Here is a 230,686-nt window from a genome sequence, read left to right on the forward strand (position 1 = left end):
AGCGGTCTCCTGACGCGAGAGCTTCATTTCACGGCGGCCGAAACCTTCACGATCCGGCAAGCCCGGATGCGAACCGACCTTGATGCCGTGTTCCTTCGCCGATCGCACCGTGCGCCACATGACGTTGGGGTCCGACGCATGGAAGCCGCACGCGATGTTGGCATGCGTGACGTAAGGCATGACAGCGGCATCGTCGCCCAGATGATAGATGCCGAACGCTTCTCCCATGTCGCAGTTGATGGACAGCTTCTTCATCGATGTTCCTTTCGACTCAATGTCGTCAGTGACGCGGCGCCTTGGCGCACGTGAAAGCTTTGAAGAGACCTGCCGGACCGCTCGTCCGCCCTGCATCGACCCGCCGCACCATCCGCAGATCATTCGAGATATGATATATCGCATTTCACGCGAAAAAAATAAAAATTCTCCGCTATTTTTTTACCGTCCTGTACAGGTAACAACTCCGCAGTGCATCATTTTCGATACTGGCCAATCTGCGCTACAACCCATATCAGTCAAGCATTTGGCCGAATTCTAGAGTTCCAGACACCTTCGTTCCCGCCTGCTGTTTTATAAAAATTTGCGTCCTCCATTCGTTGCATCATATATCATGTCTCAGCACAAAAACTGGCTCTCGGAGTGCTTGGAGAAAACATGGGCGATGTGGAAACCAAGGCGATCGGCCACGCTGGTCTGAGCAACGGCATCCTGAGCGAAGCCGCGGAAGAAATTGCGCTCGCCGATGCCGAAGCGCTCGCGCTTTCCTGTTTCGGGATCGAAGGATGCGCGTCGCGACTGACGAGCGAACGCGACCAGAACTTCAGGATCGTCGCGAAAGACGGCAGCGAGTACGCGCTGCGCGTCAGCAATCATGCGGAGGACCCCGCGATGAACGATCTGCAGATTTCCGCGCTGCTGCATATCGAAAACGTCGATCCGGGCATTCCCGTGCCGCGCGTGCTGCGCGCGCTCGACGGCAAGCCGCATCTGCGACTGCCTTTCGAGCAGGGCCGGATGCGGGCAGTGCGTCTGCTGTCGTATCTGCCGGGTCTGCCGCTCAACACGGTGACGCGCACGCGCGCGCATCGCGCGGAGCTCGGGCGGCACCTCGCACGACTAGGACTTGCGTTGCGGGACTTTACGCACCCCGCCGCCGGACACGAACTCGCGTGGGACATTCAGCACGCGAGCAGCATCCGGCCGTTGATCGCGCATATTCCGGATGCGGCGCGGCGCGATCTGGCGGAACATTTTCTGGCGTCGTTCGAAACGCACGCGAAGCCGCTACTGCCGTCCCTGCGCACGCAGGTGATCCATAACGATCTGAACTTCTATAACGTGCTCGTCGATCCCGTCGACCAGAACCGTCTCGTCGGCATTCTCGATTTCGGCGACATGGTGTTCAGCCCGCTCGCCGTCGATGTCGCGGTTGGTGCGTCGTATCACATGAACACGACGGACGATCCCTGGCAGGCTGTCTCGGAATTCGTCGCCGCATATCACGCCGTATCGCCGCTCGCGCGTGAGGAGATCGATCTGCTGTATGACTTGATTGCCACACGCTTCGTCGTCACCGTGTCGATCACTGGATGGCGAGCCGAGCGTTATCCACAGAACAGCGCCTATATCCTCAAGAACAACGCCACAGCCTGGCAAGGTCTGGCTCACCTTTTCACCCTTCCACGCGAGGCCGCGCAAGTGCGGTTGCGTCACGCGTGCAACATGGAGTAAGCCGTTATGGTCAAGCCTTTGATGGTCAACGCGTTCGATCCAGCGTCAGCGGACAACCTCGATGCGGATTTGCGCGCGTTGCTCGTCCGGCGTCAAAAGGTGCTTGGGCCTTCGTACAAGCTGTTTTATGAAGAACCGGTGCACCTGGTGCGCGCGCAGGGCGTTCATATGTTCGATGCGCAGGGCAACCGCTATCTCGATGTCTACAACAATGTGCCGTCTGTCGGGCATTGCCATCCGCATGTCGTGGAAGCCATCTCGAAACAGGTCGCAACGCTCAATACGCACACCCGCTATCTGCACGAGTTGATTCTCACCTATGCGGAGAAGTTGATCTCGACCTTCCCGCCGGCGTTGTCGAACGTGATGTTTACGTGCACCGGCAGCGAGACATCGGACCTTGCGCTGCGTGTCGCGCGCAATTTCACGGGCGGCACGGGCATCATCGTGACCGAGACGGCATATCACGGCATCACGAGCGCGGTGTCGGAGATTTCGCCGTCGCTCGGCGAGCACGTGCCGCTCGGCCAGCATGTGCGCACCGTGCCCGCGCCCGATCCGCTGCGCGGCGATGCTGCGGACGTCGGCGCCACGTTCGCGAAGCATGTGCAGAGCGCCATCGACGATCTGAAACGGCACGGCATCAAGGTCGCCGCGCTCATCGTCGATACGATTTTTTCGAGCGATGGCGTCTACGCGGATCCCGCGGGCTTTCTCGCTCCTGCCGTCGATGTGGTGCGACGTGCGGGCGGCGTGTTCATCGCTGATGAAGTGCAGCCGGGCTTCGGTCGCACGGGAGATGCGATGTGGGGTTTCCAGCGTCACGGCGTCGTGCCCGATCTCGTCATCATGGGCAAGCCGATGGGCAATGGCCTGCCGATCGCCGGACTCGTCGCAAAGCCAGAAGTGCTCAAGGACTTCGCGTTGCGCGCACGTTACTTCAATACGTTCGGTGGCAATCCGGTCAGTTGCGCAGCGGGGCTGGCGGTACTCGAGGTGCTCGAACGCGAGCAACTGCAACAGAACGCGAAAACGGTCGGCAGGTACATGATGCAAGGGCTGGACGAACTGGCGAAGCGGTATCGGCAAATCGGCCAGGTGCGAGGCGCGGGATTTTTTATCGGCGTCGATCTGGTGAAGGATCGCGAGACGCACGAACCCGATCCGGCATTCGCCATTCGACTCGTCAACGGATTGAAGAAGCGCTTCATTCTGATCGGCGCGTCCGGTCCCGAAGGGCACGTGCTCAAGATTCGGCCGCCTCTGCCCTTCTCGCGCGAAAACGCCGATGAATTTCTCAATGCCGTCGACGACACACTTCGCGAGGCCCACGCAAATTGCTAAACGTTCGGGGACAGCCGCGCGCTGTCCTCTTCGCTACTGCATCAGGCGCGCGTTGTTTTGCGCGCACCTTGCCGTGCCGATGCGGTGGACAGCCGACGCCCGGCCGCGCCCAGATCATCTTCGGTCTGTAACGGCAAGCGCGCTTCTACGCCTTCGGCGACGAGCGTCTGAAGCCGCGGCATCAACGCGTTCTCGGCGGCGGTCAGATCATCCACGAGCTTTTGTCGCACGACATCCGCATCGCCCGATTCAATCGCCTCCACCAGATCGCGATGGTGAACATTAGCGTGCTCGCCACCGTAATCGGGATCTTCGAGCAGGCCATAAAACACGGGACCGACCTGTCCCCAGAGGCCTTGAATCATTTCCAGCAGGCGCGGCGAATGCGCCTTCTCGTAGATGGAGAAATGAAACTTCTCGTTGAGTTCTCGATACGCCGTCCGATCGCCGCGTTCGATTGCGCCATCCATTAAAGCCAGCGTCTTCTTGATGCGCGTGATGTCGGACGCCTTGAAATGACGCGTGGCAAGCTGCGCCGCAAGACCTTCGAGTTCGTAGCGAATGCGATAGAGCTCGCCGAACGCCGCCGGCGACAAGGTGGGCACGACGATGGACCGGTTGGGTAGCATCACAAGCAGGCGCTCTGCGACGAGCCTTTGCAGCGCCTCGCGCACAGGCGTAGTCGAAATGCCATAGCGCTCGGCCAGCGAACGAATGATGAATACTTGTCCAGGATGGAAACTGCCTGATATCAACCCGCCCTTCAGAAGCGCGTAAGTCCGGTCATTCAGGTTCTGGTGTTCCAGCTTGTCGTGCAACATTTAAGTGTCCTGGGGCAAAGAAGGATCTGACAAGGCAAGCATATGGGTCGCCATGCGAAGAAGATGAAACGAGCGCGTCGGCGCGTTGCCTCGCGTGTTGTATCATATATCAAAGATTCGCTTTACCCAGTACCGTCTATAAATGCGCGGGACGTGTTCGAACAAACGCTCGTCCACCTTGACTACACATCAGACGTGATGCACATCCGCAAGCAGCGCCATCGAGCATCGGCTCGGAACGACCAAAGCCTGGTTGGGCGACGAATATTCCAATAAGAGCGAGCGAGGACGTCAGCACAGCAATGAGTTTGCGAGTGTTGGCTTGCAACATGAAACGGGTCTCAAACCGCTTGGCCCAGTAGAGTTGATCAAGGCTGTTCCAGATCAAATCGCTCCATCGGCGAGTTGATATCTGAGCTTTCGCAAAGACCGAACATCCGCGCTTTGAATATCGGGCGGACTTTGGAATGAGCCGGACGGTCGAATGGCCAATGCTTGATTCAGGCAAGCGGCAGATAGTGGTCGACTGTACTCGTCCACAGATGGCGCCCGAAAGCGGCCCTCGACGATTTCAACGGCCGTGCTATAGAACCTTCGCGTGCTATCCGTAATAACCGTGCTGATTTTCCTTGTGATCCTTTGGGCACACACGATACACCCGGAAAACACGTCGCTGACTCTAAGCAATAACCTTGAACATATCGCCGAAGTCGTAGCCGTAATACTTCTGTTTACGCCGAGAAGTAGGACCTGGTTTCGATCCAAAGCGTAAGCCGTGAAATCGACTACTCGCGCAGGTCGACCTACGACCGTCAGGAAAGCGCGCCATAGCCGCCTGACCAACGCCGATGCCTGAATGACCGCAATGGCCGAGTCGAGCTCATAGGCTGTTTATCTAACGCGCCATGTTTCGGGCGTTGGCACGCGTGTCATCTGAATCCGCCAACGTGGCAGGAGCTAGCCAGTGAAAGGCTGCAAGCGACTTGCCGTCGAATCGGCATTCCACTTTTGCAGGTACGACAGTATTTGAGCGCTGGTCTTCGACCATGCCAGTTACGAGCACAGAACGGCCGTCAGGCGACACCTGCTTTCCGCTCACCGAAACAAGCGCAGGCTCTGCCCTGCTTTGCATCATTTGTTCGCACTGGTCCGCGTTTTTTTCCGCCACGGTCGCGCAGCCAGCTAAGGACGCCGCGACGACGGTGAAAGCAATTGTAATAAGCCTACTTTTCTCCATATCTTATTCCTCACTACATCTCGGCTCTGCAATCGATTCCAGACGCTAGCCTGGGTCTGACGAACCGCGATTCTAGCGTGTACATCCGCCCTGACACCAAACGCCGCCTCGCGTGAATACAATTTCCGTCAGAGTCCGACAACTTCGGAATCCTCTTCCGCTTAAATGTAAGCACTTTGGATGGTTTCGGTTATCAGTAACCAGGATGTCTGATCATCTTGACGATCCAGTGTCCGTTGTTGGTTCAGCTTCGGTTGCCGTCTAACTTGGCGTAGGAGGCCTTTGCTGGCCGAGCGCACCAGTTCAACGAAGGTTCTATAGAGCGGCAGTTGAAATCGTCGACGGCGGCTTTCGGGCGCCATCTCTGGATGAGTACAGTCGGCCATCTACGGTCATTTTCCGAAAGCTCACTGTAGACGTTCGAACGACCGTTCCGCCGTTGAAAGCGGTCGTTGAAATGGTTTTGGTTCGGAGGGCGGCTTAGGGTCGATTTGGCGCATTCGCCGTCGGCTTGGGTTCAGTCATTCAGGGACATTCGCTTATCACCAGATCAGCGATAATCAGGCTGCCCTTAGCGCAGTAAGTCGTACCGTCGAACCGATGATGTATTAAAGAGGGTGCACGATAAACCACATAAGCCCCCGCAAATAGCACTGATCCCAACTGGAGGACCGAATGATGACGAAATACCTTATCTCCTTTCCGGCAAAGGCGATGGAAGTCCCCGCCGAGGACTTTGCCGCCGTAGGCGAAGCTGCGCACGAGGTCATCCGCGAAGCGAAGGCTGCAGGTGTGTACGTGTTCGGTGGCGGTATCAACGAGGATGTCGCGCCACTCATGGTTGCCTCAGACGGCGCGGTCACAAACGAAACCTATCCCCAGACAAAGGAGTTCAACGGCGGCTTCTGTGTCCTGCAGCTCCCGTCGCGCGAAGCTGCCATCCTGTGGGCTGCGAAGATCGCCAAAGCCTGCCGCTGCGCGCAGGAACTCCGCGAGTTTGGGTATGACCCCGAGAGCTGATGGGAAGAGCCAGTACGGTCATCCAGCCAGACCACCATTTCACTTGCGCGTCTTTACTCGACGATGCCGACCAGACCATCAATCTCCCTCTGGATACGCATCTGAGCCTCCTGTGCAGCGGCATCGGGGACGTTGGCAACGAGCGGGAGCATCAGCCCTGAACCCTTGAATTCAGCTTCGAAATGCACCCATGCTGCGGACGCGCAAACACCGGAAGCCTTTTGCACCAGGTTGATCGTTATGTCGTATGTCCGTCGCTTGCCGTACTTGCGGGTGTACTGAAAACGGCTTAATAGCGGTTTGTACATCAGGTTTCCCTGGCTGCTTTTGAATTGACCGATTGCGGGAGTCGCGGTGAAGGCAGCCATCCGCTGCTTTATGGATGTCTCCAGATCGCGCGATTCGGTATTAGCTATTTGCTGCCGGGTGGTTCAAAGAAGATGATCTGCCGAATGGGGAGCGCGGTATCGGTACGCCATCCACAAACGCGCAAGCACAGCGCACAGCAAACTCGTATGCACAGGTCTGGCTCGCAAACTGACCAAGATCACCCAATGAGGTCGATTCGCCGTCCTCCTTCAAGATGCAGGCGCGGGCGACGAATGTGTTGCCGTACCTTATCGTTGACGCTTGAATCGCTGCACCATGGTGAAACAGGACCATTGAATGCTCTCCGATCGCAGATGATGAAAGCGCATTGTAATGTTATCGATCGCACGCGTGGAGACTGTTACCTTTCCGCATAAAGCGCTTAAGTGTGACGACGGCAGATGCGGGCGTTCGCGGCGCCCCGCCAATAATTCAAACGGCCGCCCGGTCCGGCGGAGCGGCCATTCGATCTCGAGGCGACCACAACTGATGACGCCGACGAAGCCCGGTCGCACGACGACCCAAGGTTGTTCAACCACACGCTGAGGGTGTCGTCACCTCCGGTAGGTCGTCGCTTCCACCGGCCTCGATAAGCAGCGCGCGCGTCATTGACGTTGGCCAGTCGACCGGCCCATGGCACGGCCAGCGCTCCCAGCACCGCGGACGATGAAGTCGAATACGTCGTCATCCACGGCGTCTTTCTATCGACGCTTGCGGAGCGAGATCGCATAGGCGGCCGAACGCGCCGCAAAGATTTCGTCTCCCGGTTGGCCGATGCCATCGGCGATCGTTGCGGGATTGAAAATCGTCGCATCACACGCCTCGTTATTGTCGATCGCGTTGATTGCGATGGTGCCAAGCTTGACCGTGTCGCGCGAGTCCTCATCAGGCCAACGCTGCGTGACGTCCTGCGTGGGGTCTCCGGGGCTGCCGAGAATAGCCAGCACGTCAAAATGCATGCCGTCTTGCGCGATCCGCTCCCGGAGATCGTCAAACAGGAAATCAGCGGAGAGCTCCTTCGCGGCTTCGTCGCTCAATGTGATCTCTCCCACTACGGGCACGATCTTGAACTTGATTGGCCGGGTTTCCCCTTTTGCGTTGGTAGCCGGGAAGGCGTGAACACCCCAGTAGATGGTCCCCGCAAAACTGGCGGGGAGAGGATGCGCGGCAACGAAATGTGCCTGATTCAATGTTTCCGGATTGGCATCGGAGAACGTCTTGACCTTTGCCGCATCGGGCTTTCCGTCGTCGCCGGGTGCACGCGCCTGCAGAAAGCCCAGCATCTGGTCGAGCGTCCGGGCGAAATGCACTGGGGCGCTCTCGACGAGCAGATCCGTTTGCTGGGCGCCTTCGCCGATGGCCATGGCGAAACCGCGCAGCACCAGCTTGTTAGTATCGGGAACGTGTGGGTTGCCCCCGCCCATCGAAAGCCGTCCACGCACCGGCTGAGGCTTCGTGAAGCTTGCTGACCGCGTTATTTCGGCTGCGGTGTCCGCCGGTGTGTATGTGCCGCGCACGCATTGGCCCTTGGCGAAGCTGGCGCGGGCCTTTGGCGGATTGCCCGCCACGGTCTTAAGCGCATCGACAATCCTGGCTGGCGTAGCAGGTTCGCTTCCGCCGGCTGACGAGGATTGCGCATGTGGGCTTGACATCATGGCACCTCCAGTTAGAAAAAGGCCACCGCGGTTACCGCCTGAGAGATGGAGCATGAGATTGGCTCCGCTTGCAGGTCGTAGGCAAAGTATGCGACCCGGAAGCGCGTGGAAATGGGCGCTGCGTGCCACGACAGTGCAGAAAGCTGGACTGGGTGTGCCAGTGCGCGATTGCGAGAGTTTCAGAAGAGCAGACAGGCCGATTCCGACGGGGAACCCACGCGTCTTGTTCGGCTGTAAGTGGCCCACCTGGCAGAGCGATCTGCAAAGTACACAGCGATCGGTTTATTCAGCGAAGCGCAAGCGCTGACTGGGAGTCTGCCCGGTCTACGACGGCTCGATTGAAGTGTATGTTTTGTCGCGCTCACGACGAATTTGTGATGGTGTCCTCCCCACGCGGGCATGCAGCGTGCGGGCGAAATGCGAGGCGTCCGTAAAGCCAGCGCGCCGGCCGATCTCGGCAATGGTTAGACGCTGAAAAATCGGTGATTCGAGCATCCGCATGGCATGTATGCAGCGCATGCGCATCAACGTTTCACCGAACGTTGTATTGAAGCGGGCAAAACAACGATGCAGGCTGCGCAGTGATACGCCCAGTTCGGCCGCAACCTCGGAAGCGGACAATTGTGGTCGATTGGACTCGTGGTACATGCAGTCGCGAAGGCGCCGAAAAAGTGCATCGTCATCCTTCAGTGATTTCGCAGGAGGGGAGCTGTAATCTTGCGCGATCAATGTCAAAAGCGCGCCGATCTGGTCACTCACGAACGACATCGGTAGCGGGTAGTTCACGAATCGCGCCGGTGCCAGACCTTGCAGGAAAGCGGACAGCGCATAGGCCCACCCCGTATGGCATTCAAACTTGCGGCCTACAAGCACAGCGGGTGCAGGTAGCCACTGTCTAAGCCATGCTTCACTCAGACTCACGTTGACGAAATCAAAATCGGCACCGATGTTCAGTTCGAACGGTATCGACGAATCCGAGAGCAGTATCTCTCCCGGAGCGAGCCGATGGCGGCCCATGTGGTCCATCGTCCACGCGGATTTCGCATTAACAAGAAGATGAAACGTACGCTGCGGCCGACAGGCTATGTTGGCCTTGTCTGCGTAACAGAGATGGGGTGTGCCCACCTGTCGAATTACCGTGACTCCGCCGAGGCATGCCGCAACCATATTCACTTCGAACGGCTCCCGTGTCGGTGTGCCGACATGCATGGGGAACATCGCCGAGGCAAGGGCATGCGCATAAAAGTCGTAGCGCTGGCCTGGGGGAACCTCGCTGGTCGACCAGTTGACGACCGAAACCGACGATGAGGCGCGCATGGGACAGAGCTCTCCGATTTGTCATCGATGCGACATTCAGTGGCGCTGTGGGACGAAGTGCTCGAGCGACCGGGCAAGCTCGGTGGTGTCATGAATGATAGGGCGGACTCCGGGCAGATCAATTCAAATATTCGAACAAACCTGGCGCGAACGTTTCACCGCGACCGTCGACACACGCCTGGTGCCTCCATGGGATGCCATGTCGGCTTTCCGCAACCGCGGCACCTACGATCGTCGCCATGCCGCCCACAACCTGTCCGGCCACAACTTACCGTTCCGCGCAAACAGGCATGCCGTCGAAGCGGCCGCATCACTTCGGCGGCAGTCGTTCGCAGATCGCGACGGTATGTGGCCGGAACGGGTCGGCCTATGCCTGTTGCGCGAATGCGCGCGGGGCCGTCACGTCAGTCGGGGATGTAGGACGCTGTTCGCTCCGCCCCGTCCGCTCCATCACCCCAGTTCAAACGACGTCACCCCGAACACGCGATCGATCGCAATTGCGGGCGCGTCTTTCGTATACATCCGTGCGGTTTCGAATATGCTCGTCATGCCGTGTCGTTCCGCCAGCGCGACAGCCGCAGGATTCGTTTCTGGCACGTCGAGCACGATGACCTCACCGGGCATGCTCGCCGCCAGCGCGCGAAACAGCCCAGTGGCGACGTCTGCATCATCGGCGAAGAGCGGGCCGATCTTGCAACCGGTCTTGCAGCGGCGCACGACACCGTATCCGGCGACCCGGCCAGCGTCGACGACAGCGAGCGCAACGGCATCCGGCTGCGCAATCCAGACAGAAACGAAGCGCTCGCGCGCCGCGGGAAAACACTGGCGATCGTAGGCAAGCAACTGTTCGAACGGCACGTCAGCCGCTGCCGCTACATGTGCGCATCCGATACCGTCTACGCGCCCCTGATAGCGGATGTTACGGTGTGCGAGGCGGAACCCGGACTTCCTGTAGTTCGTCTGCTGGGCGACGACACCGTCGAGACCGACGTTGCGGTCTCCAAGATAATGCATGCCGTGCTGCCAGATTCGCATACCGAAGCCTTTGCCACGAAACCCGGGTTTCACGATGTAGAGACCGATGAAGCCAAAGCGTTCATCGTAGGCGATGGCGGCGAGGCACGCGACCGGCTCGCCGCGCCAAACGCCGACGAAGAAACCAGCCGGATCTGCTTGCCTGAAACTGTAAGAGTCATGCCGGCCGGGGTTCCACCCTTCTGCCGCCGCCCACTCGACCGACATGGCCACCTCGCCGGCCGACATGGTGCGCACGATAAAGTCTCCGCCTTGATCCATGGTTCGCCCCAGTTGCGGCTCTGGAGATTGCCGCCTCGTGTTACCGCAGATGCATCGGGGAAGCGCCTGCACACGGGCGCCGGCCAACTGACAGAGCAAACCGTGCAATCATGCCGATGCGACGGGTGCCGATCGAGACATCATAGCCCCGAGGGCGGGTCCCGGAATGTAGCTAGCGGTCATCCGGGTTGTGCCGGTCCGAGTGCGCTGCAATTGCTGCGTATTGGCACGGCAGTCTCCGTTAGAGCTGCCCCGGATAACCGGGTTGCTCCGTTACTTATCGTCGGATGTCCGAACGAGCGATAGACCGAAACGGGTCTACGCGCGGACTCTGCACGTCACCGCGTCGGGACCGTGTCATCGGTCGGGGTACGGTCGTGCACGGTCGCTTGACAACAGTCAAAGCTGTCGTTCGCCCGGACCAGCAGACTATCGTCAGCTGAAGTAGCCATACCAGCCGCTGACACCATTAAGTATCAACGACCGCTTTGGCCGATGACACGACGCCGCTCCCGCGTGACTAGATGACCGTTGCCGACGCAATCAGCTTCCCGAATGTCCAAACCGTACGTCTGGCAACCATCTGTTCATGGCCGGACCCCGTCCAATGGCAAACATCCGTAATCGACCTTGAGGCATTTACGGTGGCGCATAACTGATGCTCCGACGTCATCTTGTTCGTAAGCGTTGCTTCACCACCGTCTGCTCATAGATGCGCGCAAGCGGCAACCTGGTTCCCACCAGATCAAGTGGGAATCAGAACGATGAAAACGAAGGCGGTAGGCCGACGACCTGGATCCAAGAACTACTCGAAGGCATTCCGGGCGTTGGTCGTAGCGCAATCAAACGATCCGGCCCGTTCCATCGCGGATGTAGCACAGGAGCACGGTTTGAACGCCAACATGATCGCGCGCTGGCGTCGTGCTCGTGAGCCGGCTCAATCGATTCCGCAAGCTCGGCCCGCCGAGACGTTCGTTCCTGTGCATTTGCCCAAAGCGGCGCCGCGGACGTCGAGCATCGTCGTCGAGTGTGGCGCCGTGCGAGTCCGCTTCGATGGACCACTTGACCTGAACGCGCTCCGGCCGATACTGGCAACGTTGCGGTCGTCGTCAGGATTGGCCTGCCATCAGGCACGCGTGTCTGGCTGGCTGCCGGTGTGACCGACATGCGGGCAGGATTCAACAGCCTCGCCGTCAAGGTGCAAACCGTGCTTGAACGGGATCCGTTCCGCGGGCACGTCTTCGTGTTTCGGGGCAAACGCGGTGACCTGCTCAAAGTGCCGTGGTGGAGCGGCGATGGCATGTGCCTGCTGATGAAGCGGCTCGAGAAGGGGCGTTTCGTATGGCCTCACGCCGACGGTGGCGTTATCTGCCTGAGCCCGGCGCAACTCTCGATGCTGCTGGAAGGCATCGACTGGCGGCAACCGACGGGAGCGGCACGACCGACCTCGGCGTTGTAGTCGCCGCCGGCGCGTAAGCTGCCTACATGACGCGCGCGAGCCCACTTCCCGACGATGTCGAAACGCTGAAGGCCATGCTGCTCAGCTAGGAGGCGGCGCTGCGCGAGCGCGACGCGCAAGTGCTCAAACTACAGGAAACGGTCGACTCGCAACAAGCCGCGTTGGCTTCGCGCACAGCCGAAGTTCGAACACTTGAAGTTGCTCCTTGCCAGGCTCCGTCGTATGCAGTTCGAACGCAAGTCGGAGAAGCTTGACCATCAGATCGAGCAGTTCGATCTGCGTCTCGAAGAGCTTGAGGCCGACGAAGGCGCGGCGCCGGTCGAAATCCCGAAGACGCCGCGCGTGACTGCGGAACAGGCACTGCCTGAACATCTCCCGCGCGAGACAAGATTTACGTGAACGAATCCAGGTAACGCATCCCACGCCGTTTTGACGACCGTCAAGACGGTGTGTGGTCACCGCTTACTTCTCTTCGAGCCAGACGGGTTTTGCTTTGCCTGTGGGGCGCGGGCTACATACAGCGGTGGAGTCGCTCAGTCGTTCAGTTGCGACTCGACGTTCAGGACGATCCGTGCGACCGGGTTGTTCTCTGCGGATTGCGGCGCGAACTTGATCTGGGCGAAGGTGACGATACCGAGAGCGACGACCAGGAGTGCTCCAGACGCGGCGATGCGGGGAAGGTATTTCACAGGGACCTCACTTTGATGGTGTAGACAGAAACTGGGCGAAGCTGACAGGCGTGTCGAATCACCTTCAGCGGCATGTCTGTCCGCAACCCGGCAACGCCGGACGCGGTCGTCAGATCGCACTTGCCGATCGGACGTGAATTGTGCAGTGCAGTATAACACGATCGTCAGCTCGCACCTACGGATCACACGGGCTTGTGCAGTGCACTGTAAATGGTTTTTCCCCTTGCTCAATGCGACGCCCTGTCGCCAGCCGATGCTTAATTGCTTGAGCGTTTCGTTCATGAAAGCTTTATGTAGGCCGCAACGTGACGTCATCATATGGAGGCGATTCTCGTAGGCACGGACGATGTCGAGGTGGCCACCTCAACGGGCATCTCGCTGGAGCCCGCTAGACCTGGGCTACATTGCGCGGCTTGGAGCTGGGCTCTGCTTGCTATTCGAGGAAGCGCTTGTAGTGCGCCTCCAGGTAGGCCGCCTTTACTGCAGCGGGCGTTGAATCCGGCCCGCATGTCGGTGACGCCCGCGGCCAGCCACGCTCGGGATCCGAACGGCAGGCCAACGGCGGACGGCAGCACTAGCAGGCTCATCGGGCAAGCCCCACACAATCTTGATCAGGGTTGCGATGGGCGTGTTAGTGCTCAGGCGTAGCCGGACGTCGCCGTATTCGGCGTCGTAGGTGCTGGCGCCGTCCGACGATGGGTACGCCGGCACTTCCGGTAAAGGCTCAGCTACGGCCACTGGTAGCCAGTTGAGTACAGGCGCCTCTGGCACCGGCACTTCGGGCATGCCGAAATCGCCGGCAAGATAATGACGACGCTATTTGAACAGCAGATTGGCGTTAATGTCGTGCTCGCGAGCGATGAGCGCGTCCGACGTGCCCGGCTTGAGCGCCGCCTCGACGATCTGGCGCTTGAACCCGACAGAAAAATTGGGTCGCCTGGACCGGTTGGATTGAGGAGATCTGTCCACTGTTGCGTCCACCATTCCGACGACCGGCTGCGCATCGGCTCTGATCGCCATATTCTCTTTCCGGCGAATCCAACATCCCGTGAATTGACTTGCATTCCGGTCAAATACTGTATAAATTTACAGTACTGTGTTTATATACAGGATCGGCAATGAACCAACTCATCCGCATCTTGAACGATGGCGACCGCGAAACGCTTGAGTGGTTGCGCAAGCATGTCGGAGACGTGCGCGTGGCTGCTGCTGCGCGACACTTGGGAGGCAACGGCAAACCGTACCTGTCCGCGGTGTGCCGCTATCTCGGCGTACGGCCACCAACGCCTCATCACCATAACCGGTCTGTTGAAGACTGCACTGTCGGCGACAACTATCTTGCCCAGATCCGTCAGTTGTTGGCAAAGCGAAACCAGTCGTTGTTGAAGCATCAACTTTAATGCTGCGAGTTCTCAGGAAGACACGGTATGGTTAATGATTTCGCGCTTGATATGGATATCCAGGACATCAATCCTGCCGGCCTCGAACGCTCACTTCGCAGCGCGTCGCTCGACCTCCAGCAGATCATTGCCACGGTCGCGGGTCGTCACCTTGGCAATGGTCGCCGCAGTTACTCAAATGGCGCGCAAGTGCCAACCTGGCGCACGCTGCTTACAATCGACGAACAGGTCTTTGAAAATCGGGGCTTCCGGGCAAGGCACAACGAGACAGTACGCTCGACGTTTGTCCGGTTTGAGGACAGTCGCTTGTCCGGGATCGATCTCGACGAACCCGTCGACTGGCGACGTGACGACGACGATTTACCAGTCGTGTACCTGCTCGTGCGCGCACTGGTACAGGCCGACGCTACCAACGTGGCCACCCAGGACTGATGCACCGGTATCGGCCGTTGGCCGTTGGCCGTTGGCCGTTAGCCGTTAGCCGTTAGCCGTTAGCCGTTAGCCGTTAGCCGTTAGCCGTTATGGTTTTTGGATGCCGTCGAGAAAGTTCAAAGTCCTGGCGTAGCGTCATCGCTGATGCCATTGTCGCGCACTCAAACCGCGGGTTACTCACCGTTCAACAAGTGCATGATTTCCTGCCCGGTGCTTGCGATATGTCTTGCCAACACCTGCTGAACACCTCTGATATTGCCCTGCCTGCACACAGGAAGAGGGAGAATGCCCGGCAAGGCCTGCTTGGCGGAAGGCAGCCGGAGTCGAACCGACCTAAGAGCGTCTGACGCCCTCAACTGAGTTTGAAGCTCAGCCGCACCACCGGATGCGAATGCCTTCCTACGGTGATTGAATGACGCGTAGCCAACAAAAAAACGAACCTGCAACAGCATCAAAGCAGATCGAGCCAACGGCTATCCATGCGCACGAGGTGCAGGCCACGGTGAAAGCGAGTATAGCCAGCGCGATCGAAGAACTCCAAAAGCTGGATCGCGCGTTTTCTGCCGAGTCCCGTGACATCACGAAACGGCGCGGCCCCCACCGTACCCGCGTTTTTCTCCGCTTCCGCCGCTGCGATCGATGCCAGTTCGCGAATTGCGCGCGGATGATAAAAGAGATCGTGCACGACCTGGAACAACTCGCCCTGGCGCGCGAGTTTGCGCAGCAACTGACGCACGCGCTCCTCGGGTACCGCATGCGCTTTCGCGAGATCACGCACCCATGGCGGATCGAAACGCCCCGCCTCGATCTGCGGCAACAGCGTCGCGGCGAGCGCCTCGTCGGCGGCATCGAGCGTCACGCTGTGGCCAGGCAGATGCAGCCACGGGCCACGCCTCGCAATGTCGCCGCGCGCGACCGCATCGTCGACTAATGCGCGCCACAGCGCGTCGTCGACGAGTGGCGCCGCGATGCGCCGCAAACGCGATACATCAGGGCCGAGTTCATCCGGCGAGCGCTCGTGATATTGCGCGAGCGTAGTAGTCAGCCGTTCGGCAAGCACCTGCCAGGCCACACCCGCAACCAGCAGCGCGTCATGGCCCGGCAAGTCGATCACGCGCGTATCGGCCGGCAACGTCAGCGACGTCGCCAGCCGCCCCGTCAGCAGTTCCAGCAACGCGCGCGACAAGCCGTGTGACGCGCGCGCGAACATCGCGTCGAGCGTACCTGTATCGAGCATCGTCTGAATCGCATCGAGCCACGCGAGCCGCTCCGGTGAGCGACGCTTGCGCGCGGGCGCAAACGGATCGAGCACGATGCCGCCGCCGATCGTGCGCGTGGCCTGCGCATTGCGCACGACGAAGCGATCGCCCGGCACCGCGCACAACGGCCGTTCGAACACGAGTTGCACGCGCGCCTGTTGACCGGGCCCAAGCGTGTCCCCTTCGAGTAAGGCAACGTGTGCGACCTGATGCTGCGTGCCGAGATGTACGTGCAGCGGCGTCCAATGCTCCAGCGCGTGAGGTGCGTCGGCGAGCAGCGTCAACCCCACGTCGATCCGCTCGCTCGCTTGCGACAAACGTGGATCGACGATCCAGTCGCCGCGGTCGATCGCGCTTTTATCGATGCCGGCCAGATTCAGCGCACAGCGTTGGCCGGCACGTCCCGTTTCGGCGGGACGGTTCTGCGCATGGATACCGCGCACCCGCACCGGCTGATCTTTCGGCGCGAGCAGCATCGTAGCGCCGACGCTGACGCTGCCCGCGACCACCGTCCCCGTGACGATCGTGCCCTGCCCCGCGAGCGTGAATACGCGGTCGACGGCAAGGCGGAACAGACCGTCGTCGCGTTTCATCTGCCACGCCGCGGCCTGCTCGCGCAGATGCGCATTCAATGCGGCGACGCCCGGATCGTCGGCACGCGTCGCACAGGTGTCGAAGATGGGCGCGTCGCGCAGCACACCGTCAGCGACGAACGCGGCGACTTCCTCGTGTACCTCGCGCAAACGCTGCGTATCGACGCGATCGATCTTCGTCAACGCAATCGCGCCACGCCGGATGCCGAGCAGTTCGACGATCGCCAGATGCTCGCGCGTTTGCGGCATCACGCCATCGTCGGCGGCGATCACGAGCAGCGCGAAGTCGATGCCGCTCGCACCCGCGGTCATCGTGTGCACGAGTTTTTCGTGGCCCGGTACGTCGATCAGACCGAGTACGTCGCCGTTGTCGAGCGGCACGTATGCGTAGCCGAGTTCGATCGAAATGCCGCGCGCTTTTTCTTCCTTGAGCCGGTCCGTGTCGACGCCGGTCAAGGCCTTCACCAGGCTCGTCTTACCGTGGTCGATATGCCCGGCTGTGCCGACGATCATGCGGAGTTGTCCTTCGCTTGCGGTGTCAATTGCGCGATCAGTTGCGCTTCGTCGGCGGCTTCGAGGCAGCGCAGATCGAGGCGCAGCGCGTCGTCCGCGATCCGGCCGAGCACTGGCCGCGCCATCTCGCGCAACTGCTTTTCGAGCGCGAACAGATAGCGACCACCGCGCTTGCCGTCCGCCATCCGGATGACAAGGCCGTAGCTCGGCAATACATCGACCGGCAATGCGCCGCTGCCGATCTGGCTGAACATCGGCTCCACCGCGACCACGTAACGCGTGCCGATCGCTAGTTGGAGCGCGGGTTGTACACGCTGAGCGGCGCCATGAATGTCGTCGGCGGAACGGATCAGCAGACGCAGCGTGGTCAGCCGCGCGGCCAACTGCTCCGGTGCGCGATACAACCGCAACACAGGTTCGAGCGCCGCGAGCGTCAGCTTGCCGACGCGCAGCGCGCGCTTCAACGGATGCTTCTTGATCTTCGCGATCAGATCGCGCCGTCCGACGATCAGGCCCGCCTGCGGGCCGCCGAGCAGCTTGTCGCCGCTAAAGGTCACGACGTCGGCGCCAGCCTCGACGGTCTCGCGCACGGTCGGCTCGCGCGGCAAGCCCCATTGGCTCAGATCGACGAGCGTGCCGCTGCCGAGATCGACGGCGACCGCGAGTCCGCGCGAGTGGGCAAGCGGCGCGATCTCGTCGATGCGAACTTCCTTCGTGAAACCGTTGATCGCGTAGTTACTCGCGTGGACCTTCATCAGCAGCGCGGTGCGCGCATTGATCGCTTCGTCGTAATCCTTCAGATGCGTGCGGTTCGTCGTGCCGACTTCGCGCAGTTTCGCGCCCGCGCGGCTCATGATGTCCGGAATCCGAAATGCGCCGCCGATCTCGACGAGTTCACCGCGCGACACGACAACCTCTTTTTTCGCGGCCAACGCGGACAGCGTGAGCAGCACCGCCGCGGCATTGTTGTTGACGACGGTTGCCGCTTCGGCACCGGTCAGCTCGCAAATCAGGTCGTCGATCAGATCGTCGCGATCGCCGCGCTTGCCGGTCGCGAGATCGAACTCGAGGTTCGCGGGCTGTGTCAGCGCGCTCATCACGGCGCGTACCGCTTCGTCGGGCAGCAATGCACGGCCGAGGTTCGTATGCAGTACGGTGCCGGTCAGATTGAAAACGCTGCGCAGGCGCGACTCGTTGCGCTTATGCAGCGCCGTTTCGACCGTTGCGTGCAAGCGCGCGTTATCGAGCGCACTGACCGACGCATCGCCCGATTGCGCGCTGACTCGCCAGGCGTCGAGCGCATCGCGCACTGCGTTCAGCACCTGAGTCCGGCCATAGTCGTTCACGAGCGTGGCGAACTGTGCCGACGCCATGATCTTTTCCACCGACGGCACACGCGCCATCAGCGCACGCAATTCCGAGCCGCTTACATCGCTCACGAAGGCATCCTCCTGAAGCTATTCCTGTCAGGCCAACCGTGCTTTGAAGCCTTGTTTTTAAGCCTTGTTTGAAGCCGTGTGCTGCATTTGCATCCGCCGCCGCTATATGCGCTCATCGCCGTCCGCCGGCGCCGCGCCGCTCGTCTGCTCGGGCCACAGCCACGGATGCGGCGACGCACGTCGGTAGCCTTCGTCGCCCATCAGCAGATCGAGCGTGAGGCTCGCGAGATCGTCCGCGAAGGGTTCGAAGTCGAAGTCTTTCGCCTGAATGCCGATCTTGCGGTAAGTATGGCATTCGTCGCATGACTCCGCCTTCAGCACGGCATTTTTCGCCTCGGCTTCGCGCGTGGCCGCGTCGGCCTCCGGCGAGCCGGCCACCTGATACGCGATGCCCTTCGTCGAATCGCAGTTCGAGCATTTGCTGCGGACCATATGCCACTCGGTCGCGCACAGCCCGCATTGCAGATAGCGGTAGTTATCGTAGGCGCCGCCCACCCGCACGATGCTCGCGACCGGGTGCGAGCCGCATATCGGGCACAGGCCCGGCGTGTCGAGATACGGCACCGCGCGTTTGTCGATAGCAGCGGCGAGGTCGGTCCAGACCACTTGCAACGCGGCCACGATGAATGGCGCGCTCGCCGGGTCGACCTCGTCGAAGCGCTGCGCGAAGATCGCATCGGCCTGCGCTTCGAGTGCGTCGACATCGAGCGAACGCAGGTGCGTGAACAGCGCGGCGAGCGGCGGCGACAGCGGCGCCACGGCCGCAACCTCGTCGAGCAGTCGCAGCAGCACGTCGCGCCATGCGGGGTCGCGCGTGCCGGAAAGCGCCGGAATCAGCGGCATCGAATACTGCTGCGCGCTCGCGATCGACTCGGGGCTCGGCGGCTGCGCGCTGAAGTTCTCGATCACCGCTTGTTGCGCATCGGCGAGCGCGGCCATCAACCGCAGATAGCCGGCAATCGGATTGTTCAGCGATGCCAGTTGGCGCAGACGCGCGCCACGCGGCGCGAACACCGCGAGCCGGTCCGGCACACGGATGCGGGGGATCGCAGAGGGATCGAGCGATTCGATATCGGCGGCTTCGAGAATGCGTTGGACCAAAGTATCGACCTCTTGAAAATGAAGAGCCGCCGCCCGTCATCGACGATAAGCGGCGGCCCGGTATGCGCTGCGTGCCATGACTGGCACGATGAAACCGCACTACTCAAGCGTAGTCTATTTGCCGATGATTTCCCTGAACCAGTTCGGATGATGCTTGCGTGCCCACCCATACGTGACCGTGCCGCGCGTCATCGCGCCGATCGAGCCTTTGATCCACAGCGCCGCATAGATATGCACGATGATGCCGACGATCAGCACGAACGCCGTTACCGCATGCACGAGCGCCGAGAGCCGGATCACGTCGATCGGAAAGTAGAGCGAGAAATAGCGCCGCCAGATCACGATGCCGCTCAACAGCAACAGCACGAGGCAGATCACCATCACGAAGAACAGCAGCTTCTGGCCCGCGTTGTACCGGCCGATCGCGGGGAGCTTTTCTTCGCGATTGTTCAGCACGTCGTCGATCTGCCGCATCCACTGGATGTCCGCCTGATCCAGATAGTTGTGATGCCAGAAACGCAGTGCGAGTATCAGGAACGAAATGAACATCACGCAGCCGACAAACGGATGCAGGATGCGCGTCCACTGTCCGCCGCCGAGCACGAAGTACAGAAACGCCATCGACGGATGAAACATCGCGAGACCGGACAGCGCGAGCAGCACGAAGCAGATCGCGGTGATCCAGTGATTCGTGCGCTCGTTCGCCGTGTAGCGCACGATCAGCCGGTGGCCCTTCACGTCGACGAGATCGGTATGCTCGGTGTGGTTCATGATGCCTCCCGCGAACGGCGTGCTTCGTCGGCTTCCCGAATGGCCGCGGCCTCGTCGGCCTCGGTTACTTCGTTCGGGCCGACGCGCGTGTAGTGGAAGAAGCCGGCGAGCGCGGCGACTCCCATGATCGCCAGGCCGATCGGCTTGGCGATGCCCTTCCACAGCCTGACCATCGGACTGATGCGCGGAGAGTCCGGTAGACCGTGATACAGCGAGGGCCGGTCGGCATGATGCAGCACGTACATCACATGCGTGCCGCCGACACCGGCCGGGTCGTATAAACCCGCGTTCTGAAAGCCACGGTCTTTCAGATCGACGATGCGCTCCTCGGCCTGCAGCTTCATGTCGTCCTTGGTGCCGAACATGATCGCGCCGGTCGGGCAGGTCTTCACGCAGGCAGGCTCCTGACCGACCGCCACGCGGTCCGAACACAGCGTGCACTTGTACACGCGCCGATCCTTCCTCGACATGCGCGGTATGTCGAACGGACAGCCGGCGATGCAAAAGCCGCAGCCGATGCAGTTTTCCTCGTGAAAATCCACGATGCCGTTGGTGTACTGCACGATCGCACCCGGCGACGGACAGGCCTTCAGACAGCCCGGATCCTCGCAGTGCATGCAGCCATCCTTGCGGATCAGCCATTCGAGATCGCCGGCGGAATTCTCGTACTCGGAGAAGCGCATGACGGTCCACGAATGCTCGGTCAGATCGGCTGGATTGTCATACACACCGACGTTGTGGCCGATTTCGTCGCGCAGGTCGTTCCACTCCATGCAAGCCGTCTGACACGCCTTGCAGCCGATGCACTTCGACACGTCGATCAGCTTGGCGACCTCGCCGGTGGCAGGCGCGCGCGCCTGCGGCGCGGTCACGGTCGTGGCCGAGATACGTTTGATGTCCAGTGATTGCAGTGCCATCTCTTTTCCTTAGGCCTTTTCAACCTTGACGAGGAACGACTTGAATTCCGGTGTCTGCGAATTCCCGTCGCCCACGGAGGGCGTCAGCGTATTGACGAGATAGCCCGGCCTCGTGAGCCCCTTGAAGCCCCAATGCAGCGGCAACCCGACTGTCTGTACCTTTTTGCCTTCGATCATCAGCGGTTTGATCCGCTTGGTGACGAGCGCGACCGCCACCACGTGCCCACGGTTCGACGACACCTTGATACGGTCGCCGGCCACCACACCGATCTCCTTCGCCAGGTCCTCGCCGATCTCGACGAACTGTTCCGGCTGGATGATCGCGTTCAGACGCGCGTGCTTGGTCCAATAGTGGAAATGCTCGGTCAAGCGATAGGTCGTGGCCGTATGCGGGAAGTTCTCGTGCGTGCCGAACGCGGCCTTGTCGCCCGGGAACACACGTGCCGCCGGATTGCTGACGACCGCCTTGTTGTCCGGATGCAGCGGGTTATAGCCGAGCGGCGTTTCGAACGGCTCGTAGTGCTCGGGGAACGGCCCTTCGACCATGCCGTCGCGGGCAAAGAAGCGGGCCACGCCTTCCGGATTCATGATGAACGGGTTCATGCCGTTTTCAGGCGGCTCGTCGACCTTGAAGTCCGGCACGTCGGCGCCGGACCACGTGCTGCCGTTCCACGCGATCAGCTTGCGGGTCGGATCGAACGGCTTGCCGCTGACGTCGCACGACGCACGGTTGTACAGCACGCGACGATTCGCCGGCCACGCCCAGGCCCAGTTCAGCGTATTGCCGATGCCGGTCGGGTCCGAGTTGTCGCGGCGGCCCATCAGGTTGCCGGCCTGGGTCCATGAGCCGCAAAAGATCCAGCAGCCACTCGCCGTCGAGCCGTCGTCGCGCAGCAGCGCGAAGCCCGCGAGCTGCTCGCCCTTCTTCGCGAGCACCTTGGTCTTGTCGGTCGCGTCGGTGACGTCGGCGAGCGCACGGCCGTTGAACTCCATCGCGATCTCTTCGGGCGTCGGGCTGGCCGGGTTCGAGTACGGCCAGCTCATATTGACGATCGGATCGGGATACTTGCCGCCGTCCTTGCGGTAAGCCGCGCGGATGCGCAGCCACAGCCCCGACATGATCTCGAGGTCGCTCTTCGCTTCGCCCGGGCCTTCCGCGCCCTGCCAGTGCCACTGCAGCACACGGCTCGAACTGACGAGCGAGCCGCGCTCCTCGGCGAAGCAGGTGGTCGGCAGACGGAACACTTCGGTCTTGATCGATGCCGCGTCGACGTCGTTGAACGGGCCGTGGTTCTTCCAGAACTCGGACGTTTCGGTCGCGAGCGGATCCATGATGACGAGCCATTTCAGCTTCGCGAGACTCGAACCGATCTTGCCCTTCCACGGCGCCGCGGCGAGCGGGTTGAAGCCCTGCGCGATGTAGCCGTTTATCTTGCCCTGGCTCATCAGCTCGAATTGCTGCAGCAGATCGTAGGACTTGTCGAGCTTCGGCAGATAGTCGAAACCGAAGTTGTTGTCCGCCGTTGCCTTGTCGCCCCACCACGACTTCATCAGGCTGACGTGGAACGCGCGATAGTTGCGCCAGTAGCTCAACTGGTTCGGCCGCAGCGGCTGCGTGGCGCGCTTCGTGATGTACGCGTCGAAGTCCTGCTCCGCTTCCAGCGGCAGCGTCATGTAGCCTGGCAACAGGTTCGACATCAGGCCGAGGTCGGTCAAGCCCTGGATGTTCGAGTGGCCGCGCAACGCATTGACGCCTCCGCCGGCGACGCCGATGTTGCCGAGCAGCAACTGCACCATCGCGCCGCTGCGCACGTTCTGCGAGCCGACCGAGTGGTGCGTCCAGCCGAGCGCGTACAGGATCGTGGCCGCGCGGCCGGGCACTGCCGTCGACGCGAGCATCTCGCACACGTGCAGGAATTTCTCTTTCGGCGTGCCGCAGATTTTCTCGACCTGCTCGGGCGTGTACCGCGAATAGTGCTGCTTCATCAGCTGATAGACGCAGCGCGGGTCCTGCAGCGTCGGGTCGACCTTGGCGAAGCCGTCGTCGCCGCGCTCGTAGTCCCACGAGGTCTTGTCGTAGCTGCGCTTGTCGGCGTTGTAGCCGGAGTACAGGCCGTCGTTGAACGCAAAATCGTCACGGACGATGAACGACATGTCCGTGTAGTTCTTCACGTACTCGTGCTGGATCTTGTCGTTCGTCAGCAGGTAATTCATGACCCCGCCGAGGAACGCAATGTCCGTACCGGTGCGAATCGGCGCATAGTAGTCCGCGACCGACGCCGTGCGCGTAAAGCGCGGGTCGACCACGATCAGACGCGCCTTGCGATGCGCCTTGGCTTCGGTGACCCATTTGAAACCGCATGGGTGTGCCTCGGCCGCATTGCCGCCCATCACGAGAATCACGTCCGCGTTCCGGATGTCGACCCAATGGTTCGTCATCGCTCCACGGCCAAACGTCGGGGCAAGACCTGCCACCGTCGGGCCATGTCAGACACGCGCCTGATTGTCGAATCCCAGCATGCCAAGACTACGGATAGTCTTGTGCGTCAGATAACCCACCTCGTTGCTGCCGGCCGACGCGGCCAGCATCGCGGTGGTCAGCCAGCGGTTGACCTTCTTGCCGTCCGCGGTCGTCTCGACGAAGTTTGCATCGCGGTCTTCCTTCATCAGCTTCGCGATGCGGTCGAGCGCGTCTTCCCACGAAATGCGCTGCCATTCGTTCGACCCGGCGGCGCGATATTCGGGATACTTCAGACGGCTGTCGCTATGGATGAAGTCGATCAGGCTCGCACCCTTCGGGCACAGCGTGCCGCGATTGACCGGATGGTCGGGGTCGCCCTCGATATGGAAGATGCTCGTCTTGACGTTTTTGGCGCCGTCGCCGAGTCCGTACATCAGGATGCCGCAGCCTACCGAGCAGTACGGGCAGGTGTTGCGGGTTTCAGTAGCACGCGACAACTTGTACTGACGGACTTCCGCCAGCGCCGGTGCCGGTGAGAAGCCCATCAGGGCCAGGCTCGATCCGGCTAGCGTGGTGGCGGAGACCTTCAGGAATTGTCGCCGGGACATTTGAGTCATCGAATGGCCTCGGCTCTATTGGGGACACAATTGATTATAGGTGCCGTTTTGCGGCATGCAGAAAGATCGTAGTGCATAGATCGCCTACATAAAAATGAAAATGCGGCGGCGCAGTCGTTCGATTATTTCCGAAGCTGGGCATTGTTCATGCTGAATGGTTGAGGCAATGAATGCCTGTCATCCACGGATTATTTTTCTGCCATGAACTACGCCGCCCTTCGCTCTTCCGCTTTCTCCACTACTGATCATTTCCGCGCTGCTGCGATGCGGCGCCTGGCCGCCGGTATCGTGCCGCTTGCGCTGCTGGGCGCGATGCTCGCCGCCAGCGGGCCGGGCGTCGCGCAGATTCCTCAGCCCAGCGGCGCGGCGCCGCAGGACAGCCGCGCGTCGGCGATGGGTTCGAATCCCGACCCCGCAGCATCGGCCGTCCACGAATCGCACAAGCCGCAGTCGACCGACAGCAAACACGGCAATTCGCGTGGCAAAACCGCCGGCAAGGAACAAGGGACGCAAGGCGCCGGCGGGTTCGACAATGGCCTGTATGGGACGGGCGCGGGCAGCAATAAATGACGCAGAAAAAACGTTAGCGGATGTCAATTTCTCAGTCCACCTGACTGCGTTTTGTCAGGTAAATACGTCCCTCCACTATCTCATTTTTATTCTTTTTGCCCGTTATTTTTCGGGATAGGTAGTCTCGAAATCAAACTGCCGGCGCCGGTTTCGGCATTAGCGCTCACGCTGAAAGAAACGATATCTCCCGCGCGCGGGACGGCCCGCGTGCCGTCGCTGCACCGCACGAAAACAACCCTCATAATGCGGTGATTCGACGAACCCCGATATCCGCCCTCATGACCCACGCCCAAGCAAGCCAGCCGCCCCGCCTCACGAGCCTGTCGCACGGTGGGGGCTGCGGCTGCAAGATTGCGCCCGGCCTGCTCGCCGACCTGCTCAAGCGCAGCGCGCCGCTGCCGTTCTTCCCCGACCTGCTGGTCGGCAACGATACCGCCGACGACGCCGCCGTCTACAAGCTCAACGACGAGCAGGCGATCGTCGCGACCACCGATTTCTTCATGCCGATCGTCGACGACCCGTTCGATTTCGGCCGCATCGCCGCAACCAATGCGATCTCGGATGTCTACGCGATGGGCGGCAAGCCGATCATGGCGCTGGCGATCGTCGGCATGCCGATCAACGTGCTGCCGCACGACGTGATCGCAGCGGTGCTGAAGGGCGGCGAGTCGGTCTGCGCCGAGGCCGGCATTCCGCTCGCGGGCGGCCATTCGATCGATTCGGTCGAGCCGATCTACGGGCTGGTGGCACTCGGCATCGTCGATCCGAAGCGCGTGAAGCGCAATGCGGGCGGCCAGGCCGGTGACGTGCTGATTCTGGGCAAGCCGCTCGGCGTCGGCATCCTGTCCGCGGCGCTGAAGAAAGACCGGCTCGACGCGGCCGGCTACGCGGCGATGATCGGCGCGACCACCAAGCTGAACCGTCCGGGCGCCGAACTGTCGCGCCTCGACGGCGTGCATGCGCTGACCGATATCACCGGTTTCGGCCTGCTCGGCCACACGCTCGAACTGGCGCGCGGCTCGAAGCTGACCGCCCGGGTGCGCTATGCGGATCTGCCGTGGCTGCCGAACGTGGCGAGCCTAGCGGATGCCGGCATCTTTACCGGCGCGTCGGGCCGCAACTGGGACGCGTACGGGCACGACGTCGTGCTGCCCGCGACGCTGCCGGCGTCCGCTCGCGCGCTGCTGACCGATCCGCAGACCTCGGGCGGCCTGCTGGTGTCGTGCGCGCCGGAAGCAGTCGATGAAGTGCTCGCGCTATTTCGCGCCGACGGCTTTGCCGACGCATGCGTGATCGGCGAGATGGTCAGCGGGGCGGCGCGCGTCGAGGTGATCTGACGCAGCGGCGCGGCTGGCCGGCACGAAGACCGCGGCGAAAGCGGCAGGCCGCCGCCGGGGAGCGGAATCGGCCTGCCCAGCCCGCCCATGCGATAATTTGCCCCTCCCCGCGGTCCGTTCGTCCTTACTCCCTTGAAAAACCTCCTCGTCAGCCTCGACAAAGCCGGTGATTTCGATGAAATCGTCGATGTCCGCACGCCGCTCGAGTTCGCGGAAGACCATATTCCGGGCGCGATCAACGCGCCGGTGCTGAGCAACGAGGAGCGCGTGCTGGTCGGCACGACCTACAAACAGGTGTCGCCGTTCGAGGGCACGCGGCTCGGCGCGGCGCTCGTCGCGCGCAATATCGCGCATCATCTGGAAACCACCTTCGCCGACCGGCCGCGCAGCTGGCGTCCGCTGATCTACTGCTGGCGCGGCGGCAAGCGCTCGGGCTCGGTCACGACGCTGTTCAATATGATCGGCTGGGGCGCGCGGCAACTGGACGGCGGCTACAAGAGCTACCGGCGCGCGACGCTCGATGCGCTCGAAACACTGCCGCGCAGATTCAACTACATCGCGCTGGTCGGCCCGACCGGCAGCGGCAAGACGCGCCTGCTGTCCGCGCTGCACGACGCCGGTGCGCAGACGCTCGATCTCGAAGCGCTCGCCATCCATCGCGGCTCGCTGCTCGGCGCCTGGACCGGTGTGCCGCAGCCATCGCAAAAGCGCTTCGACACGCTGCTGGTGAGCGCGCTGCGCGGCTTCGATCAGGAGCGGCCGGTGTTCGTCGAGGCGGAAAGCCGGCGCATCGGCTCGCTCACGCTGCCGCTCGCGCTGCTCGAAACATTCCATCGCGGCGCCTGCGTCGAGGTGTGCTCGACCCGCGAGGATCGCGCAGCTTTTCTGCTGCAGGATTACGCGCATCTGTTCGACCATCCCGACTATCTGAAGGGCCAACTGGAGAAGCTGATCGGTCTGCATAGCCGCGAGCGGGTCATGGGCTGGCAGCATCTGGTCGACGACGACCGGCGCGCCGAACTCGCGGGCGAACTGATCGAACGGCACTACGACCCCGCCTATGCGCGCAGCAGCGGCCAGCATTTCGAACAGTTGCCCAACGCGCTGCAACTCGATTTCCGTCCGAACGACACCGATGTCGTCGAGCAGGCAAAAACGCTGCTCGCGCAGCTCGACAGCCGGACAAAGACGCTCGTCCTCGGCTAACAAAAACAACTTCAGGATCCTCATGCAATCAACCCTTCGACAACCCCGCGTCACGCTTGGCTGGCTTGTCTTTTTGCTGATCGCCGTCGTCGGCCTTTTCTACGTGAAGTGGTTTCCGTATTACAACCGCGCGTTCGTCGCCGCGAGCCAGCATTCGATCGGCAAATCGATCCTGATGGGCACGTCGGCGAGCGCGCCGGCAGCGTCGTGGCAAGCTGCGATCGATTACGCGATCGCGTACGGCAAGGCGATCTGGCAGGCGATGGTGCTCGGCCTGCTGCTCGGCTCCGCGGTGCAGGCGCTGATCCCGCCGCAGTGGGTCGCGCGCGTGCTCGGCCGCAGCGATTTCAGCAGTGTTTTGAAGGGCGGTCTGATGTCGCTGCCGGGCATGATGTGCACCTGCTGCGCGGCGCCGGTCGTCGCCGGTCTGCGGGCACGCGAGGCCGCACCGGGCGCGGCGATTGCCTTCTGGCTGGGTAACACCGCGCTGAATCCGGCCACGCTGATTTTCATGGGCTTCGTGCTCGGCTGGCAGTGGATGGGCCTGCGGCTCGTGCTCGGCATCGTGATGGTGTTCGGCCTCGGCTATCTGGTGAACCGGATGGTCACGCCGAAGGAAGCCGAAGCGTCGCGCGCGGCGGTCGCGGAACTGATCAGCGCCGACAATCCGGGCACCGCGTTCTCGCGCTGGGTCAAGATTCTCGGCCGGATGACGCTGCGGCTCGTGCCGGAATATATCGTGCTCGTGCTGATTCTCGGCGCGGCGCGCGCGTGGCTGTTTCCGCATATCGGTCCGAATATCGACAACAGCCTGCTGTGGATCATCGCGTTGTCGGTGGCCGGCACGCTGTTCGTGATTCCGACCGCCGGCGAAGTGCCGATCATCCAGGCGATGCTGTCGTTCGGCATGGCCGTCGGCCCCGCCGGTGCGCTGCTGATGACGCTGCCGCTCGTCAGCGTGCCGTCGCTCGCGATGCTGTCGCGTTCGTTTCCGCGCCGCGTGCTGACGATGGTGGCGCTGGCGGTCGCGGTGTGCGGTGTCGTCAGCGGTTTGCTCGCGGTTGCGCTGGGGTTCTGAGCGCGCGTCGCCGGGCTGCTGGTTTCCGGGTTGGGAACTGTGTTGGTTTGAGTTTTGGGTTGTAGAAGAAGCATGAAACGTATCGCCGCATTCGCCGTGACTTGCTGGTCCGCTGCCGGGTTGTTGTATATCGGCCAGCACTCGGTTGCACTGATCGCATTGAGCGGCGTCGTCGCACTCGCGGGTTTCGATCTGTTCCGGCCTTGAAGGGTCGCTTCTGGCCGCGAGGCGCGGGATGTGCATTGATGTCGTGGCGCGTCGTTCGCGGTTCGAGACATCCAGTTAAAACGGGCTAACAGCGTGTGTCGCTGTTAGCCCGTTTCTTTCTCTCCGCGTTTTCTCTCCGCGCCGTTTTGTTCTGCCGTCTGCCCTTTAGCCGGTTAGCGCTGCACGAATCGCCGCGAGCCACAATGCCACCGCATGCGCACCCGGGTCCATATGACCGAGCGCACGGTCGCCGACGTAGCTCGAGCGCCCGCGTCGTGGATGCATCGACGCGGTACGCGACGCGCCGTCGCTCGCTGCATCGACGGCGGCCTGCAACGCGGCATCCGGCGCCGCCGATTGTGCGAGCGCGTTTTGCAATGCGTCGGCGGCGGGCTTCAGCGCGTCAACCATCGTGCGATCGCCGGGCTTTGCACCGCCCAACTCCATCAACGCGTCGACGCCCGCGCTGAATGCTGCTGCCCATTGCCGCGCGGTGGCCTCGCCAGACTGCTCGAGCGCGGCCGCCGCGCGCAGCAGCATCACTGCGTACAACGGCCCCGACGTCCCGCCGACGACGCGCCGCAGCGTTGCAGAGATGCTGCGCAATACCGCGCCTGGGGTCGTCTCGCTCGCATAGGTATCGAGTTCGTGCAGCACAGCACGCGCACCACGCGCGAGACTGATGCCGAGATCGCCATCGCCGACGCGCTGATCCAGCTCGGTCAACGTCGACTCCGCCTCCAGCAGACATGCGCATATCGCTTCGATCACGTGTCGCAACGTCGCGTCATGCTCGAGCATCGCGCCGCTCGCGTGCGGCGGCGCGTCGGGTGACGCACGCACGGATACCTGCGCGACGCGGCCGTTCAACGCGGGCCATGCGCTGGTATGCGCGACGGCATCGAGCAGGCTCAGCCGCTCGTCGTCGACGCGCAGCAGCGTCAGCGAGACGCCCGCCATTTCCAGCGCGCTCAGAAACGTGCCGGCCCATGCGCGCTCGACCTTGATGCCGCGTCTGTCGAGCTCACGCAGCGCTGTGCCGGCCACCACGTTCAATTCGCTCGACGGCGTACCGCCGAGGTTATTCACGAGCAAGGTTACGCGCTCGCCTCGTTGCAACGCGAGATCGTCGGCGATCTTCGCGAGCAGCTTGCCGACGATCGCATCGGCCGGCTCCAGCGCGCCGCGCGCGACGCCAGGCTCGCCATGAATGCCGAGCCCCCATTCGATTTCACCGTCGGCCAGCTCGAAGCCCGGCTTGCCTGCCGCCGGCACCGTACACGGCGTAAGCGCGACGCCCATCGTGCCGAGCGATGCCGCCGTCTCGCGCGCGAGCTTCGCGACCGTCGCCAACGGCAGACCGCGCGCGGCAGCCGCGCCCGCGATCTTGTGAACCAGCACGGTGCCCGCAAGTCCGCGGCGGCCCGCGTGATCGCCGCTCGCAGTCAACGCGACGTCGTCGGCGACGATCACCATGTCGACCGGAATCCCTTCGGCGCGCGCGATCTCGGCGGCAAGGCCGAAATTGAAGCGGTCGCCGGTGTAGTTCTTCACGATCAGCAACACGCCGGCGGGGCCGGCCACCGCGCGGATCGCGTCGAGCACGGCGTCGGTGGACGGTGACGTGAAGACTTCGCCGGCTACCGCCGCGCTCAACATGCCGTGACCGACGTAGCCACCGTGTGCGGGTTCGTGGCCGGAGCCGCCGCCGGAGATCAGCGCGACTTCACCGCGCGCGGCGACGGCCTCGGCATCGGTGCGCACGACAATCGTGCCGCCCTGCAATAGCGAAAGTTGGGGATTGAGTGCCACGAGTCCGTCGAGCATGTCGGGCACGACGGCGGACACATCGTTGATGAGCTTCTTCATTGCGTCAGCTCCGTTTGATGCTGCCGGCGTTGCATCGAAATGCGCGCGGCAGTCGAAGTCGAGTCGGTGACAAAAGCGGAAGCCCTAACTGTACCGCGCATTCACCGATGACGATGCGATACCGCAAGCGTATGTGAATGAGCGCAAGTAGCCGAAGCGTCGAGCCGCAAGCGGACAACAAAAACAGGGGGATGTGATGCTGATGAGGAAACTACTGGAAATGCTGCGGATTTTTGCGGGACCGTAGACGGAAAGCGAAACCGCTTTCGTCTACGTCACCGATGCGTTGGTAGGCTCGATTGGATTCGAACCAACGACCCCCACCATGTCAAGGTGGTGCTCTAACCAACTGAGCTACGAGCCTTTAGAGGCGCGAATTATAGAGACTCGTCGGACACAGCACAAGCCCTCGGCGCGATTTGTCGTCACACGTGCAGACGATCAGTGGGTCGCTGCCCATTCGGTGTGTCGATCCAATGGATAAACCGGCCGCCTCACATGCTCGAAACGGAACAGACCGTAGTCCGAACTCGTGACGCCACGACTATCGCATTCGAAGAGAGCGGCGGCGATCGGCACGAAAACCGGCCGGCAATACATGCGCGACTTGAGCAGCAGAAAACGCGCGCGTCGCGGATCGATGCCGACGCTTTCGAACACGCCAAGATCCCACGGCTCATGCGTGCGCTCGGTCACGACGAGCTTCACGGTGCCGGTATCGAACACGGCCGCGCGTCCCATGAACGCGCGCTGCCCCGTGTAAGTCGGGCCGCTGATCACGTACTCACCGTCGGTCAACGCGCGCACGACGCCGGTCACCGCAAGCGGTGCGCGCGACGGCAGCGCGTCGCTCGTGAGCTTGTTGCCGATCGTCAGCGTGAGCGTGCTGCCGACGCCTGCCGCCGCCAATGCCGCGACGGCCTGCGGATCGCACAACGGGCCGCTGACGATGCCGTCGAGGCCCTGTTTCAGCGCTTCTTCGAGCAGATCCATCGTGTCGCAGGTGCCACCCGACATGCAGTTGTCGCCGTGGTCGAGCAGCAGGACGGGTTTGTCCGCACCTTGCGCGATCGATGCGGCCTGTGCGACCGACTCGGCAAGCGGCGCGCTGTGATAAACGAAATCGTCGCGCTCGTTCCAGATCTGCCGCGTGATACGCTCCGCGACCGCTTCGGCATCGGCACGCGCGCCGTCGGCCACGACGACGACGCTGATGCACGGCGCGGCGATATCGGCGAGCGAAAAGCCGGCCAGCACCGACACCGCGAGCATGCCTTCGGCCTCGGCGGCGCGCGCGGCATCGACCGCGCGTTTCATCGCGCCCTCGGCGGTGGCGCTGCGCAGCGTATGCGTGAGTAGCGGCGGTTGACGCCACGCGAGTACCGGCTTCGCGCGGCCATCGATCATGTCGAACAGCAGCCGAGCCGCGTGAGCGCCGGTCTCGTACATGTCGACGTGCGGATAGGTCTTGAAGCTCACGATCACGTCGGCGTTGTCGATCATCTTCTGCGTGACGTTGCCGTGCAGATCGAGCGCGACCGCAATCGGCGCATCGGGCAGCAGCGCGCGTACACGCGCGAGCAGGTCGCCTTCGCCATCAGTCGAATTTTCGGCGACCATCGCGCCGTGCAGGTCGAGCATCACTGCGTCGCAGCCCGTTGCAGCCGAAACGATCGCGTCGCAGATTGCATCGTATGCAGCGGCTTCGACCGGCCCACTCGGATTCGCCGACGCCGACACCGGTGTGACGATTTCGGCATGCGCGCGCTCGGCGGCGTCGATAAACGCGGACATCGCTGTCTGCATGCCCTTGTTTTCGTTGAAGGCATCGCGTCCATAGCTCGGGCCGTTGCGGCCAAATGCGGCAAGCGGCGTCTCCACCGGAGAAAACGTGTTGGTCTCGTGATTCATCCGTGCGATCAGGATTTTCATCTGCGTGTTGTCTCCGGGTTTGATGTGGTGTTTAGTGTGGGCTGAGGCTGCGGTTGTAGGCGGGTTTAGTCGGCCTCGAGGTGGTCTGTGCGCGTGTCTTCGATTTTGCTGTGGCTGGTGCCGCTCCTGTCGGTCGTGCTGACCCACGCGAGTTGCATGAGATTGGTCGTCCATGGCCGCATGCTGTTGATCTGCAGATCGGAGGGTGTGGCGACGGTGGCTGATGAGGGAGTTCGCATCGGTGCTCGTCTTGTGGAGGGGCGGGGTTAGAGGCGGTTGCTCGGGGCGGTTGCTAGGCGCGTGTTCGGTCGCGTTTCATTCAGTCGGCTTGTCTCTCGTTGTCATGATAGAGAGGTTTGGCCCAAGGGATGGGGCGGCCTAGTGATGTCGCGGGAGGCGTGGGCGGTGAGTCGTATGTCTTGAGTCTTGAGTCTTGAGTCTTGAGCCGTGGGCCTTGAGCTTGAGCTTGAGCTTGAGCTTAAGCTTAAGCTTGGGCTTTGGGCTTTGGGCTTTGGGCTTTGGGCTTTGGGCTTTGGGCTTTGGGCTTTGGGCTTTGGGCTTTGGGCTTTGGGCGGTGGGCTTTGGGCGGTGGGCGGTGGACGGGCGTAGCGGTAGCGGGCTGCGCCATGGGGCGGCCATTTAGGATGGATATACGGACTAAGCGTCAGGAAAGCGGGGGGCGTCCCGCAGCTACCAAGCCGGGAGTGTCAGAATTTCCGTGTTCAAGACGGGTTGAGATTCACACGGATGGTCGAACGAATCGATCTTCATAAAGAATCGCGAACTGGTTCATGGCGGCTTTCCAGTCATGAGCGGCGCGCCCCCAAGTCAGCAGTGATGTTGCGTAGTGCCAGCCAGATAAGTTTCGTCGCGGCCTCGTCGGTTGGGAAGTGGCCGCGCGTTTTGATGATCTTGCGCAACTGCGAGTTGATATTTTCAATGGCGTTGGTCGTGTATATAACCTTGCGAACGGCCGGCGGAAAGGCGAAGAACGGAATCACGCGGTCCGAGGCGCTGCGCCACGCCGCGCTGACTGGGGGGAATTTCTGCCCCCATGGCCCATCGGCAAATGCATCGAGTTGCGCCTGCGCCGCTTCCGCGCTGGGCGCGGTGTAGATCGGGCGAATCGCTGCAGCCAGCCCCCTGCGGTCTTTCCAGCTCGCGTAGTCCAGGCTGTTGCGGATCAGGTGAACGATGCAGGTCTGCAGCGTGGTCGCCGCAAACACGGCCGCCAGCGCTTCGGGCATGCCTTTGAGCCCATCGGTGACGGCGATCAGGATGTCATTGACGCCGCGTGTCCTGAGATCGTTGAAGACTTTCATCCAGAATTTGGCGCCTTCGGTGTTCTCAATCCACAGGCCCAGGATATCGCGTGTACCGTCAGGCAGAACGCCCAGCGCAAGGTAGACCGCCTTGTTGCGCACCACGGCGTCTTCGCGGATCTTGACCCGCAGCGCGTCGAAGAACACCGCCGGATACATCGGCTCAAGCGGGCGGGCCTGCCATGCAATCACTTCAGCCATGACCTCGTCAGTCACCGAACTGATGAAGTCGTGAGAGACCGCCGTGCCGTACTGCTCCTGCAGAAACCCCTGAATCTCACGCACGGACATGCCCCGGGCGTACATCGCCACAATCTTGTCGTCGAAGCCGGTGAAGCGTCGTTCGTGTTTGGGAATCAGCAGTGGTTCGAAGCTGCCGTCACGGTCGCGAGGCACCTCGATACGGATCGGACCGTCTTCGGTCAGCACCGTCCTGGCGCCCGTGCCGTTGCGCTGGTTGGTGACGGCGGCCGGTTTCACAGCGCCGGGCGGGTAGCCGAGATGATGGTTCATCTCGCCACCCAGCGCCCGCTCGATCAGGGCCTTCTTCAGGGCCAGCGTCGCGGCATTGATCGCATCGGCCGTCATCGGGCCGTTGCCGAACTGCTCAAGCAACTCGGCGGGAATCGCCGGCAGGTCTACCGGCGGGACTTTCGGTTTGCGAGGCATATATTCTCCTGGGGAGCATCATATGCCTTGAACACGAAATTACTGACAGGCCCACCAAGCCTCGAAATCCATCCGGCATATCACCACCGTGAGTCTGGTTTACGCTGAAATGGCGCCCAGCAAACGTTTTCGCCTATCGAGCCGAGCTATAGGCGACGAACCCTCAATCTTTTACGAAGCGCGCCGTTATTGCATTGGCTCAGGCAAACCCATTGAACCTCCATGGCACAACCCATTCCCTTTCGCAACACTGGTGCAGCCCGTGCGCGGTATGCCAAAGCCATGCTGTTGCCCATCGCCCGGCAGATCGCCGATGACCTCGCGTTACGTGTCCATCTATCTCTCGATGCACTGCGGCGTGGTGTCGGCAGCAAAACCGACGCGCAAGCGCTTACGCAGATCATGCTGCTGACCAGTTACCTGGCCGAAGCGGGCTTCGGTTCGATGAGCCACGAGGAATTCCGTGCCGCGGACCGCGCCGCGGCATCTGTATTCGACACCAGTCGGGGACGCAATGCGTGGAAGCTCAATGACGCGGAGTTCGCGCTGTTTGCATCGATCGCGACGAACTACGACCGGCAACTGCGTCACGCGCCACTATGGGCGATTACGGAGGCGAGCGAACGGCTCGACCGGCTTATCATCGGCAGATCCGATTCTGCACCGGTGCGCAAGCAGGCTTGACGGGCGTGGATATCTGCTGACCGGCGCTGGAACGAGGAAATATTCTGGCTCGACGTCGCAACAGCTGATCGACGTGATGCAGACAGGAGCGCGGGAGATGGCTCTGGAACTGACCGTTTTCCAGATTGCCCGGGAAGGGCTGCGATCCGGCACATCCGGAGTGTCGTCCGGCGTTATGCCCGCGCTTCCTGGCCCGTAAACGCAGAAACCCCACCGCATTGGGTGGGGTTTCTGTCTTGAGGGGAGCCTGACGATTACCTACTTTCACACGGGCAATCCGCACTATCATCGGCGTGGAGTCGTTTCACGGTCCTGTTCGGGATGGGAAGGGGTGGGACCGACTCGCTATGGTCATCAGGCATGACGGGTTGCTGCGTCGCTGGGGGTTGGAGTCAACCGGTGAGCGCCACAGCCAATCGGGAAGAAGCGTAAAGGATTCGTGTGTGAATCGTGTTGGGGGGTTGTGTTGGTTCTGGCACAACACTGATCTCAACCGTGCGTCCTGTCACCTCCTGTGGAGGTTCGTATCCCCTTCGGGGATCGGACATCCGTAAGTGCTGAAGCACTAACGGTTGTCGAGACACACCTGTTATAGGATCAAGCCTTACGGGCAATTAGTATCAGTTAGCTCAGTACATTACTGTACGTGCACACCTGACCTATCAACGTCCTGGTCTTGAACGACCCTTCAAGGGGCTTAAAGCCCCGGGGATATCTCATCTCAAGGCGAGTTTCCCGCTTAGATGCTTTCAGCGGTTATCTCTTCCGAACATAGCTACCCGGCGATGCCACTGGCGTGACAACCGGTACACCAGAGGTTCGTCCACTCCGGTCCTCTCGTACTAGGAGCAGGTCCCTTCAAATATCCAGCGCCCACGGCAGATAGGGACCAAACTGTCTCACGACGTTTTAAACCCAGCTCACGTACCTCTTTAAATGGCGAACAGCCATACCCTTGGGACCGGCTACAGCCCCAGGATGAGATGAGCCGACATCGAGGTGCCAAACACCGCCGTCGATATGAACTCTTGGGCGGTATCAGCCTGTTATCCCCAGAGTACCTTTTATCCGTTGAGCGATGGCCCTTCCATACAGAACCACCGGATCACTATGACCTGCTTTCGCACCTGTTCGACTTGTCAGTCTCACAGTCAAGCACGCTTATGCCATTGCACTATCAGCACGATTTCCGACCGTACCTAGCGTACCTTCGTACTCCTCCGTTACACTTTGGGAGGAGACCGCCCCAGTCAAACTGCCTACCATGCACTGTCCCCGATCCGGATTACGGACCAAGGTTAGAACCTCAAACAGATCAGGGTGGTATTTCAAGGACGGCTCCACTGAGACTAGCGTCCCAGCTTCAAAGCCTCCCACCTATCCTACACAGACCGGTTCAAAGTCCAATGCAAAGCTACAGTAAAGGTTCATGGGGTCTTTCCGTCTAGCCGCGGGGAGATTGCATCATCACAAACACTTCAACTTCGCTGAGTCTCGGGAGGAGACAGTGTGGCCATCGTTACGCCATTCGTGCAGGTCGGAACTTACCCGACAAGGAATTTCGCTACCTTAGGACCGTTATAGTTACGGCCGCCGTTTACCGGGACTTCAATCAGGAGCTTGCACCCCATCATTTAATCTTCCGGCACCGGGCAGGCGTCACACCCTATACGTCCACTTTCGTGTTTGCAGAGTGCTGTGTTTTTATTAAACAGTCGCAGCCACCAGTTTATTGCAACCCTTTCACCCTTCTGGCGCAGGCCAGTCAAGCTACAAGGGCGTACCTTATCCCGAAGTTACGGTACCAATTTGCCGAGTTCCTTCTCCCGAGTTCTCTCAAGCGCCTTAGAATACTCATCTCGCCCACCTGTGTCGGTTTGCGGTACGGTCACTGTGAAACTGAAGCTTAGAGGCTTTTCCTGGAACCCCTTCCAGTTGCTTCGCGACCTAAGTCGCTCGCGCCACACCCTTGAATCCTGCGCCCGGATTTGCCAAAGCGCCTTCTCCAATGCAGCGACCGGGACTTCCAACACCCGGACAACCTTCCGCGATCCGTCCCCCCATCGCATTTCACAATGGTGCAGAAATATTAATCTGCTTCCCATCAGCTACGCATTTCTGCCTCGCCTTAGGGGCCGACTCACCCTACGCCGATGAACGTTGCGTAGGAAACCTTGGGCTTACGGCGAGGGGGCCTTTCACCCCCTTTATCGCTACTCATGTCAGCATTCGCACTTCCGATACCTCCAGCACACTTTCCAGTGCACCTTCGCAGGCTTACGGAACGCTCTCCTACCATGCATATAAATATGCATCCGCAGCTTCGGTATATGACTTAGCCCCGTTACATCTTCCGCGCAGGACGACTCGATCAGTGAGCTATTACGCTTTCTTTAAAGGATGGCTGCTTCTAAGCCAACCTCCTGACTGTTTTAGCCTTCCCACTTCGTTTCCCACTTAGTCATATTTGGGGACCTTAGCTGGCGGTCTGGGTTGTTTCCCTCTTGACACCGGACGTTAGCACCCGATGTCTGTCTCCCGTGATTGCACTCTTCGGTATTCGGAGTTTGCTATGGCGTAGTAATCCGCAATGGACCCCACAACCATGACAGTGCTCTACCCCCGAAGGTGATACACGAGGCACTACCTAAATAGTTTTCGGAGAGAACCAGCTATTTCCAGGTTTGTTTAGCCTTTCACCCCTATCCACAGCTCATCCCCTAACTTTTCAACGTTAGTGGGTTCGGTCCTCCAGCACGTGTTACCGTGCCTTCAACCTGGCCATGGATAGATCACCTGGTTTCGGGTCTACACCCAGCGACTGGACGCCCTGTTCGGACTCGCTTTCGCTACGCCTGCCCTAATCGGTTAAGCTTGCCACTGAATGTAAGTCGCTGACCCATTATACAAAAGGTACGCCGTCACCCCTTGCGAGGCTCCGACTGTTTGTATGCATGCGGTTTCAGGATCTGTTTCACTCCCCTCCCGGGGTTCTTTTCGCCTTTCCCTCACGGTACTGGTTCACTATCGGTCGATCACGAGTATTTAGCCTTGGAGGATGGTCCCCCCATCTTCAGACAGGATTTCACGTGTCCCGCCCTACTTGTCGTACACCCAGTTCTTTCCCGCTGTTTTCGTCTACAGGGCTATCACCTGCTATGGCCGCACTTTCCAGAGCGTTCGACTAACAATGAGAATAAAGAGTACAGGCTGATCCCATTTCGCTCGCCACTACTTTGGGAATCTCGGTTGATTTCTTTTCCTGCGGTTACTTAGATGTTTCAGTTCACCGCGTTCGCTTCACGTAGCCTATGTATTCAGCTACGGATACCTCATAAGAGGTGGGTTTCCCCATTCGGACATCTCCGGATCAATGCTCGTTTGCCAGCTCCCCGGAGCTTTTCGCAGGCTACCGCGTCCTTCATCGCCTGTGATCGCCAAGGCATCCACCACATGCACTTGTTCGCTTGACCCTATAACGGGTATGTCTCATCTCGAGACGCACTCGCTACAGGTTGAGTATTCGTGTTGCGCCGTATTCCAAAGCGATCTTTCGATCACTTAAAAATACATCGATACAATCACAACCCTGATTCACCTACTCACGCACCCATCTCTAAGTACGCTTTCGTGAATCTCTTTACTACTTCTTCCTGATTGTTAAAGAACGACAGCCGATTATGAGTTGCCTCATATCGCTCTGACTGGCTCAATCGCCAATGCGAAGTACTCAGCATCGCTTCATGCTGAACCCTTGGCATTGAGGATTGGTGGAGGATGACGGGATCGAACCGACGACCCCCTGCTTGCAAAGCAGGTGCTCTCCCAGCTGAGCTAATCCCCCAGTCATGCAACAGACAGATACCTCATCCGTTCAGCCCCAGCGGGTCTTCAGCCAGCACCACAGACAGGCACTGGTGGGTCTGGATGGATTCGAACCATCGACCCCCGCCTTATCAAGACGGTGCTCTAACCGACTGAGCTACAGACCCCTGAGTCTGTCTGATCTTCTTCTAACTACAGCCGATAAGCGTGAGCGCTTCGATGTCAGAACACGCGGGCTCTGGAAAGGAGGTGATCCAGCCGCACCTTCCGATACGGCTACCTTGTTACGACTTCACCCCAGTCATGAATCCTACCGTGGTGACCGTCCTCCTTGCGGTTAGACTAGCCACTTCTGGTAAAACCCACTCCCATGGTGTGACGGGCGGTGTGTACAAGACCCGGGAACGTATTCACCGCGGCATGCTGATCCGCGATTACTAGCGATTCCAGCTTCACGCACTCGAGTTGCAGAGTGCGATCCGGACTACGATCGGTTTTCTGGGATTGGCTCCACCTCGCGGCTTGGCAACCCTCTGTTCCGACCATTGTATGACGTGTGAAGCCCTACCCATAAGGGCCATGAGGACTTGACGTCATCCCCACCTTCCTCCGGTTTGTCACCGGCAGTCTCCCTGGAGTGCTCTTGCGTAGCAACTAGGGACAAGGGTTGCGCTCGTTGCGGGACTTAACCCAACATCTCACGACACGAGCTGACGACAGCCATGCAGCACCTGTGTTACGGCTCCCTTTCGGGCACATCCACCTCTCAGCGGACTTCCGTACATGTCAAGGGTAGGTAAGGTTTTTCGCGTTGCATCGAATTAATCCACATCATCCACCGCTTGTGCGGGTCCCCGTCAATTCCTTTGAGTTTTAATCTTGCGACCGTACTCCCCAGGCGGTCAACTTCACGCGTTAGCTACGTTACCAAGCCAATGAAGGCCCGACAACCAGTTGACATCGTTTAGGGCGTGGACTACCAGGGTATCTAATCCTGTTTGCTCCCCACGCTTTCGTGCATGAGCGTCAGTATTGGCCCAGGGGGCTGCCTTCGCCATCGGTATTCCTCCACATCTCTACGCATTTCACTGCTACACGTGGAATTCTACCCCCCTCTGCCATACTCAAGCCCGCCAGTCACAAATGCAGTTCCCAGGTTAAGCCCGGGGATTTCACATCTGTCTTAACGAACCGCCTGCGCACGCTTTACGCCCAGTAATTCCGATTAACGCTCGCACCCTACGTATTACCGCGGCTGCTGGCACGTAGTTAGCCGGTGCTTATTCTTCCGGTACCGTCATCCTCCAGAGGTATTAACCCCGAAGTTTTCTTTCCGGACAAAAGTGCTTTACAACCCGAAGGCCTTCTTCACACACGCGGCATTGCTGGATCAGGGTTGCCCCCATTGTCCAAAATTCCCCACTGCTGCCTCCCGTAGGAGTCTGGGCCGTGTCTCAGTCCCAGTGTGGCTGGTCGTCCTCTCAGACCAGCTACAGATCGTCGGCTTGGTAGGCCTTTACCCCACCAACTACCTAATCTGCCATCGGCCGCCCCTTGAGCGCGAGGTCCGAAGATCCCCCGCTTTCCTCCACAGAGCGTATGCGGTATTAATCCGGCTTTCGCCGGGCTATCCCCCACTCCAGGACACGTTCCGATGTATTACTCACCCGTTCGCCACTCGCCACCAGGATTGCTCCCGTGCTGCCGTCCGACTTGCATGTGTAAGGCATGCCGCCAGCGTTCAATCTGAGCCAGGATCAAACTCTTCAGTTCAAACCTGTTACTGTTTTCGGTTTCGTTAGAAACCGGTCGCTCACTCAACGTACTGACGATGATCAGCCTGTCTTTCAACAGGCAAACCTTCCTTCAATTACTGTGTGAGGCTTCTGATACTTTTGCCATCGCCGGCTCCGAAGAACCGGCTGCGCATTCCGCATCAAGCGCCCACACTTATCGGCTGTTAGTTTTTAAAGATCGTTCGTGAGTCACAGCACCGCAACCACCGGCACCGCTTCGTTTCACGTCGCTGCGTCTGCAGCAGAGAAGCGAGATTATGGAGAGCGGGTGACAGCGCGTCAACCCCCTGTCGCGAATTTTCTTTGAAGTTGCGAGCAAAGATACGCACCCCATATATAGGAACGCAACTACAGCGCGCGCCCTACACCTAGAAAAGGCCAACGTGCACCCCATATAGCTTGAACAGCGCATACACGCGGACCATCCGGCGTGAGGCGCTAAAGCCAGGCGCCTACCTGACCGATAAACTGATAGACACGCAAGCGACACCGACAAGCATGACGAATTGATGCGCACCCATGAGCGCGAACACGCAAGCTCGTATATAATGCGAGCCGCGCAAAATTTCGCATGTCCATCGGCCCGCTTCGAGCGGGCTCATCTTTTTTGCTCCCCAGAGCACAGCCCAACAACCGCGTTGAGTCACATCAGGTGATGCTGAGCCCTGCTCGAAACGCCTGACGGTAAGCGTCTTGCGTCTCATAGCGAAGCCTCTAGAGGAAATTACGTGAACCCTTTCGATCGCGAAGATTCGCAACACGAAACCGCCGCCTTCACCGCCAAAGTTCCCTCCGGCCGCTCGGCCAAAGGCAAGGGCGCCAATAAAGCGATCGCCACGGCAGCCGAACTGCCGCCGCAACAAGCCGAAGAACGCCAGCGCCTGATGCGCGCGCTGATCCAGCTGGGCAAGGAGCAAGGCTACCTTACCCATGCGCAGATCAACGACCACCTGCCCGACAACTTCACGGCGACCGCGGCGATCGACAGCATCGTCAGCGCGTTCAGCGACATGGGCGTGCAGGTCTATGAGCAGGCTCCCGATGCGGAAACCCTGCTGCTCAACTCCAACGCCCCCACCGTGGTGTCGGACGACCAGGCCGACGAAGAAACCGAAGTCGCGCTGTCGACCGTCGACTCCGAATTCGGCCGAACCACCGACCCCGTGCGTATGTATATGCGCGAAATGGGCGCGACCGAGCTGCTGACGCGCGCGGGCGAAATCGCGATTGCGAAGCGCATCGAAGATGGTCTGCATGAAATGGTGCAAGCGATCGCCGCCTGCCCGCTCGCGATCTCCGCGATTCTGGCGAGCGCCCAGCAGGTCGCCGACGGCGAACTGCGCATCGACGAGCTGGTCGACGGCCTGAACGAAGAAACGGTTGCCGCGGAAGACGAAGCAAGCGCCGATGCGGACAGCGATGAAGACACCGACGCCGATGAAAGCGACGAAGAAGAGGAAGAGGAGGACGATTCCGGCCCGGCCGATTCGTCGGCGGCGGACGAAGCGCGTCTGAAGCAGCTCACGAGCGACTGCCTCGAAATTTTCGCCCAGGTCGGCATTTTGTCCGACGAGATGAACGCGGCGCACACCCGCGGCGACGTCAGCTCGAAGGGCTATCTGCGCGCGCGCGAGGAAATCCAGCAGCACCTCGCGAAAATCCGCTTCACCGCGCGCACGATCGACCGCCTGTGCGGCGACGTGCAGCAGCAGGTCGCGCAGGTGCGCGCGATCGAGCGCAACATCCTGCAGATCGTGGTCTCGAAGGCCGGCATGCCGCGCGAGAAGTTCATCGAGACGTTCGCCGGCACCGAAACCGACCTCGGCTGGACCGAACGCGCCGCGCGCACCGGTCCGTCGACCTACGGCCCGGCGCTCGAGCGTCACCTGCCGGCGATTCAGTCCGAGCAGCAGAAGCTGATCGACATCGAAGCCACCGTTTCGCTGCCGCTCAAGCATCTGAAAGAGATCAACCGCCAGATGGTCGCGGCCGAATCGAAGATGCGCAAGGCCAAGAGCGAGATGATCGAGGCGAACCTGCGTCTCGTGATCTCGATCGCGAAGAAATACGTGAACCGCGGCATGCTGTTCCTCGACCTGATCCAAGAAGGCAACATCGGTCTGATGAAGGCGGTGGACAAGTTCGAATACCGTCGCGGCTGGAAGTTTTCGACGTATGCGACGTGGTGGGTCCGTCAGGCCGTCACGCGTTCGCTCGCCGACCAGGCTCGCACGATTCGCGTGCCGGTGCACATGATCGAGACGATCAACAAGCTCAACCGCATTTCGCGCGAAATCCTGCAGCAGACCGGCCAGGAAGCCCATCCGGCGGTGCTCGCGGAGCGCATGGAACTGTCGGAAGAGAAGGTGCGCGGCATTCTGAAGATCGCGAAGCAGCCTGTGTCGCTGGAAACGCCGGTCGGCGACGACGGCGATGCGACGCTCGGCGACATGATCGAAGACGCAGGCGTGTCGTCGCCGGCCGATGCCGCGATGCAGGCCGACCTGCGCGCCGCCATCGACGACGCGCTCGACTCGCTGTCGCCGCGCGAAGCGAAGGTGCTGCGCATGCGCTACGGCATCAACACGAAGTCGGACCACACGCTCGAGGAAGTCGGCAAGCAGTTCGACGTCACGCGTGAGCGGATTCGTCAGATCGAAAGCAAGGCGATGCGCAAGCTGATGCATCCGAGCCGCGCGGACCGTCTGAAGTCGTTCCTCGACCGCTAAGCTCCTTCTCGCGCTTGCCGTGCCCATGGCACGGCAAGCCGCGACACCCCTCTCCTCGCACGCGAGCAGCACGCAACGGGATAACCCGCTCGACGGCAACTCCCACTTCCCGCTGTCAATTCATCCCCGCCAGCCTTCTGAAACGCATGTGGAAACGCCACATCGCGTGTGTTCGCGCACGAACTCGCTTTGCGTTCGACATAGGATGCGCGTCGCTCACAAACGCCCGCGTCACTCCACGCCTGTTTCCGTCGCATCACTTCACGCGTAGTCCACGTCCCATGTTGTCCACAGAAATTGGGAACAAGCTTGTGGACAACCTGCGCATGACTGCGCTAACTCATTGAGCATATTGAACTTCACACCCGCGCACGCAATAAGTCGCCGTGGGTCACGGCTTGCCGCACATCGCGCGAACCGCCGCCCATTGCGACGGCGTCAGTGCACTATCACCCAGCGACGAGCCCCGATTGAGCTTCTCGCGATCGACCGTGCGTGGATGGTCGGAGAAAAACTCGAGCACGCTGCTGCTCGTGCCGCCACTCTTCTTGTCCGCCGATTTTTCCATCGACGCGAAGAACGCCGCGAGCCCGTCGCTGCGCAGGCCGCTCGCCTGCAGGTAGGCAACGCCATTCGCATCGGCCAGGCGCTCCATCTCGCGGCTATACGACAGCCCCACGAGTTGTCCGGCCAGCGAAGACGCATCCGCGAGGCCGACATTGAAGCCGAGCGTCGCGCCGACCGCGCGAATACCCGCGCGACGGAACAGCGAGACCAGCGGATCGCGCCGCGCGATATGCCCGGTCTCGTGCGCCATCACGCCGGCCAGCTGATCGGCATTGTTGACATGATCGAGCAGCCCTCGCATGATGATCACGCGCCCGCCCGGCAATGTGACCGCGTTGACGATCTTGCTGTCGATAACCACGAGCCGCACCGGCTCGTCGATCTTCGCCGCCTGCGCGAGCCGCGCCTCGAGTTGTTCGAGCGCGTGCTGCCCGTCGGCGCCGCTGCATACGCGATGCCTGCCGACGACGAGTGTCTCGACCATATCGCCAAGCCGCGCTTCCGCGCTACGCGGAACAAGCGCCGCACCGACCGACGGCAAGCCCACGACAAGCGCCACGCCGATAGCCAGCGTCGCCACGCCAACAGCGGTCCAGCCGAGATAGTGACGCCCACGCATGCGGCGCGCCGCCATCTGCTGCGGCAACGTGCGCGCGTCAGTCATCAAGCGCCCCGGCTGGCCCTTGCACGACATCACGACCTGACCATCCGGGTCCGGCTCGCTGACCGTTAGACGCTCACGCGGCCACACCGCCAGCTCGGCTGTCTCGTCGCCTATCGGCAGAATCGACAGGAACGCGTCGCTCCAGCGCAGCGTGGCCTCATGAGCGACGGCATTACGGCCGTCGTAGTAACGCGTGCCGCGCGGCGCCGAAGACGCCGCGCCGTCCTCAGAATGCGCCACCATGATCGAGCAGGTTCAGCATGCCCTCTCCGGTTACCGGCGGCGCCTGATCGCTTTGGCCCAACGTTTGCGGATCGAGATGGCCGGACACCTGCAGCGTGTCGGCTGCAAATCGCATCAGCCGATGCAGCACGATCGGCGTGCCGAAACCCAGTGTGAACACGAGGATCGCGAGGTTGCCCAACTGCAAGCGCAGCAGGCGCCCCGCGGTAACGTTGCTGCCAAAGCGCAATTGCGAACCAAGCGTGCTGTTGCCCATGACGTGGCGCGCGAACGCCGCCGCATAGAAGCAGCGGATCAGCGTCACGCCAATGATGAACAGCGCGTAGAACAGCAGCAGCGGACCCAGCGTGGCCAGCGACTGCCCGGCGCCTGGCCTCGGCATATGGCCGGTATGCATCGCCGCGAAGGTGCCCTTCAGCAACACCATGAACAGCACGACGAGCAGCACGGCCGCGCCGATGAACGTCGCGACGAACAGCCCATATACAGCTCTCGCGCGACCTTCGAAATGAAACGGCAGAGTGCCGAAGCTGCCGGCGTTGATACGGCGCTCCGCGAGGCGCATCGATGTCCACGGCGTCATCTGCCCGAGTGTGACGACGCAGAGCAGCCCGTAAAGCAACACGCGTACGCCGTAGCCGAGCGCCGAACCGGTCATGCCGCCGCGAATGCCGCACCACTGCGTGCGGCTCAGGCGATAGCGCTGCGCGCTGAAAATCGCGCCGCCGGCCAGCACGGCGATCAGCAGGTAAAGCGCGATGACCGGCAGCGACTCGAGCGCCGCGCTTTTCGTCACCACGCGCACGATCGCGCTGAGCACCACCGCTGCAACAACGGAGCCGAACATGATGCCCATCGCGAGCAGAAATCCCTTGAACAGCTCGCCGCCCGTGCCCGTGTATTCGAACCGTTCGTCCTGAAACCGCATATGCGACCAGATATAGCGGCGGTTATTCGTCGTCGCCCAAAAACGGTAAATACCGAGTGTCAGGATTTGCAGCAGCAGATTTTTGAAAAAGATCCCGTAGAGTTCGCCGAGCGTGCCGTCGTAGGTCAGCAGTGGCCGCTTCTGATCGAGTGAATTCATTGTTCCCCCTTCTCAGCATTTAAAGTTCTTGTGGACCGGTCTGCCACGCGAAAATCAGACGCTCGGAAGCAGACCGGCAAACACCATAGTTACACGTTTTCCCGTCTCCATAAACGAGATTTCAACGTATAAATTGCAGCCTTTATTACGCGATTAACCGACGACAAAAATCACGCGATTCGCATAATCTCGAAATAACCACACGCATTATCCACTCGGCATTTCAAGGCATCACGAACGTCTTCACGAGTGTCAACTCACCCGGCTTGCGCATCGGCACGCGGATCGTTTCGCTCTTTTCGTCCGGGGTGTTTTCGTTGGTAATGATCGTGACCTGCGCGACCGTCATGTCGCTACCGCTGTTGCCGCTGCCGTAGTAGTTGACGAACACCAGGTAGGTGCCCTTCAACGGCGCCGCCGATGAGTAGATCTCCGGCCCGTAGCCAGTCGTCACATCGACGTCGAGCGCGCCGCCGTTCGGTGTCACGCGATCGCCGTACCACGCATGCGCGCCGTCAGGCGACACGACGTGCAGGTCGAGATCGGTACCATCGGTGTCCCACGCGAGCAATACGCGCAGCTTCGGTTGCGTCTTGCCGCTATACGCATCGTAAAACTGCACGCGCTTGCGGCTGCCATCCGGCGCGCGCAATTCGACACTGTTGCTGCCGGACGGAAACGCATAGGGCCGCGAGAACCGGCCGTCTTCCTCGACGCGCTGCGGCAGCGGCGTGCCGTTCACAACCAGCGTGCCCACCGTCGTGCCTTTCTTCTTCGGCGTATTGCGGATCTCCCCTTCGATCAGCGCGAACTTCGATTGTCCCTCGGGCGTCGCAACCGCCACCGCCGGGTAATGGACGTCCTGCGTATAGCGTTCGCTGTCGCCGCTCGTGTTGCGCCAACCGTTGAGCGGCGCGGTGAAGTCGATATCGCCGGCCCAGGCCGCCGGCGCCGCCTGCATAAAAACGGCGAACCCCCAGCCTGCCGCCTTCAGCCAACCTGTCGTGCTGTTTTTCATCGTTACCGCTCCCGTCCCGCGGTCAAAGCCGCTCACTTTTCACCAGCATCAGGTCGCCAATTTTGCGCAGCGGCACCATTCTCGTCTCACGCCGTTCGTTCGGCGTGTTTTCGTTGAACACGAGCGTTAGCGTTGCCGTGATCACGTCGCGATCGTGCGCGGCGGCATCGAAGTTATAGCCGGTCGAATCGAAATTGCCCCAGTAATTCAGAAAGAACAGCCACGTGCCATGCTGCGGCGCCGCCGACGAAAAAATCCCCGGCCCCGCGCCATCCACCGAATCGACGTCGAAGCCGCTGCCGTCGGCGAGCGTCGGGTTGCCGAAAAACGCATGTAGTCCGTCGGGCGTGATCACATGCAAATCCACCTGCGCATGCGGATCGTCCCACGTGACGATCGCGCGCAGCTTCGCCTGCGGCTTGCTGCGGTCGGCCTCGTAGAACTGCATGCGCTGATGCTGCCGGCCATCGGCGGAAATCAGCTCGATGCTGTTCGAGCCCGCGCCGAAGGCCCACGGACGCGCGAACGCGCCTTCGTCGTCCGTGTAAAGCGGCGTGGCGTTGCCGTTCATCACGAGCGTCGGCGGCTTGCGCGCATGCTTGTCGATCTGCCGCAGACGCCCTTCGATCAGCGTACGGTAGCGCTGCGCGCCGCGATCGATGGGCGGACGCGGATAGGCCGCGACGAAGTGCTCGCCTTCGTTCGTGAGGCCGCTATGGCGCCAGCCGCCGAAAGCGGCGGTCAGATCGGCGACGGGGGTGTTCGCGCTGGTCACGTTAGCGGTACTGGCAGCGGGAGCGGCATCGGCGGCCTGCGCGAACGGCGTCGCGACGATGCCTGCGGTTAACGCGGCAGCGACCCACGTCGTCGCCACACGCCGCCACTGCCGCCAGCCCACGCAGACAGACATCGCAACGGCGCGCAAACGTAGCGGCGTCAACAGCAGCAGCACGGATAACGGCAAAAACGAAGTCAGACCCATCACGTCGCTCACTGAATCGCTCATTGAATCGAATTGTCGGTACGGATCAGCGTGCGCGCGGTACGTTCGACGAACCCCTCGTCGAGCCCACGCGGATGATGCTGGAACGCGAGGTGAACATACTCGTGCGCGAGCGCGATGCGGTCCTCCTCGGTCACCAGCCGATACACGTACACACGATTACGCTGCGCATCGGCATACGGCCGCCCCTCGCGCACCTCGCACACCGCAGGCAGATCGGGCGTCTCGTAGCCGGCCGCGCCTTCCATGCGGCGCGCCCACAACGGCGCATTGCGCTGCAGCCAGGCCTGCGCGCCGGCCACCGCGATGCAATCGCCGGCCAGCGGACTCTCGAACGACGTCAGCGTCGCTTGCGGCCACGTGCGCGCGAGAATCGCATCGAACGTGCGGCCGCTTTGCGCCGATGCCTTCGCGGCGAGCCAGCTCATCTGTCCCGGCGCGGCCTTGTCGTGGTGATACTGGACCGGCACGCCGGTCAGCACCAGCGAGTCGGTCAGATCGGCCGCGTGGCGCGCGGCGGCATCCGGTGTGCGCGGCAATACGCGCTGGGTGCTGCTGCTGTCGTCGATACGGAAACAGCCGTGATCGTGGCGGCCGTGCTGCACGACATAGGTCCGCGCGGCGACCGCGAGCGCCTTCGCCGCTTCCGGCTCGCTCGTATCGCCTTCGCGCTCGACCACGCGCGCGACGTAGTCGTTCATACCGAAGCGGCCGACGATTTGCGGCGCGCCGGTGTCATTGCGATCGAGCCGAAGCTCGCCGCGGCTCGTCACGCGCGCCCAGTTGCCGTTGACGAAGCCGACCCGAAACTCGCCACGCAACGGGCCTTCCGCCACCGGACCGCGGCTGGCTGGCGCGTCACCGAGCACTTCACGAACCGGATAACGGCTGAAGAAATCGACGAGTACGCATGCGCTGTCGTCCGGCACCGCGATCGACGTCAGCAGCGGCGCGATACGCGGCGCCGCCGCGGCAAGCACACGCGCGCTACCACCCGGGCCGCCGAGCCACACCGGCGTGCCGTCGGCGAGCCAGCCCGCCGCGCCGCCGATCGACGCACCCGGCCGCGCCGGGTCCGGCATCGTCCACGTCTTCGCGCGCAGCACGCTGCCGTATAGCGACACCGTGCCTTCGCCGCGTCCGCTCGTCAGCACCGACACCAGCGTGCTCGCCGCCGCTTCGCGCGGCCGCGCGGGCATCGCTTGCAGCGCGGCCAGCAGATCGGCGACCGGCACGCGCCGCTCAGGCGTCATCGCGTGAAGATCGCGCAGCCACGCGGGCGCGTGCGCGGCGGTCCAATAGCGGCGCCAGTCGGCGGCATCGAGTTGCAGGCGCGCAGGCTCGAAATAGAGTCCGCACGATTGCACGAGCGCATGCTCGCGGTCGACGTGGCCGCCCGTCATGCAGCAATACACTTCGTCGGGATCGCCACCGTTGCAGACGTAGTCCTGTGTCGCGATGTTGCGATCCACCAGGTAGCCGTAGACGAACAGCTTCCATACGCTGCCGAGCGGTGTGTCGAGTGTGGCCGGCAACGGCTGCGCGGCCTGCGGCGACAGCGCAAGCGCTGCGCCGCTCGCGTCGGTTTGCCAGAGCTGGGGGGTGTTGTCGCGCAGCCAGGCGAAGCGGAGTGGGGGGGTGGGCGACGCCGGCGGACGCGCGGCTGACTGAGGTGCGGATGCCTGCGACGAAACCGCGGCCGAAGCCGAAGCAGGCGCCAAAGCCAAAACCAAAGCCGACGCAACAACCGCAGCGGGAGCCAATGCCAATACCGAAGCCGACGGCAACACCGCACCCGTCGCCCGTGCCAACACCGAGACAAACGCCGACACTGGCGCCCACGCTAAAACACGAGACCACGCCTGCCACACGAGACCCATGGCCCGGCGTTGCATCCCGCCCAACCCACTCTCCCTACCCGCAAGCACGCCCACCGCGCCTTCAACCCGTGCGGCAACAGCCACCCGATCACGCCCCCATCCACGCGCCCGAAACATCGCGACCCTCGCCTACTGAATCCGCCACGCCGTCATGTGATCGCTCTTGCCGCCCTCGAACGCTTTCGCGTCCGGCTGATACATGCGGAAGTAGCGCGCGGGCGGCAGCGTGAACGTACCGGGCAACGAGAACCGCACCAGTTGCCGCAACGTAACCGGCCGATCGAGCAGCGGCACCGGCTGGTGATACGCAAGCTCGCCCATCTCGTACGATGCGACGCGCTGGAACGGCTGCGGACCGCTGCCATCCTTCGCGCCCGGCAGCCCATCGATCGACACGCCCCAACTGGTTGCCTCGACATCGCCGCCCGGCGGCAGCGGCACATCGACGAGGCCGTAGTGGTAGGCATTGCCCGAGCGCGGCGTCAGCGTCACTTCGTCGACGTACAGCGCGTTGCTGTCGATCGCATCGCCCGCTTTCACGAGACGCGCACTGAACGTCGCGCGCCCGAGCTGGCTATCGCCCGCATTGCCCGCATTCGCCTTCTTCGGATCGGCGGCGACTTCGAGCGGTTCGAGCTTGTACAAGCGGCGCGCGATCGTGATGTTGAGCCGGCTGTCCTCGCTCGTGTGACTGCGGAACGACACGAGCGCGCTGACGTCGGCGCGCGGCGCGCCAACATCGAGCGTGGTGGGCAGCGCGGCGCCGGTCCAGCGATACAGCGGCGCGCCGGTCGGCGTGGCCGCGCGCGTCCAGCTTGCATCCTGCAAAGCAGGCAGCGATGCAGCCGCGACATCGCCGCCCAACGCCTTGCGCAGCCACAGCAGCGTCAACGCGCGATCGATCGTCGGATAGTCGGCGCTGCTTTTTGCGAGCAGCGCGGCAGGATCGACCGGCGCGCCGCCCGCATCGCCGGCGCCTGAGCCGGTCATGAACAACAGGCTTTGCACCAACGGCGCGGGATCGTTGGCCAGCGCGCTACGCGCCGCGCTCACGGCCGTATCGAAGCCCGCCGGCAACTGCGCATTCGACCCGCGCGCCATGCTTGCAACCAGCAGCGTCGCCATCTGTTTGCCGCGCGGCGAATCGGCCTGCGCGAACACGATGCTGTCCGCCGCGCCATACGCATAGCCACGCGGTGCCGTCGCCGCCGTACTCGCGCCGCCGTTGGCCTGGTCGTTGCCCTTGCCGTTCGCCTGGTTCGCGATCGCCACCGCATCGCTCTGCAAGTCTTCCGCGACACCCACGACCGGCGTCGCGACCGGCAGCCCCATCTGCTGCAACAGCCACAGCGCGAGCGCGCGATGCAACAGCGGTTCCTTCGCGCCGGCGTCGCGATAGACATCCATCGCATGCTGCCAGTTATCCGCGGGCAGACTGATACCGAGGCTGCGGCTGGCGAGCCAGTCGGCGTAATACGCGTACGCGGTAATCAGCGCGCTGCCGCCGGTCGTATCGCCCCACCAGCCGAACGTGCCGCCGACACCCGCGAGCATCGCGAGACGCTGACGCTGATTGCGCAGCAGCGCTTCGAGCCCCTGCGTCGCGCTCGCGTTGTCGGGGCGCCCGATCGTGTCGTGCGCGAGCGCCAGCGGAATCAGCCGGCTCGAGGTCTGCTCGGCGCAGCCATACGGATAGTCGATCAGATCGTCGGCGACGCGCATGAACTGGCTCGCCGCGTTGCCGATAAAGCGCACGCTGACATCGCGCGCGTCGGCCGGCAGATTGAGCGGCTTGCCCGCGCTATCGAGCGCGACGATGTTCTGATGCAGATCGAGCCAACCGTTCGCATCGAGACGAATCGTCGTCTGCAAGCGATCGACGTCCTTGCCGCCGGCACGCAGCGTCGCGTCGATCACGCCGGCCTTCAGCGCACCGCTCGGCAAACGCAGATAGTTGGCACCGCGCTTCAACGTGACCTTCTGGTTCAGCGACAGACCGCCACCGTTCACCACCCATTGCGCGTCCATATCCGCATCGGTCTGGTTGAACGCGATCATGTCGACGGCCGGCTGGTCGTCCACGCGGAAGTGACTCGGGCCGCTCCACTTCAGATACAACGCCTTGTCCGAGCGCACGTAAGCAGTACGCTGCCCAACCATGCCATCCGGCGCCGCCGCCCGCACAGTGATGCGCCAGCGCGCGAGCGAATCCGGCATTTTGAAGCTCATCGTCGCGTGACCGTTCGCGTCGGTCTTCAGATTCGCCTCCCACGCGGCCGTGTCCTGCTCGTCGCGGCGCGGACGCTCCAGCACCTTGACGCCGCGCTCGTTGTAGTTCGCGCGTTGCGGGCCGCCGGGCGCGCCCTTCAGCGGCGCGCGCGCAAGGTCGTACGTGATGAACGACAGGCTTGACGACGTGCGAACGTTATTGCGGCGCGGATGATAGAAAAAGTCGACGATGTCCGGCGCGATTTCCGGCTGCAACACATAGACCATTTCATCGACCACGCTGACGGTCAGATTGGCCGCCTCGGGCTTGCCGTTCAGCGTGCTGTCGAAATTCAGCGTGACGGTGTCGCCGGGACCGTACACCGGCTTGTCGCTCTTCACGTTCAATTCGACGCGCGGTTGCGCGACCACGATGCCCGCGTTCTGGAACACGTATTCGCCGCCATGCACGTACAGCACCGAGAACATCATGTTCGGCGCGAAGTCTTCGCCGACCTTGATACGCGCTCTCCATTGCGACGGCGCGACGCGTTGCAGTTGCAACCAGTCGCCGCCCGCGCTCAACAGCGCGCGACGCTCGACGTTGTCGCGCTCCAGCGTCAGCAACGCATCGTCGACGGGCATCGGGAACGTGATCAGCGCCTCGGCGGTATCGCCGATCTTGTAGCGATCGCGATCGAACACGATTTCAACGCTGCCCGGAATCGCCTTCAGCCCATCGCCCGCGACCCAATGGCTGGTCGCCGCGAGCAGATTGCCCTGGTCGTCCTTGACCGACAGCATGTACGAACCCGGCTCGTCGAACTGCACCGGGAACGACAGCTTGCCGCCCGCGCTTGCGCTCTTCAGCGCGCCTTCGCCGTGGGTCTGCGATTCGAGCCGCGTCCACTGCCATTTCGCCGGCGGATGCGACGTTGCATCGACCGTGCCGAGCGGCTGCAGATCGAAGCTGACCGCTTCCTTCGGCTGCGTAAACGACTTCGCGGTGCTCAACCGATACGGCGTCGCGCCACGCGCGATCAGCACCTCGCGCGTCACACGCACCTTGTACGCGGCGCCGTCCTGCGCGAACAGCGTCAGCGCATAGCGGCTCGGCTCCTGCGCGGCCGGCAAGGTCAGGCTCGCGTTGCCGTTGCTGTCGGTCTTCAGCTCCTGCTGTTCGAGCTTGACCGGAAACAGTCCCGCGTAACGCAATTCGCCATCGACGATCGTCACCTTCTGCGCGCGCAGCGTGACCGAGATCTTGCTGTCGCGCACCGGCTTGCCGTCCGGATAGCGCAACTGGATCTTGCCCTTCAGCGGCTCGCCGGTCGCGTAGTCGGCCTTGTCCATCGCGAGGTTCACGTCGAAGTGCGGCTTCACGTATTCGGCGACGCGAAACGCGCTGCCGTACGCATCGCCGAGATAATCGAAGCGCAGCGTATAGCCGCCGGCGGTCGCATCGGCCGGCAGCGTGAACGCGGTATCCGCGCCGGTATCGGACGCGAAATGCACGGTGCTGTTGGCGACCGGCGCGCCGTTCGGATCGAGCACGTCGAGCTTGATATCGGCGGCGGCCGGCGCCGACGATTGCGTCGCGTTCTGGAACGTGCGGCCGATGAACTTCACGTGCACCGTCTCGCCGGGCCGGTACATCGGCCGGTCCGTCACCGCGTAGATCTTGGTGTTGTAGATCTCGCTGTCGTAATAGAAATTCTCGGAGACGAACACGCCGCCCTGCGGATCGACACCGAGCACATAGCTGCGCTCGGGGCTCACGTGCTGCAACAGCAGCGCGCCGTCGCCGCCGGTCGTGCCGCTTTGCAATACGCCGACGCCATCGGTCCAGCTCACATCCGTATTCGTGACCGGCTTGCCGTTGTCGCGCCGTGCGGTCCACACCAGCATGCCGCCCGAGGCCGCCTTGACGACCGCCACCGTGTCCGACACGAACAGCAGCGTATGCGCGCGATAGTTGCCGATCACCGCTTCGACGATATAGAGCCCCGGTGGCAACTTGCCGAGCGGAATCATCACGTTGCCGGAACTCGCCTCGATGAAGTTACTGCTGCTGCCTGCCAGATTGACGCCCTTCGGCGGCTCGATCACCTTCGCGTCCCAGATCGGATAGCGAAAGCGCGCGACCACGTCGTAGCCCTTCAACGGCGCGAACGACGAGCGCGGCTCGAACTGCGTCTGCTTGCCGGTCTGCTCGCCGAGCTTGAATTGCGGCGCGGCCTCGGTCGCCTTGCTGCGCGTCGCGAACGACAGCACGCGCTGCCACGCGCGGCGCGCTTCGGTAAACCAGCGGTCCCACAGATACGCGAGCGTGTTCGCGAGCCCTTCGCCCTGGTAGTTCGGCGCGATGTCCAGACGATGCAGATTCTTTTGCGCCTTCAGAAAGTCGAGCGGCTTCGCCACGCGATACACGACGATGTCCGCGCCGCCATACGGCTGCAACGCATCCTTGAAATCGCGGCCGGGCGCTTCGAGCCGCACCTGCGCGAGCTGATCGCTGCCGAAGCTCGCGTCGGACAGCAGAAAGAACGGCTGGCCGTCGACCTTCTGCGCGCTGTAGTTGCTCGGCGGTGCGGATTGCAATGTCGGGTTCGCGGCGATGTTGCTATCGGCGGGGTTGTCCGACGCAGGTGCGTCGTCGGCGCGGGCTGGCGATGTGAACGCGACCGCGAGCATCAGCGCCGCGAACAGCGCGGCGAGCATGCATGTTGCGCGGCGCAGTGTGTCGTGCAGCGCGCCGTACAGACGCAGCGCTTTGCAAAAGCCAATGAAAATGCCAACGCTGTTCACGCCGCGTTCGATTCTTCGCATCATGGTGTCAGAAAGTCCAAACGAAACACGCCAACGAAATTCGGATTGCCGTCGCGCGGCTGCCAGCGGGAGTCTTTCCATTGCATCAGGTCGGAAACGGCGACCGCGCGCAGACCGGTATCGGTCGGCGTCACGGTGCCGGTGTGATAGGCGATGTAGCGGTCCAGCCAGATCATCAGATGCTGGTCGTCGCCCTGGTCGAAGAACAGCAGGTCGCACGGCAGCGCCTGGTTGATGTCCTTCGAGACGAAACGGCTGTTGCGCTGAATCAGTGCGATCGCCGATGCGTACGCGCCGGTCGATCCGTCGACGCGGGTCCAGCGATTGGCGATCGTGCGCTGCGACGCCGACAGTTGCAGCTCGGGCGGCATGCTGCTCGCGTCCGCGAGACCGGTCATGCCGTTTGCGCGCAACCATTTGCTGTCGTGCGGCTTCAGCGTTTCACCGACCGCGAAGCGCACCAGGCCCGCGCAATCGCGCTGCGTCCAGCGCGGCGTCGGGCCACGCCGCAATTGCTGATCGACGATGCGCGAGAACCATGCGCGGAAAGCCGCCGATTGCGACGCGGAGAAGGCGTCGGGGTCGGGAAGCGTGGTCGTCGGAGTCAGCGCAAGGGCGACCGGCGTGGTGCTGGCAAACGCGATCAGAGAGACGGCATGCGCTAGCCAGACGCGGCGTGCGGTGTCCGGACGCGCGCAGGAATTCACGCGGGCACGCTCACACGGCATGACGTGCTTCGGCGCAAGCATCGACGCTGCCCGCGCAAGCCAACGGCGATGCGCGGCGCCGGGCCGTCCGGCCGCGTCCTGTGGGCGACGACGGCTCACCTAGTCAGCCTCGGTGCCGGGTTGATCCACCGGCGCGCCGAGCGTGCCAGTCTCGCTGTCCTGCGCCGCGGCGGCGCCACCCTGCGCATGATCGAACCACCAGTCGACCGGCACCCATTTCGTCGACCCCGGCAAGTCCTGCGGCAGCGTCAACGACACCGGCGGATAGTGCGCGAGCGCATGCAGCTTCGGCACCAGATGTGTGCGCGCCGCGTTGCGGAATACCGCTTCCTGATCGGGCGGCAGCGCGGCGCCCGCCTCGCGCTCGATCAGCGCGGCGGCCGATGACGGCGTCAGCGTCAGAATCGTGCGCGGCAGACGCTGCGGCGCGAGCGTATCGGCGAGCGCCGGGTAACGCTTGTCGAGCACCGCGAGCGTGTCGTCGACGAGACGGCTGTCCGGCGAGAAGATCAGATAGCCGTGCGCAAGCGCGAGCGTCACCGGGAAATAGTGCTCCGCCGACAACTGCGCCGCAAACGACGCCTTGCTGGCGAGCGCAGTGCCCGACAGCGCGCTAACCGGCCGCTGCCACACGATCACATCCGCGCCCTGCTGATGCATCGTGACCGGCAAGCGCAGATACGACGACTTTGCGCCATCGGCCGGCGCGGCCTTCGCTTCGTACGCGCCGATCGCGTCGCCGAAAGTCTTGCCGAGCGCGGCTTTCAATGCCGCGCTGCCGGCCGCGTCCTGAGTCTTCACGCGCGCGACGAATACCGGCGCGAGCAACGTCGATTTCGCGTACCAGCAGACCGCCGCCGGACCGGCGAGTTGATCGCCGATCGCAGCCGCGCCCTGCTCGCCGTTATCGATGACCTTGGCGAGCAGCCCCGACGCGTCGCGCCAGTCCGCCGGCAAACTCGCGCAGGCCGCCGGATTGGCCGGCAACGCGCGCCACAAGTCCGCGCTATTCCATTGCTGCGGCAGTTTGTCCGGATCGATCAGCGCCCATGTTTTCCACGTCGCGGCGGCGTTGCCGTTCGTCGACGCATCCGGCGCGAAATCGAAACGCAGCGCGTCGATGCCGGAGAAGAACGCCTGATAGCCGAACGAAAGATAGTTGGCCGACACCACCAGCCGATGGCCCTTCGGCGCGTCGCCGGCCGCATCGAGCCGGTATGCGCGCGCCGCGTCATCGCGACCCGACGCGAGCATGTCGGACACCGCGTCCGCGCGCTCGCCGAGCAGGGCGCCCTTGTCGTCGAGCAGCATGCCAGGCGCGGACAGCACCACGAGGCGATCGTCCTTCGCGGCAAACAGCAGCGTGTGGCCGACCGCGAGCTTCAGTGCATACACCGGCACGTCGCCGGAGAGCTTCGCGACCTGGCTCAACTGCGCGTCGCTCGCGGCGACGTTGCCCAAGCTTTGCAGCAGTTTCGCGAGACCATTGCGATGAATCGACATCAGCCAGTAGCCGAGCCGGCCATCGGGCGAACGCCACAACAGCACATGCGCGGGTTCGTCGAACACGCGGCGGATCAGTTCGTCGCGCCAGTCGAGCTGATGTTCGAACGCGAGACGCCGCAGCGCGCCTTCGGCGGACAGCCGCGTCGGGTCCGATTCGTAGTAGTCGACGAAGTCTTGCGTCAGCACGTCGTGAAGCAGCGGCACGCGTACGATGTCGCGCGGCAGCCGCGACAGCGCTTCGCTGTCGATCACGGCATCGGGATGCTGAATATCAAGGGCAACGGCGGCGCTTTGCGTGGCCTTGCGATGCGCGAACGGACGCCACACCGCCTGAATGATCACGCCGGCCACGATCAGAAGACCGACGATCAGAATAGCCATCTTTTTTCGCGACATCTTCATCTGATTTCTTCTTCTGAGTCGATGCGATGGTATTAAAACGCGGATGCCTGCCGGGATTTAAAACATGTGAGGCATCCGATATTGAACGGGCGATGATAACCGATATTTTTTCACGCAAACCCGACGTTTTCTTAATTTCACAGTTGGCCACGTTTCATCGATTCGCAACAGGAATTTGCTCGGTGCGTGTTAAATCAGCGTGACTTTTCGCATTCGCATAAAAAAACCCGGCCGTGCTTTAAATGCCGGCCGGGTTGTTGTTTCACACGCTGCATTGACTGCTTCGACGTAATCAGTCTTCTATTTTTTGTCAAAACTTTTCAAGCGCGCGTTTCATTCTGCCAACACCTGTTTCAATATCGGCGACGCCCGGCGCGGCAAACGACAAACGCAGCGCCGCCGTATCCACATCGTCTTTATAAAACGCGACACCGGGCACGAACATCACGTTCTGTTCGATGCACCTATGCAGATAATCGGACGCATCGCCTCCCGCCTTCAGACGCGCCCACACGAACATGCCGCCCGCCGGCCGGTGAAACGCGATGTCGCGCGCAAGCTCCGCATCGAGCGCGCCGCATAGCGCACGGCATTTCGACGCATACGCATCGACGATACGCGGCAGATGCCGCTCCAGCGCGCCGCTCGCCAGATACTCGGCGGCGATGGCCTGAGTCCACGGCGCGCTGCATAGATCGACGGTCTGCTTGGCGACCACGCAACGGCGGACGATCTCCGCGTGCGCGACCATCCAGCCGACACGCAAACCCGGCGCGACGATCTTCGACAGACTCGAAAAATGCACGACCCAGTCGCGCGAATCGGGCACCTGCTCGCTCAATGCGAGCAGCGACGGCAACGCTTCGCCATCGAACCGCAGATCGCCGTACGGGTCGTCCTCGACGATCACGAACCGGTAACGCGCGGCGAGTTTCAGCAACGCGACACGACGCTCGAGCGACAACGTCGCGCCGGTCGGATTCGCGAACGTCGGCACCGTGTACAGCAGCTTCGGCGCACGGCGCAACGTGCCGGCTTCGAGCAACGCGGCGAGCCTCTCGACATCGAGGCCGTGCTGATCGACGGGCACCGTCACCACATCGGCCTGCTGCAGTTTCAATGCCTGCAACGTCGCCGGATAGGCAGGCTGTTCGACGAGCACCACGTCGCCGGGCGCGACCATCACACGCAACAGCAGATCGAAGCCTTGTTGCGAACCGGTCGTCACCAGCAGATCCGGCGGCGCGCATGGCGTGCCGCGCCGGGTCATCAACTGGGCGAGTTGCTCTTTCAGAATTGCGAGACCATCGGTCGGGCCATATTGCAGACACAGCGTGGTTTGCTGCGACGCGCGCGCCGCAGCGGCATCGAGTCCTTCACGGTCGAACAGATCGCTGGCCGGGTAGCCGCCGGCAAACGAGATCATGCCGGGCTGCGCGAGGTATTTGAACAGCTCGCGAATCGGCGAGCCGCTCGGTGCTTCGAATGCGGGGTTGAAGGTGAACATGGTGACGGCCGCCTGTAGTCGTGAGGTGTCGATTGAAAACGGTCAACAACGATCGGCGTCGATTGTGGCGAGCGGCGGGACAGGCGGCAAACGATATCTGCGCACTACGTATTGCGTTTTTTGCATCACCTGTCGTACCGCCCGCCGCATGCGCGGCCGCAAAACTAGACGACGTTCTTCTCGACGATCGGCCGGTTTTCGAGCACGCGCGCAAAGCTCAACGCACTCAGATCGAGCGTCGTATAGCGGCCGTGCAGAATCAGTTCGCTGACGCCGCGTCCGGTCGCCGGGCCTTGCTGCAAACCGTGCCCGCTGAAGCCATTCGCGAAGATGCAGTTATCGATATCCGGATGGCCGCCAATGATCGCGTTCTGATCGAGCACGTTGTATTCGTAGTAGCCGGACCAGCAGTTCTGCACGCGCAGCGCTTCGAACTGCGGCACGCGGTTCGCGAGCGTCGGCCAGATCACGTCGTCGAATAGCGCGTGATCGACTTCGTCGAGCGGCAGATCGTCGGGATCGTTGTCCGGCGACGGCGACGTGCCGCAGATATACGAATTGCCCTCGGGCCGAAAGTACACGCCGCTCGGATCGATCAGCAGCGGACAGCGTTCGAGCCGCGCCGGTGATGTCACGTTGAAGATACTGCGCCGCCGTGCATGGACCGGCAGCTCGATGCCGATCATCCGCGCGACGTTGCGCGACCACGCGCCGGCCGCGTTGACGAAGACGTCGCACGCATGGCGCTCGCCGTCCGCCGTTTGCACCTGCGTGACGCGCCGGCCATCGCGATGCAGCGCGGTCACATCGGCGGCGACATAGCGCGCGCCGAGCGCCTGCGCTTTCTTGCGCAGTGCCTGCACGAGACCATAGCCGTCGAACCAGCCCTCGCCGCTTTCGCCATAAGCACCAGCAACCAGATCATCGGTATTGAGCCAGGGGAAACGGGCTTGCAGGCCGTGCGAATCGAGCAGGCTGATATCCGCGCCGAGGCTTTTCTGCAACGCGTGATTCTCGCGCAGCGTCGCCTCACCAGCGGGCGTCGCGAGAAACAGATAGCCGCCTTCGTGCAGATCGATCGACGGCCGCGTGCCGTCCACTTCGAGCCGCTCGCCGATCGAGCGCAGAAACTCGATGCCGAATAACGACATCTGAATCGATAGCGGGGTGGAGAATTGCTGACGGATCGATGCCGCCGACAATGCCGACGACGAACGCGCATAGGTCGGATCGCGTTCGACCACCGTGACGCCGACTGTCGGATTGGACAGCCGCAAGAAATACGCAATCGAGCTGCCGATCACCCCACCGCCGACGATCACGACTTTGGAACTCACGTCTTACTCCACGAGTAACGCGGCCACTCCACAACGCCGGGCGGCGCAACGGATTGCAGGAAGGAAAAGCGGATAAATGCAACGGCGGGCAGCGCATCAAAGCACCGCCCGCCCGACAACGTTCGCGCCGATCAAGCGCTAATCACGCATTAGTCGAGATTGAAGTCGATACCCTGCGCGAGCGGCAACGCCGACGAGTAGTTAACGGTATTGGTCGCGCGACGCATATAGGCCTTCCACGCATCCGAGCCCGACTCGCGGCCGCCACCGGTTTCCTTCTCGCCGCCGAACGCGCCGCCAATTTCCGCGCCGCTCGGCCCGATATTGACGTTCGCGATGCCGCAGTCGCTGCCCGCTGCGGACAGGAAGCGCTCCGCTTCGCGCAGATCGCTCGTGAACACGCACGACGACAGGCCATGATGCGCGGCGTTGTTCGCGTCGACCGCATCGGCGAAATCGCTGTAGCGCAGCACGTACAGAATCGGCGCGAAGGTTTCCTTCAGCACGACGGCCGTTTGCGACGGCATCTCGACGATCGCCGGACGCACGTAGTAGCCGCCCTCGTAGCCTTTCACCTCGACGCGCTCGCCGCCGAACACCTTGCCGCCCTCGGCCTTCGCCTGCTGCAACGCTTCCTGCATGCGATCGAACGATTGACGGTCGATCAGCGGGCCCATCAGCGTGCCCTTTTCGAGCGGATTGCCGATCGGCACCCGGCTATACAGCTGCTTCAAACGCTCGACGGTCTTGTCGTACACGCTGTCGTGCACGAACAGACGGCGCAGCGTCGTGCAGCGCTGGCCGGCCGTGCCGACCGCCGAGAACAGGATGCCGCGCATCGCGAGTTCGTGATCCGCCGTTTGCGTGACGATGCCCGCGTTATTGCCGCCGAGTTCGAGCAGCGAGCGGCCGAAGCGCTTCGCCACTTCGACGCCGACCTTGCGGCCCATTTCGGTGCTGCCCGTCGCGCTGACGATCGACGCGCGCGGATCGGCCACCAGCTTCTCGCCGACATCGCGGCCGCCGATCGCAAGTGACGTGAGCCCGGCCGGCGCGTCGCCGAATTCCTTCAGCGCATCTTCGAGAATCTTATTGACGGCGAGAGCCGAGAGCGGCGTCTTTTCCGACGGCTTCCAGATCACCGCGTTGCCGCACACCAATGCCAGCGCCGCGTTCCACGACCACACCGCGACCGGGAAATTGAACGCCGAAATCACGACGCAGGTGCCCAGCGGATGCCACGTTTCAGCCATCCGGTGACCGGGGCGCTCCGACGCGATCGTCAGACCGTACAACTGCCGCGACAGACCGACCGCGAAATCGCAGATGTCGATCATTTCCTGCACTTCGCCCATCCCTTCCTGCAGGATCTTGCCGGTCTCCAGCGATACGAGGCTGCCGAGCGCGTGCTTCTGTTCGCGCAGACGGTTGCCGAGCAGCCGTACCAGTTCGCCGCGGCGCGGCGCCGGCACGTTGCGCCACGCGGCGAAGGCGGTCTTGGCCTGCGCGAGCGCGGCGTCGACGTCCGCCACCGTGTGGCTGGCCACTCGGCCGATAAGCTCGCCGGTGACCGGCGAATGAACTGAGATATCGCCGGCTTGCGCGGCTTGAGCAATGCCGAGATCGGCAAGGATGGTGGAAGCGTCCATTTGAACCCCTTTAATTTCCGATGAGAAACAAGAGTAAGTTCGGAAACTATACACGGGGGGTTTTATGGCGGCAAGCAGGGGTTTCCAGCGACAAATCCGAGTGGACAAGTGCGTCGATGTTTCCAGAAGGAAACTTTGAGCAACGTTTGGACGCACGCAGAGCCCGCACAACCCGCTGCCCCAGTTGCCGGAGCGCCGCCCTCCCCGTATGATTGAGTAATCACTCAGTTATAGATCTCCCTCTTATTCATGGCCCGCCCGAAAAGCGAGGACAAGCGCAATGCCATCCTGTCCGCCGCCGTCCAGGTGATCGAGGAACAGGGTCTGGGCGCGCCGACGGCCAGGATCGCAAAGTTGGCGGGCGTTGCCGAAGGCACGCTGTTCACCTACTTCGACAGCAAGGACGCACTGCTCAACGCACTCTATCTGACGCTCAAGGACGAACTGCGCGAGGCGCTCGCGCCTGATTTTCCACACACGGAAAATCTGCGCGAGCGCGCGCTGTACCTGTGGACCAGCTACGTCGACTGGGGCGTCGCCAATCCGCACAAACGCAAGGTCATGCTGGTGCTCAGCGCATCGGAGCGCATCACCGAACAGTCGCGCGCGGTCGGCATGCAGGCCTTTGCCGACGCCGGCATGCTGATCGCGGACTGCATCGCGCGCGGCCATCTGCGTGACCAGTCGCCGGCTTTTGCGTCGGCGATCATGGGCGCGCTGGCCGAGACGACGATGGACTTCATCGTTCGCGAACCGCGTCAGCGCCAGAAATATCTGGACGCCGGCTTCAACTCCTTCTGGAACGCCGTCACGCAATCATGAGAACCCGAGTTTTTTTGTCTTTTTAAATGAGTGATTGATCACTCATAACCACAAACGAAAGGAGCACACGATGTCCAAAGTCTGGCTTGTCACTGGAAGTTCGCGCGGCCTCGGCCGGCATATCGTCGAAGCGGCGCTGGCCGCGGGCGAGCGCGTCGTCGCAACCGCGCGCGATCCTAAGCAACTCGACGACCTCGCCGCCCTCCATGGCGAGCGCGTGAAAATCGCGGCGCTCGACGTCGTCGATCCGGCCGCGGCGCAAGCCGCCGTGCAGGTTGCGCTCGACGCGTTCGGGCGCCTCGACGTGCTCGTCAACAACGCCGGCTTCGGCCATATCGCGCCGTTCGAGCAGACCCCGGAAGACGACTTCCACGCGCAGATCGACACGAACTTTTATGGCGTCGTCAACGTGACGCGCGCGGCACTGCCGGCCATGCGCGCGCAGAAGTCCGGGCATATCCTGAACGTGTCGTCGGTCGGCGGCCGCATGGGCACGGCGGGTATGGCGGCCTATCAGTCGGCCAAGTGGGCCGTCGGCGGCTTTACGGAAGTATTGCGCGAGGAACTGACGCCGATCGGCATCCATATGACGGCGCTCGAGCCGGGCGGCATGGCCACCGATTGGGGCCAGGAGGCAGGCAGCCGCATACCGGCGCTGTTGCCCGACTATGAGCCGTCGATCGGCGCATTGCTGAAGCTGTTCGCCGACTACATGGGCAAGGAGCGCGGCGATCCGCGACGCGTGGCGCAGGTGGTGCTCGCGCTTGCTTATCACGATGCTCCGCCCGCGCATCTGCTGCTCGGCAGCGACGCGCTTCATTTTGCGAGCCAGGCCGAAGCCGCGCGCAATACCGCCGGCGAGCAGTGGCGCGAGATTACGCTGTCGACCGATTTCGGGACCGACGGCGCGATCCCGGCGATGCCGCGAGCGTGAGAACGATCCGCGGAGAACGACGATGAAAGTTCTGATCTACGGCGCGACCGGCATGGTCGGCCAGGGGGTGCTGCGCGAATGCCTGCGGGCGCGCGACGTCGAACTCGTGCAGACGGTCGGACGTCGCGAGACCGGCATCGAGCATCCGAAGTTGCGCGAGAAAGTGCTGGCCGACCTCGCCGACAGCCGTACGATCGAACCCGATCTGAGCGGCTTCGACGCGTGCTACTTCTGTCTCGGCGTATCGTCGTTCGGCATGTCGGAGGCCGATTACACACGGGTGACCTACGACCTGACGCTTGCTATCGCGACCACGCTCGCGCGCCTCAATCCGCGGATGACCTTCGTCTACGTGTCGGGCTCCGGCACCGACAGCAGCGAGCGCGGCCGCACCATGTGGGCGCGAGTGAAAGGGCGAACCGAAAATGCGCTGCAGCGTCTGCCGTTCCGTGCCGTCTATCTGTTCCGGCCCGGTGCAATCGAACCGCTCGAAGGAATCCGTTCGAAGACACGCATGTATCACCTGGTCTATATGCTGACGAAGCCGCTATGGCCGCTGCTGCGCGTGGTGCTCGGAGACCGGCTGGTGACGACGGCCGACGTCGGTCGGGCGATGCTCGCGGTCACGACACGCGGCGCCCCTAAAAACGTGCTGGAGGCACGCGATCTGCACGCGATTGCGGCGGATCAGGCGCGGCGTGATGCAACGGTCGATGCGGCGTAACACACGAGGCATGTGAGGTATGTGAGGCGTGAGGCGCGTCACTGGATCGGGCACGTAAGCGAGCTATGCGCACGCTTACGCATCCACCCCCGCCATCAACCGGTCGACCAGCACACGCGCAAACGGCGGCAGATCTTTCAGACTACGCACGCAGATCTTCAACTTGCGCTCGGCCCACGGATCGTTCAGACCTACCAGCGCAATCTGCATCGTATTCCGATGCCGTACCGCCACCGACTCCGGCACGATGCCGATCCCGACACCCGCTTCGATCATCCGGCACGCGGCCTCGAAATTGCCGACCTGGATGCGCAGTTTCAGCCGTGCGCCGAGTGCATCGGCGGCGCTCATGATGAACGCGTGAATCGCGCTCGACGTCGGCAGGCTCACGAAATGCGCGTCGAGCAGTTGCGAGAAATCGACCGACGGCAAGCCCGCGAACCGATGATCGAGCGACGTGACCAGCACGAGCCGATCGTCGCGATACGGCAGCACCTGCAGATGCTCCGCATGCACGTTACCCGCGACGATGCCGATATCGGTCGCGCTATCCGCGACGCCTTTGACGATCTCGCCGCTCAGCACTTCACGCAAATCGATGTTGACGTCCGGATGATCGCGCAGAAACTCGCTGAGCACGGCCGGCAGAAACTCGCTGATGGCCGTCGTGTTCGCCCAGATGCGCACGTGTCCCTTGATGCCCTCGCCGTACTCCTGCATGTCGCCCGCCAGATGTTCGACGCGTTCGAGCACGAGCCGCGCGTGATGGACGAACGCTTCGCCGGCGGGTGTCAGCGTCACGCCCTGGCTGGTGCGATAGAGCAGCTTGAAACCCAGTTGCTGTTCGAGATTCTTGACCCGGTTACTGGCAGACGGCGCCGATAGATGCGAACGCTCGGCCGCGCGCGCGAGGTTGCGGGTGTCGGCGATGTGAATGAGCAGCCGTAGATCGATGAAATCGAAATGCATTTTGAAAGCCGGGGATGATGCGAGTGCCGAGGAAGTGTTCATCTTAACCGCGTGATCGTCCAAGCCCGAGCCAATGTCCACGCCGATCTATACTGGGGCTCTCTGGAGACCGCAATGACTAATCCCGAAAAGCTGCATCCGCTACGTCCGTTCCTGAAGAACTGGGTTTGGGAACACGGCCGAGTCGGCACGCGATTCCTTGATTGCACCGATGGCGCAATCAGGTTCGATGAAGGCAAGAAGTCGCGCTTCGCAAACGAAGAATACATTTACGTGCCGCTCGACAGCGATGCGGAAAGCGATGCATCCGCGGAAGGTCCCGCGATTCAGGAAGCGGGGCTTGCCAGGTTTCTGAAGGCTGCGCAGTTGGGCAAGCCCGAGGAAGCCGGCACTATCGCGGAGATCCAGCGCGCGGTGCAGGACTGCGTGGAACTCGGCCTCTTCAGCGCCTATCAGCGGGACGCCCGTGAGGCCACCGCACGCTACGCGCAGGAACCGATGTTCGAGGATGAAATCCGCGCCGCGGTTGTCGACGACATCCGGCGTGTCTACGCGGGCATGCGCAAGCAACTGGCGCTGTACGATTTCAGTGTGCTTTACGGTTTGCCGACGCCGCTGCTTATCAGCGAGGCGCCGTTCATCGACTGGCGTACGCGCGCCACTCCCGCCCTTCCGTATGTGTCGCTTCCTCTTGGCCCATATTGCCTGCTAGTGGGTGCGCCATCGGGCAGAAGCAGCCGGGTTGGCCCCGTGGTGTGGAAGTCCGTTTCGGCAATGGGTCCGTTGAAAGATCACAACCGCCAGATCGTCGAGCACGCAAGATCGTGGCTGGTTGCGACCACGGATGATCAACTCGTCGCGGTACAAAGCCGCTTTGCGGAGGCTGGCGACCCCAAACCGGAAGACGGGAGGCCGTGAGCGAGGTCGGTGAAAAACGGGCAACGGGAAGCGGCTGAATTGTCAGAGGCAGGTGCTTTTGTCTTAGTATGGCGCCGCCCAAATCAACCAAGCCCTCACCGCCCCGCACTCTGCCCCCCATCCACGTGCAGAATTTCCCCCGTAATAAACGGCGCGGCATCGAGAAACAGAATCGCGTTGGCGATATCGCTCATCTCTCCCATCCGCCCAAGCGGATGAAAAGCCCCTAACGCTTCATAGGTGTCCGGCGCATGCATCGGCGTCTTGATGATGCCTGGCGCCACCGCATTCACGCGAATACCCTTGCTTCCGTATTCGATCGCCAGTGATTTCGTCGCCGCATTCAGTCCACCTTTCGTCAGCGCCGCCAGCACCGTATACACGCCGCTCATCGCGACATCGGCGGCACTGGACGTCACGCTGACCACGTGCCCACTCGAATGCTTTTCCATTTCAGCAATAGCAAGCTGAGTGATGTAATAGAACCCGGCCACGTTCACATTCATCACCGCTGCATAATCATCGGCGGTGTGCTCGGTAAAAGGCTTGCCGATATAAATGCCGGCGTTGTTCACCAGCGTATCGATGCGGCCAAATCGCGCGACACCCTCCGAAATCACTCGGCGCGCGGTTGCCGGATCACCGATATCGCCGGCGATAGTCAGAATATTCGCGTCATCCGTCGGCTTGATCGAACGCGCGGTCGCCACGATGCGGTAATCGAGTTTGCGAAACGCCTTGACGACTTCGGCGCCGATCCCTTGCGATGCGCCGGTAACGACGACCACCTTATGTGACGTGTTCATGCTTTACCCAAACCCGGAAAGTGTTATTCGATTCCAATGCCGACCGCGCAAATGGCTCACATCGACGCCGATATAGCCGCGTCAATCCCAAATCGGCATCAACCCTTTTTGGCCTGCGCCAGCCACTGCTCAAGACTGATCCGCCCAATCCGCGCCTCGCCGAGCGGCACGAGCGATTGCTCCTCCACATAGCCGCCGTAATAACGCGCATCGCGATCTTTCACCACCGGCCGCGCGTCGCCTACCGATTTCAAATAGCGCGCGACGATCTCCACAAACGGCGCACGATCCGGCCCGGCAATATCGACCGTGCCGTTCAGCGGCGCGGCGAGCGCGACCTGCGCGAGGGCCGCCGCGACATCGTCGGCGGCGATTGGCTGGAACAGTCCATCGCCGATGCGCACGGTGCCGTCTTCGGTGCCGAAATCCGCGATGCCGCCGATGAACTCCATGAACTGCGTTGCGCGCACGATCGTGTACGGCACGCCCGCTGCCTCGATCACCTCTTCCTGCGCGACCTTCGCGACGAAATACGCGTTGTCCGGCGTGCGTTCACAGCCGACGATCGACAGCGCAACGTGATGCTTGACCCCCGCGGCCACTTCGGCCTTGCCGAGGTTGCGCGCCGAGTTGCGGAAAAAGTCGAGCACCGCCTGCGGCTCCCATGACGGTGCGTTCGTCACATCCACGACGACATCCGCACCCGCGAGCGCTTCGCTCAGGCCTTCGCCCGTCACGCTGTTGACACCGCTGCGCGGCGACGCCGGAAGCGCCTGATGACCCGCTTCACGGAGCAGCGCAATGACACGCGATCCAATCAGACCCGACCCACCGATAACGACGATTTTCATGGCAGTTTCTCCAGATGAAAGTAAGTGAACGCGCGGAGCGCCTGGCAGGGCTGTATCGCAAGAAAGTGTGTGCCGCCGTCGCATCGCGTGAGGCTATTGTGGAAGAATCATGTCCTATGAAGAAGTGCCAAGAATCGGTGCTCCAACTAGTCCAAAGCGGACGCTGTGCCCGCTACCTCCGAGACCGTCATGAGCGTATCGACTCCCGCATTGACCATCGAAATCGATCGGCGGCAACAGGTGCCGATCTATCTGCAGATCTGCGAGCGTTTCAGGACTGCGATCGCCGCGGGGCATCTGCGGCCCGGCGACCGGGTACCCGCGCTGCGCGGCCTCGCGACGCAGCTGAACACCGCGCGCGGCACGGTCGAGCTTGCCTACACGATCCTCGTCGATGAGGGCTATCTGCAGATGCGCGGCGCGGCGGGCACGTTCGTGTCGTCGTCGCTGCCGGCATCGGTGATGCAAGGTGTTGCGGACACGCGCGGCAGGTCCGGCACAAAGGGACCCGGCACCCCGCCACAGCCCCCCGCAGCATCGCGCGACGCTCCCGCGCCGCCGCGCCCGCTCGCCGTCGTGATGAGCGGCGAGCCGCGCCCGTTGCAGCCCGGGCTGCCCGGGCTCGACGCCTTTCCGGCCAAGGTGTGGAACCGGCTCGTGGCGCAGCGCGCGCGCAGCGGCGACCGGGCGATCCTCGCGTATCCGGACCCGGCCGGCTATCGGCCGCTGCGCGAACATATCGCGACCTATCTCGGCCTGTCGCGCGGCGTGACCTGCGTGCCGGAGCAGGTGTTCGTCACCGGCGGCTACCGCGCGACGCTCGAACTCGTGCTGCGCAGTCTCGCGCGACCGAACGAGCGCGTGTGGTACGAGGATCCCGGTTATCTGCTCGCGCGTGGTTTTCTGGCGGAGACCGGCGTGCAACTCGTGCCGGTGCCGGTGGATAGCGAAGGGATTGATGTCGAGCGCGGCATACAACTGGATGCGCAAGCATGCTTCGCGATGGTCACGCCGTCGCATCAAAGCCCGCTCGGCCATACGTTGTCGCTCGCACGACGGATGGCGCTGCTGGACTGGGCGGCGCAAGCGTCCCGCTGGATCATCGAAGACGACTACGACAGCGAGTTCCGTTACGTGGGCCGGCCGTTACCGGCGCTGAAAAGTCTCGACCGTCATGACCGCGTGATCTATTGCGGCACGTTCAGCAAGGTGATGTTTCCCGGCTTGCGGCTCGCGTATGTGGTGGTGCCGGAGCGGGCCGTCGAGCGCGTTGGACGCGTCGCGCGCAGCATGAACGCCGGTTCGCCGACGCTCTTGCAGGCCGCGCTCGCGGATTTCATCCGGCAGGGGCATTTCGCGCGGCATCTGAAGCGGATGCGCGCGTTGTACGGCGAGCGGCGCGTGCTGCTCGTGCATGCGCTGGAGCGGGCCTTCGGCGAACGGCTAAGCGTCGATCTGCCGCCGGGCGGCATTCAGTTCGCCGCGCGCTTTGCCGAAGGCCCCAATGGCCCCGTCGACGATATCGTGGTCGCCGCGCGCGCCAGTGAAGCCGGGCTCGCGGTGCTGCCGCTTTCGAACTGGTACGCAACCGGCCGCGCGCCGCGCACGCCGCGCGGTCTCGTGCTCGGTTTCGCGAATATTGCCGATGCGGACGAAGCCGACCGGCTCGCGCGCAAGCTGCGCGCGTGTCTGGAAGGCTGACGCGCGTGGCGTGTGGGGACGTGCGGGGACGTGCGGGCGTGACGAATGCCGGATTCCTTTCTTGACCAAAGCTTGACCAGATCTTGACCAACGCCGAATCTCTGACTAATGTCAGAGATTATGAACACCGACGACATCGAACAGGTCCGCAGCTTCAACCGCATCGTGGCCGAGGCGATCGGCGCGACCGACGACCAGTTTCTCGGCCGCGGCCGGCCGATGGCCGAATCGCGGCTGCTATGGGAAATCGGCCACGACGGCGCCGACCTTCGCGACCTGCGCGCACGTCTGAACCTCGATTCGGGCTATCTGAGCCGCATGCTGTCGTCTTTGCAGCGGCAAGGGATGGTCGGCGTTCAGACCGACCCCGCGGACCAGCGGGTACGCCGCGCCGGCTTGACCAGCGCCGGCCTCGCGGAACGCGTGGAACTCGACCGGCTATCGGACGAAGTCGCGCTGCGTGTGCTCGATCCATTGAGCGATCGTCAAAGGTCGTCGCTGCTCGCGGCCATGTCCGAAGTCGAGCGTCTGCTGCAGCCGTGTCTGGTCCGCTTCGCGATCGAGGATCCCACGAGCGACGACGCACGCTGGTGCTTCGAACAGTACTTCGCCGAGCTCGATCAACGTTTCGATGCGGGCTTCGATCCGTCACTCAGCCTGTCGGCCGATGCCGATGAATTGACGCCGCCGGCAGGCGCGCTGATTCTCGCGAGACTCCACGGCAAGCCCGTCGGCTGCGTGGCCATCAAGCTGCATGGCAAAGCACCGGCCGAACTGAAGAGAATGTGGGTAAGCCCTTCCGGGCGTGGTCTGGGCCTCGGCCGTCAATTGCTTGTCGAAGCCGAAAGACAGGCTCGCGAGATGGGCGCGAGCAAGATTCGTCTGGAGACCAATCGGACGCTGTCGGAGGCAATCCGTTTATATCGGCATGCCGGTTATGTCGAAGTGCAAGCGTTCAGTGACGAACCGTATGCGCATCATTGGTTCGAGAAAAAACTGGGCGCTCAGGTGAAGCGGCGGCAAGGCGTCGCGAAATAGCTGGCCGCTCAATTCAAAGGAAACCGGCATGGAACCGTTGTCCGTTGTGATCTTTGCAAGCGCGTTGCTGTTGAACGCTGCGACACCCGGCCCGAGCGTCGTCGCGTTGGTCTCGCGCGTCATCACGAGCGGATGGCGCGGCATCATGCCGTTTGTCGCCGCGATGTGGATCGGCGAAGTGATCTGGCTCAGCATGGCGATGGCGGGATTGAGCGTGCTTGCTCAAACCTTCGAGTCCATTTTCGTCGTCCTCAAATGGCTCGGAAGTGCTTACCTGTGCTGGCTGGCGCTAAAGATGTGGCGGCAACCAGTCGATCAAACCAATGATGATTTGCCGCGCACACGTTCGGCACTGTCGATGTTCGGCGCCGGCATGGCCGTCACGCTGGGCAATCCGAAAGTGATGGTGTTCTACGTTGCGTTGCTGCCGTCGCTGATCGATCTGTCGTCCGTCGGCTTCCGGCAGTGGGCCATTGTTGCAGCGGTGACGCTCGGCACGTTGGTCACGGTCGATCTGAGCTGGATCTTTGCGGCCCATAAGGCGCGCTTCCTTCTGCGAACCCCGCGCGCGCTTCGCATCGCCAATCGCGTCGGCGCGTTTGCGCTCGGCGGCGCGGCCGTCACGATTGCCAGCAAAAACTGAACGGGCCGAATCAATGCAAGCAGAAATCAGAAACGCCCACGCGGAAGATCTTTCCAGCATTCAGCGCATCACCGAACGCGCCTACGCGGTATGGCTTCCCGTTCTCGGCTTCGCGCCGCTGCCGGTTGTCGAAGATTACGCGCCACGTATCGCGCGCGGCGAAGTGAGGGTGGCTTGCGAGCATGGAGAGGTAACGGGACTCATCGTCGTCGAGTCTCACGACGGCCATGATCTGATCTTCAATGTCGCCGTGGACCCGGATCATGCCGGCGGCGGATTGGGCTCCCGTTTGATTGCCGACGCCGAGCGCCACGCCAAAGCAAACGGTAAGTGCTGCATCAAGCTCTATACGAATGCGCTGATGAGCAGAAACATCGCGTTCTATCTGAAACTCGGCTATGTCGAAACGGACCGGCGGCCGCATCCGTCGCGCGCCGGTTCGACGATCGTCGATATGGCGAAAAGTCTTTGATCCACCGAAGACCATGCCTGCCTACGGCGGATTTCGCATGGTCGTGCTTTCCCGCTGAAACAGAACCTACGGCGCCGACACCTCGATCAGGTGCTGCAAGGTGCCCAACGAGTCCGCATCCATCGGCAGCATTTCGCAGCCTATGCAGCTCCATCCAGCCTCGTTATCTTCCGATATCCAGCGAACCGACAGGCCAACGGCCAGGAAGATTTCATCGCCGCCATCGATCGGCAACGACTGCAACCAGCCTGAAATCGTCTCCCCCTTCGAGAACAGGCCGCGCCTCGCGTACAGTAATGCTCCGTGCATACTTAGATCGGCGACTCGCGCGAGAGCGCGCCCCTCCTTGCCTAGCAGGGTCGGCGCGAACAACATTTGAGCGCGGTCTTCCCTGCGCAAATCCAGTTTCCCGGTCATAGACATAGCACCTGTTTTTTTAAGTCTGGTTGCTGCATCGTGGTTTCGCCATCCAGCGGCGATCGGCATGACTTCTGGCGTGCCGCATCAGCTTCGATTACCCCGAACCTGATGCGACCTTCTCACTTTCGCCACGAACATGCAGCCGCATGCACCACCAGCTATCGGCCCAATGACCTTCGAGCAAACCGGTTCGCGGCATCGCGAGGCAAAACGACATTATTCCCTTAGTAGCGGATTCGCGAAACAGGGACGAGCGAAGTTCTTTCCGAAGTTGTTTCCGAAGTTCCTTCATTACGTCTTGATAGACTTGCGCCATCAGAAAGAAAAGCAGAGCGAAAACGCGTGAATCTCGACGAATACTACAAGCGGCTGAATCTGTCGCGCACTGCGTCGCCGTCGGACGTCAAGCGCGCATACCGCCGCTTGAGAGCGAAGTACCACCCGGATCGCAACAAGGGACGCGAAACGACGGTCGCGCCGGTGTTCACCCGTATTCAGGAGGCGTTCGAGATCCTGACCGGCAAGCGCGCGCCGCCCGCTTCGCCGCCGCCATCGGCATCGGCATGGGCCGAACGCCCCAGCCAGCCGCCCCGCCCGGACCCGCACCGCAACGCGCCCGCGATGCGCGGCGCGAACTGTCTGATCGAACTCTTCGTGCCGCTCGAAGCGGCGATCCACGGCGGCGAGATACAGGCGAACTACCCAGTCAAGGAGCCGTGCCACGTGTGTCAGGAAAGGGCCGCCGCGTGCACGGCCTGCAATGGCAGCGGTGTATCGGCGACGGGCAAACAATGCGCCGCGTGTGGCGGAAGCGGCCGCCCACGCTCGGGCGACGCCTGCCCGGCCTGTCTCGGCACGCGTAGCCGCGTCACGATGAAGTCGGCGGCGGTGACGATTCCGCCAGGTGCATGGGATGGTCAGCGTCTGGTTATCGAAGGCGGCGGCCATCTCGGCGTCAATGGCGGCCCGGCGGGCGACGCGATCTGCTCGGTCGCGATCGTGTGCGATGCGGCGTTCCGTCGCGACGGGTTGAATCTCGCTTGCGAGATTCAGGTTGATTTCGTCACGGCGATACTCGGCGGCAGCTACGAAGCGACTATCCTCGGACGCGCGCACCAGTTGGCCATTCCGCCGAACGCGCAAGCCGGCAGCAAGATCCGTCTTGCCAAACAGGGACTCGTGGACCGCAACGGCTCGCGCGGCGACCTGACGCTGCACCTCGTGCTGGCGATGCCCGCCGCGGCCTCGCATTTAAACGGCGACGAACGACAACGATTGCGCGACATGTTTGCCGATGCGGAATTGCGCAGTCGCCGGCTGGTCGGGGGCAGTCGTTAGGCGGGTTTTCGTGCGTCATCGTGATTGCGGACAGGCGAGCGTAGCCCGAATATTTTTCCGGCTGGCTGTCGATTCGATGACGGCTCGACCGTCGTTGTCTGGTAACACGCACAGCCGGCCAGAGCCCGAGGTATGCCGTCCTCGGCGAGTCCCGGCCGCCCCCGCAATCCGACTCAGGAGCAAACGCCGTGAACACACTCGACAAGCCGGTCCTGCAAGCCCTGGATGACTACAAAGCCGCCGTCCTCGCCAAAAGCGTCGATGCGTTCGTCGCGCTATACGACCAGCACGTGCTGGTCTTCGATATGTGGGGCGCCTGGTCGTACAACGGGATCGCAGCCTGGCGGCAGATGGTGGAGGGCTGGTTCGGCTCGCTGGGAACGGAACGCGTGATCGTGGACTTCAGCGACGCGCAGACAATTACCGCCGACGATCTTGCCGTCGTGCATGCGTTCGTGAGCTACAAGGCGATCGACACCAACGGCGTGGAATTACGCTCGATGGACAATCGCACGACCATGACGCTCGGGCGCAACAGCGATGGCTGGAAAATCGTCCACCAGCACACGTCCTCGCCCATTGACGGTAGCACCACCCAGGCTATTTTCAGGCGTCGATAAAGCGCCGCCGCCATCGCGCGATAGCCCCAAGCGCGAAAGATCGACCCGGCCAGTCCGGGTCATTCGACATCGCGCCGCAGCGCATCAATAATCATGGCTGCTGTGTTCCCAATCCATTTGCGACGTGCTTTCTGCCTGGATTCCAGCCATGAAACCCTTGCTTGCCGGTCGATGCCTTTGCGGCGCCGTCCACTACACGGTCAACGACGAATTCGTCTATGCGTTGAACTGCCACTGCTCGAACTGCCGCCGCGCGACCGGCTCGGCATTCAAACCGTTCGCGGGCATCGAACGCGACAAGCTGCGCATCACGCAAGGCGAAGACAGCATATCGATTTTCGGCGACGAGCGCGCATCGCACGATGTGCACTGCAAGGTATGCGGCAGCCTGATGTTCTCGTTGGTGCGTAACGGTGAATACGTCCACGTCACACTGGGAACGCTGACGGATACGCCGACGATTCGTCCGAGCGCGCATATCTTCGTGGGCTCGAAAGCACCGTGGTACGACATCACCGACCAGTTGCCGCAACACGACGAATTCGACTGATGGGGCACGAGGCTGCCATCGCATCCCGTTCAGCGCCGCGCCCGAACTTGCGCACTTTCGGTCAAGACTGGCACCGCACCACGCCGTTAAAGTAGCCCTCGAATTGAAGAGGAAAGGCAAGCGAGTGACGGAAGATAAAGCCAGCATCTATGCAGCGCGTTTCGAGCGGCTGCTCGACTACATCGACCTGCATCTGGACAACGCGTTATCGGTGGAAGAACTGAGCCGCGAGGCCAACTTCTCCCGCTTTCATTTCCAGCGACAGTTCTCCCACTACGTTGGGATGAGCGTCACCCGCTACGTGCAATTGCTGCGTCTGCGCCGGGCTTCTTACCAGCTGGCGTTCGAACCGCATCGCCGGATCATCGACATCGCGCTGGATGCCGGCTTTGAAAATCCGGAGTCGTTCTCCCGCGCGTTCAAGAACTGCTTCGGACAGACGCCCTCTCAATTCCGCGACCAGCCTGCATGGCAGCCCTGGACTGAACGTATGCAATTGCCCGAACGGCAAAGGAGTATTCCCATGGAAGTGAAAGTAGTCGATTTCGCGGAAACGATGATCGCGGTGCTCGAGCATCAGGGGCCGCCGGAACTGATCTTCGAATCGGTTCAAACCTTCATCGACTGGCGCAAGAGCAGTGGCCTGTCGCCCATCGCCACCAGCCGCACCTTCGGCCTCGCCTACAGCGACCCAGCCACCACGCCGCCGGCGGAATTCCGCTTCGATGTCTGTGGCGAAATCAGTAGTCCGGTGCCGGCTAATCCGCAGGGCGTCGTCACGAAGCGTATCCCGGCCGGCCGTTACGCGACCGTGCGCCACCACGGCTCGACCGATCGCATCAGCGGCAGCGCCTACTATCTGTACCGCGAGTGGCTGCCGCAAAGCGGCGAGGAATTAGGCGACTTCCCGCCTTTCTTCCACTACGTGACGCGGATTCCCGATGTCCCGGAACATGAGCAGGTGACGGACATCTACCTACCGCTGAAATAGCCTCTCGCGGGCGGCGCGACGAGTACCGCGCCGCCCGCCTCTCCCCACCTCACCCACCCCAGATAGTTTTTCTTCTCCGCCCCCACAGATCTTCTCATTTGCCGCCCTGTCCCCCAACGACGATAGTTGAGTCACCGGAACGCAGCGCTGCTTACCGACCTCCCGACAGACTCATATCGACGCAAAGGACACACATCATGAAACTGGCAAACAAGGTAGCCCTGATCACCGGCGGCACATCGGGCATCGGCCTCGAAACAGCGAAGCTCTTTCGCGACGAAGGCGCGAAGGTCGTCGTCATCGGCACCAACGAACAACGCTTGCGCGAAGCACAACAAGTGCTCGGCGAGAACAGCATGACCCTGCGCGCCGATTTGCGCGATCCGGCGCAGATCGACAAGGCCGTGGCCGAAGTCGTCGAAACGCACGGCGCGATCGATATCGTGTTCGCCAATGCCGGCGCGGGCACCGCGGCGCCGCTTGAAGCCGTCACGCCGGCACAGTTCGACGAACAGTTCGCGCTGAATGTCAGCGGCATCTTCTTCACGATCCAGAAAAGCGCGCCGCATCTGCGCGACGGCGGCAGCATCGTCGTCACGACCTCGTTTCTGAACACGGTCGGCACGCCGGGCCTGTCGGTGCTGTCCGCGACGAAGGCCGCGGTCCGCTCGCTGGTGCGCTCGATCGGCGCGGAACTGGCGCCGCGCGGCATTCGCGTCAATGCGGTGAGCCCCGGCCCGATCGCCACGCCGTTCGCGAGCAAGCTCGGGTTGCCCGAAGAAGATCTGCGCAAGTCCGGCGAAGCGCTCGTCGCGGCGGTCCCGCTCAAGCGCTTCGGCGACGCGGTGGAAGTCGCTAAGGCCGCTGTGTTCCTTGCCAGCGACGACGCGTCGTACGTGACCGGCGCCGAACTGGTGGTCGACGGCGGTCTGTCGCAAATCTGAGCACACACACGATGATGGGCAACGACCGGTCATGCAGTAGAAGCCGGTCGTTCTCACAACCGTCAGTTTCCTACGCGCCGGCGAGCGATCGACCCACGCGCGCGGTCTCGCGGTAAAGTCGCCATACCTTACCGCTCTCCCACCACCATGCGCGCACCCCACAACCTCAACGCCCTACGAGCCTTCGAAGCGGTCGCCCGGCATCTGAGCTACACCACGGCGGCGGCGGAGCTGAACGTGACGCCCGCGGCGGTCGGCCAGCTCGTGCGCAGTCTCGAAAGCTATCTGGATGTCGAACTGTTCCATCGCTCGTCGTCCGGACCGGCGCGGCTCACGCTCACCGATGCCGCGCGGGCCGCGCTGCCCGACCTGCAGGGCGGCTTCGATCTTCTGTCGAATGCGGTGGAACGGCTCAGAGCGAGCAAGTCGCGCATCGCGTTCACGCTGACGGCGCCGGCCGCCTTCGCGGACAAGTGGCTGCTCGCGCGCGTCGAACGTTTTCAACGCCGGCATCCCTATTACGATCTGCGCATCGACACGAGCCCGCATCTCGCGGATTTCACCGCCGAGCGTATCGACATCGGCATTCGCTATGGCGCGGGTGTGTGGCCCAATCTGGTGTCGACGTTTCTGTTGCGCGACGAGTTTTTCCCGGTATGCAGCCCAACGCTGTTACGCGGCCGCCACGCGCTCAAGACACCGGCCGATCTGCGCCATCACGCGTTGATCCACGACATGTCGATGAGCGATTCCGGCGTGTTCCCGACGTGGCGTTCGTGGCTGCTGCATGCCGGCCAGCGCGATGGTGTGGACACCGATCGCGGTTTGCGGCTCAACGACTCGGCGCTCGCGTTCCAGGCGGCGATCTCCGGCAACGGTGTCGCGCTCGGCAGAACCACGCTGGTGGAACGCGACCTCGCCGAAGGCCGTCTCGTGAAGCCATTCGATATCGTGCAGAGCTGCGAGCTCGCCTACTACCTCGTGCATCGCAAGGAAAGCAGCCAGTCCGCACCCGTGCTGGCGTTCAAGGAATGGCTGCTCGAAGAAGTGGGCATGCGCTAGGCCACGCCGCGCTCGTTACTGCGCGAGCAATTGCTGCAGCTGGCTGAACTCCACCGGCTTCAGAAGATGCGCGGCAAACCCGGCGGCGGCGGATCGCGCCTTGTCCTCCTCCTGACCATAGCCGGTGATCGCAATGAGCCGGACGTGCTGCATATCCTTTTCCGCTCGAATCAGCCGCGCGAGTTCGTAGCCGTCGATATCGGGCAGGCCGATGTCGAGCAGCACGATGTCCGGGCGAAAACGCGCCAGCAATGCGAGCGCGGCGCGGCTCGAATACGCGGCCGTGACCTCGTGACCATCGGCCTGCAGCAGCGCCGCCAGCAGATCGGCGGCATCGCGGTTGTCGTCGACTACCAGAATGCGACGCGTCGTGGCTGATGTTTGACGATCCGTCATCCCGGTCGTTGAATGGGCCTCCGTCAACGGCAGCCGGATTTCAAATGTCGCGCCGCGGTCCGGGCCATCGCTATACACGGCAACCGAGCCGCCGTGCATTTCGACCAGCCGCTTGACGATCGCGAGACCGATGCCGAGCCCGCCTTGCGAGCGGTCCAGCATGCGCTCGCCCTGCGCAAACAGTTCGAAGACCTTCGGCACCATGTCGGCCGAAATGCCGACACCGTTATCGCTGATCGTGACGACTGCATCATTGCCGTCCTGCCGCGTTCGCACACGAATCTCGCCTGCCGGCGGCGTGTACTTCGCGGCGTTCGCGAGTACGTTGCCGAAGCACTGCACGAGCCGCTGCGGATCGCCCATCACGGTCAACGCCTGAGGACCGGAATGGACCGCGATCGTGTGCCCCTTCGCGCGCACCAGTTGATCGATGCTCTCGATTGAATTGGCGATCAGATGGTCGAGACGCTGCGGCGCGCGCCGCAATTCGATCTTGCCCTGCGTGATACGCGAAATGTCGAGCAGATCGTCGACGAGCCTCGTGAGCTGAGTCACCTGACGCTCGATGATGTCGACGGTCCGGCGTGCCTGTGACGGCTCGGACAGCAGAAGCTGCAACAGATCGGCGGCGCTGCGCAGCGGTGCGAGCGGATTGCGCAACTCGTGCGCAAGCATCGCGAGGAACTCGTTTTTCTGCCGGTCCGTTTCTTCGAGCGCACGCTGTTGCCGTTGCAGCGCTTCCTGCGATCGACGCTGTTCGGTGATGTCCGTTGCCGCGCCGAACCATTCGACGATCTCGTCGTTTTCGTCGAACAGCGGGATCGCCCGTGAGAACGTCCAGCCGAGCGTGCCGTCGACGCGGATCACCGGATGCTCGAGTTCGAACGGCGAGCGCGTGCGGATCGCGCGATCGATCGCCGCGATCACGCGCGGCTGGTCCTCGGGGCTGATGTACTTGTCGAGCCAGGTCTGATTCGGACCGGCTTCATCGGGAATGAAATTGCGTCCCTGCAATTGCCGCATTTCACGCCAGTCCGCGCTCATCCGATACACGACGTCGTTGGTCGTCTGCACGTACGCGCGAAAGCGCGCCTCGCCCTCGCGCCGCAGATGGACCAGTTCGAGCAGCGAGCCGATGCGGGTCAGCAGTTCGCGCGCATAGAACGGCTTGACGACGTAGTCGTCGGCGCCGGCGGCGAGTCCTTCGATGCGCGATTCCTCGCCGGCCCGCGCGGAGATCAGAATGACGGGCACGTCGCGCAAACCGGGGTCTTCGCGCAAGCGCGCGATCAGCCCGAAGCCGTCGAGCCGCGGCATCATCACGTCGGCGAGTATCAGGTCCGGCCGATTCTCCTCGGCACGCAGCAGCGCATCCTCGCCGTCGTGAACCAGCTCGACCGCATAGTGCGGCTGCAGCAGGTCGCGCAGATAGGCGCGCATGTCGGCGTTGTCGTCCGCCAGCAGGATGCGTGCGCCGTACGTGCGGGCAAAGCGTCCGTCGACCTGGCTCAGGCCTTCCGCCGGATCTTCGTCCCATACCGCCGGGCGCGCTTCCTCGCCGGGCAGCCAGCGCAACGCTTCATCGACATACGCTTTCGCGCCGCTCAACGCCGAGCGCGCGACGGCCGATGCCTGCACCCGCTGCGGCGGGATATGCGCGGTGCCGAAAGGCAGCGACACGCGAAACGTACTGCCGGCATCGAGCACACTGTCGATTTCGATCGTCCCGCCATGCAGCCGCACGATCTCCTGCACGAGCGCAAGGCCGATGCCCGAGCCTTCGTGAGTTCGCGAGCGCGCGCCTTCGACACGATGAAAACGTTCGAACAGCTTCGGCAATTCTTCCGCCGGCACGCCGACGCCGGTATCGGTTACCGAGAACAGAACGCGATCGCCGCTGCGCGTCAGCGCGATATTCACCTCGCCGTCGAACGTGAACTTCAACGCGTTGGAGATCAGATTGAGGACGACCTTCTCCCACATCGCGTGATCGACGTAGACCGGCTCGTCGAGCGTGTCGCATTCGACTCGGTAGCTCAAACCGGCGCGCTCCATCGCCGAACGGAACGAACTCGCGAGGTCGCGAGTGAGCGCGCTGAGATCGACGGGCGCATACGATGCCTCCGCGCGTCCGGCTTCGATGCGGGCGAAGTCGAGCAACGAGTTGACCAGCTTCAGCAAACGCTGCGCATTGCGATGCGCCACGTCGAGCTGGGTCCGCACCGCGGCCGGCAGGTTCGCGGCCATCAGCGCATCGGCCAGCGGCCCGAGCATCAACGTCAACGGTGTGCGGAACTCATGGCTGACGTTCGAGAAAAAGGCTGTCTTCGCGCGATCGATCTGCGCCAGCGCTTCCGCACGCCGGCGCTCTTCCTCATAGGCGCGCGCGTTGGTCACAGCCGACGCGAGCTGGCTCGCGACGAGTTCGAGGAAGCTCACATACTGCGCGTCGCAGCGGATGCATGCGCTGATGCCGGCAACCAGCACACCCGCCGGGCGATTCGCGACATTCGACTTGAGCGGCACGACGGCGAGCTGGTCCGGGGCGCTGGGCCAAGGCCCTTGCGGGACTTCGGACAGCACGCTCGCGAGGCCGTCGTGCATCTGGATCGCGCCGGTGCGCATCGCGCGGGCCAGCAATGCAGCCATGCCGTCTCGTGGTGATTCGACGTTGATGTCCGCAAGCGAATTGCCGCCTTGCTTGGCGCCCTGTTCGAAACCGCTCGACCCGGCAAGCCGCAGCGTGCCCGCCGCTTCGTCCGCCAGATACAGCAGTGCAAACGGCACATCCTTCGAATGCCCCGCCAGAATGCTGGCGGCGCGCTCGCAGGCTTCCGCGGCGGTGTTGGTTCCGGCCAGATGCGACGCGAGCTCGCTGAGAATCGTCAGCCGGCGCTCGCCGATCACCTTCTGCGTGTTCTCGACGACGGTGCCGAGCACGCCGCCGATGCCACGCGGCGCCGCATCGTCCGGGACCGGGCTGTAGCCGATCATGAAGTGGCTTTCCTCGGCAAAGCCGTGTCGGCGCACGACCAGCTCGATGTCGTCCATCCACGTGGATTCGCCACCGCTGAACGGCACGTCGACCAGCGGGCCGAGCACGTCGAACACTTCGTCCCAGCACTCGCGAAACGGCCGCCCCAGTGCCTGCCGAGGATGCTTGGCGCCGAGGATCGGCGCGTAGGCATCGTTGTAGATCTGGATATAGTTCGGCCCCCACCACAGCAGCATCGGAACGCGATTGTCGAGCACGAAGCGGACGATCAGCCGCAGGCTCGCGGACCAGCCGGAAGATGCTCCCAGTTCTGTCGACGCCCAGTCGAACTCGCTGACGAGCTGTGCCATCGAGCCGCCGCCGTTCGCGCTTCCGATGTCTGCGCCGGAAGATGGCTGCGGGCTGTCGTCGGTCAAATCCATGCGGCTCTCCTGATCACGAAAGGGTCAGTCGGTGCCGGGGGCTCGGCGCGAGCCTGCCGGCAACAGCCATTTTTGCATGGGTAGGATGACGACGTGTGCGAAGTAGGGATGCCGCGTACGACGGCGGCGTGATCAGGGCGATCACATACTCAATGAACTTTTGCGCAATCTTCTGCGCTCGATGCCGTTGCGCAATTGTCCCGCGACGAACGTACCGGCAATCAGAAACAGATAAAAGCTTACGAGATCATGACGCCACGCATTCAGCGTGAGCTGATGCGCGACCAGTTTTGGATCGACAGCCGCGAGCACCGTGTTCCTCGCTTCGATAGTCCGCATCATGCGGATAAAGCCCGCCGCCGACAGCAACGGCAACAGCACAACGCACGCAACCAGCAAGGGTTTGATACGAAGCGCCCACGGAAAGTGACGCAAGCGAAACCATAATCCGAGGCACCCGTGTATCCATCCGGGCGCGAGCAGCGCCAGTTGCAAACCTTGCGTACCGCTCGTTAGCAGCAGCGTGACGACGCGTTCATAGTCCGGCTCGAAACCATAGAGCGAGGACGCGAGACGGGTCGTCACCGCATGGCGGATCAGCAACAGCGGCAAGCTGAGCCCCGCCCACAGGCGCACCCATTCGGCGAGCGGCAGGGCCCAATGGCGGCGCGCATAGATCGTGCGCAAGGCCAGCGCGAAATGCAGCGCGGCCGCGCCGTACAACGTGATCGTGCCAGGCGTGCTACGCCAGATCCACAGCGCGACGACGAGTCCGCGTCCCGCCAGTTCGAGCGACCAGATCCCGAGCGCGTGATTGAGCAGATGTAGAAAGAGATAAACCAGTAACACCACGCCGGAGCCGAGTTGCAACCGGCGCAAAACGGCTTGCATTCGCACCGTCATTTGATCACCCATTACCTGTCAGTCTTACCTGCAAGACTGCGACGATGCGGTGGTTATTCCCGACGTCGACTCACATCGTGATGAAGCCACGAATAAGAACAGCACTGTCGCGTGCAATCGAAATCAATTCGTCGTGTGTCGCGCGAGTTAGCGACTATGATGGATTGGTCAATCTCATCAATAAGCGATACGGAAAGAACTCGCTTATTCATCGGCATCTCGCATCGCGGTGCGAGTGCGAATGCGCAATACGACGACCTTCGATTACCCCATCGACAGGCCGATGAAAGTCTTCTTACTGAATCGACAGCAAGTTCGAGTATGCGGTGTCGGGCGGCATCGCACGCGACGAGTTAATCGACGTTGCATGCGCTATGACCGCGCTGTTGACCGCGCAACAAAGGTCACGTGTACGTTGCGGCATAGAGGCTGACCCCGCGATGTCCGACGCCGTCTCCAGGCCTCATTGGAAGGAGACACGGCGATGAACTTGAGCAGAGGGCTATGGCGCGTGCGTGGGCGCGTGCCGTCGTGGTTGGGTGCGTGCTGCGTGCTGGCGTTGTGCGCGATATGGCATCACGACGCGTACGCGGATTCGCAGAACGGCTCATGTCGAGGCATGGCGTGCGGACCGCACAAGCCGCCGCCGCGCTCGAAAATAAGCTGCCCGGATCTGAACGGACTGACCATCCGCGCGCGCGACATCGGCCTGCCGACCACCGGCGCCGTCGTCACATCGACGACCCAGGTGGCCGCGAGCGGCAGCGGCGCAACGGCTACCGGATCCTACTGCCTCGTTGCCGGCGCGATTCATCCGGTCGATCAATCCGCGCCCGACATCCTGTTCAACGTCGCGTTGCCGGACCAATGGAACGGCAAGATTCTGATGCTCGGCGGCGGCGGCTTCGATGGTTCGATTCCCGCAATCACCGGCAACGTGCCAAGCGCGCCGGCCAATCTGCCGGGACCGCTGTCGCGCGGCTATGCGGTATTCGCAAGCGATTCCGGGCACGAGGCGACCAATGGTTCGGTCAACGGCGCATTCTCCGTCAACGCCGAAGCGTACGACAACTTCATGGGCGAGGCACTGAAGAAAACGCATGACGCGTCGCTGTTGATCATCGACGCGCATTACGGCAAGCATCCGAGCGAGGCGTACTTTGCCGGCGGCTCGACCGGCGGCCGCGAGGCACTGACAGTCGCGCAGCGCTGGCCGCAGGACTGGAATGGCGTGATCGCGTTCTATCCCGCGTACGACTTCACGACGCTGAGTCTGCAGCAATTGCGCGCGACCGAAGGCTTCGCGGCACCGGGTGCGTATCTCGACACCGCGCAGCGCGCGTTGCTGCTGAACGCGGTGATGCAGACGTGCGACGAGCTCGATGGCGTCGTCGATGGGTTGATCAGCAACGTGCAGGCGTGCAATGCGACCTTCGACCCGATGACGGCCCGCGTCGACGGCCAGCGACTGCGCTGCCCAGGCGGCAGGGCACGCGGCGACTCGTGCCTGTCGGACCAACAGATCGATGCGTTGAACACGATGAATACGCCGCTCGTGTTCGAGTACCCGCTCGAGAACGGCGAGACGCAGTATCCGGGCTATAACGTGTATGGCGCCGATCTTGGCGTAGGCAGCAGTTCGCCGCTGGAGCCAACGGTCACGACGCTCGCGCTCGGCACGACACAGCCGTCGTATCCGCTGCAAAGCACCGCGATGTTCGATGGACAGATCGCCGATGAATTCGTCCGCTATACGGTGATGAACAATCCGAACTTCAATTCGCTCACCTATAACCCGGCGGTCGCCGGCCGCTGGTCCGGCCGAGTCAGCATGCTGTCCGGTCTCGACGCGACCGATGCGAACCTGACGCCGTTCATGCGGCGCGGCGGCAAACTGCTGATGGCGCATGGCACCGTGGATCAGACCGTCAGCACGCGTGCCACCGAGATCTACTATCAGCGCATGCTGGTCACGATGGGCTTTGGCGCCGTCGCATCGTTCGCGCGCTTCTATGAAATTCCGGGCTTGCAGCACGCGGTGGGCACCGAGTTCAATGCCTCGTGGGACTCGCTGACGACGCTGGAGAACTGGGTCGAGCACGGCACGCCACCGGCGCATCAGGTGGTCACCGATACCGCCGGCGTGCCGGGACGCACGCGGCCGCTGTGTCAGTATCCGGCGTGGCCTAGCTATAACGGCGGGGGCGATGTGAACAGCGCGGCGTCGTTTAGCTGCGTGCAGTAGTTAGCACGCGAGCCGCGCCGCGCGGATCGCTATCGTTGCAACGGCCGCATCAGGCTCTTTGCTGAATGCGGCCGTTCACGGGGTTACGCTCGAATGATCCGGCTATTGCGTGGCACTTGAATGCGCGAGATCGCTCGCCGCGTTGCCGTTCAATTGCGAACGAATCTTCGCGACGACGGGATTAGGCAGAGGACTGTAGTCGAGTGCCTGACTGAACGACTGACCATGCATCAGCGCCCAGTCGAAGAACTTCAGCGTCTGTTGCAGATGCTGTACGTTGTCGGGCTTTGCGAGTACCACCGCATAGGTGGCGCCCATCACGGGCCACGCATCCTTGCCCGGCTGATTGGTCAGAAACTGATACAGCGAACCGGACCAGTCGGCACTAGCCGCCGCCGCATTGAACGTCGCGGTATCCGGTTGCACGATGGCCCCGGTTGCATTGGTCATCGCCGTATAGGTCAAATGGTTCTGCTTCGTAAAGTCCCATGCGACATAGCCGATTGCACCCGGCAAATAGCCGACGTAGGTGGCCACGCCTTCATTACCCTTGCCGCCGATGCCGAGCGGCCAGCGCACGGTGGTCCCTTCGCCGACCCGGCGTTTCCATTCGGGACTGACCTGCGCGAGGTAGTGCGTCCAGATCAGCGTCGTGCCCGAACCATCCTGACGCCTGACCACCGCGATCGGGTTGTTCGGCATTTTTACGTGCGGATTCAGCCGGGCAATCGCGGGGTCGTCCCAGTAAATAATCTTGCCGAGAAAGATGTCGCCGAGTACTTCGCCCGTCAACATCAACTGGCCCGCCTTGATGCCGGGAAGATTCACCACGGGCACGACCGCGCCGATTGCAGTAGGGAATTGCAGCAGGCCATCCCTCTTCAATTGCTCGTCGCTCAGCGAAGCATCGGAACCGGCGAAATCGACTTCATGGGCCATCACCTGCTTGAGCCCGTTCGAAGAGCCCGTGGGGTGATAAACAACCCGGCTTCCGCCGGCCTTGCGGTACTCGTCGGCCCACTTCGCGTAGAGGGGCGCGGCGAAGGTACTGCCTGAGCCGGTCACATCGTCAGCGTGACAGAGGGGCACGCTCATGCCGCAAATCAGACCGGCTGCCAGGATCCTGAGTGGTTTCACGAGCGTCTCCGGTGAGATTGGTGTGGCGCGTTTTGGCGCGCTGACTGCCTCGGCGCCGATCCATGCGACCGATCAGCGTTTTCGGCCAATCAAGTTTTCTTGGCACATTAAGTCGCACCAATGCACGCGAGCGTGTGCTACCACACATTCGACGGCACTTAAGCATGCAAACGAATGGAGACTTTTCAGGAATTTGTGCTAGGCGCGTGCGATTGTCACGGGGCCGTCATAAAGCGACGCGGCTCGTCGAACGGGTTCACTGCACTCTAACCAGCGCTCACGGCTTGCCCGCCTCCTCGAACAGCCAGTCGCGGAACGCGACCAGTCTCGGCAAGCTCGCGCACTCGGGCCGATAGACAACGTAGTAGGCCAGCGGCGAAACGAAGCTGATAGTCGGAAATAGCCTCGTGAGGCGCCCGGCCGCCAGATCGTCGCGCGCCATGACGCTCCGCGCGAGAGCAACGCCGTGGCCCTCGATGGCTGCCTGCAGCACGGCCGCGGAATTGTTGATTTTCATGCCGCGCGTGGTGGCGGCATCCGCCAAACCCGCCTTGCGCATCCACGCCGACCAGGTGGGAAAGCCCGCGCGACTGTCCACCGACAGATCGTGGATCAACGTCTCTCTCAGCAGATCGCCCGGTTTGCGCAGACGCCTCGGCCGGCGCAGCAGTTCAGGCGAGCACACCGGATAGACCTCTTCGTCCATCAGTTTGTCCGCGTTCAGTCCCGGCCATGCGCCGACGCCGTAACGCACACCGATATCGATGCGCTGGGCGACGAAATCGACCGGCTTCAGGCTGGTGTCGAGGCGCACGTCGGTGTCGGGCCATGCGGCCTGAAACCGGTCGATACGCGGCAATAGCCACTTCGCGGCAAAGGCCGGGCTGACCGTCACGGTCAGCGAGCCACTGGCCGAACCCTCGCGCAGCCGCTCCAGGCCCGACGCCAGTCTGTCGAGGCCGGCGCGGATGTCCGGCAACGCGCGCTCTGCCGTGTCGGTCGGGACCAGCCGCGCTCGCCCACTAGTTCCGCGCAGAAATAGCGGCGCGCCGAGCCAATCTTCCAGCGTGCGCACGAGCTGACCAACCGCGGCGGGCGTCACGTTCAATTCGGCCGCCGCCGCGGAAAAGCTCTGGTGGCGAGCGCTGGCCTCGAAGGCGCGCAATGCATTCAGATGAACAGTCGATCTCATCGCGATAAAGTTTTTCTTTCAGCGATGAACACTTTATCTCAGTTGTCCGGTGAAGCAAATCCGCGAAAAATTATGGCTGATTTAGCGATTCTTTCATTTGAATCGGGACCGTATCGAACTCCGATTTTCAATGCCCAGTATGGATAGATTTTCTTCCGGATATCCGAACGGCCCTTCTTCACGCATCACCTGCCGATCGGCAGGCTCACACAGAGAGCGTTTCAACATGAGCAATCAATTCAATGGCAACAAGCTGCTGGTCGTCGGCGGCACGAGTGGAATGGGCTTGCAGACGGCCCGCATGGTTCTCGCCGAAGGTGGCAGTGTGGTGATCGTCGGCAGTCGCCCGGAAAAGACCGAGGCGGCACGCAAGGAGTTGGCGTCGCTTGGCCAGGTTTGGGCGCTCACCGCGAATCTCTCAAGCGACGAGGGACTGGCAGCGCTGCTCAAGCAGATCGACGAACAGCACGCGGACATCGATCTGCTGGTCAATGCCGCGGGCGTGTTCTTTCCGAAGCCGTTCCTCGAACATCAGGATGCGGACTACGACCAGTACATGAAGCTGAACAAGGCGTTCTTCTTCATCACGCAGAAGGTCGCCGCTAATCTGGTCGCGCGAGGCCGTGCGGGCGCGATCGTCAATATCGGCTCGATGTGGGCGAAGCAGGCGATCGCGGCGACGCCATCTTCCGCGTACTCGATGGCGAAGGCCGGTCTGCATTCGCTGACGCAGCATCTCGCGATGGAACTGGCGCCGCGGCATATCCGCGTCAACGCGGTGTCACCGGCGGTGGTGCAAACGCCGATCTACGAAGGCTTTATTCCGAAGGCCGACGTGAACAGCGCGCTGCAGGGCTTCAACGGCTTCCATCCGCTTGGCCGTGTGGGCACTGCGCAGGACGTCGCCGAAGTGGTCACCTTCCTGCTTTCGGAGAAGGCAGGCTGGGTGACCGGTGCGATCTGGGATGTCGACGGCGGTGTGATGGCGGGCCGTAACTGATTCGATCCGCCGGTGTCGCGTTCGTCGCCTTCGTCGCCTTCGTCGCGTTAACTGCCCTCGTGAATCAACTCGACCAGTCGACGGCAGTCCGCGGCTATCCGGCGTTCGTTCAGATTGGTTACGCAAAGCAGCAGTCCCTGTCGCCGTGAAGACTCCACATACCACGGCGAGAGCGGCACGGGCGCCAGACCGGCTTGCAGCGCTCGCGATGCAACGTCTACATCGGATACCGACCCGGGAAGCAAGGTCACGACGGCCGTACCGGCTGTCGCCAGTACATCCATCGAGTTCGGCGCGATGTCGCCGAGGCAACGCAGCAGCGCGTCCCGCCGCGCCGCATACAGACGCTTCATATGACGCAGGTGACGAAGATAATGGCCGTCGCGCAAAAACTCGGCCACCGCGTGCTGCATGAAGGTGGTCGGCGCGGGAATCAGGCACGTGGCGATTTCGCCGAAGCGATGCGCCATTTCAAGCGGCACCACCAGAAAGCCCAGCCGAAGCGCGGGGCTGATGGTCTTGCTGAAGCTACCGATATGTAGCACGCGCCCGTGCTGATCGAGCGATGCAAGCGCGGGCGCGGCGCGTCCTTTCAACTGAAGCTCGCTCAGGTAATCGTCTTCGATAATCCACGCCTCGTTGCGGCGCGCCCATTCAAGCAGCGCAAGCCGCCTCGGCAGCGACATCGCCATGCCGAGCGGTGCCTGCTGCCCCGGTGTCACGACGGCCAGCGCGGCGCCCGCCGAATCGCGGATGCCGGCTTCGACATCGAGCCCATCCGCATCGACCGGCACGGCTTTCACCGTCATGCCGACGAGACCGAGTGCCGCGCGCGTGAGCGGAAAACCGGGATCCTCCATCCATGCCTGCTGACCTTCGATGCCGAGCCCCCGGATCGCGAGACCGAGCGCACCGGCAAAGCCCGCGGTGACGAACACCTGTGAAGGATTGCATCGCAGCCCGCGTGCGACGCCAAGATAAGCCGCGATCTCCTTGCGCAAATCAGGATCGCCACGGGGGTCCGGATAGCCGACTGGGCTCATCGCGGTACGGCGCGCCGCGCGCGTCAAAACACGCGACCACAGCTTGAACGGAAACGCATCCTGCGCGGGCACGCCCATTTGAAACGGCAGCGGCGCCACGCCGAAATCGTGAAAAAGTTCGGGAAAAGGTGGTGTTTCCGGTGAGCCGCCGAGCTTCGCTAGCAAAGGTGGACGATCGGCTACGCGAGTACCCGCAGCCCCCAGGACGACCGCGAACTGCTCGTCGATCAGACGCTCGTAGGCCACACGCACCGTGCCTCGCGACACGCCGAGCTGGGTCGCGAGATCGATCCACGACGGCAGCCGCGCGCCCGCGACAAGCTGCCCGGTCTCTATCGCCTGTCGAATCGCGCGGTAGATCTGGGCAGACAGCGAGGTGCTCGCGGAGCGGTCGAGGCCAATCGGTAAGATCGTCATAGCCGCAATGGTACATTCCGAATGCCCGATCTTGGGGCTGTTTTGTGGTCCGGGAAAAGCGTAGCCTTGTCCGCACGCCCGGCTATTGGTTTCGATCCGAATGCAAGTTCTCGTGTGAGGATTCGGCATTCCAGATGCGATCGAGTCAGCCGGCTTGCACTTGCCGCCGCTAAAGTTCAGACATGATTTGCTGCGCGCACAGCAATCGGACCAAGCGGCCGAAGCGGACGCCTGTCCTCGACGGACAGCGCGACGACGAACCCGATCAAGGAAGATAGAACCGTGGCAACGAACGGAAAGTCCAGCATCCAGATCCCCGATAGCAAATTGGCGCGTGAGGTTACCGAGCTGATTCGCGACACCGAAAGCGAATTGCTTTTTAACCACTCCATTCGCGTGTACTTGTGGGGCGCGCTGCTCGGCGAGCGGCGAAGCATGCGCTTCGATCCCGAATTGCTCTATGTCGCGGCGATGTTCCACGATATCGGGCTGACCTCGATCTATAGCGAGAGCCAGCTTCGTTTCGAAGTGGACGGCGCCAACGCCGCGCGCGACTTCCTGCGCAGCCGTCATATTTCCGAGGCCGACGTCGATAAGGTTTGGGCCGCCGTCGCGCTGCATACGACACCGGGCATCCCCGAACACATGCACGCGGAAATCGCGCTGGTACAGGCTGGCGCGGGAATGGACGTAGCGGGACGGGGCTTCGAGCACTTCACGGACGAACAACGGAACGCGGTAGTCGGCGCCTATCCGCGCGACACCGATTTCGCGCACAAGATGATCGACGAGTTTTATCACGGCATGAAGCATCGACCGGCCAGCACGTTCGGCACCTTCAACGACGATTTCCTGGCTCACAAGGATCCGGGCTTCGAGCGCGTGAACCTGTGCAGTATCATCCTGAACTCGAATTGGGAGCGGTGATCTTCCCGCGCAACGTCTGATCCTTCATTCAGATACAGCTGGCAGGTTTCGCCCCGCACACCTTGAATTTGCCAGCGCGACGATTGCGTGCGTTGCGTCGCATCGCGGTGACTCACGATGAGAAATCTGGATCTGAATCTGCTGCGGGTGTTCGACGCGATCATGCGGGAGCGCAACGTACTGCGCGCGAGCGAAGCGATCAACCTGAGTCCATCGGCGGTCAGTCATGCGCTGTCGCGGCTGCGCGCGTTGCTCGGCGACGAGTTGTTCGTGCGCACTGCCGCGGGCATGGAGCCGACGGTCCGCGCGTTGGAGATGGCACCGCTCGTGCGCGATGCGCTCGTCACGATCGAACGTGCGCTCGGGCCTAAGGAATTCGATCCGGGCAGTACCGATCGCCAATTCTGTATCGCCGCGACCGACTATATGACCGCGGTCGTGTTGCCGCATTTTCTTCGCACCATCTCGGTCATCGCACCGCATTCAAGTGTGATGGTGCTGCCTGCCAGCAGGATCGACCTCACCGCGCAAATCGATGTCGGCCGCGTGGAAATCGCGCTCGGCTCTTTTTCCAGCGTCCCGCATCGGCTTCGCGAACAGGTGCTGTTCGACGAGCAGGACATGATGGTCATCGCCACCGATCATCCGCTCGCCGGCACCAAAATTAGCCTCGACGTGTTCGCGGATCTTCCGTTGCTGGTCGTGTCGACGGGTGGCTCGGAAGAAGGTCTGCTGTCGGAGCGCGGGCTGACCCGCCGCACTGAAATGTTCGATCGCGCCGCATTGATGGCTGCGTTCAATTCGATCGGTAAATCGCCGAAGTTCAGCGTCGTGCAACCGCACTTTCTCGCGATCCCCAGTCTATTGACCGGCAGCGCGACGGCCGCGATCGTGCCGGCCTCGCTGGCAAGGATGTTCAGTCAATCAGGCGCCGCGTATTGCACTGAATTGCCCTGGCAGGCTCCGCCGCGCGCGGTGCAAATGATCTGGCACGAGCGGCACAACCTTGATCCCGGCCACGAATGGTTGCGCGCGATGCTAACGGACGCGGCACGGCAACTACGCTAACGATGCCGGCCTGCATTTCGCGCTCGGCCGCCCTCGTGCACGCACATGCACGTGCAGCGCATGCATTGTCCTTTTACGAAAATTGCACTTCTTCCGGCCAGGTCGGTGGCGTACGCTGTAAGCCAACGCAGCAAAGGAAGACTCTTTACCATGCTTACCGACGATATCGAAGTGGTGCAGGAATTGACTGAACTCGAGCAAATCATGATGAGCCGATTTGCCAACCGGTTTTATCTGGATCGTGAAGTCGATCTCGAAGTTATCACCGGCATTCTCAAATCAGCGCGCTATGCGGGCACCGGCGCGAACGTGCAACCGTGGCGTGTGTATGTAACGGCAGGGCAAGCGAAAGCGACATTGACCAACGCACTCACTCACGCGCATCAAACGCAGCCGAACGAACATTTATCCGAGTATCGTTATCTGCCCGACCCGTTGCCCGAACCGTTCAATTCGCGCCGGCGCGAATTCGGTTCGATCTTCTTCGGCTCTCTTGGTATCGCGCAAGACGACGTTGATGCGCGCGCCGCGAATACCATGCGCAACTGCCGATTTTTCGATGCACCGATCGGTCTGATCTTTACGATCGATCGGCGCCTTGAAAAAGGCAGTTGGCTCGATCTCGGCATGTTCATCCAGAACATCATGCTCGCGGCGAAAGCACGAGGGCTCGACACCTGTACGCAAGAATTCCTGTCGCGCTACCACTCGGTGATCCGCGCGAACCTGCCGCTCGCTGCCGAAGAGATGGTGGTGTGCTCGATGGCCGTCGGTTTCGGCGATCCGGAGTGGGCACAGCGTCGGCCGCAAATGCCGAAGGCTCCGATCGAAGAGTTTGCTTCGTTCCACGGCTTCTAGAATCATGAAGTGAAGCCGCCACGCGTGCCGGAACGCAGTCAGGCAATCAGCGGCCTGCTTCCTTCCGGCATCGTTGATGGACCGCTTTCCGCGATCCGCCGCGCCTTCAGAATCACCGGCATATCGACCATCTTGCCGTCCACCGCAACCGCCGCGCCGTCGCTCGCATCGACCGCCGCGAGCACGCGCCGCGCCCATGCGATCTCCGCATCGCTCCATGCATACGCGCGATGCACCGGCTCCACCTGCTTCGGATGAATGCACAGCTTGCCGCCGAAGCCGAAGCGCCGGCCGCGGCGCGCATCGGCTTCCACCGCAGCGGCATCGGTGATCGTCGTCGATACACCATCCACCGGCGCGCCGATTCCAGCGAGACGTGACGCGAGAACGATCTGCGAGCGAAAGAAATGCAGTTCGTCGCCGTCTCCATCGATGCCGAGATCGATCTGAAAATCGAGCGTGCCGAATGCGACGCGCTGCACACGCGGCGTGCCGCATAGCACCGCGAGGTTCGCCACACCGCGCGCGGTCTCGACGATCGGCAACACGCTCAACGCCGGATGCGCATGCGCGAGCACCGCATCGATCTGCTCACGCGTCTCGGCCTTCGGCAACACGATCCCCGCGACGCCAGGCCGGCCGGCGAGCGCGGCGACATCATCGTTGAACCATGCGGTATCCGAGCCGTTGATGCGCACCCATGCCGCGCGCGATACTCGCGCCGCGTCGGCGGATACAGCGGCTACGACCGACGCGCGTGCCGCCGGCTTTTCGTCGGGCTGCACCGCATCTTCTAGATCGAGAATCACCGCATCCGCGCCGGCAGCGAACGCCTTGTCGAAGCGCTCCGGCCGATTGCCCGGCACGAACAGATACGAGCGCGGCAGCGCGGCGCTCATACCGGCACCGCCGCATGCGAAGTCGCGTCGAACACCGAGCCGACCGGCGTCTGTTCAGCGATATGCCATGCGTTGTCGAGCAATTGCGCCGCTTCGTCTTCGCTCGCCGCGCCTGAAAACGCCGCGAGCCGATGCAGCTTCGCCGCGATCTCATCGCGTGACAGCGTGTTGCCCGGATCGCCCTTCGGTTCATCGACGCGGCCTTCGAGCACGCGGCCATCGGTCGTCGTCACCGTGACCTTGCCGATCCAGCGCGCGGGATACGCGGCATCGACTTCGGCGTCCAACTCCATCGTCACCTTGTCGCGAAACGCGGCGATCTCGCTGGTATCGAAGCCGTGCTCGAATTCAGTCACGCCCGCATAACCATGCTGCGCGACGAGCCCGAGCACCGTGCCCATGTTGAACTTCGCCTGATGCACGGTGCGCGGTGTAACGACCGCGCCGAGCACGTCGATCGCGCCTTGATGCACATGCGTGACAACCTTCGCGATGTCGCGCGGCGCGAGACGATGGGCCTGCACGACGGCCAGCAATGCATCCGCGGCGGGATGCGTATGGCGGCATGCCGCGTGATATTTGAACGATGTCTCCACGGTCGCCCAGCGGCTGCCGAGGCGGTTGACGAGACGCGCGGGATCGGCGTCGCTCGACATGCCCGCGGCCATCCCTTGCGCGCCTTCGAGAATATGCGTCGCGCCCTTGAAGCCGTCGGCGGCAAGTTGCGCGGCCATCAATCCGTTTGCAGCGGCCATCGCGGTATGCAGCTGCTTCGAATCGGCGGCGTCGCGCAGAAACTCCCACAGGCCGCTTGCCTGCGTGCCGGCCGAGCCGAACGCGTCGAGCATCTGCGACGGCGACAAGCCGAGCAGGCGCCCCGCCGTCGCCGCGGCCGCGAGCGTGCCGGCCGTACCGGTGGTGTGAAACACCTTGTAGTGCGAGCGGCCGAGAAATTCGCCGATGCGGATGCCGACTTCATAACCCGCGACCGCCGCCGCGATAAAGTCGCGCCCCGACGCACGGCGCGCCTGCGCGAGTGCCAACGCCACGGGAAACACGACGGTCGCCGGATGAAACACCGAGCCGTTGTGCACGTCATCCTGCTCGGCGAAATGCGATGCCGCGCCGTTGATCATCGCGGCGAAATACGGTGTCGTGCGGCCGCGGTCGATCAGTACTTCGCAAGCGCCGTTGCCATGCGCATCATTTGCCGCCCCACTCGCTTGCCGTGCGAAACGCGCGATCGTCTCGACCGGCCGCGCACCTTTGCCGGCGAGCGCCGAGCCGAGCCAGTCGACATACAGGTTGACGGTACGCTCGACGACCTCGCGCGGAATGCTGTCGAAGTCGAGTTGCGCGGCGAAGCTGGCAAGCGTGAGACTGGGATGATCGTTCATGATCGTCGTGTGCCGGATGGCACCCTCGGTTCGTTCAAACTGCCGGCGTGATCCGTATCGCGCACGCCGGCGCGAAACACACTGCGGCTTCAGATCGCGCCCGCGGCTCGCAGTGCGTCGATGCGTGCGCTGTCATAGCCGAGTTCGCGCAGGATCGCTTCGGTATGCGCGCCGAGCGCGGGCACCGGATCCATGCGCGGCTCGAAGTCGTCCGGCAAGCCGGGCGGTCGCAGGGCAGGCACCGTGCCCATCGCTGTCATGACTTGCTGCCAACGATCGCGTGCCTGCAATTGCGGATGAGCCCATACGTCGGCGAGCGTATTCATCTGCGCATTCGCGATGCCGGCCTGATCAAGTCGTTCGATGACCTGCGCGGCGCTCAGCTTCGCAAACGCCGCGACGATCACCTCGCGCAATGCATCGCGTGCCGCGGTACGTTTCGAATTGGAGGCGAAGCGTTCGTCGGTCGCGAGGTCCGGTTGTTCGAGCACGCGTTCGCAAAAGAGCTTCCATTCGCGCTCGTTCTGCAACCCGAGCATCACGATCTTGCCGTCGCCGGCGGGGAACGGTCCGTATGGATAGATCGTCGCGTGCGCGGCGCCGGCGAGCGCGGGCTGCGGCTGACCGTCGATTGCGTAGTAGAGCGGATACCCCATCCACTCGACCATGCTTTCGAGCATCGACACGTCGATGCGGCAACCGCGCCCGGTGCGTCCGCGTAACAACAGCGCGCTCAGGATGTTCGAATAGGCGTACATGCCCGCCGCGATATCGGCAATCGAGCAGCCTGCTTTCGCGGGCGCACCCGGCGAACCGGTGATCGACAGGAAGCCGGATTCGCTCTGGATCAACAGGTCGTACGCTTTCTTGTCGCGGTACGGGCCGTCAGCACCGTAGCCGGAGATATCGCAAACAATCAGCTTCGGATACTTTTCGCTCAGCGTGTCGTAGCCGAGGCCGAGCCGTTCGGCCGCACCCGGTGCGAGGTTTTGTACGAGCACGTCGGCATCGGCGACGAGCGCGTCGAGAATTTCCGCCGCCGCCGGCTGCTTCAGATCGAGCGAAAGGCTTTCTTTCGAGCGATTGGTCCAGACGAAATGCGACGACAGCCCATGCACGCGTTCGTCATAACCGCGCGCGAAATCGCCGACACCGGGCCGTTCGATCTTGATGACGCGCGCGCCGAGATCCGCGAGTTGGCGCGTGCAGAAAGGCGCGGCAATCGCATGTTCGAGCGTGATGACCTTGATACCGTCGAGTGGTCTCATGTTTTTTGCCAGCAGGTCAGAATGAACGCGGCAGCCCGAGAATATGCTCGGCTACGTACGAGAGAATCAGATTGGTCGAAATCGGCGCGACCTGGTAAAGACGCGTTTCGCGGAATTTGCGCTCCACGTCGTATTCGCACGCGAAGCCGAAGCCGCCGTGAAATTGCAGGCAGGCATTGGCCGCTTCCCACGATGCGTCCGCCGCGAGCAGCTTCGCCATGTTCGCCTGCGCGCCGCATGGCTCGTGCGCGTCGAAGCGGCGTGCCGCTTCGAAACGCATCAGGCTCGCCGCTTCGACATTGATGAACGAGCGCGCGATCGGAAACTGCACGCCCTGGTTCTGCCCGATCGGCCGGCCGAACACTACGCGCTCTTTCGCGTATTCGGTGACTTTGTCGACGAACCAGTAGCCGTCGCCGATGCATTCCGCGGCGATCAGCGTGCGCTCCGCGTTGAGTCCGTCGAGGATGTATTTGAAGCCCTGCCCTTCTTCGCCGATCAGATTCTCGGCGGGAATTTCGAGGTTGTCGAAGAACAGTTCGTTGGTCTCGTGATTGACCATGTTCAGAATCGGCTGCACGGTCAGACCGTGGCCGATCGCTTCGCGCAGATCGACGATAAAGATCGACATGCCCTCGGATTTCTTTTTCACGTCCGCGAGCGGCGTGGTGCGCGCAAGCAGAATCATCAGGTCCGAATGCTGGACACGCGAGATCCATACCTTCTGACCATTGATCACATAACGGTCGCCGCGCCGCTCGGCGGTGGTCTTGATCTTCGTCGTGTCGGTACCGGTGGTCGGCTCGGTCACGCCCATCGATTGCAGACGCAACTCGCCGCTCGCGATCCGCGGCAGATACTTGCGTTTCTGTTCTTCTGAACCGTGCCGCAGCAGCGTGCCCATGTTGTACATCTGGCCGTGACACGCACCCGAGTTACCACCGGCTCGATTGATTTCCTCCATGATCACCGAGGCTTCGGTCAGCCCGAGCCCCGAACCGCCAAACTCCTGCGGAATCAGCGCGGCGAGCCAGCCGGCCTTCGTCAGCGCGTCGACGAATTCTTCCGGATAGCCGCGCGCTTCGTCGATCTTGCGAAAGTACTCGCCGGAAAACTGCTGGCACAAATCGCGCACGGCCTCGCGAATGTCCTGAAACGAATCGTGTTGCGTGGTTTGCATAGTCGAGTCTCGTGGAATTCAGGCGAGTACGGCGGTCGCGCGCATCGTCAGATAGCCTTCGTGGTCCTTGGCCCATAGGTCGATAGTGTTGCCGTCGTCGGAAGGCTTGCCGCATACGGTGAACGGCTGGCCCGCGAAGGTCGGACGCAGCGCGCGAAACGCGAAACTCTGCAATGTCGCGCCCGGCAGTTCTCGACGCACGAGATCGACGAGTAGCGTTGCGATCAGCGGACCGTGCACGACGAGGCCCGGATAACCTTCGACCTGCGTCACGTACGGGTAGTCGTAGTGAATTCGATGGCCGTTGAAGGTCAGCGCCGAGTAGCGGAACAACATCACCGCGTCGGCATCGATCGTGCGGCGCCAGCTTTCGCCTTCGGGCGCGAGTGACGGCTGCTGCGGCCGCGCATCTTCCGGCGGAGCGTCGCGATAGACGATGTCGTGCTCTTCCTCGAGCTTCAGTTCGCCGTTCACTTCGATCGTGTGCTGCACTGTGACGAATACGAGGCGGCCCGAGCGGCCGGTCTTGTCTTCGATATTGGCGATCGTCGACGTGCGCCGCGCGCGTTCACCGACCGCGAGCGGCGCATGAAACGTGAGCCGGCCGCCGGCCCACATGCGACGCGGCAGCGGCACCGGCGGCAGGAAACCGCCGCGCTTCGGATGGCCGTCGGGACCGACTTCGGCTAATGGCGCGACGGGCAGAAAGTACAACCAATGCCATAGCGGCGGCACCGTGTGGCCGCTTTCGTTGCGATCGAGCGTCGCGGCGAGCGCTGTCAGTGGAAATGCGGTGATGTCGTCCTCGTCCACCTGCTGTTTGTCGAGCCAGTCATCGAGCTTCTCTGAGGGTGCGGACATCGGCGAAGTCTCCGGTATGGATGTTGAGCGTTATAGGGTCTTACTATGAACGACACACTGCGATCCGCGAAGTTTGTATTGCCTAATCGGGTCTTTGGCTTTCGTTAAGGCGTGGATCGAAAATGCCGCTTGACCTGGTAGTTTTACCGACGCAACGCGGTGTAAATCGGGCAGATGAAAGGCGGCGTGGCGCAGTCCATACCAATGCCGCCGACGTGGTGCGTTATCGGCTATCCGAGCCGCTATCCGCGCGGCTATTTGAGCCCGAGCCGTTTGGCGAGCCGGTTCAGATTGGCGCGGTCCAACCCCAGCTCGCGCGCGACCGCAGCCCAGTTCCGGTTATTGCGTTCCAGCGCGTCCTGCACGAGGTTTCGTTCGAACTCCGTCACCGCGCTGCGAAAGTCCTTCGTGTCGCTCTGCTGATTCTGTGTGGCCACCGGATTCTGTTCGCCGTCGCTGATGTCGGTCAACGCGAGATCCGCGGCGGTCAGCGTAAGAATGCGGCGGCGGTCGCGATTGGCCGCCAGCACCTTCAACGCGCTGCGTCCAATCAGATGTTCGAGTTCGCGTACATTGCCGGGCCACGTGTAGTGCAGCAACGCGGCCTGCGCGTCGGCCGCGAGACGCAGACTCAACAGACCGAGCCTCGAGCGGTTGTCTTCGAGAAAGAAGCCCGCGAGCAACAGCACGTCGCGGCCCCGCTCGCGCAACGGCGGCACACGCAACGGATAAACGCTGAGCCGGTGATAGAGGTCGGCACGAAAGCGCCCCGCGCGCACTTCTTCGGCGAGATCGCGATTCGTAGCGGCAATCAACCGCACGTCGACTCGATGTTCGTGGTCCGAGCCGATCCGTTGCAACTGGCCGTTCTGCAGCACGCGCAGCAGCTTCGCCTGCACCGCAAGCGGCAATTCGCCCACCTCGTCGAGAAAAATCGTGCCGCCGTCCGCGAGTTCGAACTTACCGCGCCGATCCGCCGACGCGCCAGAAAACGCGCCGCGCACATGGCCGAATAGTTCGCTTTCGACCAGCGTATCGGGCAACGCCGCGCAGTTCAGACTGACGAGCGGCTTGTTCGCACGCGGCGACAGCGCATGAATTGCGTTCGCAACCAGCTCCTTGCCGACGCCGGTCTCACCGGTCACGAGCACGGTCAGATCGCTGCCGGCCACCACTTCGATTTCCTTGACCATGCGGCGATGTGCATCGCTGCTGCCGATCATCTCGCGCCGGCTCTGACTGCTCGCCTGCCGATATGCCTCGGCGCGGCGCTGCGCCTCCTCGCCGTTGCGCGCCAATGCATCGATGCGTTCGACGACGCTGACGGTCGCGGCCGCGAGGCCGAGAAACGCCTGCAACGAGGCCATGTCGAGCGTGTCGAAGCGCGCCGGGTCCAACGCGTCGAGCGTCAGCAAACCCCACGGCTCGCCATGGATAAACAGCGGGCAGCCGAGGCAGTCGTGAACTTCGAGATGTCCGGCCGCCATGCCTTGCACGAGACCGTCATACGGATCGGGCAGATCGGAGTCGGCGGCAAAGCGGGTCGGCTCGGGCCGCGACAGCAGTTGCTGGAAACGCGGATGTTCGGCGACGCGAAAGCGTCGGCCGAGCGTGTCGCTGCTCAGGCCGTCGATCGCGAGCGGCACCAGCGTGTCGCCCTCGAGACGCAGCAGCGCGGCCGCATCGCCCGGAAACAGCGTGCGCAGGCTGCTCAGAAGACGCCGGTAACGCTCGCGGTCGGACAGCTCGCGCGACAGATCGAGGATCAACGGCGTCAGCACGTCGAGCACCGCTTCCGCAGTCAGATTGACTGCGTTATGAGTCTTTTCGACTAGAGTCGAATGAACCATCTCAATCACCAGAGCATTGATTTAATACGATTTTATATTTGGCACGGATTGTGATTATAGAAGCACGTCTGCCGAATCCGCCCTGAACCTTGCAGATAGACAGACTCTCAACGGACTTTCATCAGGACATTCATATGCTATCCGCCGAACACCGCGCCATTATCAAAGCAACCGTACCGCTCCTCGAAAGCGGAGGCGAGGCGCTGACCACGCATTTCTACTCCGTGATGCTCGACGAACATCCGGAAGTGCGTCCGATGTTCAATCTCGCGAATCAGGCCAGCGGCGCGCAGGCGCGCGCGCTGGCCAAAGGCGTGCTGATGTACGCACGTCATATCGATCAGCTCGAACAACTGGGCGGCCTCGTGTCGCAGATCATCAACAAGCACGTGTCGCTCAACGTGCAGCCCGAGCACTATCCGATCGTCGGCAAGTGCCTGTTGCGCGCCATTCGCGAAGTACTGGGCGCGGAAGTCGCGACCGATGCGGTGATCGAAGCGTGGGCCGCCGCTTATCAGCAACTCGCCGATCTGCTGAGCGGACTCGAAGAGAAGATTTACGCCGATCGCGAAGCTGCCCCGGGCGGCTGGCGCGGCACGCGGCTCTTCCGCGTCGCGCGCAAGGTGCGTGAAAGCGACGAGATCACGTCGTTCTATCTGCGTCCCGATGACGGCGGCGAATTGTTCGCGTTTCAGCCGGGGCAGTACATTGGCGTGCGTTTGATCATCGATGGCGAGGAAGTGCGCCGCAACTATTCGCTGTCGGCAATGAGCGATGGCCGCGAATATCGCATTAGCGTGAAACGTGAGCCGAATGGCACGGTGTCGAATTATCTGCATGAGCAGATCAACGAAAACGACGCGATCGAATTGTTCGCGCCGGCCGGTGAATTCACGCTTCAGCCGGGCGATAAGCCGTTGGTGCTGATCAGCGGCGGCGTGGGTATCACGCCGACGATGGCGATGTTGCAAGCCGCGTTGAAGACCAACCGTCCGGTGCATTTCATTCACGCGGCCCGTCATGGCGGCGTGCACGCATTCCGCGGTGCGATCGAGGCACTGGCCGCGCGCCATCCGCAACTGAAGCGCTTCTATTGCTACGAGCAGCGCCGCGCGGGTGATGCCGATGCGCATGAAATCGGCTATCTCGACGAAACGCGTCTGAAGAAGTGGTTGCCGGAAACGCGCGACGTCGATGTGTATTTCCTCGGGCCGGTCGCGTTCATGAAGGCGATCAAGAAAGGGCTGAAGGCGATCGGTGTGCCCGAATCGCAGAGCCGTTACGAGTTCTTCGGGCCGGCTAGCGCGCTCGAATAACACGGCGAGTACGCGTTTTCTTTGAATCGTTGAGAAGCGTCGATGCCGGGGATGAAGTAGCGAACGGCATCGCGCTGCTCAACATGTTCGAAGATTCGCACACGCCTTTTCAATGTGCTTCAGGCGGATCCGGCCTTGTAAACACAGGAGGAAATCCGCCGCCGCCGTGCACTAGTTCTCCCTTCTGCGGCGAAACACCCACCAGCCCGCCAGCCCGGTAAAGCCCGCGACCAGCAAAACCATCACCCAGAAGCCGTTCTTGTTTTCGGCAAGCGGAACCCCGCCGACATTCATGCCGAAGAAACCCGCAACGATATTGATCGGCATTGCCAGCACCGTGACGAGCGTCAGCGTGAACAGCGTGCGGTTGTTCTGCGCGTCGAGGCGCGACGTGATTTCTTCCTGCAGCAATCTGACCCGCTCGATCAACCCTGCCACGTCCGATAGAACGACCGAGAACTCTTCCGTCGATTCGCGCAGATCCTGTACGTCTTCCTGATGAAGCCAACGCGGTGGTTTGGCCAGCAGGCGAAAAATCGCACCGGGTTCGGGGGCGAGCATTCTTTGCAGACGGGTCAGCGTTCGACGCATTGCGCCGAGATCGAGCCGGTTCTGCGTCGGCCGCTGCGACAGGAAACGATCTTCGATGCGGTCGACGTCAGTACTGGTTCGGCGCACGATCTGCACGAGCAGATCCGCCTGGTCGCGCATCAGATGCACCAGCAGTTCGACCGGCGATCTGAATATCTCGCCGTCCCGTACGGATGCGCGCAAGCGGTCGATCGAACGCAATGGCTTCAGACGCGCCGTGACGATGATCCGCTTATGCGCGTAAATCCACAGCGTCGCGATTTCGGACGGGATAAATTCGAGGTTGAACATCACGTCGTTGACGACCGCGCGCAGCGCACCGTCCGCGTGTTCGATCCGTGTCGAATGCGAACCTTCCTTCAGTGCTTCGAAGAACGTTTCCGGCAAATCGAGCTGCGTTCTCATCCAGCGCTCGCTCGCGCTGTGCGCGAGATTGAAATGGAGCCACAGGAATTCGCCGCCGTCTTTCGCAGCCGGGCCCGCGTCATCCTCGTTGTCGCGAAACCATTCGACGACTTCGTCGGCGTCGATCGGCTGCCCCGCAAGCGTCGGCGAAAAACGGAAACCGCAAACCATGCCGGACGAGTCCGCGCCGTAGGTCTGCAATAACAGATCAGATCTCATAGGTCACTCAACGCCTGCTTGCCGAACGGAATCCCTGAGCATAGCGTGGCCGCGTGAAAGAGGGTTAACGCGCGCGCTTTCCGGCGTCGTATTGGCGAATCGCGGTAGCTGGTGTGTCATGACAACGTCATGTGAGCGCGGTAGATGGTGCAGCGGCTGGCCGGGTTATCTGGGCAGCACCGTGCACCCGTCGTTGTGCCCGCGATTTCTGGCCCGTAAACGCAGAAACCCCACCGCATTGGGTGGGGTTTCTGTCTTGAGGGGAGCCTGACGATTACCTACTTTCACACGGGCAATCCGCACTATCATCGGCGTGGAGTCGTTTCACGGTCCTGTTCGGGATGGGAAGGGGTGGGACCGACTCGCTATGGTCATCAGGCATGACGGGTTGCTGCGTCGCTGGGGGTTGGAGTCAACCGGTGAGCGCCACAGCCAATCGGGAAGAAGCGTAAAGGATTCGTGTGTGAATCGTGTTGGGGGGTTGTGTTGGTTCTGGCACAACACTGATCTCAACCGTGCGTCCTGTCACCTCCTGTGGAGGTTCGTATCCCCTTCGGGGATCGGACATCCGTAAGTGCTGAAGCACTAACGGTTGTCGAGACACACCTGTTATAGGATCAAGCCTTACGGGCAATTAGTATCAGTTAGCTCAGTACATTACTGTACGTGCACACCTGACCTATCAACGTCCTGGTCTTGAACGACCCTTCAAGGGGCTTAAAGCCCCGGGGATATCTCATCTCAAGGCGAGTTTCCCGCTTAGATGCTTTCAGCGGTTATCTCTTCCGAACATAGCTACCCGGCGATGCCACTGGCGTGACAACCGGTACACCAGAGGTTCGTCCACTCCGGTCCTCTCGTACTAGGAGCAGGTCCCTTCAAATATCCAGCGCCCACGGCAGATAGGGACCAAACTGTCTCACGACGTTTTAAACCCAGCTCACGTACCTCTTTAAATGGCGAACAGCCATACCCTTGGGACCGGCTACAGCCCCAGGATGAGATGAGCCGACATCGAGGTGCCAAACACCGCCGTCGATATGAACTCTTGGGCGGTATCAGCCTGTTATCCCCAGAGTACCTTTTATCCGTTGAGCGATGGCCCTTCCATACAGAACCACCGGATCACTATGACCTGCTTTCGCACCTGTTCGACTTGTCAGTCTCACAGTCAAGCACGCTTATGCCATTGCACTATCAGCACGATTTCCGACCGTACCTAGCGTACCTTCGTACTCCTCCGTTACACTTTGGGAGGAGACCGCCCCAGTCAAACTGCCTACCATGCACTGTCCCCGATCCGGATTACGGACCAAGGTTAGAACCTCAAACAGATCAGGGTGGTATTTCAAGGACGGCTCCACTGAGACTAGCGTCCCAGCTTCAAAGCCTCCCACCTATCCTACACAGACCGGTTCAAAGTCCAATGCAAAGCTACAGTAAAGGTTCATGGGGTCTTTCCGTCTAGCCGCGGGGAGATTGCATCATCACAAACACTTCAACTTCGCTGAGTCTCGGGAGGAGACAGTGTGGCCATCGTTACGCCATTCGTGCAGGTCGGAACTTACCCGACAAGGAATTTCGCTACCTTAGGACCGTTATAGTTACGGCCGCCGTTTACCGGGACTTCAATCAGGAGCTTGCACCCCATCATTTAATCTTCCGGCACCGGGCAGGCGTCACACCCTATACGTCCACTTTCGTGTTTGCAGAGTGCTGTGTTTTTATTAAACAGTCGCAGCCACCAGTTTATTGCAACCCTTTCACCCTTCTGGCGCAGGCCAGTCAAGCTACAAGGGCGTACCTTATCCCGAAGTTACGGTACCAATTTGCCGAGTTCCTTCTCCCGAGTTCTCTCAAGCGCCTTAGAATACTCATCTCGCCCACCTGTGTCGGTTTGCGGTACGGTCACTGTGAAACTGAAGCTTAGAGGCTTTTCCTGGAACCCCTTCCAGTTGCTTCGCGACCTAAGTCGCTCGCGCCACACCCTTGAATCCTGCGCCCGGATTTGCCAAAGCGCCTTCTCCAATGCAGCGACCGGGACTTCCAACACCCGGACAACCTTCCGCGATCCGTCCCCCCATCGCATTTCACAATGGTGCAGAAATATTAATCTGCTTCCCATCAGCTACGCATTTCTGCCTCGCCTTAGGGGCCGACTCACCCTACGCCGATGAACGTTGCGTAGGAAACCTTGGGCTTACGGCGAGGGGGCCTTTCACCCCCTTTATCGCTACTCATGTCAGCATTCGCACTTCCGATACCTCCAGCACACTTTCCAGTGCACCTTCGCAGGCTTACGGAACGCTCTCCTACCATGCATATAAATATGCATCCGCAGCTTCGGTATATGACTTAGCCCCGTTACATCTTCCGCGCAGGACGACTCGATCAGTGAGCTATTACGCTTTCTTTAAAGGATGGCTGCTTCTAAGCCAACCTCCTGACTGTTTTAGCCTTCCCACTTCGTTTCCCACTTAGTCATATTTGGGGACCTTAGCTGGCGGTCTGGGTTGTTTCCCTCTTGACACCGGACGTTAGCACCCGATGTCTGTCTCCCGTGATTGCACTCTTCGGTATTCGGAGTTTGCTATGGCGTAGTAATCCGCAATGGACCCCACAACCATGACAGTGCTCTACCCCCGAAGGTGATACACGAGGCACTACCTAAATAGTTTTCGGAGAGAACCAGCTATTTCCAGGTTTGTTTAGCCTTTCACCCCTATCCACAGCTCATCCCCTAACTTTTCAACGTTAGTGGGTTCGGTCCTCCAGCACGTGTTACCGTGCCTTCAACCTGGCCATGGATAGATCACCTGGTTTCGGGTCTACACCCAGCGACTGGACGCCCTGTTCGGACTCGCTTTCGCTACGCCTGCCCTAATCGGTTAAGCTTGCCACTGAATGTAAGTCGCTGACCCATTATACAAAAGGTACGCCGTCACCCCTTGCGAGGCTCCGACTGTTTGTATGCATGCGGTTTCAGGATCTGTTTCACTCCCCTCCCGGGGTTCTTTTCGCCTTTCCCTCACGGTACTGGTTCACTATCGGTCGATCACGAGTATTTAGCCTTGGAGGATGGTCCCCCCATCTTCAGACAGGATTTCACGTGTCCCGCCCTACTTGTCGTACACCCAGTTCTTTCCCGCTGTTTTCGTCTACAGGGCTATCACCTGCTATGGCCGCACTTTCCAGAGCGTTCGACTAACAATGAGAATAAAGAGTACAGGCTGATCCCATTTCGCTCGCCACTACTTTGGGAATCTCGGTTGATTTCTTTTCCTGCGGTTACTTAGATGTTTCAGTTCACCGCGTTCGCTTCACGTAGCCTATGTATTCAGCTACGGATACCTCATAAGAGGTGGGTTTCCCCATTCGGACATCTCCGGATCAATGCTCGTTTGCCAGCTCCCCGGAGCTTTTCGCAGGCTACCGCGTCCTTCATCGCCTGTGATCGCCAAGGCATCCACCACATGCACTTGTTCGCTTGACCCTATAACGGGTATGTCTCATCTCGAGACGCACTCGCTACAGGTTGAGTATTCGTGTTGCGCCGTATTCCAAAGCGATCTTTCGATCACTTAAAAATACATCGATACAATCACAACCCTGATTCACCTACTCACGCACCCATCTCTAAGTACGCTTTCGTGAATCTCTTTACTACTTCTTCCTGATTGTTAAAGAACGACAGCCGATTATGAGTTGCCTCATATCGCTCTGACTGGCTCAATCGCCAATGCGAAGTACTCAGCATCGCTTCATGCTGAACCCTTGGCATTGAGGATTGGTGGAGGATGACGGGATCGAACCGACGACCCCCTGCTTGCAAAGCAGGTGCTCTCCCAGCTGAGCTAATCCCCCAGTCATGCAACAGACAGATACCTCATCCGTTCAGCCCCAGCGGGTCTTCAGCCAGCACCACAGACAGGCACTGGTGGGTCTGGATGGATTCGAACCATCGACCCCCGCCTTATCAAGACGGTGCTCTAACCGACTGAGCTACAGACCCCTGAGTCTGTCTGATCTTCTTCTAACTACAGCCGATAAGCGTGAGCGCTTCGATGTCAGAACACGCGGGCTCTGGAAAGGAGGTGATCCAGCCGCACCTTCCGATACGGCTACCTTGTTACGACTTCACCCCAGTCATGAATCCTACCGTGGTGACCGTCCTCCTTGCGGTTAGACTAGCCACTTCTGGTAAAACCCACTCCCATGGTGTGACGGGCGGTGTGTACAAGACCCGGGAACGTATTCACCGCGGCATGCTGATCCGCGATTACTAGCGATTCCAGCTTCACGCACTCGAGTTGCAGAGTGCGATCCGGACTACGATCGGTTTTCTGGGATTGGCTCCACCTCGCGGCTTGGCAACCCTCTGTTCCGACCATTGTATGACGTGTGAAGCCCTACCCATAAGGGCCATGAGGACTTGACGTCATCCCCACCTTCCTCCGGTTTGTCACCGGCAGTCTCCCTGGAGTGCTCTTGCGTAGCAACTAGGGACAAGGGTTGCGCTCGTTGCGGGACTTAACCCAACATCTCACGACACGAGCTGACGACAGCCATGCAGCACCTGTGTTACGGCTCCCTTTCGGGCACATCCACCTCTCAGCGGACTTCCGTACATGTCAAGGGTAGGTAAGGTTTTTCGCGTTGCATCGAATTAATCCACATCATCCACCGCTTGTGCGGGTCCCCGTCAATTCCTTTGAGTTTTAATCTTGCGACCGTACTCCCCAGGCGGTCAACTTCACGCGTTAGCTACGTTACCAAGCCAATGAAGGCCCGACAACCAGTTGACATCGTTTAGGGCGTGGACTACCAGGGTATCTAATCCTGTTTGCTCCCCACGCTTTCGTGCATGAGCGTCAGTATTGGCCCAGGGGGCTGCCTTCGCCATCGGTATTCCTCCACATCTCTACGCATTTCACTGCTACACGTGGAATTCTACCCCCCTCTGCCATACTCAAGCCCGCCAGTCACAAATGCAGTTCCCAGGTTAAGCCCGGGGATTTCACATCTGTCTTAACGAACCGCCTGCGCACGCTTTACGCCCAGTAATTCCGATTAACGCTCGCACCCTACGTATTACCGCGGCTGCTGGCACGTAGTTAGCCGGTGCTTATTCTTCCGGTACCGTCATCCTCCAGAGGTATTAACCCCGAAGTTTTCTTTCCGGACAAAAGTGCTTTACAACCCGAAGGCCTTCTTCACACACGCGGCATTGCTGGATCAGGGTTGCCCCCATTGTCCAAAATTCCCCACTGCTGCCTCCCGTAGGAGTCTGGGCCGTGTCTCAGTCCCAGTGTGGCTGGTCGTCCTCTCAGACCAGCTACAGATCGTCGGCTTGGTAGGCCTTTACCCCACCAACTACCTAATCTGCCATCGGCCGCCCCTTGAGCGCGAGGTCCGAAGATCCCCCGCTTTCCTCCACAGAGCGTATGCGGTATTAATCCGGCTTTCGCCGGGCTATCCCCCACTCCAGGACACGTTCCGATGTATTACTCACCCGTTCGCCACTCGCCACCAGGATTGCTCCCGTGCTGCCGTCCGACTTGCATGTGTAAGGCATGCCGCCAGCGTTCAATCTGAGCCAGGATCAAACTCTTCAGTTCAAACCTGTTACTGTTTTTCGGTTTCGTTAGAAACCGGTCGCTCACTCAACGTACTGACGATGATCAGCCTGTCTTTCAACAGGCAAACCTTCCTTCAATTACTGTGTGAGGCTTCTGATACTTTTGCCATCGCCGGCCCCGAAGAACCGGCTGCGCATTCCGCATCAAGCGCCCACACTTATCGGCTGTTAGTTTTTAAAGAACATTTGCTTGAAAGCTCTGCTTTCTTCGCGTCCGTCATCAAACGGGAGGCGAATTATGCGATGCGGCCTGTACCCCGTCAACCCCTTCTGTCATTTATTTTTCAAACAATTGTGGAGCACAAAAAATAAGCACTCTCGGAAAGAGACGCAAATGAGCTGAACATCTCACTCGCTCGAGCCGAGAAGAATTGAAGGAGTGTCGGAAGAAAAGGCCCACTGGCAATGAAGCTGGCAGCCGCGCGCACACTGACTCATGCGAAGCACACCCGTACTGGAGAGATGCAATGCAAAAGTACTGCCAGTCAGAAAAGCACAAGAAGTACTCTGAAGTACTCAATCGGAGGAAGCATGAAAGCTATTCCGCAGACTTTTCCACAGAAAATGGGAACAAGCCTGTGGATAACCGCTCCACAACCGCGCCAAGCACTTGAAATAAAAAGGTTCTCGCTCACTGCGAGCAAAGCGTGACCGCCTGCGCAATCACGCTTCGCTATCAACCTCATGCCGACTTAATCACCACGCGTGCATTCGTACGCATCAACGCGCTGCGCTCGACCAGCGCGCCGAACAGCAGCCCGATCGTCGTCCACATGATGACCTGCATGCCGATCGCCGCGACCCGGAATTTCCACAGCAATACCGCGGGGAACGTCGCGGGCACTTCGTTGATGACGGGCATCGACAACTGCACGGCCGCGATAATCACGACGAACACGAGCCCCGCGACAATCGATCCGTTCCACGCGCCCAGCTTCGCGACCGCACGGCGGCGCACCTTCAGCGAAAACACCATCGTCGCCAGCGAAATCGCAATCATCAGAAAGAACAGACCCGTGCGCGTGCCGATCGTCTCCGGGTCACCGACCGAAGGTGGATTGGCCGGATACTTGATATTCGGCACGATCACCAGCGTAATAAACGCGCCGAGCGCGAGCCACGCGGACAACGCGCGCACACTCAATGCGCCCACCCGTCCATATGCGTATGCGAACACCAGCGAGAACAGTCCGCCAAACGCCACGCCATACGCGACCACGCCGGTCAGCAGGCCGAAACCGGCTTGCGTCTCGCGACTCACGAGTTCGGGTTCGGGTGCCTCGCCGCGCGCGGCGGCGGCTTTCTCTTCGAATGAAATGGCCTGATCGACCTGCGGTTCGCCCACGATTCGCGCGAACGTGAACGTGAGCAAGCCCGCGACGATGCCCGCGAGCATCCCGCGCACCAACAATTTGCCTACCATGTCAGGCTCCGTTAGTGGCAGGGGAAGCCGAGCAGATGGCGGCCGTCGTGTACGAACTCATGCACGTACATACCCGGCACGAGCGACGTGGCACCCTCTTCCGCACCAACGAAGTAAAGCGCGAGCAACAACAGCAAACCGCCGAACACCACCCACGGCAGCAATTCGCGCAAAGGGATCGGTGTGGGCTGGGCTGCTGGCTGCGCAGCGGGATCGAAAACAGCTTCGGTCATGATGGACATCTCCTGGGGTAACGCGCCCCGAAAATAGATTGCTAGGGAATGGTGCGAAGCTCAGGTCTGGCTTTCGGCTGTTTTGACTTGCAATGCCGATTACAGTGGCGCGACCGCGCCGGGCTCTCACCGGCTTCCGTGCTTCGCAGCGCCACCATTCTACGCGCTAAACTCCAGCGGCCGTGATAGCTTCATCGACGTTCGCGGCCTGCTGGCGAAGCCGTCAAGCCGGGCAGCACAGCAATCTGAAAACACACAATGGATACGCGACTGCTACTGATAAGCCGCGCGGCGACGCCCGCGCAGCGCGCGGGACGCTTCCCCGCCGACGACCCGCTCGACGCACGCGGCCGCGCCGAAGCCGAAGCCGCGCGCGCACGTCTTGCACTTCCCACTGACGCCATCGCATTCGTGAGCCCGGCCGTCTGCGCACGCGAGACCGCCGCGGCGCTCGGCCTCGTCGCAGCGTCTGTCGATGCGTTGGCGGATATGAACTACGGCGACTGGCGTGGAAGACGTCTCGCGGAGATTGTCGCCGAAGCGCCGCGCGAACTCGCCGCGTGGACGCGCGAGCCCGACGCAGCGCCGCCCAGTGGAGAGTCGTTCAGTCAGCTCGTGCGGCGAGTCGGCACATGGCTCGACACAGCGGAGCTAAATGACACCGCAAGCAATGCGGCAAACGAGGAAAGCGGGCAAAGCGAAGCGAAGCCCGACACATCGACCCACGTACGCACGATAGTTGCCGTCACACACGCTCCGTTGCTGCGAGCCGCAATCGTGTACGCGCTCGGCGCATCGCCGGCGGTGTTTTCGCGCATCGAGATCGCGCCGCTATCGGTCGTCGAATTACGCCGCTCGCGACGCGGCTGGACATGGTGGCCTGCCGCTATCGTTTGAAGAAGTCAGCCGATGCAGCGTGGCCGCCGCAAAAAAACGCAACGGCGACGCAACGCGCAACCTCACGACAAACACCTTCCACGCCCCACCCGCTACTTCCCCGACACCACGAGCCGCAATCGATTTGCGCCCTGCGGCGTCAACGTGATCTCGGTGCGTCGGTCCTTCGCGCCGAGATAAAAGTGCTGACGTGCCGGCGAATTCTGATCATGCGTCGCATCGGGTAGACACGACGCGATATCGGCGGCCACCGCCTGCAACGCGTCGACGTTCGAGCCGGCCGCCTGATGCGGCGTCCACGAACATTGGAAACCGTGCTGCGCGGTCGCGCATTGCGCGTCATCGCCATAGGGTTGCGCGACACCTTTGCCATCGTCGGGCGATAGTGACGCGAAGCCGTCGGGCGCGGCAGCCACGATCCGTTTGAGCGCGGCGCAGGGGCGCGGCGAATCGTCGGCGGACGCACTGCACGGCAACAGCACGCACAACGATGCCGTGGCCAGCGCGAGAGCAGAGAGTCGATACGGTCTCATGTTCGGCGTGAAGGTTTGAAGTTAGAAAGTTTGAAACGCGTCGGCGGTATGTCGCTCGCGCTACGAAAGATGCGAAAGGCGTGAGGTACGGAACGTGCAGAAGACCTCGAACCGACAACAGCACGCTACATGCCACACGTGTCCACGTAACCGCTAGCGCCCAGCCGCCAGTCGGCACGCAAATTGCGTGTCCACTCCGCCCCACGGAAGTCACCGCCCATTGGCGGCCCGTAGACGCAACCGAGGACGCCCTACTCACAATTGCCATACGCGCCCAAAAATCATGTCGACCACACATGCCACCCCGGCCGCCCGTCTTGCCTCGGGCATCGAAGGAATCGATGACATTCTCGGCGGCGGTTTCACGCCGAACCGCATGTACCTGGTGGAAGGCTCACCCGGCACGGGTAAAACCACCCTCGCGTTGCAATTCTTACTCAAGGGCCTCGAAGAAGGGCAATCGGGCCTCTACATCACGCTGTCCGAAACGCGTGCCGAGCTGCTTGCGATCGGCGAGAGCCACGGCTGGGATCTGAGCCGTTTTACGATCCTCGAACAGATGCCCGAGCAGGGGCTCGAGCCGCAGTACGAGCAAACCGTGTTGCATCCGGCCGAAGTCGAACTCGGTGAAAGCATCCGTAACGTGATCCAGCAGGCCGACCGGTTGAAGCCCGCGCGCATCGTGCTCGACAGTCTTTCCGAATTGCGGCTGCTGTCGGAGAATCCGCTGCGCTATCGCCGGCAGATTCTCGCGCTCAAGCGCCATTTTTCGACGCGCGAATGCACGGTGCTGCTGCTCGACGATATGTCGTCCGATCCGGCCGGCGTGCAACTTCATAGCATCGTGCATGGCGTAATCCGGCTCGACAACGTCGCGCACGATTACGGCGGCAACCGGCGCCGGCTGCGCGTCGTCAAGATGCGCGGCATCAAATTCCGCGAGGGCTTCCACGACTTCACGCTGGACACGGGCGGCCTGCGCGTCTACCCGCGCCTCGTCGCGGCCGAGCATCACAGCGACTTCGGGACGCGGCCGGTCAGCACCGGCACGCCGGGGTTCGACACGCTGCTCGGCGGCGGCCTGATCCCCGGTACGAATGCGCTCGTGATCGGTCCGTCGGGGGTCGGCAAGACCACCACGGTGGTGTCGTGTCTGATCGCGGCGCTCGCGCGCGGCGAGCGCTGCGCCTACTACGTGTTCGACGAAACACTCGCTACGTTGATGGGCCGCTGCGCGGCGCTCGGCATGCCGCTCGAACCGCATATCGAAAGCGGCCTGCTGCGGCTGCGCCAGATCGATCCGGCGGAAATCTCGCCGGGGCAACTATCGAACGACGTGCGCTACGCAGTCGAAGAACAGGGCGTGCGCTACGTCGCGGTCGACAGCCTGAACGCGTATTTGCAAGCGATGCCCGGCGAGCGCTATCTGCTGCTGCATATGCATGAACTGCTCGGTTATCTGAACCAGCAAGGCGTGATCACGATGCTGGTGCTCGGCCAGCATGGCGTGATCGGCGAAGTGCAAACCGACATCGACATCAGCTATCTCAGCGACGTGGTCGTGCTATTCCGCTACTTCGAGCATCACGGCGAGGTGCTGACGGCGGTGACCACCGTGAAGAGCCGCGCGAACGAGCATGAGCACACGATCCATCAGTTCCGGCTCGGCGCCCAGGGTGTCGAGGTCGGCGAAGCGCTGCGCGACTTCGAGGGAATACTGTCAGGCTTGCCCGCGTATCGCGGCAGCACTGCAATGCTCGGCGCGTCGAGCGCGCTCATCGATACATCCGGACACTAGACCATGGAACAGCGCGTCCTGATCCTCGCGCCGTTCGGGCGAGATGCCGATGTGATCGCGGCGGTCCTGCACAACGACGCGCGCGAGTGCATGGCATGCGGCGACGCCGGCGCGCTCGCTACCCAGCTGGACGCCGGCGCCGGCACCGCGCTGCTCACCGAGGAAGCGCTCGCGAACGGACATGCAATGAACCTGTTCGCGTGGCTCGAACGGCAGCCCGCATGGTCGGACTTTCCGTTTATCTTGCTCGCCGCGCCGAGTCTCTCCCGCCGCTCCGCACGCGGACTCGAGGTACTGGAGCGGCTCGGCAACGTGGTCGTGCTCGAACGTCCGCTCAATTCGGAGACGTTGCGCCGCGCGGTCACGTCGTCGTTGCGAGCGCGCTCGCGACAATACGAATCGCGGCGCCTGCTGTCCGATCGCATCGACGCGCAGAACGCGCTCGTGCAACTGAACGATTCGCTGGAGAGCCGCATATCCGCGCGCACGCACGAACTCGCATCCGCCAACAACCGCTTGATGGCCGAGATCCACGAACGCGCGAAGGTACAAGCAGTGCTCGTGCAGTCGCAGAAGATGGAAGCGCTCGGTCAGTTGACCGGCGGCATCGCGCACGACTTCAACAATCTGCTGAACGTGATCATGGTCAACGCGGAGCTGATCGCGCGCGTGAGCAGCGACGAGCGCATCCGCGGCATGGCGACCACCGTCAAACGCGCGACCGAACGCGGCGCGAAACTGACGGGCCAGTTGCTGACCTTCTCGCGCAACAGCAATCCCGATCTGAAAGCAGTCGATGTGGCCGCGCTGCTGCAAGGCATGCGCGACATCATCGCGGTATCGCTCGGCTCGGGTATTCGCTATAGCAACGAATTCGAGCGCAGCGAAATGTGGACGCAGGCCGATGCCAATCAGCTCGAACTCGCGGTGCTCAATCTCGCGATCAACGCGCGCGATGCGATGCCAGCCGGCGGCGAGCTCGACATTCGCGTAAAGACGCATGACGCCCCCGATGAAACGCTGCGGCAAGGCCGTTACGTGGTGATCGAAGTCACCGATACCGGCTCGGGCATCCCGCCGGAAGTCGTATCACGCGTGTTCGATCCGTTCTTCACGACCAAGCCAGTCGGCAAAGGCACCGGGCTCGGCCTGAGCCAGGTGTACGGCATCGCGCGGCAGGCGGGCGGCGCCGCGCGCATCTTCAGCGAGGAAGGCGTGGGCACCACGGTGCAGATCTGGCTGCCATGGCGCGAGCGCGTGGCGAGACCGATCGAGGCGGAAGCCGGCGCCGAAGCAAGCGCCACCGGCGACAAACACGTACTCGTCGTCGAAGACGACGGCGAAGTGCGCGCAATGCTCGTTGAATCGTTGCGCATGCTCGGCTATACAGTGACCGAGGCCGCCGACGGGCAAACCGGCCTGCAGCATTTGCGCGACAACCATCCCGATCTGCTGATGGTCGATTTCGCGATGCCCGGCATGAACGGCATCGACGTGATCTCCGAAGCCCGCAAGCTGCGCGCCGATTTGCCGGTGATACTCGCAACCGGCTACGCGGACGTCGATATCACGGGTCTTGCAGTCAAGCGTTGCACGATCCTGCGCAAGCCGTTCCAGCTCGACGATCTGGCGCGCACGGTGCGGCTCGTGCTGGCGGCATGAAGTTGGCTACATAAAGTTGGCCACATAAGGCGCGCAATGCACGAGCCAACAAGACTGTAAGCAAACGCAGCCGGCGCCGATTTAACGCCACTGTCGCATTCGTACCGCACACTTCGCGGGCACGGTAGTCATTTCCGATTCAATAGTTTGCTAACGAATCTTTTGGAAATACAATACCGGCCATGTCGAATCTCGAGGCCTTGCGCCGCACCGTCAGCAGCACGCTGGTCGTCGCCGCCAGAAAATGGCGGCGCACGAGTCATGACGTGCTGTCGGCATTCAATGTTTCGGAAGCGTGCGCGACGCCGCTTCTGATCGCCAGTCGTCTCGGCTCGGCGGTGCGTCAGGTCACGCTCGCGGATCACGTGGGTATCGAAGGGCCGTCGCTCGTGCGGCTGCTCGACCAGCTATGCGCGGCCGGCCTGATGCGCCGCGACGAAGATCCCGAAGACCGCCGCGCGAAAACCGTCGTGCTGACCGATGAAGGCCGCGCCGTCACCGCGCAGATGGAAGAGGAACTGGTTACGTTGCGCGCGCAAGCGCTTAAGGGTGTATCGCGCGGCGATCTGGAAGCCGCGTTGCGGGTGTTCGCGGCATTTACGTCGGACGAGCCGGCAAAGCGCGACAGCACGGTGAAACGCGCGGCGCCGGAAAAACGCGCACCGCGCGCGGCCAAAACCGGCCAGGTTCGCAAAACCAGCGCAACAGCCAAAGTCACCGCCAAACCCACCGCCAACACCGCCGCCAAACCCCGCCGCACTGCTACAGCAAGCAAGTCCACCAAACGCGGCGCCCGCGCAACGGCATCGCACAACGCCGAATCCGCGTAACGGTTTATGGTCTATCCCACCCTTCGCGACTGGCTGTTCTCGGTCAAGACTTTCGCGGCCGCGATGCTCGCGCTGTACATCGGCCTTGCGTTCGAATTGCCGCGGCCATACTGGGCGATGGCCACCGTGTACATCGTGTCGAATCCGTTCGTCGGCGCGACCCGTTCCAAGGCGATCTATCGCGCGCTCGGCACCGCGCTCGGCGCGGCCGGCGCGGTGCTGCTGGTGCCGCCGTTCGTCGAATCGCCGTATCTGTTCAGCGTGATCGTCGCGACATGGGTCGGCACGATGCTTTACTTCGCGGTGTCCGACCGCACCGCGCGCAGCTATGTGTTCATGCTGTCCGCCTATACGATGCCGATCATCGCGCTGCCGTCGGTGACGAATCCCGCCGGCATCTTCGATCTCGCGGTCAGCCGCACCGAGGAAATCACGCTCGGCATCGTGTGCGCGAGCATCGTCGGCAGCGCGCTGTTTCCGAGCCGGCTCGCGCCGACCATCATCGAGCGCACCGACGCATGGTTTCGCGATGCGGCGTTCTATGCGAGCGAAACGCTGTCCGGCCGCATCGCGAGCACGGCGATCTCGGGCGCGCGGCAGCGGATCGCCAGCACCATCAACGGTCTCGAACTGCTGCTGAGCCAGTTGGCCTACGATCACACGCGGCCCGACGTGCTTGCGCGCGCACACGAACTGCGCGGACGCATGCAGTTGCTGCTGCCGATGATGTCATCGCTCGCCGACCCGCTGCTCGCGCTCTACAACAACGGCAAGGACAGCTGGCCCGAAGGGCTCGACGCGCTGCTCGCCGATGTGATCAAGTGGTTCAACCAGCCGCTGCCCGCCGTCAGCGAGGGCTATCACCCGGACGAAACCGCCAACGCGCTGCGCGAACGCATCGCCGTGATGCGTCCGCCCGCCGCCGCGCTCGCGCACTGGGATGGCGCGCTGCTATCGAACGCGCTGTGGCGCCTGAAGCAGGTGATCGACGTGTGGCAGGACTGCCGCTCGCTGCGCATCATCATCACGCGCGAGGAAGGGTCGTGGCGGCCGCACTTCCGTCACTGGCGGCTCGGCGGCACCGAGCGCTTCTACGATCGCGGCATGATGCTGTTCGCGACGGTGTCGGCGGGCGCCGCGGTGATCCTCGCGTGCGTGCTGTGGATCAGCTCGGGCTGGAACGACGGTGCGAGCGCGGTCACGCTCGCGGCAGTGGCCTGCTGCTTCTTCGCCGCGCTCGACGAACCCGCGCCGCTCGTGTTCCGCTTCTTTCTCGCGACCGGCGTCAGCGTGGTGGCCGCGGGTCTTTATCTGTTCGTCGTGCTGCCGCAGGTGCACGACTTTCCGATGCTGGTGATCCTGTTCGCGGCGCCGTTCATTCTGGTCGGCACGCTGATTCCGCGTCCGCAATTCAACATGGTGACGGTGCTGGTCGCCGTGAATACCGCGACATTCATCAGCATTCAGGATGCTTACGACGCAAACTTCCTGACGTTCATGAACGCGAATCTCGCGGGCCTCGCCGGCCTGCTGTATGCGTATCTATGGACTCGCGTGACGCGCCCGTTCGGTGCCGAACTCGCCGCGGCGCGGCTGTTGCGTTCGAGCTGGGCCGACGTCGCGCTCACCGCGTCGACCGAGCCGATCGAGGATCCGCGCAATCTCGCCGCGCGCATGCTCGACCGTCTGATGCAACTGATCCCGCGTGTCAGCGCCACCGACGATCATCGTCATCCGTCGATCGAAAGCTTCCGCGATCTGCGCATCGCATTCAATGCGCTGGACTTGCGGCGCCTCATGCGCAAGCTCAGCGGCGAAGTGCCGGATGCGATCGAGCATGTGCTCGATGGAGTGCGTACATACTACGAAAGCTGTATCAACAGCCATCGGCGCGAGCCGGTGCCGGCAAGTCTGATGGCGTCGATCGATCGAGCCGTCGCGCGCGTGACCGTGCAAGGGCTCGCGAATGCCGCGACGCCGACCGAGACCTCGCCGACTTCCGCGCGCCAGTTGCGCGATGCGCTGCACGCGCTGGTCGGCTTGCGTCTTTCGCTGTTTCCGGCCACGCTCACGAAACCGACGCCGACCGAACCGGAGGCCGCCACGTGACCACTCCTGTCGTTCGTCCCGCCGTTTACGCTTTCGCGCGTGCGTTTGCGCAACCCACTCCATCCCTTTCCAGTTCCCGCGATGATCGGTGAAATCGATATCTTCGGCGTATTCGTGCCGTCCGTGCTGGTGCTGATGTTGGTCGCGTATCTGATCAACCTCGCGATCCGCACGGTGCTCGCGTACGTCGGCTTTTACCGCTTCGTCTGGCATCGCTCCGTCTTCGATCTCGGCATCTACGTGCTGGTGCTGGGCCTTGTCGTCGTCGTTTCGCACAAGCTAATAACGTGAAAAAAACCTGGTTCTCCGTCGGTCAGATCCTGCTGACCCTGATCGTCGTCGTGATCGCAGCACTCGTGCTGTGGAAACTGGTCGCCTATTACATGTTCGCGCCATGGACCCGCGACGGTCACGTGCGCGCCGACGTGATCCAGGTCGCGCCGGATGTCTCGGGGCTGATTTCCACGGTCGACGTCGCCGACAACCAGCAGGTCAAGCAAGGCCAGGTGCTGTTCGTGATCGACCAGGCGCGCTACACGCTCGCATTGCGCCAGGCCGAAGCGACCATGCTGCAACGTAACGCGACACTCGCGCAGGCGCGCCGCGAATACGCGCGTAATCAGAAGCTCGGCAACCTCGTCGCCGCCGAAGTACTCGAAGAAAGCCGCTCGCGCGTCGAAGCGGGTGAAGCCGCGCTTGCGGAAACGAAAGTGGCAATCGACACCGCTCGGCTCAATCTCGAACGCGCGACGATCAAAAGCCCGGTCGACGGTTATCTGAACGACCGCGCGCCGCGCGTCGGCGAATTCGTCGCGGCGGGCCGCGCGGTGGTGTCGGTGGTCGACATGCATTCGTTCCGCGTCGACGGCTACTTCGAGGAAACCAAGCTGCGCGGTATCGACATCGGCCAGCCGGTCGATATCACCGTGATGGGCGAGCCGACGCCGCTGCGCGGACACGTGCAGAGCATCGTCGCCGGTATCGAGGACCGCGACCGCACGCAGGGCTCGAACCTGCTGCCGAACGTGAACCCGGCGTTCAGCTGGGTGCGGCTCGCGCAACGCATTCCGGTGCGCGTCGCGCTCGATGAAGTCCCCGCTGATTTCCGCATGATCGCCGGACGCACGGCGACGGTGTCGGTGCGGGATCTGTCGCCGGTCAGAAGGCGGCCAGTGTCGGGCACGGGCGCGGCTTCGGGCAGCGTGGCGGCTTCGGCTGCTGCCGTAGCACCGGGGTCGGCGGTCGCTTCCGGTTCCGCTGCGTCGGCCGCGGCTTCGTCGGGCGCGTCGCAATGAAACTCGCACGCACCTTGTCTTCGCTGCCACGGCTGCCCGCGCGGTTGCCGTTGCTGCCGATGTTGCCGCTATTGCCGCTGGCGATTGCGTTGAGCGGCTGCATCAACGTCGGCCCCAACTACACCGTGCCGAAGCAGGCGCTCGTCAACGCGCCGCTTGCCAACGGAGAGATCGAAGGCGCCGATCCGAAGCTGACGTCGACGCTGAACCCACCGGCCGTCTGGTGGAAGCTCTACGACGATCCGGTGCTCAACAACCTCGTCGACGAAGCACTGAAGTCGAATACCAATCTGCGCGTCGCGGCTGCAAATCTCGCCCGCTCGCGCGAAGCGCTCGGCGTCGCTCAGGCACAGGGCGGCTTTTCGGGTAAAGCGTCGGTCGCCATCGAACGCGCGCAGGAATCGGCCGAACAGTATCTGCTGTTCGAGAAATTGCCGGTCGCGAACGAAGGCGACATGGGCATCAGCATCGCGTACGAATTCGATCTGTTCGGCAAGCTGCGCCGTGGCGTCGAAGCCGCGCAGGCAGACGCCGAGGCCGTCGAGGCGGCCGGCGACATCGCACGCATCACGGTGGTCGCGGACGTGGTGCGCGCATACGTCGAGCAATGCTCGGCCGCCGAGGAATTGCGTATCGCGCAGCAATCGCTCGCGCTGCAGAAACAGCGCGTGGACGTATCGCGCCGGTTGCGCGACGCGGGCCGTGGCAACCAGACCGACGTGACGCGCGGTCAGACCCAGGTCGAAAATCTCGCCGCGGATATCCCGCGCTATATGGCGCGCCGCAAGATCGCGCAATACCAGCTCGCGGCGCTGCTCGCGCGCGCGCCGTCCGATCTGCCGCCGGCCGTGCTAGCGTGTGACCGGCTTCCGCAGCTTCATCAACCGATTCCGATTGGCGACGGCACCGCGCTGCTCCGTCGCCGCCCGGATATCCGCGAAGCCGAGCGTCAACTGGCGGCGGCGACCGCGCGCATCGGCGTCGCGACCGGCGCACTGTATCCGACCGTCAGCATCGGCGCGTCGGCCGGCTATACCGGCATTCTCGAAGACATCCCCACGCTGCCGACCGCGCGCTGGGCGTTCGGCCCGCTGATCAGTTGGACCTTCCCGACCAACGGCGCGCGCGGCCGCGTGCGCGAGGCGCAAGCCTCCAGCCAGGTCGCGCTTGCGAAGTTCGACGGCGCGGTGCTCACCGCGTTGCGCGAAACCGAGACCAACCTCGCGACCTACGCGTCCGACTACGCGCGCACCGATTCGCTGCGCGCGGCGCTGCAGTCGGCAACGCAATCAGCAGACGAAACGCACCGGCTGTACCGCGCCGGGCGCGAATCGTTTATCTCCGATCTCGACGCGACGCGCACGCTGACGGCGGCGAAGTCGCAACTCGCGGCGGCGGAGGGACAGGTGGCGCTCGATCAGGTGAATCTGTTCCTGTCGCTTGGCGGCGGCTGGGAAGCAGGCGGCCGCAGCACTGCGGGTGAGGCGGCGAAGACTGTGCCGGTGGCGACGTCCACGGGCACCGCCCCGGCGACGCCGCCTGCAACGACCACGTCAGCCAAAGCCCCCTAAAAAAACCTTTCAATTTATTTTTGACAAACTTTCTTTTCGCTTTCATTTAGCGTTAAATACGTGACACCACTACACGCTACGGGGTCACGTATGTCGCCATTCATGCAGGGTGCAGTCACACTGGGCGGATGTATCGGTATCTTCACGGCAGTGGTCGCCGTGGTCGAGATGCTGGCTAATTGAGCTGCTTTCAGGGGCGCGCGAGTACCGACTCTAGCGCCCCTTCTCCGCCGCCAGATGAATCGCCGCCCGCACTCGCGGATACGTGCCGCAACGGCAGGCCACCGGCGTCATTGCCGCGTCGATATCGGCATCGCTCGGATTCGGCTTGTGCTTCAGCAACGCCAACGCCGCCATCAATTGAGCACTCTGGCAATATCCGCACTGCACCACGTCGAGTTCGGTCCATGCCGCCTTTAGCGCTTGCGCCTGGCGTCCCTGCATCCCTTCGATCGTCGTAATCTTCTGCGTATTCAGCGTCGACATCGGCGTCTGGCACGCAAGGCACGCGGCATCATCCAGGTTAATCGTGCACGCGCCGCAAATGCCGACGCCGCAGCCGAACTTCGTGCCGGTCATGCCGAGGTCGCAACGCAACACCCAAAGCAGCGGCATATCGGGGTCTGCTTCGACCTTGACCTTGCGTCCGTTGATATTCAACACGCCCATTGCCGCCTCCTGAATCGCAACAGCTAAACCAGGCCATTCGCCGCGCCACGCGTCACTTCACCGCTTCAGCCCGGCATTCGAGCCACAACGGCAATCTGCGCAAACGCTCGCCGGTCAGCGCGAACACCGCATTGGCCACCGCCGGTGCAATCGGCGGCACGGCCGGTTCGCCGACACCTTGCGGATGCAACTGACTCGGCATGATGCAAATGTCGATCGCCGGACACACGTCCATCCGTACGATCGGAAATTCGACGAAATTCTGCTGCTGCACCACACCGTCGACGATCGTGATCTCGTTCTGCAACGCGCTGGACAGACCGAACACGATGCCCCCCTCCATCTGCTGACGAATCAGATTCGGATTCACCGGCAGGCCGCAATCGATCACACACACCACGCGATGCACGCGAATCTGCTGCTGCGGCCCGATCGACACTTCGGCGACCTGCGCGACGACACTGCCGAACGCCTCGTGCAATGCAACGCCGCGGGCGCATCGCGCGCCATCGGGAGCAGGCTTGAGGGGCTTTCCCCACGCCGATAACGCCGCGACACGTTTGAGAACGGCGAGGTGCCGCGGATGCTGCGCGAGCAGCGCCGCGCGAAATGCAACGGGATCCTGACCAGCCGCGACCGCGGCTTCGTCGATGAAGCTCTCGGTGAAGAACGCCTGATGCGAATGGCCGACCGAACGCCAGAAACCGATCGGCACCGGCAACTCGACGATACGGTGCGACACACTGGCGGCAGGCCATTCGTACGGTTGATCGAACGCGCCCTCGCAGGTGGTCTTGTCGATCGGAATACGCGGCACGCCGTAGTAGCGCGCGAGCGATTCCGGCACGATCGCCTGCCCCGCCGATTTCGCGTGCCATGCAACCAGTTTGCCGTGCTCGTCGAAGCCCGCTTCGAGCCGCGCCGCGCATGCCGGCCGATAGAAGTCGTGAGTGAAATCCTGCAAGCGCGACCAGATGGTCTGCACCGGACGGCCATCCGCTTCGCGCGCGATCATCGCGGCCTGGACGATGAAATCGAGTTCGAGACGCCGCCCGAATGCGCCGCCGAGCAATTGCGTCTGCAGATCGACCCGATCGGCGTCGATATCGAGCGCCTTCGCGACGTGCTGCCGCGCGAGCGCGGGCACTTGCGTCGACACCCAGATCGTCGCGCGGCCGTCGCTCACCTGCGCGGTGCAGTTCATCGGCTCGATCGCGCCATGCGCGAGATAGGGCACGTAGTACACCGCTTCGATCTTGCGGGCCGCGCGGTGCATCGCGGCGTCCATATCGCCGTGGTGGTAATACACGTGGCCGTCGGGTTCATCGAGCGCGTCGATCAGACGTTGCTCCACGTCCATGCTCGACAGGCTGGCCGCCGCGCCGTTGTGCCAGTCCACGTTGATCGCCGTGACCGCATTCATCGCGCGATACGGGTTGTCCGCGATCACGGCGACGGCACCGGTGCCGCCCGCATACGGCGCGACGGACAACGCCTTGATAAAGCCCCGCATCTTGCGCGCGGGCGTCACGTCGAAATGCGCGACCGTGCCGCCGAGCACCGGGCACATCACGACGCTCGCGTACAGCAAACCGGTGGGCAATACGTCGATACCGAAACGCGCGGTGCCGTTGAGCTTCGACGCCGCTTCGATACGGCGCACGGGCTGACCGATCAGCTTGAAATCGGCCGGCTGCTTCAGCACGACCTTGCGCGGCAGCGGCTGATGCGCCGCCAGCGCCGCCAGTTCGCCGAAGCTCGCCTTATGCCCCTGCGCGTGCAACACGAAGCCCTTTTCGACGCGGCATTCGCGAGCCGGCACATTCCATTGGTGCGCCGCCGCGCCGATCAACATCACGCGCGCGGACGCGCCGGCTTCGCGCATCGGTGTCCACAGATCGTTCATGCTCGACGAGCCGCCCGTCATCATCGTGCCGAACTCGCGCACCACCTTGCGCGTGATCCATACGACACCTTGCTTGACGAGGCTATCGTCGTCGGGACGAAACGGCAGATCGTCGACGATGCTCTGTACCGCGTTGTAGATCTTGTCGATCGGCGCGTCCTCGACGCGCACCTGCGACCAGTCGGCATCCAGTTCGTCGGCGAGCACCATCGCGAGGCCCGTGTGGATGCCTTGCCCCATTTCAGCCTTGCACATCATCACCGTCACGCTGTTGTCGGCGGCAATCTTCACCCAGCCATTCAGCGCGACCTGCGAGCCTTGCGTCGGCAGCGGCATGGAGCCTGTCAGACGCTGCCGCGGCGGCAGCACGCTCCAGCCGACCAGCAATCCGCCCACCACGCTGGCGCCGCCGAGCAGGAAGGTTCTGCGCGTTAACATGGCATGGCTCGTTCGACTCGCACGGTGACGGGGAAACGGCGAAGGCGCAAAAACGCGTGACTGCACTTTTGCGGAATAGTAATAAGACGAAGGGAACGTGTGGGACTTAAATGCGCGCGGTCAAGCGGACCCGCGGTGGGACACGGGAATGCGGGTGAAGGTGACGTGAAGCGAAATCGTGGGGCGTTTCATTAACAACGCAAAAACGGGGTGCATCGGCCCGCGCCGACACACCCCGCTGGGTTGCTTTCCTGCTGCGTTGCTTTCCTGCTGCGTTCAACGCATATCAGTGCATTAGCGGCGGTTCGAACCCGACATCACATCGATCCAGACGGCGAGCACCAGAATGCCGCCTTTGACGATCATCTGCCAGTACGCGTCGACGTCGAGCATCGACATGCCGTTATCGAGGCTCGCCATCACCAGTGCGCCGATCAGTGCGCCGTACACGGTGCCGGAGCCGCCGCGCATCGACGTGCCGCCGATAAAGCACGCGGCAATCGCATCGAGTTCGCCCATCGAGCCCGCCGACGGCGATCCGGCCGCGAGCCGCGCGGTGTTGACGATGCCTGCAAACGCGCACATCAGGCCCATCAGCGCGAAGATCGCGAGCTTCACGCGGTCGGTGTTCACACCGGAAAGCCGCGTCGCCTCCAGGTTCGAACCGACCGCGTAGATGCGGCGCCCGAACACGGTCTGCGTCGCGATCCACGTGAAGATGCCGAGCAGCGCGAGCAGCAGCAGCACCGGTACCGGAATACCGCCGTAGTTGTCGAGCATCGCGACGAAGCCCGCGAGAATCGCGCCCGCGCCGACCACCTTCGCGACGTCCTGCCAGAACGGCACGACCCGCAACTGATAGCGCTGACGGTTTGCGCGCTGGCGGATCGTCAGGAACGCGAGCAGCACGAACAGCACGACCGCGAGCGTGTCGCCGGCAAAGCGCGGCAAGTAACCCTGGCCGACGAACACGAAGCTGTCCGAGACCGGTGCGATCGTCGAACCGCCGGTCACGCCGAGCAGAATGCCGCGATACGCAAGCATGCCGCCGAGCCCGACGATAAACGACGGCACACGTCGATAGGTCGACCACCAGCCGTTGAACATGCCGACCACCACGCCGAGCAGCAGCACGACCGGAATCGTCACGCCGATCGGCCAGTGGCGATTGACGTCGAGAATCGCCGCAACGCCGCCGAGCAGGCCGAGCAGCGACCCGACCGACAGATCGATTTCGCCCGCGATGATCACGAACACCATGCCGCACGCGAGCATGCCGGTAATCGACATCTGCCGCAGCAGATTCGACAGATTGCGCGGCGTAACGAACGCGCCGTGCGTGAGCACCGAGAAGAAAGTCCAGATCACGGCGACCGCGATCAGCAGCGCGAGAATCTTGTAGCGCGCGAACAGTTGCTGAATACGCTGGGTGCCGCCGAATGCGCCGCGCGGTACGGCATTGTCGGTGCTTTGAGAAGTCACTTCGGGAGTCATGCGGCACTCGCTGCGGTTAAGTTCGAAGAAGGATGCACGGGACGAATCGCGGCGCTGAGGATGTCCTCCTGCGTGAGGCCATCGTTGATGAAGTCGCCGCGCAGCTCGCCCTCGCCGATCACCAGCACGCGATCGCTAATGCCGAGTACTTCTGGCAATTCGGACGACACCATCACGATCGACATGCCGCGCTGCGCCAGTTGAAAGATCAGCTTGTAGATTTCGTATTTCGCGCCAACGTCGACACCGCGCGTCGGTTCGTCGAGGATCAGCACTTTCGGCTCGGTCAGCAGCATGCGCGTAAGCACGGCCTTCTGCTGATTGCCGCCGGAAAGACTCGCGATCGACAGCATCGGATTCGCGGCGCGCACGGAAAGACGCTTCATCTCGGTGTGGATCGTGTCGAGTTCGGCCGCGGAGTCGATACGGCCCGCTGACGTGAAACGCTGCAACACGGCCAGCGTGATGTTATGACCGACACTCAGCCCCGGCACGATGCCGTGACGTTTGCGATCCTCGGGCACCATCGCGATACCCGCGCGGATCGCATCGATCGGCGCGCGAATCTTCAGCGGCTTGCCTTCAAGCGCGACGCTCGCCTCGCTGATGCCGGTATACGCGCCGAAGATCGCCTGCATCAGTTCGGTGCGGCCCGCGCCGACCAGCCCCGCGACGCCGAGAATCTCACCGCGCCGCAGCGAGAACGACACGTCATCCACGCGCTTGCGCCGCGGATTGGTCACGTCGAAACAGGTGACGTTGCGCGCTTCGAAGATCACGTCGCCGATCGGATGAGGCTCGCGCGGAAACAGGTTCTTGATCTCGCGGCCGACCATCAACGAGATGATGCGCTCGGTTGTCAGCGCATGCATCGGCTCGGTCGCCACATGCCGTCCATCGCGAATCACGCTGATCGTGTCGCATACGGCCGCGACTTCGTCGAGCTTGTGCGAGATGTACACGCAGGCAATGCCGCGCCGCTTCAGATCGCGCACGATGTCGAGCAGAATCGCGATTTCGGCGGAAGTCAGCGACGACGACGGTTCGTCGAGAATCAGCAGCTTCGCGCGCTTGTTCAGCGCCTTGGCGATTTCGATCAGTTGCTGATGGCCGCCGCCGTAGTTCATCACCGGTTGCGCGGCATTGATGCCGCTAATACCGAGTTCGCGCAGCAGTTCGTCGGCGCGCTGATACATCGCCGCGTAATTCATGCGGCCGCCGGGCAGCGTGATTTCGTTGCCGAGAAAAATGTTCTCCGCAACCGACAACTCCGGCACGAGCATCAGTTCCTGGTGAATGATGATGATGCCCGCGCGTTCGGTATCGCGGATGCTGGTGGCCTTCAGCGGCTCGCCTTCCCACGTGATTTCGCCGTCCCACGTGCCGTGCGGATACACACCGGACAGCACTTTCATCAGCGTCGATTTGCCCGCGCCGTTTTCGCCGCACAGGCCCACGCATTCGCCCGGCGAAACGGTGAGGTCGATGCCGTCGAGCGCTTTCACGCCGGAAAAGGCTTTGACGATGCCGCGCATCGTCAGAAGAGGTTGCGTCATTCGCTATTGCCTCGCTGCAAGGTGGGCGGGTGGCCACGCTTCACGGGCGTCATGGCCCGTGAAGCGTGGGAATCGCACCACGCCCGTGTTCCGTCTTATTTGCTCGCGAGCTGATCCTGCGTATAGAAGCCGTCCTTCACGACGATGTCGAGATTGGCCTTCGTCAGCTTGGTCGGCTGCAGTAGCACCGTATCGACCTTCTTCTTGCCGTTGTCGTATTGCGCGTTGAAGCCCGGCTTCTCGCCCTTCGCGAGCGCTACCGACAACTTCGCCGCTTCACCCGCGATCAGCTTCAACGGCTTGTAGACGGTCATCGTCTGCGTGCCGGCCGCCACGCGCTTCACAGCGGCGAGGTCAGCGTCCTGGCCGGAGATCGGTACCTTGCCCGCGAGGTTCTGCGCGGCCAGCGCCTGGATCGCGCCGCCGGCGGTGCCGTCATTCGACGCGACAACCGCGTCGATCTTGTTGTTGTTCGCGGTCAGCGCATCTTCCATGATGCGCAGCGCGGTCGATGCGCTCCACTCAGGCACCCACTGCTGGCCGACCACCTTGATGTCGCCCTTGTCGATTGCCGGCTGCAGCACCTTCAACTGGCCCTGGCGCAGCATCTTCGCGTTGTTGTCGGTCGGCGCGCCGCCGAGCAGGAAGTAGTTGCCCTTCGGCCGCACGTCGTAGACGCCCTGTGCCTGCATTTCACCGACCTTCTCGTTGTCGAACGAGATATAGGCGTCGATATCCGCATCGAGAATCAGACGGTCATACGACACGACCTTGATGCCCGCCTTCTTCGCTTCGGCCACCACGTTGCCGAGCGTCTTCGAATTGAACGGCACGATGACGATTACGTCGACGCCGCGCGAAATCAGGTTTTCGATCTGCGAGATCTGACGCTCTTCGCTCGCGTCGGCCGATTGCACCGACACTTTCGCGCCGAGCTTTTCCGCCGCGGCGACGAAATAGTCGCGATCGCGCGACCAGCGCTCGACGCGCAAATCGTCGATACAGAAGCCGATTTCCGGATGATCCTTGCTTGCATGCGCGAGCGGCGCGGCGAGCGAAAGGCTGGCGAGTACCGCTCCACACAGCAGCGAACTCAGTACGTTGCGACGCATTGCGAATTTCATCTCTGTCTCCTAGTGTTGTGATTAGCCGGAATCCCGGATGTGACGGTCTGTGCTGCGAGCAACAGACTCGGACAAGCGACAACCCACAGCTACCTGGTTCGCGCGGTCAGCGTGGCCGCGAGATCTTTGTATGAAGTTCTTTGTTGCTCTGGTTGCGCCGCTTATTGCAGGCATTAATCGATGCAACCGCGCGCTATTCAACGCCCGCTATAAATCGCCTGATTCACGATGTTTTCCATGCGCTCCTGCTGGCCGCTTGCATGCTGCGGATTGAGACCGCGCGTCAACGTGTCCGTCGCAAGCGCCGACAACGAATAATCGCCGGACAGAATCTTGCGGCCGAACTCCGTGTCCCAGCCCGCGTAACGCTGGCGCTTGAACTGTTCGAGACGTTCGTTCTGGATCAGCACGGCCGCGCGTTCGAGGCCGAGCGCGAGATTGTCGATCGCGCCGATATGACCATGAAACAGGTCTTCCGCATCGACGCTCTGACGCCGTACTTTCGAGTCGAAGTTCATGCCGCCGGTCGTGAAGCCGCCGTGGCGCAGAATCTCGTAGAACGCGAGCGTCAGTTCCTCGACACTATTTGGGAATTGATCGGTATCCCAGCCGTTTTGCGGATCGCCCCGGTTCGCATCGACGCTGCCGAAAATGCCGAGCGCGAACGCGGTAGCAATCTCGTGATGGAACGAGTGACCGGCGAGCGTCGCGTGATTCGCCTCGATGTTCACGCGAATCTCCTTGTCGAGCCCGTGTTGCTGCAGGAAGCCATGCACGGTCGCGACGTCGTAATCGTATTGATGCTTGGTCGGCTCCTGCGGCTTCGGCTCGATCAGCAACGTGCCCTTGAAGCCGATCTTGTGTGAATGGTCGACCACCATGTGCAGGAAGCGCGCAAACTGCTCGCGCTCACGCACGAGGTCCGTATTGAGCAGCGTGTCGTAGCCTTCGCGGCCACCCCACAGCACATAGTTTTCGCCACCGAGTCGCAGCGTCGTGTCGAGCGCATGGCGTACCTGGGTTGCGGCAAACGCGAAGACCTCCGGATTCGGATTGGTCGCCGCGCCGGCCGCATAACGCGGATGCGAGAACAGATTCGCGGTACCCCATAGCAGTTTGACGCCAGTGTCCTGCTGCTTGCGCGCCAGATAGTCGGACACGCGCAGGAAGTTCTCGCTGTACTCTCTGATGCTCGCGCCTTCGGGCGCGACGTCGGTATCGTGGAACGTGTAGTACGGCGTGCCCAGCTTCGAGAAGAATTCGAATGCCGCGTCGGCCTTTTGCAGCGCCCGCTCTATTGCGTCGCCCGGTTGCTGCCATGGGCGCCGGAACGTGCCCTGACCGAAGATATCGACGCCCGGCCACACGAACGTATGCCAGTAGCACACCGCGATACGCAGATGTTCTTCGAGTGTCTTGCCGAACAGCCGCCTGCTTTTGTCGTAATGGCGGTACGCGAGCGGATTGTCCGATTGCGGGCCTTCATAACGAATCTCGGCAATGTGGTCGAAGTAAGACATCAGCGTCTCCAGTTCTTGTTGCGTCGCAACCCACGCGACGGCACCGCGCCAGCCGACGAGGTGACGCCATGCTGCCGTTTGCACGGTGTGTCGGCAATTGCGAAATTGCGCAGCCCGCTTGATGTTTCTTACCGCCCGCGCGTTTGTTTATCACCGCCGCGCGATTCGGCGGCCTAGAATAACCAGACGCTTAAAACGGGCCGTCAACAGCTGCCCAATAGATAGGAGACAAAGGCACGGTGGTGCAGTCATCCATCCGCCTCTTACCGCTATGACCCGTCCGCAAGCACCCCAGACGACCCATCGGATCGCGCTGCTGTTCAATGCGAACAAGGTGTACGACCGCGAAATCATCACCGGCATCGGCAACTACCTGTTGTCGACGCGAGTGGCATGGGACCTGTTCCTCGAAGAAGACTTTCGCTGCCGGCTCGCGGGTATTCAGCGTTTCGACGGCGACGGCATCATCGCGGACTTCGACGATCCCGCTGTCAATGAAGCATTGCGCGACTGTCCGCTGCCGGTCGTCGCGGTGGGTTCGTCGTATGAGGACCCGACGCAGTACCCTCCGGATTTACCCTATATCGCCACCGACAATAGCAAGCTCGTGTCGCTCGCGTACACGCATCTGATCGGCGCGGGACTGGAGAACTTCGCGTTGTACAGCCTGCCGCAGGCGCAGGAAAATCGCTGGGCGCAGCAACGCGAACTGGCGTTCAGTCATTTGCGCGCTCAGGACGGCCGCAGTGCCGAGCAGATCGACAGCGAGATTTATCGTGGCTTATCCACGAGTGCGACGTCATGGAATCAGGCGATCGAGCAACTGACCACGTGGCTGCGGCAACTGCCGAAACCGGTCGGAATCATCGCGGTGACGGATGCTCGCGCGCGGCATCTGCTGCAAGCGTGTCTGATCGCGGGAATTCCGGTGCCCGAGGAAGTCGCGATCATCGGCATCGACAACGATCCGCTCACGCGCACGCTGACGCGCATCCCGCTTTCGTCGGTGATTCAGGGCACCGAGGAAATGGGCCGCACTGCCGCGCACATCCTGCATCAGATGCTGCACGGCGCGCGTTTTCCGGGGCGTCGCATTCTGGTGCCGCCGGTCGGCATCAACGTGCTCGAATCGACACGGCATCAGCCGCTCGCGAGTCCATACGTGATGCGCGCGCGGCATTTCATCCGCCAGTACGCGTGTCAGGGCATTCGCACCGAACAGGTCGCCGACTATGTAGGCGTGTCGCGTTCGTCGCTGGAGGAGTACTTCCGGCGAGAACGCCAGTGCACCGTGCATCAGGAAATCCTGCGCCATAAACTCGATGTCGCGAAGTCGCTGCTCGCGAAACGCGATGCATCGAGCGCGGAAGTGGCGATTCGTTGCGGCTTCACATCGCTGCAGTACATGTACGCGGTATTTCGTCGAGAACTGGGCTGCACGCCGCGCGAATATCAGGCGCGCGTGAGTAGTCCGAAGCCGGCGAAAGCGGCTGGTTGAAAAATCCTTTTCCTCGCTTTCTTCCTCTTTCTCTCGCACTGGCCAATGATCAGCATCGCACAACTTTCTTCCGAGCCGTGGGGCGCGCTGCAAGGCGGCGATCGCGTCAGGCTCTATACGCTGCGTAACGCGCACGGCATGAAGGTCGCCATCAGCGACCTCGGCGCGACGCTGGTTTCGTGGCACGCACCGGATCGCGCGGGACGTCTCGGCGATATTCTGCTCGGCCACGACACTCCCGACGAATATGTTGCGGCAACAACCTACATGGGCGGACTGGTCGGCCGCTGGGCGAATCGCATTGCCGACGCGCGCTTTTCGCTCGACGGCATCGAGTACACGCTCGACCGCAACGAAGGCCCGAATCTGCTGCACGGCGGCACGGTCGGTTTTCATCGTCAGCTCTGGGACGTCAGCGAGGATAACGGCGCATTGCTGATGCGGCTGGAGTCGCCGGAAGGCGACGCCGGGTTTCCGGGCCACGTGAGCGTACAGGTGCGCTATTCCCTCGACGACGACGGCACGTTGACGATCGACTATGAAGCGATCACCGACGCGCCAACGCCGCTCAACCTGACGAGCCACCCGTACTTCAATCTGACCGGGCACGCCGGTACCGACATTCGCGGTCATATGCTGTCGATCGACGCGGATCGCTTTTTCGAAGTCGACGCCGCGTTGATTCCGTGCAACCTGGCCGAGGTCGCGGGCAACGCATTCGACTTCCGGCAGAGTGCGCCGATCGGCGCACGGCTCGACTGGCCTCATGCGCAGCTCGCGGTCGCCGGAGGCTTCGATCATTGCTACGTGCTACGCGACGCGGAAAATGCCGGCGTTGGCCAAAGCACACCACAACTGCGCGAGGTCGCGCGCACCTACGATCCGAGCAGCGGGCGCGAGTTGACCGTGTCCACCGATCAGCGCGGCCTGCAGTTCTATTCCGGCAATGCGCTGAACGGCAACGCGGGACGCGGTGGCGTTCGCTATCAACGCTATGCCGGTTTATGCCTCGAAGCAGCCGGTTTTCCGAACGAGGTCAATATGCCGGAGCAGGAACAGGTGATCGTGCGACCCGGTAACACATACCGGCAAATAACCGCTTATCGCGTCGATGTTCGCAAGGGTGTGTAGCGTCTGCTTACGCGCGCTTTGCCATTGTTTTACGAAAGCCGGCACGTTGGGATTACAACGCGCCGACTGGTTGTTTGCGGCAATACTGAATTAACACCCTGGTAGTTTCCCTAGGACCCGATGCTTCCTAGACTGCCGTCCATGGGTGCTGCTGATGTCGCGGCGCCGGACAGACAAAGTCGGAGGGAAACATCATGAAATCACTGATTCAAGCAGTTGCAGTAGCGGTCGCCATCGCCGCACCGGTCGCGGCGTTTGCGCAATCCGAGCAGCCGGTCACGCGCGCGGAAGTCAAAGCGCAAATCCAGCAGCTCGAACAGGTGGGCTACAACCCGGCGAGGGCAACGGACTCCACCTACCCTGCTGATATCCAGGCAGCCGAAGCACGCGTATCCGCGCAGAATGCGATGGCTCAAGGCGACAGCACTGGTTATGGGATGCCGGCGGCGGGATCGTCGCAAGCGGGGCAGCATTCTGCGGCGCAGTGATGGAAGGCCGGAACCGATAGTGAATAGCGCGGGACCGGCCCGTATCGACAGAACTTGCACTACTTGTCCAAGGGCAGCCGCGGCGTGGCTTACCACTGCAGCTAGCAATCGCTGACCACGTGCGGGTCGGAAAGTCTGCCTACCCGCACGACATGAATCAACACCGCGCTCACGGTCACGACGCCGCCTGCGACGACCTGCAGCGCCGGTCTTTCGCCGAATGCGGCCCAAATCCATAACGGCGCAAGAGCCGTTTCGAGAAGCAGGAACAGCCCTGCATTGGCCGGCGGAATAAAACGCACGCTGAGCGTGAGCAAACCGAGCGATAGCGGCATGACGAGCGCACCCTCGAACAGGATCCAGATTGCTCGCTCGGAAATCAGCAGGGTCGAGATTTCGCTTACTGGCACATACCGACCGCCAATCACCAGCAACGACGCGACAAGTGCGCCAAGCGACGGTAGACCGGCAGTGCCGCCTTCGACTCGAGAGGAGCACAGGAATGCCAGTGCCATCGACACCGCGGTAACAAGGGCATAACAATTCGCCGCAAATGCGCCGCCTCGTTGCGTGTCATCGATCACCAACGCGACGCCGATCATCGCCAATGCCGCAGTAGCCAACATTGCGCGATCGATCGGCTCGGAAAAGAAGGCCCGCCCTAGCAGTGCGGAAAGGAACGGCGTCGACGAGATGATGACGAGTACCGACGCGACTTCCCCATGCGCGATTGCATTGACGAATGTCATCGATGCGATGGCAAAGAAAAAGGTTGGCCATACATTCTGACGTGTCGGCCACGGCTTGCCGATCAACAACCGCGAACGCGGCACGACGCAGTAGACCACCATGAAGGTAGACCACATCAGAAGGCCGCGCATCGCAACGATCGCCCACGCGTCTTCGATATGCATCAGCCTGATAAGCAGCGCGTCAGTGCTAAGCAGTGCGCCACCGACGATTCCGAGGCTGGTTCCATATAGTTTGCTTGAGATCATTGTCGGCTAAGTCGAACGAGAGTGGCACGGATGTCAGCAGTGAACTCGATGGGGTCGCCATCAATGGGACCTCGCGCCCATCGGGCGATCCTGAGTACATCGAATGCGGGAAAGTAAGTCGCCCCTGCTTGGCGCAGTGCGGGTCTGGCCAGATGCGAAAAGGCCTGATGGCGAAAGCACGCAAATGGCAGCGGCGATTGGAAGTCGGAAATGCAGACAATCGAAGTCTCGGCGAGATCTGCTCGCACATCTCCAATTGCTGCCTTGTTGAAAGCGCAAACGCCAGAGCATTCCAGATTGTTCAGGGCTTCGATCAAAGGCGCCTGAGAGGCCGTGGTCCCCTCGATTTCTTCCAGCATGCCAGGCACCGGCATAGTCGCGAGTTCGCGGCGAACGGCGATCAACGCAAGCCCGACCGTGAGCGCCGCGTGCTTGTGCAGTGGGGCAACGAACACATCGGCAACTTCGATCAAACCAGCGTGCAAGTTGGTCGCGAAGCTATGCGAGGCATCGACGATCTCCAGCAGTGCGCCTGGCGCGGACAAGCGGTACGCCGCGCCATCGTACGGTCCTACGTGCGTGCTGATCCATGCATCGGGTCCATCGTATTGTCGAAATATCGGCTGTGGGAACAACTCGGCAATAGGCGCGTAGTGCGAGCCACCGCGCAGACCAACTTGCCACCCAGCCGACTCCAGCCAATGCTTAAGGGCCAGCAAGCCATAACGGACCGAAGGCACAAAGTAGATGGAAAAATCCTGCAAGCGGTAAATTTCCACCAGCCGGCCACGCAATTCGTCGCGAAGCTGCTTTGCGTGACGGAAGAAATTTCGGTTCGAATCGGTATGAAAGATTGGCGCGATCGAAGCGCTGTCCATATGGATGTCCAGAAGCGTGCGCGTTGTTGGGCAGTAGCGCGTGTAACGGCAAGACTCACGCAATCAGCTTCTTGCTTGTCAGCAGAGGAATGACCGAATCGCGGAAGATCGACCCAATTTTTAGTGCCTGCTTCGCAGCGTCGCCGCGGTACCAGAGGAATTCATCGATTTCCATACCGGCTCGTGGCTCGCCCGTGATTTCAACCAGATATACGTGCATTTCGATTGGCACGTTTTCGAACGTCGACGTACCGTTGAATAAACCGAGACAAGTTTGCTTGCTGACTTCGACATTCAGCTCTTCGCGAATTTCGCGCGAAAGGCAGTCGGAATAAGACTCGCCGGGAAGCGGCTTTCCGCCAGGCGAGATAAAGGTTTGGGTTCCCTTCTTTCGCGTCAGGAGCAGCGACTTTTCCCGGATAATCGCCGCGGCGCACTTGACGATGATGGCGTTGTGCATGGTGTTTTTTGGAACGACAGGAGGATTGCCGCCGGCAATGTCGCTGTTGCCGGCGAGCGCAACGTTAAGCCACTTGTTCCAGCAGTTCCGGTCTGCAAGACTGCAGTTCGCCACCGGACAAGAAATCAATGATGTTCAGCGCCAGTGGCAATTTCTCTTGTAGATAGGCAAGGATGACTTCATCGGACGGCGTAGTGAAGCTATCTCCGAAGATGCTGATTCCCTCCAGCGATTTCGTCGAAACTCCCAGTTGCAAAAGCTTGTACTTCACGTCATCCGCGGATTGGGCAAACTTGTAGATCGGTGATCGATACACGATGCCAAATTTCTTCATCATATCGACGAAGAAATCCTTAGCGACGAGGCGTTGTTCAGGAAACTCTTTCTGATAGTGAGTGATGCCGTCGTTGATTATTTCAATGTCGTTGCGACGGCAAAAATCCGCAATATGGGCATGAATGGCGAGCTTCTCGCCAAGCAGAACGAGGTTCTTTTTGTACTTGATGATGTCTGATTCGATGTTCTCGATGGCAATGGTGCGAAACGCTCCGCTGATGTCTTCCACAGTGTGCCCCATCACCAGGTCCCCAAAACGGCGCCGCAATTCGTCAACGCGGTGGGCGAGCACGCCACGATGCAGTGAGCAGCCGCTATTTGCCGAATAGAGTTGGACGGGGATATCCTGCAACATCAGGTGACAAGCAGCGAGAGTGCTGTCCCGCCCGCCTGTAAACATAACCAGTTGTGTCGAAGACGTATTACGCATCGTGTTCCTTCCTTTTAGAGTGCGGATGAGGCGTTGATACAATTGCCGTCAGGCTGTCGCGTGACCGCTCCGCTCGCGACAATCTGACGTGATTGACGCATCCCGAAATGGGACGTGTCGTTTCAGATAATCGACGACGCTATCCGCATCGTCAAAAATCCTGATCTCATCGAGTTCACCTGTGCTAATCAGGTTGGCCGTTTCCAGATTGTTTCTCATCCAATCGACGAGTCCTCCCCAGAACTGCGAGCCGACCAGCACGACAGGCATGGGATCAATTTTTTCAGTTTGTATCAGTGTCAGGATTTCAAATAGCTCGTCCAGCGTGCCCATTCCACCCGGCATCGCGATAAATGCTCGGGAATACCTGCAAAAGGCAATTTTTCGCGTAAAGAAGTTTTCGAAGACGAGCGAGATATCTTGAAATTTAAAATCCGCTGGCTCGAAAGGAAGTACCACATTGAAGCCGATGGTATGTGTCTTTCCCGTACGTGCGCCTTCGTTGGCAGCGCGCATAATGCCCGGCCCTCCACCTGAAATGACGGTATAGCCCTCGTTCGATAGCCGGGAAGCAATTTGATAAGTGAGCTTGAATGCTTCATGGCTGGGCTCGATACGCGCGCTGCCGAATATGCTTATCGCAGTGCCGACGCACTCTGACAGCTGTTCGATACTCTCGAGCTCTCGCAGGATCGTTGCATGCATGACTGGCTTATTGATGAGAAAAAATAGGACTTCGCAGCAGGAGTGATCAACAGTCTATCGGCGCGTAACTGGACGGAGTAGCGAAATAGTTGCACAATCAGTGTGAATTTTTTTCAATACTTAGTCATGCGCATATTGCCTCCTCTCCGAGCTCTTCAAAGCTTCGAGGCTGTAGCTAATTACGAGAGTTTTACCCAAGCGGCAAATGAACTATGTCTAACCCATAGTGCGATCAGTCATCAGGTTCGAGCACTTGAAGCCTGGTTTGGGAAGGACATTTTCATTCGCCACAGCGGTGGAGTTCGACTGACGCAAGAGGGCGAGCGGCTGAAGAACGCATGCTCGGCGGCGCTTACGCTGCTCGAAGACGCATGCGTCGGGATTCGTGATCAGGCACCCGAGCGCAAACTGACGATCGGTTGTTCAGTCAGCTTTCTCGCTCACTGGCTTCTTCCCAGAATCGAGGCATTCTCGAGACGTGCGCCGGAAGTCATACTGAATTTTCAGGCGCGAGGCGATGTCGCGGCATTGCTGAGCGGGGAAGTCGACGCCTTGATCGTCACCGAGCGATTCCCGTCGCCTGCCATCGAGGCAACCTGCCTGACGACAGACGTAATAGGGCCGGTCTGCGCGCCCGACTGGCCGAATCCACCTGCCTCGCCGTCCGACATCGGCGGCACACGTCTGTTGCACGCGAGGTCACGCATGAATGCATGGACCGAGTGGGGTCAAACAGTGGGAGTTGCTGTCGATTCGTCTGGCGGACAGGTGCTGGACAGCCTGTCGTTGACCATCGAAGCAGCAAGAAGCGGGATGGGACTCGCGATTGCTCCGGAGTTATTGGTCCGTCGCGATCTCGCCGACGGTCGGTTGATTGCCCCAATGGGGTTCGTCAGCGTCGAGCGGTCGACTTATCTCTACGTGCGTGCTTGCCACTCGCAGGAAAGCGATATTGCTATCTTTCGCGACTGGCTACTCGAAGAATGCCAGAAGGATCTGCCGCGGTGAGCGTGCAGTTCATATCGACGAATTCCCTCACCAACACGCTCGCCGCGGGAATAGACTTCCCCCTTGTGACCTCCAGCCCGCCAACCCGGAAATCGGCCTGACACCACAAGTTCGACGCGAAAGAGCCACACCCCTCATTTCCGCAGCCCCTTGAACAGAACCGGAACAAGCGCTGAAGCACTTATTCCGATCGACAAAGGAAACCCGCCATGCCCCGCACCGTCGCCGAAAAACGCGCCGCATTCCGCGCACTGCACACCTCCGGCTGTTTCGTGCTGCCCAATCCCTGGGATGTCGGCAGCGCCCGCTATCTGCAGACGCTCGGTTTTCAGGCGCTCGCCACCACGAGTTCCGGTTTTGCGTGGTCGACCGGACACGCGGACAACGCCATGCCGCGCGACGCGATCCTCGCGCACCTGCGCGCGATCGTCGATGCGACCGATCTGCCCGTCAATGCCGATTTCGAAAACGGCTTCGGCCGCGATCCGGACGAGGTCGCCGCGAGCGTGAAGCTCGCGATCGAAACCGGCGTCGCCGGCTTATCGATCGAGGACTCGACGGGCGATGCCGCCGCGCCGCTGTTTCCGATCGACGTCGCCGTGCAACGCGTCAGCGCGGCGCGACGCGCAATCGACCAGAGCGGCGGCGATACGTTGCTGGTCGGCCGCGCGGAAAATTTCTTCGCCGGTCAGCCCGATCTCGATGACGCGATCGCGCGTCTGAAGGCCTATGCGGCAGCGGGCGCCGACTGCCTGTACGCGCCCGGCATCCAGACGCGCGAACAGATCGAGGCGGTCGTCGCCGCGGTCGCGCCGAAGCCGGTCAATCTGCTGATCGGCTCGACATCGGATCTGACGTTGCAGGACGTGGCGGCGCTTGGCGTGCGACGCATCAGCGTCGGCGGTGGCCTGGCGCGTGCGGCGTGGGGCGGCTTCATGCACGCTGCGCAGGCGTTGGCCGATGGCCGGTTCGACTTCAGCGGCGCGACGGCCGGGACGAAGCTCAACGAGCTTTTCGACCATCGCGCGTGAAGCCGGATAAGCGAAACAACCTGTAGCCGAAGGCGTTCGTCACATGCGTTGCCGCTGGTGAAACCTTGTTAGGTTTCCGATGTGAAAAGCGCGCGAACGCCTCGGTCCGCCGATAACGTATCGTCGGTCATTCACCTCCCACCATCATGGTGCGATAGGGGCAGAGCCTCAAATGCCTGCCGGCCGTTCTTCGTCGCCAACTCGCCAGCATTCATGTCTGCTGAATTCGCCTGTCGTGCCAAATGTTATTATCGGAAACATCATCCGCCCCGACAAAGCGCGTACCGCCCCCGCAGCAAACCCCATGGACACCCATCTCACAAAATCCGCCGACACGTCCACCACCGATCTCGGCCGGCGCGTGCGCGCCGCGCGTCAGGCGCAGGACCTGACGCTCGAAACCGCGAGCCGGCTGTGCGGCGTCTCGCGTTCGACGCTGTCGAAAGTGGAAAACGGCCTGATGTCCCCCACTTTCGACGTGCTGCAAAAAATCGTGCTGGGCCTGCAGATCGAAATCGGCGAACTATTCGGTTCGACGCCGAAAGTCAGCGCAAGCGGCCGGCGCGCGCTAACCCGCAAAGACGAAGGCCAGCGGCATGCGTATCGCGGCTATCAGATGGAACTGCTCGCCACCGACCTCGCGCACAAGGCGATGCTACCGTTTCGTATCCGCATCTCGGCGCACACGCTCGATGCCTTCGATGATTGGGGCCGCCATGAAGGCGAGGAATTCCTGTACGTGATCAGCGGCAGCGTGTGCCTCTATTCGGAGCTGTACGCGCCCACGCATCTGAACGCGGGCGACAGCCTCTATTTCGACAGCCGCACCGGCCACGCTGCGATTTCGACCAGCGAGGAAGACGCCGAAGTGTTGTGGATGGCGACGAACGCGGACCTGCTGCAAACGCCGCCCATCGCGATCGACTCGGCAAAGAAGTAACGCACACCTGCCGCGCGCTGCGTAACCAGTCAGCGCGCCGCCAACGCCCGCTGCGCAAGTTGCGCGATATGCAGCGCGTGCCGCCCGGTGCCGTGTTCGATCTGCTCGCGGCAACTAAAACCGTTGGTCAGCACGATCGTCTCGGCATTCGCCGCGGTGGCCTGACGCACCGCCGGAAACAGCTTGTCCTCGCCGATCTTCTCGGACATCGCGTGATGGTCGACGTTAAAGCCGAACGAGCCCGCCATTCCACAGCATCCGGTATCGAGCAGTTTCCATTTCACGCCGAGCCTGTTCAGCAGCGCGGTATCGCCCTGCATGCCGAACAACGCCTTCTGATGACAATGTCCGTGCACGATTACATCGGCCGCCAGCGTCGGCCAATCGAACGGCTGACGTGCGACGAAATCGGAAAACAGGAACGTTTGCGCGGACAACTGCTTCGCCAACGCGTGATCGGGCAACTGCTTCAGCAACTCGTCTTTGAACACCGACAAGCAACCGGGCTCGAGACCCACCAACGGCACACCGGCGGCAATATCATCGGCAAGATCGTCGACGATATGCGTCAGCAGTTCGCGTGCACGTTCGAGCAAACCGAAGTCATAGAGCGGACGCCCGCAACATAAACGCCTGTTCGGCAACACGACCTGCCAGCCGAGTTGCGTCAGTACGTCGGTGGCGGCCTGTGCGACCTCGGGTGTGAAATGATCGTTGAACGTATCGACCCACAGGATCACTTTTTTCGCACCGGCGTGCGCGCGATTCGATGTCTGTAATGCAGCTTTACTCGCCGCTTTGCGCGCGGTTTGCCGATAACTCGCCGTCGCGAACTTCGGCAATGCACGCGCCTGCGCCACGCCCGCAATCCATTTACCGAGCGACGACAAACCCGGCGCGGTCGTCATGAAGTTGGTCAGACGCGGCAAGCGCGCTGCCCATGGCGCCCATTCGCCGATTCGCCCCATGAACAACGCCTGACGCGGCCGCGGATTCTTCTCGTGGTAATGCGCAAGAAATTCGGCCTTATACGAAGCCATATCCGTATGCGTCGGGCAATCGGATTTGCAGCCCTTGCACGCGAGGCATGTATCGAGCGCTTCTTTCACTTCACGACTGTGCCAGCCATCGGCGATCACGTCGCCTTGCAGCATTTCCCAGAACAGATGCGCACGGCCCCGCGTCGAGTACTTTTCCTCGCGCGACGCGCGATAGCTCGGGCACATCGTGCCGCCTTCGAGCGAGCGGCATTTGCCCATGCCGATGCAGCGCTCGATCGCGCGCTGGAAGCCGTCGCCCTCCTGACTCTGAAACGCGAGCTTCGTGTGCAGCGTCACCGGTTTGTATGCGGGCCCCATGCGCAGGTTTTCGTCGGCGCGATACGCGTGGACAACCTTGCCCGGATTCAGACGATTCGCCGGATCCCAGATCGCCTTGAACTGCTCCATGGCCTGCATCAGTTCGGGACCGTACATGATCGGCAGAAACTCGGCCTTCGCCTGGCCATCGCCGTGTTCACCCGACAGCGAGCCGCCGAATTCGACCACCAGTTCCGCTGCCTCGCGCAAAAACCCGCGCCATGTCGCGATACCTTCCGCGCTGCGCAGATCGAACGTGATGCGCGCATGCACGCAGCCATCGCCGAAATGGCCGTACAGACTCGTCTCGTAGCCGTATCGATCGACCAGCGCCTGGAACGCGCGCAGATAATCGCCGAGACGCAATGGATCGACTGCCGCGTCTTCCCAGCCGACCACCGGATCGGGCTTGTCGCGATCCACCGACAACGCGACCGCCGATGCGCCCGTTTCGCGAATCGACCACACCTTCGCCTGCAACGCGCGATCTTCGACCAGCATCGTCGACACGTTCGGCCCCGCCGCGCCCGCTGCGAAATACGCGGCGGCGGCCTGCGCCTGTTCCCATACCGCGTCCTGCGTATCCGCGCCGAATTCGAGCACGACCCAGGCATCGCCTTCGGGCAGCAGCGCGATTTCGTCCTTCTTCAAGCCGCGCGCCTGCAAGCCGCGAATGATTGCGCGGTCGAGACCTTCGATTGCGATCGGCCCGCAGTGCATGAAATGCGGCACGGCATCGGCCGCCGTATAGATGTCCGTGAAGCCCACGACGACGATCACGCGTTTAGCCGGACTCTTCACGAGCCGCACTTTTGCCTGCAACGTGACCGCGCAGGTGCCTTCGGTGCCAACCAGTGCGCGCGCAACGTTGAAGCCGTTTTCCGGCAACAGTTGATCGAGATTGAAGCCCGACACGCGCCGTTTGATTTGCGGAAATTTCGCGCGAATCTGCTCGGCGTAGGTATCGCGCAACTGCTTGAGCGCCGCGTAGATTTCGCCCTGGCGTCCGCCTGCCGCGATGATGCGTTCGAGTTCGTCGTCGGAGGTCGGGCCGACCCAGAAGCGCGCGCCGTCGAAGGTCGCGATTTCGAGCGCCTCGATGTTCTCGACCGTCTTGCCGGCCATCACCGAATGCGCGCCGCACGAGTTGTTGGCGATCATGCCGCCGAGCGTGCAGCGGCTGTGCGTGGCCGGATCGGGCGCGAACGTGAGGCCGTGCTGTTCGGCGGCGTCGCGCAGCGTGTCGCACACCACGCCCGGCTCGACGATCGCTGTGCGCGCAACCGGATCGACCGATACGACGCGGTTCAGATACTTGCTCGCGTCGGCCACGACCGCGACGTTCACGCACTGACCGTTCTGCGACGTGCCGCCGCCGCGCGCGAGAAACGGCACGTCGTTGCGGCGGCAAACATCCAGCGTGGCAAGCAGATCGTCGATATCGGCGGGCACGACGACACCGATCGGCACTTGCCGATAATTCGACGCATCGGATGCATACAGTGCTTTCGAGCCTCGATCGAAGCGCACTTCACCGCGCACCTGGCGACGCAGATCGCTTTGCAGCGTGTGCAACAGCGCGGCGCTGGCCGCGAACGGCGTCGCAGCGCGCGGTTCATCCGGCACGCGCCGGCTCGCGGAATCGTTCGCGTCGACGCCCGCGCGCCGCTCTTCATCCAATGACACTGACGTACCCACTCTGCGCCCCTCGTCTGCGATGCCCGGCGCCCGCGCCGACGTATGGCGCTCAGGCCGCCTGGCTTGCGGTCATCCGGAAGATGCCCTGTGCGTTGCCCGCGTCGAAACGCAGGTCCGTTTCCCAGCGGCGCGCGTCCTGATCGAAACTGCGCTTGCGCGTGATGAACTCGTAGAACGAGCCCGGCACGTCGCGCGTGACGACACTGCCGTCGGCCGCGCGAAATTCGCGCGGCACGATATCCGCGCGATACGCGGTCTGGAATACGCGGCCGGAACGCGACTGCTCGACTTCCGGCTTCATCGGACGACCCTTCGCCTTCTCGTCGTCCGACAGTTTGAACACGTCCGCGACGCGATCCGTCGCGTGATTGAACGCGTTGCCTTCGGTTGCGATCCACGCCATTTCCGCCGATTCCTTCAACAATACGTCGTAATCGGCTTCGCGTGGCATGTCGTGCTGACGCGCGAACGCGCCGACGATCACCGGTAGCAATTCATGCGCCGCTTCGAGCGGCAACACACCGTCGCGCTCGAGCTCCCACAGTTGACCGCTCGCGCGCGGCGTCAACGGATCGCGCGAGTTGCCGATCACATTCGTCACCGCCTGCTGGAACTCAGCCGAAAAGCGCTCGGGATGCAGTTCGCTGACGAAGAACTGCGCGATCTCGTCGGGCGCGTCGTCATGCGCCCACGCGCGACCGGTCATGCCGAGGCGATCGAGCGGATAGCGGCCGTTGATGCGAAAGCCGAGCGGCCGCAGAATGCGCGCAAACGCGGCCTCGCCGGGCGGCAATGCGCCATTGTGTGACCAGCGCACGGTGCGCAGCGCGCCGTGATCGAAGTACACACTGCCGCCGGCTTCGATCGTTTCTTTGGTATAGCGCCGGCCGTTCGCCGAACGCGCGAGCAGGTCGTCGAACAGCGCCAAGTTCATCGCCTGCGCGATTTCGGCGCGGGTCACGCTGCCGCTTTCCCATTCATTCAACACTTGCGGATGATTCAGCGTCGCAAAGAGCCGCACGGTTTTTTCCGCGCCCAGCAGCTTCACCAGCAATTGTTCGACATTCGCATTCTTCAGGTTTCGCATCCCTATTCTCCACGCTATGCTTCGAGCGCTCGCACCGACGCCCGATCAAACCGCCCGCGCACGCCCAACGCGCGACACGGCGCTATCACGGTCGAGATTATTCAAAACCCATTGCCGCGCCGTAAAGCGAGATAAAATCGGCACTTGATGCGTTTTTGGAATTAACGTGCGAAAGTTCAAGATCCCGAACATGGGCGCGCTGCTCGCTTTCGAAGCCGCCGCGCGACACGAAAGCTTCACGCATGCGGCGCGCGAACTGTTCCTCACCGAGAGCGCGGTATCGCGGCAGATCAATACGCTCGAAAGCAATCTCGGCGTGCGGCTGTTCGTGCGCGTCAAGCAGCGTGTGGTGCTGACACGTGCCGGCAAGGTCTATAGCGCGCAGGTGAGGCGCTCGCTCGAACACCTGGACCGCGACACGCTGTCGATCATCGCGCACGGCAGCGGCGGCGGTTATCTGGAACTCGCAGTATTGCCGACCTTTGCATCGCAATGGCTGATTCCGCGGATGGCCGCATTCAATCGGCAGTGCCCGGACGTGCGTGTGAACATGGGCGTGCGCACCGCCACTTTCCCGTTTGCCGACACACATTTCGAAGCCGCGATCCACTACGGCAAGCCGACGTGGCCGGGCACGTCGGCGGATTTTCTGTTCCGCGAGGAAGTGGTGCCGGTGTGCGCGGCGAGTCTGCTGAAGCGGCGCATTCGCAACGCCGCCGAACTGCTCGACTATCCGCTGCTGCATTCGACCACGCGGCCCAATGGTTGGGCGACATGGTTCGCCAATCTCGATGTCGACGATATCCGCACGATGCAGGGCGTGCGCTACGAACTTCACACCATGTTGATTAGCGCGGCCGCAGCCGGGCTCGGCATTGCGCTGGTACCGCGCTTTTTCGTCGACACGCAATTGCAGCAGCTCGGCCTCGTGATTCCGTTCGATGCGCCCGCCGTCACCGACGCGGCGTACTACCTCGTCTATCCGACCGAGTTGAGCCACGGCAAGCCGCTTGCGAGTTTCCGCGAGTGGCTGTTGCAGGAGGCCGCCGCGTATGGGGTGATTTTTCCGGAGTTGGCGCAGCGGCCTGAAGGCGCGTGAGGGAAGACGGCTTCAGTTGCCGTCGCGCGCCTGCGCGAGCGCGGCGAGATTGCCTTCGCCGAAGCCGTGATGCCCCTGGCGCTGCACGATCTCGAAGAAAATCTCGCCGGTGCGACGGCGCACGAAGGTCTGAAAAAACAGCAGCGGCACGCCGTCCGCGCCGATTTCGCCATCCACCAGCACGTGCGTGCGGCGCAGCCGCTCGACATCGAGACCATGGCCCGGCAAACGCGCATCGAGCTGATCGTAATAGCGCGCCGGCGGCTCGACGAATTCGACGCCATTGGCAAGCAGGCGCTCGACGCACGTGAAGATATCGTCGGTGGCGAGCGCGATATGCTGCACGCCTTCGCCCGGATGGTCGGGCAGATAGTCGTGCATCAGATTGGTCCGGCGCGTGCCTTCCTCATAGAGCGGCACGCGAATCGCGCCGCACGGCGACACCATCACGCGCGATTCCGCCGATACGTGCCAGTTCGCGTGCAGTTCGTGAATCTCGCGGAAGTTGAGCAGATCGCGATAGAAGTCGATCCATTCCTGCATGCGGCCTTCGCCGACCGTCTGCGTCAGATGATCGACCGCGATCAGGCCACTGCCTGCGTGCTTCAGATCGGCCTCGGCCGTGTCGATTTCAATTGGGCGGAAGTCGATGTCGAAGATCGAAATATCGCCGAGGCCGCCACGCTGGCCGCCGCGTCCGCGCCAGCGATCGACGAAATAGATGTGCGAATCGCCAATGCCCTGGATCGCCGGAATCAGCAACTCGCCGGCGCCGAGGCGCTCGCCCTCGAACTCCCACGCGCCGAGTTCCACCGCGCGCGCAAACGCGCGTTGCGCGTCGGCGACGCGAATCCCGATCGCGCAGATGCCGACGCCATACTCTTCGGCGTAGCGCGCGGCGAACGAATCGGGCTCCGCGTTGATCAGGAAATTCATCTCGCCCTGGCGGTACAGCGTGACGTCCTTGCTGATATGGCGCGCGATCGCCTTGAAGCCGAGCCGCGTGAAGACTTCGCCGAGCGCGCGCGGATCCTGCGCGGCAAACTCCACGAATTCGAGGCCGGCGGTGCCGAGCGGATTGTGCTCAGGCGCCGACACGGCGCGCTGCGCGGCCTCGGGAGTGGGCAAGTCGCTGGGCATGGCAATCTCCTTGTACGGTCTTTCGACGCGGCGGCCGGTCCTACGGAATCTGACGCAAACCGTTGCGGCCGCTCGCGATGAAGTGCTGGGTGTGTGATCCGGCGTGCGCTGTCGTGGTGTGCCGCAGCAAATGCAGGCCGTGGCGACTTTCGCACCGTGTTTGTACACCGGGTCGCGGGGCGTTCGCAACCGGGAATTTGTACTGGATGGTTCATATGCTGAATCGCAGGTCGATCGCGCGCATGGGGTCTGCTCGCCGCCCGCTGGCTTTCTGAGCCGCCGCGACTGCCCGATTCGATCGCGCGGCGCGCTGCTACAGCTGTGTGTCCGCGCGACTTTGCCCCGATCGCTGCCCACGCCTTTTCGCGGTCTTGCGGCCGGTTTTCCCGGCGCCGTTGTCCGCGTCCTTACCCGACGCCGCGGCCATCCTGTCGCGCGCAACCTCGCGCACCGCGTCGATAAACGCCCGCCCGACCGCCGACGGCTGCGTATCCGAGCGGCGGATCAGGCCAACCGGCTCGCCGGTGCCCGCGGCCGGCAGCGGCAAGCGCACCAACATGCCGTGCGCGAGTTCGTATTCGACCGCGCTGCGCGGCACGAACCACACCGCGCCGTTTTCGAGCGCCAGCGCACGCCCCGTCGATACCGACAGCACCTCGACGAATGCCGACAACGGCGGCACGCCCCACGCGCCCAGCAGACTTTCCGCCGACTGGCGGATCAGCGTGCCGAACGGCGGCAGCACGATCGGGAATTCTTCCAGCGAGGTAGCCGGCAAGCCCGGCCCTTGCGCGAGCGGATGCCCGGCCCGCACGACCGCGATCAGCGGCTCGGTAAACAATTGCTCGAAGCTCAGACCGACCATCCGCTCGGGGTCCGCGAGGCGGCCGATCGCAAACTCGATCGTGCCTGCCTTCAGGCGTTCGAGCAGTTCCGGATTCGCGCCGGTCGCAAGCCGCACGATCACGCGCGGCCAATGCGCGGCGAACTGCCTGAGCACCGGCGGTACCAGTACCGCCGCGACGGTCGGCAGCACGCCGATTTCGAGCGTCGCCGCGGCCGCGCCCTCCGCCCGCGCGAGCAGATCGACGCCCTGGCGCAGCGCGCTGACGCAGGCGCTCGCGTGCGGCATGAAAAGCTGCCCTTCGCGCGTCGGCACCGCGCCGTGACGGCCGCGCTCGAACAGCTTCACGCCCAGAATCGCCTCCAGTTCGGCGACCGTTTTCGACACCGCAGGCTGCGTGATGGACAGACTATCGGCTGCCCGCTGGACGCTGCCGAACTGCGCGACGGCCAGAAAGCACTGGAGATGACGGAATTTGACGCGGCTATCCGCGAGGCTGCGTTGCATAACGGCAGGTTATACGAAATGGGCGAAAACGTCATTTTGCATAACCGCCGGCGTTGGATAAAGTGCCTGTCATAACATCGCACCTCACGATTCCTCCAACGGAGACACTTCATGGAAGACTCTTCCCTCACCCAGCGCGAGTTCGCGTCGCATCCCCAGTACATCTATCCGCCGTACGGTTCGTCGGTCAAACGCGGCCCGACGCGTCCGCTGATTCCGCTGAAGGAAAAGCTGCGCGACCAGCGCGTGCCGGTCTACGGCACCGAAGACCTCGGCGCGCTCGACCACGATCTGACGCGCAACGCAGCACGCAACGGCGAGCCGCTCGGCGAACGCATCATCGTGACCGGTCGCGTGCTCGACGAAGGCGGCCGCCCGGTGCGCAACACGCTGGTCGAAATCTGGCAGGCCAACGCCGCCGGCCGCTACGTGCACAAAGCCGACCAGCACGACGCGCCGCTCGATCCGAACTTCCTCGGCGCGGGGCGCTGCATCACTGATAGCGACGGCCGCTACCGCTTTCTGACCATCAAGCCGGGCGCGTATCCGTGGGGCAACCATCCGAACGCATGGCGCCCGCAGCATATCCACTTCTCGCTGTTCGGCGACCACTTCGGCTCGCGTCTCGTCACGCAGATGTACTTCCCCGGCGACCCGCTGCTCGCGTTCGACCCGATTTATCAGGGCACACCGGAGCAGGCGCGTGAACGCATGGTGTCGAAGTTCTCGCTCGACATCACGGAAGAAGCCTATGCGCTCGGCTACGATTTCGACATCGTGCTGCGCGGCCCGAACGAAACCCCGATGGAGCGCTAAGCCATGACGACTCTCAAGCAAACGCCTTCGCAAACCGTTGGCCCGTACTTCGCCTACGGTCTTTGCCCGCAGCAATACGATTTCGACTACAAGAGCCTGTTCACGCACGTGCTGGCCGACATGGAAGCGGCCGGCGAGCACATCACCATCGTCGGTCAGGTGTTCGACGGCGACGGCAAGGTGGTCGGCGACGCGATGGTCGAGATGTCACAGGTGGATTCGAACGGGCACTATCCCGAATCGCGCGAGGAAATCCGGAAGAGCGGCTTTCACGGCTTTGCGCGCGTCGGCACGGGCACCGATCCGCAGCAGCGCTTTATCGTCGAGACGGTGAAGCCGGGCCGCGCGAATCCCGGCGAAGCGCCGCATATCAACGTGATCCTGACGATGCGCGGCATGCTGCTGCACACGTTCACGCGCATTTACTTCGATGACGAAGCGCAGGCAAACGAAAGCGACGCAGTGCTGGCAGCGGTGCCGGCCGAGCGCCGCGGCACGCTGATCGCGCGTCGGGCTCCGGGTGCGGCCAATGTGTATCGCTTCGATATCCACATGCAAGGCGACAAGGAAACCGTGTTTTTCGATCTGTGAGCCAGCGTGGTCAAGCGTTTTTCGGCACTTTCATGAAGCTTTCACACAGACCGCGCATGATCCGTCAAGCGACTGGATCGCGAAACTCCATGCAGTAAAGTTCAGCCCGCCTTGCGCGGGCTTTTTTTTATGGTGTCCGCTGCCCGCCGGTCAGCACCCGTTCCAGCGACATCTTCAGGTGACGCTGCATGGTCGCCTGCGCCTGAATGGCGTCGTGCGCTTCCAGCGCTTCGAGAATCACGCGATGTTCGTCCGGAACCGCGCCCCACGTGGTCTCGTTTTCGAAATGGCCGCGCAGCTTTTCCGACAGCGGACTATGACGCGCATCGAACAGTGAACTGACGGTGCGTACCAGCACTTCGTTGCCGGACATCTGCGCGATCGCGACATGGAAGGCGCGGTCGGACGCGACCGGAATTCGCCCTGCTTCGACCTCGCGCTGCATCTCGTTGTAGATCTCGCGCAGAACCTTCAGATCCTTTGCCTTGCAAAACGGCGCGACGCTCGCGGCAATCGAGCCCTCGATCACGCAGCGCGCGCCCATGATGTCAAGCAGGCTGTCGCCGAGTTCGGCTTGTGACAGCGCCGCATCGCCTTGCGCGTGCGCGCTTGCGCACAGATACACGCCCGAGCCCATGCGGATTTCGACGAGCCCCTCCAGTTCGAGCGCGACCAGCGCCTCGCGCACCGACGGCCGCGACACACCGAGCGTTTCGGCCAGCGCGCGCTCCGGCGGCAAGCGGCCATTCGGCGCGAAATCGGGCTGTGCGATCAGCTCACGCAATTTCTCCGCGATCTGCAGATAAAGGCGGCGAGAGTCGGCGGGTTTGACTGACACGAACGTTTCCTGGCGAGGGGGCTTCGACAAGCCCAGTGGGCGACTGCCGGATTGTAGATCGAAGCGCCCAGCCCGCAAACAGCGGCTCCGGGCGTCTGCGGGGTTTCCCGAAGTCCGTCAGAATTGGCTTGACCAATATACGAGATCAATTTAATTTCGCCAATCTGGTAAGGCCAGATTACGCAACGCATGCAGTTAGGCGATGCCCGTCTGAGCCGCTTCGATCCCCGTCTCCGCTTCCCGTATTCGATCCATTACCTGATGAAGACCGTTATTTGCGAACAACCCGGCAAGCTGGCCGTCACCGAGCGCGCAATCCCGAACACCGGTCCTGACGACGTGCTGATCCGCATCAAGCGGGTCGGCGTTTGCGGCACCGACCTTCATATCTTCACCGGCAATCAGCCTTTTCTTGCGTATCCGCGTGTGATGGGCCACGAGCTGGCCGGCATCGTCGAATCGGCACCGGCCGACGCGCACGTGAAAGCGGGCGACCAGGTGTATGTGATGCCTTATCTGTCGTGCGGTCGCTGCATTGCGTGCCGCGCGGGCAAGGGCAATTGCTGCGTGAACATTCGCGTGCTCGGCGTGCATACGGACGGCGGCATGGCCGAATACCTGGCGGTACCGCGCGACTTCGTATTCAGTGCCGCCGGCGTCACGCTCGATCAGGCCGCGATGATCGAATTCCTCGCGATCGGCGCACACGCTGTCGCTCGCGCCGACGTGCAGGCTGCTCAGCGCGTGCTGGTGGTCGGCGCCGGTCCGATCGGCATGGCCGCGGTGATCTTCGCGAAGCTGCGCGGCGCCCAGGTCAGCGTGCTCGATGGCCGCGCCGACCGGCTGGCGGTGTGCACCGACGCGTTGCACGCGGATCACACCGTGCGCCTCGACACCACCGACGCGGCAACTGATGCGGCCCAGCTCGCCGCGCTGACCGACAACGAATTCTTCGACGTGGTGTTCGATGCGACCGGCAACATCAAGGCGATGGAGCGCGGCCTGCAGTTCGTCGCGCACGGCGGCAAGTACGTGCTGATCTCGATCGTCAACGACCGGATTTCGTTTGCCGATCCGGAATTCCACAAGCGCGAAACGACGCTGTTGGCGAGCCGCAACGCCACGGTCGCCGACTTCGAAACGGTGCTCGACGCGATGCGCGCGGGGAAGATTCCGACCGCCGCGCTGAACACCCATGTGCTCGAACTCGGCAATCTGCCCGCCGATTTTCCGCGACTGCTCGATCCCAACGCCGGCGTCATCAAGGCGCTGGTCGCGTGCTGAGCAAGGAGTCACGAACCATGGGCAACCCGATCCTTCAATTCGGCACGAGCCGCTTTCTGCAGGCGCACGCCGATCTGTTCATCTCGGAAGCGCTCGAAGCGGGCCGCGCGCTCGGCCGCGTCACCGTCGTGCAGACCACGGCCAATCCCGAGAGCCTCGCGCGCATCGACGCGCTGCGTGAGCGCGGGCATTACGACGTGCGCATTCGCGGCGTGCGCCGCGCAGCGGTGATCGATACGACGACGCGATGCGATTCGATCAGCGAAGCACTGAATGCCAATACGGACTGGCCGGTGGTCGTCGAACGCTTTGCGCGCGATGCGCGTGTGGTGATTTCGAACACCGGCGACCGCGGCTACGAGTGCTTCGCCGAAGACACCGCCGAACTGCTGAGTGACAGCGATAACAACAGCGCCCGCGTGCCGCGCGGCTTCGCGGCAAAACTCGTGGTGCTCCTTCATGCCCGTTTCAACGCGGGCGCCGAACCGCTGACGCTGCTGCCGTGCGAGCTGGTGACAAGCAATGGAGATACGTTGCGCGCACTCGTCGCGAATCTTGCGCGCGATTGGGGAACCGGTTCCAGCTTCATCCGCTATATCGAGCACACGTGCATCTGGGTGAATTCGCTGGTGGATCGCATCGTGTCCGAGCCGATCCGGCCGATCGGCGCCTGCGCCGAACCCTACGCGCTGTGGGGGATCGAGCGGCGTGCCGGCATGGTGCTGCCGTGCGAGCACGAAGCGATGATCGTCACCGACGACCTGCCGCACTACGAGCGTCTGAAGCTGCTGTTGCTCAATCTGGGCCACACGTGGCTCGCCGAGCGCTGGCAGGCCGACGCGCGCGCCGCCGACGAAAACGTGCTTCACGCGATGCGCGACCCGCTGCTGCGCGCCGATCTCGAATCGCTGTGGCGCGACGAGGTGCTGCCGGTCTTCGACGCGCTCGGCCAAGGCAACGGCGCGCGCGAGTATCTGGACGACGTGCGCGAGCGCTTCGAAAACCCGTTTCTCGATCACCGTCTGTCCGATATCGCCCGCAATCACGAGCAGAAAAAGCAGCGGCGTTTTCAGCCGGTGATCGAACTGGCGCGCGGACTCGGGCTCGGCATCGAGCAGCCGCGTCTGCGAGCCGCGCTCGCCGCGTGCGCATAAGCAATAGCAGTCGATAGCAGTTGCCTTCGGGCCACGCCAGAGTCCGCCTGACAGGCATCGTGGCGGACGAGTCATTAAACACAATAGATGCCCGTATCGGAGGAGACAGTTGATGAGAAAAATGCGTTGGGTGGTGATCCTGCTGTGCTTTCTGGCCATCGCCGTGAACTACATCGATCGCGCGAATCTCGCGGTCGCCGCACCTGAAATCGAAAAAGCGCTCGGCATCGGACCCGCCGAGATGGGCTTCATCCTGAGCGGCTTCTTCTGGACCTATGCGTTGATGCAGATGCCGTTCGGCTGGTTCGTCGATCGCGTCGGCGCGCGCATTGCGTTGCCGCTGGCGGTCGGCTGGTGGTCGGTGTTTACGGCCGCAACCGCGCTGACGAGCAGTGTCGCCGGCATGTTCGGCTGCCGCTTGCTGCTGGGCGTCGGCGAGGCGGGTGCCTATCCGTCGTGTACGAAGCTCGTGAGCCAATGGTTCCGGCCCCAGGAACGCGCGATCGCGACGAGCATCTTCGATAGCGGCTCGCGGGTCGGCTCCGCGCTGTCGATTCCGGTGGTCGCGCTGATCATCGGCACGCTTGGCTGGAAAGCGGCGTTCATCCTGACCGGCCTGCTCGGCGCGGTATGGATCGCCGGCTGGTTCGTGATCTACCGCAGCCCCGCGCACGCCGATATGAGCGGCGCGGAAGACGCTGCGCCGGTGGTTCAAAACACCGACCATGAACACAGCAAAGTGACGTGGGCGTCGCTGTTTCGCCACCGCACGCTGTGGGGCATGATGCTCGGCTTCTTCTGCCTGAACTTCGTGATCTATTTCTTCATCACGTGGTTCCCGAGCTATCTGGTGCAGACGCGCGGCTTCTCGCTGAAATCGCTCGGCACGCTCGGCATGATTCCGGCTTTGATCGCGATTCCCGGCGGCTGGCTCGGCGGCTATGTGTCGGATGCGCTATTCCGGCGCGGTTGGAGTCTGACCGCGGCGCGCAAGACCTGCATGGTTGGCGGCATGCTGTTGTCGTCGGTGATCACGCTGTCGGCGTTCACGTCGAATACTTATCTGATGCTCGCGTTCTTCGGCATCGCGTACGGCAGTCTCGCGTTCGCCGCGGCCAGCATCTGGTCGCTGCCCTGCGACGTCGCGCCGACGCCGCGCCATGTCGCGTCGATCGGCGGCATCCAGAATTTCGCGTCCAACCTGGCCGGTATCGTGATCACGACGTTCACCGGCGTAATGGTCGCGATGACCAAGGGTTCGTTCACGATTCCGCTGGTCGTCGCCGGAGGCTTCTGCTTTCTCGGCGCATTCAGCTATCTTGTGATCGTCGGCCGCATCGAGCCGCTGTCGCTCGAAGCGGAAAGCCCGAGCGTGCCTGGCGGCGCGGGCTCCACCATCTGATCCAACGCTTCATCCCGTTTTCGAGGCCTTGTCATGTCGACTCAAACTAGCGCCGCGCCCGTGGTGATCCGCCTGCATCCCGGCGACGATGTGATCATCGCGACCCGGCAGCTTCTGCCGGGCACGCGCATCGACGCGGAACAACTCGTCGTCAGCGGTCTGATTCCGCCCGGGCATAAGGTGGCGACGCGCGACATCGCGAAGGGCGAGCCGGTCAAGCGCTATAACCAGATCATCGGCGTCGCGCGCGAAGCGATCAAACGTGGCCAGCATGTCCACGTTCACAACCTCGGGATGTCCGAGTTCTCGCGTGAGCATGCGTTCGGCGTCGATACGCATCCGACCGCTTACGTCGACGAACCCGCGTATTTCATGGGGATTCGCCGCGACGACGGACGGATCGCCACGCGCAATTACATCAGCGTGCTGACCAGCGTGAACTGTTCGGCCACGGTCGCGCGGGCCATCGCCGATCACTTCAGGCGCGACGTACATCCCGAGGCGCTGGCGGATTTTCCGAATGTGGACGGCGTCGTTGCGCTGACGCACGGGCTCGGTTGCGGGATCGACACGCAGGGCGAAGGGATCGCAATTTTGCGCCGCACGCTGGCGGGTTACGCGGTGCATCCGAACTTCGCGTCGGTGCTGTTCGTCGGGCTCGGCTGCGAGACCAACCAGATCGACGGCGTGCTCGAAGCAGGCGGACTGAACCGCAACAGCGCGAAGCTGCGCAGCTTTACGATCCAGGATAGCGGCGGCACGCGCAAGACGATCGAGCGCGGCATCGCGATGGTGCAGGAGATGCTCGCCGATGCGAACCGCGTCGAGCGTGTGCCGGTGCCGGCCTCGCATCTGTGCGTCGGCTTGCAATGCGGCGGTTCGGACGGCTATTCGGGCATTTCCGCGAATCCCGCGCTGGGCTCGGCGGTCGACCGGCTGGTGCGGCATGGCGGCACCGCGATTCTGTCGGAGACGCCGGAGATCTATGGCGCCGAGCATCTGCTGACGCGTCGCGCGGCCAGCCAGGCGGTCGGCGACAAACTGCTCGCGCGGATCGCGTGGTGGCAGGACTACTGCGAACGCAATGGCGGCGCGCTCGATAACAATCCGTCCGCGGGCAACAAGGCGGGCGGCCTGACGACCATCCTCGAAAAATCGCTCGGCGCGGTGGCCAAGGGAGGCACGACGAATCTGGTGGAGGTCTACGAATACGCGCAGCCGATCGATGCTAAGGGCTTCGTGTTCATGGACTCGCCGGGGTACGACCCGGTGTCGGCGACGGGCCAGGTCGCATCGGGCGCCAATCTGATCTGCTTCACGACCGGGCGCGGTTCCGCGTATGGCTGCGCGCCGTCACCGTCGCTGAAGCTGGCCACCAACACCGCGTTGTGGGAGCGCCAGGAAGAAGACATCGATCTGAATTGCGGCGGCATCGTCGACGGCACGGCCAGTATCGATCAGCTCGGCGAAGCGATCTTCCGGATGATGCTCGACTGCGCATCCGGCACGCGTACGAAGAGCGAGCTGCATGGCTATGGACAGAGCGAATTCGTGCCGTGGCAGGTCGGCGTGGTGACCTGACTGAAGTGACCTAACTCAGGCAACGCACGCCGCCGACATAGGTTGTGGCCGCAACCCACCTGAATACACGAATAAACCAGCATAGGAGACTCGAATTGAAACGCCGCCTTTATTCGGGCCGCGACGTGAGCCGCGCGCATAGCATCGACGATCTGCGCGCAATGGCACGCAGGCGGCTGCCGAACTTCTGTTTCGAGTACATCGAAGGCGGCTCCGAGGACGAGGCAACGCTGCGGCGTAATCGCGACGTGTTCGGCGAAATCGCCTTTCTGCCTCGCACTCTGGTGAACGTCGAGCAGCGCAACCAGAGCCGGATGTTGTTGGGGCAGCGCAGCGCGTCGCCTTTCATGATCGGCCCGACCGGCTATAGCGGGTTGATGTTTCGCGAGGGCGACGTCAAGCTCGCCAGCGCCGCGGCGGCGGCCGGCATTCCGTTCGTGCTGAGCAACGTGTCGACGGTCGCGCTGGAAGACGTCGTGCGGCGCGCGGGCGGCCGCGTATGGATGCAGGTCTATATGTACCGCACGCGTGAATTCCTCGCACAGCTTGCGCAACGCGCGAAGGCCGCCGGCATCGAAGCGCTGGTCGTGACGACGGACAGCGCGGTGTTCGGCAAGCGCGAATGGGATCTGCGCAACTACATCAAGCCGTTGATGCTCGACTGGCGCAACAAATTCGACGTACTACGGCATCCGCGCTGGATGTCCAATGTATTGTGGCCGAGCGGGATGCCTCGCTTCGCCAATCTGGGCGACCTGTTGCCGCCCGGGCAGAACAGCGTGAAGGGCGCGACGATCACGTTGGGCCAGCAACTGGACCCTTCGCTGTCGTGGGACGATATCCGCTGGCTGCGCGACCTGTGGCCGAACAAGCTGATCGTCAAAGGCGTGCTCGGCGCGCCGGATGCGTTGAAGGCGGTGGAAGCCGGTGTGGACGGCATCGTGCTGTCGAACCACGGCGGCCGGCAACTCGATGGCGCGGTGTCCGCGATGGATGTGCTGCCCGAAGTCGTCGACCACGTCGGCGGCAAGCTGTGCGTGATGCTCGACGGTGGCTTTCGCCGTGGTTCCGACATTCTGAAGGCGGTGGCCTTGGGCGCCGATGCGGTGCTGCTCGGCCGCGCGACGACCTATGGTCTTAGCGCCGGCGGCCAGCCGGGCGCCGAGCGGGCGATTCAGATTCTGAAAACAGAGGTGGATCGAGCGCTGGGTTTGCTCGGTTGCAGCGATATTTCCGCGCTTGATCGCAGCTATCTGCGCTGGCTGGGGCGACACGTCGCGCCATCGCATGCGGACGCGCAAGCCGCGCACGAGCCACGTTCGTTCGTGTAACGCAACCAGAAACCAGAACTAGCAGCGGAAATGATCGATGCTCTGTCCGGCGTTGATCGCGCGCGCGAGCCAGGCCGGCTTATCGCCGTAGCCATCCCACGTATTGCCAAAGGCGTCGCGGTACATGACCGCGCGCACCGCGTTCGCATCGGCTTCGAGCGATTCGGCGAGCGCTTCGATCGTAATGCCGTAGTCGTCCATGCGGCCGCGGATCCATACGATCATGCGCTCGCGCACATTCTCATCGTATTCGAACAGCCGTTGTTGTCCTTGTCGCTCTTTCATAACGTAGGGGTATCGCAGCCGGTACTGGCGTTAGACAAACAGGGATTTCGCAAAACGACGCGAAGCCGATGCGTAATTCAGAGAGAGCGGAGGCAATCCGAATGCACGGCATCGCTCTCGATGCGCACCAGCCGCACCGGGAAATCATGCCTGTTAAATCCTGAATTAAAGCGTCCTGAATTAAAGCGCCCTGAGCGGGGCGCCAGAATCAGGCGAATTCGCCAGCAAACCGTTCGAATTGCGCCCGTGCCTCGCCTCATCGTTCCGAGGGAGCTTCAGCGTATGGACGGGCATTCTAGCACTCAAATTCTTCCGTCCGCAGCAACGGATTTTTTCAAATAGCACTTATTGCGAGGGGCCTACGACTTTTCAGTATTCGTGGCTTCGGCGGTGCGATTGGCGGACAATGCGATACTTCATCAGAAGATCCGCCAACGGCCCGTCAGTCGATATCTGATCGGCGGCCGCCCCTCCAGGAGACCCGATAATGCCCGCCTCAACCGCCATTCTCACGATCCTCGCCGCGCTTTTGCTGGGCGCGATGAGTCCAGGACCGAGCTTCGTGATCGTCGCGCGCAACGCGATCGGCCTGTCGCGCGGCGACGGTCTCGCGACGGCGCTCGGCATGGGCATCGGCGGCGTGTTCTTTAGCGGCATCGCGCTGCTCGGCCTCTATACGCTGCTCGCGACGGTCGAATGGCTGTATGTCGGCCTGAAAGTGGCCGGGGGCATCTACCTCGTTTATCTCGCGTCGAAGATCTGGCGCGGCGCCGCAAAGCCGCTCGCGTTCAACGCGGAACAGACCGGCGGCGGCAATCCGCGCAAATCGTTCTGGATCGGCCTGAGCACGCAGCTCAGCAATCCGAAAACGGCCGTCTATTACGGCAGTATTTTCGCCGCGCTGCTGCCGCAGCATCCGCCGGTGTGGTGCTACTTCGCGCTGCCGCCGGCGATCTTCGCGATCGAAGCGGGCTGGTACACGATCGTTGCGCTGTGCTTTTCGAGCAAACGTCCGCGCGAAGTCTATCTGCGCTGGAAGGCGTGGATCGACCGGATCGCCGCGAGCGCGGTGACCGCGCTCGGCTTGCGACTGATTCTGAATGCGCACAAGGTCGGGATCTAACCGAACCGCGTGCGTGCTTGGGTGCGTGCGTGGGTACGCTCATGCTTGCGCCTCGTTCGCGCCGGGCGGTGCGCGCTAACCGTTCTGCTCCGCCTTGATGCGCGCCCGCAATTCGAACTTCTGGATCTTTCCGGTCGAGGTTTTCGGCAATTCGCCAAAGCGCACTGCCTTCGGCAATTTATAGCCAGCAAGAAATAGCCGGCAGTGCGCGATGATTTCCTCCTCGGTCGCCTGCGCGCCCTCCTTCAGCTCGATGAACGCGCACGGCACCTCGCCCCACTTCGGGTCGGCCATCGCGACCACCGCCGCGACCGACACCGCCGGATGCCGGTACAGCGTGTCCTCGACCTCGATGCTCGAGATATTCTCGCCGCCCGAAATGATGATGTCCTTGCTGCGGTCACGAATGCGGATATAGCCATCGGCCGTGCGCACGCCTAGATCGCCGGTATGGAACCAGCCGCCGCGGAAAGCCGCCTCCGTCGCGCGCCCGTTCTTCAGGTAGCCCTTCATGCAGATATTGCCGCGAAACATGATCTCGCCGAGCGTCGTGCCGTCGTCCGGCACCGGCGCGAGCGTATCCGGATCGAGCACCGCGACCGCCGCCTGCAGGTGATAACGCACGCCCTGCCGCGCGGTCAGATCGGCGCGGGCGTCGTCGTCGAGCGCGTCCCATGCGTCCTGTTTCGCGCAGACGGCCGCCGGCCCGTAGGTTTCGGTCAGCCCGTACACGTGCGTCAGATCGAAGCCGATCTCCTTCATCTTCGCGATCACCGCGGGCGGCGGCGCCGCGCCCGCGACCATCGTCGACACGCGATGCGTAATGCCCTCGCGCCATTCGGCCGGCGCATTCGCGAGCGCGTTCTGCACGATCGGCGCGCCGCAATAGTGCGTAATGCGCTCGCGGCGAATCAGGTCGAACACGGTCCTCGCGTCGAATTTGCGCAGGCAGACGTTCACGCCTGCGCGCGCGGCCACGGTCCATGGAAAGCACCAGCCGTTGCAGTGGAACATCGGCAGCGTCCACAGGTAGACCGCATGCTTCGGCATGTCCCATTCGAGAATATTGCTGAGGGCGTTCAGATACGCGCCGCGGTGATGGTAGACCACGCCTTTCGGATCGCCGGTTGTGCCGGACGTGTAGTTGAGCGCGATCGCATCCCATTCGTCCGCCGGCTGCGTCCATTCGAAGGCTGGGTCGCCGCGTTGCAGGAACTGCTCGTAATCGGTCGCGCGGATGAATTGCGCGGCATCGGCGGGCCCCGCGTCGGCCACGCTGATGATGCGCAGGTCCGCGAATTCGAGCGCCGCGCGATGCGCGAACTCGCCGTATTCGGTATCGACGATCAGCGCCTTCGCCTCGCCGTGGCGCAGCATGAACAGCAGTGACGCGATGTCGAGCCGGGTATTCAGCGTATTCAGTACGGCGCCGGCCATCGGCACGCCGAAGTGCGCCTCGACTATCGCCGGGATATTGGGCAGCAGAACGGCGACCGTATCGCCGCGACCGATACCGGCGTCGCGCAGCGCGCTCGCGAGCCGCCGCGCGCGTTCGTCGGTCTCGCGCCAAGTGCGGCGAATCGCTCCGTGCACGACCGCGAGCCGATCGCCGTACACCTGCGCGGCGCGCACGAGGAAGTCGACCGGCGTCAACGGGACATAGTTGGCCTCGCGCCGCTCGAGACCTTCGTCGAACATGTGCAGTGTCATTGCGTCGTCTCCTGAGGCGCGGGCCGCGCCGATGATTTTTCTGGGTCGTTCTGGGTTGTTCTCTGATTCGAAGCCGTTCTGACGGGAAGCCTGACCATTGTCGTCGTGAACCGGCTGGCTTTCAAATGACAGAGTAGAGCGCATTGCGCACCCGGGCCAGGTCCGAATGGGTGGGGCCGGAATGGCTTCTGGGCCTTCTATCGCTTGGGAAGCGTTGGGAGTCGTCTAGCGCCAGCGCTGCTGGAGGGCGACGCGTGGTTCGCGTGCCGCAATGAATGGACCACCTGATTATCGAATCGAAGTGCTCGATTTCGAGCGTCTGTCCGTGCGCGCTCGGGCGGAAACGGGGTTGGTAGCGTCGTGTGGGTTAGGCCCGACGCGATCGGAGAAAGCCGCCGTGCAGGTGATCCGACGAACAGCTTGGTATGGATAGCCCGCAGCTTTGCGTTACGACGCCACCGAATCGCCGATAACCCTGCTCACGCGCACACCGCCCTTGCGCGTCGCGCGCGTTTCGAGAGCCTCATCGGACTTGAACAGCGCGAGCAGGATCGCGGTCAGCACGCCCGACTTCTTCCAGCGCAGATAGTAGCGATGCGCGGTCTGATACGGCACGTAGTGATCGGGCATCGCGCTCCACGGCGCGCGCGTGTGCAGCACCCACATCACACTGTCGAGTACCCGGCGAATATCGATCGGCGGACGCCCGCGGCGCGGTCCGTCATTCAGCGTTTCAGGCAGCAGCGGCGCGATACGTTGCCATTGGTCATCGGTTAATTCCTCGATGACCGGCCGGGTCGTGATGGATTCGGAGGAAAGGATGTTCATGCAAAAAGCGCTACGCGCAAAACACGCGCTCGCGTCGCCGACGAAATAGTGTTTATAAAGACAATTAACCCGAGACTACTCGAAGCGAGCCTGGGAAAAGGTCAATTCTTGTCAGCGAAGCATGATCAATTGTTAAACCCACGATAGGGCAACGTGGGTTTCGACAAGGTGTCGGGCGCGGCATCGGTGACTCACCGGGCCGCCGGGCCGCGACAATCAGACCGGCGTTGCACTCGGTCCGTGGGCGATTTTCCGAATCGTTATCGCGAAGCGCAGATCTGATATGGACTCCACGGGCGACTTCGCTTCGCACGCCGCTTTGTCTCGCGTAGTTTGCCGCGCGCATAAAAAAAGGTGCCGCGAACGGCACCTTTTTTGTCCTGCAGAGGCTTCTGCTGAAGCTTAGAAGCGGTGACGCAGACCAACCGTAGCAGCAGTCTGGTTCTTCGACGACGAGGTCGGAACCGTGTTGTCGCCGCTGTAGATCGAAGCCACGCCGCCGTCGCCCATTGCGTGCTGATACACGACTTGAGCGTAGACGTCGGTGCGACGCGACAGCGAGTAGTCAGCCTGTGCGCCGATCTGGTGGTAACGGGTCTTCATGTCGTTACCGTCAGCGTTGACGCCGTAGCCGCGTGCGTCGGTGAACGTGTACGCGATGCCCAGGCCGAGAGCCGGAGTCAGGTTGTACTTGCCGTTGATTTCGTAGTTGTTGGTGTGGCCTTGACGCTGACCCGGTGCTGCGCCAACCAGGTTGTCGACGCGCGATTGCGTCCATGCCACGCCGACCAGCGCCGGGCCGAAGCCGTACGAAGCGCCTGCGCCGAATTGACGCTGACGGAAGTCGCCGGTCAGCACGCCCGACGTGTTCGCCAGAACGCCGTCCGATGCGCCGCTAGCATTGGCAGCCGGGTTGTTCTGCTGGGCGTAGGCAGCACCGAGGTGCAGGCCTTGCCACTGGTATGCAGCGCCCAGGCTGTACTGGCGGTTGTTGGCGAAGCCACCAGCCTGGTTCGAGAAGCCGTACGTGCCGCCGAACGTGAAGCCAGCATAGTTAGCGCTCGAGTACTTGATCGAGTTGTTAACCGACAGACCGCCGTTGGTGTTCAGGTTGTCGTTGTTGAACGGGTGCGCGAAGTACGTGCCGCCCCAGCTGCCCGTTGCGGTCAGCGGTGCGAGGTAGTCCTGCGATGCGTCGTACTGGCGACCCAGCGTGACCGTACCGAATTGCGCGCTCGACAGGCCGACGAATGCCTGGCGATTGAACATGCCGTTGTTGTTGGCGAACTTGCCGTTGTTGATGTTGAAGCCGCTTTCCAACGTGAAGATTGCCTTCAGGCCGTTGCCGAGATCTTCCGAGCCACGCAGGCCGAACATGCTCTGGTTGATGCCGCCGCTGCCTGCTGCCCACTTGGAGTTGTGGTCAACGTTGCTCGTGTACGTCAGGCCCGCGTCCAGCAGACCATACAGGGTCACGCTGCTTTGTGCGTGAGCGACGGAAGCGAACGATGCGGCAGCCGCGACGACGATGAGACTCTTTTTCATGGGAACTCCAATTCGAAAAATTTTTAGGGAAGCGGGACCTGCGTCGACAGTCGATGCTTCGCATGCGCTGCCGCCCCGCTGACCGAACCGGTTGGATCGGCCACCCTTGAAACGAAGCGTGAGTGTAGGGGGACACCCTGATACGGGGCGCCGGCAGATCACACAACAGGATTTTTCGAATTTCGCAACAATCTGCGAGGAGATGCCCCTAAGTGGTTGTTTTTCCGACATTTATTGCAAGATCACGCGGGCGATTGCAACCGCGAATTAAATGAAATTTGCAATCTCTCAATATTTAAAGTTGCGCGTTTGCAACAGCATTTTCATAACGCAGACGTAATCGGGACGGATCAATTAGCAAATGAAAGCGAGCAACTTTTAGAAATAAAGCGATTGATGGCATGCCCTTACAGATTGATTCAATTTATTTTCACATTGCCGGGGAACTTAATAAAATTCGTTCTGTCCTTTCTGCTGTCTGCATCGGGACCGTGCTTTCAACGCGAAATTAATTCCTGTGGAAATTACGCTACCTATTCGCGCAATTGCTATCACGCTTTTCGCTCGACAGCCCGCTCAGGCTCACAGGTCAACGCTCCCGCCTGCTATTAATCGAAATCGAGTCGTCAATAAAAAGCCGCCCTATCGGCGGCCTTTCTGATTTCCTTTCGACTTACACACGCGCCAATCCTTTATGAGATACCTGCGTGCGCGAAGAAGCCTTCAGCGCGGGCGTTGCCCGGAGGTGAATTGCGGCGCCGGCCGCCGCGTGACAAAACCCGCGCTGAAAGCGGATGGCATACAGCAATAAAGCCTTCCGTATTTATTTAACGGCCCGGCTCGCAGATTTTTTACGCGGAGTTTCCCTGATTCCGGCGGATTCCGGCTTATGGCGAGGGCCGCGAGCGTCTGAGCGCCTCTTCGTCCTCGGGAGACGAGCCCGGTGCGAGCGGGTCGCTTTCGGGCGGCGTGTCCGGCAACGGGCGCGGCTGCTCGCCGGGTTCGTCGAGCGGCTGATTGGCGGGGTCGGCGATCGGGTCGATGGTCGGATCGGTTTGCATGGCGATGTCCAGATGAATGGGAAGGTCTCCCACCATTGGATCCGCGCAACGGCTATTCCCGTATGTTGATCGCCAAATACACATAGCCGCAGGCGCACACGCTAGCCACGCTGCGCATCATGCGAAACCGATTGTAGAAATTGCGTGGCGTCGAAACGAAACTTGCAACGCTCGATGCCTCAATATCGATCGAACGTCGGCGCATCGTCGGGCGATGCCGTCAGGAACGCCTCCAGCCCGAACAACCACGCAAAACAGAACACCACGCGCGCCAGCGCTCGTACCGGCGGTCGCCGCGCATCGTCGTCGGCGTCATCGAGAGGCGCGCCCGGCAACCCTTGAGGTTGGGCAAATTCGGCGGCGGTGCGGTCGGTTTGCATGATGGTTCTCGTTATTAATATGGTGTGGGAGCCGACCTGTCGCAAACGACATGCCACTGTCGCGGCACGAATCCGTACCGCCTGGAAACGAGGCTACCGCCACCTCCCTATCTGCTCTGTACGCTGACCCGCCAAGCAAGGCGGCTAACGGACAACTCGCGGATCGGGCTCGATCTCCGCCACCGTCGTTGAGGTCGCGTTTTCCGAAGTCGTCCCAAATCCCGCAACCCCGCTAACCCCGACGAATTGCGCATCGCACATGCAAGCGCTGCTCGCGCCTACGCTCTCCGCTCGCATTCACGCTTGTTATTTTCGCTAGATCTCTAATATAATCGGTCATCACTTATTGACGATGGCGACGGATCGCCGGGAGACGAACATGCTGACCCACGAAGAAAACGAGCTGCTGTGCCGCATCGAAGGCGATGCCCCGATGGGACAGCTGATGCGCCGCCACTGGACACCGGTGTGTCTGATCGAGGAAGTGAGCGAACCGGACGGCGCGCCCGTGAAGGCACGCGTATTCGGCGAGGACCTGGTCGTGTTTCGTGATACCGAGGGCCGCGTCGGCGTGATGGACGAATACTGTCCGCATCGCCGCGCGTCGCTGGTTTATGGCCGCAACGAAGATCAGGGACTGCGCTGCCTGTATCACGGCTGGAAGTTCGACGTGCAAGGCAATGTGGTCGAGATGGTGTCCGAGCCCGCCTCGAGCTGCATGACCGACAAGGTCAAGCACAAGGCCTTTGCGACACACGAATGGGGCGGCATGGTGTGGGCGTACATGGGTCCGCAGGACGCGGTGGTGCCCGAGTTCACGCCGCCCGCCTGGGCACCGACCGCGGATACCCGCGTGAGCATCGCGAAGGCGCTTCTGCCGTGCAACTGGGCGCAGATCCTCGAAGGCGCGATCGATTCGGCGCACAGCTCGAGCCTGCATTCATCGGACTTCGTGCCGGCGCGGGTCGGCGGCGCCGAAGCCACCTCGAAGAACTGGCTGCGCCCGTCCACCGATAAAGCGCCGCGTCTGCAGGTCGAGCGCACCGGCTACGGCTTCCGTTACGCAGCGCTGCGCCGGCCGATCTTCAATGCAACCACGCACGATTACGTGCGCTCCACCGTGTTCGTTGCACCGGCAACCGTACTGATTCCGCCGAACAATCTGTACAACGTCGCGAACATCAACGTGCCGATGGACGACACCAACACGGCGTTCTACTTCATCGCATGGGGCGATGCGGAAACCACGCCGGAAACCGAAACGTGGCGCAAGTTCCTGCGTCAGCAGGTCGGCATCGATCTCGACGAGCGCTATCGTCCGCTGCGCAATCACGAAAACCGCTTCTGGCAGGACCGATCGGCGATGAAGGCCGGCAACTTCACCGGCATCACCGGCTTTCCGAATCAGGACATCGCGATGTGGGTGACGATGGGCCCGATCGCGAATCGCTCCGACGAGCGTCTTGGCGCGAGCGATCTCGCGATCGTCGAATTCCGCCGCCGCATGCTCGATGCACTCGCCGAATTCCAGCACGACGACGAAGCGATCGGCACCGGCTCGAAGGCCATTCCGCCGGAAGTGTGCTCGTATCAGTCGGTCGTGCCGAAGGAAATCGACTGGCGCACGTACGCGGTACGGTATGTCAGCGCGAAGCATCCGGAGCCCGAAGGTCAGCCGTCCGTGCTCGCGACCGACTACCAGGTCTCGCAATAACGGGAGGCACGGCCATGGAACAGCGCCGCTTGCGCATCGGAGTAGCGGGACTGGGGCGAGCGTTCTCGCTGATGCTGCCGACCTTCCTGCGCGACCCCAGAATCGAACTCGTCGCCGCCTGCGATCCGCGCGAAGAAGCGCGCCGGCAGTTCGCGGCCGATTTCAACGCGCGCACCTATACGGACGTGCCGGACCTCGCCGACGATCCCGACGTGGACGTGATCTACATTGCGAGTCCGCATCAGTTTCATGCACGGCACACGGAGATCGCCGCGGCGAAAGGTAAGCACGTGCTGGTCGAAAAGCCGATGGCGCTCGGTGCGGCCGACTGCGATCGCATGATCGCCGCGTGCCGCGCGGCGAACGTGCATCTGATCGTCGGCCATTGCCATAGCTTCGATACGCCTTACCTGCGCACGCGTGAACTGATCGCCGCCGGCGACTTCGGCGCGGTGAAGATGATTCAGGCGGTCAATTACACCGACTACCTGTACCGTCCGCGCCGCCCGGAAGAACTGATGACCGCCGAAGGCGGCGGCGCGGTGTTCAGCCAGGCCGCGCATCAGGTCGATATCGTGCGTCTGCTTGCGGGTTCGCGCGCGGTCCGGTTGCGCGCGAGCGTCGGCCGCTGGGATCCGTCGCGGCCGACCGAAGGCGCCTATTCCGCGCTGATCTGGTTTGAAAACGGCGCGTATGCTTCGCTGTCGTACAACGGCTATGGCCACTTCAATAGCGACGAGTGGACCGGCTGGATCGGCGAGATGGGCGACCGCGCGAACCCCGACGCGTATGGCAGCGCGCGCCGCCGTCTAGCGACGCTCGGCTCGTCGGATGACGAAGCAAAGCTGAAGGCGGCGGGCACCTATGGCGGCTCGGCATACAAACCGTCGGCGTCCACTGAGCAGGAACCCGCGCGGCTGCATCAGCATTTCGGTCCGGTGATCGTGTCGTGCGAGCGCGCGGACGTGCGGCCGCTGCCCGACTCGATCGTCGTGTACGGCGATGAACGGCGCGACACGCTGCCGCTTGCGCCCCCTGCCGTGCCGCGCGCCGAGGTGATCGACGAGCTGTATGGCGCCGTTGTCGAAGGACGACCCGCGCTTCACGATGGACAATGGGCGAAGGGCACGCTGGAGATTTGCCTTGCGATCCTGAAGTCGAGCGATACCGGTGCCGACGTGTCGCTGTGAAACCGGCTGCCGAATGAAAAAGCCCTCGCTTGCGAGGGCTTTTTCGTGTGCGCGCCGGTTGCATCAACCGTTCTCGTACTCCTCGCCGCGCGACGCAATCAGGTTGCCCACTTCACGGGTCGATGGCATCCGGTGCGCCGGGTCGTCCGATTCGGCTTCGTCACGCGCCATGTTCTCGATGATCGTCAGCAGCACTTTACGCGCGACGTTGATCTCGGTTGCTTTCAATCCGCCGACACTTATTTCGTTGACCTCTTCCGCGAGCGGGACGAGCTTGTTCCTGAGGCTACGGCCACGTGGCGTCAGATAAACGTGGGTGTTCTTGCGGTTGCCGGGCGCATACCGGCGCTCGACGTAACCGAGCTTTTCCATCGCCGATACCGCACTGAAGGTGGTGGGGGTCGTCGTGCCGGTTTCATCGCTGAGTTCTTTCTGGGTCAGGCCGTCGGCTTCCCACAGCACCCGCAGATAGGCCCAGTGGCCGAACGACACTTCATGTTGCGCGAGACGCATCTGCAAACCGCGAATCATCGCGCGCGCGGCATCTTTTACCAGGTGGGCAAGACGATCGTCCGGCACCGCGTCGCGCCAATGCCGCAGGATCGGATCCGCGTTGGGAGTTCCGGCTTTGCCTGAAGAACGTGCTGCTGCCATACCTTTTTCGCCGCCATGATGTCCGAAGTGATGACAATCATATCGCTTTACCCGGGCCATGAGCCACTAGCCGGCGACGTGACCAGTGGCTCATGCGTGGCAGGCCGATCAGAAGGTATGGCGGATGCCGAGCGTGACGCCCGCCTGGTTCATGCCCGGTTCGATATCAACGCCGGTGCCGCGTACGCCGACATTGGACCATGAACGATTCGACACATAGGCGCCTTCCGCGTATAGGTCCGTGGCTTTCGACAACGCGTAGTCGACCAGCACCACGCCCATCGTCGGACCGCCATGCGGATCGCGAAACTGCGTGTGATAAACGCTCGCGGAAATGGACAGCGGCGCGCTCACATGCCAGACCGCCCCGCCCCAGTAGAGCAGCGAACTCGGCGGCACATCCGTATTGCGCGTATTGAGCCAGCGCAGTCCCGCCAGAGCCTTGACCGGCCCGATCTCGTACGACAGACCAAGCAACGCGCGCTGCTGCGCATTGCTCTGCGTCGCAATCGAGGTGCCCTGCAACTGATCGTAAGTCAGGCCGATACTGAACGGTCCGCGATCGTATAGAACCGCCGCGCTCATCTCGCGGCCGACCTTCGACGCACCGGGCACGTTCGCGCCGTTCGGGATCGTCGAATCGAAGCCACTGCTGTACAACGCCGCGAACGTCACATCGCCGATCTGCACACCATAGCGCGCCGAATTGTCCGCGCGGTTGACGAACTGGCTATCCATGCTCTGCGCGGAATAGCTCGGGTTGAAGGTCAGCGGATCGTATTTGTACATCAGTTCGTACAGCAGATTCTGATGACGTCCGAGCGTGAGCGTGCCGTATGGCGTTGCGATACCCACGAAGGCCTTGCGGCCGAACAACCGTCCGCTCTGCCCGAGCGTACCGTTATTGACGTTGAAGCCGCCTTCGAGTGTGAACACCGCGCGATAACCGCCGCCAAGATCCTCCGAGCCTTTCAGCCCCCAGCGCGAGCCGGCCAGATTGCCGGACTGTTGCCGAATCACCGAACCTGTCTGCTTGCCCTGGGGCACCCGATTCACGTACTCGATACCGGCATCGACGATGCCGTATAACGTGACCGAACTCTGCGCATGAGCCGCGCCGCAGCCGAGCGCCAACACCGCACCGCAAGCGTGCGGGAATAGATGTCTCTTCCTTTTCATGTCTCTTTTGAAGCCCTTTTTATATTGAACACGGCAATCCGCCAGGCGACGGCAGGTCGCCCGGACAACACGCAGAGGCCGCGAACGGCCGCCGCGCGAATCAGATCTTGAAGCTCTCGAGGCTCGCGGGATGGAACAGTTCGGCGGCCTGCAAGCGCCGGCTCGACAGTCCCTCCGCGTAGTGTTGGGCGAGGAAGCGGTCGATCACTTCCTCATTGGCGGCGAAACCGTACGACCAGAAGTCGTTGCCCATCAGACGCCGTGCATTGCGCAACTGGTCTTCGATAAATGGCAGCGTCACCTTGGTCGCCGACGTGTCGCTCAAGCGGGCGAGCGCCACGGCCTTCGATTGTTCGAATGCCTTCGTAATCGCGCCGGGTAGCCACGGATGCTGCTCGGCCAGAGTCTTGCGGATCCCGAGTGTGTGCATGATCGGAAACAGCTTTCTGCGCTGATACCATTCGGCCGCACTCTTTTGCGGGTCGTCGAACAGGTACTTGACGTGCGGATGTCCGCGATCGAAACAGGACGGCGCACGCGGTCCGATAACGCCATCGATCTCGCCCGCGGCCAGCAGGTTCGAAATGGTTTGCCCTTCCGGCGCGTTTTCCAGCACCACACCTTCGGGCAGCTTCAGCGCGATTTTTTCCACCCGCGTCGGATCTTCATAGCCGCCGCGCACCCAGCGAATGTCCGAGGCTTTCACGCCATACTCTTCTTCGAGAAAGAGTCGCACCCATACGTTGGCGGTGAGCTGATACTCGGGCACGCCGATTCGCTTGCCTTTCAGATCTTCGGGCCGGTCGATACCGCGATCGGCACGCACGTAGATCGAGCTATGCCGGAATGCACGCGACGGGAAAACCGGCACGGCGATATACGGCGACGTGCCCGCCGCTGTCTTCACCGAATAGCTGCTCAGCGAAAGCTCGCAAATGTCGTAGTCCGCGTGACGAAACGCGCGAAAGAAGATCTCTTCGGGATCCTGCAGCATGAACACGGGATCCACGCCATCGATCTGCACATCCCCATCGATCAGCGGGCGCATGCGATCGTAGTTGCCCACCGCGATCGAAAGTTGAAGCTTGCTCATTCCTGTTCCTGTCTGATTGTCGAAATTCTGTTCGGCACGCACCATCACGTATTGGATTGCGGCGTCCGGTTCTCACGCGGAACACCGAAAAACACCGCAATGCCGCCGATAAAAACCAACGCGGCGACCAGCAGGATGCCCGCCGAGAAGCTGCCGCTGACGCTCTTGACCCAGCCGAGCACGATCGGTGCGAAGAACGCGCCCACCTGTCCGAGACTGCTGATAACGCCGATGCCGCCGGCGGCTGCTTCGCCCTTGAGGTACGTCGGCGGAATGGTCCAGATGATTGCGGCCGCCGCGAAATAGCTGACCGACACGAGGCTCAGGCACGCGATTGCGGCCAGCCAGTTGTGAGTGAGAATCGTCAGCAGAACGGCGCCGCTTGCGCCGGCGGTCGTCGACAGCACGAAATGCCAGCGGCGTTCGAGCCGCAAGTCGGAGCTACGTGCAATCAGCAGCATCGCAATCGCGCCGACGATATAAGGCAGCGCCGACAACATGCCAATCTGCAGCAAGTTGGACACCCCTGCCTGCTTGATGATGGTCGGCGTCCAGTAGTTGAGAATCGTGCCGCAGATAGGTACCGTCGCCCAGCCGGCGGCAATCACGTACACGCGTGGATCGCGCAGCGCGGTCAACAGACGGCTCGGTGCATCGTGCGGCTTCTGACGGTTTTCCTCTTCGAGTGCGTCCACGACGATGCGCTTCTGTTCATCGGTAAGCCACGCCGCGTCTTTGGGCTTATCGGTCAGATAGAAGAAAGCGACGACACCGGCAATGATCGCGGGCAGGCCTTCGAGAAAGAACAGCCACTGCCAGTTGCGAAAGCCCCAGACGTCCATGAAGTTCTGCAGGATGAATCCCGACAGTGGGCCGCCGATGATGCCCGCCGCCGCAATCGCAAGCAGAAACCGCGAGGTTATACGCGCACGGCGTTTCGCCGGATACCAGTACGACAGGTACAGGATGATCCCCGGCCAGAATCCCGCCTCCGCCGCGCCGAGCAGCGTGCGCGCGAGATAGAACTGCCACGGCGCCGTCATGAAGGCCATCGCCGTCGAAATCGCGCCCCACAGCACCATGATTCGCGTCACCGTTTTGCGTGCGCCGATGCGTCTGAGCAGCAACGTGCTCGGCACTTCGAGCAGGATGTAGCCGATAAAAAACAGACTCACGCCAAGGCCATACGCGGCGTCGCTCAAGCCAAGGTCATGCTTCAGCTGCAACTGCGCGAAGCTGACGTTGACGCGATCGAGGTAGTTCAGTACCCAGCAAAAGAACAGGAAGGTCATCAACCTGAGCGTGACCTTGCGATACGTCCCCTCCACGACTGCCGAATCCGCTATGGGAAGACCGGATGTCTCCCCGTAGCGCAACGCTGAATCTGCCATTTCCAAGTCTCTCCGTGTTTCGCTGATGTTGTGGCTGAGAACAAACAGGCTTGCTCGTCCGACGATATTTGCCTTGTCTGTACGCCATATAATTAGACATCTAGCAATTAGCGTAAGGGGCGTTGATGACGCTGGCAAGTGCGGGTTTATACCGACGACCCCAAAACTCGCTCCTGACATAGACACTTGCATTATTAGATATCTAGCAATATGATTCGTCACACTGAGGCCGAACGAAACTGGATCGAGTGAAGGGAGACGGGTATGGACACCCAGCAAGACGGTTTTCTGCGTCTGAAGATTGCGGAAAAGGAAAAGATTGCGCGCGATATCTGGCGCTTCGAGCTAACCGACCCGCAAGGTGGGCCGTTGCCGCCGTTCGAAGCAGGTTCGAACCTGACCGTCGTGGTGCCCAATGGAGCACGTCGCAGCTATTCGCTGTGCAATGACTCGGAAGAACGCGATCGTTATGTGATCGCCGTGAAACGCGACGAAAACGGACGCGGTGGCTCGAAAAGCCTTGTCGACGAAACGAACCAGGGCGATACGATTCTCGTGTCGACGCCGCGAAACGAATTCCCGCTCGACGAGCGCGCGAAGTCGTTCGTGCTTATCGCGGGCGGCATTGGGATCACGCCGATGCTATCGATGGCGCGGCAATTGAAAGCGGAAGGACTGCGGCAATTCAAGCTGTACTACCTCGCCCGCGACCCGGAGGGCACCGCGTTTCTCGACGAACTCAGCAGCAGCGAATGGCGCTCTTCGGTGACGATTCACCACGACTTCGGCGACCCGGCGAAATCGTATGATTTCTGGAGCCTGTTCGAACGGCCGAAGCAGGCGCACGTCTATTGCTGCGGACCGCAGGCGTTGATGGACACTGTGCGCGACATGACCGGCCACTGGCCGTCGGGTACCGTTCACTTCGAGAGCTTCGGCGCAAGCAACGCGGATGCGCGGGACAACACGCCATTCACGGTTCGGCTGCAGCGCAGCGGCACGTCTTTCGACATTCCCGCCGACCGTTCGATTCTCGATGTGCTGCGCGCCGCGAACGTGCGCGTGCCGAGTTCGTGCGAAAGCGGTACGTGCGGATCATGCCGCACGGGGCTGTGTTCGGGAGAAGCCGATCATCGCGATCTCGTGCTGCGCGATGACGAGAAGTCCGCGCAGATCATGGTCTGTGTATCGCGCGCGCGATCGGAAGAACTTGTGCTGGATCTTTGATCGCAGTTCACAAACGCGCACGCGGCGCAATAAACGGAATGCGCCGCGTGTGCTCCACGCTACGCGCGTTGAAGTCCCATCAGATGCAACTCGCGGCGCACGACAAAGCCCATTGCGCGGTAGAGCGCCAGCGCACCGTGATTCGATGCGAGCACGTGCAGGAATGGCGTCTCGCCGCGCGCGCAGATTGCAGTAATCAGCCGCTTCATCAGGCCACCGGCGAGTCCTTGCCCGCGAAAAGCCGGGTCCACGCAGACTGCGCTGACTTCGGTGTAACCGTCGATCTTCATGCGCTCGCCCGCCATCGCGGCCAGCTTTCCGTCCTGGCGCGTGCCGATATAGTCGCCGAGTTCGATGGTGCGCGGGCCGAAAGGTCCCGGCTGCGTTGCCGCGGTGAGCGCAAGCATATCGGGTACGTCGCGCTCGTCGAGATTCACGTATTGCACGTCCGTCGACGGAGCGGGGTCGCCTTGCCAGACCATCTGCAGCAGCGATGCTCGCCGGGTGACGGAGAACCTGGCATCCGGCTCGATTTCGTTGACGGTCGCCAACGTCAAGGGACCATGCTCGTCGATCAGTTCGCGCAACGCATCGAACGATGCCGCACTCGAATCGATCATCGCGGTAAAAGGCGCGACCGACGACGCGAACCGCAGTGCCCGATCGTTCCCCACCGCGAAGCGACCTTGCCTGCCGGTGAGTGCGTTCCAGATAACGTTGTCTAGCGAGTCCGCGCCGACAGCTTCATTCGTGACTTCCATCTCAGACATGATTGCCCCTTGCATTCAACGTATGGCCAACGCATCGCGATGGCCGGGAATGCTGTGCAGTCTAGTCGCAACGGGGTCCACTGCCTATAGTCACAAATGACATTTTTGGCATCATTTGCGACGACATAAGGAAGTTCGTGCTGACGCTGAACGGCGTGGTCGATCGTGAGCGTCATCGTACCGGAAGCCGGCGGAAATGCTTGTGCTTGCATACATAGCACACCGCCGGCCCGAATGCTTGCTGCTACACCGAACGGTTGACCAGCGCGTCGAGTACCGTGTCCAGTTCAGTCGTCCCTCGGACGATTTCATCGTCGGGTCGTTCGAAGCTGATCCAACCTTCGTTGAAGCCGTCGAGCATGCGCATTCTCGGCAGCGGATGCTTCATGCCCTGCGACAGAAATAGCGACTCCCAATCCTGCCGGTTCACCGCTTCGGCACGCACGGGTCGACCCAGCACGCGAGCAAACGCGTCGGCAATATCGTTGGGACTCACGCGACGCGGACCTTCCAGCTCAACGATGCGCACACCGCTCCACGTTTGCTGAAGCAGCGTCGCGGCGACACGGCCGATGTCGTCGGTTGCGACCATCGGCACGGGTCGATCGAGCGGCTGCAAATAGCTGGCGATGACGCCATCGTCGCGTGCCGACGCGACGTCCCACGCGGCGTTTTCCATGAACCAGCCGGCGCGCAGAAACGTGATGGGTACTGGCAGCGTGCTCAGCTCCTGTTGCATCAACGTGTGCTGCGTAAGCAGATTGCTCTCGTGCGCCTGCGCGCCGATAGTCGACAGACAAACAACCTTCGCGGGGCGCGCCTTCCTGATTGCCGCGGATACGGCATCGATCACCACGCGAGCCTCCGGAAAATCGGGCGCCGGATCGAACACAGGCGGCAACACGATGAACACGCCCGTTGCGCCGCTAAACGCATCGGCAAGCGCGGCTTCGTCATCCATGCGCGCCGTCGCCAATTGACACCCTTGCGCGACCCATGATGCCGCGCGCTCGGCATTGCGAGCCACTGCTCGCACCGGCTGCCCGGATGCCAGCAGTTCACGCGCGAGTGCGCCCCCTACCTGACCGGTGATTCCTGTGATTGCGTACACTTCGATACCCTCCTTAAGCGATGAAATTCACGGACGGCGTCAACATGGCAACGCATTGCGAGCGTTCGGTCACGCCGCCAGCGAGCAATGCATTTGCCTCGGTCCGTTTCGGTGATACGCATTCTGGGCGAATCGCGATCGAAACTAAATGTCGTACGTGGCACTAGATAAGTGACATCGAGTCACGAATAGGAGATGATCGCCAGCAGCAGGCGCAACCGGAATGACGACAGTGAAAACAAAGCTCGAAAATGTGTCCAGCGGGATTAGCGTGTTTGCCGCGGTTGTCGATGCCGGGACTTTTGCCGCCGCGGCCGACGTGGTCGGCATGTCGCCACCGGGTGTGAGCCGCGCGATTGCGAGGCTGGAGAAGAGGCTTGCGATCCGGCTGTTCAATCGCACGACGCGGTCGATCTCGTTGACCGAAGAGGGGCGCCGCTTCTATGAGCAGGTGATTCCCCACCTCGCGGGGCTCGAAGAAGCCGCCGCGGCGGCATCCGGCAGCATGTCGAAGGTGCGAGGAAAACTCCGCGTCAATCTCGATCCAGTCTGCTATCGGGCGATTCTCGGCGCGCAACTCGATAAGTTCATGGACGCGTATCCCGATCTGCAGATCGACTTTATCGCCAGGGATCGGCTGGACGATCTTGTTACCGAAGGCTTCGATGTCGCGCTTCGGTTCGGCAGGCCCCGAACCTCGACGCTCGTCGCGAGGAAGCTGCTCGACACCGCGGTGGTGACGGTCGCGGCGCCCGCGTATCTCGCCCGCCGAGGGCGCCCGATGCGGCCGGAAGATCTCGGAGGGCCCACACATCGATGCCTCGAATTTCGCGACCCGGAAACGGGCAAGCCATTCCCGTGGGAATTTCATCGCAAGCGCAAACAGATCGTGGTCACAACGAACGGGCGGCTGACGGTCAATGATCCCGGTGCGTTGCTCGACGCGTGCCTGGCCGGATCAGGCATTGCGCAGATGCTTCTGCTCGGTGCCGAGCACCTGATTGCCGAAGGCCGCTTGACCAATCTCTTTCCGGATTGGCCGGACGAACGCTTTCCGCTCTATGTCTACTATCCGTCGCGGCACTACATTCCCGCGAAAACGCGTGCGTTTCTCGATTTCGTCGTGGGATGGGCGAGCGGGAATCTTGAATCGAAGCGCGGACCCGCGCCATTGAAAAAGCCTCGCGGTCAACCCGCCTGATCGACGCGCCTGCGTGTCGAGATAGCCGACGCCGTCGAGATCACGAGATCCGCAAAGCGTTTTTCATCCCGATCGGCCTGCCAGCGCGAGCGCGCGACCGCAATGTTGACCGCGCCGATGCCACGGCCGTGCGCATTGGTGACCGCGGCCGCAGTCGAAATATCCGCGACGAAGTATTCGTCTTCGGTGTGCGCATAGCCCTGCTTGCGGATCTGCACGAGCCGCTCCTTGATCTTGCGCGGCTGATACACAGTGGACGATGTGAAGGCAACGAGATTCGAGCGCGACAGGATGTCGTCCACTTCGCCGTCCTGCAGCGTGGCGAGAATCGCGAGACCGGGCGCGGTGCAATACGCCGGCAGGCGCGAACCAGTGATCACGTGCGCATTGAAAACGTTGCGGCTGACGATGCGAAGCACGAACACGATGTCGGTATCGTCGAGCACCGTCAGGTTGGTCGCCTCTTCGGTTTCCGAGCCGAGCTGCTGCAGATACGGCGTAGCACGGCTCACCAGTTCGTTCGAAGTCAGATAGTGGTACGTGAAGTCGACCAGCTTCGGCGACAATTCGTATTTGCGGCTATCCGGATCCTTGAACAGATAACCGAGCGCCGCGAGCGTGAACGTGAAGCGCTGCGTCGCGCTCGTGTCGAAGCCCGTCAATGCGGCGATCTCGGAGAGCGACAGTTGCCGCTTGCTGCCGTCGAACGCGGTCAGCACCTTCATCGCCTTTTCGACGGACTGCACGTAAAGCGACGACTCGGTCGGGTCGGCCACCTTCTTCTCGCCTCGCGCGGCGGTCGAAGTACGTTTGCGAGCGGCCTTGGGCTGGGTAGGATTCACGATCGGTAACCGGCGTTGCATGACGCGCCCATTATCGCATACCGCTATTGCCCTATCTAATCGCAATAGCTGCGTTAATCACCCATCTGCCGTGCGTCAATGCCGCAGACGGTCCCACGCGTCGCCCACGTCGCGCGACAGCAAATGCTTGCGAATGCGTTCGCTCGCGGTCAGTTCGAACTGCGCGACCGCGCGGTAGTAACGTGGCAACTGGAAACTCGCGAGGCGTTCGCTGGCCCATGCGTGCAGTGCTTCCCATGACACCGGGTCGTCCTTGAACTGCACGTTCAGCAGAACGTCCTGCTCGCCGACGGACGACGCGACACCGATCGCCGCGCTCGCCCGCACCGCGGGATGCGCCGCAAAAATGCGCTCGATCTCCCACGCCGATACGTTCTCGCCGCGCACGCGCATGCTGTCGGTACGACGGCCGATGAAGAACAGATCACCGTCCGCATCGCGCCGCGCGTGATCGCCGGTGTACAGCTTGCCGCCGCGCAGCGCGCTTTGCGTCGCTTCGTCGTTCTTCAGATACATCGGCAGCAGTGCGCCCTCCACCTTGCTCGTCAGCACGATTTCGCCCGGCTCACCGATGCCGACCTCGCGTCCGTGTTCGTCGAGCAGTTCGAGTTCCAGCCATGGCAGCACCCGACCAATCGAGCCCGGCTTGCCGGTCGTATTGAGCGTCGCGAAGCTCGAACATTCGGTCATGCCGTAGCATTCGCGCAATTGCACGTGAAAGCGTCGTTCAATCGCATGCCACGCCGATGCGGCAACGCCCGCGCCCCACGCGACACGCAACGTGTGATCGCTCGGCTCGGTGCCCGGCGGCTGCTGCATCAGGATATCGAGCACACCGCCAAGGTAATGCAACTGGGTCGCACCCGCGCGCTTCACTTGCGGCCAGAATTGCGACGCAGAGAAACGCGGCACGACATGCAGGCTCACCGGCATCAGGAACGGCAGCAGCAACATTTGCGCGCCACCGATATGGCAGAGCGGTTCCCACATAAAGAGCCGATCGCGGTCGCGCACGTCCGCAACGCGCAACGCGGCCTCGCTGGCAATGCGCATCATCCGGTGCGTAAACACGACGCCCTTGGGAGCACCTGTCGTGCCGGACGTGTAGATGATGCACAGAGGATCGTGGACGCCGATCGCGGGCGTAACGAGAGTGTCTTGCCGTGCGCCAGATTCGAACGACGGCAAGCGCACGCGCGTTGCACCGGCGCAGTCGATGTTTGCGCTGACTGCGTCGAATTCGTCGTCGATCACGAACAGCTTCGGCTCCGCATGTTGCAGCACGTATTCGAGCCCCGCCGCGCGCAGCCGCGTATTGACCGGCACCCACACGATGCCGCTCAATATCAGCGCGTAAATAAGGTGGATATGCTCGACACTGTTGCCGAGCATCACCGCGACGCGATCGCCTTGCGCGAGGCCCTGCTCGCGAAACCACGCCTGCCACTGCGCGATATGCGCGAGTGCCTCGCCGCAGGTGATCGCGCGGTCGTCGAATTGAAGAAAGGCGCGTGCAGGATCGGCAGTCAGAGCCGCCGCGAGCAGCGGCACGCAGTCGAGTTCGTCGTCGGGATGACGATGCGGAAAATAATTCGGATACCGGTGCATGTCTTGTCGTTCTGAAAACTGAATATCGAATAGTTCGTCAGCGCGCGCGGCGCTTGATCCACGAGGACACCGCGATCACCAGCGCGATCAGCACGACGAGCGTGGTGGAAACCGCGGCGAGCGTCGGCGTGATAGCGAGCTGGATGTCGTCCCACATCTGCTTGGGCAGCGTCGTGTTGATGCCGCCGCTCACGAAGATCGCGATCGTCAGATCGTCGAACGACACGAGGAAAGCGAACAGGAACGCCGCCGTCACGCTGGCCATCAATAGCGGCAGCACGACGGTGCGAATGCGCTGCCACGGCGATGCGCCCATCACACGCGCGGCATCGTCGAGTCGCCAGTCGAACCGCCGGAAGCCTGCAGCGAGCGTGACGACCACATAAGGAATCGCCAGCACCGTATGGCCGATGATCAGACCGGTGTTCGTACCCGTCAGGCCGAAGCGGCTCAGCAGATACAGGAGCCCCACTGCGACCACGATGCGCGGCACGATCAGCGGCGCGACGAGCAGCGCGAACAGCGGCTTGGTCGCGCGCTGTGGCATGCGGGTCATTGCCAGCGTCGCGCCGAAGCCGAGTGCGAGCGACAGCACGGCGGTGCCGAAGCCCACTTCGAACGAGCGGATCGTTGCGCTCTGCCACACCGGCGAGCCGAGGAACGTACCGAACCAGCGCAGACTGAAAAGCTTCGGCGGAAACGCAATGAAATCGCTCTTCGTGAACGCGTACGGAATCACCGACAGCACCGGCACCACCAGCACGATCAGGATCGCCATCGTGAACAGGCCAAGCGGGCTGAACACGCGCACACCGTCGTATTGCGGTTGCAATCCGCCGCGCCGCCGCACGAGTGGCGCGCACAGGCGGCCCGCCGCGATCAGCAACGCGAGCCTGAACCCCTGTGCGCGTGAGCCGCGCTGCTTGTCGCTCACTTCACCGGTCAGCGACGTGAGCCCGACCACGCGGTCGTAGACGAAGAAGATCGCGATCGAGCAGACCAGCAGCACAGTCGAAAGCGCGCCCGCGAAGTGCATGTCGAACAGTTCGAGCACCGACGAAATCACCAGTTGCGCGATCATCGTTTCGCGCGGAGAGCCGAGCAACGACGGCACGATAAAGAAGCCGAGACTGGAGATGAACACCAGCAGCCCCGCCGCCGCCACGCCCGGCGAAGACAACGGCAGAAAAACCGTGAAGAAGCTCGTGCTGCGCTCGGCGCCGAGCGTCTCCGCAGCCTGTGCGAGCCGATCGTCGATGCCGCGCATCACCGGCAGCATCGTCATCACCGCGAGGGGCAGCATCGAATGCACCATGCCGATCAGTACACCGGTCAGTGACGGAATCGTGCCCGTGGTTTCGTGGACGAGACCGAGTGCGAGCGCAATCGTCGACAGCACGCCTGTTTTCGACAGCAGCAGCATCCATGCGTAGGTCTTGACGAGGTAACTGGTCCAGAACGGCAGCATGATCCACAGCAGCCAGCGTTCGCGCACGCGCTCCGACACGCGGCTCAACAGATACGCAACCGGATAACCGAGCACGATCGAAAACGCGGCCGTGATGAACGAGATCGCGAACGTGATCCACAAGACCTTGGCGTAGACCGGCGTGCGCGCAATGCGAGCGAACTGCGCGAGGCCGAACGTGCCGTCGCCCGATACGAGCCCGCCTTGCAGAATCTCGCCGACCGGTACGATGAAAAACACCAGCAGGAACAGCAGTGTCGGCAAGACCGGCAGGATCCGTAGCGACGCGGCAAGCCATGCGCCGCGGCGGCGCGACGCATCGGCCGGATGCACGCGTAAAGCGAGAGTCATGAAAGATCCTTGGTGGCGAAGGCGCGTCAAGCGGGTATCAGGCGTATAGCAGCGTGGTGCGATACGGGTCCCATGTGAGACCGACCGTTGCGCCGACGCGCGGACTCAGCGTGCGTGCGCATCGCGCGGTCAGTTCGCTGCCGTCGGGCAGCGACAGTTGCACGTGCGTATCGCTGCCGAAAAACACCACATCGTCGATACGACCATCGACAAAGCCGCGGCTCGGCTCGACCAGTTCCAGCGCCTCGGGACGCACCAGCAACGTATGACGCGCGGACGGCGTAGGCCTCGCCGTGCGCGGCAATGGAATGCGCGCGCCCGCTGCCAGCAGGATCGGTTCGGCGCCGGCATCCGGGCCATCGGCGAGCGCGCCTTCCAGCAGATTCGAGTGACCGATGAAGCTGGCCGCGAAACGCGTGGCGGGCCGGTCGTACAGGTCCGCCGGTGTGCCGATCTGTTCGATCTTCGCGTTGTTCATCAGGCAGATGCGATCGGACAGCGTCAGCGCCTCATCCTGATCGTGGGTGACGTAGACGAAGGTCGCGCCCAATTCCTTGTGCAGACGACGGATCTCGGACTGCATGTGCTCGCGCAACTTCTTGTCGAGCGCGCCGAGCGGCTCATCGAGCAGGATCACGGAAGGCCGGTACGCGAAACAGCGCGCGAGCGCGATGCGCTGCTGCTGGCCGCCGGAGAGTTCCTTCGGAAAGCGCTTGCCGAACTCGCTCATGCGTACCATCGCGAGCGCGCCGTCGACTGCCTGACGCACTTCGTCGCGCGGCTTGCCGCGCATGCGCAGGCCGTACGCGACGTTGTCCCACACGCTCATATGCGGAAAAAGCGCGTAGCTCTGGAACACCATGCCGATGCCGCGCTTACCTGGTTCGACGTGCGTGACATCGCGCCCGTCGATCTCGATGCGGCCCGAGCTCGGTGCGACGAGCCCCGAGATCATTTGCAGCAGCGTCGTCTTGCCCGATCCCGACGGTCCCAGCAGCGTCAGGAACTCGCCGGCCTGCACGCTGAGATCGGTCGGCTCCAGCGCGACGGTTTCGCCGTAACGCTTGCCGAGCCCGATCGCTTCCAGTTTTGCGGTCATGACAATGCCTCGCGTTCAGTGCGTCACGAAATGATCCACGAGTTGAAGCGCTCGGTGACCTTCTGACGGTTTGCCTGCCACCACTCCGGGCTCGGCAGCTTCATCGTCTTGATGTTGTCGGGCGCGGTCGGCAACAGCGGTGCGCGCTGCGCGGGAATCGATTCGAACGACTTGCGATTGGTCGGGCCATACGCGAGCGTCTGCGTGAGCACCGCCTGGCGTTTGGCATCCGCGCAAAAGCGCACGAACTGTTTGGCCATTTCAGCGCGCGGCGTGCCCTTCGGAATACCCCATCCTTCGATCGAATAAAGACCCTGATTCCAGACGATCGTCACGGGCGCGCCCGCGTCTTTCGCCGACTGCGCGCGACCGTTCCACAGCGAGATCATGTCGACGTCGCCGCTCTGGATCGCTTGCATCGACTGTGCGCCGGAGGTCCACCAGATCGCGATGTGCGGCTTGATCTTGTCGAGACTCTTGAAAGCACGATCGACGTCGAGCGGATAGAGCTTGTCGAGCGGCACCCCGTCCGCGAGCAGCGCCTGTTCGAGCGTATCGAGCGGGCTGCGGCGCAGGCATCGGCGGCCGGGAAATTTCTTCACGTCCCAGAAGTCCGCCCACGACTTCGGGCCGTTGTCCTTGAACTTGTCGGCGCGATACGCGAGTACCGTCGAATACACATCGACGCCAAGCCAGTCCGCCGTGATCGCCTCGGGCATCACGTCCGGAAAGTCCGAGGCCTTCAGGCCGATCGGTTCCATCAGACCTTTTGCTTCGAGATACGGAATATCGGCGGATAGCGTCAGCGTGGTCACGTCCCACACGTAGTTCTTCGTCTTCACCATCGCTTCGAATTGCGCGACCGGCTGCGACTCCCGCGCCACGCTCACGACCTTGATGCCGGTCGCCTTTTCGAACGGATCGTAGAACGCCTCGCGATAAGCAGTGGTGTATGGACCGCCCGGATCGGATACGACGATCTGTTTGTCGTCGGCGTGCACCAGCGCCGGCATCACGCCGGCAAGCGCGACTGCGCCCGCGCCTTGCAATACCCGGCGCCGCTTTTCGTTGAAGTTCTGCGTCATGGCTATGGTCTCCCGCTCGCTAGCTAGGTCTGTGAAATCGTGCGTGGTGGTGCGTGGTGTGGTGGATGCGCGTGTCGTGTTACTTCGCGCGCTTGCGGAAGAACTCTTCCATCATGCGAGCGGGCTCGCCCGAGTCGTAAGCCTCGCGCTGGATGCGGATGCCCGCTTCGATACAGTCCTGGAAACCCGCTTCGGTCATTTCGCGGAAGCGCTGCTTGTCCAGACGCATCGCGACCGGCGGCTTCGCGGCAAGCTCGGTGGCAATCTCCAGTGCCTTGTCGAACACCTTCTCTTGCGCGACGAGGTGATGAATGAGGCCGATCTGCCTGCACTCTTCCGCGTCCATCAGGCGGCCGGTCAGCGTCAGTTCGATGGTGCGCGACATGCCGAGCATCGTGTTCATGATCCACGGGCCCGTGGTACTGGCGATGCCCGCGTTGATCTCCGGCTGCCCCATGCGCACGCCCGGATGACCGACGCGGATGTCGCCCAGCAGCGCGACCTGAAATGCCGAGCCCGCGGCCGTGCCGTTGAGCGCCATCACCAGCGGCTTCTTCAGGCCGCGCAACACCGCGTAGTAGCGCTGCCATTCCTTGACCCATTCCACCGCGCGCGCGCCGTCGAAATCGTGCGCCTCGGACAGATCCTGCCCTGCCGAGAACGCGCGATCTCCGGCGCCCGTCATGATGATCGCGGCGATATCGTCATCGCCATCGAAGCGTTCGAGCGCTTCGATGATCGCGTTGCGCATCGGCGTGGTCCACGCGTTCAGCTTGTCGGGACGATTCAGCGTGATGACCGCCACGCGGCCATGTTGGGACAACAGGATGTCTTCACTCATCTTTTATCGCATAGCAATAGTTAGTAGGTGTATTTCAATATATGCCGATCAAAAAGACGACGCAAGTAGCAATCCGCCTCATGCGTGATGCTTTTTATGGCGGCGTTTACCCTGGTCGGCAGCTAGCGAACGGGGAGTTGTGGAGGACGCGGGTGTGGTTGCCCGGCGTGGCAAAAATGGGGAGGTTGGACGCAGAAGAAGGCGCGGCGAAGCGAGCGCGCGATGGAGTCGCCGGTCGAATTCGGTGCGGCACGTGTGACGCGTAGGAGGCGACGACGCGCGAATGCGCGAATGTCGCGGCGGGGCAGCGACTTTATGCGAGCAACAGGCTGCAGTTAGCTGAGCACGAGACCGGGATAAGCACTGCCCTATCCCGTGAAAAAGGATTCGCGGCGGTCGGGCGAGTGCCCGAACATGATACGGAGGGCTCGCTATGCGCGCGTACCCAGGCTCTCGAGCGGCAGCTTCGACAGAGGTGGCATCCGCGAGCAGACAGATGCCATGTCGACCCGCCTCGCCAAAGCGAGGCGGCTATCCGCGCCTATCTTGCCGAAGATAGCAATCGCCCGATCCCGCTCTCCAACAACCCCGCGTTCGGCTTGGCCGGCGGCTTCGCGAAACTGCCGGCCGTTGGCCGGATCGGCTTCAGCCTGGCGAGCGTCTCGGCCTGGCACACCGCGCTCGACACGCCATCGACGACCGGCACCGACAGTTCGCCCGCCACTTCGCGCGCAAGCCCCGCGAGCGGCGCGCCCGCGAGAATCAGCACGTCCGCGCCGTCCTGCTCGACCGCCTCGCGGCTCAGTTCGACGAGCCGCGCGCCGTGATCCCGCTGCACCGTCGACGGATCGCGCAGCGGGCGGTCCAGATGGCGGATGCCCGAGAGCCGGCCGAGCATGCCGTAGCGAGCGATGCATTCGCGATACCAGGCCGTGATGCGCCGCGAAATCGCGATGATGCAGATACGCTGGCCCATCTGCGCGGCGGTCATCAGCGCGGCCTCGGTCATGCCGACCACCGGCACGTCGAGCACCTCGCGCAGCTCCAGCAGCCCCGGATCGCCGAATGCCGCCACCACTAGCGCGTCGTAGCTGCCATACCGCTCGCCCGCGATGGTGGCGGTCGCATGCGCGCCGAGCAGCGCCTCGAAACGCGTCTCGATGTACGCGACGCCGCTCGCCGCGGTCGCCATCTCGATGTGCGTGTCGGCGTGCGCGACCCGGCGCGCCTCGGTTTCGATCAGCTCGGTGACGCCCGGCGTGATGTTCGGATTGACGATCAGCAGATTCATGGCGAGTCCGTAATTAGCCGAAGATTGCGGACAGATCGACTTCCGCGTCTTCGGGCAGCGATAGATCAAGCGTCGCTTCGATATGGTCGAGATGACCGACGGCCGCGGCGATCGCCCCTTCCAGATCGCCCTTCTGCATCAGTTCGATGATCTCGGTGTGCTCGTGATTTGGACATGCGGGCACGTTCGGCGAATCGAACAGCAGGATGATCAGGCACGTCAGCGACGCCAGTTCGCGCATCAGTCTCGTGAGCGGCGGGCTCGCCACCATTTCCGCGATCAGCAGATGAAACTCTCCCGACAGCCGGATCACCGCATGCTTGTCGCCCTTGTCGCGCGCCGCGCGTTCTTTCGCGACGTGTGCGTGCAGGCGGAGGAAATCGTCGGGATTGGCGCGTTCGACCAGCGTGCGGATCAGCGCCGGCTCCAGAATGCGACGCGCCTGGAAAATGTGCCGCGCGTCCTGCACCGACGGACTCGCGATGAACGCGCCGCGGTTCGGAATGGTCGTGACGATACCTTCGTGCGTGAGCCGCGCGAGCACCTTGCGGATGCGCGTGCGATTGGTCCTGAACACGCTGGCGAGCTTTTCTTCGACGAGCCTGGTTCCCGGAATCAACCGGTGCTCCATGACGGCGGTCAGGATGCGCTCGTAAATCGGATCGGCGTGATCGTCGACGCCGAGGATCTGTCGGGTACTGCGCGTCCTGCGCACTCGCGGGGTCTCTTTCTCGGTCAACACGCTCGATGTCCTTGCTACTTCATTTTGTGTCAATGTGATTCTAGATTGTCACAACACAAAACGGAACTTCTGAATTTGCACCACCGATGTTCGCGAGCACCACCGCAGCGCGGCTTCGCTCGGTAAACGCACGAGATGAGTGCCGCGGTCGCCAGCGTCCGTCATCCAGTGCGGTCCATCGAGCGTTTGCCCGCCTGCCGCGCACCTTGCCGCAAGGCATTCGTCATCGGCGTTCACGCCTTCCCAAGCAGGAAGGCCGGCTATCGAGATCCATCTATTGGCACAGCAGTTGCTTTATTTGTCACAAATTCAAATTATTTTGTGACAATACGGAGCTTCTTCGATGCAATTTGTCCGCCTGTCTCTCGCCACCCTGAAGCGCGCCGCCCGCACGCTCGTCGCGCCCATCATGGTGGCCGCCGCGTTCTTGCCTGTCGCCGCTCACGCCAGGGACGCCGAACCCGTCAAGCTCGGCTATGCAAAATGCGCGCACTGCACGCCATTGTCGCTAACGCCGCAGTACGCCACCGGCGTCAAGCTCTCGGCGATATCGTTCAACACCGGCAACGACGTGCTGACCGCGCTGCTGTCCAAAAGTATCGACGTCGCGCAGGTCACCTACCTACACTACGTGACCGCGCTCGACAAAGGCTTCAAGGTGGTCGCTGTCTCCGGCCAGATCAACGGCGGCTCGCAGATCCTGATCGCCAACGATCTGCCGGTGCAGCCCGGCGACTGGGACGGCCTGAAGAAGCTGATCATGCAGTACAAAAAGGACGGCAAGCCGTTCCGCGTCGCCGCTTCGCGCGGCAACGCGCAGGATATTCACATGCGCGGCGCGTTCCTCACGCACGGCATCGACATCAACAAGGACGTGCAGTTCGTCAACATCCCGAACCCGTCCGATCACGTGCAGGCGCTGCGCCGCGGCGAGGTCGAACTGATCACCTCCGTTGAGCCGTTCGCCACGCAGATCCGCGACGTGAAGGCCGCGAAGTTCTTCGCGTTCCCGTACGACCAGGCCGCCGGCAAGCTGACCAACCTGATCGTCACGCGGCCGGATGTGATCGAGGACAATCCGCAGGGCGTGCTCGAAACGGTGCGCGCGATCGTCAAGGTCGATGATCTGATGGCGTCGAACAAGCCGCTGTTCATCGACACGATCCAGAAGGTGACGGGCCTCGACAGGACCATCGCCGCGGGCGCCGTCGACAACCTCGATCCGGACTACAGGATGTACCGTACTTCGGCGGTCGCGATCGCGAAGATGATGCACGACCTGAAGTACGTGAACTCGGATGTCAGCGATGCGGTGCAGAAGAATCTCGACTACAGCTTCCTCGAGAAAGTGACCGGCAAGCCGAAGACGCAACTGGGCTACTGACAGGAAATCGCAATGGCATCCCTGTCCTCGTCACGTCTTTACCGGCGCATCGAGCGCGGCATCGTGCCGGTGCTGCTGCTTGCCGGCTGGGAAGCGTTCTCGCGCTCCGGCATCCTGCCGGCGGCGCTGCTGCCCGCGCCGTCGCAGGTGCTGATCGCGTGGGCCGACTGGATCTTCTCCACCGACGGCAACACGCAGACCTACTCCGGCCACTGGCTCTTCGACATCGCCGCGAGTGCGGGCCGCGTGTTCGCGGGTTTCGGCATCGCCACCGTGCTGGGCGTGGCGATCGGCATGGCGATCGGCTGGTCGCGCGCGGTCGAATCGCTGGTCGAGCCGACCTTGCAGACGCTGCGCCCGATCCCGCCGGTGTCGTGGATCCCGCTCGCGATCATCTGGTTCGGCATCGCCAACAAACCGGCGATTTTTCTCGTGTTCATGGGCTCGTTCTTTCCAGTCCTGCTGTCCACCATCCACGGCGTGAAAACCTGCGACCGCAATCTGCTGCGCGCGGGTGCGATGACCGGCGGCACGCCCAGCATGTTGTTGCGGCACATCGTGTTTCCGGCCGCGCTGCCGAGCATCTTCTCCGGCCTGCGTATCGCGATCGGTTCGGCGTGGATGCTGACCGTGACCGCCGAAATGGTGGCGGTGAAGAGCGGCGTCGGCTACGTGCTGTGGGATTCGTATTACTTCCTGCGTTACGACATCGTGATCGCGTCGATGGTCAGCATCGGGCTGCTCGGCTACGTCAGCGACTGGGCGATCAAGCAGATCGCTGCCCGCGCGCTGCGCTGGCAGCACGGTTCCACCTTGCAGGCACGCGGAGGTTAGGCACATGGCACTCATTACCGTCGACGGCGTGTCGCGCACGTTCGAAGACAGCAAACGCAAGCAGACCGTGATTGCGCTCGACAACGTGAGCCTGAAGGTCGAGCGCAACGAATTCTTGTGCCTGCTCGGCCCGAGCGGCTGCGGCAAGTCGACCCTACTGAATTTGATCGCCGGCTTCGACAAGCCGTCGTCGGGCACCGTCAGCGTCGGCGGATCGGTGGTCACGCAGCCGGGCGCCGATCGCGGCGTCGTGTTCCAGCAGGCCAACCTGATGCCTTGGCTGCCGGTCTGGGAAAACGTCGCGTTCCATCTGAAGATGCGCGGCGTCGCGAAAGCGGAGCGGCGCGAGCGCGCGCAACGCTACATCGCGATGGTCGGGCTGAAGGGCTTCGAAAATCACTTTCCGAGCGAACTGTCCGGCGGTATGAACCAGCGCGTCGGCATCGCGCGGGCGCTCCTGATGAATCCCGAAGTGATCCTGATGGACGAGCCGTTCGGCGCGCTCGACGAGCAGACGAAGATGGACATGCACGCCGAGCTGATCCGCATCTGGCGCGAGAGCCGCAGCACGATCGTGTTCGTCACGCACGGCATCGACGAATCGCTTGCGCTGGGCACGCACGTCGCGGTGATGTCGGCGCGGCCGGGACGCATCCGCGAACTGATCCCCATTGAACTCGACCGCCCGCGCGATCCGACCGGCGCCGCCTTCAACGATTACAAGCGCCACATCCTGTCGCTGCTGCGCCCGGAAACGGTCACGGAGACGGCCTGACATGACGGTGTTCATCACGGGCAGCAGCGGTTTCGTCGGCCTCGCGCTGACCGAGCATCTGCTCGCGCGCGGCGACACGGTGATCGGCTTCGATCGCCATCCGCCGCGCGAATCCGCCTGCCGCGCATTCGCCGCGCTGCCGGGCCGCTTCGTGCCGCTGACCGGCGACGTCCGCGACGCCGACGCGCTCGAAGCGGCGATGCGCGCGCACCGGCCGTCGCGGCTCGTCACGCTCGCGGCAATCACCGCCGACGCGCAGCGCGAGCGCGCCATGCCGCAGACGATCTTCGAAGTCAACGTGGGCGGCGTGCTGGCTGCGCTGCACGCCGCGTCGCGCAGCGGCGGCATCGGCCGCGTGGTGCACATCAGTTCCGGCTCGGTCTACGGCGAAAGCGGCCGCGACCATGCGCGTCGGCTCGTCGAAGAAATCACGCCGCTCGCGCCCGAGGGCCTGTACGGCATATCCAAGCGCGCCGCCGAAGACGCCGCCCGGCGGATCGCCGGGCTTTACGGTCTGCCGCTGACCATCGGCCGGCTCGGCACCTGTTTCGGTCCGTGGGAAGCGGACAGCGGCGTGCGCGACACGTTGAGCGCGCCCTTGCAGGTGCTCGAATGCACGCGCCGTGGCGACACCGCGATCCTGCCGCGCGCGCACCGCCGCGACTGGCTGTACGTGCGCGACGCCGCCGCGGCGATCGTCGCGCTGCTCGATACGCCGGCGCTCGCGCACGACCTGTACAACCTCGCGGCCGGTTTCGCATGGAGCGTCGTTGACTGGTGCGAGCGGCTCGCCGCGCGCGATCCGCGTATCGCGTGGCGCATCGCGTCACCGGACGACACGCCGAACATCGACTACTACGCACCGTACGATCGCGCGCCGATGGACATCGCACGCCTCGTCGCTGATACGCCCTTCGTGCCGCACTTCGATCTCGCGCACGCCGAAGCCGATTTCCACCGCTGGCTCGATACCCCGACATGACGACGACGCCCGCTCCCTACTCCGCCGCGAGCCTCGCGATGGACGGCAAGGTCTGCATCGTGACCGGCGCCGCCTCCGGCATCGGCCGCGCAATCGCGCGCCAGCTCGCGGCCAACGGCGCGCGCGTGGTGATCGCCGACGTGACCGACACGGTCATCGAAGGCGGCGAACCGACCGCCACGCTGATCGAACGCGACGGCGGCCACGCGTACGCGATCGCCACCGATGTCAGCGACACCGCGCAGGTGGACGCGCTGATCGCGCGGACGGTCGAGCGTTTCGGGCATCTCGACGTACTGGTCAACAACGCCTGCATCCGCCACGCGCGGCCCCTGCTCGATCTCGACGAAGCCGACTGGCAACGCGTGATCGACGTGAATCTGGGCGGCGTGTATCGATGCTGCCGCGCAGCCGTGCGCCAGATGATCGCGCAGCCGGACATCGGCGGCGTGCGCGGACGCATCGTCAATCTGTCGTCGCAGCACGGCATGATCGCCGCGCCAGGCGATCTCGCGTACGGCGCCAGCAAGGCCGCCATCGATTACCTGACGCGACAGATCGCCACCGACTATGCGCCGCAAGGCATCGTCTGCAACGCGGTCGCGCCGGGCAAGATCCAGACCGGCGCGGGCGGCCGCGCGCTCGATCCGGACGTGCTCGAGCGCGCCACGCGCCGCACGCCGTGGCCGCGTCTCGGCGACCCCGACGACGTCGCGCGCGCGGTGCTGTTTCTCGCCAGCGACCTCTCGACCTTCACCACCGGCGCCACGCTGATGGTCGACGGCGGCTGGATGGCCGCATGACGCCGACGCAAGCCCCACCCCCGCTCGATCTGCTGATCACCGACGCGACGCTCGTCGACGCGGACGGCGTGGCCCGGCAGGCGGCGCTCGGCATTCGCGGACCGCGGATCGCCTGGCTGGGCGAATCGTCGCAACAGGCAGCGCCGTTGCCGACAGCGGCGCGCGTGCTGTCGCTGCCCGACCGCGTGATCGTCCCTGGCTTCGTCAATGCGCACTATCACGCGGGCCTCAATTTCGCGCGCGGCGTCGCGCCCGATTGCGGCTTCGCGCCGTCGTATACGCCGGGGCTGCCGCAGGCGTCGTGGCTCGAACCGGACGAAGCGTGGGCGCTGTCGCGGCTCGGTGCGCTCGAAGCGCTGCGCGCGGGCTGCACGACGCTCGTCGACAGCTTCGTGCACGCCGAATCGACGATCGAAGGCATCGCGCAAACCGGGGTGCGCGTGTTCGCGAGTCAGCGTCTGGCCGACGTCGATTTCGCGTCCGTGCTCGCGGGCGAGCGCCGCTTCGATCGCGCGCGCGGCGAGCGCCAGCTGGAACGCGCCGACGCGTTTGTGGCGCGCTGGGCCGGTCGCGCGAACGGCCGCATCCAGGCGCATCTGACCGCGCACGCGCCCGACACCTGCTCCGCCGATCTGCTGAAGGACATCGGCGCGCTCGCCTGTCGTCTGAACCTGCCGGTCAGCACGCATCTCGCGCAGAGCGCCGACGAAGTCGCATGGGTGCGCGCCACGCATGGCCGCTCGCCGGTCGAACTGCTCGACGACGTCGGTTTGCTCGACGCGCGGCTCCTCGCCGGCCACTGCATCCACGTCGACGACGGCGACATCGGGCGCCTCGGCAGAAGCGGCGCGCACGTCGTGCATATTCCGCTCGGCAACGCGATGTCCGGCCGCATTGCGCCGACCCGCCGCCTTGCCGACGCGGGCGCGCCGCTCAGCCTCGCCACCGACACGATGCACGGCGACATGCTCGAAGCAATGCGCTGGGCGCTGGCAATGGGCCGGCTGCAAAGCGGCGCCATCGATCCCGCCTGGCAGCCGCGCGACGTGCTGGCGATGGCGACGCGCAACGGTGCCGACGCGCTCGGCTGGGGCGCGCGCCTCGGCCGTCTCGCCGTCGGGCAACTCGCCGATCTCACGATCGTCGATACGCGCCGCCCGCACCTGACACCCTGCATCGACGCCGCCGCCCTGCTCGTGCACAACGCGAGCGGCGCGGACGTCGAAAGCGTGATCGTTGACGGCCGCTTCGTGATCGAAGCGGGCCGCGCGATCTGCGTCGACGAACACGCGATCCGCACCGAAGCCGAGCGCGTCTGCCGAGCCGTCTGGCGGCGCTGTCCGCAGCCGCTGCGCGCCTATCCACCCGTTTCTTCCAACCGACCATGAGCCGACGTCTGCGCCTTGGCGTTCTCACGCCATCCTCCAATACTTCGCTCGAACCGCTCACGCAGCGGCTCGTCGCGGGACTGCCGGAAGTCAGCGTGCATTTCGCACGCTTCTCCGTCACGCAGATCGCGCTCAGCGCCGACGCGCTCGGCCAGTTCCAGAGCGATCGCATTCTCGCCGCCGCGCGGCTGCTCGCCGATGCGCACGTCGACATCATCGGCTGGAGCGGCACCGCCGCGGGCTGGCTCGGCTTCGATCAGGACGTCGCGCTGTGCGAAGCGATCACCGGCGCGACCGGCGTGCCCGCGAGCACCTCGGTGCTGGCGCTCAATCGCGCGCTCGATGCGTACGGCGTGCGCCGTCTCGGGCTGGTGTCGCCGTATCTCGACGACGTGCAGTGCAGGATCGTCGACAACTACGCGGCGCTCGGCATCGACGCGTCGTGCGAAAGCCATCTCGGCATTCAGGAGAATTTCGCCTTCGCGCTCGTCGACGAAGCGACGCTCGACCGCCAGGTGGCCGAGGTGGCGGTGGCGGGCGCGCAGGCGATCGCGACCTACTGCACCAATCTGTATGCCGCGCATCGCGTCGCGCATTGGGAACAGCAGCACGGCGTGCCGGTGTTCGACACGGTGACGACCGTGGTGTGGGACATGTTGCGCCGTCTTGGCGTGGATACCCGCCGCATCGACGGCTGGGGCCGACTTCTGCAGGAAATCTGATATGCCGCACTTCGACACCGTCATCCGCAACGCGCGCGTCGTCACCGCCGCGGACATCTTCACCAGCGACATCGGCATTCGCGACGGACGCATCGTCGCGCTCGGTCTCGATCTCGACGCGGGCGCGCGCGAGATCGACGCGGCTGGACGCCACGTGACGCCGGGCGGCGTGGACAGCCACGTGCACTTCGACCAGCCGACCGGCGACGGCTCCATCATGGCCGACGACTTCCTGTCCGGCACGACCTCGGCGGCCTGCGGCGGCACCACCACGGTGATTCCGTTCGCGTGCCAGCAAAAGGGCCACACGTTGCGCGAAGCGATCGACGATTATCATCGGCGCGCGGGTAACAAGCCGGTGATCGACTACGCGTTCCATCTGATCGTCACCGACCCGACGCCGCAGATCCTGAAGGAGGAACTGCCCGCGCTGATTGCGGAGGGCTATACGTCGTTCAAGATCTACATGACGTACGACGCGCTGAAGCTCTCCGATCGCGAGATTCTCGATACGCTGCTGGTGGCGCGCAACGAAGGCGCGATGGTGATGATCCACGCGGAAAACGCCGACTGCATCGCATGGCTGACCGAAAAGCTGCTCGAAGCGGGCCACACCGCGCCGCGCTATCACGCGACGTCACGGCCGATGCTGGTCGAGCGCGAAGCGACGCATCGCGCGATTTCGCTTGCCGAAGTGGTCGACGTGCCAATTCTGATCGTGCACGTATCCGGCCGCGAAGCGGTCGAGCAGATTCGCTGGGCACAGAGCCACGGTCTGAAGGTGTACGGCGAAACCTGTCCGCAATATCTGTTTCTGACCGCCGATTCGCTCGGTTGCGACGACAGCTTCGAAGGCGCGAAATGCATCTGTAGTCCGCCGCCGCGCGACAAGGCCAATCAGCAGGTGATCTGGGACGGACTCGAGAACGGCTCGTTCGAAGTGTTTTCGTCGGACCATGCGCCGTTCCGTTTCGATGGTCCGGACGGCAAGAAAGTGCATGGCGAAAACGTGTCCTTCGATCAGATCGCCAACGGCATTCCGGGCGTCGAGACGCGCATGGCGCTACTGTGGTCCGAAGGCGTGCGGCGCGGGCGCATCACGCCGCAGAGCTTCGTCGCGCTGACTTCGACGAATGCGGCCAGGCTATACGGACTGTATCCGCGCAAAGGCAGCATTGCGATCGGCGCGGATGCGGATCTGGTGATCTGGGACGAGAGCGGTGAAGTCGAGATTACCAATGCGAAGTTGCATCACAACGTCGATTACACGCCGTACGAAGGCATGCGCGTAAGCGCCTGGCCAGCGCTGACGATGTCGCGCGGTGACGTCGTGTGGGACGGCCAGACTCCTTGTGGCAAGGCAGGACGCGGCGAGTTTTTGCCGTGCGCGCGGCCGGAGCCAGCCAGACCGCGCCGGCGCAAGACGCTGCTTCCGATCTGAAATAGCGTTGCAGTTGGGTAGACCCCGGACGCAAGCGGCTTTTTTTTAAATTATCGGAGAGGGGCGTGGGGATATCCGTTGCCGGAAAAGGCGGCATACCCCAAAAAAAGCTTCCCAACGAAACTGTGGAACTCAACAGGGGAAGTTGACGGAATAACGAATGGTGGGCCGGGTGGGGTTCGAACCCACGATGTCCTTTCGGAGGTGGATTATGAGTCCACTGCCTGCAACCAACACGGCGTCCAGCCCAGAGAAGAAAAAGACCCGGTCGTAAAGGCCGGGCCATTTCGTCGATTGGCCGACATACTACACGAAAAAGGGGCCTTCGCAACCGCTTCGCTCATGCGAAACGACCGGAAGGCCCCTTCAATTCACATCAGTGCCGGCTATAGGCGCCGGCCGCGATCAATTCCCTTCGAGGAACGACTTCAGCTTGTCCGAACGGCTCGGATGACGCAGCTTGCGCAGCGCCTTCGCCTCGATCTGACGGATCCGCTCACGCGTCACGTCGAACTGCTTGCCGACTTCTTCGAGCGTGTGATCGGTGCTCATCTCGATACCGAAGCGCATGCGCAATACCTTCGCCTCACGCGGCGTCAACGAGTCGAGCACGTCTTTCACGACATCGCGCATGCTCGCGTGCAACGCGGCATCCGCCGGCGCGACCGTGTTCGTATCTTCGATGAAGTCACCCAGATGCGAATCGTCGTCGTCGCCGATCGGCGTTTCCATCGAGATCGGTTCCTTCGCGATCTTCATGATCTTGCGGATCTTGTCTTCCGGCATTTCCATCTTCTCGGCCAGCGTTGCCGGATCCGGCTCAAGACCGGTTTCCTGCAGAATCTGGCGCGAGATGCGGTTCATCTTGTTGATCGTTTCGATCATGTGAACCGGAATCCGGATCGTGCGAGCTTGGTCGGCGATCGAACGCGTAATGGCCTGGCGAATCCACCACGTCGCATACGTGGAGAACTTGTAGCCGCGACGATATTCGAATTTGTCCACCGCCTTCATCAGGCCGATATTGCCTTCCTGAATCAGGTCGAGGAACTGCAGACCACGGTTCGTGTACTTCTTCGCGATCGAGATCACCAGACGCAGGTTCGCCTCGGTCATTTCACGCTTCGCCTGACGCGCCTTCAGTTCGCCGGCCGCCATCTGACGGTTGGTTTCCTTCAGGTCCTTCAGCGGCAGCACGACACGCGCCTGCAGATCGAGCAGACGTTGCTGCTGTTCGCGGATCGCCGGAATGTTGCGCGTGAGGATCGCGCTATACGCGTGACCTTCGGCGACGATCTTGTCGGCCCATTCCAGATCCGTTTCGCTGCCCGGGAAACGCGCGATGAACTCCGCACGCGGCATGCCGCACTTGTCGACCACCGTATGCAGGATCTGCCGCTCGACCTGACGCACTTCATCCACCTGCGCGCGCAGCGTGTCGCACAAACGCTCGACCGTACGCGCGGTGAAGCGGATCGTCATCAGTTCGTTCTGGATCGTTTCCTGCGCCTTCAGGTACGACTTGGACTTGTAGCCTTCCTTCTCGAACGCGCGACGCATCTTGTCGAACCATTCGCTGATCAACGCGAACTTTTCGAGCGACGCGCGGCGCAGTGCTTCGAGCTGCGCGGCGTTGGCCGTGGCTTGCGCCGTGCCGTCGTCTTCTTCCTCGTCCTCTTCGTCCTCTTCCTCGGTTTCCTCATCCTCGCTTTCGATCGCTTCCGCTTCCTGCGCGGAGAAACCGTCAGCATCTTCCGCGTCGGCGTCGATCAGGCCATCGACGAGTTCGTCGATGCGCACTTCGTCGTTGGCGACGCGCTCGGCCATCGCGAGGATGTCGGCGATCGTGGTCGGGCAGGCCGAGATAGCCATCACCATGTGCTTGAGGCCGTCTTCGATCCGCTTCGCGATTTCGATTTCGCCTTCGCGCGTGAGCAGTTCGACCGTGCCCATTTCGCGCATGTACATGCGGACCGGGTCGGTCGTGCGGCCGAATTCGGAATCGACGGTGGACAGCGCGACTTCCGCCTCCTCTTCGACTTCGTCGTCCGACGAAGCCGCGGGTGCGTTGTCGTTGAGCAGCAGCGTTTCAGCGTCCGGGGCCTGTTCGTAGACCGCGACGCCCATGTCGTTGAACGTGCTGATGATGCCTTCGATCGCCTCGGTCTCGGTGAAGTTGTCCGGCAGGTGATCGTTGATTTCAGCGTAGGTGAGGAAGCCGCGCTCCTTGCCGAGCTTGATCAGCGCGCGCAGTTTCGAGCGGCGCTCCTCGAGTTCCTCGACCGTGCCCGGCTGTGACGACGCAAACGCATCTTTCAGCAGCGCTTTTTCCTTTGCACGACGGTCGCGAGCCTTGACCTTCTCCACCTTGCCCGGTGCGGCGGCAGCGGTTTCTTCGGTCTGGGTTGCTTCGTCATCGACGGGTACTTCATTCAGCTTTTTCGTCATGGAGTTCGCCGTACCGGCTGTAGTCTCGACTTCCGGCTGTTGGACAACAGCCGGTTGAGCCGTGGATACTGAAGTCACGCGCGCCGCCGCATCGTCCTCGACGGTAGCCGCTTCCCTTGCGCTTCTGACACCTGACCGCTTCGCTGCCGGCGGTGCTACAGCTTTCGCCGCCCGGACCGGAGCCGCATGCGCGGCCGCGGTAGTCGACGACTTCTTCCCCGCAGCCGGCGCGACACTGACGGCAGACGTTTTCCTGGCGGATGCAGTCAGCTTGGCTTCGGTAACTTTTCCGGTGCGCTCTTTCGCGCGTGAGCCTGTTGTCTGATTTCCGCCTGTCGTCTTTGCCATCGCATCGCCTTTTCGCCTTTGCTAGGAAAACCCTTGAAAAAACAAACCGCTAGAAACTTTCAATTATAGCACCGGGGGTTCCAGCCCCCCGTTACAGCCCGAGCTGACGCTTCATCTCGGCACGCTTGCGGTTGAGGTCCGAAAACTCGGCAAATTCTTCCGGCGTGTGCCTCGACTGCCTCGAAAGCTGTTCGAGTCGGTCGCAATAAGCGTCGTACCGCATCTTCAGGATCGCGGCTTTCAATTCCTCGCCGACAATCCGCTCCTGCTCGCGCCGTTCCTCGATGACGGCCGTATCCTGCGGGTCTTTCAGCAGCAAATCCCGGACGTTTTCATCATAGTCTAGAATTTTGCGAAAGATTTCCTCGAAAGTTGGGGCGTTCGCACCATTTCGCAAGAGATCGGACAACAGCTGAAACTCCGCCGAATCGCCCAGCGCGCGCGCATGCGTCGTCACTTCGGCGAACAATTCCGCGTGCCGGGTCACGCTGACCAACGCCTCTTCAGCCTCCTCGTCGAGCATCGCGACCGTGCGCGGATGCATCACCAGATTGCGCAGCGTCTTTTCCTCGATCCCGGTCACACTGCGGCGGTCCTTACGGGCTGGCGCCCCGCGGGCCGCCGCCGCGATCCGCGCATCGACCTCGCACAGCGCCGCGACTTCGTCGAACGGCACGTCGAGCCGGTCCGAGAACATATGCATGATCTGCGCGCGCAACGCGTTGGCCGGCAGCGCCTGCAGCAGCGGCTTCGCGTCGAACAGTGCGCGGGCCTTGCCTTCCGGCTGATCCAGCTCCTTGCCAGTCAGCACCTCGTTGAGCATGAACTGCGACAGCGGCATCGCGCGTTCGACCTGCTCGGCGAACGCCTCGGTGCCGAATTCGCGCACGTAGCTGTCCGGATCGTGCTCGGACGGCAGGAACAGGAAGCGAATCGTGCGATTGTCGGCGGCGTGCGGCAGACAGGCGTCGAGCGCGCGGCGCGCGGCGCGACGGCCGGCCGAATCGCCATCGAAACTGAAGATGACCGTGTCGGTCTGGCGCATCAGTTTCTGCACATGAATCGGCGTGCATGCGGTGCCGAGCGTCGCGACCGCGTTCTGAAAGCCCAGTTGGGCCAGCGCGACCACGTCCATATAACCTTCGACGACCAGCACATAGTGCTGCTCGCGGATCGCGAGACGCGCTTCGAACAGCCCGTACAGCTCGCTGCCTTTGTTAAATAGAGGTGTTTCGGGCGAATTCAAATATTTGGGCTCGCCGCTGTCGAGTACCCGCCCGCCGAAGCCGATCACCTGTCCCTTTACATTGCGGATCGGGAACATGATCCGCTCGCGAAAGCGGTCGTAGCGGCGGTTCTGCCCCTGCGCATCGGACTTTTCGCTGACGATCACGAGACCGGCTTCGACCAGCGCGTCATCGCGGTAGTTCGGGAACGCTGTCTCAAGGTTCTGCCAGCCGTCCGGCGCATAGCCGAGGCCGAAGCGCGCGGCGATTTCGCCGGTCAGGCCGCGCTTTTTAAGGTATTGGATCGCGCCCTGCGCGCCGCGCAACTGCTTGCGGTAGTAGTCGCAGGCGGTCTGCATCACATCGGAGAGCGCGGTGGTAACGGCCTTGGACGCCGCCGGCGCATAGCCGCCGGAACCGCCGCCGCCCGCGCCACCATAGCCGGGCGAAGGCTCGTGCGGCACGGTCAGGCCAACCGATTGCGCGAGCTCGTTGACCGCCTCGGGAAATGACGCGCCCACGTGCTCCATCAGGAAGCCGATGGCCGTGCCATGGGCGCCGCAGCCGAAGCAATGGTAGAACTGCTTGGTCGGGCTAACCGTGAACGACGGGCTCTTCTCGTTGTGAAACGGACAAAGCCCCATGAAGTTCGCGCCGCCCTTTTTCAGCTGCACATACCGTCCGACCACGTCGACGATATCGACGCGGTTGAGCAGATCCTGCAGGAATGACGGTGGGATCACAGTAAATAACGCTGCCAGGAAAGCTTCAAAATCCAGGCCCGGAATCCGGGCACCACTCCGCGACCGCGCGCCACGCCCGCGTTCGATCAGCGAGGCGCGCGCGGCGCGGACAACCAGACGGCGTTACTTCGTGAGCGCAGCCTTGACCTGAGCCGAGACCGCGGTCATGTCGGCCCGGCCGGCGAGCTTCGGCTTGAGCACGCCCATCACCTTGCCCATGTCCTGCGGGCCGGCGGCGCCGGTTTGCGCGACGGCCGCCTGCACTTCGGCGACGATTTCCGCTTCCGACATCTGTTCGGGCATGTAGGTGGACAGGATGGCCAGTTCGGCCTTTTCCTTGTCGGCCAGATCGGTACGGCCGGCGGCCTCGAACTGGCTGATCGAATCCTTGCGCTGCTTGATCATCTTGTCGACGACGGCGGTCACGGCGGCGTCGTCGAGCGTGACGCGCTCATCGACTTCGCGTTGCTTGATCGCGGCGAGCAGCAGGCGGATCGTGCCGAGACGCTCGGTCTCGCGCGCCCGCATGGCAGCTTTCATATCGTCGTTGATCCGGTCCTTGAGACTCATCACTCACCTGAATTGCGTTGAAAGTTGAAAACCGGCTGGATCGATGGCGGCGCTACCGCGACATCAACACGAACACCCGCTTGGGACGTTTTCCTCAAGCGGGTTGGCACAATATATGTATTGGATGCGACCCTGCCGGCTGGCCCGATGGGCCGGGTTTTCCGTGATGACACCGGTCGTGCCACCATCGGCCTCGATATTGCCGCGTCGTCGAAGCGAGATCACGGCAACGTCAGAATCAGTAGAACTTTTTCGGCAGCATCTGGCCACGCAGACGCTTGAAATGACGCTTCACCGCCGCTGCTTTCTTGCGCTTGCGTTCGGCTGTGGGTTTTTCGTAAAACTCGCGAGCGCGAAGTTCCGTCAGCAAACCGTTTTTCTCCATCGTGCGCTTGAAACGGCGCATGGCGACTTCGAACGGCTCATTGTCTTTTACGCGGATGGTCGTCATTTTTCAATAACGGAACTTTGTAAAGGTTGATGAGTATAGCAGAGCTTTCTCACAAAGCTACCGCGCCGTCAAGCCCCCCGCGCATACTCCGCGGCGGCCTCGCCAGCCGCGACACCGGAGGCCCAAGCCCACTGAAAATTGTAGCCGCCGAGCCAGCCGGTCACGTCCACCGCCTCGCCGATGAAATAGAGGCCCGGAACGCGCTCGCTCATCATCGTCGACGACGACAGACCGCGCGTGTCGACGCCGCCGCGCGTCACTTCGGCCTTGCGATAGCCCTCGGTGCCGTTCGGGGTGAGCGTCCAGCGCGACAATGCCTCACCGATGCGCCGCAGCGCCTTGTCCGGCAGATCGGCCATGCGGGCGTCGGCAGCTACCTGGTGGGTGTCGAGCCACGCATGCGCGAGCCGCTGCGGCACCCATTCGGACAGCAGGTTGGCAATCTGCCGTTTCGTGCCGCTTTTGGCGTCGATCAGCGCGGACGCGGCATCGCGCTCCGGCAGCAGATTGATGTGGATCGGCTCACCGGGCTGCCAATAACTCGAGATCTGCAGGACGCCCGGGCCCGACAGGCCGCGGTGCGTGAGCAGCAGATCCTCGGTGAATTCGGCGCCGGTCTTTTTGTTGCCGGTCGCAAGCTGCACCTCGAGCGACACGCCGGACAGAGCCGCGAACGGCTCCCAGTCCGCCGGCGCGAAGGTCAGCGGCACCAGCGCGGGGCGGGTGTCGATCAGTTTGTGGCCGAACTGCTTGGCGAGCCGGTACGCGAAATCGGTCGCGCCGATCTTCGGGATCGACAGGCCGCCTGTTGCGATCACCAGCGCGCGTGCGGAGATCGTCCCCGCCGACGTGCCGAGCATGAACTGGCCCTGTCCGTCGTGGCGCACTTCGTCGACGGCCAGCGGCGTACGCCATGCGACACCGCCGACGTCGCATTCGTTCTTCAACACGTCGATGACCGCATCGCTCGACTGATCGCAGAACAGTTGCCCCTTGTGCTTCTCATGCCAGGTCACGCGATAGCGCTTCAGCAGCGCCATAAAGTCGCGCGGCGTGTAGCGCGCCAGCGCCGAACGGCAGAAATGCGGATTCGCCGACAGATAATTGGCCGGCCCCGCGTACAGATTCGTGAAGTTGCAGCGCCCGCCGCCGGAGATGCGGATTTTCTCCGCGAGACGCTGCGAGTGGTCGATCAACGCCACGCGCCGGCCCAGTTGCCCGGCCACGGACGCGCACATCATGCCGGCCGCGCCCGCGCCGATCACCACGATATCGAAGGATTCCATGGGGCCGCATTGTACCCGCGGGACTTGCGGCGTCTGCGGCCCTAAGCCCGCGCTGCTATACTTTTGGGCTTACCTTTCACTTTCCGGCGCGCGTCCGTGCGCCCGCTCAAAGCGATTCATCATGCTCGTTCTCGGCATCGAAAGCTCCTGTGACGAAACCGGTCTCGCGCTCTACGACACGGAGCGCGGTCTGCTCGCGCACGCATTGCATTCGCAGATTGCGATGCACCGCGAGTATGGCGGCGTCGTGCCGGAGCTTGCGTCGCGTGACCATATCCGCCGCGCGCTGCCGTTGCTCGAAGAGGTGATGGAACGCGCCAAGGTGGCGCGAAGCGACATCGACGCGATCGCCTACACGCAAGGGCCGGGGCTCGCGGGCGCGCTGCTCGTCGGCGCGAGCATCGCCAATTCGCTGGCGATGGCGTGGGACAAGCCAACCGTCGGCATCCATCATCTCGAGGGGCATCTGCTGTCGCCGCTGCTGGTCGATGAGCCGCCGCCGTTCCCATTCGTCGCACTGCTGGTGTCGGGCGGCCATACGCAGTTGATGCGCGTAACCGACGTCGGCGTCTACGAGACGCTCGGCGAAACGCTCGACGACGCCGCCGGCGAAGCGTTCGACAAAACCGCCAAGTTGCTCGGTCTCGGCTATCCGGGCGGCCCCGAAGTCTCGCGCATGGCCGAATTCGGCACGCCCGGCGCGGTCGTGCTGCCGCGTCCGATGCTCCATTCGGGCGACCTCGATTTCAGTTTCAGCGGCCTGAAGACCGCCGTCCTCACGCATGCGAACAAGCTCGGCGGCGCGAATATCTGCGAGCAGGCGAAAGCCGATCTCGCGCGCGGGTTCGTCGATGCCGCAGTCGAAGTGCTGGCGGCGAAGTCGCTCGCGGCGCTCAAGCGCACGAAGCTGAACCGGCTCGTGGTAGCGGGGGGTGTCGGCGCAAACCGGCAGTTGCGCGAAGCGCTGTCGGCCGCCGCGCAAAAGCGCAACTTCTATGTGCACTACCCGGACCTGTCGCTATGCACGGACAACGGCGCGATGATCGCGCTAGCCGGCGCCTTGCGCTTGCAGCGCTGGCCCGAGCAGGCCGGCAACGACTACGCGTTCACCGTGAAGCCGCGCTGGGATCTAACCTCGCTCGCGCACTGAATCGATTCGAGCCGTGGCGCCAGCCCAATAAAAAAGCCGCTTATCAAAGCGGCTTTTTTTATGCATCGATGCGCTCGCAGCGAAGCGGCGCATGCGTCCAGCCAATTCTCAGTTCACCCGCTTATCCCGCTCGATCACCGCATACGCGCTGTGATTGTGAATCGACTCGAAGTTCTCGGCCTCGAGCACATACGCGACGATGCGCTGATCCGCATTCAGACGCTGCGCGACGTCACGCACGAGGTCTTCGACGAACTTCGGATTCTCATACGCACGCTCGGTGACGAACTTCTCGTCCGGGCGCTTGAGCAGGCCCCACAGTTCGCACGACGCCTCTTCCTCGGCGATGCGCACCAGCTCTTCCACTGCAACGTCGCCGTTGAACTCAGCGTCGATCGTGACATGCGAGCGTTGATTGTGCGCGCCGTACTGCGAGATTTTCTTCGAGCACGGGCACAGGCTCGTGACCGGCACCAGCACTTTCAGGAACAGCCGCGTAGCGCCGTTGCGCGTGTCGCCCGTCAGCGTGACTTCGTAGTCGAGCAGGCTTTGCACGCCCGATACCGGCGCGGTCTTGTTCACGAAGTACGGAAATGAAACCTCGATGCGGCCCGCCTCGGCCTCGAGCTTTTCGAGCATCGTCGCGAGCATCGCGCGGAACGCTGCTGCGTCGAGCGGTGCCTTGTTCTCTTCGAGCAGCGCGACGAAACGCGACATATGCGTGCCCTTCTGATCAGCCGGCAGATGCACGTCGAGATTCCATGTACCGACCGTCGGCTGCACGTCACCGGCTTGCGTACGCACCGTCAGCGGATGGCGCACACCCTTCACGCCAACCCGTTGAATCGGGATCTGGCGCGTGTCGGGCGTACTCTGCACGTCGGGCATCACAAAGGCGGGGTTCATCTGATTCATCTTTTTGTCCTTTCTGGAAAACGCCGGGCCACCCCAAGGGTTCGCTGCATCGGGGACTGCCGCGCAACGACAGATTCGAGGCGCCCAGCGGCCGTGCGGATCAGCGCGCGCAACGGCGAACGCCGGCTCCTGCCGGCGTTGGGTGACGGGCTGCAACGCCCGTCGATTCAAACTGGAAATTACCGGAACCGCCGTCGCATGACGACGGCATCGAGCGGTACGACAGCGACAGCGCTTTACGCGACGCGCTTCACCGACGATTGACCGCCGACCGCGCCGCTCGTAAGGAAGCGTTCGCGGATCGACCGGGCGATACCCGCGGCGTCGAGACCACACGCGGCGAGCAGCTTGGCCGGGTCCCCATGATCGATGAACCGGTCAGGGAGGCCCAATTGTAGTACGGGTCGCATAACCCCACTCTCGAGCAGGGCTTCGACGCAGGCCGAACCCGCGCCACCCATGATGCAACCTTCCTCGACAGTGACGATTGCATCGTGCGTTTCAGCCAGCCGGCGCACGAGTTCGGTGTCGAGCGGCTTCACGAAGCGCATGTTGGCGACCGTCGCATCGAGTTGCTCGGCTGCGGCGAGCGACGGCGCGACCATCGTGCCGAACGCGAGAATCGCGATGCGCTTGCCGGCAGGCGCCGAGGTTTCCCGACGCACTTCGCCCTTGCCGATCGGCAGTGCGGCCATCTGCTTGACCGTTGCAACGCCGGTGCCTGCGCCACGCGGATAGCGCACCGCTGTCGGGTTCGGCTGCTGCAATGCGGTGTACAGCATCTGCCGGCACTCGTTTTCGTCCGACGGCGCCATCACGGTCATGTTCGGGATGCAGCGCATGAACGCGAGGTCGTATGCGCCCGCGTGCGTTGCGCCGTCAGCGCCGACGAGGCCCGCGCGGTCGATTGCGAACACCACCGGCAGATTTTGCAGCGCGACGTCGTGGATCAATTGATCGTACGCGCGTTGCAGGAAGGTCGAGTAGATCGCGACGACCGGCTTCATGCCGTCAGCGGCGAGACCGCCGGCGAACGTCACCGCATGCTGCTCGGCGATACCGACATCGAAATAGCGGTCCGGGAAGCGCTTTTCGAACTCGACGAGGCCCGAGCCTTCGCGCATAGCCGGCGTAATGCCGACTACCCGCGAATCGAGTTCGGCGGCATCGCACAGCCATTCGCCGAATACCTGCGTGTAGGTCTTCTTCGACGGCGTCGCGGCCGGCTTGATGCCTTCGGCCGGATTGAACTTGCCCGGACCGTGATACAGCACCGGGTCGGCCTCGGCCAGCTTGTAGCCCTGACCTTTCTTCGTGACGACGTGCAGGAATTGCGGACCGCGCAGTTCCTTGATGTTCTGCAGCGTCGGGATCAGCGAGTCGAGATCGTGACCGTCGATCGGGCCGATGTAGTTGAAGCCGAACTCCTCGAACAGCGTAGCCGGCACGATCATGCCCTTCGCGTGCTCTTCGAGCTTGCGCGCGAGATCGAGCACCGGCGGCGCGACGCGCAGCACGCGTTCGACGCCGGCACGCGCGGCCGCGTAGAAACGGCCCGACATCAGGCGCGCGAGATGGCGATTCAGCGCGCCGACCGGCGGCGAGATCGACATGTCGTTGTCGTTGAGGATCACGAGCAGCGGCACGTCGTCTTCGACGCCCGCGTTGTTCATGGCCTCGAAGGCCATACCGGCCGTCATCGCGCCGTCGCCGATCACGGCGATGCCCATGCGGTTGTCACCCTGCAGCTTGCTCGCGACCGCCATGCCGAGCGCAGCCGAAATCGACGTGCTCGAGTGCGCGGTGCCGAACGTGTCGTATTCCGATTCGTCGCGTTTCGGGAAGCCCGAGATGCCGCCCAGTTGACGCAGCGTGTGCATCTGGTCGCGGCGGCCCGTCAGGATCTTGTGCGGATAGGTTTGATGGCCGACGTCCCAGACGATCCGGTCGTGCGGCGTGTCGAACACATAATGCAGAGCAATGGTCAACTCGACCGTGCCGAGGTTGGACGAAAGATGGCCACCCGTCTGCGATACGCTGTCGAGCACAAAAGCGCGCAACTCGTCGGCAAGCGGTTGCAATTGGCGGCGATCGAGGCGGCGCAGGGCTGCCGGGTCGTCGATGGTTTTCAGCAAGTCGTACATCGTCGTTCCATTGTAGGAAAACTTACGCGCCCGCACTTCATACATGCACCCCGGGGATGGAGGGTGCGCGGCGGCGGGCTTTCGCGTTCAGCTGACCCGGTTCACCACCAGGTCGGCCAGTTCGGCAAGACGCTGCGCGCGCGCGCCGAACGGCGCGAGCGCGGCGTGAGCGTCGCTGCGCAGTTGCGCCGCGAGAGCGCGCGACGCGTCGAGCCCGATAATCGACACGTAGGTCGGCTTGCCGTCCTTCGCGTCCTTGCCGGCGGTCTTGCCGAGCGTCGCGGAATCGGTCGTGACATCGAGAATGTCGTCGACGACCTGGAACGCGAGGCCGATCGCGGCGGCGTAGGCGTCGAGCGAGCGCATCGCATCGGCGCTCGGCGCCTCACCAGCCAGCGCGCCCATGCGCACCGCCGCGCGCAGCAATGCGCCGGTCTTCATACGATGCATGGTTTCGAGCTGCGCACGCGTGAGCGTATGGCCAACGCTGGCAAGATCGATCGCCTGGCCCCCGCACATGCCGATCGAACCGCTCGCGAGCGCCAGTTCGCGCACCAGCGACGCCTGCTGCTGCGCCGCCAAAACATCAGAGGTGAGCACGACGAATGCCTGCGATTGCAGCGCGTCGCCGACCAGCAGCGCGGTCGCTTCGTCATACTTGACGTGGACCGTGGGCTTGCCGCGGCGCAGTTCGTCGTCGTCCATGCACGGCATGTCATCGTGGACCAGCGAGTACACGTGGATCATTTCCAATGCCGCCGACGCCGCGTCGATGCATTCGGCGCGCGCGCCGGTCAGTTCGCCGGCCGCGTGGCACAGCAGCGGCCGCACGCGCTTGCCGCCGCCAAGCACCGCGTAGCGCATCGCCTGATGCAGCGTGCCGGGTTCGGTCGCCTCAGCGGGCAGATAGTGATCGAGCGCCGTTTCGACGCGTTCGAGCACCGAGCGCATCCATTGTTCGAATGTCATAGATCGTCGTCCCCGCTTTCAGTAGCGGCTGTGCCTGCGGTATTCATGGGCAGAGGCTTGAGCGTCTCGCCATCGAGTATGCGCACCTGCTGCTCGACCTTCTCGAGCTGCTGTTGACAGAATGCGACAAGCGCCGCTCCGCGGCGATACGCAGCCAACGATTCCTCGAGGCTCAAGCTACCGCCTTCCATGCGCGCGACGAGTTCTTCGAGTTCCGCCTGCGCGGCCTCGTAGTTCTCGGGCAGCGGCGCGATATCACCGCCTTCGGCTGGCGCGGCGGCGATACCGGCGGTATCTTTCGATGCAGTCTTCGCCATGAATAGTCGCAAAATTAAAACAAGTCGGACATTCTACGGCAAAAGCGCCGTTTCCGACCCGCTTGCCAGCCTGCGCGGCGGCGCCCCACTTCGGTTCGACCTCGCCTTCAGCCCGCTTTTTCGCTGCTTCGACCCCGAAGTCTCGCAGAAAAAAGCGGCTAGGTCTGCGGCGAAAATGCCGAACTTTCCTGGCATTTTTAACCCAAATCAGATACTTAAGTGCCCCAGCAGAGGGGAAACGGGTATAATCGCCGGTTCCCTAAATCGAATCTTCGATGGTTGGGTTGTTCACTGCTTTCACGTCTTCATCGGGAGTGGGAATGTCCAATCTGAGCAATGCATTGCAGTTGCGGTCTGTTCACAGCCAGCTGCCAGTCACGGCTTACTTTGACGAAGCGCTTCTTACGCGCGAAATCGACACCCTTTTCAAGAAAGGTCCTCGCTACATCGGTCACGATCTGATGGTGCCCGAAGCGGGGGATTATTTTGCCTTGCCCAGCGAACGCGAGGGGCGGGTGCTCGTTCGTAACCAGCAATCGGAAGTCCAGCTGCTGTCGAACGTGTGCCGCCACCGGCAAGCCATCATGCTCAACGGCCGCGGTCAGACACAAAACATCGTCTGTCCGCTGCATCGCTGGACGTACGATCTGAAGGGCGAGCTGCTCGGCGCACCCCATTTCGCCGACAACCCGTGCCTGAACCTCGGCGCAACGCCGCTGCAGAACTGGCAGGGGCTGTTGTTCGAAGCACAGGGACGCAACGTCGCGAAAGATCTCGCCCGTCTCGGCCCGAGCCGGCATTTCGACTTCTCGGGCTTCATGTTCGATCACGTCGAAGTCCACGAGTGCAACTACAACTGGAAGACCTTCATCGAGGTCTATCTGGAGGACTATCACGTCGCGCCGTTCCATCCGGGCCTCGGCAGCTTCGTCAATTGCGACGACCTGACGTGGGAGTTCGGCAACTGGTACAGCGTGCAGACGGTCGGCGTGCACAAGGCGCTCGAGCAGCCCGGCAGCCCGACCTATCGCAAGTGGCACGATGAAGTGCTGCGCTTCCGCGATGGCAATCCGCCCGAATTCGGCGCGATCTGGATGGTGTACTACCCCGGCATCATGATCGAGTGGTATCCGCACGTGCTGGTCGTGTCGTGGCTGATCCCGCGCGGGCCGCAGAAAACCACCAATGTCGTGGAGTTCTATTACCCCGAGGAAATCGCGCTGTTCGAACGCGACTTCGTCGAAGCCGAGCGCGCCGCCTATATGGAAACGGCCCGCGAAGACGACGAGATCGCCGAGCGCATGGACGCCGGGCGGCGCGCACTGATGGAGCGCGGCGAGTCGCAGGTCGGCCCGTATCAGAGCCCGATGGAAGACGGCATGCAACACTTCCACGAGTTTCTACGGCGCGAACTCGGCAAGATCTGAGTCACCGCGATCGCCACATGTACCAACGCAAAGAGACGGGCTTCGGCCCGTCTTTTTTGTTTAGACTACCGAGATAGACCGGCCACTTATCCGCGCGCTGGAGAGCGTGCAGCCGGAGCCGTCATCGCCCGCATCGAGGAGTCACCATGCCCCACACTCACTACACCACCCTGATCTCCGCGACCAATCTCGCGGAGCGGCTCACGGCCGCGCCGGCCAGCGTGTTCGTCATCGACTGCCGGTTCGATCTCGCCGATACCGACGCGGGCGAGAAAGCCTATCTGGCCGGCCATCTGCCCGGTGCGCACTATCTGCATCTCGACCGCGATCTATCCGGGCCGAAGGATGGCTCGAACGGCCGCCATCCACTACCGGATCGCGCACGGCTCGTCGAGACGCTCGAGTCGCGCGGCCTCAAGCAAGGCCAGCAGGTCGTCGCGTATGACGCGCAAGGCGGCATGTACGCGGCGCGCGTCTGGTGGCTGCTGCGCTGGCTTGGACACGATGCGGTCGCGCTGCTCGATGGCGGACTGCAGGCGTGGGAAGCCGCCGGCAAACCACTGACCCAGGACGCCCCCGCGCAAAACACAGGCGACTTCAGCGCAGGCGCGCCGCTCGCCGTCACCGTCGATGCGCAGACGGTCGAACGCAATCTCGGCTCGAAGGAGCGCGTCGTGGTCGATGCGCGCGCGGCCGATCGCTATCGCGGCGAAAACGAGACGCTCGATCGCGTCGGCGGCCACATCCCGGGCGCGCTCAACCGCTTCTTCAAGGACAACCTCACCGCCGATGGCCGCTTCAAGCCCGCGCATACGCTGCGCGAGGAATTCCACGCGCTGCTCGGCGATACGCCACCGGAACACGTGGTGCTGCAATGCGGCTCCGGCGTGACGGCCTGCGTGAATTCGCTGGCGATGGAGATCGCCGGCCTGCACGGCTCAGCGTTGTACTCGGGATCGTGGAGCGAATGGAGTGCCGATCCGAAGCGCCCGATCGCGACAGGACCGAATCCTTGAACCCAAAGCCAACGCCACGGTAAATAGCCGCTGGCAGTCAGACAAAAGGCCGTTGCCGCATCGAAGCGGCAACGGCCTTTTTGTCGTCATTCGTCGGATCAACGGGACGCGATGCGACGATCTTGTCGAAGCCTGCGGTCAGCTCAGCTCGCGTCGGCGTTCGCGGCCTTTCGCCGATGCGCGACAGTCGGCGTGCCATCTCCCGCCACCCCATGCTGCTTGAACCACACGAGCGCACGACGCCAGCCGTCCTCCGCGTCGGCCTTCCGGTAGCTCGGCCGGTAGTCGGCGAAAAACGCGTGACCCGCGTCGTCGTACACGACGAACTGCGAGCCGCGTCCCGCCTGCGGACCTTGCGCAATCGCCTGCTTCATCTGCTCGAGCGTGTCCTGCGGAATGCTCTGATCCTGGCGCCCGTATAGACCCAGCACCGGCGCATGCAGATCCGCGACACGGTCGAGCGGGTTGGCCGGCATCCTCGCATTCTTCGCGCCGGTCACGCGTCCATACCAGGCGACGCCCGCCTTCACGCGCGGATTGTGCTCCGCATACAGCCACGCAATGCGCCCGCCCCAGCAGAAGCCGTTCACGCCAAGCCGGTTCAGATCGCCGCCGTTCTCGCCAGCCCATGCGGCGGCCGCGTCGAGGTCCGCCATCACCTGCGCGTCGGGCACCTTGCTAACCAGTTGCTCATTCAACTGCTGCATGCTCGTATAGACGGTCGGATCACCCTCGCGCTCGTACAGATTCGGCGCAATCGCCAGGTAGCCCTGCTTCGCGAAACGCCGGCAAACGTCGGCGATATGCTCATGCACGCCGAAAATCTCATGCACGACGAGGATTACCGGTAGATGCGTCTTGCCTTTGGGCTGCGCGCGATAGGCCGGCACCAGTGTGTCGCCGGAGTGAAACGCGACTTCGCCGGCTTCGAGGCCGTCGCTGTCGGTATGAACGGTTTGCGCCGAGACCGGCAGCACGGACGCCGCGAAACCGGTGCCGAGCGCTGCCTTGATGAAGGTACGACGGTTGAAGGGAACGTGCGGGACCAGGCTGTCGATTTCGGGTTTCAGCATGCGGCGCTCCTCGGGGATTTGTAGGAGGCAACAGGATACGCCCAAGTGCGCGTCCCGTTGCAGATCCCCTGGAAGGCGGGCAGCGCGCGCGTCAGTGCAGTTTGACGCGCGGCAGCGTGGTGCGCCGCAGCCAGTGCGCGAAGGTATCGAGCACCATGCGCGGATAGCCGTGCAGCGCGGCGACGTGCAGCCGGTACAGCGACATGTACATGAAGCGCGCGAACAGCCCTTCGATCAGCATGTTGCCGCCGATCACGCCGCCCATCAGATTGCCGACCGCGCTGAAATGCCCGAGCGACACCAGCGAGCCGAAGTCGCGATACGTGAATTCCGGCAGCGGCTTGTTGTCGAGCCGCGCCGCGATCGCCTTCAGCAGGAAAGTCGCCTGCTGATGCGCGGCCTGCGCGCGCGGCGGCACGTTGCGCTCATTGCCGGGCCACTCGCACGCGGCGCAGTCGCCGAGCGCGAAGATGTTGTCGTCGACTTCGGTTTGCAGCGTGCGGCGCACGATCAGCTGGCCGAGCCGGTTGACCGGCAGCCCGTCGAGTTGGCCGAGCACCGCCGGCGCCTTGATGCCCGCTGCCCACACGGTCAGATCGGCGCGCACGGTCTTGCCGCTCGCGGTGCGCACGATGCCGGGCGCGACCTCCGCGACTGTCTCGCCGGTCATCAGCTTCACGCCGAGCTTGACGAGCAGGTCCGCGGTCGCAGTCGAGACACGCTCCTGCAATGCCGGCAGAATGCGCGGCCCGGCCTCGACCAGCACGATACCGACGTCGTGACGCGGGTCGAGCTTGTGCAGCCCATACGCGGACAGCACCTGCGCGGTATTGCGCAATTCCGCCGACAGTTCGACCCCGGTCGCGCCGCCGCCGACAATCGCCACCTGGATGCGCGGCTCGCCCGATGCCGATGCGTCGTGCCCGGATTCGACAGGCTCATGTACCTGGTGCTCGGCGCGCATGCATGCCGCGATCAGGCGTTTGCGGAAACGCTCAGCCTGGTTGACGGTATCGAGTGCAATGGAGAATTCGGCCGCGCCTTTTACGCCGAAGAAGGCCGTGGTGCTGCCGATCGCGATGACCAGCGTGTCGTATTCGAGCTGCCGTTCGGGCAGCAGTTCGGCGCCGTCGTCGTCGAGCACGGCACCCAATGTGATGCGCCGGTTCGCGCGATCGAGCCCGGCCAGTTCGCCCTGCTGAAACTCGAAGCCGTGCCAGCGCGCCTGCGCCGCGTATTCGAGCTCCTGCGTGAACGGGTCCATGCTGCCCGCCGCCACCTCATGCAGCAGCGGCTTCCAGATATGCGTCGGGTAACGGTCGACCAGTGTGACCTGGGCTTGCACGTCACCATTGCGCCGGCTGGCGCCATAACGATTGCCAAGGCGTGTCGCCAGTTCCAGCCCGCCCGCACCTCCGCCAACGACGATAAATCGATGCATTGAACTTCTCCGTGTTAGCCGATGAATTATGCGTCGCGACGCTGCGCATCAATGCGCCGTCCGAAACGATTGTCCTCGACCCACACGGGTTGTCACAAGTCATCAAAACAGATGTGTGACATGCGCACGACGTTATCGCGCGCGTGTCATGAGCGCGTCAATGCGCTTCTTCCCAGTTCAGACCCGCGCCGACCTCGGCGACGAGCGGCACCTTCAGCGCGGCGACACCGCACATCAATTCCGGCAAGCGCTTACGTACGTCGGACAATTCGGCGTCCGGCACTTCGAGAATCAGTTCGTCGTGTACCTGCATGATCATGCGCGTGCCGATGTTCGAGTCTTCGATCCACTTCTGCACGGCGAGCATCGACAGCTTGATCAGGTCGGCGGCGGTGCCTTGCATCGGCGCGTTGATCGCGGCGCGCTCGGCGGCCTGACGACGCGGGCCGTTGCCGCCGTTGATCTCCGGCAGCCATAGGCGGCGGCCGAATACGGTTTCGACGTAGCCCTTCGCTTTCGCGCTCAGACGTGTCTCGTCCATATAGCGAGCGACGCCCGGATAACGCGCGAAATAGCGGTCGATATACATCTTCGCCGCGTCGCGCGTAATGCCGAGATTCGACGCGAGACCGAACGCGCTCATGCCATAGATCAAGCCGAAGTTGATGACCTTCGCGATACGCCGTTGATCGCTCGATACTTCGAGCGGCGTCACGTTAAAGACTTCCGACGCAGTGGCGCGGTGAATGTCCTCGCCTTGCGAGAATGCGCGCATCAGCGATTCGTCGCCGGAGATATGCGCCATGATGCGCAACTCGATTTGCGAATAGTCGGCGGAGACGAGCTTGTGCCCCGGCGGCGCGATGAAGGCCTCGCGAATGCGGCGGCCCTCGCCGGTACGCACCGGAATGTTCTGCAGGTTCGGATCGTTCGATGCGAGCCGCCCCGTCACCGCGACGGCCTGTGCGTAGTTCGTATGCACGCGGCCGGTTTGCGCGTTGACCATGCGCGGCAGCTTGTCGGTATAGGTCGACTTCAGCTTGGACAAACCGCGGTGTTCGAGCAGGATCTTCGGCAGCGGATAGTCTTCGGCGAGCTTCTGCAACACCTCTTCGTCAGTTGAAGGCGCGCCGCTCGGCGTCTTCTTGACGACCGGCAACTCGAGCTTCTCGAAGAAGATCTGGCCGATCTGCTTCGGCGAGCCGAGGTTGAATTCGCCGCCGGCCAACTCGTATGCCTCCGCTTCGAGCTGGATCAGACGGGTGGCGATCTCGCTGCTTTGCTGACGCAGCTTCTCCGCATCGATCAATACGCCGGTGCGCTCCATCTTGCGCAGCACGCGCGAGGTCGGCACTTCGATTGCGCTATACACGTACTCAAGCGACTTCTCCGCGGCAACTTGCGGATACAACGCCTGATGCAAACGCAACGTAATGTCGGCGTCTTCTGCCGCGTATTCGGCGGCCTGGTCGAGTGCGACTTCGTCGAAGCCGATCTGTTGCGCACCCTTGCCGCAGACCTCTTCGTACTTGATGGTTTTCACGCCGAGATGACGCAGCGCGAGGCTGTCCATGTCGTGCGTGCGGTGCGATTCGAGCACATACGATTGCAGCAGCGTGTCGTGCTGGACGCCGCGCATTTCGATGCCGTAATTCGCGAGCACCTGCTCGTCGTACTTCAGATGCTGACCGACCTTCTTGTGGTCTTCGCTTTCGAGCCACGGTTTGAGCTTCGCGAGCACTTCGTCGCGCGGCAATTGCACCGGCGCGTCTGGGCCGCGATGCGCGAGCGGCACATACGCGGCGCGGCCCGCTTCCACCGCGAGCGACAGCCCGACGATCTGCGCGGTCATCGGATCGAGCGACGTGGTCTCGGTATCGAACGAAGTCAGCTCGGCCGCGTTGATCTTCGCGAGCCACGCGTCGAACTGCTCCCACGTCTGCACGGTGTCGTAGTGCCGTTCCTGATCGACCGTAAGCGCGGGCGGCACATCGGTTTCCGGGCCTTCGACCGCATCGGCGATTTCCACTTCGCGCAGCCACGTTTTGAAGCCGTGGCGCGTGAACACGTCGCGCAATTCCTCGCGCGATTCCGGACGGCTCACGAGGCTTTCATCGATCGACGCGATATGGCCGGTCAGATCGCAATGACGCTCGACGGTGACGAGCTTGCGCGCCATCGGCAGGAAGTCGAGCGCGCGGCGCAGATTGTCGCCGACCGCGCCTTTGATATCGCTCGCATGCTCGATGACGCCATCGAGCGAATCGTATTGCGTGAGCCACTTGACCGCGGTCTTCGGCCCGCACTTCTCGACGCCCGGCACGTTGTCGACGGTATCGCCGATCAGCGACAGATAGTCGATGATGCGCTCCGGCGGCACGCCGAACTTCGCGATCACGCCGTCACGATCGAGCGTTTCGTTGGTCATCGTATTGACCAGCGTGACGCGCTCCGACACGAGCTGCGCGAGGTCCTTGTCGCCCGTCGACACGACCACGTTCATGCCGAGCTTTTCCGCCTCGGTGCACAGCGTGCCGATCACGTCGTCGGCTTCGACGCGTTCGATCATCAGCAACGGCCAGCCGAGCGCGCGCACCGCGACGTGAATCGGCTCGATCTGACGCGACAGATCTTCCGGCATCGAAGGGCGGTTCGCCTTATAGTCGGGATACCAGTCGTCGCGAAACGTTTTGCCCTTGGCGTCGAACACGCACGCGCTATACTCTGCTGTGACTTCCTTGCGCATGCGCCGCAGCATATTGATCATCCCGTAGAGCGCACCTGTCGGACCACCTTCGGGGCCGCGCAAATCGGGCATCGCATGGTAGGCCCGGTACAGATAACTCGAACCGTCGACCAACAGCAGGGTCTTACCTTCAAGGCTTCGTTCTTCAGGCATTATGACTAAGAGAAAAGTGATTCCGAGTCTGCGATCGCTCGCAGATCAAGAGCGCGCAACGGCCAAAAAAGCCCGCGCATCGTGGCAGATGTTCACGATTATGGCAGAGTTTATCGAGGCCACCGAGTACCTGTCGGAGATTCGCCCGGCGGTCAGCATCTATGGTTCGGCGCGCCTGAAACCGAACTCGCCGTACTACAAACTCGCTACCCAAATCGCGCGCAAGCTGTCGGACGCGGGCTTCGCCGTGATCTCCGGCGGCGGCCCCGGCATCATGGAAGCAGCCAACAAAGGCGCGCATGCGGGCAAGGCGCCGTCGGTCGGTCTGAACATCGAGTTGCCGCACGAGCAATCGGGCAACCAGTGGCAGGACATCTCGCTGCGCTTCCGCCATTTCTTCACGCGCAAAGTCACCTTCGTCAAGAACTCCGACGCGGTGATCGTGATGCCGGGTGGCTTCGGCACACTCGACGAACTCGCCGAAGTGCTCACGCTGATTCAAACCAAGAAGTCGCGGCATGTGCCGATCATTCTGGTCGGCGCCGAGTTCTGGGAAGGCCTGCTCGCGTGGTTCAAGAGTTCGCTGATTCCGATGGGCCTGATCAACCCGACCGATATCGATCTGATGCAGGTCATCGACAATCCGGACCAGGTACTCGAAGCGGTGCTGAAGTTCTATGAAGACCGCGAGGAAGGCGACCAGCATCCGGTGAAGTCGGATGAGGACAGGATGTTCTATTTGTGAGATCGCGTCGCGCAAGCGGCGAGGTAATTTCCAGCGGGCAGCCTTCGGGCTGCCCGTTTTCGTTTTGTCGGCCAGTTTGCAGCGCGCTTACGATCATTAGCGCTCGAATAAAAATCTCGTAAAAATCGTTTTGCTCGCCGCGCGTTCGGCGCTAACCTGCTGGGCTTGTACCCGAAGCTCCGCGGTTTGAACAACATGAACAACGAACTCACCTCGCCCGAGTCCGCGCTGGCGCCCACGCCGACGTTGCGGGAAATCTTCGGCGGCTTTCTCAGCCTCGGGCTGATTTCATTCGGCGGCGCACTGCCGCTTGCGTACCGCGCGCTCGTCGAACGACGCCGCTGGCTCACCGCCGAGGAATTCACGGACCTGCTCGGCCTCTGTCAATTTCTGCCGGGCGGCAATGTCATTAATCTTTCGGTCGCGATGGGCATGCGCTTTCGCGGCGTGCCCGGCGCGCTCGCCGGGTTGCTCGGACTGATCGCCGGGCCTTCGCTGATCGTGATCGGGCTTGGCGTGCTGTATGAACACACGCAGAACGATCCGCGCGTGCGCCATCTGTTCGCGGGACTTGCCGCGGCGGCCTCGGGCCTGCTGATCTCGATGGCAATCAAGATCGTGCTGCCGTTGCGCGACAAACCGATGGCCGCGCTGATCGCGGTGCTTGGCTTTGTCGCGATCGCGATTGCGCGGCTGCCGCTGTTACCGACGATGCTGGTGCTCACGCCGCTCAGCATCTACTTTGCCGCGAGGAGCGCGCGATGAACGACACGCTCGTTTCGCTCGCCGTCATTTTCAGCCAGCTTTCGCTGCTCGCGTTCGGCGGCGGCAATACGATTCTTCCGGAGATGCAGCGGCAGGTGGTCGACGTGCATCACTGGATGCCGGCCAGCGAATTCAGCGCGCTGTTCGCGCTCGCGCAGGCCGCGCCCGGCCCGAACCTGATGGTCGTTACGCTGGTCGGCTGGCATGTGGCCGGCTGGGCCGGCATGCTGGTGACGTCGATTGCGAAGTTCGGACCGTCATCGGTGGTGACGATTCTCGCGCTGCATGCGTGGGATCGCTTCAAGGACCGGCCGTGGCGGCGCTATGCGCAGCTCGGCCTCGTGCCGGTGACGGCCGGCATCGTCGCGGCCAGTGCGGCGGTGATCGCGCGAGCGTCGAACCCGACCGCGATCGCGTGGGCGATCACCGCGTTCACCGCCGTGATGGCGACGAAAACGCGCATTCATCCGCTGTGGCTGCTGGCGGCCGGCAGCTTGATCGGGCTGACCGGGTTCGGGCAGATGTGAGGCACGAGCCGGCAGAGGCTGCGCGAGCCGGCCGACCGACGTCTAGACCGTCGATGCATGAACAACGACAACGCGCAGGCAAGCGGCCAGCTCGCCTGCGCGTCTCTGAGGCACACCCTTTCTTTTACTGAAACGCCACCTCGGCAAAACTACGCAACTTGCGGCTATGCAAACGATGCAGCCCGTTCATACGCAACAGCTCCATCGCCTTCACGCCGATCTGCAGATGTTGATCGACCTGCGCGCGATAGAACTGATCCGCCATGCCCGGCAGTTTCAGTTCGCCATGCAGCGGCTTGTCCGACACACATAACAAAGTGCCGTAAGGCACGCGGAAGCGGAAGCCGTTCGCGGCGATCGTCGCGCTTTCCATATCGAGCGCGATCGCGCGGCTTTGAGACAGCCGCTGCACCGGTTCGCGATGATCGCGCAGCTCCCAGTTGCGATTGTCGACGCTCGCGACGGTGCCCGTGCGCATCACGCGCTTCAACTCCGCGCCGTCGAGCTGCGTGACCTGCGCGACCGCGCGCTCGAGCGCGACCTGCACCTCGGCGAGCGCCGGAATCGGCACCCACAGCGGCAGATCGGCGTCGAGCACGTGATCCTCGCGCACATAGCCGTGCGCCAGCACGTAGTCGCCCAGACGCTGCGTGTTGCGCAACCCCGCGCAGTGGCCAAGCATGATCCACGCATGCGGACGCAGCACCGCAATGTGATCGGTGATCGTCTTCGCGTTCGACGGCCCGACGCCGATATTGACCATCGTGATGCCGCTGCCGTCCGCGCGCTTCAGGTGATACGCGGGCATCTGCGGCAGACGCGGCGGCGGCGTGCCCTCCTGCGCCTGTTCGCCGAGATTCTCGTTGTATGTGATCACATCGCCGGGTTCGACGAACGACGTGTATTCGCTGCGGTACGCGCGCAATTCCTCGTCGTCGGTATGGGCCATCATGTTGCGGCCGAGCTTGACGAATTCGTCGATATAGAACTGATAGTTCGTGTACAGCACGTAGTTCTGCACGTGCGTCGGCGCGGTTGCCGTGTAGTGCTTGAGCCGGTGCAGCGAAAAATCGACGCGCGCCGCCGTGAACAGCGCGAGCGGATGCGGCTCGCCGGGCATCGGCTCATACGTGCCGTTGACGATGCGGTCGTCGAGCAGCGCGAGGTCCGGCGTGTCGAAGATGTCGCGCATCAGGAACAGGCGCTCGCGGTCGAGATCGCCTTCGAGGTGAATGCCCTCGGCGAACGCGAAGTGAATCGGGATCGGCTGATCGGACACGCCGACCTCGATCTGCACATGGTGGTTCTTCGCGAGCAGCCGCAGTTGCTCGCGATAGTAGTTGCCGAACAGATCGGGCCGCGTGACGGTCGTCTCGAACACGCCCGGCCCGGCGACGAAACCGTACGAGCGGCGCGAGTCGACGTGCGTGTTGACGTCGGTGCGCACTCGCACGAACGGATAGCACGCGCGCACGCGATGCTCGAACAGCTCGTTGCGGCGATAGCGCGCGAACGCGTCGCGCAGGAACGATGTATTTGCCTCGTAAATCGCGGAGAGGCGGGTGACGGCCTCGGCTGCGTCGTCGAAGCCCTCGGTTGGGAAGCTGTTGGCGGGAGTCTGTACCGCGCGCTGATTGATATCGTTGTTCATCATCGTTCACCCCTATAGGTGAGACGACCTTACCACGGAACTCGCCGCCGCCAAACGGGCCTCACCGCACTTGCAACACGGTTCGCGCGACGCCCGCGCATGTTGCGCGAAAGCGGCGCAAAATAAGGCTTCGCGCCCGTACGCCAGGCCGGATTTGCTAGAATCCGGGCACCCACTCGGAGAATCACCATGAAGCCGCTCCTCCCCATCGCCGCCGCGCTGGCTTTCGCCTTCGGCAGCGCCGCGATGGCTGCCCAGCCCGTCGACGAGCCGCCGCCAGCCGACGCGCCCCAGTCCGCCAACGAACGGGCCGGTCTGCCGGACCTGGACAAGATCAACCGTCCGGCAGCGGAGGTCAGCTCGAAGGTCGACATCAACAACGTTCCGCGCACGCCAAGCTTTCACGAAGTCAGCCCAAACGGTACCGAGATCACCGAATACCGCGACAAGGGCAAGCCGGTCGAAATCAACGTGCAATCGAACTTCGGCACCCGTTATCAGATGAGCGCGCCGCTCGATACATCACCCACTGTCCACGACAGCGGCCGTCCGAGCACGCGTTACCCTTCGGTGAATCTGCACTATTGATCGATGCATGAGCGGCGCGCCGGCAACGGCTGTCGCCGCGGGCTGGCGAGGCTCGCACCTTGTCGCTGAGCGTGATTCCGGTTACACGGCTGTAACCCGGCGGTAAAAGTGGCGTAGCGATGCCGCACTTGCCGCGTTCGACGCGCAGCATGGATCGCCAGCACCGAGCCCCGTACTTCGACACCGCATTCGCTCCATCCGCCGCATTCGTTTGCCTTACCTCGCACTGGCCGCAGCGCGCCCAGCCCGAACAACCTGACCCGACGTTTTCCGCATGGCCGTCTTCACCGCAGTCAACGAATCCCAACTCGCAGAATGGATGAGCCACTACGATCTCGGCGACGTCGTCGAACTTCGCGGCATCTCGTCCGGCATTGAGAACAGCAATTTCTTTCTGACGACGACGCGCGGCGAATACGTGCTGACGATTTTCGAAAAGCTGACAGCCGGACAACTGCCGTTCTATCTGGATCTGATGCGCCATCTCGCGTCGCACCGTGTGCCGGTGCCGGACCCGATGCCGCGCAAAGATGGCGCGCTGTTCGGCATGCTGCTCGACAAGCCCGCGACGATCGTGACCAAGCTCGAAGGCACGCCCGAACTCGCGCCGGGTGTCGAGCACTGCGTCGAAGTCGGGCAGATGCTCGCGCGCATGCACCTCGCGGGCCGCGACTATCCGCGCTATCAGCCTAATCTGCGCAGCCTGCCATGGTGGCGCGAAAACGTGCCGACGATCCTGCCGTTTCTCGAAGGCGAGCAGCGCGAGTTGCTGTCCTCCGAACTCGCGCATCAGGAAGCGTTCTTCGCGTCCGCCGATTACGCGGCGATGCCCGCCGGTCCTTGCCACGCCGATCTGTTCCGCGACAACGCGATGTTCGCGCATGCGGCACCGGACACCGGCCACGAAGTACGGCTCGGCGGCTTCTTCGATTTCTATTTCGCCGGCTGCGACAAGTGGCTGTTCGACGTCGCGGTGACGGTCAACGACTGGTGCGTCGACCTCGCCACCGGCAAGCTCGACGACGCGCGCACCGAAGCGCTGCTGCGCGCCTACCAGACGGTGCGGCCATTCACCGTCGAGGAAAACCAGCATTGGGGCGACATGCTGCGCGCCGGCGCGTACCGTTTCTGGGTGTCGCGCCTGTATGATTTTCACCTGCCGCGGGCGGCCGAACTGCTCAAGCCGCACGATCCCGGCCATTTCGAACGCATTCTGCGCGAGCGCCTGAAAGGCGTCGCGAATCCTGGCATTCATACTCCATGCAACTGATCGAAGTCCCCGCGAAAACCGGCTACGTGTGGTTCCGGCAAGGCATCTGGTTGTTCCGCAAAAACCCGCTTGCCTTCCTCACGCTGTTTTTCACCTACGTGCTGGTGATGACGCTCGTCTCGCAGATTCCGGTGATCGGCGGCGTGCTGCCGCTGCTGTTCATTCCGGGCGTCGCGGTCGGCTTCATGGCGGCGTGCCGCAATACGATTGCCGGCAAGCCGGTGTTCCCGACCATCCTCGTCGACGGCTTTCATTCGTATGGCCCGGTGGTCGCGCGGCGCCTGCTCGTGCTCGGCGTGCTTTACGTGATCGCGATGGCGCTCGTGCTGGTCGGCTCGGCGCTCGCCGACGGCGGCATGCTGCTGAAAGTGATGCTCGGCACCACGCCGATGGATGAAAACGCAATCACCAGCAGCAATATCCCGCTTGCAGTGCTTACCGCGCTCGCGTTCTATGTGCCGGTCGCGATGATCTTCTGGTTCTCGCCGATCCTCGCCGCGTGGCATGACGTGCCGCCCGTCAAGGCGATGTTTTTCAGCGTCGTCAGTTGCTGGCGCAATCGCGGTGCATTCGTCGTGTTCGCGGCGCTGTGGTTCGCGGTTGCAACCGTCGTGTCGTTCGGGCTGTCCACGTTGATGCAGGTGCTCGGCGCCGTCGAGTATGCGTACGCGGTGCTGATGCCCGCCACGATGATCGTCACGACGATGCTGTACTGCTCGTTCTACGCAACCTACCGCGGCTGCTTCGGCGTGCAGGCGCCGCAAACGCCGGATCTGCCGACCAAGCCGGCAGCCTGATCGTCCATTCTCGCGCGGGCGCTGTTCTGGCGCCCGCGCTTGCCTCTCCGGCATACCTCTTCGAGGCACAGCCACCTTCCTCGCGCAGTTGCCCGGTTGCATTCGCCACCCTGCATCGATTTGCGGCACAATGATTTGCGTGCAATCCATTCGTACGCACTTTTAGCCGAGATGCACCATGACCCAGCCTCCCGCTCTCCCCTTCACGCTCGACGAACAGCTTTGCTTCGCGCTCTATTCGACCTCGCTCGCGATGACGAAAGCGTACAAACCGCTGCTCGACAGGCTCGGACTCACGTACCCGCAATATCTGGCGATGCTCGTGCTATGGGAAACCGACGACGTCACCGTCAAGGACATGTCCGCGCGCCTCAATCTCGATCCGGCCACCGTGACACCGCTGCTCAAACGCCTCGAAGCCCAGGGGCTCGTGGAACGCGTGCGCGGTATCGAAGATGAACGGCTCGTCTATATCCGCCTGACGGCCGCGGGCAAGGCACTCAAGCGGCAGGCACGCGAGGTGCCCGCCGAAATCTTCTGCGCGACCCAGCAGACGCCGGAATTCCTGCTGCGTCTGCGCGAAGACCTGACACGGTTACGCGCTACGCTCAACGATTACATGGATCAGTAGCGAGCAGCCTGCGGCCGCCACAGCTGGCGGCTGCGAGGCGCAGCGGATGCGTCAACCAATGGCCCCTATCGAACCGATCATCAAAATTTCATTTGCACACAAATGATTTGTGTACTATCTTACCGACATGCCGCTTCGCAAACGCTTCGCCAGACCGGCGAGTGAGGACACAGCGGCAAGCATGCAAACCCTGACAACCCAGATAAGGAGCAACACCATGAGCATCCTCTACAAGGCAAGCGCAACGAGCACCGGTGGCCGCGACGGCCGCGCCGTATCGTCGGACAATGCATTGGACGTGAAGCTGGCCGCACCGCGTGAACTGGGCGGCAACGGCGCGGCGGGCACCAATCCCGAACAACTCTTCGCGGCTGGCTATTCGGCCTGCTTCCTGAGCGCGATGAAGTTCGTCGCTGGCCAGCACAAGCAGACTTTGCCTGCCGATACGCAGGTTTCGGCCGACGTCGGTATCGGCCCGAACGACAAGGGCGGCTTCGCGCTCGACATCGATCTGCGCATCTCGTTGCCGGGCCTTGCCGCAGACGCCGCGAAGGAACTGGTGGATGCCGCGCATCAGGTGTGCCCGTACTCGAACGCCACGCGCAATAACGTCGACGTTCGTCTGCACATCGCTTAAGTTGGCGCTGAGGGTTGCGCGGGGCGGTTGCTTCGGCAAATCGCGCCGCGCGAACTGAAGCGACAATTGCTGCGATAACCACGCGCCCCGCGCGGCGAGGTACGTGAACCACCTGAGCCTCGCAGCACCACAGCGCTCGCACCCTGCACAATAGGGGCGAGCGCTGATCCGTTTTAGCGCACGCGGCACGCAATCTGCGACGCCGGCTCTCAACCTCCTCATCCCGATCAACGCCCCGATGACCCGAGCCCGACGCTTGCACGAAAACTTCGACACCGGTCTGGTGTGGTTTCGCCGCGACCTGCGCGACACGGATCACGCCGCGCTGTATTACGCGCTCAAGCATTGCGAGCGTGTGTGGTGCGTGTTCGTGTTCGATACGACGATCCTGCAGCCGCTCGTCGATACCTGGCAGTCGCGCCATCCGGACGAGCCTGTGCAGGACCGGCGCATCGACTTCATTCTCGCGTCGCTCGGCGAACTCGACGACGCGCTGCGCGCCAACGGCGGCGGCCTGATCGTGCTGTATGGCGATCCCGCCGAACTGGTGCCGAAGCTTGCCGCGGAACTGCAAGTAGATGCCGTATTTGCGAACCACGACTATGAGCCGGCCGCGATCGAGCGCGATACGACGGTCAACGAACGGCTCGCCGAAGCCGGTCGTCAGTGGTTGACGTTCAAGGACCAGGTGATTTTCGAGCGCGACGAAGTGCTGACCGGCCAGCGCAAGCCGTTCACGGTCTTCACACCGTACAAGAACGCATGGCTCAAGCAACTGGATGCGTTCGACCTGAAGCCCTACCCGGTCGAAACCTACAAGAAGCATTTCGCCGCGCCGCCGCGCGCGCTCGACCGTCACCTGCCGACCCTCGAGCAACTCGGCTTCGCGCCGAGCAACCTCGCCGACCTGCGGATACCGGCCGGCATGAGCGGTGCCCGGCAACTACTCGACGACTTCCTGACGCGCATCGCGAGTTACGCGGAGTGGCGCGACTTTCCCGCCGCCAAGGGGCCGAGCTACCTGTCGGTGCATCTGCGCTTCGGTACGGTGTCGATCCGCACGCTCGCCCGGCTTGCGCACGAAATATCGCTGCAGCCCGATGGAAACGGCGCGGCGACGTGGCTATCGGAGCTGATCTGGCGGGACTTCTATTTCATGGTCCTCGCGCATCATCCACGCATCGCGGGCGGTGCGGCGTTCAAGCCGGAATACGAGCATTTACGCTGGGACAAAGGCCACGCGGCGGAACAGGCGTTCGCAGCGTGGTGTGACGGCCGCACCGGCTACCCGCTCGTCGACGCGGCGATGCTGCAGTTGAACCGCACCGGCTATATGCATAACCGTCTGCGGATGGTGACCGCGAGTTTTCTCGCGAAAGATCTCGGCATCGATTGGCGCCGCGGCGAGCGCTATTTCGCCGATCTGCTGAACGACTTCGACTTCTCGGCGAACAACGGTGGCTGGCAGTGGGCGGCATCGACCGGATGCGACGCCCAGCCTTATTTCAGGATTTTCAATCCGGTCACGCAATCCGAAAAATTCGACCCGGACGGCCGCTTCATCAAACGATATCTTCCCCAGCTCGCGAAGCTGCCGGCAAAATGGATTCACGCGCCGTGGCTTGCGGGCGCGGAGCGGCTCGCGGAATTCGACGTGGTGCTAGGCAAAGACTATCCCGAGCCGATCGTCGACCATGCGCAGGCACGCGAGCGCACACTGGCCCGATACGGCAAGTGAGTGCCTGCTTACATCATCGAAAATTGGATAAGAACGTCTGGGGGTAAAGATGCGCCGTCTGCCGTCGCTGCTCGTGTTTCTGATCCTGACGCTCGCGGCCGGCTGGGCCGGCAGCCTGTCCCTGCCCGATGCGTGGTACGCGGGTCTGCAAAAACCGGCGTTCAATCCGCCGAACTGGGTCTTTCCGCCGGTTTGGACCGTGCTTTACGTGCTGATGGCGGTTTCCGCGTGGCGCGTGTGGAAACGCAGCGGTCTGACTGCCGCGATCGTGCTGTGGGTCGTGCAGTTGATCTTCAACGCCGCGTGGATGTGGCTGTTCTTCGGCCTGCACCGGCCGGAGTCGGCGCTGATCGACATCCTGATCCTGCTGGTGCTGATCGTGATGCTGACGTACGTGGTCTGGCGACGCGATCGGCTCGCGGGGCTGCTGCTGGTGCCGTATGTCGTGTGGGTCGCGTATGCCGCGCTGCTGAACTATGCGCTGTGGCAGATGAATCCGGCGGCGTAATCAACGAAGCGGATCGATTGAAACGCGAAGGCCGTTTGGGCAATGGAGATAGGAAGATGCGGGCGCAAAGCCTGATCGGCTGCCGCTAAACACCGGCGCCTCACCACACGCCGATGTTCTGATTGCTACAACTGTGACTGGCGCAACACGCCAGGCGGTGGATTAACCGTAGTGCTGGCTCATCCACGACGGCTGGCGCACGTTCGATTCGCGGTCGAGCTTGCGCATGCGGAATTCGAGATCGTAGAGATCGGTGGCTTCAGCCAAATACGCGTCAGCGCGCTCTTTGGCGAGTTGGTCCGGCGACTTGGTCAAAAACAGGAACAGACGGCTAAGCAGGTACATGGTCGACCTCGCGAATGAAAGCTAGGCGTTTACGCCTAAGGGATAACCCGTATTATAGGGAAAACCCTAGTTTGACGCTAGCCTTTCATTTCGAGGTGTTGTTCCGACGTCAGCGTTCGAGCGTAGAAGCCGCCACGTCCGAGCCTTCCGCGATGCGTCCGGCGTCTGGGCGACGCTGGTGCTTGAAGAACTCCCAGATCATCGCGCTTGCATTCGGACCTTTCGACGAATGGAACGGCAGCGCGTCGTCCCCGCCGCTCCACGCATGCCCGAGCCCCTGCACACGACACCATCGCACCACGCGCCGCCCGCCACGCACGTAATCGCGCGTCACCACGCCGCCCTTGCGGTCTTCGCGCATCTCGCCCGCCTGACGGGCGCCGCGTTCGTCGATGAGGCGGTTCAGGCGCAGGAACTGCGTCGCCAACTGATCTGCGTTGACCGGCGCGACCACGTGGTCGGCGTCGCCATGAATGATCAGCGCCGGCATGCCCGGATAGTGGGCAACGTCCGTCATGCCGTCGACGAGCTCGACCGGCTCGCCGCGCGCCCCGCGCCGCATCACGTCCATGGCGGTAATGCCCGTGCGGGCCTCGCCGAAAGCGGGGCCGGAATGCAAGGCCACCGCCGCAAAATGCTCGGGGTAGGTGACCGCCAGCAGCGCCGTCAGCCCCGCACCCGCGGAAATCCCGGCCGCGTAGACGCGCTCGCGGTCGAACCCGTACTGCGCCACCAATGCGTCGACCAGCGACACCACCGCGCGCGCCTCCGCGCCGCCCGCGCTGTCGCCGGCGTCATACCAGTGCCAGCAGCGATGCGAGTGCGCGTGTTTCGATTGCTCGGGATAGACCACTGCGAAGCCGTAACGGTCGGCGAGCAGGTTCATGCGCGTGCCTTCGGCGAATTCGTCGATAGATTGCGTACAGCCATGCAGCATCACGACCAGCGGCATCGATTCATGAGCGTATCCGGCCGGGATATACAGGCCGTACTGCAAATGGTTGACGAGCCGGCCCGGCGCGGCCGGCGCGGAGTGGAACGAGCGCGTCCACGAGCCGCTTGCCCACGCCGCCGCGCGCGGGCGCACCCGCGACTCGCGTGGCGCTTCGCGTTTCGTGGGCGTGCGCAATGCGGCGGATGGTTTCAACGGACGCACTTTGCTTGACGGTTTATTGCTTGCGGCACGAACCGGCCGCGTCTGGACCCGCTTGACGGTTTTTTGCGCATGTTCGGTTTGAATCGCGAGCAGGCGCTTGAAACCGCGCAGCCAGATTTTCGACAGGCTTTTTGCCATCGACGACCTCGCAAAAAGGGGACGGTGCACACCGGCAAACTCACCGGAGGTCACGACGTTGTGCAATGCACAATAACATCATTCTTCATGTGCTGCTGAAGACCTGCTCCGCTGCCTACAGCCAAATTCCCCGCCACGGCGAACGCTGCCGCCGTCACGCCGTCCAACTTCGACGACGCCCGTTCGGCAACCCACATTTGGCATGCAAATGCGCGGTGCGTCGCAGGACCGTCACGCGACACCCGTCTATACTGGCGGCTAGTCCTCGAACACGTGTTGATCCGAGCTGCGGCGGCGCCTGGCGCCGACCACGCGCAGACCTCCACCCACCCGACTCCACGCGGCCCGCGTCGCGCTTCTGCCATGCCCGATTTACCGATCCACCTGTGGTATTCGATCACCAGCCTCGGAGGCGCCGGCCTGACGCTGCCGCTCGCGCTCGCCATCGCGATCTGGCTGGCGGTCGGCTACTCGTGGCGGCTCGCGGCCTGCTGGCTCGTGTTGCTCGGCGCGGCAATCGGCATCGTGACCGCGACCAAGCTGGCGTTCCTCGGCTGGGGCGTCGGCATCAGGGAGCTCGATTTCACCGGTGTGAGCGGCCACTCGATGCTGTCCACGGCCGTCTATCCGGTCGCGCTGTTTCTGATGCTACTGCCCACGCGGCCCGCTATCCGACTGCTCGGCGTGCTCGCCGGGCTCGCCGCGGGCATCGCGGTGGGGCTGTCGCGCGTCGTATTGAGCGCGCACTCGCCGTCCGAAGCCGTAACCGGCTGCCTCGTCGGCGCGCTCGCCGCGCTCGTGTTCGTGCGCATCGCATGGAATGCTGAGCCGGGCCGGCTGTCGGCGATGCCGGTCGCCGTCAGCATGATGGTGCTGGCGGTCGCGATGCACGACGTGCACGTGCCGACCCAGCGCTGGGTTACGCATATCGCGCTGAAGGTATCCGGCCACGACCGGCCGTTCATTCGCGCCAAGTGGAAGGCCGCGCGCGAACTCCATCCGGCCGCCGCGCCGCTGTCGCAAACGCTGGGTGGGTTCAAACGGTCGCACGCGACCAGCATCTGAGCGTTTTTTCGAAGCTTTTCCGAAGCTTTTCCGAAGCTTTTCCGAAGCTTTTCCGAAGCTTTTCCGAAGCTTTTCCGAAGCTTTTCCGAAGCTTTTCCGAAGATTTTCCGAAGCTTTTCCGAAGCTTTTCCGAAGCTTTTCCGAAGCCTGCGAGCCTGAACCAGCCGTTCAGGCTCCTTCTACGCTAATTCCCAACCGCCTACTTTTCGTGCAGCGCACCAAGCGCTGCCCCGCATGTCCGTTATACGCCCGCTGTAACTGCGCATATATTACGATGGCGTTTCTACGCCACCGTTCCACGTCTGCCTCCCAGGTTCTTCATGACACTCGCCCGACAACTGAAAAAATATGCGCTTTGTGTTGCAAGCGTGGTCTCCGTCGCCATCAGCGCCAATGCCCAAGCCGGTGAGCTGGTGGTCTCCGCCGCGGCCAGCCTGACCAACGCGTTCAAGGCGGTCGGCGATGCGTTCGAGCAGCAGCATCCCGGCACCAAGGTCGTGATGAACTTCGGCGCATCCGACGTGTTGATGCAGCAGATCGTCAAAGGCGCACCCGCCGACGTGTTCGCATCGGCCGATCAGAAGGCGATGGACAAAGCCGCCGCGGAAAAAGTGATCGTGCCGTCGACGCGCCGCGATTTCGCCGCCAATTCGCTGGTGCTGATCGTACCGTCCGACAGCCATTTCGCGCCCGCCAGCCTCAACGATCTGACGACCGCGAGCGTGAAGCGCGTGGCGTTCGGCGATCCGGCTTCCGTGCCGGTCGGCCGCTATACGCAGGGCGCGCTGCAGGCCGCGGGCGTGTGGGATGCGGTCAGCGCGAAGGCCGTGCTCGCGTCGAACGTGCGTCAGAGCCTCGACTATGTCGCGCGCGGCGAAGTCGACGCCGGCTTCGTGTTCGGCACCGACGCCGCGATCATGCCGGACAAGGTCAAGGTCGCGATGACGCTGCCGACGCAAACGCCCGTGACGTACCCGATCGCTCGGGTCGAAGGCAGCCGTCAGCCGGCCGACGCGCAAGCCTTCATCGACTACGTGGTATCGCCGGCCGGCCAGGCGGTGCTCGCGAAGTACGGCTTCAAGCCCGCTCATTGATTCACCGACAACGCACACGCTCATGCAACAGGTCTGGGTTCCGCTCCTGCTATCGCTGAAAGTGGCGGGCTGGGCCACCGTGCTCAACCTCGTGTTCGGCGTCGCGGCGGCGCTCGGTCTGTCGCGTTGGCGCTCCGGCGCGCGCGACGTGATCGACTCGCTGCTGATGCTGCCGCTCGTGCTGCCGCCAACCGTGCTCGGCTACTACCTGCTGGTGCTGCTCGGCCGCCGCGGCGTGATCGGCGCCTGGCTCGACCGCTTCGACATCCAGCTCGTGTTCACGTGGCAGGGCGCGGTGATCGCGTCGACGGTGGTCGCGTTTCCGCTGGTGCTGAAGTCGGCGCGCGCCGCGTTCGAAGGCGTCGATCCGCAACTCGAGCGCGCCGCGCGCACGCTCGGCATCAGCGAAACGGCGGTGTTTTTCCGCGTGACGTTGCCGCTCGCCACGCGCGGCATCCTCGCCGGCGGGCTGCTCGCATTCGCGCGCGCGCTCGGCGAATTCGGCGCGACGCTGATGATCGCCGGCAACCTGCCGGGCCGCACGCAGACGCTGTCGGTCGCGGTCTATTCGGCGGTGCAGGCCGGCGACGACAGCACCGCCAATTTGCTCGTGATCGTCACCTCCATCACCTGCGTGACGATCCTGCTGCTCGCGGGGCGCCTCGTGCCGCAGCACACGCTTCTGAGGTCGCGCTGACATGCCGCTCGACGTCGCCATCCGCAAAACCTTCGAAAGCGCCGAGCGGAGCTTTACGCTCGATGTCGCGTTCAGCGCGAATACGCAGCGACTCGTGCTGTACGGGCCGTCCGGCGCGGGCAAGAGCCTGACCTTGCAGGCGATCGCCGGCTTGCTGCGCCCCGATGAAGGATCGATCACACTGCACGGCATTACGCTGTTCGATAGCGCAAGCGGTGTCGATCAGAAGCCGCAGGCACGCAAGATCGCATATCTGTTCCAGGACTACGCGCTGTTTCCGCATCTGAACGTGCGGCAGAACATCGGCTTCGGGCTGCGTCAGGGCTGGTTCAATCCGCGTGCGCGCGGCGCGCATCCGCAGGTCGACTACTGGCTTGAAGCGCTGGAGTTGAAGGCGGTCGCCGGCAACCATCCGGCGCAGTTGTCGGGCGGGCAGAAACAGCGTGTCGCGCTCGCGCGGGCGCTGGTTTCGCAGCCACGTCTGCTATTGCTCGACGAACCGTTTTCCGCGCTCGATAGCGCGCTGCGTCAGCGCATGCGGCGCGAGCTGTCTGACCTGCAAACGCGGCTCGATATTCCGATGGTGCTGATCACGCACGATCCCGATGACGTGGCCGCTTTCGGCGATCAGGTCGTGCAGGTCAATGACGGTCGCGTGCGCGAGGATCATCCGTTCACAGGGTACGCGCGGAATGAAGCGCCGCAAGGCTAAGCGCCGCGACGCGCGGCGCACTCGATCGGCTCAAGCACGCCCGCGCGGTTTCATCCGCGCATCCGCATCCGCATCCGCGGCGCTCAATCCTTCACGCCGAGTATCACGCTCGATGCCTTGAACGCAGCCACCGCGCTCGCGCCCTCCCGCAAACCGAGCGTCTCGACGCTTTCGTTGGTGACCACCGCGGTGATCACCGCGCCGCCGTCGAGCGCGAGCGACACCTCCGCGTTGACCGCGCCGTGCTTCACGCTTTGCACGGTGCCACGCAACTGGTTGCGCGCCGACAGCTTCAACGGCGTGCCGTCTTCGCCATCGACGAAAAGCACGACCCACGACGCCTTGATCAGCGCGAACGCCGCCACGCCCTCGGCCAACGCCAACGCCTCGGTGCTCTCGTGCGTGAGCACGGCGACGATCGTCTGACCGCCCGGCAGCGCGAGCGACACTTCGTCGTTGACGGTGCCGCGCGTGATCCTCGACACCGTGCCGTAGAACTGGTTGCGCGCGCTCGTTTTCATACCGATGCGGCCGATCAGATCCCAGTCCGTCGCGAAGCCTTCGATGGCCGCGCCCGCGCGTTCGAGAAAGCGCCGATGCTCGCGCTCGACCGCGCGAAACGTCTCGATCAGCTTGACCGCGCGCGGCGTCAGCGTGGTGCCGCCACCACCCTTGCCGCCGGTCATACGCACGACGAGCGGTTCGCCGGCGAGGTTGTTCATCGTATCGACGGCATCCCATGCGCCCTTGTAGCTGATGCCCACCGCTTTCGCCGCACTCGTGATCGAACCGGTTTCGCCGATCGCCGCAAGCAGCGCGATGCGCGACGCGCCGCCGAGCGTCTGGGCACCCGCCTGAAACCAGACAGAGCCGCCGAGTTCGAGAGGTTCGCGGGAAGCATCGGAGCGGTCGTTGGTCATAGCGAGGAGCGGTTGAAGGTCTGAGGAACGGCGACGAATTAATTATAGCGACGGGCTTCTCGACGTCCGGATGCCTGAATGGATCACAGCGGTTCGCGGAGATACGCATTGCGCGGCTTTTTCACTGCAGCCGCCTCACCTCCGCGAGACGCCTAACCCTTGTCCGCAAACAGAGGGTTGTCGGCCACGACTTTCAGCAGGAAATCCATCACCGCCCGTATTTGCGGCGAGCCGCGCAGGTCCTGATGAACGGCCATCCAGATATCTCGCGAAAACGGCTCGCCTTCGTACGGCACGCGCTGCAGCTTCGGATCACGATCCGCCAGAAAATCAGGCAGCCCCGCCACACCGGCGCCTGCCCGAGCCGCGACCAGATGGCCGTTGATATCGCTGATTTCGCAAGCAATCGGCCGTTTCCCGGCAACGCTCATCACCCACTTCTGCTGCGACACACCGACGAAGCCGGCGTCATAGGCAATGAACTCCCACGCGGACGGCTCGTGCAGATGCGGATAGTCCTTGCTCGCGTATAAGCCAAACGACACGCGCCCCAGCTTGCGCACGACGCTCGTCGGTTCCTCCGGCCGGGTCAATCTCAGCACGATGTCTGCTTCCCGGCGGCTGAGGGACACCCGGCGGGCTTCGCACGAAACCGACAGTTGCACGCCCGGATTGGCGCGACGAAAGTCCGCCAGATGATTGACCAGAAAATTCGCCACGAGCACCGGCGGCGCGCTTAGCGTGACCTTGCCGCTCAGCGGCGAGCGGCTCGCCTCCAGGAATCGTTCGACGGCGTACGCGCCCTCTTCCATCTGCTGCGCCAGTTCGAACAGGCGCTGGCCGATCGGCGTGAGCTTGCAGGTTCTGGGCTGGCGCTCGATCAGGCGCACGTCGAGTTCACTCTCCAGTGCGCTCAAACGCCGGCTCACCGTCGCGTGATCGACCTTAAGGGTTCGGGCGGCACCCGACATCGTGCCGATGCGCGCGACAGCCACGAAATAGCGGATATTTTCCCAATCGAACATCGGTGCATTAATGCAAGGCAGGATTGCAGGTTTGGGGAATATTCGCACAAGTCGGCGCTCCCTATCATCGGACCATGCCAACCGCCAAGGTTATTGCCGATGAGCCTCTCCGTGCGCCGCGACCGATATCGCACGTTCACCGACCCGTTGATTCTCGGGCCAGTGCTTTCGGTTGCCCTCCTTGCCGCCGTCGCGAAGGCCGCGCTTCTGACTGGCGTGATCTACGTGCTGTTTCCCGAACTGGCCGCGCTCAGCTATGACGTCTTCAAGCGCCCGGCGGGAGCGTGGGCACGCGCACCGCTGATGCTCGCCGTTACGCCCGCTGTCACCGCCGCAATGGGTACCGCGTTCACGCGACTGCTGCCGTATAGCCTGGGCTCCGTGGCGATGACGGTTGCAGGCGCGATCCTGATCGTCCGCTGCATGCGTTCGCCGATCGTGCCGGCCATTTCCGCCGCCTTTCTGCCGCTCGTGTTCGGTATCACGAGCTGGTGGTATCCGGTGTCGATCGCCGCCGTGATGACCTTTCTGGCGGTTGCGTCCGCGACCTACGGTCGGATCGTGGCACCCGATGAAGTGCACCAGCCATCTACGCCGAACGCCCGCGCAGAAGCCAGTGAAATGCAACCTGCGCGCGCGATCGGCATGTGGCCGTCCTTGTTCGTTTTCACCGCCGTTCTTCTGCTGGTGTACGGATTAGCCGCCATCACCGGTATGCGGCTGATTCTGTTTCCGCCACTCGTCGTAATCGCTTTCGACATGTTCGTTCACGCCAACGTGCGTCAGCAGGCGCAGCGGCACGTTGCGTTGCCGTTTGTCTGCACGATCACCGCCGGCGCCGGAGTCATCGCGTTGCTGGCGTTTGGCGCGGGCCCGCTATCCGTCGTCGCTTCGTTGCTGGTCGGCGTCGTCACGTTGCGCGCGCTGCGTCTGCACTTTCCGCCCGCGCTGACGGTGGGTCTTTTGCCGCAAATCATGTCGCACGCCGACTGGCGTTTCGTGCTCGCCGTCGCGTTGGGCACCACGACGCTAATCGGCGCGGCTTTGCTCGCGCGGCCGTTTTTTCTCGATCAACGCGATCAACACACTCCGTTCACAACGGGA

General features: G+C 62.5%; 189 protein-coding genes, 7 tRNA genes, 6 rRNA genes and 2 pseudogenes (2 of these 204 only partly in view). 89 read left to right on the forward strand and 115 right to left on the reverse strand.

What is annotated here, in order from left to right; genetic code table 11:
• Window positions 1–255, reverse strand: the start of a protein-coding gene (gene pxpA / locus L0U82_RS30605; RefSeq protein ID WP_233836918.1) for a 5-oxoprolinase subunit PxpA. It extends 471 nt beyond the left edge of the window; only the first 255 of its 726 coding nucleotides appear in the window; it begins with the start codon at window positions 253–255; the stop codon falls past the left edge of the window.
• 396 nt (window positions 256–651) lie between these two features.
• Between pxpA and L0U82_RS30610 the strand changes: the two genes are divergently transcribed.
• Together L0U82_RS30610 and L0U82_RS30615 are read left to right on the forward strand one after the other, a co-directional pair.
• A complete protein-coding gene (locus L0U82_RS30610) occupies window positions 652–1,728 on the forward strand; it encodes a phosphotransferase (protein ID WP_233836920.1) in 1,077 nt (358 codons plus the stop codon).
• Window positions 1,729–1,734: 6 nt separating this feature from the next.
• Window positions 1,735–3,072: an aspartate aminotransferase family protein gene (locus L0U82_RS30615; protein WP_442793684.1), complete on the forward strand. Its 1,338-nt coding sequence runs from the start codon at window positions 1,735–1,737 to the stop codon at window positions 3,070–3,072.
• Between the two features lie 41 nt (window positions 3,073–3,113).
• On the opposite strand, the gene L0U82_RS30620 is transcribed toward L0U82_RS30615, so the two are convergent.
• Both L0U82_RS30620 and L0U82_RS30625 read right to left on the reverse strand, forming a co-directional pair.
• On the reverse strand, window positions 3,114–3,893 hold the full coding sequence (locus L0U82_RS30620) for a GntR family transcriptional regulator (RefSeq protein ID WP_233836922.1): 780 nt from the start codon (window positions 3,891–3,893) through the stop codon (window positions 3,114–3,116).
• An 895-nt stretch (window positions 3,894–4,788) separates the two neighbouring features.
• A complete protein-coding gene (locus L0U82_RS30625) occupies window positions 4,789–5,130 on the reverse strand; it encodes a hypothetical protein (RefSeq protein WP_233836924.1) in 342 nt (113 codons plus the stop codon).
• Window positions 5,131–5,808: 678 nt separating this feature from the next.
• Between L0U82_RS30625 and L0U82_RS30630 the strand changes: the two genes are divergently transcribed.
• Window positions 5,809–6,150, forward strand: coding sequence for a YciI family protein (locus L0U82_RS30630; RefSeq protein ID WP_233837564.1), 342 nt, complete (start codon window positions 5,809–5,811; stop codon window positions 6,148–6,150).
• A 53-nt stretch (window positions 6,151–6,203) separates the two neighbouring features.
• On the opposite strand, the gene L0U82_RS30635 is transcribed toward L0U82_RS30630, so the two are convergent.
• The 4 genes from L0U82_RS30635 to L0U82_RS30655 form a co-directional block, all read right to left on the reverse strand.
• Entirely contained in the window at window positions 6,204–6,518 is a 315-nt protein-coding gene (locus L0U82_RS30635; RefSeq protein WP_233836926.1) for a hypothetical protein, read from the reverse strand.
• Window positions 6,519–7,220: 702 nt separating this feature from the next.
• Window positions 7,221–8,174, reverse strand: coding sequence for a catalase family peroxidase (locus L0U82_RS30645; RefSeq protein WP_233836930.1), 954 nt, complete (start codon window positions 8,172–8,174; stop codon window positions 7,221–7,223).
• Window positions 8,175–8,498: 324 nt separating this feature from the next.
• The gene (locus tag L0U82_RS30650; RefSeq protein WP_233836932.1) at window positions 8,499–9,491 is read right to left on the reverse strand and encodes a helix-turn-helix domain-containing protein; all 993 of its coding nucleotides are present in this window, start codon (window positions 9,489–9,491) and stop codon (window positions 8,499–8,501) included.
• A 450-nt stretch (window positions 9,492–9,941) separates the two neighbouring features.
• Window positions 9,942–10,787 (reverse strand): GNAT family N-acetyltransferase, encoded by an 846-nt coding sequence (locus L0U82_RS30655; protein ID WP_233836934.1) that lies wholly within the window; start codon window positions 10,785–10,787, stop codon window positions 9,942–9,944.
• 764 nt (window positions 10,788–11,551) lie between these two features.
• Here L0U82_RS30655 and tnpA point away from each other — a divergent pair.
• From tnpA to L0U82_RS30670, 3 genes and pseudogenes are all read left to right on the forward strand, one after another.
• A complete protein-coding gene (gene tnpA, locus L0U82_RS30660) occupies window positions 11,552–11,947 on the forward strand; it encodes an IS66-like element accessory protein TnpA (protein ID WP_233836936.1) in 396 nt (131 codons plus the stop codon).
• 5 nt (window positions 11,948–11,952) lie between these two features.
• A complete protein-coding gene (gene tnpB, locus L0U82_RS30665) occupies window positions 11,953–12,246 on the forward strand; it encodes an IS66 family insertion sequence element accessory protein TnpB (RefSeq protein ID WP_233837565.1) in 294 nt (97 codons plus the stop codon).
• A 98-nt stretch (window positions 12,247–12,344) separates the two neighbouring features.
• A pseudogene (locus L0U82_RS30670) lies at window positions 12,345–12,636 on the forward strand (transposase domain-containing protein); the annotation flags it as partial.
• 143 nt (window positions 12,637–12,779) lie between these two features.
• On the opposite strand, the gene L0U82_RS30675 reads toward L0U82_RS30670, so the two are convergent.
• Both L0U82_RS30675 and L0U82_RS30680 read right to left on the reverse strand, forming a co-directional pair.
• Entirely contained in the window at window positions 12,780–13,217 is a 438-nt protein-coding gene (locus tag L0U82_RS30675; protein WP_233836938.1) for a hypothetical protein, read from the reverse strand.
• Window positions 13,218–13,751: 534 nt separating this feature from the next.
• The gene (locus L0U82_RS30680) at window positions 13,752–13,955 is read right to left on the reverse strand and encodes a transposase (RefSeq protein ID WP_233836940.1); all 204 of its coding nucleotides are present in this window, start codon (window positions 13,953–13,955) and stop codon (window positions 13,752–13,754) included.
• Between the two features lie 98 nt (window positions 13,956–14,053).
• Here L0U82_RS30680 and L0U82_RS30685 point away from each other — a divergent pair, with 98 nt between their 5' ends.
• Both L0U82_RS30685 and L0U82_RS30690 read left to right on the forward strand, forming a co-directional pair.
• Complete coding sequence (locus L0U82_RS30685; RefSeq protein WP_233836942.1) at window positions 14,054–14,335, forward strand: hypothetical protein; 282 nt, start codon at window positions 14,054–14,056, stop codon at window positions 14,333–14,335.
• Between the two features lie 27 nt (window positions 14,336–14,362).
• The gene (locus L0U82_RS30690) at window positions 14,363–14,767 is read left to right on the forward strand and encodes a DUF2471 domain-containing protein (protein ID WP_233836943.1); all 405 of its coding nucleotides are present in this window, start codon (window positions 14,363–14,365) and stop codon (window positions 14,765–14,767) included.
• A 304-nt stretch (window positions 14,768–15,071) separates the two neighbouring features.
• Here the strand turns inward: L0U82_RS30690 and L0U82_RS30695 are convergent.
• From L0U82_RS30695 to fdnG, 7 genes are all read right to left on the reverse strand, one after another.
• A tRNA-Sec gene (locus tag L0U82_RS30695) sits at window positions 15,072–15,167 on the reverse strand.
• A gap of 51 nt (window positions 15,168–15,218) precedes the next feature.
• Entirely contained in the window at window positions 15,219–17,132 is a 1,914-nt protein-coding gene (gene selB / locus L0U82_RS30700) for a selenocysteine-specific translation elongation factor (protein WP_233836944.1), read from the reverse strand.
• Complete coding sequence (gene selA, locus L0U82_RS30705; RefSeq protein ID WP_233836945.1) at window positions 17,129–18,571, reverse strand: L-seryl-tRNA(Sec) selenium transferase; 1,443 nt, start codon at window positions 18,569–18,571, stop codon at window positions 17,129–17,131. Before selA ends, selB begins: the two co-directional genes overlap by 4 nt.
• Window positions 18,572–18,673: 102 nt before the next feature.
• Window positions 18,674–19,672: a formate dehydrogenase accessory protein FdhE gene (fdhE, locus tag L0U82_RS30710; RefSeq protein WP_233836946.1), complete on the reverse strand. Its 999-nt coding sequence runs from the start codon at window positions 19,670–19,672 to the stop codon at window positions 18,674–18,676.
• A gap of 114 nt (window positions 19,673–19,786) precedes the next feature.
• Complete coding sequence (locus L0U82_RS30715; RefSeq protein ID WP_233836947.1) at window positions 19,787–20,443, reverse strand: formate dehydrogenase subunit gamma; 657 nt, start codon at window positions 20,441–20,443, stop codon at window positions 19,787–19,789.
• On the reverse strand, window positions 20,440–21,360 hold the full coding sequence (gene fdxH / locus L0U82_RS30720; RefSeq protein WP_233836948.1) for a formate dehydrogenase subunit beta: 921 nt from the start codon (window positions 21,358–21,360) through the stop codon (window positions 20,440–20,442). Before fdxH ends, L0U82_RS30715 begins: the two co-directional genes overlap by 4 nt.
• Window positions 21,361–21,369: 9 nt before the next feature.
• A complete protein-coding gene (gene fdnG / locus L0U82_RS30725; RefSeq protein WP_233836949.1) occupies window positions 21,370–24,438 on the reverse strand; it encodes a formate dehydrogenase-N subunit alpha in 3,069 nt (1,022 codons plus the stop codon).
• 201 nt (window positions 24,439–24,639) lie between these two features.
• Between fdnG and L0U82_RS30730 the strand changes: the two genes are divergently transcribed.
• The 5 genes from L0U82_RS30730 to L0U82_RS39785 all read left to right on the forward strand — a co-directional run bounded on the left by L0U82_RS30730 (window position 24,640) and on the right by L0U82_RS39785 (window position 28,836).
• Entirely contained in the window at window positions 24,640–25,008 is a 369-nt protein-coding gene (locus L0U82_RS30730; RefSeq protein ID WP_233836951.1) for a beta-xylosidase, read from the forward strand.
• Window positions 25,009–25,286: 278 nt separating this feature from the next.
• Complete coding sequence (selD, locus tag L0U82_RS30735) at window positions 25,287–26,345, forward strand: selenide, water dikinase SelD (RefSeq protein ID WP_233836953.1); 1,059 nt, start codon at window positions 25,287–25,289, stop codon at window positions 26,343–26,345.
• Between the two features lie 132 nt (window positions 26,346–26,477).
• Window positions 26,478–27,551, forward strand: a complete 1,074-nt coding sequence (mnmH, locus tag L0U82_RS30740; RefSeq protein WP_233836955.1) for a tRNA 2-selenouridine(34) synthase MnmH — start codon at window positions 26,478–26,480, stop codon at window positions 27,549–27,551.
• Between the two features lie 22 nt (window positions 27,552–27,573).
• Window positions 27,574–28,629, forward strand: a complete 1,056-nt coding sequence (locus tag L0U82_RS30745; RefSeq protein WP_233836957.1) for a permease — start codon at window positions 27,574–27,576, stop codon at window positions 28,627–28,629.
• A gap of 72 nt (window positions 28,630–28,701) precedes the next feature.
• Window positions 28,702–28,836 carry a hypothetical protein gene (locus tag L0U82_RS39785; protein WP_267929726.1) on the forward strand — a complete coding sequence of 45 codons (135 nt, stop codon included), beginning with the start codon at window positions 28,702–28,704 and terminating at the stop codon, window positions 28,834–28,836.
• Between the two features lie 165 nt (window positions 28,837–29,001).
• Here L0U82_RS39785 and dhaK read toward each other — a convergent pair whose 3' ends face one another.
• The 5 genes and pseudogenes from dhaK to L0U82_RS30770 form a co-directional block, all read right to left on the reverse strand.
• Window positions 29,002–30,705, reverse strand: coding sequence for a dihydroxyacetone kinase subunit DhaK (gene dhaK / locus L0U82_RS30750; RefSeq protein WP_233836959.1), 1,704 nt, complete (start codon window positions 30,703–30,705; stop codon window positions 29,002–29,004).
• Between the two features lie 287 nt (window positions 30,706–30,992).
• Window positions 30,993–31,069: transfer RNA gene (locus tag L0U82_RS30755), tRNA-Val, on the reverse strand.
• Window positions 31,070–31,146: 77 nt separating this feature from the next.
• Complete coding sequence (locus L0U82_RS30760; protein ID WP_233836961.1) at window positions 31,147–32,637, reverse strand: M81 family metallopeptidase; 1,491 nt, start codon at window positions 32,635–32,637, stop codon at window positions 31,147–31,149.
• A 65-nt stretch (window positions 32,638–32,702) separates the two neighbouring features.
• The gene (locus L0U82_RS30765; protein WP_233836963.1) at window positions 32,703–32,876 is read right to left on the reverse strand and encodes a hypothetical protein; all 174 of its coding nucleotides are present in this window, start codon (window positions 32,874–32,876) and stop codon (window positions 32,703–32,705) included.
• Between the two features lie 500 nt (window positions 32,877–33,376).
• A pseudogene (locus L0U82_RS30770) lies at window positions 33,377–34,628 on the reverse strand (IS256 family transposase).
• A 222-nt stretch (window positions 34,629–34,850) separates the two neighbouring features.
• Between L0U82_RS30770 and L0U82_RS30775 the strand changes: the two are divergent.
• Window positions 34,851–35,312: a hypothetical protein gene (locus L0U82_RS30775; RefSeq protein ID WP_233836964.1), complete on the forward strand. Its 462-nt coding sequence runs from the start codon at window positions 34,851–34,853 to the stop codon at window positions 35,310–35,312.
• Between the two features lie 245 nt (window positions 35,313–35,557).
• Here L0U82_RS30775 and rrf (L0U82_RS30780) read toward each other — a convergent pair.
• From rrf (L0U82_RS30780) to L0U82_RS30800, 5 genes are all read right to left on the reverse strand, one after another.
• Window positions 35,558–35,671, reverse strand: a 5S ribosomal RNA gene (gene rrf / locus L0U82_RS30780).
• A gap of 234 nt (window positions 35,672–35,905) precedes the next feature.
• Window positions 35,906–38,785 (reverse strand): 23S ribosomal RNA (locus tag L0U82_RS30785).
• Window positions 38,786–39,080: 295 nt separating this feature from the next.
• Window positions 39,081–39,156 (reverse strand) — tRNA-Ala (locus tag L0U82_RS30790).
• 71 nt (window positions 39,157–39,227) lie between these two features.
• Window positions 39,228–39,304: transfer RNA gene (locus L0U82_RS30795), tRNA-Ile, on the reverse strand.
• Window positions 39,305–39,379: 75 nt separating this feature from the next.
• Window positions 39,380–40,910 (reverse strand): 16S ribosomal RNA (locus tag L0U82_RS30800).
• Together the 16S, 23S and 5S rRNA genes with 2 tRNA genes alongside form the textbook arrangement of a ribosomal RNA operon.
• A gap of 751 nt (window positions 40,911–41,661) precedes the next feature.
• On the opposite strand from L0U82_RS30800, the gene rpoD (L0U82_RS30805) reads away from it, so the two are divergent.
• Window positions 41,662–43,662 (forward strand): RNA polymerase sigma factor RpoD, encoded by a 2,001-nt coding sequence (gene rpoD, locus L0U82_RS30805; RefSeq protein WP_233836965.1) that lies wholly within the window; start codon window positions 41,662–41,664, stop codon window positions 43,660–43,662.
• Between the two features lie 391 nt (window positions 43,663–44,053).
• On the opposite strand, the gene L0U82_RS30810 is transcribed toward rpoD (L0U82_RS30805), so the two are convergent.
• From L0U82_RS30810 to amaB, 11 genes are all read right to left on the reverse strand, one after another.
• On the reverse strand, window positions 44,054–45,136 hold the full coding sequence (locus tag L0U82_RS30810; RefSeq protein ID WP_233836966.1) for a M48 family metallopeptidase: 1,083 nt from the start codon (window positions 45,134–45,136) through the stop codon (window positions 44,054–44,056).
• The gene (locus L0U82_RS30815; protein WP_233836967.1) at window positions 45,120–46,223 is read right to left on the reverse strand and encodes a YjgN family protein; all 1,104 of its coding nucleotides are present in this window, start codon (window positions 46,221–46,223) and stop codon (window positions 45,120–45,122) included. The genes L0U82_RS30810 and L0U82_RS30815 overlap by 17 nt, the downstream gene beginning before the upstream one ends.
• A 223-nt stretch (window positions 46,224–46,446) precedes the next feature.
• Complete coding sequence (locus L0U82_RS30820) at window positions 46,447–47,241, reverse strand: YfaP family protein (RefSeq protein ID WP_233836968.1); 795 nt, start codon at window positions 47,239–47,241, stop codon at window positions 46,447–46,449.
• Between the two features lie 22 nt (window positions 47,242–47,263).
• The gene (locus tag L0U82_RS30825) at window positions 47,264–48,247 is read right to left on the reverse strand and encodes a YfaP family protein (RefSeq protein ID WP_326489768.1); all 984 of its coding nucleotides are present in this window, start codon (window positions 48,245–48,247) and stop codon (window positions 47,264–47,266) included.
• Entirely contained in the window at window positions 48,244–49,965 is a 1,722-nt protein-coding gene (locus tag L0U82_RS30830; RefSeq protein ID WP_233836969.1) for a DUF2300 domain-containing protein, read from the reverse strand. Before L0U82_RS30830 ends, L0U82_RS30825 begins: the two co-directional genes overlap by 4 nt.
• A gap of 288 nt (window positions 49,966–50,253) precedes the next feature.
• Window positions 50,254–55,053: an alpha-2-macroglobulin family protein gene (locus L0U82_RS30835; RefSeq protein ID WP_233837567.1), complete on the reverse strand. Its 4,800-nt coding sequence runs from the start codon at window positions 55,051–55,053 to the stop codon at window positions 50,254–50,256.
• Window positions 55,054–55,160: 107 nt separating this feature from the next.
• Window positions 55,161–55,889: a DUF1175 domain-containing protein gene (locus L0U82_RS30840; protein WP_233837569.1), complete on the reverse strand. Its 729-nt coding sequence runs from the start codon at window positions 55,887–55,889 to the stop codon at window positions 55,161–55,163.
• A gap of 99 nt (window positions 55,890–55,988) precedes the next feature.
• Window positions 55,989–57,797: a DUF2138 domain-containing protein gene (locus L0U82_RS30845; RefSeq protein ID WP_233836971.1), complete on the reverse strand. Its 1,809-nt coding sequence runs from the start codon at window positions 57,795–57,797 to the stop codon at window positions 55,989–55,991.
• A 310-nt stretch (window positions 57,798–58,107) separates the two neighbouring features.
• Window positions 58,108–59,304, reverse strand: a complete 1,197-nt coding sequence (locus L0U82_RS30850) for an aminotransferase-like domain-containing protein (protein WP_233836973.1) — start codon at window positions 59,302–59,304, stop codon at window positions 58,108–58,110.
• A gap of 164 nt (window positions 59,305–59,468) precedes the next feature.
• Entirely contained in the window at window positions 59,469–60,641 is a 1,173-nt protein-coding gene (locus L0U82_RS30855) for an NAD(P)/FAD-dependent oxidoreductase (protein WP_233836975.1), read from the reverse strand.
• A 149-nt stretch (window positions 60,642–60,790) separates the two neighbouring features.
• Window positions 60,791–62,290 carry an L-piperidine-6-carboxylate dehydrogenase gene (amaB, locus tag L0U82_RS30860; RefSeq protein WP_233836976.1) on the reverse strand — a complete coding sequence of 500 codons (1,500 nt, stop codon included), beginning with the start codon at window positions 62,288–62,290 and terminating at the stop codon, window positions 60,791–60,793.
• Between the two features lie 249 nt (window positions 62,291–62,539).
• Between amaB and L0U82_RS30865 the strand changes: the two genes are divergently transcribed.
• The 3 genes from L0U82_RS30865 to L0U82_RS30875 all read left to right on the forward strand — a co-directional run bounded on the left by L0U82_RS30865 (window position 62,540) and on the right by L0U82_RS30875 (window position 64,770).
• On the forward strand, window positions 62,540–63,112 hold the full coding sequence (locus tag L0U82_RS30865) for a TetR/AcrR family transcriptional regulator (protein WP_233836977.1): 573 nt from the start codon (window positions 62,540–62,542) through the stop codon (window positions 63,110–63,112).
• 70 nt (window positions 63,113–63,182) lie between these two features.
• Window positions 63,183–64,046 carry an SDR family NAD(P)-dependent oxidoreductase gene (locus L0U82_RS30870; protein ID WP_233836978.1) on the forward strand — a complete coding sequence of 288 codons (864 nt, stop codon included), beginning with the start codon at window positions 63,183–63,185 and terminating at the stop codon, window positions 64,044–64,046.
• A gap of 22 nt (window positions 64,047–64,068) precedes the next feature.
• Window positions 64,069–64,770, forward strand: coding sequence for an NAD-dependent epimerase/dehydratase family protein (locus tag L0U82_RS30875; RefSeq protein WP_233836979.1), 702 nt, complete (start codon window positions 64,069–64,071; stop codon window positions 64,768–64,770).
• Window positions 64,771–64,845: 75 nt separating this feature from the next.
• On the opposite strand, the gene L0U82_RS30880 is transcribed toward L0U82_RS30875, so the two are convergent.
• Window positions 64,846–65,739 carry a LysR family transcriptional regulator gene (locus tag L0U82_RS30880; RefSeq protein WP_233836980.1) on the reverse strand — a complete coding sequence of 298 codons (894 nt, stop codon included), beginning with the start codon at window positions 65,737–65,739 and terminating at the stop codon, window positions 64,846–64,848.
• 114 nt (window positions 65,740–65,853) lie between these two features.
• Between L0U82_RS30880 and L0U82_RS30885 the strand changes: the two genes are divergently transcribed.
• Complete coding sequence (locus tag L0U82_RS30885; RefSeq protein WP_233836981.1) at window positions 65,854–66,657, forward strand: hypothetical protein; 804 nt, start codon at window positions 65,854–65,856, stop codon at window positions 66,655–66,657.
• Between the two features lie 95 nt (window positions 66,658–66,752).
• Here L0U82_RS30885 and L0U82_RS30890 read toward each other — a convergent pair whose 3' ends face one another.
• A complete protein-coding gene (locus tag L0U82_RS30890) occupies window positions 66,753–67,463 on the reverse strand; it encodes an SDR family NAD(P)-dependent oxidoreductase (protein ID WP_233836982.1) in 711 nt (236 codons plus the stop codon).
• A 98-nt stretch (window positions 67,464–67,561) separates the two neighbouring features.
• The gene (locus L0U82_RS30895; protein WP_233836984.1) at window positions 67,562–68,314 is read right to left on the reverse strand and encodes an SDR family oxidoreductase; all 753 of its coding nucleotides are present in this window, start codon (window positions 68,312–68,314) and stop codon (window positions 67,562–67,564) included.
• Window positions 68,315–68,503: 189 nt separating this feature from the next.
• Between L0U82_RS30895 and pdxR (L0U82_RS30900) the strand changes: the two genes are divergently transcribed.
• The 4 genes from pdxR (L0U82_RS30900) to L0U82_RS30915 all read left to right on the forward strand — a co-directional run bounded on the left by pdxR (L0U82_RS30900) (window position 68,504) and on the right by L0U82_RS30915 (window position 72,168).
• A complete protein-coding gene (gene pdxR / locus L0U82_RS30900) occupies window positions 68,504–70,015 on the forward strand; it encodes a MocR-like pyridoxine biosynthesis transcription factor PdxR (protein WP_233836986.1) in 1,512 nt (503 codons plus the stop codon).
• Between the two features lie 108 nt (window positions 70,016–70,123).
• Complete coding sequence (locus L0U82_RS30905) at window positions 70,124–71,053, forward strand: bifunctional helix-turn-helix transcriptional regulator/GNAT family N-acetyltransferase (RefSeq protein WP_233836988.1); 930 nt, start codon at window positions 70,124–70,126, stop codon at window positions 71,051–71,053.
• A gap of 28 nt (window positions 71,054–71,081) precedes the next feature.
• Complete coding sequence (locus L0U82_RS30910; protein ID WP_233836990.1) at window positions 71,082–71,696, forward strand: LysE family translocator; 615 nt, start codon at window positions 71,082–71,084, stop codon at window positions 71,694–71,696.
• Window positions 71,653–72,168 (forward strand): GNAT family N-acetyltransferase, encoded by a 516-nt coding sequence (locus tag L0U82_RS30915; protein WP_233836991.1) that lies wholly within the window; start codon window positions 71,653–71,655, stop codon window positions 72,166–72,168. Before L0U82_RS30910 ends, L0U82_RS30915 begins: the two co-directional genes overlap by 44 nt.
• A gap of 66 nt (window positions 72,169–72,234) precedes the next feature.
• On the opposite strand, the gene L0U82_RS30920 is transcribed toward L0U82_RS30915, so the two are convergent.
• Window positions 72,235–72,585: a PilZ domain-containing protein gene (locus L0U82_RS30920; protein ID WP_233836992.1), complete on the reverse strand. Its 351-nt coding sequence runs from the start codon at window positions 72,583–72,585 to the stop codon at window positions 72,235–72,237.
• 345 nt (window positions 72,586–72,930) lie between these two features.
• On the opposite strand from L0U82_RS30920, the gene L0U82_RS30925 reads away from it, so the two are divergent.
• The 6 genes from L0U82_RS30925 (at window position 72,931) to gcvA (L0U82_RS30950) (ending at window position 78,093) form a co-directional block, all read left to right on the forward strand.
• Window positions 72,931–73,926: a DnaJ C-terminal domain-containing protein gene (locus L0U82_RS30925; RefSeq protein ID WP_233836993.1), complete on the forward strand. Its 996-nt coding sequence runs from the start codon at window positions 72,931–72,933 to the stop codon at window positions 73,924–73,926.
• A 188-nt stretch (window positions 73,927–74,114) separates the two neighbouring features.
• Window positions 74,115–74,546 (forward strand): YybH family protein, encoded by a 432-nt coding sequence (locus L0U82_RS30930; protein ID WP_233836994.1) that lies wholly within the window; start codon window positions 74,115–74,117, stop codon window positions 74,544–74,546.
• 148 nt (window positions 74,547–74,694) lie between these two features.
• Complete coding sequence (locus tag L0U82_RS30935; protein WP_233836995.1) at window positions 74,695–75,096, forward strand: GFA family protein; 402 nt, start codon at window positions 74,695–74,697, stop codon at window positions 75,094–75,096.
• A 103-nt stretch (window positions 75,097–75,199) separates the two neighbouring features.
• On the forward strand, window positions 75,200–76,087 hold the full coding sequence (locus tag L0U82_RS30940) for an AraC family transcriptional regulator (protein ID WP_233836996.1): 888 nt from the start codon (window positions 75,200–75,202) through the stop codon (window positions 76,085–76,087).
• Between the two features lie 197 nt (window positions 76,088–76,284).
• Window positions 76,285–77,031, forward strand: coding sequence for an SDR family oxidoreductase (locus L0U82_RS30945; protein ID WP_233836997.1), 747 nt, complete (start codon window positions 76,285–76,287; stop codon window positions 77,029–77,031).
• A gap of 147 nt (window positions 77,032–77,178) precedes the next feature.
• Window positions 77,179–78,093: a transcriptional regulator GcvA gene (gcvA, locus tag L0U82_RS30950; RefSeq protein WP_233836998.1), complete on the forward strand. Its 915-nt coding sequence runs from the start codon at window positions 77,179–77,181 to the stop codon at window positions 78,091–78,093.
• A 15-nt stretch (window positions 78,094–78,108) separates the two neighbouring features.
• On the opposite strand, the gene L0U82_RS30955 is transcribed toward gcvA (L0U82_RS30950), so the two are convergent.
• Together L0U82_RS30955 and L0U82_RS30960 are read right to left on the reverse strand one after the other, a co-directional pair.
• Window positions 78,109–81,906, reverse strand: a complete 3,798-nt coding sequence (locus L0U82_RS30955) for an ATP-binding protein (protein ID WP_233837000.1) — start codon at window positions 81,904–81,906, stop codon at window positions 78,109–78,111.
• A gap of 141 nt (window positions 81,907–82,047) precedes the next feature.
• Window positions 82,048–82,797: a hypothetical protein gene (locus L0U82_RS30960; RefSeq protein WP_233837002.1), complete on the reverse strand. Its 750-nt coding sequence runs from the start codon at window positions 82,795–82,797 to the stop codon at window positions 82,048–82,050.
• Between the two features lie 496 nt (window positions 82,798–83,293).
• Between L0U82_RS30960 and L0U82_RS30965 the strand changes: the two genes are divergently transcribed.
• Window positions 83,294–85,054: a tannase/feruloyl esterase family alpha/beta hydrolase gene (locus tag L0U82_RS30965; protein WP_233837004.1), complete on the forward strand. Its 1,761-nt coding sequence runs from the start codon at window positions 83,294–83,296 to the stop codon at window positions 85,052–85,054.
• A gap of 102 nt (window positions 85,055–85,156) precedes the next feature.
• On the opposite strand, the gene pstS is transcribed toward L0U82_RS30965, so the two are convergent.
• On the reverse strand, window positions 85,157–86,191 hold the full coding sequence (pstS, locus tag L0U82_RS30970; protein WP_442793685.1) for a phosphate ABC transporter substrate-binding protein PstS: 1,035 nt from the start codon (window positions 86,189–86,191) through the stop codon (window positions 85,157–85,159).
• Between the two features lie 277 nt (window positions 86,192–86,468).
• The gene (gcvA, locus tag L0U82_RS30975) at window positions 86,469–87,383 is read right to left on the reverse strand and encodes a transcriptional regulator GcvA (protein WP_233837006.1); all 915 of its coding nucleotides are present in this window, start codon (window positions 87,381–87,383) and stop codon (window positions 86,469–86,471) included.
• A gap of 226 nt (window positions 87,384–87,609) precedes the next feature.
• Here gcvA (L0U82_RS30975) and L0U82_RS30980 point away from each other — a divergent pair, with 226 nt between their 5' ends.
• Complete coding sequence (locus tag L0U82_RS30980; protein ID WP_233837008.1) at window positions 87,610–88,383, forward strand: SDR family NAD(P)-dependent oxidoreductase; 774 nt, start codon at window positions 87,610–87,612, stop codon at window positions 88,381–88,383.
• A gap of 47 nt (window positions 88,384–88,430) precedes the next feature.
• Here L0U82_RS30980 and pdxR (L0U82_RS30985) read toward each other — a convergent pair whose 3' ends face one another.
• Complete coding sequence (pdxR, locus tag L0U82_RS30985; protein WP_233837009.1) at window positions 88,431–89,843, reverse strand: MocR-like pyridoxine biosynthesis transcription factor PdxR; 1,413 nt, start codon at window positions 89,841–89,843, stop codon at window positions 88,431–88,433.
• A gap of 264 nt (window positions 89,844–90,107) precedes the next feature.
• Here pdxR (L0U82_RS30985) and L0U82_RS30990 point away from each other — a divergent pair, with 264 nt between their 5' ends.
• From L0U82_RS30990 to L0U82_RS31000, 3 genes are all read left to right on the forward strand, one after another.
• Window positions 90,108–90,770 (forward strand): HD domain-containing protein, encoded by a 663-nt coding sequence (locus tag L0U82_RS30990; RefSeq protein WP_442793707.1) that lies wholly within the window; start codon window positions 90,108–90,110, stop codon window positions 90,768–90,770.
• 117 nt (window positions 90,771–90,887) lie between these two features.
• On the forward strand, window positions 90,888–91,838 hold the full coding sequence (locus tag L0U82_RS30995) for a LysR family transcriptional regulator (protein ID WP_233837011.1): 951 nt from the start codon (window positions 90,888–90,890) through the stop codon (window positions 91,836–91,838).
• A 150-nt stretch (window positions 91,839–91,988) separates the two neighbouring features.
• Window positions 91,989–92,696, forward strand: a complete 708-nt coding sequence (locus L0U82_RS31000) for a nitroreductase (RefSeq protein WP_233837012.1) — start codon at window positions 91,989–91,991, stop codon at window positions 92,694–92,696.
• 38 nt (window positions 92,697–92,734) lie between these two features.
• Here the strand turns inward: L0U82_RS31000 and L0U82_RS31005 are convergent, their stop codons facing one another.
• From L0U82_RS31005 to norR, 6 genes are all read right to left on the reverse strand, one after another.
• A complete protein-coding gene (locus L0U82_RS31005) occupies window positions 92,735–93,595 on the reverse strand; it encodes an HpcH/HpaI aldolase/citrate lyase family protein (RefSeq protein WP_233837013.1) in 861 nt (286 codons plus the stop codon).
• Window positions 93,592–94,992, reverse strand: a complete 1,401-nt coding sequence (locus L0U82_RS31010; protein WP_233837014.1) for an MmgE/PrpD family protein — start codon at window positions 94,990–94,992, stop codon at window positions 93,592–93,594. The genes L0U82_RS31005 and L0U82_RS31010 overlap by 4 nt, the downstream gene beginning before the upstream one ends.
• A gap of 89 nt (window positions 94,993–95,081) precedes the next feature.
• The gene (locus L0U82_RS31015; RefSeq protein ID WP_233837016.1) at window positions 95,082–96,260 is read right to left on the reverse strand and encodes a CaiB/BaiF CoA transferase family protein; all 1,179 of its coding nucleotides are present in this window, start codon (window positions 96,258–96,260) and stop codon (window positions 95,082–95,084) included.
• Between the two features lie 16 nt (window positions 96,261–96,276).
• Window positions 96,277–97,440, reverse strand: coding sequence for an acyl-CoA dehydrogenase family protein (locus L0U82_RS31020; RefSeq protein ID WP_233837018.1), 1,164 nt, complete (start codon window positions 97,438–97,440; stop codon window positions 96,277–96,279).
• Window positions 97,441–97,458: 18 nt separating this feature from the next.
• Entirely contained in the window at window positions 97,459–98,301 is an 843-nt protein-coding gene (locus L0U82_RS31025) for an FAS1-like dehydratase domain-containing protein (RefSeq protein ID WP_233837019.1), read from the reverse strand.
• A gap of 254 nt (window positions 98,302–98,555) precedes the next feature.
• Complete coding sequence (gene norR / locus L0U82_RS31030; protein WP_233837020.1) at window positions 98,556–100,151, reverse strand: nitric oxide reductase transcriptional regulator NorR; 1,596 nt, start codon at window positions 100,149–100,151, stop codon at window positions 98,556–98,558.
• Between the two features lie 134 nt (window positions 100,152–100,285).
• On the opposite strand from norR, the gene hmpA reads away from it, so the two are divergent.
• Window positions 100,286–101,467 carry an NO-inducible flavohemoprotein gene (gene hmpA, locus L0U82_RS31035; protein WP_233837021.1) on the forward strand — a complete coding sequence of 394 codons (1,182 nt, stop codon included), beginning with the start codon at window positions 100,286–100,288 and terminating at the stop codon, window positions 101,465–101,467.
• Between the two features lie 171 nt (window positions 101,468–101,638).
• Here hmpA and L0U82_RS31040 read toward each other — a convergent pair whose 3' ends face one another.
• The 6 genes from L0U82_RS31040 to L0U82_RS31065 all read right to left on the reverse strand — a co-directional run bounded on the left by L0U82_RS31040 (window position 101,639) and on the right by L0U82_RS31065 (window position 108,300).
• Window positions 101,639–102,682 carry a transporter gene (locus L0U82_RS31040; protein ID WP_233837022.1) on the reverse strand — a complete coding sequence of 348 codons (1,044 nt, stop codon included), beginning with the start codon at window positions 102,680–102,682 and terminating at the stop codon, window positions 101,639–101,641.
• 265 nt (window positions 102,683–102,947) lie between these two features.
• Window positions 102,948–103,061, reverse strand: a 5S ribosomal RNA gene (rrf, locus tag L0U82_RS31045).
• A gap of 234 nt (window positions 103,062–103,295) precedes the next feature.
• Window positions 103,296–106,175, reverse strand: a 23S ribosomal RNA gene (locus L0U82_RS31050).
• A gap of 295 nt (window positions 106,176–106,470) precedes the next feature.
• A tRNA-Ala gene (locus tag L0U82_RS31055) sits at window positions 106,471–106,546 on the reverse strand.
• A gap of 71 nt (window positions 106,547–106,617) precedes the next feature.
• Window positions 106,618–106,694, reverse strand: a tRNA-Ile gene (locus L0U82_RS31060).
• A gap of 75 nt (window positions 106,695–106,769) precedes the next feature.
• Window positions 106,770–108,300 (reverse strand): 16S ribosomal RNA (locus L0U82_RS31065).
• A 59-nt stretch (window positions 108,301–108,359) separates the two neighbouring features.
• Between L0U82_RS31065 and L0U82_RS31070 the strand changes: the two genes are divergently transcribed.
• A complete protein-coding gene (locus tag L0U82_RS31070) occupies window positions 108,360–108,632 on the forward strand; it encodes a hypothetical protein (RefSeq protein WP_233837023.1) in 273 nt (90 codons plus the stop codon).
• Between the two features lie 370 nt (window positions 108,633–109,002).
• Here the strand turns inward: L0U82_RS31070 and L0U82_RS31075 are convergent, their stop codons facing one another.
• On the reverse strand, window positions 109,003–109,743 hold the full coding sequence (locus tag L0U82_RS31075; protein WP_233837024.1) for a CbtA family protein: 741 nt from the start codon (window positions 109,741–109,743) through the stop codon (window positions 109,003–109,005).
• An 11-nt stretch (window positions 109,744–109,754) separates the two neighbouring features.
• A complete protein-coding gene (locus tag L0U82_RS31080) occupies window positions 109,755–109,976 on the reverse strand; it encodes a CbtB domain-containing protein (RefSeq protein ID WP_233837026.1) in 222 nt (73 codons plus the stop codon).
• Between the two features lie 258 nt (window positions 109,977–110,234).
• Between L0U82_RS31080 and L0U82_RS31085 the strand changes: the two genes are divergently transcribed.
• Window positions 110,235–110,873 (forward strand): histidine phosphatase family protein, encoded by a 639-nt coding sequence (locus L0U82_RS31085; RefSeq protein ID WP_233837028.1) that lies wholly within the window; start codon window positions 110,235–110,237, stop codon window positions 110,871–110,873.
• Window positions 110,874–110,965: 92 nt separating this feature from the next.
• On the opposite strand, the gene L0U82_RS31090 is transcribed toward L0U82_RS31085, so the two are convergent.
• Window positions 110,966–111,406: a hypothetical protein gene (locus tag L0U82_RS31090; protein ID WP_233837030.1), complete on the reverse strand. Its 441-nt coding sequence runs from the start codon at window positions 111,404–111,406 to the stop codon at window positions 110,966–110,968.
• 283 nt (window positions 111,407–111,689) lie between these two features.
• Here L0U82_RS31090 and L0U82_RS31095 point away from each other — a divergent pair, with 283 nt between their 5' ends.
• From L0U82_RS31095 to L0U82_RS31125, 7 genes are all read left to right on the forward strand, one after another.
• Entirely contained in the window at window positions 111,690–113,204 is a 1,515-nt protein-coding gene (locus tag L0U82_RS31095; protein WP_233837032.1) for an ATPase domain-containing protein, read from the forward strand.
• Window positions 113,205–113,207: 3 nt separating this feature from the next.
• The gene (locus L0U82_RS31100; protein ID WP_233837034.1) at window positions 113,208–114,866 is read left to right on the forward strand and encodes an ATP-binding protein; all 1,659 of its coding nucleotides are present in this window, start codon (window positions 113,208–113,210) and stop codon (window positions 114,864–114,866) included.
• 182 nt (window positions 114,867–115,048) lie between these two features.
• Window positions 115,049–115,696 carry a MarR family winged helix-turn-helix transcriptional regulator gene (locus L0U82_RS31105; RefSeq protein ID WP_233837036.1) on the forward strand — a complete coding sequence of 216 codons (648 nt, stop codon included), beginning with the start codon at window positions 115,049–115,051 and terminating at the stop codon, window positions 115,694–115,696.
• A gap of 6 nt (window positions 115,697–115,702) precedes the next feature.
• Window positions 115,703–117,805, forward strand: a complete 2,103-nt coding sequence (locus tag L0U82_RS31110; RefSeq protein ID WP_233837037.1) for an FUSC family protein — start codon at window positions 115,703–115,705, stop codon at window positions 117,803–117,805.
• A gap of 81 nt (window positions 117,806–117,886) precedes the next feature.
• Window positions 117,887–118,096 (forward strand): DUF1656 domain-containing protein, encoded by a 210-nt coding sequence (locus tag L0U82_RS31115; RefSeq protein WP_233837038.1) that lies wholly within the window; start codon window positions 117,887–117,889, stop codon window positions 118,094–118,096.
• A complete protein-coding gene (locus L0U82_RS31120; protein ID WP_233837039.1) occupies window positions 118,093–119,100 on the forward strand; it encodes an efflux RND transporter periplasmic adaptor subunit in 1,008 nt (335 codons plus the stop codon). Before L0U82_RS31115 ends, L0U82_RS31120 begins: the two co-directional genes overlap by 4 nt.
• Window positions 119,097–120,671, forward strand: coding sequence for an efflux transporter outer membrane subunit (locus tag L0U82_RS31125; protein ID WP_233837040.1), 1,575 nt, complete (start codon window positions 119,097–119,099; stop codon window positions 120,669–120,671). The genes L0U82_RS31120 and L0U82_RS31125 overlap by 4 nt, the downstream gene beginning before the upstream one ends.
• A 213-nt stretch (window positions 120,672–120,884) precedes the next feature.
• Here L0U82_RS31125 and L0U82_RS31130 read toward each other — a convergent pair whose 3' ends face one another.
• The 6 genes from L0U82_RS31130 to xylA form a co-directional block, all read right to left on the reverse strand.
• On the reverse strand, window positions 120,885–121,340 hold the full coding sequence (locus tag L0U82_RS31130; RefSeq protein WP_233837041.1) for a (2Fe-2S)-binding protein: 456 nt from the start codon (window positions 121,338–121,340) through the stop codon (window positions 120,885–120,887).
• Between the two features lie 52 nt (window positions 121,341–121,392).
• On the reverse strand, window positions 121,393–123,684 hold the full coding sequence (locus L0U82_RS31135; protein ID WP_233837042.1) for a xanthine dehydrogenase family protein molybdopterin-binding subunit: 2,292 nt from the start codon (window positions 123,682–123,684) through the stop codon (window positions 121,393–121,395).
• Between the two features lie 294 nt (window positions 123,685–123,978).
• Window positions 123,979–125,178 (reverse strand): sugar ABC transporter permease, encoded by a 1,200-nt coding sequence (locus L0U82_RS31140; RefSeq protein ID WP_233837043.1) that lies wholly within the window; start codon window positions 125,176–125,178, stop codon window positions 123,979–123,981.
• Window positions 125,175–126,734 carry a D-xylose ABC transporter ATP-binding protein gene (gene xylG, locus L0U82_RS31145; RefSeq protein ID WP_233837045.1) on the reverse strand — a complete coding sequence of 520 codons (1,560 nt, stop codon included), beginning with the start codon at window positions 126,732–126,734 and terminating at the stop codon, window positions 125,175–125,177. The genes L0U82_RS31140 and xylG overlap by 4 nt, the downstream gene beginning before the upstream one ends.
• Window positions 126,735–126,829: 95 nt before the next feature.
• Window positions 126,830–127,858, reverse strand: coding sequence for a D-xylose ABC transporter substrate-binding protein (xylF, locus tag L0U82_RS31150; RefSeq protein WP_233837046.1), 1,029 nt, complete (start codon window positions 127,856–127,858; stop codon window positions 126,830–126,832).
• Between the two features lie 197 nt (window positions 127,859–128,055).
• Window positions 128,056–129,378, reverse strand: a complete 1,323-nt coding sequence (gene xylA / locus L0U82_RS31155; RefSeq protein ID WP_233837047.1) for a xylose isomerase — start codon at window positions 129,376–129,378, stop codon at window positions 128,056–128,058.
• A gap of 271 nt (window positions 129,379–129,649) precedes the next feature.
• Between xylA and L0U82_RS31160 the strand changes: the two genes are divergently transcribed.
• From L0U82_RS31160 to L0U82_RS31170, 3 genes are all read left to right on the forward strand, one after another.
• The gene (locus L0U82_RS31160) at window positions 129,650–130,876 is read left to right on the forward strand and encodes a XylR family transcriptional regulator (protein WP_233837048.1); all 1,227 of its coding nucleotides are present in this window, start codon (window positions 129,650–129,652) and stop codon (window positions 130,874–130,876) included.
• A gap of 45 nt (window positions 130,877–130,921) precedes the next feature.
• On the forward strand, window positions 130,922–132,007 hold the full coding sequence (locus L0U82_RS31165; protein ID WP_233837049.1) for an aldose epimerase family protein: 1,086 nt from the start codon (window positions 130,922–130,924) through the stop codon (window positions 132,005–132,007).
• Between the two features lie 194 nt (window positions 132,008–132,201).
• Window positions 132,202–132,495 (forward strand): DUF4148 domain-containing protein, encoded by a 294-nt coding sequence (locus tag L0U82_RS31170; RefSeq protein WP_233837050.1) that lies wholly within the window; start codon window positions 132,202–132,204, stop codon window positions 132,493–132,495.
• A 101-nt stretch (window positions 132,496–132,596) separates the two neighbouring features.
• Here L0U82_RS31170 and L0U82_RS31175 read toward each other — a convergent pair whose 3' ends face one another.
• The 5 genes from L0U82_RS31175 to L0U82_RS31195 all read right to left on the reverse strand — a co-directional run bounded on the left by L0U82_RS31175 (window position 132,597) and on the right by L0U82_RS31195 (window position 136,302).
• Window positions 132,597–133,313: a DMT family transporter gene (locus tag L0U82_RS31175; protein ID WP_233837051.1), complete on the reverse strand. Its 717-nt coding sequence runs from the start codon at window positions 133,311–133,313 to the stop codon at window positions 132,597–132,599.
• Window positions 133,314–133,489: 176 nt separating this feature from the next.
• Window positions 133,490–134,371, reverse strand: a complete 882-nt coding sequence (locus tag L0U82_RS31180) for a DUF6024 family protein (RefSeq protein ID WP_233837053.1) — start codon at window positions 134,369–134,371, stop codon at window positions 133,490–133,492.
• Between the two features lie 55 nt (window positions 134,372–134,426).
• On the reverse strand, window positions 134,427–134,945 hold the full coding sequence (locus L0U82_RS31185; protein ID WP_233837055.1) for an NUDIX hydrolase: 519 nt from the start codon (window positions 134,943–134,945) through the stop codon (window positions 134,427–134,429).
• On the reverse strand, window positions 134,896–135,597 hold the full coding sequence (locus L0U82_RS31190) for a hypothetical protein (protein WP_233837056.1): 702 nt from the start codon (window positions 135,595–135,597) through the stop codon (window positions 134,896–134,898). Before L0U82_RS31190 ends, L0U82_RS31185 begins: the two co-directional genes overlap by 50 nt.
• A 48-nt stretch (window positions 135,598–135,645) precedes the next feature.
• The gene (locus tag L0U82_RS31195) at window positions 135,646–136,302 is read right to left on the reverse strand and encodes a TIGR00730 family Rossman fold protein (RefSeq protein ID WP_233837057.1); all 657 of its coding nucleotides are present in this window, start codon (window positions 136,300–136,302) and stop codon (window positions 135,646–135,648) included.
• 102 nt (window positions 136,303–136,404) lie between these two features.
• Between L0U82_RS31195 and L0U82_RS31200 the strand changes: the two genes are divergently transcribed.
• The 3 genes from L0U82_RS31200 (at window position 136,405) to L0U82_RS31210 (ending at window position 139,281) form a co-directional block, all read left to right on the forward strand.
• Window positions 136,405–137,310, forward strand: a complete 906-nt coding sequence (locus tag L0U82_RS31200; RefSeq protein WP_233837058.1) for a LysR substrate-binding domain-containing protein — start codon at window positions 136,405–136,407, stop codon at window positions 137,308–137,310.
• A gap of 209 nt (window positions 137,311–137,519) precedes the next feature.
• On the forward strand, window positions 137,520–138,341 hold the full coding sequence (locus tag L0U82_RS31205) for an isocitrate lyase/PEP mutase family protein (protein ID WP_233837059.1): 822 nt from the start codon (window positions 137,520–137,522) through the stop codon (window positions 138,339–138,341).
• Between the two features lie 304 nt (window positions 138,342–138,645).
• On the forward strand, window positions 138,646–139,281 hold the full coding sequence (locus L0U82_RS31210; RefSeq protein ID WP_233837060.1) for a helix-turn-helix domain-containing protein: 636 nt from the start codon (window positions 138,646–138,648) through the stop codon (window positions 139,279–139,281).
• Window positions 139,282–139,310: 29 nt separating this feature from the next.
• Here L0U82_RS31210 and L0U82_RS31215 read toward each other — a convergent pair whose 3' ends face one another.
• The gene (locus L0U82_RS31215; protein WP_233837061.1) at window positions 139,311–142,337 is read right to left on the reverse strand and encodes an FAD-binding and (Fe-S)-binding domain-containing protein; all 3,027 of its coding nucleotides are present in this window, start codon (window positions 142,335–142,337) and stop codon (window positions 139,311–139,313) included.
• 49 nt (window positions 142,338–142,386) lie between these two features.
• Window positions 142,387–143,424 (reverse strand): DUF1338 domain-containing protein, encoded by a 1,038-nt coding sequence (locus tag L0U82_RS31220; protein ID WP_233837063.1) that lies wholly within the window; start codon window positions 143,422–143,424, stop codon window positions 142,387–142,389.
• Between the two features lie 166 nt (window positions 143,425–143,590).
• Between L0U82_RS31220 and L0U82_RS31225 the strand changes: the two genes are divergently transcribed.
• Complete coding sequence (locus L0U82_RS31225) at window positions 143,591–144,523, forward strand: LysR substrate-binding domain-containing protein (RefSeq protein WP_233837065.1); 933 nt, start codon at window positions 143,591–143,593, stop codon at window positions 144,521–144,523.
• Between the two features lie 12 nt (window positions 144,524–144,535).
• On the opposite strand, the gene L0U82_RS31230 is transcribed toward L0U82_RS31225, so the two are convergent.
• Window positions 144,536–145,663, reverse strand: a complete 1,128-nt coding sequence (locus L0U82_RS31230; RefSeq protein WP_233837067.1) for a 4-hydroxyphenylpyruvate dioxygenase family protein — start codon at window positions 145,661–145,663, stop codon at window positions 144,536–144,538.
• 313 nt (window positions 145,664–145,976) lie between these two features.
• On the reverse strand, window positions 145,977–147,014 hold the full coding sequence (gene pcaQ / locus L0U82_RS31235) for a pca operon transcription factor PcaQ (protein WP_233837068.1): 1,038 nt from the start codon (window positions 147,012–147,014) through the stop codon (window positions 145,977–145,979).
• 111 nt (window positions 147,015–147,125) lie between these two features.
• Between pcaQ and pcaH the strand changes: the two genes are divergently transcribed.
• Together pcaH and pcaG are read left to right on the forward strand one after the other, a co-directional pair.
• Entirely contained in the window at window positions 147,126–147,830 is a 705-nt protein-coding gene (gene pcaH, locus L0U82_RS31240; protein ID WP_233837069.1) for a protocatechuate 3,4-dioxygenase subunit beta, read from the forward strand.
• A gap of 3 nt (window positions 147,831–147,833) precedes the next feature.
• On the forward strand, window positions 147,834–148,421 hold the full coding sequence (pcaG, locus tag L0U82_RS31245; protein WP_233837070.1) for a protocatechuate 3,4-dioxygenase subunit alpha: 588 nt from the start codon (window positions 147,834–147,836) through the stop codon (window positions 148,419–148,421).
• Window positions 148,422–148,548: 127 nt separating this feature from the next.
• On the opposite strand, the gene L0U82_RS31250 is transcribed toward pcaG, so the two are convergent.
• The gene (locus tag L0U82_RS31250; RefSeq protein WP_233837071.1) at window positions 148,549–149,259 is read right to left on the reverse strand and encodes a FadR/GntR family transcriptional regulator; all 711 of its coding nucleotides are present in this window, start codon (window positions 149,257–149,259) and stop codon (window positions 148,549–148,551) included.
• A gap of 261 nt (window positions 149,260–149,520) precedes the next feature.
• Here L0U82_RS31250 and L0U82_RS31255 point away from each other — a divergent pair, with 261 nt between their 5' ends.
• The 5 genes from L0U82_RS31255 to L0U82_RS31275 all read left to right on the forward strand — a co-directional run bounded on the left by L0U82_RS31255 (window position 149,521) and on the right by L0U82_RS31275 (window position 156,011).
• A complete protein-coding gene (locus L0U82_RS31255; protein ID WP_233837573.1) occupies window positions 149,521–150,543 on the forward strand; it encodes a zinc-binding alcohol dehydrogenase family protein in 1,023 nt (340 codons plus the stop codon).
• A gap of 17 nt (window positions 150,544–150,560) precedes the next feature.
• Window positions 150,561–151,697 (forward strand): mannitol dehydrogenase family protein, encoded by a 1,137-nt coding sequence (locus tag L0U82_RS31260; RefSeq protein ID WP_233837072.1) that lies wholly within the window; start codon window positions 150,561–150,563, stop codon window positions 151,695–151,697.
• Window positions 151,698–151,809: 112 nt separating this feature from the next.
• Window positions 151,810–153,099 carry an MFS transporter gene (locus L0U82_RS31265; protein ID WP_233837073.1) on the forward strand — a complete coding sequence of 430 codons (1,290 nt, stop codon included), beginning with the start codon at window positions 151,810–151,812 and terminating at the stop codon, window positions 153,097–153,099.
• Between the two features lie 33 nt (window positions 153,100–153,132).
• Complete coding sequence (locus L0U82_RS31270; RefSeq protein ID WP_233837074.1) at window positions 153,133–154,680, forward strand: UxaA family hydrolase; 1,548 nt, start codon at window positions 153,133–153,135, stop codon at window positions 154,678–154,680.
• Window positions 154,681–154,775: 95 nt separating this feature from the next.
• Window positions 154,776–156,011 (forward strand): alpha-hydroxy acid oxidase, encoded by a 1,236-nt coding sequence (locus L0U82_RS31275; RefSeq protein WP_233837075.1) that lies wholly within the window; start codon window positions 154,776–154,778, stop codon window positions 156,009–156,011.
• An 18-nt stretch (window positions 156,012–156,029) separates the two neighbouring features.
• Here L0U82_RS31275 and L0U82_RS31280 read toward each other — a convergent pair whose 3' ends face one another.
• Entirely contained in the window at window positions 156,030–156,296 is a 267-nt protein-coding gene (locus L0U82_RS31280; RefSeq protein WP_233837076.1) for an H-NS family nucleoid-associated regulatory protein, read from the reverse strand.
• A 487-nt stretch (window positions 156,297–156,783) separates the two neighbouring features.
• On the opposite strand from L0U82_RS31280, the gene L0U82_RS31285 reads away from it, so the two are divergent.
• Window positions 156,784–157,419 carry a LysE family translocator gene (locus L0U82_RS31285; RefSeq protein WP_233837078.1) on the forward strand — a complete coding sequence of 212 codons (636 nt, stop codon included), beginning with the start codon at window positions 156,784–156,786 and terminating at the stop codon, window positions 157,417–157,419.
• Window positions 157,420–157,494: 75 nt separating this feature from the next.
• Here L0U82_RS31285 and L0U82_RS31290 read toward each other — a convergent pair whose 3' ends face one another.
• From L0U82_RS31290 to L0U82_RS31310, 5 genes are all read right to left on the reverse strand, one after another.
• Window positions 157,495–159,129: an acyl-CoA synthetase gene (locus L0U82_RS31290; RefSeq protein ID WP_233837080.1), complete on the reverse strand. Its 1,635-nt coding sequence runs from the start codon at window positions 159,127–159,129 to the stop codon at window positions 157,495–157,497.
• 447 nt (window positions 159,130–159,576) lie between these two features.
• Window positions 159,577–159,957 (reverse strand): transposase, encoded by a 381-nt coding sequence (locus L0U82_RS31295; RefSeq protein ID WP_233837082.1) that lies wholly within the window; start codon window positions 159,955–159,957, stop codon window positions 159,577–159,579.
• Between the two features lie 402 nt (window positions 159,958–160,359).
• Entirely contained in the window at window positions 160,360–161,502 is a 1,143-nt protein-coding gene (locus tag L0U82_RS31300; RefSeq protein WP_233837084.1) for a porin, read from the reverse strand.
• Window positions 161,503–162,389: 887 nt separating this feature from the next.
• Window positions 162,390–162,563, reverse strand: coding sequence for a hypothetical protein (locus L0U82_RS31305; RefSeq protein WP_233837086.1), 174 nt, complete (start codon window positions 162,561–162,563; stop codon window positions 162,390–162,392).
• Between the two features lie 179 nt (window positions 162,564–162,742).
• On the reverse strand, window positions 162,743–162,943 hold the full coding sequence (locus L0U82_RS31310; protein WP_233837088.1) for a hypothetical protein: 201 nt from the start codon (window positions 162,941–162,943) through the stop codon (window positions 162,743–162,745).
• Window positions 162,944–163,322: 379 nt separating this feature from the next.
• Between L0U82_RS31310 and L0U82_RS31315 the strand changes: the two genes are divergently transcribed.
• Window positions 163,323–164,657 carry a Rieske 2Fe-2S domain-containing protein gene (locus L0U82_RS31315; protein ID WP_233837090.1) on the forward strand — a complete coding sequence of 445 codons (1,335 nt, stop codon included), beginning with the start codon at window positions 163,323–163,325 and terminating at the stop codon, window positions 164,655–164,657.
• 14 nt (window positions 164,658–164,671) lie between these two features.
• Entirely contained in the window at window positions 164,672–165,847 is a 1,176-nt protein-coding gene (locus L0U82_RS31320; protein ID WP_233837092.1) for a Gfo/Idh/MocA family protein, read from the forward strand.
• A 63-nt stretch (window positions 165,848–165,910) separates the two neighbouring features.
• Here L0U82_RS31320 and L0U82_RS31325 read toward each other — a convergent pair whose 3' ends face one another.
• The 4 genes from L0U82_RS31325 to L0U82_RS31340 form a co-directional block, all read right to left on the reverse strand.
• Window positions 165,911–166,501, reverse strand: a complete 591-nt coding sequence (locus L0U82_RS31325; RefSeq protein ID WP_233837094.1) for a MarR family winged helix-turn-helix transcriptional regulator — start codon at window positions 166,499–166,501, stop codon at window positions 165,911–165,913.
• Window positions 166,502–166,609: 108 nt separating this feature from the next.
• Window positions 166,610–167,680 carry a porin gene (locus L0U82_RS31330; protein WP_233837096.1) on the reverse strand — a complete coding sequence of 357 codons (1,071 nt, stop codon included), beginning with the start codon at window positions 167,678–167,680 and terminating at the stop codon, window positions 166,610–166,612.
• Between the two features lie 100 nt (window positions 167,681–167,780).
• On the reverse strand, window positions 167,781–168,773 hold the full coding sequence (locus tag L0U82_RS31335; RefSeq protein ID WP_233837097.1) for an ABC transporter substrate-binding protein: 993 nt from the start codon (window positions 168,771–168,773) through the stop codon (window positions 167,781–167,783).
• Window positions 168,774–168,817: 44 nt separating this feature from the next.
• Entirely contained in the window at window positions 168,818–170,164 is a 1,347-nt protein-coding gene (locus L0U82_RS31340; RefSeq protein ID WP_233837098.1) for an MFS transporter, read from the reverse strand.
• A gap of 264 nt (window positions 170,165–170,428) precedes the next feature.
• On the opposite strand from L0U82_RS31340, the gene L0U82_RS31345 reads away from it, so the two are divergent.
• Window positions 170,429–171,391, forward strand: coding sequence for a PDR/VanB family oxidoreductase (locus L0U82_RS31345; protein WP_233837099.1), 963 nt, complete (start codon window positions 170,429–170,431; stop codon window positions 171,389–171,391).
• Window positions 171,392–171,450: 59 nt separating this feature from the next.
• On the opposite strand, the gene L0U82_RS31350 is transcribed toward L0U82_RS31345, so the two are convergent.
• Both L0U82_RS31350 and L0U82_RS31355 read right to left on the reverse strand, forming a co-directional pair.
• On the reverse strand, window positions 171,451–172,161 hold the full coding sequence (locus L0U82_RS31350; protein ID WP_233837100.1) for a GNAT family N-acetyltransferase: 711 nt from the start codon (window positions 172,159–172,161) through the stop codon (window positions 171,451–171,453).
• Between the two features lie 244 nt (window positions 172,162–172,405).
• A complete protein-coding gene (locus L0U82_RS31355) occupies window positions 172,406–173,272 on the reverse strand; it encodes an NmrA family NAD(P)-binding protein (protein WP_233837101.1) in 867 nt (288 codons plus the stop codon).
• Window positions 173,273–173,495: 223 nt separating this feature from the next.
• On the opposite strand from L0U82_RS31355, the gene L0U82_RS31360 reads away from it, so the two are divergent.
• Window positions 173,496–174,473, forward strand: a complete 978-nt coding sequence (locus L0U82_RS31360; protein WP_267929730.1) for a LysR family transcriptional regulator — start codon at window positions 173,496–173,498, stop codon at window positions 174,471–174,473.
• On the opposite strand, the gene L0U82_RS31365 is transcribed toward L0U82_RS31360, so the two are convergent.
• The 8 genes from L0U82_RS31365 to L0U82_RS31400 all read right to left on the reverse strand — a co-directional run bounded on the left by L0U82_RS31365 (window position 174,461) and on the right by L0U82_RS31400 (window position 183,821).
• On the reverse strand, window positions 174,461–175,336 hold the full coding sequence (locus L0U82_RS31365) for an IclR family transcriptional regulator (RefSeq protein ID WP_442793686.1): 876 nt from the start codon (window positions 175,334–175,336) through the stop codon (window positions 174,461–174,463). The genes L0U82_RS31360 and L0U82_RS31365 overlap by 13 nt on opposite strands.
• A gap of 75 nt (window positions 175,337–175,411) precedes the next feature.
• Entirely contained in the window at window positions 175,412–176,944 is a 1,533-nt protein-coding gene (locus L0U82_RS31370; protein WP_233837103.1) for an AMP-binding protein, read from the reverse strand.
• A gap of 37 nt (window positions 176,945–176,981) precedes the next feature.
• The gene (locus L0U82_RS31375; protein ID WP_233837104.1) at window positions 176,982–178,763 is read right to left on the reverse strand and encodes an ABC transporter permease subunit; all 1,782 of its coding nucleotides are present in this window, start codon (window positions 178,761–178,763) and stop codon (window positions 176,982–176,984) included.
• Between the two features lie 37 nt (window positions 178,764–178,800).
• Window positions 178,801–179,862, reverse strand: a complete 1,062-nt coding sequence (locus L0U82_RS31380; protein WP_233837105.1) for an ABC transporter ATP-binding protein — start codon at window positions 179,860–179,862, stop codon at window positions 178,801–178,803.
• 23 nt (window positions 179,863–179,885) lie between these two features.
• Entirely contained in the window at window positions 179,886–180,947 is a 1,062-nt protein-coding gene (locus L0U82_RS31385) for an ABC transporter substrate-binding protein (protein ID WP_233837106.1), read from the reverse strand.
• A gap of 79 nt (window positions 180,948–181,026) precedes the next feature.
• Entirely contained in the window at window positions 181,027–181,788 is a 762-nt protein-coding gene (locus tag L0U82_RS31390; RefSeq protein ID WP_233837107.1) for an enoyl-CoA hydratase/isomerase family protein, read from the reverse strand.
• Window positions 181,789–182,329: 541 nt separating this feature from the next.
• Window positions 182,330–183,079 carry an aspartate/glutamate racemase family protein gene (locus L0U82_RS31395; protein WP_233837108.1) on the reverse strand — a complete coding sequence of 250 codons (750 nt, stop codon included), beginning with the start codon at window positions 183,077–183,079 and terminating at the stop codon, window positions 182,330–182,332.
• Between the two features lie 13 nt (window positions 183,080–183,092).
• Complete coding sequence (locus L0U82_RS31400; protein WP_233837110.1) at window positions 183,093–183,821, reverse strand: GntR family transcriptional regulator; 729 nt, start codon at window positions 183,819–183,821, stop codon at window positions 183,093–183,095.
• Window positions 183,822–184,164: 343 nt separating this feature from the next.
• On the opposite strand from L0U82_RS31400, the gene L0U82_RS31405 reads away from it, so the two are divergent.
• The 8 genes from L0U82_RS31405 to hydA are packed head-to-tail and all read left to right on the forward strand — an operon-like array spanning window position 184,165 to window position 192,150.
• Window positions 184,165–185,205, forward strand: coding sequence for an ABC transporter substrate-binding protein (locus tag L0U82_RS31405; RefSeq protein ID WP_233837111.1), 1,041 nt, complete (start codon window positions 184,165–184,167; stop codon window positions 185,203–185,205).
• Between the two features lie 12 nt (window positions 185,206–185,217).
• Window positions 185,218–186,039 (forward strand): ABC transporter permease, encoded by an 822-nt coding sequence (locus tag L0U82_RS31410; RefSeq protein WP_233837112.1) that lies wholly within the window; start codon window positions 185,218–185,220, stop codon window positions 186,037–186,039.
• 4 nt (window positions 186,040–186,043) lie between these two features.
• Entirely contained in the window at window positions 186,044–186,814 is a 771-nt protein-coding gene (locus L0U82_RS31415; RefSeq protein ID WP_233837113.1) for an ABC transporter ATP-binding protein, read from the forward strand.
• A 1-nt stretch (window position 186,815) separates the two neighbouring features.
• Window positions 186,816–187,796, forward strand: coding sequence for an NAD-dependent epimerase/dehydratase family protein (locus tag L0U82_RS31420; protein ID WP_233837114.1), 981 nt, complete (start codon window positions 186,816–186,818; stop codon window positions 187,794–187,796).
• The gene (locus tag L0U82_RS31425) at window positions 187,793–188,599 is read left to right on the forward strand and encodes an SDR family NAD(P)-dependent oxidoreductase (protein WP_233837115.1); all 807 of its coding nucleotides are present in this window, start codon (window positions 187,793–187,795) and stop codon (window positions 188,597–188,599) included. The genes L0U82_RS31420 and L0U82_RS31425 overlap by 4 nt, the downstream gene beginning before the upstream one ends.
• Window positions 188,596–189,987 carry an amidohydrolase family protein gene (locus L0U82_RS31430; RefSeq protein WP_233837116.1) on the forward strand — a complete coding sequence of 464 codons (1,392 nt, stop codon included), beginning with the start codon at window positions 188,596–188,598 and terminating at the stop codon, window positions 189,985–189,987. The genes L0U82_RS31425 and L0U82_RS31430 overlap by 4 nt, the downstream gene beginning before the upstream one ends.
• Complete coding sequence (locus L0U82_RS31435; protein ID WP_233837117.1) at window positions 189,984–190,709, forward strand: maleate cis-trans isomerase family protein; 726 nt, start codon at window positions 189,984–189,986, stop codon at window positions 190,707–190,709. The genes L0U82_RS31430 and L0U82_RS31435 overlap by 4 nt, the downstream gene beginning before the upstream one ends.
• Window position 190,710: 1 nt before the next feature.
• The gene (gene hydA / locus L0U82_RS31440; RefSeq protein WP_233837119.1) at window positions 190,711–192,150 is read left to right on the forward strand and encodes a dihydropyrimidinase; all 1,440 of its coding nucleotides are present in this window, start codon (window positions 190,711–190,713) and stop codon (window positions 192,148–192,150) included.
• A 161-nt stretch (window positions 192,151–192,311) separates the two neighbouring features.
• Here hydA and L0U82_RS31445 read toward each other — a convergent pair.
• The 6 genes from L0U82_RS31445 to L0U82_RS31470 all read right to left on the reverse strand — a co-directional run bounded on the left by L0U82_RS31445 (window position 192,312) and on the right by L0U82_RS31470 (window position 199,222).
• Window positions 192,312–192,399 (reverse strand) — tRNA-Ile (locus L0U82_RS31445).
• Window positions 192,400–192,555: 156 nt separating this feature from the next.
• On the reverse strand, window positions 192,556–194,946 hold the full coding sequence (rpoD, locus tag L0U82_RS31450; RefSeq protein WP_233837120.1) for an RNA polymerase sigma factor RpoD: 2,391 nt from the start codon (window positions 194,944–194,946) through the stop codon (window positions 192,556–192,558).
• A gap of 91 nt (window positions 194,947–195,037) precedes the next feature.
• A complete protein-coding gene (gene dnaG, locus L0U82_RS31455; RefSeq protein ID WP_233837121.1) occupies window positions 195,038–196,915 on the reverse strand; it encodes a DNA primase in 1,878 nt (625 codons plus the stop codon).
• 123 nt (window positions 196,916–197,038) lie between these two features.
• Entirely contained in the window at window positions 197,039–197,485 is a 447-nt protein-coding gene (locus L0U82_RS31460) for a GatB/YqeY domain-containing protein (RefSeq protein WP_233837122.1), read from the reverse strand.
• Window positions 197,486–197,723: 238 nt separating this feature from the next.
• Window positions 197,724–197,936 carry a 30S ribosomal protein S21 gene (rpsU, locus tag L0U82_RS31465; RefSeq protein ID WP_028196180.1) on the reverse strand — a complete coding sequence of 71 codons (213 nt, stop codon included), beginning with the start codon at window positions 197,934–197,936 and terminating at the stop codon, window positions 197,724–197,726.
• Window positions 197,937–198,004: 68 nt separating this feature from the next.
• Entirely contained in the window at window positions 198,005–199,222 is a 1,218-nt protein-coding gene (locus L0U82_RS31470; protein WP_233837123.1) for an NAD(P)/FAD-dependent oxidoreductase, read from the reverse strand.
• Window positions 199,223–199,343: 121 nt separating this feature from the next.
• On the opposite strand from L0U82_RS31470, the gene tsaD reads away from it, so the two are divergent.
• On the forward strand, window positions 199,344–200,372 hold the full coding sequence (gene tsaD / locus L0U82_RS31475; RefSeq protein WP_233837124.1) for a tRNA (adenosine(37)-N6)-threonylcarbamoyltransferase complex transferase subunit TsaD: 1,029 nt from the start codon (window positions 199,344–199,346) through the stop codon (window positions 200,370–200,372).
• 108 nt (window positions 200,373–200,480) lie between these two features.
• On the opposite strand, the gene folE2 is transcribed toward tsaD, so the two are convergent.
• From folE2 to L0U82_RS31495, 4 genes are all read right to left on the reverse strand, one after another.
• A complete protein-coding gene (gene folE2, locus L0U82_RS31480; protein ID WP_233837125.1) occupies window positions 200,481–201,287 on the reverse strand; it encodes a GTP cyclohydrolase FolE2 in 807 nt (268 codons plus the stop codon).
• 236 nt (window positions 201,288–201,523) lie between these two features.
• Window positions 201,524–203,431 carry a 1-deoxy-D-xylulose-5-phosphate synthase gene (gene dxs / locus L0U82_RS31485; RefSeq protein WP_233837126.1) on the reverse strand — a complete coding sequence of 636 codons (1,908 nt, stop codon included), beginning with the start codon at window positions 203,429–203,431 and terminating at the stop codon, window positions 201,524–201,526.
• 87 nt (window positions 203,432–203,518) lie between these two features.
• The gene (locus L0U82_RS31490; RefSeq protein WP_233837127.1) at window positions 203,519–204,400 is read right to left on the reverse strand and encodes a polyprenyl synthetase family protein; all 882 of its coding nucleotides are present in this window, start codon (window positions 204,398–204,400) and stop codon (window positions 203,519–203,521) included.
• Complete coding sequence (locus L0U82_RS31495; protein ID WP_233837128.1) at window positions 204,397–204,717, reverse strand: exodeoxyribonuclease VII small subunit; 321 nt, start codon at window positions 204,715–204,717, stop codon at window positions 204,397–204,399. The genes L0U82_RS31490 and L0U82_RS31495 overlap by 4 nt, the downstream gene beginning before the upstream one ends.
• Before the next feature lie 320 nt (window positions 204,718–205,037).
• Here L0U82_RS31495 and L0U82_RS31500 point away from each other — a divergent pair, with 320 nt between their 5' ends.
• Both L0U82_RS31500 and L0U82_RS31505 read left to right on the forward strand, forming a co-directional pair.
• A complete protein-coding gene (locus L0U82_RS31500) occupies window positions 205,038–206,144 on the forward strand; it encodes an aromatic ring-hydroxylating oxygenase subunit alpha (protein ID WP_233837129.1) in 1,107 nt (368 codons plus the stop codon).
• A gap of 146 nt (window positions 206,145–206,290) precedes the next feature.
• Window positions 206,291–207,160 (forward strand): sulfurtransferase, encoded by an 870-nt coding sequence (locus L0U82_RS31505; RefSeq protein ID WP_233837130.1) that lies wholly within the window; start codon window positions 206,291–206,293, stop codon window positions 207,158–207,160.
• A 143-nt stretch (window positions 207,161–207,303) separates the two neighbouring features.
• Here L0U82_RS31505 and L0U82_RS31510 read toward each other — a convergent pair whose 3' ends face one another.
• The 3 genes from L0U82_RS31510 to polA all read right to left on the reverse strand — a co-directional run bounded on the left by L0U82_RS31510 (window position 207,304) and on the right by polA (window position 212,573).
• A complete protein-coding gene (locus tag L0U82_RS31510; protein ID WP_233837131.1) occupies window positions 207,304–208,233 on the reverse strand; it encodes a dienelactone hydrolase family protein in 930 nt (309 codons plus the stop codon).
• Between the two features lie 91 nt (window positions 208,234–208,324).
• Window positions 208,325–209,674, reverse strand: coding sequence for an NAD(P)/FAD-dependent oxidoreductase (locus tag L0U82_RS31515; RefSeq protein ID WP_233837132.1), 1,350 nt, complete (start codon window positions 209,672–209,674; stop codon window positions 208,325–208,327).
• Between the two features lie 157 nt (window positions 209,675–209,831).
• Entirely contained in the window at window positions 209,832–212,573 is a 2,742-nt protein-coding gene (gene polA / locus L0U82_RS31520; protein WP_233837134.1) for a DNA polymerase I, read from the reverse strand.
• A 1-nt stretch (window position 212,574) separates the two neighbouring features.
• On the opposite strand from polA, the gene L0U82_RS31525 reads away from it, so the two are divergent.
• From L0U82_RS31525 to L0U82_RS31535, 3 genes are all read left to right on the forward strand, one after another.
• Window positions 212,575–213,318 carry a TIGR00730 family Rossman fold protein gene (locus L0U82_RS31525; protein ID WP_233837136.1) on the forward strand — a complete coding sequence of 248 codons (744 nt, stop codon included), beginning with the start codon at window positions 212,575–212,577 and terminating at the stop codon, window positions 213,316–213,318.
• A gap of 195 nt (window positions 213,319–213,513) precedes the next feature.
• The gene (locus tag L0U82_RS31530; protein ID WP_233837138.1) at window positions 213,514–214,083 is read left to right on the forward strand and encodes a chromate transporter; all 570 of its coding nucleotides are present in this window, start codon (window positions 213,514–213,516) and stop codon (window positions 214,081–214,083) included.
• Window positions 214,080–214,610: a chromate transporter gene (locus L0U82_RS31535; RefSeq protein WP_233837140.1), complete on the forward strand. Its 531-nt coding sequence runs from the start codon at window positions 214,080–214,082 to the stop codon at window positions 214,608–214,610. Before L0U82_RS31530 ends, L0U82_RS31535 begins: the two co-directional genes overlap by 4 nt.
• Window positions 214,611–214,734: 124 nt before the next feature.
• On the opposite strand, the gene L0U82_RS31540 is transcribed toward L0U82_RS31535, so the two are convergent.
• Entirely contained in the window at window positions 214,735–216,261 is a 1,527-nt protein-coding gene (locus tag L0U82_RS31540; protein ID WP_233837575.1) for an AMP nucleosidase, read from the reverse strand.
• A 189-nt stretch (window positions 216,262–216,450) separates the two neighbouring features.
• Here L0U82_RS31540 and L0U82_RS31545 point away from each other — a divergent pair, with 189 nt between their 5' ends.
• The 7 genes from L0U82_RS31545 (at window position 216,451) to L0U82_RS31575 (ending at window position 222,430) form a co-directional block, all read left to right on the forward strand.
• Window positions 216,451–216,849, forward strand: coding sequence for a hypothetical protein (locus L0U82_RS31545; RefSeq protein ID WP_442793687.1), 399 nt, complete (start codon window positions 216,451–216,453; stop codon window positions 216,847–216,849).
• A 274-nt stretch (window positions 216,850–217,123) separates the two neighbouring features.
• Window positions 217,124–218,119 (forward strand): homoserine kinase, encoded by a 996-nt coding sequence (locus L0U82_RS31550; protein ID WP_233837142.1) that lies wholly within the window; start codon window positions 217,124–217,126, stop codon window positions 218,117–218,119.
• Window positions 218,110–218,916, forward strand: coding sequence for a BPSS1780 family membrane protein (locus L0U82_RS31555; protein ID WP_233837144.1), 807 nt, complete (start codon window positions 218,110–218,112; stop codon window positions 218,914–218,916). Before L0U82_RS31550 ends, L0U82_RS31555 begins: the two co-directional genes overlap by 10 nt.
• A gap of 178 nt (window positions 218,917–219,094) precedes the next feature.
• Window positions 219,095–219,547 carry a MarR family winged helix-turn-helix transcriptional regulator gene (locus L0U82_RS31560; RefSeq protein WP_233837146.1) on the forward strand — a complete coding sequence of 151 codons (453 nt, stop codon included), beginning with the start codon at window positions 219,095–219,097 and terminating at the stop codon, window positions 219,545–219,547.
• A gap of 217 nt (window positions 219,548–219,764) precedes the next feature.
• Entirely contained in the window at window positions 219,765–220,184 is a 420-nt protein-coding gene (locus L0U82_RS31565; RefSeq protein ID WP_233837148.1) for an organic hydroperoxide resistance protein, read from the forward strand.
• A 238-nt stretch (window positions 220,185–220,422) separates the two neighbouring features.
• Window positions 220,423–221,922 carry a cryptochrome/photolyase family protein gene (locus tag L0U82_RS31570; protein ID WP_233837151.1) on the forward strand — a complete coding sequence of 500 codons (1,500 nt, stop codon included), beginning with the start codon at window positions 220,423–220,425 and terminating at the stop codon, window positions 221,920–221,922.
• A 49-nt stretch (window positions 221,923–221,971) separates the two neighbouring features.
• Window positions 221,972–222,430 carry a TspO/MBR family protein gene (locus tag L0U82_RS31575; RefSeq protein ID WP_233837152.1) on the forward strand — a complete coding sequence of 153 codons (459 nt, stop codon included), beginning with the start codon at window positions 221,972–221,974 and terminating at the stop codon, window positions 222,428–222,430.
• A 162-nt stretch (window positions 222,431–222,592) separates the two neighbouring features.
• On the opposite strand, the gene L0U82_RS31580 is transcribed toward L0U82_RS31575, so the two are convergent.
• Window positions 222,593–222,775, reverse strand: a complete 183-nt coding sequence (locus tag L0U82_RS31580) for a DUF3563 family protein (protein ID WP_233837153.1) — start codon at window positions 222,773–222,775, stop codon at window positions 222,593–222,595.
• Window positions 222,776–222,884: 109 nt separating this feature from the next.
• The gene (locus L0U82_RS31585) at window positions 222,885–224,069 is read right to left on the reverse strand and encodes an extracellular catalytic domain type 1 short-chain-length polyhydroxyalkanoate depolymerase (protein ID WP_233837154.1); all 1,185 of its coding nucleotides are present in this window, start codon (window positions 224,067–224,069) and stop codon (window positions 222,885–222,887) included.
• Window positions 224,070–224,432: 363 nt separating this feature from the next.
• Between L0U82_RS31585 and L0U82_RS31590 the strand changes: the two genes are divergently transcribed.
• The 4 genes from L0U82_RS31590 (at window position 224,433) to L0U82_RS31605 (ending at window position 227,637) form a co-directional block, all read left to right on the forward strand.
• Window positions 224,433–225,134 carry a phosphatase PAP2 family protein gene (locus tag L0U82_RS31590; protein WP_233837155.1) on the forward strand — a complete coding sequence of 234 codons (702 nt, stop codon included), beginning with the start codon at window positions 224,433–224,435 and terminating at the stop codon, window positions 225,132–225,134.
• Window positions 225,135–225,454: 320 nt separating this feature from the next.
• Window positions 225,455–226,228, forward strand: coding sequence for a molybdate ABC transporter substrate-binding protein (gene modA / locus L0U82_RS31595; RefSeq protein WP_233837156.1), 774 nt, complete (start codon window positions 225,455–225,457; stop codon window positions 226,226–226,228).
• A 22-nt stretch (window positions 226,229–226,250) separates the two neighbouring features.
• The gene (gene modB / locus L0U82_RS31600; RefSeq protein ID WP_233837157.1) at window positions 226,251–226,925 is read left to right on the forward strand and encodes a molybdate ABC transporter permease subunit; all 675 of its coding nucleotides are present in this window, start codon (window positions 226,251–226,253) and stop codon (window positions 226,923–226,925) included.
• A 1-nt stretch (window position 226,926) separates the two neighbouring features.
• Entirely contained in the window at window positions 226,927–227,637 is a 711-nt protein-coding gene (locus tag L0U82_RS31605; RefSeq protein WP_233837158.1) for a sulfate/molybdate ABC transporter ATP-binding protein, read from the forward strand.
• A gap of 83 nt (window positions 227,638–227,720) precedes the next feature.
• On the opposite strand, the gene L0U82_RS31610 is transcribed toward L0U82_RS31605, so the two are convergent.
• Window positions 227,721–228,557: a TOBE domain-containing protein gene (locus tag L0U82_RS31610; RefSeq protein ID WP_233837159.1), complete on the reverse strand. Its 837-nt coding sequence runs from the start codon at window positions 228,555–228,557 to the stop codon at window positions 227,721–227,723.
• A 152-nt stretch (window positions 228,558–228,709) separates the two neighbouring features.
• Window positions 228,710–229,582, reverse strand: coding sequence for a LysR family transcriptional regulator (locus L0U82_RS31615; protein WP_233837160.1), 873 nt, complete (start codon window positions 229,580–229,582; stop codon window positions 228,710–228,712).
• A 99-nt stretch (window positions 229,583–229,681) separates the two neighbouring features.
• On the opposite strand from L0U82_RS31615, the gene L0U82_RS31620 reads away from it, so the two are divergent.
• Window positions 229,682–230,686 carry the 5' portion of an HPP family protein gene (locus tag L0U82_RS31620; protein ID WP_233837161.1) on the forward strand. Its footprint extends 3 nt past the window's final position, so 1,005 of the gene's 1,008 nt are visible here — the first part of the coding sequence; it begins with the start codon at window positions 229,682–229,684; the stop codon falls past the right edge of the window.

It is taken from the genome of Paraburkholderia sp. ZP32-5, from assembly GCF_021390495.1.
In the GTDB taxonomy this organism is placed as follows: domain Bacteria; phylum Pseudomonadota; class Gammaproteobacteria; order Burkholderiales; family Burkholderiaceae; genus Paraburkholderia.

Coding starts and splice junctions, on each gene's coding strand:
- L0U82_RS31425 (WP_233837115.1), top strand. CDS start 187,793: ATGACGACGACGCCCGCTCCCTACTCCGCCGCGAGCCTCGCGATGGAC.
- tsaD (WP_233837124.1), top strand. CDS start 199,344: ATGCTCGTTCTCGGCATCGAAAGCTCCTGTGACGAAACCGGTCTCGCG.
- L0U82_RS30645 (WP_233836930.1), bottom strand. CDS start 8,174: ATGATGTCAAGCCCACATGCGCAATCCTCGTCAGCCGGCGGAAGCGAA.
- L0U82_RS30655 (WP_233836934.1), bottom strand. CDS start 10,787: ATGGATCAAGGCGGAGACTTTATCGTGCGCACCATGTCGGCCGGCGAG.
- L0U82_RS31000 (WP_233837012.1), top strand. CDS start 91,989: ATGCTTACCGACGATATCGAAGTGGTGCAGGAATTGACTGAACTCGAG.
- modA (WP_233837156.1), top strand. CDS start 225,455: ATGACACTCGCCCGACAACTGAAAAAATATGCGCTTTGTGTTGCAAGC.
- L0U82_RS31580 (WP_233837153.1), bottom strand. CDS start 222,775: ATGTACCTGCTTAGCCGTCTGTTCCTGTTTTTGACCAAGTCGCCGGAC.
- L0U82_RS31025 (WP_233837019.1), bottom strand. CDS start 98,301: ATGTCCGCACCCTCAGAGAAGCTCGATGACTGGCTCGACAAACAGCAG.
- L0U82_RS31335 (WP_233837097.1), bottom strand. CDS start 168,773: ATGAGCAAGCTTCAACTTTCGATCGCGGTGGGCAACTACGATCGCATG.
- xylF (WP_233837046.1), bottom strand. CDS start 127,858: ATGAAATTCGCAATGCGTCGCAACGTACTGAGTTCGCTGCTGTGTGGA.
- L0U82_RS30945 (WP_233836997.1), top strand. CDS start 76,285: ATGAAACTGGCAAACAAGGTAGCCCTGATCACCGGCGGCACATCGGGC.
- L0U82_RS31040 (WP_233837022.1), bottom strand. CDS start 102,682: ATGAGATCTGATCTGTTATTGCAGACCTACGGCGCGGACTCGTCCGGC.
- L0U82_RS31555 (WP_233837144.1), top strand. CDS start 218,110: ATGCAACTGATCGAAGTCCCCGCGAAAACCGGCTACGTGTGGTTCCGG.
- L0U82_RS31135 (WP_233837042.1), bottom strand. CDS start 123,684: ATGTTAACGCGCAGAACCTTCCTGCTCGGCGGCGCCAGCGTGGTGGGC.
- L0U82_RS30715 (WP_233836947.1), bottom strand. CDS start 20,443: ATGAACCACACCGAGCATACCGATCTCGTCGACGTGAAGGGCCACCGG.
- L0U82_RS31365 (WP_442793686.1), bottom strand. CDS start 175,336: ATGCAACGCCGGTTACCGATCGTGAATCCTACCCAGCCCAAGGCCGCT.
- L0U82_RS31295 (WP_233837082.1), bottom strand. CDS start 159,957: ATGAACATCCTTTCCTCCGAATCCATCACGACCCGGCCGGTCATCGAG.
- hmpA (WP_233837021.1), top strand. CDS start 100,286: ATGCTATCCGCCGAACACCGCGCCATTATCAAAGCAACCGTACCGCTC.
- L0U82_RS30895 (WP_233836984.1), bottom strand. CDS start 68,314: ATGAAAATCGTCGTTATCGGTGGGTCGGGTCTGATTGGATCGCGTGTC.
- L0U82_RS30765 (WP_233836963.1), bottom strand. CDS start 32,876: ATGCGAACTCCCTCATCAGCCACCGTCGCCACACCCTCCGATCTGCAG.
- gcvA (WP_233836998.1), top strand. CDS start 77,179: ATGCGCGCACCCCACAACCTCAACGCCCTACGAGCCTTCGAAGCGGTC.
- L0U82_RS31535 (WP_233837140.1), top strand. CDS start 214,080: ATGAACGACACGCTCGTTTCGCTCGCCGTCATTTTCAGCCAGCTTTCG.
- L0U82_RS30995 (WP_233837011.1), top strand. CDS start 90,888: ATGAGAAATCTGGATCTGAATCTGCTGCGGGTGTTCGACGCGATCATG.
- dxs (WP_233837126.1), bottom strand. CDS start 203,431: ATGTACGACTTGCTGAAAACCATCGACGACCCGGCAGCCCTGCGCCGC.
- L0U82_RS31615 (WP_233837160.1), bottom strand. CDS start 229,582: ATGTTCGATTGGGAAAATATCCGCTATTTCGTGGCTGTCGCGCGCATC.
- dhaK (WP_233836959.1), bottom strand. CDS start 30,705: ATGAAGAAGCTCATCAACGATGTGTCCGCCGTCGTGCCCGACATGCTC.
- L0U82_RS30760 (WP_233836961.1), bottom strand. CDS start 32,637: ATGAAAATCCTGATCGCACGGATGAATCACGAGACCAACACGTTTTCT.
- L0U82_RS31300 (WP_233837084.1), bottom strand. CDS start 161,502: ATGAAAAAGAGTCTCATCGTCGTCGCGGCTGCCGCATCGTTCGCTTCC.
- L0U82_RS30835 (WP_233837567.1), bottom strand. CDS start 55,053: ATGCTCGCCGCGCTGTTCGCGGCGCTGATGCTCGCGGTCGCGTTCACA.
- L0U82_RS30875 (WP_233836979.1), top strand. CDS start 64,069: ATGAAAGTTCTGATCTACGGCGCGACCGGCATGGTCGGCCAGGGGGTG.
- L0U82_RS31190 (WP_233837056.1), bottom strand. CDS start 135,597: ATGCGTAATACGTCTTCGACACAACTGGTTATGTTTACAGGCGGGCGG.
- L0U82_RS31405 (WP_233837111.1), top strand. CDS start 184,165: ATGCAATTTGTCCGCCTGTCTCTCGCCACCCTGAAGCGCGCCGCCCGC.
- L0U82_RS31375 (WP_233837104.1), bottom strand. CDS start 178,763: ATGACTCTCGCTTTACGCGTGCATCCGGCCGATGCGTCGCGCCGCCGC.
- L0U82_RS31015 (WP_233837016.1), bottom strand. CDS start 96,260: ATGAGACCACTCGACGGTATCAAGGTCATCACGCTCGAACATGCGATT.
- L0U82_RS31575 (WP_233837152.1), top strand. CDS start 221,972: ATGCGCCGTCTGCCGTCGCTGCTCGTGTTTCTGATCCTGACGCTCGCG.
- L0U82_RS30865 (WP_233836977.1), top strand. CDS start 62,540: ATGGCCCGCCCGAAAAGCGAGGACAAGCGCAATGCCATCCTGTCCGCC.
- L0U82_RS30910 (WP_233836990.1), top strand. CDS start 71,082: ATGGAACCGTTGTCCGTTGTGATCTTTGCAAGCGCGTTGCTGTTGAAC.
- L0U82_RS30845 (WP_233836971.1), bottom strand. CDS start 57,797: ATGAAGATGTCGCGAAAAAAGATGGCTATTCTGATCGTCGGTCTTCTG.
- L0U82_RS31550 (WP_233837142.1), top strand. CDS start 217,124: ATGGCCGTCTTCACCGCAGTCAACGAATCCCAACTCGCAGAATGGATG.
- L0U82_RS30615 (WP_442793684.1), top strand. CDS start 1,735: ATGGTCAAGCCTTTGATGGTCAACGCGTTCGATCCAGCGTCAGCGGAC.
- L0U82_RS31110 (WP_233837037.1), top strand. CDS start 115,703: ATGGTCTATCCCACCCTTCGCGACTGGCTGTTCTCGGTCAAGACTTTC.
- pdxR (WP_233836986.1), top strand. CDS start 68,504: ATGAGCGTATCGACTCCCGCATTGACCATCGAAATCGATCGGCGGCAA.
- rpoD (WP_233837120.1), bottom strand. CDS start 194,946: ATGGCAAAGACGACAGGCGGAAATCAGACAACAGGCTCACGCGCGAAA.
- L0U82_RS31125 (WP_233837040.1), top strand. CDS start 119,097: ATGAAACTCGCACGCACCTTGTCTTCGCTGCCACGGCTGCCCGCGCGG.
- L0U82_RS31315 (WP_233837090.1), top strand. CDS start 163,323: ATGCTGACCCACGAAGAAAACGAGCTGCTGTGCCGCATCGAAGGCGAT.
- L0U82_RS30610 (WP_233836920.1), top strand. CDS start 652: ATGGGCGATGTGGAAACCAAGGCGATCGGCCACGCTGGTCTGAGCAAC.
- selB (WP_233836944.1), bottom strand. CDS start 17,132: ATGATCGTCGGCACAGCCGGGCATATCGACCACGGTAAGACGAGCCTG.
- L0U82_RS31100 (WP_233837034.1), top strand. CDS start 113,208: ATGGAACAGCGCGTCCTGATCCTCGCGCCGTTCGGGCGAGATGCCGAT.
- L0U82_RS31160 (WP_233837048.1), top strand. CDS start 129,650: ATGACCCGTCCGCAAGCACCCCAGACGACCCATCGGATCGCGCTGCTG.
- L0U82_RS31590 (WP_233837155.1), top strand. CDS start 224,433: ATGCCCGATTTACCGATCCACCTGTGGTATTCGATCACCAGCCTCGGA.
- L0U82_RS31345 (WP_233837099.1), top strand. CDS start 170,429: ATGGACACCCAGCAAGACGGTTTTCTGCGTCTGAAGATTGCGGAAAAG.
- L0U82_RS31180 (WP_233837053.1), bottom strand. CDS start 134,371: ATGGACAGCGCTTCGATCGCGCCAATCTTTCATACCGATTCGAACCGA.
- L0U82_RS31605 (WP_233837158.1), top strand. CDS start 226,927: ATGCCGCTCGACGTCGCCATCCGCAAAACCTTCGAAAGCGCCGAGCGG.
- L0U82_RS31435 (WP_233837117.1), top strand. CDS start 189,984: ATGAGCCGACGTCTGCGCCTTGGCGTTCTCACGCCATCCTCCAATACT.
- L0U82_RS31340 (WP_233837098.1), bottom strand. CDS start 170,164: ATGGCAGATTCAGCGTTGCGCTACGGGGAGACATCCGGTCTTCCCATA.
- L0U82_RS31385 (WP_233837106.1), bottom strand. CDS start 180,947: ATGACGCAGAACTTCAACGAAAAGCGGCGCCGGGTATTGCAAGGCGCG.
- pcaH (WP_233837069.1), top strand. CDS start 147,126: ATGGAAGACTCTTCCCTCACCCAGCGCGAGTTCGCGTCGCATCCCCAG.
- norR (WP_233837020.1), bottom strand. CDS start 100,151: ATGGTTCATTCGACTCTAGTCGAAAAGACTCATAACGCAGTCAATCTG.
- L0U82_RS31330 (WP_233837096.1), bottom strand. CDS start 167,680: ATGAAAAGGAAGAGACATCTATTCCCGCACGCTTGCGGTGCGGTGTTG.
- L0U82_RS31005 (WP_233837013.1), bottom strand. CDS start 93,595: ATGAGCGCCGCGCTGCCGCGCTCGTATCTGTTCGTGCCGGGCAATCGG.
- L0U82_RS31070 (WP_233837023.1), top strand. CDS start 108,360: ATGATCAGCCTGTCTTTCAACAGGCAAACCTTCCTTCAATTACTGTGT.
- L0U82_RS31020 (WP_233837018.1), bottom strand. CDS start 97,440: ATGCAAACCACGCAACACGATTCGTTTCAGGACATTCGCGAGGCCGTG.
- modB (WP_233837157.1), top strand. CDS start 226,251: ATGCAACAGGTCTGGGTTCCGCTCCTGCTATCGCTGAAAGTGGCGGGC.
- L0U82_RS30980 (WP_233837008.1), top strand. CDS start 87,610: ATGAGCAATCAATTCAATGGCAACAAGCTGCTGGTCGTCGGCGGCACG.
- L0U82_RS30650 (WP_233836932.1), bottom strand. CDS start 9,491: ATGCGCGCCTCATCGTCGGTTTCGGTCGTCAACTGGTCGACCAGCGAG.
- L0U82_RS30955 (WP_233837000.1), bottom strand. CDS start 81,906: ATGGATTTGACCGACGACAGCCCGCAGCCATCTTCCGGCGCAGACATC.
- L0U82_RS31210 (WP_233837060.1), top strand. CDS start 138,646: ATGGACACCCATCTCACAAAATCCGCCGACACGTCCACCACCGATCTC.
- L0U82_RS31390 (WP_233837107.1), bottom strand. CDS start 181,788: ATGAGTGAAGACATCCTGTTGTCCCAACATGGCCGCGTGGCGGTCATC.
- L0U82_RS30675 (WP_233836938.1), bottom strand. CDS start 13,217: ATGAACGAAACGCTCAAGCAATTAAGCATCGGCTGGCGACAGGGCGTC.
- L0U82_RS31370 (WP_233837103.1), bottom strand. CDS start 176,944: ATGCACCGGTATCCGAATTATTTTCCGCATCGTCATCCCGACGACGAA.
- L0U82_RS31205 (WP_233837059.1), top strand. CDS start 137,520: ATGCCCCGCACCGTCGCCGAAAAACGCGCCGCATTCCGCGCACTGCAC.
- L0U82_RS31515 (WP_233837132.1), bottom strand. CDS start 209,674: ATGCATCGATTTATCGTCGTTGGCGGAGGTGCGGGCGGGCTGGAACTG.
- L0U82_RS31260 (WP_233837072.1), top strand. CDS start 150,561: ATGGGCAACCCGATCCTTCAATTCGGCACGAGCCGCTTTCTGCAGGCG.
- L0U82_RS31195 (WP_233837057.1), bottom strand. CDS start 136,302: ATGCATGCAACGATCCTGCGAGAGCTCGAGAGTATCGAACAGCTGTCA.
- L0U82_RS30630 (WP_233837564.1), top strand. CDS start 5,809: ATGACGAAATACCTTATCTCCTTTCCGGCAAAGGCGATGGAAGTCCCC.
- L0U82_RS30620 (WP_233836922.1), bottom strand. CDS start 3,893: ATGTTGCACGACAAGCTGGAACACCAGAACCTGAATGACCGGACTTAC.
- L0U82_RS30690 (WP_233836943.1), top strand. CDS start 14,363: ATGGTTAATGATTTCGCGCTTGATATGGATATCCAGGACATCAATCCT.
- L0U82_RS30960 (WP_233837002.1), bottom strand. CDS start 82,797: ATGCAAGCCGTTTTGCGCCGGTTGCAACTCGGCTCCGGCGTGGTGTTA.
- L0U82_RS30775 (WP_233836964.1), top strand. CDS start 34,851: ATGGCACAACCCATTCCCTTTCGCAACACTGGTGCAGCCCGTGCGCGG.
- L0U82_RS30810 (WP_233836966.1), bottom strand. CDS start 45,136: ATGGTGGCGCATTCTGAGGACGGCGCGGCGTCTTCGGCGCCGCGCGGC.
- L0U82_RS31230 (WP_233837067.1), bottom strand. CDS start 145,663: ATGCCCAGCGACTTGCCCACTCCCGAGGCCGCGCAGCGCGCCGTGTCG.
- L0U82_RS30730 (WP_233836951.1), top strand. CDS start 24,640: ATGAACTACGCCGCCCTTCGCTCTTCCGCTTTCTCCACTACTGATCAT.
- L0U82_RS31325 (WP_233837094.1), bottom strand. CDS start 166,501: ATGGCAGCAGCACGTTCTTCAGGCAAAGCCGGAACTCCCAACGCGGAT.
- L0U82_RS30820 (WP_233836968.1), bottom strand. CDS start 47,241: ATGAAAAACAGCACGACAGGTTGGCTGAAGGCGGCAGGCTGGGGGTTC.
- L0U82_RS31415 (WP_233837113.1), top strand. CDS start 186,044: ATGGCACTCATTACCGTCGACGGCGTGTCGCGCACGTTCGAAGACAGC.
- L0U82_RS31500 (WP_233837129.1), top strand. CDS start 205,038: ATGTCCAATCTGAGCAATGCATTGCAGTTGCGGTCTGTTCACAGCCAG.
- L0U82_RS31545 (WP_442793687.1), top strand. CDS start 216,451: ATGAAGCCGCTCCTCCCCATCGCCGCCGCGCTGGCTTTCGCCTTCGGC.
- L0U82_RS30840 (WP_233837569.1), bottom strand. CDS start 55,889: ATGCCGTGTGAGCGTGCCCGCGTGAATTCCTGCGCGCGTCCGGACACC.
- L0U82_RS31350 (WP_233837100.1), bottom strand. CDS start 172,161: ATGTCTGAGATGGAAGTCACGAATGAAGCTGTCGGCGCGGACTCGCTA.
- L0U82_RS31080 (WP_233837026.1), bottom strand. CDS start 109,976: ATGACCGAAGCTGTTTTCGATCCCGCTGCGCAGCCAGCAGCCCAGCCC.
- tnpA (WP_233836936.1), top strand. CDS start 11,552: ATGAAAACGAAGGCGGTAGGCCGACGACCTGGATCCAAGAACTACTCG.
- L0U82_RS31495 (WP_233837128.1), bottom strand. CDS start 204,717: ATGGCGAAGACTGCATCGAAAGATACCGCCGGTATCGCCGCCGCGCCA.
- L0U82_RS31310 (WP_233837088.1), bottom strand. CDS start 162,943: ATGCAAACCGACCGCACCGCCGCCGAATTTGCCCAACCTCAAGGGTTG.
- L0U82_RS30745 (WP_233836957.1), top strand. CDS start 27,574: ATGCAATCAACCCTTCGACAACCCCGCGTCACGCTTGGCTGGCTTGTC.
- L0U82_RS31255 (WP_233837573.1), top strand. CDS start 149,521: ATGAAGACCGTTATTTGCGAACAACCCGGCAAGCTGGCCGTCACCGAG.
- L0U82_RS31360 (WP_267929730.1), top strand. CDS start 173,496: ATGACGACAGTGAAAACAAAGCTCGAAAATGTGTCCAGCGGGATTAGC.
- L0U82_RS30850 (WP_233836973.1), bottom strand. CDS start 59,304: ATGTTCACCTTCAACCCCGCATTCGAAGCACCGAGCGGCTCGCCGATT.
- L0U82_RS31090 (WP_233837030.1), bottom strand. CDS start 111,406: ATGAGACCGTATCGACTCTCTGCTCTCGCGCTGGCCACGGCATCGTTG.
- L0U82_RS31140 (WP_233837043.1), bottom strand. CDS start 125,178: ATGACTCCCGAAGTGACTTCTCAAAGCACCGACAATGCCGTACCGCGC.
- L0U82_RS30635 (WP_233836926.1), bottom strand. CDS start 6,518: ATGGCTGCCTTCACCGCGACTCCCGCAATCGGTCAATTCAAAAGCAGC.
- L0U82_RS31510 (WP_233837131.1), bottom strand. CDS start 208,233: ATGCTGAAACCCGAAATCGACAGCCTGGTCCCGCACGTTCCCTTCAAC.
- L0U82_RS31530 (WP_233837138.1), top strand. CDS start 213,514: ATGAACAACGAACTCACCTCGCCCGAGTCCGCGCTGGCGCCCACGCCG.
- L0U82_RS30885 (WP_233836981.1), top strand. CDS start 65,854: ATGACTAATCCCGAAAAGCTGCATCCGCTACGTCCGTTCCTGAAGAAC.
- pdxR (WP_233837009.1), bottom strand. CDS start 89,843: ATGACGATCTTACCGATTGGCCTCGACCGCTCCGCGAGCACCTCGCTG.
- xylA (WP_233837047.1), bottom strand. CDS start 129,378: ATGTCTTACTTCGACCACATTGCCGAGATTCGTTATGAAGGCCCGCAA.
- L0U82_RS31170 (WP_233837050.1), top strand. CDS start 132,202: ATGAAATCACTGATTCAAGCAGTTGCAGTAGCGGTCGCCATCGCCGCA.
- L0U82_RS31305 (WP_233837086.1), bottom strand. CDS start 162,563: ATGCAAACCGATCCGACCATCGACCCGATCGCCGACCCCGCCAATCAG.
- L0U82_RS31610 (WP_233837159.1), bottom strand. CDS start 228,557: ATGACCAACGACCGCTCCGATGCTTCCCGCGAACCTCTCGAACTCGGC.
- L0U82_RS30920 (WP_233836992.1), bottom strand. CDS start 72,585: ATGACCGGGAAACTGGATTTGCGCAGGGAAGACCGCGCTCAAATGTTG.
- polA (WP_233837134.1), bottom strand. CDS start 212,573: ATGCCTGAAGAACGAAGCCTTGAAGGTAAGACCCTGCTGTTGGTCGAC.
- L0U82_RS30880 (WP_233836980.1), bottom strand. CDS start 65,739: ATGCATTTCGATTTCATCGATCTACGGCTGCTCATTCACATCGCCGAC.
- L0U82_RS31115 (WP_233837038.1), top strand. CDS start 117,887: ATGATCGGTGAAATCGATATCTTCGGCGTATTCGTGCCGTCCGTGCTG.
- L0U82_RS31105 (WP_233837036.1), top strand. CDS start 115,049: ATGTCGAATCTCGAGGCCTTGCGCCGCACCGTCAGCAGCACGCTGGTC.
- gcvA (WP_233837006.1), bottom strand. CDS start 87,383: ATGAGATCGACTGTTCATCTGAATGCATTGCGCGCCTTCGAGGCCAGC.
- pcaG (WP_233837070.1), top strand. CDS start 147,834: ATGACGACTCTCAAGCAAACGCCTTCGCAAACCGTTGGCCCGTACTTC.
- amaB (WP_233836976.1), bottom strand. CDS start 62,290: ATGGACGCTTCCACCATCCTTGCCGATCTCGGCATTGCTCAAGCCGCG.
- L0U82_RS31460 (WP_233837122.1), bottom strand. CDS start 197,485: ATGAGTCTCAAGGACCGGATCAACGACGATATGAAAGCTGCCATGCGG.
- L0U82_RS31165 (WP_233837049.1), top strand. CDS start 130,922: ATGATCAGCATCGCACAACTTTCTTCCGAGCCGTGGGGCGCGCTGCAA.
- L0U82_RS31565 (WP_233837148.1), top strand. CDS start 219,765: ATGAGCATCCTCTACAAGGCAAGCGCAACGAGCACCGGTGGCCGCGAC.
- tnpB (WP_233837565.1), top strand. CDS start 11,953: ATGCGGGCAGGATTCAACAGCCTCGCCGTCAAGGTGCAAACCGTGCTT.
- L0U82_RS30815 (WP_233836967.1), bottom strand. CDS start 46,223: ATGAATTCACTCGATCAGAAGCGGCCACTGCTGACCTACGACGGCACG.
- L0U82_RS31075 (WP_233837024.1), bottom strand. CDS start 109,743: ATGGTAGGCAAATTGTTGGTGCGCGGGATGCTCGCGGGCATCGTCGCG.
- pcaQ (WP_233837068.1), bottom strand. CDS start 147,014: ATGCAACGCAGCCTCGCGGATAGCCGCGTCAAATTCCGTCATCTCCAG.
- L0U82_RS31130 (WP_233837041.1), bottom strand. CDS start 121,340: ATGGGCGTGTTGAATATCAACGGACGCAAGGTCAAGGTCGAAGCAGAC.
- L0U82_RS31285 (WP_233837078.1), top strand. CDS start 156,784: ATGCCCGCCTCAACCGCCATTCTCACGATCCTCGCCGCGCTTTTGCTG.
- L0U82_RS31490 (WP_233837127.1), bottom strand. CDS start 204,400: ATGACATTCGAACAATGGATGCGCTCGGTGCTCGAACGCGTCGAAACG.
- folE2 (WP_233837125.1), bottom strand. CDS start 201,287: ATGAATCAGATGAACCCCGCCTTTGTGATGCCCGACGTGCAGAGTACG.
- L0U82_RS30890 (WP_233836982.1), bottom strand. CDS start 67,463: ATGAACACGTCACATAAGGTGGTCGTCGTTACCGGCGCATCGCAAGGG.
- L0U82_RS31560 (WP_233837146.1), top strand. CDS start 219,095: ATGACCCAGCCTCCCGCTCTCCCCTTCACGCTCGACGAACAGCTTTGC.
- L0U82_RS31540 (WP_233837575.1), bottom strand. CDS start 216,261: ATGAACAACGATATCAATCAGCGCGCGGTACAGACTCCCGCCAACAGC.
- L0U82_RS31280 (WP_233837076.1), bottom strand. CDS start 156,296: ATGAAAGAGCGACAAGGACAACAACGGCTGTTCGAATACGATGAGAAT.
- xylG (WP_233837045.1), bottom strand. CDS start 126,734: ATGACGCAACCTCTTCTGACGATGCGCGGCATCGTCAAAGCCTTTTCC.
- L0U82_RS31220 (WP_233837063.1), bottom strand. CDS start 143,424: ATGCGAAACCTGAAGAATGCGAATGTCGAACAATTGCTGGTGAAGCTG.
- L0U82_RS30625 (WP_233836924.1), bottom strand. CDS start 5,130: ATGGAGAAAAGTAGGCTTATTACAATTGCTTTCACCGTCGTCGCGGCG.
- L0U82_RS30905 (WP_233836988.1), top strand. CDS start 70,124: ATGTCAGAGATTATGAACACCGACGACATCGAACAGGTCCGCAGCTTC.
- L0U82_RS31290 (WP_233837080.1), bottom strand. CDS start 159,129: ATGACACTGCACATGTTCGACGAAGGTCTCGAGCGGCGCGAGGCCAAC.
- fdxH (WP_233836948.1), bottom strand. CDS start 21,360: ATGGCACTGCAATCACTGGACATCAAACGTATCTCGGCCACGACCGTG.
- L0U82_RS31265 (WP_233837073.1), top strand. CDS start 151,810: ATGAGAAAAATGCGTTGGGTGGTGATCCTGCTGTGCTTTCTGGCCATC.
- L0U82_RS31320 (WP_233837092.1), top strand. CDS start 164,672: ATGGAACAGCGCCGCTTGCGCATCGGAGTAGCGGGACTGGGGCGAGCG.
- L0U82_RS30870 (WP_233836978.1), top strand. CDS start 63,183: ATGTCCAAAGTCTGGCTTGTCACTGGAAGTTCGCGCGGCCTCGGCCGG.
- L0U82_RS30685 (WP_233836942.1), top strand. CDS start 14,054: ATGAACCAACTCATCCGCATCTTGAACGATGGCGACCGCGAAACGCTT.
- rpsU (WP_028196180.1), bottom strand. CDS start 197,936: ATGACGACCATCCGCGTAAAAGACAATGAGCCGTTCGAAGTCGCCATG.
- L0U82_RS31525 (WP_233837136.1), top strand. CDS start 212,575: ATGACTAAGAGAAAAGTGATTCCGAGTCTGCGATCGCTCGCAGATCAA.
- L0U82_RS31270 (WP_233837074.1), top strand. CDS start 153,133: ATGTCGACTCAAACTAGCGCCGCGCCCGTGGTGATCCGCCTGCATCCC.
- L0U82_RS31420 (WP_233837114.1), top strand. CDS start 186,816: ATGACGGTGTTCATCACGGGCAGCAGCGGTTTCGTCGGCCTCGCGCTG.
- L0U82_RS30680 (WP_233836940.1), bottom strand. CDS start 13,955: ATGGCGATCAGAGCCGATGCGCAGCCGGTCGTCGGAATGGTGGACGCA.
- L0U82_RS30935 (WP_233836995.1), top strand. CDS start 74,695: ATGAAACCCTTGCTTGCCGGTCGATGCCTTTGCGGCGCCGTCCACTAC.
- L0U82_RS31095 (WP_233837032.1), top strand. CDS start 111,690: ATGTCGACCACACATGCCACCCCGGCCGCCCGTCTTGCCTCGGGCATC.
- L0U82_RS30825 (WP_326489768.1), bottom strand. CDS start 48,247: ATGAGCGATTCAGTGAGCGACGTGATGGGTCTGACTTCGTTTTTGCCG.
- L0U82_RS39785 (WP_267929726.1), top strand. CDS start 28,702: ATGAAACGTATCGCCGCATTCGCCGTGACTTGCTGGTCCGCTGCCGGG.
- L0U82_RS31010 (WP_233837014.1), bottom strand. CDS start 94,992: ATGAACGATCATCCCAGTCTCACGCTTGCCAGCTTCGCCGCGCAACTC.
- L0U82_RS31395 (WP_233837108.1), bottom strand. CDS start 183,079: ATGAATCTGCTGATCGTCAATCCGAACATCACGCCGGGCGTCACCGAG.
- L0U82_RS31470 (WP_233837123.1), bottom strand. CDS start 199,222: ATGGAATCCTTCGATATCGTGGTGATCGGCGCGGGCGCGGCCGGCATG.
- L0U82_RS31085 (WP_233837028.1), top strand. CDS start 110,235: ATGGATACGCGACTGCTACTGATAAGCCGCGCGGCGACGCCCGCGCAG.
- L0U82_RS31570 (WP_233837151.1), top strand. CDS start 220,423: ATGACCCGAGCCCGACGCTTGCACGAAAACTTCGACACCGGTCTGGTG.
- L0U82_RS31505 (WP_233837130.1), top strand. CDS start 206,291: ATGCCCCACACTCACTACACCACCCTGATCTCCGCGACCAATCTCGCG.
- hydA (WP_233837119.1), top strand. CDS start 190,711: ATGCCGCACTTCGACACCGTCATCCGCAACGCGCGCGTCGTCACCGCC.
- L0U82_RS30965 (WP_233837004.1), top strand. CDS start 83,294: ATGAACTTGAGCAGAGGGCTATGGCGCGTGCGTGGGCGCGTGCCGTCG.
- selD (WP_233836953.1), top strand. CDS start 25,287: ATGACCCACGCCCAAGCAAGCCAGCCGCCCCGCCTCACGAGCCTGTCG.
- L0U82_RS31380 (WP_233837105.1), bottom strand. CDS start 179,862: ATGACCGCAAAACTGGAAGCGATCGGGCTCGGCAAGCGTTACGGCGAA.
- L0U82_RS31430 (WP_233837116.1), top strand. CDS start 188,596: ATGACGCCGACGCAAGCCCCACCCCCGCTCGATCTGCTGATCACCGAC.
- L0U82_RS31585 (WP_233837154.1), bottom strand. CDS start 224,069: ATGGCAAAAAGCCTGTCGAAAATCTGGCTGCGCGGTTTCAAGCGCCTG.
- L0U82_RS31410 (WP_233837112.1), top strand. CDS start 185,218: ATGGCATCCCTGTCCTCGTCACGTCTTTACCGGCGCATCGAGCGCGGC.